This is a genomic window from Acidisarcina polymorpha (genome assembly GCF_003330725.1).
GTDB classification, from domain to species: domain Bacteria; phylum Acidobacteriota; class Terriglobia; order Terriglobales; family Acidobacteriaceae; genus Acidisarcina; species Acidisarcina polymorpha.
In genome coordinates, this window is sequence record NZ_CP030840.1 from 3,855,515 (window position 1) to 4,086,200 (window position 230,686).

Below are 230,686 nucleotides of genomic sequence, written 5' to 3' on the forward strand. Positions count from 1 at the left end.
CAGACCGACATCGATGTTGCCGGCGAGTTCATCTACACCGCCTCGCTGCTGATTCATATCAAGAGCAAGATGCTGCTGCCGCGATCACCAGCGGAATCGGGCGACGCCGAGACTGAAGATCCTCGCCGTGAACTGGTGGAGCGGCTGCTTGAACACGAACGCTTCAAGAATGCGGCGCAGATGCTGGCGCAAAAGCAGCAGATCGAGAACGCGACCTGGAGCAACCCGCAGATGCGCGAGTTCCTCAACGCTGATGGCCCAGGGCAGGACATTGTCCAGGAGATCGCCGCTGACACCGTGGATCTGGTCCGCGTCTTTCGGCAAGTCCTGGAGCGGGCGCGAACTCGCCCTGTCCTCGATGTCGAGGAAGACACGGTGACCGTGGGAAAGATGATCGAGGTTGTGCGCAGGCGATTAGTTATGGAGGACAAGCCCATAGCGCTGCGGCGGCTGCTGGCGAACACCCGCTCTGAGCGCGCCTTGATCTGCATGTTCCTGGCGCTGCTGGAACTCGTGCGGCTGCAGGCGATTCTACTCAGGCAGGAACAGAACTTCAGTGACATCCTGATCAAGAAGCACGCTGATTTCGAAAGTGTACTCAACGCGCGCATGGCCGACGCTCGCGAAGAATGGGATTAGCAGGGCTTTCAGTCGCTGCTCAGGCAGTATTTCATGAGGATCGATCGCCATTGCGGTTTTTCTTGAACGAAGACCCAAGTAAGCGCTTCCTGTGTTGCAATTGAGCTATGGCAGAGTCTGTACAGAGTCTTCCCCGGAAGAATATTCTGACGCACACCCCTTTGATGGCGCTGGCAGTCGCCGCCTTCGGCATTGGAACTTCGGAATTCATCATCATGGGACTGCTGCCGAACTTGGCGGACAGCTTTCAGGTGAGCATCCCCAAGGCCGGCATATTGGTCACGGCTTATGCGCTGAGCGTCACCGTGGGATCGCCGGTGGTGGCGTTGGCGACTGCGAGGTTAGAGCGCAAACGGGCTCTACTCCTGCTGCTGGGCGTCTTCATCCTGGGTAATCTCGCCTGTGCAGCGGCTCCGACGTACAACATGTTGTTTTTAGCGCGGGTGTTGACGGCGCTTTCGCACGGCGCGTTCTTTGGCATTGGCAGCGTGGTCGCTTCGAACCTGGTCGCGAGCAACCAGCGGGCGCAAGCCATCGCGATAATGTTTTCGGGGCTGACGTTGGCCAATGTCCTGGGAGTGCCGGCGGGAACCGCTCTGGGACAGGCATTTGGTTGGCGGGCTTCCTTCTGGGCGATTGTGCCGATTGGGTTGATCGCTGCCGTGGCGGTTTTCTGGCTGGTTCCAAGGCAGCCAAAGGTCAGCAGTGAACTCATCCACGAATTTCGTGTCTTGCGGAATCCGCGAGTGCTGCTGGTGCTGGCGATGAGCGTCCTCGGCTCGGCGTCGCTGTTCTGCGTCTTCACTTACATCGCGCCCACGCTCGAGAAGGTTACGGCGATCTCTCCCCATGGGGTGACGCTGGTGCTCCTGCTCTTTGGCATCGGCATCACGGTTGGTAACCTGGCGGGTGGCGCGTTAAGCGACTGGCGGCCGATGCGTTTCCTGGTGATGTCGCTCCTGGCGCTCTTGCTGGCGCTAACCTGTCTCTATTTCGCCGAGCCATTCGCGGTGCCGATGGTGGTCTCGGTCCTGGTTTGGGGGGCGCTGGTGTTTGCGGCGGGAACCCCGCTGCAGGCGCGTATCGTCGAACAAGCATCGGCTGCGCCAAACCTCGCCTCGACGCTAAACCAGGGCGCGTTCAACCTGGGCAATGCGAGTGGAGCGACCTTGGGCGGCGCGCTGCTCACGGCGGGGTTCAGCTATCGGCAACTCCCGATTGCGAGCGGGATCGTGACCGTCTGCATGCTCGTGCTGGCGCTATGGTCGGCCCATCTGGATCGAAAGCATCGGGTGGCGTTGGAAGCCGGCGAATTGACGCTTGGCTAGAACACCCAAATCGGAGTGAGTCGGAACTCAAAGCCGATTCTTTCTCGATGAGTGACTCTGCGGCTGTATTATCCCGCTTGCGGGACACCGACAGCGATGCGGCCAAAAGAGTGGCTGTATCCCGGTAGCCTTTGCGGTAAACTTTCGCTGACTCTTGCTTGCGGAGGCGCCTGTGCGAAGAGTTGTGATTCTTTCCAGTGTATTGTGGCTCGGTGCTTTGATGTCCGCGCCCGTTTCTTACGGGCAGGTGGCGCAGGGATCGATCGAGCATCCTTATCGAGGTGTTCAGACGAGAGTGCCGGGAGTCTTTGTGACGCCGGTTCCCAACGCACCGTTCTCGGCGGTCGTCGACATCCAGACGACGGTGGAACTGGACAACGGCCAGACTGCGATGCGCAAGACGACGAACCGGATCGCCCGCGACGCGCAGGGACGAATTTACAATGAGCGGCGGCAGTTGGTGCCGGTTACATTTGCAGGGGAGCCGTCCTTGTTGTCCGTTCATCTCTACGATCCGCAGACGCGGATGAGCGTCTTTCTCATTCCTTCTACCCATCTCGCCCATGAGATGGTGCTTCAACAGAGACCTCAAGAGCCGTCGCATCCATTGTCTCCAGAGATAAAGGAGGAAGATCTGGGCAGCAGCGTGATGGAAGCGGTCGCGGTCCACGGCATCCTGCAGACGAAGACGGTGACCGCCGCAGTGAGCACCACCGGCAAGCCGTTGATGATCAAGGACCAATACTGGTATTCCGAGGATCTGCACTTAAACATGCTCATGAAGCATGAAGACCCTCGCACCGGCGCGCAGATTATTTCGGTGACCCAAGTGAAGCGTGGCGAGCCGGATCCAAAGTTGTTCGAGGTGCCTGCGGGGTATAAGGCGGTCGATGAGACTCCGGTGCAGTGAGCGACCTTGCAGCAGACTAGACAACCACACTCTCCCGGTATTCGCCGAACACCTTCCGCATCGCCCCAGCGATCTCGCCAACGGTAGCGCAGCTTTCTACGGCTTCTAGAATCGCCGGCATCAGGTTGGCTCCATTGCGGGCGGCATCTGTCACAGCGTCGATTGCAGATTGACAACGCTGCTGGTTCCGGCGAAGCCGCAGGGCGCGAACTCTATCCACCTGCTGGCGTTCCAGGTTCTCGTCAATTGTTTGTGTGGGGATGTCCGGGTCTTCTTCTTGGGAGTAGCGATTGACTCCGACGACGACTACTTCTCCGGAGTCGACTTGTTGCTGGTGACGATAAGCGGCGTTCTGGATCTCCTGCTGCACCCAGCCTCGTTCGATCGCCTTTAACATGCCGCTCATGGCTTCTATCTGGGCAAAGTACTCCTGCACCTGGCGCTCAATGTCGTTAGTTAACGACTCGAGGAAATAAGAGCCGGCGAGGGGATCGATGCTTTGCGCGACTCCGGACTCGTGGGCGAGGATCTGCTGAGTGCGGAGGGCGATGCGGGCGGCCTCCTCGGTAGGGAGGGCCAGGGCTTCGTCGTAGCCATTGGTGTGCAGGGATTGCGTGCCTCCAAGCACCGCCGCAAGCGCTTGCAGCGTGGTGCGGACGATGTTGTTCTCAGGTTGCTGTGCGGTGAGTGTCGAACCGGCCGTCTGGGTGTGGAAGCGGAGCATCCAGGAGCGCGGATTCTTGGCGGCGAAGCGGTCGCGCATGATGTGCGCCCAGAGGCGGCGAGCGGCGCGGAACTTGGCTATCTCTTCGAAAAGATCGTTATGCGCATTAAAGAAGAAGGAGAGGCGCGGCGCAAAAGCGTCGATCTCCATGCCGGCATCGAGGGCGGTTTGGACGTAGGCGATCGCGTTGGCCAGGGTGAAGGCGAGTTCTTGCGCGGCGGTCGAGCCAGCTTCGCGCATGTGGTAGCCGGAGATGGAGATGGTGTTCCATTCAGGCACGTTTGTCGTGGTCCAGGCGAGCATGTCGGTGACGATGCGCAGCGCGTGATGTACCGGGTAGATGTAGGTGCCGCGAGCGATGTATTCCTTCAAGACGTCATTTTGTACAGTACCGGAGAGTTTTCCGAGGGGGATGTTGTGTCGTCTAGCAACAGCAACGTAGAGAGCAAGCAGGATGCTGGCCGTCGAGTTGATGGTCATCGAGGTGGAGATTTTGTCCAGGGGGATGCCGGCGAAGAGCCGCTCCATGTCTTCGATGGAGTCAATAGCGACGCCGACTTTGCCGACTTCGCCGAGCGCCATCGGATCATCGGAGTCGTACCCGATCTGGGTGGGGAGATCGAATGCCACGGAGAGCCCGGCGGTGCCGTTGGCGAGCAAAAACTTGTAGCGTAGGTTCGAGGCCTCGGCATCGCCCATTCCGGCATATTGGCGCATGGTCCACAGCCGGCCGCGGTACATGGTGGGCTGGATGCCACGTGTGTAGGGAAATTGACCCGGCTCCCCTAAATCCCGGTGTGGATCGAAATTAGCGTCGTCAAGATCTTGCTGGGTGAAGAAGGGCTGGTCACGCATCACCGCGCACCATAGCAGATTTATCTGCGACTTAAAACCGAGCTACCGCTCTGCTCGGCGTGCGCGATTCTTCTGCTCTTTGCGCCGGGCCTTGAAGAACTGGCTGAACGTGAAGGCGGCAAAGAGGACGGTCAAGACCGAATAGATGAGAAAGTGGGTGTGGTCGGGGCCGCTTTTGTAAGAAAAACGAAATTTGTAGACGTTCTGCGCGAAGAAAAGGAAAAACAAGGCGAAGAACAAGCCAGTGATCTCCAGCCAAAGGACGCCGCCGGTATGGGCCATTGGCCCCCAGACCGCCTCGCCGAACCGTTTGGCGCCGCGAGCTACTCCTTTTGCCTTGGCTGCAGCCTGGATTGTGGCTGGAGTTGAGATGGGTTGTTTTCTCGAGTATGACCCCTGACCGACTGATGCCGGGGCGTTCACCGCTGAAGGCGCAGGGGTTGCGGTAGCCCGCTGCTGGACTGCTTTTGCGGCAAGTCGAAGGCCAATCCCTAATTTTCGCCCAAAAGTTTCCGCAGCCATGTGGGAATTTTATCAGTGGGACAGGATTCTTTTCTGGTGAGGACGATTCGGATTGCGGTGCTGGATCATCAGAAGTAAGGTAGTGAAAATATATGTCTGTCCGGGGTCGCGCCCGGCAGGCGGAAATGGGGCTGGCCATTGAATAAGCGCCTGCGGGGTTTGATTCAAAAACTGGGGGAGGCGATCCATGAAACCGTTTCGGAATCAGAGGACATTGCCAGCGTCGTGCAGGATATCCGCAAGCAGGGATTTGACGTGCTCCTGATGTTAGAGGCGACCATCGGCCTGAACGAAGTGGAGCAGCAACCCGGCGCGATCCTGCCGCCATCCAAGCGTCTTGGCTCAGGCAATACCACGCCGGCTGAGGGCGAGGGCGCGGACGGAGAAGTAGTGAACGTGGGTGAGTTCACACTTCAGGATGTAAGCTTCCTGCGTTCCCTCCGGATCGCGGTTGAGGGTGAGAGTGCGGGAGACTCCCAGACCGAGGCATAGCGGTCCGGGTGAAAGAAATCTGGGGATGTGGTCCGATGCGTGAAGCCATGCATTGACCGTACATGATACGGGTTGCATTCGTGTGCTACACTCGCTCGTTCCGTAAGAGAACGAGAATGTCTGGCGGAAATCGAATTTTCGAATAGTGAGCAGATATGCAGGGGCGTGGCAACAGCATGAGGGATACGCTTGGAGTTCTATTAGCTGGCGGCGCTGGAGAACGGCTATTTCCGTTGACTCGCGACCGGGCGAAGCCAGCCGTCCCGTTTGGCGGACACTATCGAATCATCGACATCACGCTCTCTAACTGCATCAACTCGGGTCTGCGGCGGGTTTATATTCTCACGCAGTACAAAGCGCTTTCGCTGAATCGCCACATCCGCGAAGGCTGGACGGGAATCGTGGCCCAGGAACTCGGTGAGTTCATCGAGATCTTGCCGCCTATGCAGCGAGTGAGCGCCAACTGGTACATGGGCACGGCAGATGCTGTCTACCAGAATATTTACTCGATCGGAGCTGAGCAGCCCAAGCACGTGCTCATTCTTTCCGGCGACCACATCTACAAAATGGATTACAGCAAGATGCTGGAGCACCACGTCGACTCCGGCGCGGACGTGACCCTGGCGACGTTGCCGGTTCGACCAGACGAAGTGAAACGATTTGGCGTAGTGGAAGTCGGCAAGAACGGCGAGGTGGTTGGCTTCTTAGAGAAGCCGACGAGTACCGAGCTGCGTTCACCGTTCAATCCAGAAATGGTCGATGCGTCGATGGGCATCTACATCTTCAACACGGATGTCCTGTTGCCCGCCCTGATCAAAGATTCCGAGGACCCCGACTCGAAACATGATTTTGGCCATAACATCCTGCCGGCGATCTTAGGCCAGTACAAGATGACGGCCTACAATTTCGTCGATGAAAATAAAAAAGAGACCCTCTATTGGCGGGATGTAGGCACACTCGATGCCTATTACGATGCGAATATGGATGTGTCTTCGGTCTCGCCAATGTTCAACTTGTATGACGCGAGTTGGCCGATGCGGACGCGGGTACGGCAATATCCGCCGGCGAAATTTGTCTTTGGCGAGCCGGGGCGCACGGGAATGGCGATCAACTCCACGATCTCCGCGGGCTGCATTGTTTCAGGAGCGGTGGTGCGGAACAGCGTGCTTTCTCAGGATGTCCGCATCAACTCATTCTCGGAAGTCGATTCGAGCATTATCTTCTCGCATGTCGACATCGGACGGCATTGCCGCATCAAGCGGGCGATCATCGATCGCGACGTCCATATTCCGGAAGGAACGGTGATCGGCTATGACCAGAACGAGGATCGGCGGAATTATTTTGTGACGCCCTCGGGACTGACCGTGGTCGCTCGGGATTACTCGCTCTACGAGAGTCCGGTTTCTCCGGAATTCATGCGGCAGGGCTAAGGCTTTCGGCAGAGGCAGCAGTTTAGCTCAGGCATGTTGAGGGAGCTTAGAATTTCTTTCTACCGCTATCGCCACCGAGGCCAACTCGGTGCTGCTGCAGACTTAAGGGTTCGACGGGCGAAACCATAAGACTTACCTGTTCATTCGTTGCCGATCGATCCTACGCCCCGGCGACATCTCGCTCTTCGTGGAATCGAGGCCGCACAGTGCGATAGTGCCGCGTAGCCGCCTCTCTGGGCTACGTGTGCGGATGAAACTTCGAACCTCATAGCTTCGAACAATTCATGCTTATACGAATTCATGATTGACAACAAGTGAGTCTCTTCGCGACAGATGCGAATCCATTGTGACAGCTAATCGCGCTACACCGAATTACGTTCAAGGAGCGAAGCCATGCCACTACCCAATGATGAGAAATTACTAGCGCTGAGCCATGACTTGATCCAACAGTTCGACGCCATCTTTGGTGAACATCCGGGCTTTCGACCGGCACACGCCAAGGGCACGATGTTTACTGGGACATTCACTCCTTCGCCAGGGGCCGCCACCTTGACTCGTGCTCCCCACATCGCTCGCAGCTCTACGCCGGTAACTGTCCGTTTTTCCAACTCCACGGGAGTTCCCCTCATTCCGGACAACGATCCGAATGCCAATCCTCGCGGCATGGCCATCCGCTTCAACTTGGCCGCCCACGTTCACACCGACATTGTGAGTCACTCATCGGACGGCTTTCCGACGCACACCGGCCAGGAGTTTTTGGAGCTTTTACGGGCGATCGCGACCAGCGATGTGACCAACATTCCGGCTTCTCCGCTGGGGGCATTCTTAGCGTCACACCCAGCCGCGCTTGCGTACGTGCAGACGCCGAAGCCGGCGCCGGTGAGCTTTGCGACTGAGACATATTATGGCGTAACTGCCTTCCGCTTCATCAACGCCGACGGCGCCTCCCGCTTTGGCCGCTACCGAATAGTTCCCGCAGCCGGCAACCAACACCTTGACGATGCAGTTGTTGCTTCCAAAGGTCCAGACTACCTGTTCGACGAGATTAAGAGCAGGATTGGCTCGGGACCGGTCGAGTACAAGATCCTGGTGCAGCTTGCTAACGACGGAGATACCGTCGATGACGCAACGATTCACTGGCCGGAAGATCGAACGTTGCTCGAGTTGGGAACGATTGCCCTGACCGCACCAGTAGCTGATAGCGACCACGAACAGAAGCAGATCATCTTCGATCCCATACCCAGGATTGAGGGAATTGAGCCGTCGGGGGACCCTCTGCTGGAAGTGCGAGCGGCCGTTTACCTCATCAGTGGACGTCGTCGCCGGGCAGCTCCCGAGGCGGGATAGAACTTCCTAGACATTTCTTCGACGTTCTTTCGATTGCCATAGCGGTTTTTCCTCCAGAAAACGGCTGTCGGGGTCTTCGCTAATATGGCACGTCGACTTGAACTGTGGACCCGTTCGATTTCGCGCCGAGATGAGCACTTGTCCGCCGTTCCCTTAAGACTTGCTTCCTTGTATTACTCACTGAGAGCAAATTTTGTTTGAAGAGGCCTAGAAATTCTCGAACACTGTGCATATAGGTAACAGTGTTTAGTGAACAGTGTTAAGCAGGGGATCATGACAGTCCAAGAGCGGCGAGCGCGGGAGCGAGTGGAGATTCGGGAGTTGATTCTGGATGCGGCCCGCGAGTTATTCGTCGAGCAGGGGTATGAAGGTGTATCGATGCGCAAAGTGGCGCGCAGGATTGACTATTCGCCTACCGCCATCTATCTCCATTTCGCAGATAAAGAGGCGCTTTTTAAGGAACTATGTGGGCGAGACTTTGCCGCACTGGCGGCCGTTTTTCAAGAGCTCTCGACGATTCGCAATCCGAAGGAACGCCTCACAGCCTGTGGGCGAGCGTACATCGAGTTTGCCGTTGCGCACCCCAACCACTACCGATTGATGTTCATGACGCCGATGAACCTTCCGGTCGGCGAGGAAGAACTGAAGAATAGGGGCAATCCCGATCAGAACGCCTATGCCTACGTGCGGTCGCTTCTGGTCGAATGCATGCGGGAGGGGTTGTTCCGCTTGGAACTGACGGATGCCGATCTCATGGCCCAGACAATCTGGGCGGCAGTGCACGGAGTGGCAGCACTCGAAATAACGCAGTGCAAGGCAGACGCCATCGATTGGCGTTCGCTCCGGGAGCGCAGCGATCTTATGCTGGAGGCGATCATGCATGGCATGGCCCGCACCAGTGAGCACTTGCCCGACCTCACGAAGACGCCCTAAGGGAAAGTGAAGTGAGCCATGCCCCCGATCGCAAGACGGAACCTCTTTCACGATAAAGTCCGACTTATTGTCACCCTAACGGGTATCACCTTTGCCGTGGTGCTGATGGTCGTGGAGCTGGGGCTGTTCCTCGGATTTAGTACTACTACGACGGGCCTGATCGATCATTCGGGCGCCGATCTTTGGGTCGCGTCGCAGCGCATTCCCTACATCGAACAGGGCGGCATTTTCAGCGAACGCAAGCTTTACCAGGTGCGGGCAACGCCGGGTGTCTCGTCGGCAGAGAAGTACATTGCACGATTCGGCAGCTGAAAACGGCCAGATGGCGGCCTCGAGAGCGTGCAAGTAGTGGGCTTCAATGTAGATCAGAAGATGGGGGCGCCATGGAACGTTGTCAGCGGGAATACTGCAGACCTGAAGGCTCCGGACGCGGCGATGATCGATGAGCTTTATAAGGACAAGCTCGGTCTGAAGCAGCTAGGACAGGTCGTCGAGATCAATGGCCATCGCGTGCGAGTGGTCGGGTTCACTCATGGCATCCGGTCATTTACGACTTCGCCGTATGTGTTCATGACCTTCAAGAACGCGCAGCAGGTAGCCAACTTGAAGGAGCCGGATACAGTCTTCATTCTCATCAAGGCGGCTCCCGGCATTGGCCTTGAAGCCCTGCGGGAGAGCTTGCAGCGGAGATTGCGCGACGTAGACGTGCTGACCACGAAACGGTTTAGTGCGATGACGCGAGGATATTGGATGTTCACCACAGGAGCGGGGGTTTCGGTGCTGATCGCCGCGGCGCTCGGACTCGTAGTTGGCATTGTGGTCGTCACCCAGACCATCTATGCAACGACCGTGGATCATCTGCGCGAGTACGGGACGCTGAAGGCGATGGGCGCGCCGAACAGCTATATCTACCGGATCATTCTGGAGCAGGCCGCAATTGCGGCGGTGCTCGGCTACGCGCAGGGAATGATGGTGAGCCTGGTGGTGGTGCATGGCGGAACGACCGGCGGCGCGGCAATCATCCTGACATGGCAATCGGCCTTGGTGATGTTTTTTCTTACCGGAGCCATGTGCCTGATTGCGGCGACGGTCTCGATTCAGAAGGTGCTGACGATCGATCCGGCAATGGTGTTCAAGAACTGAGTGACGTATCCCGTAACAGAAAGAGTTGGCTATGCAACCAGCGATTCGGGTTCGAGGAGTCAGCAAGGTCTATTCCGAGGGATCAATGCGTGTATCGGCGCTAGAGGAGATTGATCTCGACGTCTGCAGCGGAGAAGTGCTGCTTCTCATGGGTCCCTCGGGCAGCGGCAAGACCACGCTCTTGTCGATCATGGGCTGCATTCTGCGGCCGACTTCAGGAAGTGTGCGGGTCGCTGGAATCGAAACGACAACGATGAGCCAGCGAGACTTGCCGGCGGTCCGGCTGCAGCATATTGGTTTTGTCTTCCAGGCCTTCAATCTTTTTCCGACGTTGACGGTGAGTGAAAACGTCGAAGTGGCCCTCGATTTAAAGGGCATCCGAGGGCAACGGGCTAGAAGGCAGGCTCGAGAGCTGCTCGCGGAAGTCGGGCTTTCAGAGAAAGTCAATACGCTACCCGCCGATTTGAGCGGCGGACAGAAGCAGCGGGTCGCATTGGCACGGGCCTTGGCCGGAGACCCGGAAGTGCTGCTGGCTGACGAACCGACAGCGGCGCTGGATTCTCATACCGGGCGGACGGTGATGCAATTGATGTGCGATCTGGCTCACCAGCGGGATAGAGCTGTCGCGATCGTGACCCACGATAACCGAATTCTGGACATGGGCGACCGGATCGTCCGCATCGAGGACGGGCGGATCGTGGCTACTCAGAACGTGCAAGGTCTTCTGTCACAGTGTTCGTCACAAACATCGAATACGCATTCGGAGAGCGCGGATGCCGCTTATACGGGGGCAGTATGAAAAGACAATATTGGATGTTAGGGGGGGTCGGCTTGGTTGCGGCTGCAGTTGCGGTCAATGGCTTTCAGCGGTCAGGACAAGTCAAGGCCGCTTCCGTCAAAAGTGGACAGCATGCAGAAGTCAGTATGGCGGGAAGCCGGTATGTTGCTGGGCCGGGGAAGGTCGAGCCAGTCTCCGAAGACATCAAGGTTGGATCGGAGTTGAGTGGAAAACTGAAGCAGGTCTTGGTTGAAGAGGGCGACCTCGTTCACCGCGGCCAGATAGTGGCGGAGCTAGAGAATGCTGACTATCGGGCAGCGATTTTGTCCGCCGAAGCAACCGTTGAGCAACGTGAGGCCGAATTGCGGAAGGTGATCAATGGCGCCCGCACGCAGGAGCGGAGAGAGGCTTATGCCACGGTCGAACAGAACAAGGCGGTCATGGAAAATGCTAAGGCGGAGATGGACCGTCGCAACCAGCTTTTCGACGCCGGCATTGTCTCCCGCGAGGATCAGGAGCGATATGTCCGCCAATATGACGTAGCGCTGGCGAATTACAACGAAGCTTTTCAACATCACTCGCTGGTCGACGATAAGCCCCGCGAAGAAGACCGGGCGGCAGCGGAGGCGGCGCTGGCGCTTACCAAAGCAGAGGCTTCGGAAGCGCGGGCGAAATATGAGAAGACGTTGATCCGGTCGCCGATTGATGGAGTTGTATTGCGCAAGCACCATCGTTCGGGAGAGAGCGTGAGTAATTCTTCAACCGTGCCCGATCCTATCGTGACGATTGGAGATAACTCCGTCCTCCGGGTTCGAATGGATGTGGACGAGACCGATGTCGCCAAAGTGAAGGTTGGGCAACCTGCTTATGTCACCGCCGACGCTTATGGAGGAGAAAGATTTCAGGGCCATGTCATTCGGGTCGGCAAGGAGTTAGGAAGAAAGAACGTGCAGACCGATGAACCTACAGAGAAGGTCGATACAAAGATCCTGGAAACGCTCATCCAGTTAGATTCGGGGGCAGATCTGCCGGTCGGTCTACGGGTGGACGCTTTTGTGCATACAGGAGGGAATGCACAATGAATACGGAGACTGCCGGGATGCGCGTCGATGTTCTTCTCCGCGGCGAAGGCTTGATCGCTTTGGTGGTGAGTTGCGTGGCCTTTGGTTCTTTATATCCCGGCAAATGGTGGCTCTTTTTCTTATGGTTCCTTGCTCCGGATATCGCCTTGCTTGGATATCTTGGACAAAAGAAGGAAGCGACTTCGCGGCCCGCTGCGGTGATTTTTTATAACATCGTACACACCTACATCTTGCCGCTCTTGCTCGGGCTGTTGGCGTGGAAGTATCAATCCGGGGTCGCGGGACAGGCATCTTTGATCTGGCTCTCGCATATCAGTTTCGACCGGCTACTGGGATATGGTTTGAAGTCCCCGGGCAATTTTAGCCGGACCCACATCCAAGCGTCAGCTATGTCTTGACTGCAGGGCAAGCGGGCGAGTCCGCGGGGACTTTGTGATAGGCTGACGCCAGCATGGACAATCGACCCGAATCCCCACTGACGCGCGGCTACAACGCGCGTAGAGAAAACCGCCTTGAGGACGCGAAAGAAGCCTTCACGGAGGCAGTTTCTCTTTACCGAAAGTCCAACAACCCGCGTCTGCTCGCGCAATCGTTGACCAATCTGGGAGCAACGGAAAGAGACCTGGGAGCGACCGAAGGTGCGCGGGAATGCTACGAAGAAGCGACGGCGCTCTTTCGCACGGTGAACGATCCGTTGAGCCTTGCGCAGACGGTGCGCCATGTGGGCGACATCCTTCGCGAGGAAGGAAGGTTGGCGCCGGCGGAACCCCATTACCGGGAAGCCCTTGATATTTACTGCGGCCAGGAAGATACGCCTCCGCTCGATTTGGCAAATGCGATTCGCGGATTTGCGCTTCTTCAACAAGAGACTGGGCACCGGGAAGAAGCGCTCGAACTCTGGCAAGAGGCGCGGGAGCTTTATGCGTATGTGGAAGTGGACGCCGGTGTAGCGGAGAGCGATGAGCAAATAGGCAAGCTGACAGTGGCTGAAACGCGCTGAGTTCTCAAGAGGCGCATGCCAGCGATTGCCGGCGATGTTGCTTGCTGGTTGCTTCGACGGTAGACTGAAAAGAGTGTCGGCGACCGCGGAGAGGTGGCAGAGCCCGGTTGAATGCAGCTGACTCGAAATCAGCCATACCTTTACGGGTATCGGGAGTTCGAATCTCCCCCTCTCCGCCAATCAATCAGTTTTAGTGTTCTCGACCTACCGACACCAACCACCTTCCAGATGTGGTCGTTGAGCAGCGGTCTACAACGCACACTCGTGCGTAAACCGAATTCTAAGCACCCCGCCGCAGAGCGGGCTTACGGTTGACATTCGACGCGAATCAGCGCATCGTTTCTCCACGCTTCGAGAGCCGTCGACTACAACGGCCAAATCCTTCCGGTAACAACCCATTGCGAGGCAGTCGCGCAGCGTTTCGCTGCCGCTCTCCTTAACCCCCAAAAGGAGCTATTGTGAAATCTTCTCTTCCAGTCGCGTTCACTCTCTTAGCCATCAGCCAGATTGCAGCCTCCGGACAGGGGACCGATCCCTCCGCGGCAAGCTCCGGACAAAGCCATATTCAAACCTCTGGCGGAGTGTCTACGCCGGCCACCAACTACGGCAAGTTGCCATTAAGTTTTGAAGGGAATCAGGGACAGACCGATTCTCAGGTTCGGTTCCTCTCCCGCGGCCAAGGATATTCGTTGTTTCTCACCGACACATCTGCGGTCCTCGCCTTGACCAAAAGAGATCCGGCCAGCCCGAAGCTGGATCGCCTTCACGGCCAGCTTCGGAACGTGCCAGCCAAGGCGAAAGCCGCTGAAACCGATGTGGTGCGGATGGAGCTTGCCGGCGTTGCACATGGATTGCGGGTCGATGGAGCAGATCCGTTGCCGGGGAAAAACAACTATTTCCTCAGTAGCGACCGGACAAAATGGCGGACGGATGTGCCAACTTACGCCAAGGTCAAGTACAGCGGCGTCTATCCGGGCGTCGATCTGGTCTACTACGGCAACCACCAGCAGCTGGAATTCGACTTCGTAGTCGCGCCACTTGCAGACGTTAAGCCAGTGCGGCTGCATTTTGAGGGGGCTGAAAAGCTCCAGATCGATGCAGACGGTAACTTGACGATCCGCGCGAAGAACGGTGAAGTTGCCTTCCATAAACCGGTGGTCTACCAGTTGAAAGGTGGCCAGCGGGAGGCCGTGGATGGACGGTTCAAATTACTGACGACGAATGATGTGGGCTTCGATCTAAGCCAATATGACCATAGCCGGGAACTGGTGATCGACCCGACATTGGCGTATTCGACCTACTTTGGCGGGAGTGGCTTTACCGAACTCGAGGCTCCGATTACGGCCGACGCGATCGGCAACGTTTACGCTGCCGGGATTACGTACTCGACCGACTTTCCTGCGCAATCCGGTGCGCTTGGAGGCTCGCTGAGTCGCAAATCGGGAGTGATCTTCGTCACCAAGGTGAATCAGGCTGGCTCGGCGATTGACTATACGGCATTTTTCCCTTCCGATGGCGGCACCTATCCTTCTGCGCTTGCGATCGACCCGGCAAGCAATGTCTATGTCACCGGGGGCGCCTCTGCCGGCTTTCCGACAACTGCTGGAGCCTACCAAGAGTGCCCCAACGTAGAGAGCTACTTCGTCCTCAAGCTAAATGCCACGGGGAATGCTTTGGATTATTCGACCTGTTTCACCGCCCAAATCAACGGAGTTGCTGTAGACGGAGCAGGCAATGCTTACCTTACCGGATTGGCAAATGGACAATTCTATCCGCCGAGTTACGTTCCCACGACTCCAGGCGCCTTTCAAACTGCGGCCAAGAATAACGGTGCGAATTCCGCCTTTGTCACTAAGTTGAATCCTGAAGGAACGAATCTCTTGTATTCGACTTACCTCGGAGGCAGTCCTGTGAAGGGGGCAGATTACCGGGGAGACTATGGCCTTGCCATTACCGTAGATGGCGTGGGGCACGCTTTCGTCTGCGGCGGTACCTCGGGCACACACTTTCCGACAACCCCCGGTGCGCTACAAACGACCAATCGCGCTGTCTCCACGGGTGCTAGCTATAGCGGCCAGAACGCCTTTGTCTCTAAATTCAATCTCACGGGCACCGAGCTGATCTACTCCACCTATCTTGGTGGTTCCGCTTCATTCATTGCGCAGTCGCTGTTGTCCGGTGATGTTGCCCATGCCATCGCGGTGGACCAGCAAGGCTACGCTTACGTTGCCGGCGACGCGGTCTCTACAGACTTTCCCGTAACCTCTACTGCATTCCAGAAAGTAAACGATGGCACCGTAGTTGGATTTGTCAGCAAGCTGAATCCGGCGGGCACGGCGCTGGCATACTCTACCTACCTAGGCGGTTCGGAGTTTGCTCCTAAGTCGAGCCTTATCGGTGCACACATCGATGATCTCGGCATTGACGCCCAAGGGGATGCTTTTGTGACTGGGTTCACAACCGCAACGAACTTCCCGGTAACTCCTGACGCCTTCCAGAGTGTCAACCACAGCTCCGGAGGGAACGTCTACTTGACCGGTCTTAATCCGACCGGCTCCTCGCTGGTCTATTCGACTTATCTCGGAGGGAGCGCTAGCGGCTATGACGGGGATTCCCGCTACGGGGTCGGCATCGATGGACTAGGGAATGTGTATCTTGGGGCATTCGCAATCTCGAACGACTTCCCGATTACCAAGGGTGTCTTGGAAACGGAACCGGGCGTTGCGTTCCTCGCGAAATTTGCTCTTCACGGCGCCACAACGACCACGCTCAGCTCCAGTAGCAACCCGGCTCCAGCCGGCAGGAGCGTCACACTGACTGCTGCGGTCGCTCCGGTCGACGGAACCGGAACCCCCACCGGACTGGTGAGCTTCATCGTGGATGGCGTCAATGTGGCGCACGTCCCCCTTGACGGCTCCGGCACTGCTGCCTATGAAACCAGCAGCCTCGTCGTGGGTACTCACCTCGTCAGCGCCAGCTATCTTGGAGACCCGAAGGCCTACTCCTCCAGCGGCGATGGGCTGACCGAGAACATCACCGGCCAGATCGCAGCCCCAACCTTCCCGAAATTAGGCGGCACCTATATCACTCCACTCTCCGTAGCTATTGAGAGTTCTTCGCCGGGCGCGGTCATTCACTACACCACCGATGGAACTCCGCCAACCAGTTCCTCGGCGATATACAAATCCCCGTTCTCTATCGTCTCTACGACTACCGTCAAAGCGATTGCAGTGGAGAGCGGAGATACACAGAGTGCGGTCGCGACGGCCACCTACACCATTGCGCCGGGTAGCATTGCGACGACGACCACGCTTACTTCCTCGAGTAACCCTTCCACCGTTGGAGAATCCGTGAAGTTCACGGCCACGGTTACGGCGGCATCCGGGCCCCCTACCGGCAGCGTGTCCTTTAAGAATGGAAGCGTGATTGTCGGCACGGCTCCGCTGGTCCATGGTGTAGCCAGCTTCAGTATTTCGGGTTTGACGCCGGATGCCCATGCCATCGCTGCTATCTATACCGGCAGCGCTACCGATGCGGCGAGCGGAATGGGCATCACTCAGGAGGTCAACCAGTAAACCCGGCTATCGCAGGTCACTGTGGGTATTCAGCCACGGTGGTCCGGGCGGTTGAAACCGAACACAAGTTAAACAGGACTTATGTGAGCATCGTTATGCGCTTTCAGAAACCGGAGAAGGCGGGCTGAATGCCTAGGGCCGCCCGGAGCGGCTAATTCTTAAAAAAGTTTTTGGCCAGGAAGAGCACATTGGCCGGGCGTTCGGCCAATCGGCGCATGAAGTAGGGATACCATTCGCGGCCGAAGGGGATGTACACGCGGACGCGGTAGCCCTGATCAACCAGGGCGCGCTGGAGGTCGCGGCGAACTCCGTAGAGCATCTGAAACTCGAAGCTGGTTGGATCGATCTTGCGTTCGCGGACGAACTGGCGAGTTGCTTCGATCATGGCCTCATCGTGCGTCGCGATGCCGTGATAGATGCCGCTTCTGACCAGGATCCGCATCAATCGAACGAAGTTGGCGTCGACATCGGCTTTCGAGGGAAAGGCGACTTGGGCCGGTTCCTGGTAAGCGCCCTTGCACAGACGAATGCGAATGCCATCGGCGATCAATTCACAAATGTCCTTTTCGCTGCGGTAGAGGTAGGCCTGAATGACAACGCCGACGTGTCCGGCGTGGGGGCCAGTCGAACTCTGACCCGCATGCAATCCTCGCACGATGTCGAGGGTTGCCTGGGTAAGAGCTGAGCCTTCCATGTCGATGCGAACGAAATTATCGGTCTGAACGGCATGGCCTACGAGTTCTGCTGTGATCCCGGAGGCGAGATCGGGATTGAGTTCGAGCCCCATCTGGGTGAGTTTGACGCTCACATTGGCGTTCAAGCCGCGCTTGCGAATCGCATCCAGAAGTTGGTGATAGATTTCGGCGCTGCGCCTCGCCGCATCCGGGTTTTCTACGTTCTCGCCGAGACTATCGAGGGTGGCGGCAATGCCTTGAGCGTTCAGGGTCTCGGTTGCGCGTAGAGCGTCCTCGATCTCCAGGCCGGCAACGAAGCGGGAGGACAGACGTTGGCCGATGGGCGAAGATTCGGAAAAGCTGCGTAGCCCGGAGTTTCTAGATAGAGCGATAAAGGCAGAGCGAAGGACAGGCATGAATCTCGAAGAACGGCTCCAGCTATTTTCGCATAAGGAAGGGATGGCCATGGCCGATACCTTCCGACGGGAAGAAAACTCCCGCGGCTTGTTTTAGGACAGAAAAAGGGAAGATTCACTGCCGCTCGGCAATGGTCGATAGATGGATGAGAAGCCACTACAGAATTGTCCTTAGAAGTGGGACAAATTGTCCTTAGAGTGGGACAACCCGGGCCTCGCGAAACGTAATCCCATACCATGGTTCTCTCACCAAATCGGTGAATTCCTAGGGTTCGCAAGGAGATATCTTGTAAGGGCCACAGGAACTGGAGCCAGGCGCGGAATGGAGGGTAGGTCTATGGTTGACTATTGCGCGAATCCGAAGTGTATGAAGCCGTTGCATTACTTACGGGAAGGCACAGTGTATATCTTTGATGTGGTTGATTCCGGGATGGACGGCAGCAATCTTCGCGGCCATCGGTTGGAGCATTATTGGCTTTGCGGTGACTGCTGCGAGACGCATTTGCTGGAACGAACTCCCGAGAAGGAGCTCCGGCTTATTCCGAAGCAGTCTTTGCGATATGTGAAGCGTCCGGTAGCGATCAACGAACGTGCTATAGCATCGTAAACGCACGACTGGGCTGGGCTCTTGTGGATTGGTGGCGGCGGATGGAATCGAACCATCGACCTACGGGTTATGAGTCCGTCGCTCTAACCATCTGAGCTACGCCGCCGGGTCGCGGTACCAAGATTATCGGCTACGTGCGACGCAACTCTTATCTTACGAATGCCAGCTTTAACCGTCAACGCGCGCCAGCATTCGGCGCGCGTTGACTTTTGGGGCATGGTTGTGATTCCGGTTAGGGGTTGGTCACCGTCCAGTTCAGGATGTTCTGAATCGCCGTCTCGCCGCCGCTGGCCCCAGTGAATCCCACATAGGCGGTATTGCTACCGATCGTGTGAGGGATATCGATGGCGACTCGCTCGGTAATCTGACCGCGCGTCGATTGAGTGAGATTGAATATCGTCCACTCAAGAGTTGTGCCGTCATAGTCAATTTGTGCTCCGATTAGATCGCCGTCATTCACGAGAAAACCGGTGGGCGCGAGGTTGATGCAAGGCAGCGTTGGCATGGCGCCGTTCACATAGACGCCTGTCGAATCATTTCCTTCGCCGGCGTTGTTAAAGAAGTCCCATTTGATGGCGACGCTATTGGGAATTGATGCGTATCCCAAACCACCGCCGCCCGTGCCGATTGCGTGCGGGCCCGCATTCTGGATGACAAAAGCGAAACCGTCGGCTGTTGCTTTGGTGAGCAGGAATTGAAAGTTGCTGGTAAAGGATTCAACACCGACCGGGATTGCGTAGAAGGCGCTGGTGGTCTCCTTCAGGCCTCCATTGGTGAGTTGCAGGCTGGTTCCGGAAAGACCGCCGGTTCCGTTGATGACCATGTTGGTTGGGTGGAATCCGGTTGGATAGTTCGGATAGGGGGGCTGACCCGTGAAATAGGTCCAGGAGGTCACCTTTTGGCTGGAGCTTAAGCCTCCAGAACCGCCCGTGAATCCGACATAGGCGGTATTGCCGCCGACGATCGCAGGAATGTTCACGGCAAAGGAATGAGACCAGGTGCCGAGGGTGATGGTGTCGGTAAGGGTGATGGTTAGATTGGTTCCGTCATAGGTGATGTGAGCGGTCGTATAGTCGGCGCTGTGGAGGTTAATCGGGGTGTTGACGAGGCTGACTGCTGGAGCGGTGGGCTGAGCGCCGTTGATGTAAAGGCCGGTGGAGTTGGGTCCTTCTCCCGAGTTGCTGAAGAGGTCGAACTTGATGGCGACACTTTTGCCAATGCCTGCATACCCCAACGAACCTCCGTCACCGCCCAGGGCAGCGGCGCTATTGTTCTGAATGGTGAAGGTGAAGCCATCGCCATTCGGGTTCGATTGTTGGAAGGTGAAGTCAGTGGTAAATGACTGGATATTGACGGGCTTTGTGTAAAACGCACTCCCTGCCTCGCTGAACCCGCCGTTGGTCAGTTGCAGCCGGAAGTCGTCCAGATCGGTGCTTCCGTTGAATTGCATCTGGCCGAGCGCCTGGGCTTGGGCAAATCCCTGGTTGAAGTTGAAAAGGTAGGGAGGATCAATATCGTAGAAGGCGGTCACGATGGAACTCGGCTGGAGTCCGGGCGCGGTGGCCAGGGCCTGCACGGTCTCCGTGACGGGGACGTGGATTGGCGTGGTGTAGACGGCGGATGCGGTAGTTGGGGTTGAACCGTCGACGGTGTAATGGATGACGGCGTTCTTCGATCTATCGGTGATGGCGACCGACTGGGATCCTGAGTAAGTTCCACCCGCGAGCGAGAAGACGGGATTTGCTGCGTTCGCCGCTGAATAAAAAGTGGCGGTGGCTGGCTGGCCTTGCAGATACCCGGTTGCGTTCGCAATAGCAGTGATGGTTTCGGTTTCGGTGACGGTGAGCGGACCGGTATAAATGTGGGAATTGATCGTGGGAGTGGTTCCGTCAGTGGTGTAATAAATTTGTGCGCCAGGAGTTGCCGAAGTAATCGACACACGTTGAGATCCGTTGAAGGTATCCCCTGGGGGGGTGATGACCGGCGTGGCGACGGTTGGAATCGTTCCCAGCAGCCCGAAAGTGCTAAACGAGCCCCACTCAGCGACGTAAACTTTGCCATTGGCGATCGTGGGTACAGCGAACTTCAAGGCAAGTCCGGGATTATCGCGTTCCAGGTTGGTGTTCGAGGAGTAGAGCAGATCTGTGACGTTATTGGCGTTGAACGCCAGCAAGACGGCTGGACCGCTACCGTTGGCGTCGTTCTTTAATGCCCAAACAATGCCATTCGACGCGCCATTCGCAGAAATGGAAGGGGTAGGGCCGGGATAGGCAAATTGCTCGGTCGTCTGGCTGGTCGGGGCACTCGAAAGCACACCATTGACGTAGGAGTAGGCGGCCAGTCCGTTGGTGACTCCCGGGTTGATCCCTCCGAAATAGATGTGCTGATTGTAATAAGCAGAGGCGCCCCAGACCCCGGCCCCCCAGTTCTGCTCTCCGGACTGCGGCGTCTGCAATGCTTGCACGACGTTATCGGATGTGGGGCTATATCCGCCCAGATTGTTACGATTCAGAATATAAATCTTTCCGCTCTTGCCGATCGCGACCAAGGAATTCAGCGTTGTGCCGGACGCCTGCTTCTCGGCGGGCAACAGTACCGTTCCGCCGGCGCCGAGATCTGCATCCTGCGCGCTCAACGCTGCCCAGTTGTGGGGAGTAAACGAATCTTTGACCGTCATCATGCCGCCGGTCAAGTCAAGATCGAGGACGCTCATTCCGAAGCTCATCCCGTTGCTATAAGGAACGCTGCCGGCGTAAGCGCCATTCCCAGTTGAAAAGAACATCCTTCCGTATGGCTTGGCAGGGTCGTCGACCTCCGCGGCCAGAGCGGCGCCCCCCATCCAAATGCCAGCCGCGGTTCCATTCGGCGAGGTGCAGAAAGTGTCGATCAGCGCCAGGGTGGCGGCATTGTAGGAGAATATCCAGCCATGCCAGGGACCATTGTCGTTGACCGAACCGAAAGGCACATAGAGCACCCCGTTGAGGAGCAGCAATCCCGCCCGCTGGCGGTGATAGCCCGGGTCAAAGGTGAGAAGTCCATTTGCACTACCGCTGCCCGTGCCGTCGACCCGGCCGACAATAGGTTCGGGACCGCCAAACTTTTCTTTGCCGGTGGTTATGTCCAGAGCGTGGAGACGGAAGACATCCGGCTCTTCGGAACTGACCAAATACATCGTCTTGGTAGCAGGATCGATGACCGGCGTTCCCTGGATGCCAAATTCTTGCGTGTAGGTTCCGGCCGGAGCGGTATTTGTCAGCACGAAAGTTGACCACAGAGGAGCGGCGTTAGCGCCGCCGTTGTTGTCGGCATCGAAGGCATACACGTAGTCGGCGCTGGTAACTACGTAGACGACATTGTGTACGCCCTTACCAGGAATTGCGACCTGAGGGACATACAGAGGTTGGGCAAACGGCTGGCCGGAGATGGGGTGAGTAAATAGCTTCCCAAATTGATTCGAGTTCACATTCGCCGGAGTCAAGATGGTCTCATTCAGATTTTGCCCGGTACGGGCGATGTCGTTGTGCGCGGTCACGACGCTTACTTGCGCAACAACTGGAGTCACAGCCAACAGGCTGGCTAAGAAAATGCTAGGGCTGGAGTGCCGAAGGGAAAAGACCTTCCCACGGTTGGGTCCGACGAATGCCTCACCTAGCGCACGAATGACACGGCTCAGTTCTGTCAAGTTCTGCATTGGATCTCCGCTCCGCATACATAAAGGTGGTCGCATCACTTGCATGTGACTTCAAGGCCATTGCCCAGATGTTGGACATATTTAAGAATGCAACGCCAGACCGGGGATGAACCGGCCTGACGTTGAATATTCAGGGAATAAAACTGGAGCTTGTGTCGACGACATCGGGGGAACTGTCTAGCTAGAGCGAAGCAACTTTATTGTCAAGTGTTTGGCAGATGGTTTTGTTTTCTACAACAAGCAGTTTCCTTAGAGACGCTCTGGCGAGCTCTAGTTAGTGGCGCTGGCAAATGTCCAATCGAGAATGCTCTGAATGGAAGTAGCCCCCCCGCTGCCGCCAGTGAAGCCGACGTAACCGACGTTCCCACCCAAGATGTGCGGAATATTGATCACCTGGCTATTGGTGGCGCTCGGTTTGGATGGAAGTGTGTTGTCGGTGATTGTCCAAGTAAGCGTCGTTCCGTCGTAGGCTATGTGCGCATGGAGAGAGTCGCCACTGGAGAGCACGACGCGATGGGGGGTAAGGTTGATGGCCGGGAGGGTTGGGGTCGCTCCATCGATGTAAACGCCGGTCGAGTCATTGCCTTCTCCTGCATTGTTGTAGGTGTCGAACTTGATGGCTACGCTCGCGGGCATGCCACCGTAGCCGAGCAGACCACCCGAGCCCTGTATCGCCTTGACGCTGTCATTCTGCATCACGAAAGTAAAACCATCGCCGATAGTCGAAGAGCTCCCGTGAGTCAGAACGAAGTCAAAATCGCTGGTAAACGAGGTGAGATTGACGGCAGTTGGGAAGAAGGCACTTCCACTCTCATTGGGTCCGCCGTTCGTGATATGCAAGGCGGTGCCTGCCAGGGCGGCCACTCCATTCAAGGCGAGAGAACGAGCATCGAAGCCGGCTGGATTATTCGGGACCAGCGGAGCGCCGGGCAGGTAAGTCCAGTAAGTGACCTTCTGGCTTGACGAGAAACCACCCGATCCTCCGGTGAAGCCGACATAAGCCGTTGGCCCGCCAACGATCGCCGGGATGTTGATATTGGTGAAGGTGTGCGACCACGATGCCAGTGTGGTGCCATCGGTAATCGTCAGAACCAGGTTGGTGCCATCGTAGGTGATATGGACGAGTTGATAATCGCCATCATGCAAGTTGATACCAGTGCCGACCAGACTGATGGACGGCAACGTGGGCTCCGCACCATTGATGTAAAGGCCGGTAGAGTTCGGTCCCTCTCCTGCGTTGCTAAACAAATCGAACTTAATGGCGAGGCTTTTGCCGATCGAGTTGTACCCCAGTCCGCCACCATCCCCGCCGAGGGCGCCTGCTCCGACGTTCTGGATCGTAAACGTCATGCCATCGGCGACCGGATTGGATAGCTGCAGGGTGAAATCGGTGGTGAACGATTGGATATTGACTGGCGTCTCATAGAACGCGCTACCCGCTTGGTTGGTGCCTCCATTCGTCAGTTGCAGGCGGAAGTCGTCAAGCGAAGTACTGCCGTTGAACTGCATGGGTGCTTGCGAATCCGCGAATCCCTGGCTGAAATCGATGACGTAGGGGGGATTGATGGTGTAGGTCGTGGAAACCACCTGACTGGGAGGCAGGTGCGGCGAGATGGCCATCGCTCGAACCGTCTCGGTGACCGAAATAATGAGGGGAAAGCCGGCGGTATAGTGCTGCGAAGAGGTCGTGGGGGTCGAACCGTCCACGGTGTAGAAGATGGTCGCGTTCGCAGTAGTGTCGACTAAATTCAAGTATTGAGTGCCTGAATAGGTACCGGCGGTCAACGAGAAGATTGGATTTCCTGTAACTGTCGAGTCGGTGTAAGTTGCCGAGACTGCGGCGCTCTGCAGGTAATGATTCGCGTTCGCGATGGCGGTAATAGTTTCGTCGGAGTTGACGTTGATAGGGCCGGTGTAGAGGTGAGACTCGGTCGATGGAGTGCTGCCATCCGTTGTGTAGTAAATCTGAGCGTTGGGAGTAGCGGAAGTCAATGAGACCATTTCGCTGCCATTGAAGGTGCCACCAGGAGGATTGAAGATGGGAGCGGCCGCCGTGGGACTATTGAGTAGCCCATATACGGAGAACTGAAATGCCTGGCCTACATAGACCTTGCCGTTGGCAACAGTTGGGACGGTAAACTCGACCGCGCCGCCTGGATTGTCCCGGCTCAGGTTGTCATTGCTGGAGTAGAGCGTATTTCCCAGGTTAGTGGCGTCATAGGCGTACAAGACTCCTGGTCCCACGTGATACTGACTATTGTCGATGACCCAAACAATGCCGTTCTGGCCGCCATTGGAAGAAACGGAAGGAGTTGGGCCTGGATAGGCGAAGGTCTCATGACTCTGGCTGGTGGGGCCCGCGGACATCTGGCCATTCCTGAACGAATACGCGATAAGAGGATTCGCCGCGCCGGGGTTGTGACCACCGTAATAGATGTTTTGATTCCAGTAAGCGCTGCTGCCCCAGATACCTGCGCCCCATTGCTGCTCGCCCGACTCCGGGGTTTGGAGCTCCTGGACGATCTGGTTGCTATTGGCGTTGTATCCGCCGAGATGATTGCGATCGAGTACGTAAAATGTGCCTACTTTTCCGATCTGGACCAAAGTGCTAACGGTCTTCCCGGAGGCCAGCGTTTGAGTAGGGAGAAGAACCGGACCGGCTGACCCCAAGTCGCCGTCCTGGCCATTACGCCGCGCCCAGTCGGATTGCGTGAATTGGTCGGTGACGTTCATGACGCCGCCGGTAAGGTCAAGATCGACTACGCTCATCCCATAACTCATCGAGTTGTTGTAGGGAGGAGCGGCTGCCGAGTTGGAACCGTTGCCGACCGCAAAGAACATGCGCCCGTAGGGCTTGCTCGGGTCGTTGACTTCGGCCGCTAATCCCGACCCTCCCATCCAGATGCCGGCTCCGCTGCCATTCGGGGCAGTGGAGTATACATCGATGGGAGACAAATTCGCGGCATTATAGGAGAAGATCCAGCCATGCCATGGGCCAGTGTCGTTGACCGATCCGAAGGCTGCGTAGACGACCCCGTTCAGAAGCAACAGACTTGGCCTTTGTCTTTCATAGACGCCGTCAAACGCCAGCCAGCCGTTGACGCTGCCGCTGCCAGTTCCCGGAACCCCGCCTTGCACCTGCAGCGGACCTCCAAACTTCTCTGCACCGGTGGTGATGTCGAGCGCATGAATCCGGAAAGGATAGGTACTGTTCGAGACCTTCTCTTCGGAGCTGACGAGATACATCGTGTTTGTGGATAGATCGATAACCGGCGTCCCGCAGATTCCATAGACCGGCGTATAGGTGCCGGCCGGAGTAGTGTTGGTCAGCAACGATACCTGCCACAATGGAACCGAGTTGGCTCCCCCGTTACTGTCCGCGTCAAACGCATAGACGCTGTCGTGAGTTGTTCCCACATAGACGACGTTGTGAACACCTTTGCCGGGAATGGTGAGATGGGAGACGTACAGGGGCTGAGGGTAGACGCCTCCGTCGACAGGCCATGAAAACAGCTTGCCAAACTGGCTGGAGTTTACAGTGGAGGGAGTAAGGATCGTTTCGTTCAGATTTTGCCCAGTGCGGCCAATATCGTTGTGGCCGGTCAAGACATTCACCTGCGCAGCGGCGGGATAGCCAAGCGAGAACAGGGCAACGAGCAGCATGCCAGTGAGAGGCTGCCGGAGATGCCGGGACTTCATGCTGAAGGTGGTTCGCTGGACACGGCACAAAAGGGCAAGGGTCTGCTGCAAAATGCTCATAGGTCTTCGCTCCGCATAAAAGGACATCGAAAATCAGACAACAGGTCGAACGATTGCTTGCGCCGCCAAGTCGCCGAACTCCGAGCCTACACATGCACGGAAATGATCGGCAAAAAAGACGGTTTAGTGAGATGGAGTGGCTGATAGAGCCAGCCGCCGCATGCGTAAAGCCAGGCACATGCGGACACTTTGTTGCATTTTGAAGCTAAACCTGATGCTGCGCCAGGAATCTATTCATGAGGCTTCGGTAAACTTCAGCTAGACATCCGGTGGGAAACAGAAAGCTCTACAAGTTAAGACAAAATACACTCTTTCGAAAAGCCGAAGAATGCTCGATTACCGACTACCTAATGTCAAATTTGCTACTGAGAGTATGAGTTCTGTAGATCGTTTCGATACGAGCAAGATACCACAAATCCAATAAAATGAAAGATATTTTATAGCGATTCTAGGTAAATTTTGCGCTTTGCGGCGCGCCGGAAAACAGTCACGCCAAGGCTATCGAAATCTCCTCCGTTTCCAGTGGATTGGTGGCGTTGCGGCACATCGCCAATGCCGGAACATTGAGTCTGACTCGGCGTAGCGCCTGGTAGGTCTTGCGGTCTCATCCCTGGGCGATTCGGGTTCGTCCTTCGTGGATTGATCTGTCTGTTATTGGAACACCGGTTAGTAATCTCCCCCTTCGACTTCGGCTTTCGCCGCCCGGCCGGATCTGCCCAGCCGGAGGAGAAGATGCAGCAAGGTCCAACCGCGAGAGATGTCAAGAGAAATGGATGTCGATGCGGAGCGCATCTCTCGAATGGCTCGAACCCAGAGACTCTCTCGCCACGTTGATTCCACAGAAAAAAGGAAGAAGCCAACATCAAGGAGCCGGACGCGAGGCTGGCCTTTTCTCTGAATGTGCAGCTCTCGGATCATCCGTAGGCAACGCGCCGGCGGTCTTCCATTTAGGGCGCACAGCGATTTCCAGATGATCAAGTAACCATCGTAACTGGAATGCTGAGGAGAAGGCCGAAATATCAATATGGTCTAGCTAATCTCGACGTCAGCGCTCTTGATCTTAGATGCCTTCATGTTTATAAGAATTTAATCAAAGATAGGGGGGAAGATATTCCAGTTAGATTTCACCGGGATTTCCAATTAAGGAATCCATCCTTAAACTCAGCCCCGGAGACAGTCATCTTTAGCGATAAAGTCTCGATTTAATAGAGTTATTTGCGTCGTCATTTGAGGTCAAAACATTACCTTTGTCATTAACACTCAATAATCAAGATCACAAAAGTGACGCTGTGTAACTTCTAACTGTTGAAGAAACTCCGGTCTCAATGTAGGCTCATCTCAACATACATTTTGAACGAAGCTGTGCAAACAACTTATCCGTTTTTTGACGGATTTGAGCGGGATCATTTCTGTGGTCCGCGCTCTTGCTATTACCGTGTCTAGGGACACTGCCCGGGTTAACGCTGAACAATTCACTGCCGAATAGGCGAGAGAAGCCTTTGCTTCTTCGTGCGCGGAGTCGTGCGCAGAAGTGGGGCGTAATCAGGGGTGTCCGATGATAGACCGCAAGAGTTCGCGCCAGAAGTTTCTTACCGTTCGTACTCTTCTCATCCTGTTGATGATTCATTGTGGCGCTCCTGTCCGTTGTTTATGGGCGAGCGTCTCCTCGACTCCAGCCGCGACCCGCCAGACGATTCGACTTGTGGCCGATGACGTGGACGGAACCAATACGGGAACTGGCCGGCTGGGAGTGGCAATCACTCTCTCGGCGATCGTCACCGGCACAGCTCATCAGGTTGTGGCTTGGCGAGTTGAGGGGGGCGGAAGTCTCGCCGCTTCAGGATCCGATGCCGAGCATGCGATCTACACGCCGCCGCTCACGATGCCGACTGGTCAGACTGTTACGATCACTGCTTATTTGAAAACGCTGCCCTCCGTAACCACGTCGTATACGATCACTCTTCTGAATCCTGTCCCGAGCATTGCGGCCTCACGCGGTGTGACGCCGACTACACTCCTGGTCGGCGGGACACAGAAGGTCTTTCTTGCGGGCTCCGGCTTCGTCCCCGGGATGACAGCGCTGGCGGGCGGCACGGTTCTTCCGGTCACCTACAAGGACTATAACGACGCCAGCGTCGAAGTGCCGGTGTCAGCAACCGCAAGTGGAACGCTTTCACTCCAGGTAGAAAATCCAAGTCCCGGCGGAGGTAGAGGGACTGCCGTTGCCGTGCCAGTGGCCACACCGGCGATCACGTTGACGGCGCGCGACGGCGACGGGACAAATACCGGCACAGCGGATTTGACTGAAAATGTGGATATGGCTGCGGCGGTTAGCGGCTCGCTTTCCACGGCGGTTACATGGGCGGTTACGGGGAGCGGGTCGATCTCGACGGCAGGCATCTATATGCCGCCCAGCCTCATGCCCACCGATCGCGTCGTCACCATTCGGGCATCGCTCGCCGTCAATCCGGCGATCACTGCCACGTATACGTTGAGCCTGGTCAACCCGGCTCCAACGATCAGCGCCTCATTGCCCGCCCAGACTCCAGCCGGCACTACGACGACACTGAATTTGACCGGCACCGGATTTGTCCCTGGAACAACGGTGGCGACCAGCCAGGGCACGGTAACGGCAACCTATCAATCCCCGACGTCCATGGTGGCTCAACTTACAGTGCCAGAGACTGCTTCTGGAACGGTTCTCTTGCGGGCGCAGAATCCCGCTCCCGGCGGGGGCACGGGCGCCGCTCTTCAGGTCTCTGTTTGGATCGTTCGACTCACCGCCACGAACTCAGATGGAGTCAACAGCGGTACCGCCCGGCTAGGGGTGCCGGTCAATCTCACTGCCACTTCAAAGTCGGGTACACACAAAGTCATCGCGTGGGTGTTGCACGGGCCGGGTACTCTGACCCCGAGCGGCTCTGACGCAAATTACGCGGTCTACGTCCCGCCAGTGATCATGCCGGCGAATGCAAACGTAAGCATAGGCGTCTCCATGCTTTCCTATCCAAGCGTAGATGCTTCCTACTCGATGACTCTGATCAATCCTGTCCCCGGCATTTCCGCGGCGAATGGAGTTACACCGAGCCAACTGTTGACTGGCGGTACGCAACCGGTCGCCCTTCTGGGTACCGGATTTGTTCCCGGGATGACAGTAGCGGTGAACGGTACGACCACCGTGCCAACCGCGTTCACCGATTATAACCACGCCTCCGCGCAGATACCGGTGGCGGCCAATGCAACAGGGAGCGTGTTCATTCAGTTACAGAATCCAGGGCCGGGCGGCGGGGCTGGCGCTGGCTTTAATGTTGCCGTCGCCCAGAATACCATTGCGTTGACTGCCTCGAACGCCGTTGGGGAGAACACCGTGACCGCAGCTCTCGGCACGACTGTGACGATGACGGCTATGGTCGCCGGATCGGAACAGACGGCGGTGACCTGGAGCGTCAACGGCGCGGGCTCGATCTCGAGCGGTGGCATTTACTCCGCGCCTGCCGCCCTGCCCACCGCGACGTTGGTGACGGTCAACGCGGCATTGACCTCAAATCCTGCAATCACGGCCTCCTATCAGCTGAGCGTAATCAATCCCACGCCGGTCATTAGCTCGATGGCCCCCTATGAGATTCCAGCAGGGGAGACGACAGCGGTAACTCTCAACGGCAGTGGCTTTGTTCCGAGCACGGTGATCTTTGTAAACAACACCGCCGTGAATGCAACTTATCTATCCGCCACGACAATGATTGCGCAGATGGCACTTCCAGCGGGCGCTTCTGGCAATATCTCGGTCCAGGGCCAGAATCCGCTTCCTGGTGGAGGCGCTGGGCCTCAGACGCAAGAGGCGATCGTTTCGCCCATCAGCGCAACGGCAGCGGCACGGATTCTCGATCAGACGACCTTCGGGCCAACCGCTGCATTGATTGGTCACGTTCAGCAGAAAGGCGTCGCCGCGTGGCTGGAAGAGCAATTCAATACCCCAATGACATCGCTGGCAGATGTCCCTCTTCCAACTCCTGTTTATTGCATTGATGCTGATATCTGTGCCGAGTCGGAATGGTGGAGGGCGGTGCTCACCGGCAACGATCAATTGCGACAGAGGGTTGCCTTCGCGCTAAGTGAACTATTCGTCGTCTCGACTAACAACGTCGAGGGGCGCGGTATCACTAACTATGCCAATATCTTCGCCAACGATGCCTTTGGCAATTGGTCCACGATCATGCGCGATGTTACCCTCTCGCCGGCGATGTCGATCTACTTGAACATGCTCAACAGTCGTAAGGCTATAGGAACCCAAATCGCGAACGAGAATTTTGCCCGGGAGAACATGCAGTTATTCAACCTGGGACTCTATCTTCTCAATCAGGACGGAAGTCAGCAGCTGGATGGGAGCGGAAATCCAATCCCAACCTATACAGAGGCCGAAGTTCAGGCCTTCGCAAGAATTTTTACCGGTTGGACCTTTGCGAATCCCGATGGGTCGATTCCCGGCGATTTGATTGGCACGGCGAACTACTATCATCCGTTGGTTCCAATCGAGCGTTGGCACGACACCTCTGCAAAGACGCTCTTGAACGGGGAGCCCGTGAACGCCGGACAGTCAGCAGAGCAGGATCTCGCGCAGGGGCTCGCTAATGTATTTGAGCACCCCAACCTACCGCCTTTCGTATGCACTCAACTGATCAAACATCTGGTAACCAGTAATCCTAGCCCTGGCTATATCTCTCGAGTTGCGGCCGTATTCATCAACAATGGCAACAATGTTCGAGGCGATATGAAGGCGGTCTTGACGGCCATTTTGACTGACCCGGAAGCTCGGGCCGGGGACAGCGAACCTGCAGTTGATGGCGGTCATCTGCGGGAGCCCATCCTCTGGATGACAGCGGTCATGAGGGGGCTGGGAGTTGTCAGTATAGATCCCAACGACGACTACCATCGGCTGTCCGATTATTCGTTGGCTTTGAGCGAAGTGCCATACAGCGCGTCGAGCGTTTTCAACTTCTATCCTCCGAGCTACACAATTGCAGACCCACTCGTCACCAACGCTCGATTAAGCGCGCCAGAATTCGCGCTCGAAAACACAGGCAGCGTGATGGATAGGCTCACCCTGGCCGACCATCTGCTGAACAACCGAATTATCAGCTTCAACGTGGATCTGAGTGCCACAAGCCCACTGGGCCACCTGGCCTCCAACCCCGATGCGCTTATCGATCGCCTTAGTTTGATCTTTCTGCATGCCAACATAGATAGCTATTCTCACACCACTATCAAGAATGCCATCAGTTCACTCAAGGATATGTCGCAGCGCGTAAGGATAGCCGCATTTCTGGTCATTGGTTCTTCATCGTACAAAATCTTGAACTAAAGACATGAGAGTGAGTATCGCGAGCCACTCGGCTCGCACTCCGCAAAGCCAAGCTACACCCAGGAAGAGAGGAAACCCATGAGTCTCAATCGTCGCACTTTCATTCGATCCGCCGCGCTGGCAGCTACCGGGCACTTCGCCGGTCTGCGTCCGTTCGGCGCCATGAACGCGCTTGCGCAAGGGGCATTTCCGGACTACAAGGCACTTGTTTGCATTTTCCTCTTTGGTGGCAACGACGCCAATAATACCGTCATTCCCCTTGGCTCGGGCGACAATGGGTACGCCAACTATGCAAGCATCCGGGGATCGCTTGCATTATCCGCCAGCTCGCTGTTGCCGCTCGGCCTCGGCGCGAATGGAGAATTTGGCCTGCATCCAAGTCTCAACAATCCTACCTATGGCGGCTTACAATCATTATTCAACAGCGGCAAGGCGGCCATTGTCGCAAATGTCGGAACATTGGTCGCTCCAACCACTCCCGCGTCCTTTCAAAACCAATCGGTTCCGGTTCCTAACAATCTTTTTTCCCACCCTGATCAACAGCTCGAATGGCAGAATGCCGAACAGAATGGGGCATACCCTTCGGGTTGGGCAGGGCGACTGGCCGATACCTGGGGAAGCACCTATGGAACTAATCCCCAGATACCGCTAATCACATCCCTGGCCGGGGACAGCCTGTTTTGTAATGGCAGTCTCACCTCCCCAGTCGCCGTGGCCCCTGGAAATCTCTCTGGTGCGTCTTGTTCAGAAGGCGCGGCGTGCAATGTACGCAACTCGGCAGCGCAACTACTGGCCAACTTTCAGAGCGGGTTTTCGCTGGTTCAAGCGGACATGGGCATAACCAGGAATGCATATACCTATATGAAGCACATGGCATCTGCCGTGCAGTCAGCTCCCGTAGTGAACACCCCCTTCCCGCCAGCAAACCCCCTGGCCGCCCAACTGCAACAGATTGCCCAGATTATTGCTGCGCGTTCGGCGCTCGGGGTGCAGAGGCAGATCTTCTTTGCCAGCCTGGGAAATTTTGACACTCACGCTAACCAACTCTCAATCCAGAGTCAGCTATTATCCTTCGTCGGCCCAGCCATGGCTTCGTTCTACGCGGCTACAGAGGAGTTAGGGCTTGCAAATTCGGTGACCAGTTTCACTATGTCGGATTTTAGCCGCGCCTTCGAGCCAAATTCTAATTACGGAACCGATCATGCCTGGGGCAGCCACCACTTTGTCGTCGGAGGCGCAGTGGCGGGCGGTCAAATCTATGGCACCTTCCCGACTTTGGCTTTAGGTGGCCCGAACGACTCGGGAACCAACGGACGGTGGGTGCCGACGACTGCCTCCTTCCAATACGCGGCGCAGCTGGCCTCCTGGTTTGGCGTGACTTCCGCGCAACTTCCAATACTCTTCCCGTACCTTCAACCGAATATTTTCCCGCCCCCAGCTAATCTCGCGTTTATGGGCTGAGGTGTCGTAATCAAGTAGGAGTGGCTTTGCGGTCGCAGACGCCACTCCGTTGTTCCCTGCGCATGATTGTCCACGTCACCCGATGCACCCCGCGCATTTGCCTCCTCGGCGCAGAAGATAGCAGCGCCCGCTCTGGCAGCCCTACACGTCAGCGTCTCTGAGCGCCCCTTCCAGATTTCCCTCCTGTTTAGCCTCATATATGTATGGTTTAGCAAGCCGAGTGAGCAATCCAGCTATCGCCTTAAATTGCTTATGCCAGCGAATGATGGTCTGCCCCTTAGCCAATGCTCAACAGCAGGTTGGCATGACTTTCGTAACGTAAACACGGCCTCGGGCACGAACCGAACTCCCTCTCGCTGCATCAAATTCGCCTCCATAACAAGAGTCTTATCTCCATAAGACTAGTTAGTAACATTAGATATAAAATCCATTACCTTGGTAATTTTATTATTTATTGAAACACTCCTGTGAGCCGAAAATTACTTCATAGTTGACAGTAAAGAACGCTGTCGATCGCTAATAAAGATTTTATCAAGTAAGTGGCACTTTGAGTTATATAACATGACCGGTGTACCTCTGTCTTTGGTCCGCCGGGATTGATATAACTTGGTGTTTTTGTTGCCGACTGCTTGTTGATCCGCCTGGTGCGACGGTTAAGCCAATTCCAAACTTGAACATTCGGTGATCCCCCGTCTCAGAGCTGTGCGTGCTGGGGTCATGGGGACCTCGTGTCCGAAAACCTAATTAAGCTGAGGGAGTACATCGTGCAGTCAAACAAGTATACGTCCAATCTGCCCAGAATCATTGCAAGGCTGTCTTTGCTTGCAGTTGCACTTACAATGTTAGTAACAACGATGTACTCCCAGGGGCAGCAAACAATTCAGATCACCGCGACGAATCCGGATGGAACGAACACCGGAACCGCCCGGGTCGGAGTGCCGGTCAGCCTCGTGGCAACGGTATCCGCGGGTCCATACCAAGTGGTCAATTGGAGTATTACCGGCGGCGGTAGTGTCTCCGCGACCAGTAACTCGGCTGCGACCTATACGCCGCCTCTAACTATGCCCTCAAGCACCAGCGTCACGATTACGGCATATCTGCATTCGGCGCCATCGGTGACGCAATCTTATGCGCTGTCGCTGATCTACCCGGTACCCTCGGTCACTTCAACCGCCATTCCGCAGGCGGAGCCGGGCTACACCTATACCAACACAAATGTGAACGGAGTCGGCTTTGTTCCGGGCACCGTAGTGAGCGCCAATGGGGCTGCGCTGACGACGACCTACAAGGATTGGAACCACGTATCGGTTACGCTTCCGACACCGGCGACTGCGAGCGGCTTCCTCACTCTCCAGGCCGCTAACCCAACTCCGGGAGGAGGATCGGGGGCAAGCTACAATCAGCCGGTTCAGCCCACATCGATCGTACTTACGGCCACGAATCCGGATGGCACGAACACCGGAACGGCCAGATTAGGCGTGAATGTCAATGTGGCTGCAGTGGTATCCGGATCGGTTTCGAAGACCGTCACCTGGAGTGTTACTGGATCCGGTTCTATTTCAGGTAGTGGGGTGTACACTCCACCGAGTTCCATGCCTACCAATGGAAACGTCACTATTACGGCGACCCTGACCTCAAATCCCGCGGTCTCAACTCCCTATCCGCTGACGCTTGTCAATCCGGCGCCGGTAATCACGAGCATGAGCCCGCTGAATGCTCCTGCGGGTTCGACGATAGCGGTAACGCTGACCGGTCATGGGTTCGTTCCCGGAACCACGATCGTCTCGAACGTCGGTTCCATCGGAAGCACGACCTATCAATCGCCGACCTCAGTAGTCGCTCAATTGACTCTTCCTGCCTCGGCAACGGGCAATCTTTCGTTGCAGGCGCAGAACCCCGCTCCCGGCGGCGGTCTGGGAGCAGCTTTGCAGTCGGCGATCTCCACTTTGCAGATCACGGCGACGAATGCTGCCGGCACTAATACCGGTACGGCCCAACTGGGTGTGCCCGTGAATCTGACGGCGACGGTGGCGAACTCGCAATATGCGGTCATTTCCTGGACGCTGCAAGGCGCCGGAACGCTAGTCCGGAGTGGCAATAATGGTCAATACGCGACCTACACCGCTCCAACTACAATGCCTTCGAATACGAACGTTTCAATCACTGCATCTTTGTCGTCGTATTCAGCGTTGGCAACCACTTACGCAATCAGTCTTGGCAATCCCATCCCTTCGGTAGCATCGGCAACTCCGACACAACTATTGACGGGCGGAACGCAGTCGGTTGCGTTAGCTGGATCTGGATTCATGCCTGGAACCGTGGTCCTCTTCAACGGAGCCTCGCTGCCGACAACTTATACGAATTACAACTCGGCGACAGTCCAAGTACCGGTAGCGGCGAATGCAACGGGCACGCTGAGCCTTCAAGTGCAAAATCCGAGCCCCGGTGGGGGTACCGGCAACACGTTTACTGAATCCGTGATGCCTAACACCATTAGCCTTACGGCGACCGATGCCGACGGCACCAACACCGGCACGGCGGAGCTGAGCACCAACGTCTCAATGGTTGCGGCTGTGAGCGGGTCCGAACAGACGGCAGTGAACTGGAGTGTGGCCGGAGCTGGCTCTATCTCGAGCAACGGGGTCTACACCGCGCCGGCGGCGCTTCCAACCAACACCGCAGTGACCATCACTGCTGCGCTGGCGTCCAACCCCGCAATTACGGCGAGCTATTCATTGAACGTTATTAATCCCATCGCGGTCATCAGCGGCTCCAGTCCGTCTCTTGCTCCTGCCGGAGAGTCGACGGCCATCACCTTCACCGGTACCGGATTCGTCCCGAGCACGGTGGTCCTGGTGAACAATACGCCGGTGCCGACGACCTATCAGTCGGCGACATCGGTGGTTGCCGAGGTGACGGTATCGCCAAGCGACACCGGAAACCTCTCCATCACCGCCCAAAATCCCGCGCCTGGGGGTGGCACGAGCCTCTTCTATCTGGAGTCGATCTCGGCGTCGCTCGGCGTCAGAGCAGCGGCCCGGATCCTCGATCAGACGACGTTTGGACCTACCAGCGCATTGATCTCGCATGTTCAGCAAGAGGGGATCGATGCCTGGCTATCGGAGCAGTTCAACACCCCACAGACAGTATTGGCTCCGGTTTATTCAACCCACCCTTCTTATTGCAGCGCAGCTGAATACTGCACCGAGTCAGAGTGGTACCAGGCGGTGCTAACGGGCAACGATCAACTCCGCCAGAGAGTAGCCTTCGCACTGAGCGAGCTCTATGTCATCTCGGCGTTCCCGATCACCGGAGTCGGGGTCACTCCGTACATCAACATGCTGGCGGCCGACGCCTTCACCAACTGGCACCAGATCATGACCGACGTGACGTTGTCGCCGGCCATGGGCATTTACCTGGACATGCTGGACAGCCACTCGCCGACCGGAACTGAGATAGCCGACGAGAACTACGCGCGGGAGTTCATGCAGTTATTCAACATGGGAATCTACCTTCTGAACCAGGACGGCAGCTTGCAGCTGGATGGCAACGGAAATCCGATCCCTGCCTACACCGAAGCCCAGGTGGAGGCGTTCGCCCGGGCCTTTACCGGCTGGACCTACGCCAATGCGGATGGTTCTACGCCATCTTCTCTGATCGGCGTGCCCAACTACTTTCATCCCATGGTGGCCGTCGAGGCCGACCATGATACGAATCCCAAAACACTCTTGAACGATACGGATCCCACGTCGTACAAAGGGACGACCTTGCCGTCAGGCCAGACTGCGGAGCAAGACGTGCAGGATGCGATCACTAACGTCTTCAACCATCCCAACGTTCCTCCTTTCGTCTCCAAGCAGCTCATTCAACACCTGGTCACCAGTATGCCGAGCCCCGGCTATATCTCCCGCGTGGCCTCGGTCTTCACCAACGATGGCAATGGCGTCCGCGGGAATATGACCGCGGTGCTGAATGCGATCTTTACCGATCCTGAAGCCAGGGCAGGAGACACGGATGCTTCCGCCGACGTAGGGAAGCTGCGCGAGCCGATTCTCTGGCTGACGGCGGTGATGCGCGGCCTCGGCGTCACCAACACCGACCCCAACAACTATTACGATCAGTTGTCCACCTATCTGGTACCGCTTGGGGAACGGCCGTTTGCCGCGTCGAGCGTCTTCAATTTCTTCTCGCCCAGCTACGTGATTCCGGGAACGACCTTGAACGCGCCGGAGTTCGGGATCGAGAACACCGCCAGTGTCGCCACCCTGCTCACTCTGGCCGACAGGCTGATGATGAACAAGTTCGTCAGCTTCAATGTGGACCTGAGCGCCACCAGTTCTTGGGGACAGATGGCGTCCACCCCCTCGGTTCTGGTCGATGCTCTCGGCACCCTCTTCATGCATGCGGAGATGGATCCGAATATCCGCGCATCGATCATCAGCGAAGTCAGCTCGGTGACCGATTTAGGGCAACGCGTCAGGCTGGCTGTCTACCTGGTCATCACCGCGTCGCAGTACAAGGTCTCCCACTAACCCGCATCAGCCAGAACCTGCGTCCTGCTGCTCGTGCCTTCCACGGCCGGGCAGCAGCAGTCCGAATTGTGCTTCATCCAGAGAGGAATTACGACCATGAATCGTCGCAGCTTTATTCGCACCGCATCGTTAGCAGCCGCCGGACACGCCGCCGGCTTACGTCCCTTCGGCATGATGAACGCTTTCGCTCAAGGCTCCTCCGACTACAAGGCGCTCGTCTGCATCTTCCTGTTCGGGGGAAATGACGCCAACAATACCATCATCCCCTTCGACACCGCCGACTATGCCAGCTATGCGAAAATTCGCGGCCCCCTGGCGCTTGCCCAGAACACGCTGCTGCCGCTGACGCCCCTGCCGAACTACGCCCTCAATCCGAATTTGCCCGACATTCAGTCGCTCTTCAATAATGGAAAGGCCGCGATCGTGGCCAACGTCGGCACCCTGGTGCAGCCGCTGACCCGCACCCAATACCTGGCCTCGCAGTCGCTTGCGCCGAGCAGCCTGTTCTCGCATCCCGACCAGCAATTGCAGTGGCAGAACTATCCTCAGTCGGGGGCGACGCCCACCGGCTGGGCCGGCCGCATCGCCGACTACATGGCCCCCATCTACAATCCGAACGGGCAAGTTCCGATGGTCACCTCCTGTGACGGGGACACCTTGTTCTGCGACGGCGCGTCCACTTCGCCGGTTGCGGTGATTCCTGGAAGCGTACAAACGGGTAAGTGCTCCGAGACCGCCTCCATGTGCACTTCCAGACAGGCCACTGCCCAGCAGATCCTTAGTTTTGAGAGCGGCGTTTCGCTCGTCCAGGCCGACAACAACATCACCGCCAATGCCTATAAATACGATGGAATTCTGGCCACCGCCCTGCAGTCGGCCACTCTCCAAACTCAATTTCCGAACGACGGAGCGCTCGGATCGCAGCTTCAACAGATTGCGCAGATGATTAAGGTCGGACCCTCTTTGGGCATCAGCCGGCAGATCTTCTTTGCCGGTGTCGGGAACTTCGACACCCATGCCGCCCAGCTTTCGGTCCAGAGCAGCCTGCTCGCCATGATCAGCCCGGCCATCGGGGCTTTCTACGCGGCCACCCAGGAGCTGGGAGTCGCCAACCAGGTCACGACCTTCACCATGTCGGACTTCAACCGGGCCTATCAGCCCAACGGCAACAACGGGAGCGACCACGCCTGGGGAAGCAGCCTCTTCGTGCTTGGCGGCGCCGTGAAAGGCGGAAAGGTCTATGGAACCATGCCCACTCTCGCTCTCGGCGGACCGGACGACTCCGGCAGCAACGGCCGCTGGGTCCCCACCACAGCTTCCGTACAATACGCCGCCACCCTGGCTTCCTGGTTCGGCGTACCGGCCGCTGAGCTGGCGAGCATCTTTCCTAATATCAGCAATTTCCCCACCGCCAATCTCGGCTTCTTAGGGTAGCCGCGAAGCGCGCAGGGAGATTCGAACGCCCGGATTTGTCCCTGCGCGGCAAAGGCGCCCTTTTGACTGCAACCTATTCGATTTACAGTGGCTTTGTTGAACGATTGCCAGGCATAGTCTATGTTAAGGAGTGGATGACAGCTCACGGAACCCAATGGATTGGCGAAGATGCTGAACCACGCGGAAACCACCAAGAAGTCTCACCCGAGAGGCAGGCTCCTAGCGCGAAACCTGTGGTCTTCGTGCTTCCTGGACTTGGGGGGGAAGAAGATCCAGAGCTTGAAAAATTCTGGGCTCCTTCTCGAGACAAGCTGGAGATTTTATCGCTCCGGTACGTTGACTGGACGGACCTAGTCAGAGAGAACTGCGACTTCTCCTCGGTCGTCACCCATGTGAAGAGACAAATCGAGAACCGGCTGCCGGCCGGGCCAGTGAGGATGGCGGGGTATTCAATCGGAGGTCATCTCGCGTACGCGCTGGCCGTCAGTTTCCAGGCAGAAGGCAGACCGGTTGTGTGTGTCGTGCTTCTTGACTCTCCGGCAGAGCTCAGCAGCCTTACCCCTCCGTTTCGCAAAAGGATGAAGGCGCGCCTGGACGGACTTCTTGCCTTCAACCCAAGAGCGTCACTTGCATCGCTTTTCGCGAAAGTACTTATTCGAGAACAGATGCACCCTTTGTTGCGCCGCTTCTCCCACTACCGAAGCAAGCACCTACCATTCCGTTTTGACACCTTTCTTCACCGAAAAATAACGATGCAGCTCATACGGCGGATCTTCCCTGCTTGGTGGGGCTCGTTGACATCGCAAGGAATACCGCTAACGATGCCTACCTTCTTATTTCGGTCAGGAGAACACGAACCGTATGAGGCGGATGATCTCGGATGGCAGAAATATTGCCCAGATCTAAAGGTCATTCCGGTACCCGGCACGCATCGTGGAATGCTGGATCCTTCCATCAATGGTCCCCTTCGAGCAGCGTTCCTTCAAGCGATGAAGTAAGAAAAGCCTAAGCAGCGAAGTAAGAGAGCCCTAAAACCTTCAGGGCCGGGCCCTAAATACACCTCGGCACGCTGCTCCTTCGCTGCGAACACATAAAGAAAATAATGGGAATTTGCTGACGCGATCAAGAAATTGGTCGCGAAGAAAGTCACGTACGCTTGGTTACTGTGATACGTTATAGTCCAAATAGTACATAACACATGGGTAAAAGTCACTAGCGTCGATTGGTTGAGGCACCGTTGTCGCTTCAGTTATCTCAACCTTTAACTTAAACAGAGCTTTGTCCGTGCAGAACTGTCAGGACAGTTTGGTTACATTTCTGTTTGTCAAAGTTCAGACAGCTCGGTCGAGTCGCAGCAAAGCCGCCAATTGCCGGGCTCCGGAAGCTACTACATTGCGTTGTGAGACGGCCTCTCTGATGCGGTCAAACTATCATCCCCATTGGGCTTGAAGTGTTAGTACCCATGGCGCAGTCCATATTCAATTTACCGCTTTGCGAAAAGATTATTAACAGCACTGGAAATGTGACTATAGTGATCCGTACTGATGTAAATTGGGAAACTAAGTTATCAGCCTGGTAACGTAATCAGGCTATTGTGTCTCAAGAGTTATTTCGAACTTCGATATTCTTGCGGTCATTTTCTATGCGGAGCGAGTGTGTTTTATGGGAATGTATGGGTGGTTTGCCTCTGGAGTTGCGTGTTTACGAAGCTGCGTCTCTACCGCCAAGAATGTATCAATCCGGTATGCAGTTTATAACCTCCTGGCGATACTAGGATTAGTGGCCTTTGGCGCAGGTGCAGAAGCTCAGCTTGCGGTGACTACCGCGCACAACGACATTGCCCGGACGGGACAGAACCTGAGTGAGACGATCCTCACCCCCGCAAATGTGAACACAACCCAGTTTGGCAGGCTGTTCTCGCAACCGGTCTCAGGGCTGGTTTACGCACAGCCGCTCTATGTATCGCAGGTGGCAATTCCCAACAAAGGTACTCACAATGTCGTTTACGTGGCGACCACGCGGAACAACGTCTACGCGTTCGACGCAGATGACAACGGCGGCGTGGATGCGACTCCGTTATGGTCGAAGAACCTTACGGCGAGTGGCTTTCAGGCTAACTTCGGAGTCGTAGGCACGCCGGTTATCGACCTTCCTTCCAGCACGATCTACATGGTCAGTTCGGAGGCCTCCACTTCGAGTTCGACAGACCAGTTTCGTCTGCACGCCCTGGATATCACGACGGGCGCAGAGAAACTTGGCGGGCCGGTCGTCATCCAGGCATCCGTTACTGGTTCGGGCAGTGGCAGCGCCGGGGGAGTTCTGGCATTCAATCCGGCTTCTCACTATCAGCGTCCGGGGCTTCTGCTGCTGAATGGCGTCCTGTACATTGCTTTCGGTTCAGTGAACGACAATGGCGCATGGCACGGCTGGATCTTGTCGTATAAGGGAGCGAACTTACAGCAAATCGATGCATTTTGTACTACGCCGAACGGCGCCTCGGGCGGCATCTGGATGGGAGGAGCTGGATTGGCGGCGGAGGTAAACAGTTCGACCAGCGCGTATGGCAGGATGTTTCTTACGACTGGGAACGGCACCTTTTCGGCGAACTCTCCTTATACAAGTGCGATGAGTTATGGGATGTCTGTCCTGAACCTCGATCTCACCGGCGGGGTGATGACCGTGAAGGACGAGTTCACCCCTTTCAATGAGGCGAAGCTCGATGGGGAAGACGGGGACATTGGCTCAGGCGGCCTTGTGCTTCTGCCTGCTCAAACCCTCCAGTCAGGAGGCACCCTGAATCCACTTGTGCAAATGGGGAAGTCCGGGATGATCTATATACTCAATCGCAACAATCTTGGCGGCTTCAATGCTTCGGGTGATCGGGTGGTTCAGGAGGTGCAGACGCCGGAGTCCGGCTCTGAGAACTGGGGTACTGGCATCTGGGGACAGCCTGCTTTTTGGAACAACAATATCTACTTCGGAGGAGTTCAATACGCTGGTTCTTCCTCCGGGACGAATAACAGCCTAACTGCTTATTCCTTCGTCAACGGCTTGCTATCCAATACTCCAGTGAGCACCACCGCCGAGCAGTTCGCGTATCCCGGGCCGACGCCGTCGGTCTCGGCGAACGGCACATCGAACGGGATTGTCTGGGTGCTGAAGAATGACGCATACACCACTGGAGGCGATGGGGTCATGCTTGCCTACGACGCCACCAATCTCGAAAACCTGCTGTATTCAACCAATGCAAATCTCTCTCGCGACGATCCGGGCGGCGCGGTCAAGTTTACGGTGCCGACGGTCGCTAACGGCAAGGTGTATGTGGGAGCAACGAATCTTATCGATATCTACGGTTTGCTCAGCAGCGAGCCGACTGCACCTGCGCCCAATATTACGCCTTCCGCCCGGTTCACCGGATCGCAGAGTGTGTCGATGTCCGATTCAGTAGCCACATGCAACATCTATTACACCACCGACGGCTCGATTCCGACTGCATCCTCTACCTTGTACACGGGAACCTTCAAGATCACCGCCAGCGAAACCATAAACGCCATCTGCAGCGCGACCGACTACCTGCAAAGCCCGGTGTCTTCGTCGACCTTCTCTTCGACCGCCAACGCTGCGAACCCGGTGTTTTCGCTTGCCGGCGGTACATACTCGGGGACACAGATGCTGACCATCACCGATAGCTCGGCCGGTGCGACCATCTACTACACCGTGAATGGGGCGACTCCGACGACTTCGTCGGCGGTTTACAAAAACCCAATCCCAATTTCGATTTCGGAGACGGTACAAGCGATGGCGATCGCCCCTGGCCTGCTTTCGAGTTCAACGATCAGCGCTTCCTACACGATCAATCCGGTCTACACGATCGACTTCAGCAATGGCTTCTCCCAGGCGCAGGGCCCGATGCAGTTCAATGGAAGCACCGATCTTGACGACTTCCGCTTGCAACTAACCAACGGGGGCCAGAATGAAACCGGCAGCGCTTTCTATGCGATGCCAGTGAATGTGCAGGCATTTACGACAGATTTCACCTTCCAGCTCTCCAACCCTGCGGGCGACGGCATCACCTTCACCATCCAAAACTCCGGTCCAACAGCGCTGGGCTCGGCCAAGTCCGATCTCGGATACACAACGATTCAACACAGCATGTGCATCAAGTTCGACCTTGTCGATAAAGCCGGACAAGGTCCGGATGGCACGGGGCTGTTTACGAACGGCAATACTCCTAGATCAACCGAGATCGATATGACCGGAACCGGCATAGACCTGCACAGCGGCGACTATATCAGCGCCCACATGACCTATGATGGGCTGAACCTAGTGATGACCCTGACCGACGATTTTACCTTGGCCACCTGGTCTCACTCTTTTCCAATCAATATCCCGGCTGTGGTGGGCAGCAAGACGGCTTACGTTGGCTTCACCGGATCCACGGGTGGTCAAACGGCAAGCCAGAAGCTCACTTACTGGACATACTTAGCGGGACAACCGGTGGTACCGAACTATCCTGTTGGGTTCGATGGGATCGGTCTCGCGTTAAACGGGAACTCTTCAGTTGCGGGAACGGCTTTGCATCTGACCACCAACGCAACGAACCAGACATCGAGTGCTTTCTTCGGAGTGCCGGTGAACGTGACGGCTTTCACGAGTGACTTCGATTTCCAATTCAGCAATGCGGTGGCGGAAGGCTTCGCATTCGTGATCCAAAACGCCAGCCCTACCGCGCTTGGAAGCGGAGGTGGAGGGTTAGGATACGCAACTATCCCAACGAGCACAGCGATCAAGTTCGACATCTTCAGCGATGCCGGTGAAGGCACCGACTCCACCGGTGTTTACGCGAATGGCGCAATGCCGACCGTGCCTGCCGTCAACCTCACCCCAACCAACGTGGTCATTGGAAACGGTGATGTGTTTCACGTGCACGTCACCTACGATGGCAAGACCCTGACCTGGACACTTACCGACATCGGCTCAGCCTCCCATCACGACACTACCCAGAGCACCAGCATCAGCATCCCACAGACGATAGGAAGCAATACTGCTTACATCGGGTTCACGGGCTCGACTGGCTCTAAGACAGCAATCGAGAATATTCTGGATTGGACCTACAGCAATCCTTAGAAGGCGGCGTGGATCGCCACGGAATCGCAGTGCTTTCACTAGAGTTGAGTCGACCGTTGCGATTGGCCCCATTCTCACGCATGGGGCCGATCTCTTGGGAGACAATAAGTCTGCGATCGTGGGGTAAGCCGTGTTTCGAAGCTTCAAAAACATGAGCTTCGATCCCAAGGCAGGTGAGGTTGATCCAATGAAGTTCTTACGATCTCTACAGCCGCTCGGAAAGGGATGGCATCGACTGCCCGGTCAGGCAAAGGAAATCAATCAAAGACTTTCGCCCTACACCAGACTCAAGAAGCCGGGACAGATTTGAGACCCATCTTTATCAATGGGCGTTTTGTGACGCAACGGGTAACGGGAACTCAGCGATATGCTCACGAACTTCTGGATCAACTGGATGTTCTGCTGACCCGTTCCGCGTCGCCACCCTCCGTCACTATGCTGGTGCCAAGGTCCAATGGTCCTCTACCTAGTTATCGCAAGATCCGCTTGTCGCAGGTGGGACGATTTTCTGGCCAGTTGTGGGAGCAGTTCGAACTGCCTTTCTATGCCCGTGGAGGCATACTCGTCACGCTCGTGGGCGGTTCTCCTGTTCTTCACCGGCGCAATATTCTAACGATTCATGATGCCGCCGTTTTTGCTTCCCCGCAAAGCTTTTCGCGTGGATTCCGTCTCTGGTATCAATTCCTTTATCGCCGAATGTGTCACAAGGCGTTGCAGGTATTGACTGTCTCGCACTTTTCCAAAGCGGAACTAATTAAACACTGCAAGGCCGATCCCGAAAAAATCACAGTGACTTACCTGGGTTCTGAGCATGCTTTGCGGCCCACACCCGAACCCGGTGTGCTCACCTCGAACCGGCTACGTCCTTTTAAGTACGTGTTAGCGGTGAGTTCAAGAAATCCCAGCAAGAACCTGCCTGGCCTGCTGGGCGCGCTTCCTTACCTTGCCGATACCGACTTCGATGTGGCAATCGCGGGGCAGAGCTATAAGAAGGTCTTTGGGGAATTGCGGATCTCCGGAGACAGGGTACGGGACCTGGGTTATGTGAACGAATCCGAGTTGCGCAGCCTTTATGAGCACGCCGCCTGTTTTGCCTTTCCGTCCTTTTACGAAGGGTTTGGTCTACCACCGCTGGAAGCTCTAGCCCTCGGCTGCCCGGCCGTGGTGGCCAATACCGGGTCCATGGCTGAGGTTTTCGGCCCGGTTGCGTTCCTGTGTGATCCCCATGACTCGTCCACGATAGCGGAGATGATCCGGCTGGCCAGCGAAACTCCCCAGGAGCAGCGGGAAGGTTACCGCGCATTCGCCAATGGATTTCGTTGGAGCGAATGTGCGACAATCACGTGGTCGGTGATCTTTCAGTATGCTCAAGATTGACCGCGCTTTGCTGAATACGGTCGACGCCACCCCAGATTGCTTCGTACCAGATTTTCCGTTAGTAGTGGTCTTTGAGGACGAAAGGGCCGGGCGTAACCCTGGATTTCCTTGTGCCCGCCAAGACTAGGGAATTTGTAGGCTGTTGAGAGCCGCGGTCAACCGTTTTCTAGAAGGTTACCTTACGGAAAATTAACGCCTTGCAGGCGAGATCGCTGAGCGCGACGACTCAGCGCCAGAATATAATTGGCTTGATTGAAATCACCTCCACGAGGTCGCTATTTCTCTATCTTCTCCGCGGGCATGCCCAGGCCTTACGAAGCGAGCGCCTATTGTATGCGGGGCGAGCAAAGCCATCTGAGTTCCTCCATATTGGCTTCCATGCGGCGGCCTATTGATATTGTTGCCGTTTGGCCTCCTCGCTCTAGGGTTTTCTGATATGGTGAAAATGGGTACGTACGGCTAAATGCAGCATAGAATTCAATCAAGGGAGTGACAACCCGTGAATACCGTCCCCGAAAAAGACTTGAATCTTCGCGACTTTCTGAAGGTGTTTGATCGCAGAAGGAGCCTGATATTCCGTATCGCTGCCGTGATCTTCGTAGTGGCTGTGTTGGCGTGTATTTTCATGACCAGAGAGTACACCGCGACTGGTGTCATTCAACTGGATAAGACTGCTTCAGACGGCATGGGTTTGGAGAATCTCATGGGCAGCGGGTCGGCTGGCGCTGTCGATGCCTTGACATTGAACATTGAGCTGGAGACGACCTCCGATATTTTGCAGTCCGAAGGTTTGGCGCTCAAGGTAATCAATGATCTCAACCTTGAGAACAATGAGGATTTCAAGCCCCACTTCAACCCGATTGGATGGGTGATGGGGCTGGTTTCGCCCGGCGGTCCTGCCGATCCGGCGAACGCTTCTTTGGAAAATTCCCCGGGGCGCCGCCGCCGTGTCCTTCGAGTGTGGGCGAAGTATCTGAAGGTCAAAGTCAATGCCGGTACCCGGCTGATCGATGTTGGCTTCACCAACCGCGATCCGAAGGTCGCAGCGGCGGTTGTCAACCATCTCACCCAGGCGCTGATGGATTACGAGTTCCAGACTCGCGTTTCGGCGACCAATGCGGTCTCTCAGGGATTGGAAGGTCAGCTCGCCGGTCTGCGGAAACACAGCGAGGATTTGCAGGCGAAGGTGGTTGCTCTGCAGCAGACTTCCGGTCTGTTTGGCGTCACCGGAACTGATGCGCAGGGCAACAACACGGTCACCAGCCCGGCGTTGCAAAATCTGGATAAATCGACAGCGCAGCTCTCTCAGGCCACAATGAACCGGGTGCTGAAGCAGGCAGTTTATGACGTCGTAAGAACTGGCGACCCGGAGGCGATTTCCCAATTGAGCGGCACTCAGATGAGCGCAGAGGGCGGCCAGGGCGTGATGAATTCGCTTAGCCTGATCCAAAGCCTCCGGCAGCAAGAGTCTAGCCTGCAAGGCCAGATCGAGCAGGAATCTACCAAGTTCGGGCCTGCTTATCCGCGGCTCATTCAGGACAAAGCTTCGCTGGCCGCCGTTCAGCAATCGCTCAAGGACGAAATTGCCCGAATCGCGGGCCGGGCGAAGGCCGACTATGAAGTTGCGGTCCGGGCTGAAGAAGGTGCCAAGCAGGCCTACGATTCCGATCGAGGCGCGGCGGAGAAACTCAACAGTCAGGGGGTTGAGTACCAGATCCTGTCGAAAGAGGCGGATCAAAGCCAGCAACTTTATCAGGACTTACTCAAGCGCTTGAAGGAAGCCGGGATTGTGCAGGGGCTGCGCTCCTCGGACCTCACGATCGTCGACACGGCCAGCCCTCCAGCAAAACCCAGCAAGCCGAATGTGCCGTTATATCTCGCGCTCGGGTTGGTAGGGGGATTTTTTCTGGGCGGCTGCGCGGCGCTTCTTATCGATGCGCTGGATGGCAGTATTCAAGGTACCGAAGACATCGAGGCCATGAATCTTCCTGTGCTCGGTCTCGTTCCTCAGATCAAGCTGGATGAGGCTCAACCGGGAAAGCTGCTGCTTGACTCAGAATATTCGGTGTACGGGGAGGCGGTACGGGGACTCCGCTCGACGCTGCTCGAATCCCACAGTGGCAAGCAGGCGCAGGTTCTCCTGGTGACCAGCAGCAGTCCCAGGGAAGGGAAGTCGGCACTCGCTCTGAATCTGGCAGTCTCGCAGGCGCAATTCAAGAAGAAAGTCCTGCTTGTCGAAGCAGACATGCGGCGTCCGGTGTTGCGAAAGATCCTCGGCCTATCCGGGACGGAGGGGCTTAGCGACCTGCTGGGCAATCCTGAGGCGACGGTAGCGCCGCAGATCCTCCCCGACCACATGAATCTCCACTGCTTGCCGGCGGGGCCGATCCCCGCTCACCCGGCGGAGATGCTCGGCTCTGAACGGATGCAGTTTCTGATGCGCGAATGGCGGCGGGACTACGACTTTATCGTGCTCGATTGTCCGCCAGTACTTCCCGTTACAGATGCGCAATATCTAGAGGGGATGGCCGACGCCACCTTCCTGGTGGCACGAGCAGGGTCCACATCGAAGATTGCTCTCCAGCGTGCCTATCAGCTCTTATACCGGCATGTGAAGGACCCGCAGAATCCCAGGATCGGCGTGGTGCTTAACTTCATCTCGCTGCGCTCGGCTGCCTACTATGGATACTATGGCTACCGCGGCGACCCAAAATACGAGTATGAAAAGGTCGGAACTTTGGATAAGTAGGGCCGGCTTTCTCGAGTAGCCATAGCTTGAGTTGGGAGCTCCTCTTCCTATAGATTGCGGAGCTCCGCGCGACGTGGAAGACTGAATTCTTTGAACGGATCCAGGGTCACGATCAAGGTCAACCGTTCAAAGGTAGTTTGCTTGACCGTGATTGGCGCGACGTGTACCGTTGAAGAAGCTCAGTAAAACCCACGTTTTACATCAACGCTACGACTGAGCAAGCAGCCAGTTAGCCGCTCCTGTCTAGGAAGGCACGGATTCGCGAGCGGAACCACCGTTCGCTGTGCTTTAGATCAGCGTAGTCCACATTCTGCATGTCTCTTCGAGGAGAAATCTGAATGCAAGACAGCTTTGTCTCGAAACAACCTATCCTGGTAACTGGCGGCGCAGGGTTCATAGGCTCCAACTTTGTCCTCGACTGGATACGCAAAGAGTCCGGCCCCGTCGTCACGCTCGATAAGCTGACTTATGCCGGTAACCTGGGAAATCTGGCAAGTCTCGAGAGTGAACCGCGTCACACCTTCATACGCGGAGACATTCGCGACGCCGACCTTGTTGCTTCCTTGCTGCAGCGTTACACGCCTCGAGCGGTAGTGCACTTCGCCGCTGAAAGCCACGTCGATCGCTCGATTACCGATCCAGGCGAGTTTGTGAGCACGAACGTAAATGGAACGCTAAACCTACTGCAGCAGAGCCGCACCTATTGGGAAACACTAAGTGGGGAAGAGCGGGAAGCGTTCAGGTTCCTTCATGTTTCCACCGACGAGGTCTATGGGACTCTCGGTCCGAACGACCCAGCTTTCACTGAGCAGACTCCCTATGCGCCCAACAGTCCTTATGCAGCGTCGAAAGCAGGATCGGACCACTTAGTCCGTGCTTATCATCACACCTACGGATTTCCGACTCTGACCACCAACTGCTCTAATAACTATGGGCCTTTCCAGTTTCCCGAGAAGCTGATCCCACTCGTCCTCTTGAAAGCACTGGATGGCGAGCCACTGCCAGTATATGGCGATGGACAAAATGTCCGCGACTGGCTCTATGTGCTCGATCATTGCGAGGGGATACGCACTGTTCTCGAGAAGGGAAAGCTGGGAGAGACTTATAACATCGGTGGAAGCAATGAAAGAAAGAACATCGATGTGGTCACGACAATTTGCGACATTCTCGACGAGTTACAGCCGAGCGCATCCATTGGTTCGCGGCGCAAGCTGATTACCTATGTCAAGGACCGGCCAGGCCACGACCGGCGCTACGCTATCGACGCCACGAAGATTCGCCGGGAGATTGGTTGGACTCCGAAGACATCTTTCGAGCCCGGGATCCGCGCGACCGTCGAGTGGTATCTGGCAAACCTTGACTGGGTAAAAGATGTACGCTCCGGCGCCTATATGGATTGGCTGGAGTTGAACTACAAGGAGCGATAATCGATGGCGCGAAAGGGCATTATCCTGGCCGGAGGCTCGGGCACGCGGCTGTATCCGCTGACCCATGCGGTCTCCAAGCAGCTGCTTCCGGTCTACGACAAGCCAATGATCTATTATCCGCTCAGCACGCTGATGCTGGCCGGGATTCGTGATGTCTTGATCATCTCGACTCCTGAAGACACGCCTCGTTTTTCGGGGCTGCTCGGGGACGGCAGTAGGTGGGGATTAAACCTTCAGTATGCAGTTCAGCCAAGCCCGGATGGATTGGCGCAGGCATTTATCATCGGCGACAGCTTCATCGGGGATAGTGCGTGCTCGCTGGTGCTCGGCGACAACATCTTCTTTGGCTACAAGCTTTCCGATCAGCTCCAGCATGCTTCGGCTCAGTCCGACGGCGCTACGGTTTTCGCCTATCGCGTCAGCGATCCGGAGCGATATGGCGTAGTCGAGTTCGACCGCAGCGGCAAAGCGCTCAGCATCGAGGAGAAGCCGAAGCGTCCCAAGTCGTCCTTCGCGATTACCGGACTTTATTTCTACGACAATCAGGTGGTCGATATCGCCAAGGCGGTGAAGCCATCGCCGCGCGGAGAGCTCGAGATCACCGACGTGAATCAGACCTACCTCGACCGCGGCTCTCTCGATGTTCAGCACATGGGACGAGGCACGGCTTGGCTCGATACTGGAACGCATGATTCACTCCTCGAAGCGGCCGTCTTTATTCAGACAATTGAGGGGCGGCAAGGCTTGAAAATTGCCTGTCCCGAAGAGATTGCCTACCGGATGAAGTTCATCACCGCCGAGGCGCTGGCTGAACTGGCCGCTCCGCTGCGCAAGAGTGGTTACGGCCACTACTTGCTGGCCTTGCTTGAAGAAGCGAAGGAATCACCGATACCGGGAGAGCAAGCATGAAGTTGATTGAGACCCCCATCGTGGGGGCCGTAGTCCTGGAGATGCCCATCTTCCGCGATGACCGCGGGCAATTCCAGGAAACCTACAACGAGCGCCGCTTTCTGGAACTGGGTCTACCCATCGACTGGAAGCAGGACAACCTTTCGATGTCGCGAAAGAATGTTGTGCGCGGCTTGCATTACCAGCTGATTCAGCCGCAGGGGAAATTGGTTCGCGTGATCAGCGGAGCTGTTTTCGATGTGGCCGTGGACTTGCGCCGCCACTCGGCGACCTTCGGAAAGCACGTGTCGGTCGAGTTGAGCGCAGAGAACGGCTTAGCCTTCTACATCCCCGCCGGCTTTGCGCACGGGTTTACGGCGCTTACCGATGATGCCTGCTTCGCTTACAAGGTCACCGACTTTTATGAGCCTTCCGGCGACCGCACCTTGCTATGGAACGATCCCGAGTTGGGTATCGAGTGGCCGATCGACGCAGCCCAGGCAATCGTCTCTGCCAAGGACCAACTAGGAAAATCGTGGAAGGACGCCGAGGTCTTTCCATGAACGGGGCCGGAAAGGAAAGGCGGGTCCTGCTGCTGGGCGCCAATGGTCAACTAGGTAGCGAATTCCGGACGCTCCTCCAGGATAAGTGCGAACTCCACGCGTTGACGCGGGCTGAAGCTGACCTCTCGAAGCCGGAGCAGTTGCGGAAGATTGTAGCGGACTTAGAGCCGAGCATCATCTTGAACGCGGCAGCCTACACTGCGGTCGACAAAGCGGAGTCCGAGCCTGAACTGGCGGAGCTGGTGAATACGAAGACGCCCGCCGTACTGGCGGCTGAGGCGGCTCGCTATGGCGGTCTCCTGGTGCACTATTCGACTGATTATGTCTTCGACGGCAGCAAGGCCTCGCCGTGGATCGAGGAAGATGCGACCGGGCCGCTGAACGTTTATGGAAAGACGAAGCTGGCTGGGGAGCAGGTAATCGCCTCTCAGGGAGGAGCTTATTTAATCTTCCGGACCAGCTGGGTCTTCGCGCCTCACGGCAAGAATTTTCTATTGACGATCCTCCGTCTGGCTCGAGAGCGCGACCGGCTTACGATTGTGGCCGATCAGAAAGGCGCACCGACTTCGGCGCTTGCCATTGCACGCGCAACAGCACAGGTTCTTGACAGGGTGAGCGGTCCAGAGGGCACAAACTCGCGTTCGCCCGATTGGTCGGGCATCTACCATTTGACGTGTGCCGGTGAGACGACCTGGCATGGGTTCGCCGAGGCGATCGTCGAAGAGGCCGCTGACCTTCTCGACGGACGCCGCCCGGAGGTAGCGCCAATTCCCAGCTCTCAGTTCCCAACCCCGGCGCGCCGACCGGCGAATTCCGTCCTCGATAATGGAAAGCTGCGGCATCAATTCGGGGTCGCTCTTCCACACTGGCGCCAAGCACTCGTTGAAGCAATGGCGGGGCTGAGGTTTGGGCAGGAAGTAGCCAGGCCATGATCGCAGCATCGAATGGTTGCGGTCGCCTGCAGACCAAGTGTCTCTTGCTGGACGCATCAACGGATGGAGGCCTCTTCTAAATGTCGCGTATCACAGACTTTGTGAAGAGGTTGAGGGAACACCAGCTCTCGCGGAATGCTTCCTGGATTTTGATCGGCCAGGGGGCGAATTTCCTGCTGCAGGCCATCTACTTCGTCTTCCTGGCTCGGCTGCTCGGGGTGACCGAGTATGGCATATTCGCCGGGGCCTTCGCACTGGTCAGCCTGGTGACCCCTTACAGTTCGCTGGGTGCGGGCATGTTGTTCATGCGCTACGTCAGCGCCGATCATACCAAGGCTGGCGTTTACTGGGGCAACGCCTTGCTTCTGACGTCGACGGTCAGTGTCCTGATGACGGTAGCTTTCTTCTTCGTGGGACCCCCGATCGCCCATATCAACAGCCGGCTGATCTTTGTGGTTCTGGCAATCGCCAACTGCCTCTTCAGCCAGATCTCGGAGTTGGGCAGCCGGGTCTTTCAGACGTTTGAAAAGATGCGCTATTCGGCCATGTTGAGTTTTGTGGCCAATCTGTCCAGGGTAGTGCTGCTGCTGTTGATGCGGCTCACGATGAAGCGTGCGACCGCGGTGCAGTGGTCGATCGGCGTCATGTTAGCCACTGGGGTTGGCGCGGTGCTTGCCATCTATTGGGTGCACAAAGAAGTCGGAAAGTCGGTGGTCGATACCGATCTGTTGCTTCACCGGTCGTGGGAGGGAGTTGGCTTCTCCTTCGCTGGCACGACGCAGGCGGCCTATAACGACATCGACAAGACCATGCTCAGCCACTACGGTTTGAACCGGGAGAATGGCTTCTATTCGCTGGCCTACAGGGTCGTCGACTTTGCCACGACGCCGATCGTTGCTATCGATGGCTCGGTGCTTCCGCGCTTTTTCAAGCTTAGCCACGGCCAGATGCCCAAGCTGATGCGCCTGGCCTTCCGAGCGGCGGCGCTCGCCGCCTTGATCGGCCTGGGAATTACCTTTTCCCTGCTGCTGGTCTCCCCGATCATTCCACGATTGGTCGGCCACGGCTTCGCGGGTGCGTTGGTTGCAATACGCTGGCTCGCCTGGTTGCCATTGCTGCGCGGCATACATCGCATGACCGGAGGCGCGCTTACCGGGTCGGGGCGGCAGAATATGCGCACCGTAGCTCAATTTGTCATCGCTGGATCAAACTTCCTCTTGAACCTCTGGTGGATCCCCAAGTTTGGTTGGATCGGCGCTGCGTGGGCGAGCGTTGCCGCGGATGGAGGGTTGGCAGTCTTGAATACGTTGATGCTTCTTTGGGTTTGGTCGAGGATGTCCCGGGAGGGAGCAGGAACTATTATGGAAGAGGCGAAGGTCTAGATGGCAAAGAACGGAGTCTGTGCGATCATCATTAGCTTCCGTCCCCCGGCGGTGGTTCCCGGTAACCTGGCCGCCGCCCGCCCTCAAGTGGAAGGTCTTGTGGTGGTCGACAATGGCTCGTCGGAGCAGTCGCTTGCCCCCATTCGGCGGCTTAGTGAGGAGCTGGACTTCCATCTGATCGAAAATGGCGCGAACCTCGGCATCGCGGCCGCTCTGAACGTGGGCGTGAAATGGGCGAAAGCCCAGGGATTTAAGTGGGTCGCGCTCTTCGATCAGGACAGCACCATGACGGATGGTTTCATGACAGCCATGCTCCATGAGTACGATATTCATCCGGAGAAGGAGAAGGTCGCCGTCATCACTCCGAAGCACATGGAACTGGAGACGGGGAAGTGGCGGCCGCCCGCATTTGCCGTTGACGGAACTCCCTTGATCGCAATTACGTCTGGCAGCGTCATGCCTGTCCATATTTTCGACCACTGCGGCTACTTCGAAGAAGATCTCATCATCGATCGAGTGGATGACGAATATTGCCTGCGGGTGCGGTCTTATGGCTACACCCTCGTCTTGTGCCGGCAGGCGTTTCTCCGGCATTCCGTCGGTACCCCGACGATGCACTCGCTGCTCGGAAAGAAAGTCCGCGCAACCAACTATGGCGCCAAGCGCCGCTACTATCTGACGCGTAACCGGGTCGTCATGGCCAAGAGGTACTGGAGACAATATCCCCGGTGGGCCTTTTGGACGATGTTTGCCATTGGGCATGATCTGGTGGTGAACCTTTTATTCGAAGATCATCCATGGAGCAAAATGATCACTACATTTCGCGGGATTTTTGATGCTCTTCGGGGAAGAATGGGCAAAGTAGTTGAGCTCTAGAGCCGCCCTGAGGGTATCTTGATGATGCGAGCGGCCGTTTGCGGAGTAGTGATTACTTTCCATCCCAAGATAGATGTGCTCGAGAACCTGGCCAAGGTTCGTCCGCAGTTGCAAGGAATGGTAATCGTCGATAACGGCTCCTCTCCCCAGGAATTAGCGCCTTTCTATGAAGCGAGCGCTCGCTTGGGATTCACGATCATCGAAAATGGCGAAAACCTTGGCATTGCGGCAGCGCTCAATACTGGCATCCGGTGGGCGCAGTCTCACGATTTTTCCTGGGTGGCGCTCTTCGATCAAGACAGCACCGTCGAAGCTGGGCTGATCGAAAAAATGCTTGCCTACTATGCGGAGCAGCCCGATCAGGCGAAGGTCGCAATCGTCGTTCCCCGCTACATTGATCGAAAGTCCGGCGCGGAGATGCCACTGCTGCATGACAAGGACGGCAAGATCATGGTGGTGCGTACATCGGGGAGTCTCATGCCTGTCTCGGTCTTCGATCACACCGGCTGGTTCCTTGAAGACTTTGTCATCGATCAAGTCGATTACGAATACTGCTTACGCCTGGGTACGCTCGGATACAAGATCATCGCTTGCCGCCAAGCAACCCTTATCCACTCTCTCGGGGAGCGGCAGCGCCACAGGGTGCTGGGTCTCTTCAATATCATCACGACCCACCACAATGCGAAGCGACGCTACTACATCACCAGGAACCGGGTACGGATGATCCAGCTCTACTGGAAGCAGTATCCCGCATACTGCCTGGACTTACTTGCGCTTACTGCGAAAGACACCTTCAAAATCCTGCTGGTCGAAAAGCCGCGATTCACCAAAATGAAGAACTCGGTAGCCGGACTGCGAGATGCGCTACTGAACCGCATGGGTAAGACGGTCGAGTTGTAAGCCATTCATTGACACTTTGCACGATTCAGTATCGAGGAATATGCGGATCCTGATGATTAATACGTTGTACCCGCCATTTCAGGTTGGAGGAGCGGAGAAGTCAGTCTCACTCCTTGCGGAAGCCCTCGTCCGTTCTGGCGATGAGGTCTCCGTCATCACTCTGCATCCCGAAAAAACGACGGTGGTGGAGGAAAAAAACGGAGTGCGCCTCTACCGCGTGCCTCTGTATAACCGGTTCTGGCCATTCGCACGCAAGGAAAAACGGAATGTACTCCTGCGTCAGTTATGGCATACCAAGGACATGTGGAACCGGGAGGCTGCGAGGGAAGTAGGCCGAATCCTCGATGAAGTCAAGCCAGATGTAGTTCATGTCAATAACCTCCTTGGCTTCTCGGTTGCGGTCATGAAAGAAATCAAGAAGAGAAAGATACGTCTCGTGCATACCTTGCGCGACTACTGGATGTTATGCCCGAAGTGTACGATCTTCCGCAATGGGACCACCTGTGAAAAGCGCTGTCTCGACTGCAAGGTGATGAGCATCAATCGGAAGCCCGCCTCGCAATGGGCGGACGCGGTTGTCTCGAACAGCGACTATGTGCTGAAACAGCATAAGAAGCACGGATACTTCAAAAACGTTCCCTCGTCCGTGGTCTATAACATCGCCGACACGAACATGCAGATAACGCCTTTAGAGAGAGACCCAGAGGACAAGACACTCATCTTTGGATTTATCGGCAGGATCGAGGCGGAAAAGGGCATCGATGTTGTGCTCGAGGCGACGAGCAAGTTGTCGAATCCGAACTGGCGGCTTCGAATCGCGGGCAGCGGCTTGGATACTTATGTCGCCAATCTGAAGCGGAGGTTTACCGATCCGCGCATCGAATGGCTAGGATTCGTCACTGCCCCCGCGTTTTATTCCTCCATCGACGTAAGCCTCATTGCGTCGGTGTGGGCTGAGCCGCTCCCGCGAACGCTGATTGAGACGTTTGCGGCAGGCAAGAGCGCAATCTGCGCGCAATCGGGCGGCATTCCCGAGATTGCCTCGCTGGGCAAAGTGGTCGAAACCTATCCGCCGCGTGACTCTCAAGCTCTTGCTTCGCTCATGGATCGCGCCCTTGGTGACGTTGATCGCTGGCGAACGGGAGGAGTTCTCGATCCCAAGTCGCTTGAAATCTTCAGCGAGTCAGCGATCACGGGCGGTTATCATGCCGTATATAAAGGCAGATAGAGCGCTGCGGAAATGCTCTCGATATTGCAATCAAGAAGGCAGTCTCGTAACGAAAACAAGAGTCACGGAGGATTTTTGTGGCGTATTTGGTGACAGGAGCGGCAGGCTTCATCGGATTTCATACCTCTCAGAAGTTGCTCGAACGGGGGGAACCGGTTATCGGAGTCGACGTCGTAAATGACTATTACGATCCCGCGCTGAAAGAAGCAAGGCTCGCCCTGCTCAAGAAATACCCGGCATTCACCTTTCATCGCGCCGACATCGCCGAGCGTGAAGACATGGAGAAGGTTGCCAGCCTGCATCCAGAGATCACGCGCATCATTCATCTTGCCGCGCAAGCGGGGGTTCGGTACTCTCTGATAAATCCTTACGCGTATACCCACTCCAACATCGACGGTCAATTGGTCATGCTGGAGCTGGCAAGAAATCTCAAGCAATGTGACCACTTCGTTTACGCGAGCTCCTCCTCAGTTTACGGTTCAAATGAGAAGCTGCCGTTTTCAATCGAGGATCGCGTCGATCATCCAGTTTCGCTCTATGCGGCGACCAAAAAGGCCGGCGAACTGATGGCGCACTGCTATAGCCACCTGTATCAAATTCCCAGTACCGGACTTCGCTTCTTCACCGTCTACGGGCCCTGGGGACGCCCAGACATGGCCGCTTTCCTCTTCGTCAAGGCCATTCTTGAAGGTAAGCCAATCAAGGTCTTCAACCACGGAGACATGCGCCGCGACTTCACTTTTGTCGATGACATCGTCGAAGGTATTCTTGCCGTTGCCAGCGGACAGCCTAGCGGAATGGCGGTACCCGCGAAGGTCTATAACATCGGGAACCATCGCTCGGAACCTCTACCGCGATTTATCTCGGTCATCGAGGAATCTTTAGGGTTAAAAGCCAACATTATCTATGAGCCGATGCAGGCAGGTGACGTAAAAGAGACCTTCGCGGACATCGATCCGCTTGTCAAAGACTATGGCTTCTATCCGAAGACGAGCATCGATGAGGGTATCCCCAAATTTGTAACTTGGTACCGGGAGTTTTATAAGGTTTAGGGCGCCTCTCTGAAAATCGCTCCAGTCAAGTAGTGATCTACTAGCTGGCCAAGGCAAGATACTCGGCTTCAATCCGATTGATCATGCTTTCGGTTGAGTAATCTCGAGTGATCTCAGCCAGCAGACGGAGCTGTTCCATGCGGTAGCCCTCGTTGTTCATGATTGACAGAACAATGGAAGCAATCTCATTTGCGTCAGGCGTGGAGGCAATGTTCATCGGCAGGCGCGAGCGCAGGATTGCTTCGGAACCGTAGTTGCTCGTGGCCACGATCGGAAGCATATCGGCGCAAGCCTCGATGAGGGTATACGGAAGCGCTTCGTACACGCTCGTGTGCACTACGACATCCATTTCGGGCAACGATGAGCTTGCCGGGATCCCGCCCCGCCAGTCGATCCGACCTGCAATTCCATAATGCCCGGCCAGCGTCTCCATCACCGTCTTCAAGGGACCGTCGCCGATGATGATGGCGTGGGCATCATGGCCGCGGCGCACGATCTCTGCTAAGACTTCGATAAACAGGAGCGGGTTCTTCTGGTAGACGAGCCGGCCTACAAAGCCCAGACACAATCGTCCTCGTTGTAGCTTGCGGCGCTCAAATATTTCCTCAAAATTAACACGGCTGATATCCAGTCCATTGGGAATGCAGCGCAACGCTTTACGATTGATCCCAATCGCCTCGGCATAACCCATCTCTGCGGGGGAGACCGTGATGACGCGGTCGTAGTCCTTGCTGTAGGCCCGTTCTACGCTGCGGAGGAGAGCATTCAACATCCGCGGAGACGCGGGATCCACGCCCCGATAGGAATGCGGGGTGTAGAGGCTTCCAATTACCTGGGAATGCAGCAGTGCCCCGATCAACCCTGCCTTGGTTGAATGGGCATGCAAGATGGTCTTTCCCAGCGCTCGTTTCAGGATGCTGGCGATGGCCGAATAAGCCCGCAGGTCGGCTAGGTGGGGAGCTCGACGCATCGGGACATACGTAATGTCCTGGGGATTGAACTGCGCAAGTTCTTCACAATATCGGGGCTCGATGCGCAAAGGCGAAAGCACCATGTGGACTTGCCATCCCCTCTGCCGCAGGCCCTTATAGAGATCGATGACATGGCGCATCACACCGCCAGCGGCTTCCGCCAACAGAATGATCGCCGTATCTTGATCTGGCATACCGACTCCCTCGAGACACACCTCTCCAGGCTCTTTGATTATAGAGGGGGCATCGCGGACGACTCCCTTTTATCCCCCTCTCACCCTTGACCGGCGTTCTGTTCTGGGAAACCGTGCTCCATCTTCTCGTTCAAAGGCGGCCATAGATTGGACCAAATTTGTGGAAAGCTCGAAACGGGGAGGCGCACGAGAGACCTGTTCAGAGTGGGATCGTAGCGGATCACCACTCCCCATAAAGACTCGATTCCTCCGTGGAATCAGCCCTGATTGACGCACCGTGTTTGAACTTGAAGCACTTCTATAACCATCGTGACAGGTAGGTCATCATCTCCTCTAACAACATCAATGATGAAGCTCAGCACCAACAAGCTTAATTATTTGTGTACATATAAGGATCTACCGGGACATATCAGCCTACCTAAGTAAAACTATGGACTTGTCATGCGGTGACTATGGTTCAAGCTTCGCTGGCATCATAAGGGATAAACTCAACTCAGGAGCTGTCTCATAACTGACTAACAGATTCATTGCACCAAATTCACGAAAAATGTCTTTCGAGGCTCCATCCATGCCACTTGGTTCTCCAAATACCCGTCGATTTACGAAATGGTCGTACTTTCCTATTTCGCTTACCCTATCTTCTCTAGCTTGGTTCATACCCGCTGCTATTGGGCAACCGACCGGGTACTGGCATACGAACGGAGCGCAAACGCTCGACAGCAGCGGTAAGCAGGTGCGCATAAGCGGCATCAACTGGTACGGCTTCGAAACAACCGACGAAGTTGTACATGGGCTAAGCAATCAAGACTACAAGGTCATATTAAGCACAATGTATAACATGGGCTATAACACTGTTCGATTGCCTTACTCCAATCAAATGGTAGAAAGTCCCGTGATCCCCTCGAGCATCGGCTACGCTAACTCAAGCGGACCCATCAATTCGGAGCTGAAGGGACAAAACTCCCTGCAGATCATGGACAAGGTGATCGCCGAAGCGGGCACTCTTGGATTGAAGGTCATCCTTGACAACCATCGCTCCGAGGCTGGGAACAGTGCCGAGTTCAATGGTTTGTGGTACACCAGCGCCTACTCTGAGACAAGTTGGATAGCCGATTGGAAGATGCTCGTCGCCCGCTACAGCGGCTATGTCGACGCGAGCGGCAATCCGACGTTAATCGGCGGCGATCTTCGCAACGAACCTCATTTCTACAACGGCGCGGGGAACGGCGCTTGCTGGACAGGTGATTCCAAGGCGGGCGGATGTCCCACCGGCAATGCAGCGCAGAACTGGCCGGCGGCGGCGACCCGGGCCGCCAACGCAATCTTGGCGATTAACCCAAATCTTCTCATCTTCGTCGAAGGCGTGGACTGCTATTCGGGTGATTGCGCTTTCTGGGGTGAAAACCTGGAAGGAGTGAAGAGCTATCCTCTCCAATTGAATGTTCCGCATCGGATTATCTATTCGGCCCACGATTACGGTCCGGCCGAATACGATCAGATCTGGTTCAATTCCACCACATCGAATCAGAGCCTGGACGCCGTATGGACCAAATTCTGGGCCTATATCTGCGTCGATGGGATTGCTCCGGTCTGGGTCGGTGAATTTGGTACGACCAACGACGCGGCATCAGCAGAGAGCAGTGTTCCGGGAAGCGAGGGGCAGTGGTTTTCAAGCCTGGTGAGCTTTCTCGGGAATCAACCGCTTATCCACTGGAGCTATTGGGCACTCAACGGAGAAGATCATTACGGCCTGCTTGATGCTACTTACGATGCGATCCCGGCGAGTTCGCTCAAGCAGCAGCTTCTGTCTTCGATTCAATCGAAATTGTCGAGCGCTCCGCCGGGTTGTGGCGTCCTACCGGCAACTCCGCTTTCGCCTGTTGCGAAAGCGATCTCCTCGAGCAGCATCGGTCTCAGCTGGAGCGCTGTGGTTGTGCCGGCGAAGTGCTCGGTAACCTACTCCGTCTATCGCGGAGCTTCAGCTCAATTCGCTGTATCCTCAGCCACTCTGATTGCGAGCGGTGTCACCGCGCCGAACTACAGCGACGCTGCCCTACAGCCCAGCACGACTTACTATTATGCCGTTGAGGCGACAGATGCTGTGGGCGACTCGACGGCTTCTGCAAAGGCGAGTGCCTCAACCTTAGCCGCGTCTGTCTGCGGAGCGGTCCCCTCCAACCCGGGCGGTCTGGCTGCGCTGCCATTGTCTTCGACATCGATTGCTCTTAATTGGAAGACGGTGCCGGCGCCGGCAAATTGTTCGGTGAGTTACTCGGTCTTTCGCAGTAGTGCGAACGACTTTGCGCCGTCCTCGAGAAACCAGATCGTCGCTGGACTTTCAGGGTCGAGCTTTGCCGATACTGCATTGGCCGCATCCACCAACTACTTCTACGTCGTGAAGGCGGTCGACGGAAAAGGAGCTTCCGGAGCATCTCCAGAAGCGAGTGCTACTACCGCTAAGCCGTCGATAGGTGCGGAGTGCAGGGTCGTTTACACCATTGTTAGTCAATGGACGAACGGCTTTCAGGCCGCGATCGCAGTGACCAATACCAGCTCGACGGCGCTTCATGGATGGAAGCTCGCCTTTGCTTTTCCCGGGAGCCAGCAAGTCACCACTCTCTGGAATGCCAGCTACCTGCAGGTGGGCCAGGCAATCACGTTGACGGATGAGGGGTATAACTGGTCGATTGCTGCGGGAGCAACTTACAACGCTTTGGGATTGGTCGCAACTTATACTGGCATCAATTATTCTCCCGCTAACTTCTCACTCAATGGCAGTATCTGCACGGTACCCTGACCGGCTCGTCGTCATTGCCGCTTTCTACTGGAGAGGCTACGTGACCAACGTTACGTAGCCTCTTTAGCTTCGATGGCCGATGAAGGTATTGTTCGTGTGGCTTGCAAGAAGCTAGCGGCTTCTGGTTGGTTAAACAAATCTAACCATCGAGCACACAAAAGCCCAGAGATCAGCGCTTTCCTAGCGCTCTGCTTATGCTGCAGAAGCTTACTAACGATCGTGTTGCGGGTACTACAGCGATGGTTAACAGTAATTCACGTGCTTCTCAAATCTCTGGCCACGAGATTGCAAAGCCCTGGACATGGGCCATTTAGATCCTGAGCCAAGCTCTTGATACTAGCTTGAGCTGAGCTCATTCGCTCGGACGCCGCGGTTGAGAGGTGTCTGTAATCCGAAGGTTTTATTTGATTCGCTAAGGTAGAGCGTCATACAACTATGCCCTTCAAGAAGCGACCGTCTCCTACCGCCGACGTCCGGGAGAAAGACGTTGAGTCATTGTTTTCACGCGCGGGATTGATCGGCGCAAAATATCGGGTCTTCCCTCGGCGAGAAGCTGTGCTTGTATCCGTGCCGCCATGGGTGGGGCCGACTCTGCCGCGGCAAGCTTCGGCAGCCGTTTTCACGAAGCAGTCAGTACCGGTACCGGACGGGACGTCGCCGTCAGGAGCGCCCCAGCCGGCCACTTCCCCAGCGTTCAGATGGAGTTCGCTACGACGCATCTTTGACGGCAGATTACCGGAAAGTGATGGACATCGTATTGCGGGTTCAGGGCTCAAGTTGGCGATCCTTTCTCTTGCTGGAGGGGCTGGGAAGACTACACTGGCCGTAACGCTGGCGCGAACCCTAAGCGGACTTCAGCACCGGGTGCTCTTGGCCGAAGGCGGCCTATTTCCGGCAATCCCAATCCACTTTGGCTCATCTGGTGAGCGGTTCGGTCTCCTGCGTTTCTTTTATCCCCCATGCGGCATGAGCGGGTTCCCGGTAGGTCTGTTTCAACTGCCACTTGCCGAAGCAGACAAGACCGAATGGAGCCGCCTTCTGGAACAAGTCGAGGCGAGCGAGAGCGTTTTGTTGATGGATGTTCCCACCCTTCAGTGCGCCGGGCTGACGGAGCTTGTTACGTGCGCGACTCATATTCTGGTCCCGATCACCCCCGACGTGGGTTCGATTGCGAGCTTGGATTTGCTCAGGAATATGCTTATCGACCGGCCCAGCGCAGATGTTCAGGTCTACTTCTTGATCAACCGTTTCGACCCCACCCGGCCTCTGCATCATGAAATCAGGCACGGCTTGACGAAAAAGCTTGGAGATCGTCTGCTGCCCTTCGTTGTGCAGGAAGATCCCGAAATCGCCGAAGCTGCCGCCAACGGCATGACAATTGTTGATTATCGCTCCGGCTCTCCGGCAGTTCGGGATATGAACGCGCTCGCCGAATGGGCCGAGCAATTGCCACAGCCGATCGCACCGGCCGAAATGGTAGGCGCCGGATGATAGTGCGGGAACTTTCTTCTCCACGACCCAAGGAGTCCTCCCGGTCGCTTCTCGCTCGACTCGGGCAGACCGGCGGCCTGCTGGTGATTCTGCTGACGATTTTGCTGGCGGCGTCGCTCCCCATGTCCTGGCAGCAGCAGGCGGCATTTGCCGCAGTCTTGGTCGGCGCTGGGATGTTGCTCAGCCGGTTCTCCCGCGGCAGGCATGCGGTTTATCTTCTTGTCCTGCTTTCCGCCTCTGCGACGGCCCGATATGCCTGGTGGCGGATCGGCGCGCTGATCCATTACTTCGCCAGCCCGTGGACGCATATCGATCCCTGGAATGCGGCTGCCATGCTGCTGCTGATCGGCGCGGAGATGTACTCATTCGCGATCCTCTATCTGGGCTTTGTGCAGACGATTGCGCCTTTGCGACGTCCGCCAGTGCTGCTCCCCGAGGATCTTGCCGAGTGGCCGACAGTTGACATCATGGTGCCTACCTACAACGAACCACTTGATGTGGTCCGCTATACCGTACTCGCTGCCCAGGAGATTGATTGGCCACGGGAGAAGATCGAGGTCTACCTGCTCGATGATGGCAACCGGGAAGAATTTCGCGCCTTTGCCGAGGCAGCAGGGGTTCGCTACATCGCCCGCGTCGAACATAACCATGCGAAAGCAGGCAACATCAATCACGCACTGGCAAAAAGCTCTGGCGAGCTTATCGCTATCTTCGATTCCGATCACATTCCCACTCGTTCTTTTCTGCAAGTGACGGCTGGCTGGTTTCTGCGGGATCGGAAGCTTGGAATGCTGCAGACGCCGCACCATTTTTATTCTCCGGACCCGTTCGAGCGAAACCTCGGCCACTTTCGGCAGATTCCCAATGAAGGAGAGCTCTTTTACGGCATCATCCAGGACACGAACGATCTTTGGAATGCGACTTTTTTCTGCGGTTCCTGCGCGGTGCTTCGTCGTGCCGCGCTTGACGAAGTCCATGGAATCGCCCACGAAACGGTGACTGAAGACGCTCATACCTCTTTCCGCATGCATAAAGCGGGCTGGAATACCGCTTATATCAACCTCGTCCAGTCAGCCGGTCTGGCAACGGAGAGTATCGGCGACCACATCAAGCAGCGGGTCCGCTGGGCGCGCGGGATGGCGCAGATTTTGCGCATCGACAATCCGCTTTTCGCCAGAGGACTTAAGCTTCCTCAGCGCCTGTGCTATTTCAACGCAATGGCGCACTTCTTCTACGCGCTGCCGAGGCTTATCTTCCTCACCTCCCCGATCTGTTATCTGGTTTTTGGAAAGCTAAATATACCAGGCTATTGGCTCACGATTTTGGTCTTTGCCCTGCCCCACCTGGCGATGGCGACGATCACGAACTCCCGCATCCAGGGGGAAAAGCGGCATTCCTTCTGGAATGAAATTTACGAGACGGTGCTCTCCCCCTATATTTTGCTGCCAACAATGCTTGCGTTAATCTCGCCTAAACTGGGCAAGTTCAACGTCACTGCTAAAGGGCAGAGCAAGCAAGACGATTCCTTCGACCACACGATGGCCGCCCCGTTCCTGGTCCTTCTCAGCCTGAACGTGCTCGCGGTAGCGATGGCGGTGCCACGGCTTCTCTACTGGGATCCAGGGCATCGGGGAACGATCGCGATGAATCTCTTCTGGACATGCTTCAACATTGCGGTGCTTGGCGTGACGCTGTCGGTCTGTTGGGAAAGCAAGCAACGGCGTACGGCGGTCCGGATCACCACCCCGGTGCCAGTGCACCTCGAGTGCGCCGGGCGATCCTGCCTGGCTGTAACCGAGGACATATCGGTTGGAGGGGCTGCCGTGCTCGCCAAGGGAGAGTGGTCGGTTGGCGACGAGGTACGAATCTCCTTTCCAGAAGAAGACGATCAGTCGCCGCTCACTGCCCATGTGGTGCTGGTCTCTGCCACCGGGATCAGTCTCGAGTTTGATTCGAAGACGATCGAAGACCAGCGGCTCATTACTCGGGTCATCTACTCGCGCGCCGATCGGTGGCTGAATTGGAGCGACGTGCGTGCTCGGGACAATCCAGTGCGCAGCCTTTACCAGGTCGCATTGTCGTCGCTGGGCGGATTTGGCAAGATGCTTCGCCTCAGTTCTGGCGGAGGTGACAAGAACGAGCTCCGCGAACCTGCTTTTAGCCGCAACATCGCCATGCTCGTTCTACTGATTTCCATGCTTTTATTAGCCTATTGGAAAGTGAACGCGGAGCCCCTCCCGTCCGCCAACAGCCAGCATGCTCGAACGACGTTTTCGCATCCCAGCGAAGTTGCGAACTTTCAGTTCTCCCTGGGCTCGTTGGCGGGCAGGGATGGCATCCTTCTCAATCACAATCATCCCAGCCAGACGATTGCCGTAGATCTACCTGCGACGGCATTGGTTGAGAGCGGCGAACTTCGTTTAAAGTATGGTCTCCCGGAGGGAAGCAAGGGTGGCCTGACAACATTCGACATTCTCTTAAATGAGCTGCCTCTGGCATCGATTACCCCGACGATGCAGGATGTAGCCAATCGCGGGGGAGAAGTCGAAATCCCGCTCCCCGCCGACCAACTTATTCGCGAAAACAGGATTACCATCCGGCTCGCCTCCGGCGGAGATGGGGCTTGCGGCGAAGTGGCTGCGGCGGGAGGCGCTCCGATCCGCATCGACCCGGAGACCCGAATCTCTCTTGAGGCTCGTCGTCTGGCGACGGCTGACGACCTCAGTCTCCTTCCGGAGCCGTTCCTGGAAAAGTCAGTCAGTGTGCCGCTGTCGCTACCCTTTGTCTTCGCCGAGGCGCCTGAGCTGGTGACGCTAGAAGCGGCTGGTGTGCTCGCCTCCTGGGCGGGATCCGAGGTGTATAACAGTGCTTCGAAGTTCCCGGCCCAGATGGCGTCAATTCCCGCCGGCAATGCGGTGGTCCTGCTCGTCGGAGACCAGCGCATCGTTGGCCTCTCCACCCCGCCTGCGAGCCGGGCGAGCGTCTCGGTGGTGTCCAATCCGGTTGATCCCCTGGCCAAGCTCCTGGTTCTACACGCCGATTCGCCGGCAAGCCTGCTTGAACTGGTGCAGGCCCTCGTGCTCGGTCAAATTGCGCTTAGCGGTCAAAGCGCCTCCGTTGGAGGCGTGGTTCTTCCCGGTCGCAGGGCGCCGAACGACGCCCCCCGGTGGATCCATGCCGATAGAGTGATGTTGAGTCAACTCGCGGGGACCGAGCACATTCAGGTAGAAGGCTCGAATCCTCTGAACTTCTACCTGCACTTTGCCCCGGACTTCAACTTCGGAAACCGAAAGGACATGTACCTCCACCTTACTTATTCAACCGGCAGTCAGCGGTTGGATCGTCTCGGACCGCGCTCCAACATTGAGGTTCGCCTGAATGGCAATCCTGCCGACAGTGTCCCGCTGACTGAAGGAGCGGCCGGTGCCGTCAATATACCGTTGGGCGACCTACCTGCCGCGGTCTTTGCCAATACCATGCAAATCCAGTTCTACGCCGTACCACGTTCGAACAACGCCTGTGGCGACATCCATTTCTCCGCCACGGTCGCAGATAACTCGTTTCTTGACATGGGCGGCGCTGCCCATCTCGCCTTTCTGCCCGACCTGCTGCTGTTCGCGAATGCAGGGTTCCCATTTACCCGGTTCGCCGACCTTAGTGAAACGGCGGTCCTCCTTCCTGCGTCCCCGAGCGTGTCTGAAATTACTCTGTATCTGGACTTGATGGGTCACTTCGGTGCGCAGACAGGCCTTTCCGCCCTCCGGGTGCAGGTTGGCTCGATCGGCAATGAGATTGAGAGCTCGAACAAGGACTTGCTTGTACTCGGCACTTTTGAGGATCTTGCCGCGATGCATCAGTCTCTGTTGCACCCTCCCCTCCGCCTGTACGGAGGATCCTGGTCGCTCTCCATTCGGGCCCGAATCGCGCAAAAAGTCGAATCATGGCTGCATCCAGGAGCGGCGAGTCTCTTCAATCTCGAGGACAACGCCCATCCAGACGGTGTGATCGAAGGCATCCGCTCGCCTTACAGCGGAGAACGAAGCATAGTTTTCATCCTAGGGAAAGACGATGCCGCACTGGATCCCATGACTTCTGAGCTGATGGCGCAGCTTCCGCATGACAGCATTCACGGCAATGTAAGCATTTGGGAGGGCGCCAGCTTCGGGAGTTATCTCCTGGTAGCACCCGGCTATGCAGTTGGCGACTCCTCTCCGCTTGAACGGCTGCGGCTTCTTCTTCCCCAGTATCCGTTGACGGTCGCGCTTGCTTTGCTGTTGTTGTGTTCGCTCTTCGCCATCTGGATCCAGATCTGGATCGGGCATCGCGTCTGGTCGCGGCTTGTTTTTCAAGCCGACGAGAGTGGGCTTGGGGACTCGCGAGCTAGAGCCGACTAGGAAGAGTCTGGCCGCACACAGTGCACTTGAATGGTCAAGCGATGGTATCAGGGCGGCACATGACCCGATCAGCAAGACAGACACAGCCGTTCGGAAAGCAGGGATCTACAGTGACGAAAAAAATAAACTGGACGTCCGTCTTGGCGGCCCTCGGCTGTGGGCTTGCTTCGCCCGCTTGCTTGATTGAGTACGGTCTGGCGCAGACTACGATCCTGAAGGTGGACCCTTCAGTGAACACGCCCCAGCAAATCAGGACACGTCAGGAAATTGCCAAAGAGCCAACCGGGGCCCAGGAGCTGGTGGCTCGCGCGCGGGGTCTCGATGCCCAAGGCAGGCATGAACTCGCCGCCGCTAACTGGCGGCAGTTGCTGTTGATCGAACCTCGGCACGCGGAGGCACTGTCCGCTCTCGCGGCTTATTACAATTCGATCGGTGACAGCGTTCATGCCCGTACTTTGGAGCGAGAACTCGGTTCGACGGGAATCGGCGCTTCGGCCGGCACCATTAAAGACGCCGCGAGCGCCACTGACCCTCGCCTGCAACAAGCGTCTAGGCTAGCCGTCAGCCATCATTATGCGGAGTCGATCGCCCTCTACCGGCTCATCTTCGGCGTCGTTCCTCCAGCGGGCTCCTGGTCGATCGCCTACTATGAGACAGAAGCGGCACTGCCCGAGGAACTTGCTTCGGCAATCGCCGGCTTGCGCTCCTTAACCGTCAAGTATCCCCAGGATCCAGCGTATAAGTTGTCCCTCGGAAAATTGCTTACCTACCGGCCAGCCACACGCCTCGAGGGCGCTCGCATGCTGGCTGATCTGCACGGCTCAGCTAGCCAAAATGAGCAGGCCCGCAGTGCTTGGCGTCAGGCAATTCTTTGGGACCTTTCGGGGCCGGCTGCTGGTGAGACAGCTCAGCAATACCTCGCCCGCTTTGCTGACGCAGAGCTCGCTAGCAGCCTTCAATCGGCCGCAATCCATGTTCCCAAACCGGATCAAGAGGTCCATTCGCCGTTAGAAGGCGAGGCCTACAAGGCGCTTACGGCCGGGGATCTTTCCACGGCAAAGGGAAAGTTCTCCGCCTTGCTGGCCTCGCGCGGCCTGGCCGCGAAGGCTAGAGTGGGACTCGGCTATGTCGCCATGCAGGAGCAGGACTTTAGCACAGCAGTTGAGGACTTTAATCAAGCCCGGGCATTGGGCCTGAGAACGTCCGCACTCGAAAAAGCGCTCAAGAGCTCCCGCTTTTATGCTGCGATGGCAGAAGGCAACAAGGCGTCGACCGGGAAGGATTTCGAGGCGGCGGCAGCCGCTTTTGTCCGGGCCCGGCAGATCGATCCACAACGGCTCGATGCGGTGGAGGCCCTGGCTCGCTGCCTGGCCGCGGCGGGGAAGCCGAGCCAAGCAGAAGTGCTCTTCGCTGAGCTGAACAAGCGCAACCCCGAAGATCTGGATGCATGGGTAGGCTGGTTCGATACGTTGCTGGCGGCCGGAGACGCGCAACGAGTCCTCAAGGAACAAGCCAAGTTTCAGCCGCCTCTTCGCCAAAACCTTGAACAGCGAGTCGACTACCTCGCCATTCTCTTCTCTGTTCACCGATCCCTCGGGGAAGAAGGGAATGCGCAGCGATCGGTGGATAGGATTCAAGATATCGCCAACCGTACGAACGCTTTGCCCGCCGCCCCGCAATCGATCGCCGCGCAGTTGCGGGCTGCTGACCTCCTCATGCAGCAAGGCTACGCCGGACTCGCGGCCCAACTATGCCGCAAAGCTCTCGAGCTCGATCGGGGAAACCCACCCGCCTGGGAGACGTTGTTCCGCGCTGCACACGCCTCGGGCGACGATGTGACAGCCGTCAGCATTGCGGAGCGGATGCCGGCCGCGGTTTATCAAGTGGCCATGAACGATCCTGAGTTCCTGATGACGATGGCGGAGATTGAGCAGGATCGTAAGCAATTTGACCAGGCTGCGAAACTACTGGAGCAGGTGCGCTCAAATGCTGGAGAGGTCTTCACCGCAACTCCGCGCTTTCAACTGCGTTTGGCCTCCCTCGAACTCGCTCGCGGTAATTATGCTGGCGCGTATAACAGCTATCGCGAAGTGGCTTCGGAATACCCCGGCCAACTCGAGGCCTGGTCAGGCATGATGGAGTCGCTCCACCAGGGAAAGCGCGACCGGGAGGCTTTAGCGTGGATCGCAAAAATTCCTGGAGATGTGAGAGCCTCGCTGGGCATTGACGCCCCCTTTCTGCAGGTGCTTGCGTCGATCTACAGCGAAGCCGGCTATCCTCGCCAGGCGATCGAATCGTTACGGGCGGCCTCTTCTCTTTACCAGCACGGGGGGCAAATGGTTCCCGCCGGAGTCGATATTCAAATGGCGTGGCTATTGCTCAACCAGGGCGATAAGCGCGGGTTAGCTACGATCCTCAACCGTCTCGCCAACTCTGCCTCTCTCGAAGAGGGCCAGAAGCTCGATGTAGAGAATATATGGGTAACCTGGAGTGTGCGCCGGGCGGAGGCTGACTACGCAGCGAACGATGGACATAAGGGGCTCGCAGTTCTTCAGGATGCCCGTGATGCCTATCCCGAGAACATTACTCTGCGTAGAGAAGTCAGTTCGATGTACGTGCGTACGGGTAATCCCGGATTGGCGGTAAAGATCTATCAGGGCATGCAGTGGGATGGCGCGCAAGTTGAAGATTACGCGAGCGCCATCGATGCCGCGCTTGCGGCCCACCAGCTTCTCGTGGCCGACCATTGGCTTCAGGATGGGATCGATCACTTCCCTGGCAACGATCAGTTACTGGAGATTGGCGCGCGGCTGGAGGAACACCGGGGCGATATCAAGAAAGCCAAGCAGTATCTACGAACGGTCATCGATAACAGCCACTCAGCCGGCGACCCCAGCAGCGGCTCCATTTCTCTTTCCCCATTTCGATTTCCGGCTTCCGATTCTGATGATGGTCTTGCCCCTTCTCGAGGTACGGGGAGAGCGCTAACGGCAATTCTTGGCGCTTCCGCGGCGACTCCGGTTGGATCGGACGGGACGATGGCGCTGTCGAATTCTGTTGGTAGCAGACTCCGTCAAATGCCCACATTAGCGGACCCTTTGTTAACCTCTCAGCGGCCGGTACCAAAGCTTCCGGCAACCACCCCGCGCAACCTGAAGGATGATGATCACGCGTCATCCAAGAGCCTCGGCGCCGCAGTCCAAGCGACCGTTGACTTACCCGCATGGCCGTTGCGAATGACCTTCGCGCGCTCCGGACCGGAGACGCGGCGGCCATCCTTGCAGGACCCGGGCTACGCGGCTGGGCAACTTGCAGAGGCTACTTTTTCGCTTCTGGCCATGCGCTCGGCCGACGAGCGTGAGCCTGCCATTCGCCGTCTCAGGGATGTTGTTCTGGCCGAATGTCCGTGCCGCAATCGATGCGGAGCCGCGACAAAAGACTTCAGACCCGGCCTCCGGTGATCCGATTCGTTCCTTCGGAATGGATGTGCCGTTGAGTGAAGGATTAAATGCAGACGGCGTCGCGGCCGTACAGCGAGCTTCCGATCAACTCGCTACTCTCGAGAGCCGTTACAGCCCTTATACCGGAGGGAGCGGGTATCTCGATAGCCATACCGGAACGCGAGGCTTCGATCGACTTCAGCGCTTCGAGGCTGACCTTGAGAGCAGTTCCGTCTTCGGCGATTCGGTTCGCTTCACGGTGGCCACTCACCCGGTGTTGCTTGAATCTGGCATCCCGGATGCCAGCTCGAATTATCATTTCGGCTCGACTTCGCGCAGTGCCGGCACTCCTGCTCGGCTCACTACCGCGACGACCGGCAACCCTCTGCCGACGGTCGATCAATTCGCCGCCGGCTATGGCGGAGAGTTGCAGATCGCCTCCAGGCTTGTTCAAGGCAGCGTCGGCTACTCGCCTTACAATTTTCCGGTTGCCCACGCCTTGGGCAGCCTCGCGGCGCAACTGGGAAGCCTGCCCGTCTCCTTGCGTGCCTACCGTGAGCCGGTTATGGACACGCTGCTCTCGTATGCAGGGATCAAGGACCTAAATTCCGGCGTGATCTGGGGTGGTGTCGTGGCCACCGGGGGATCGCTCAGGCTTGCCAGTGGAACGGGATTGTCCGGGTTCTATGCCTCGATCGATGGCCAGGAGTTGACCGGGCGGAATGTGAGCAGCAATACCAAGATCGACGGCGGCGCCGGTGCTTACTTTCAGGTCTTCAGAGACCAGAACGGGGCGCTGAAAGTCGGCGTCAATCTCACCGCAATGCACTACGACCACAACGAGCGATATTTCACCTTTGGCCAGGGCGGCTACTTCAGTCCGGCTTCTTTTCTGCTGATGAATGCACCCATCACCTGGGAAGGCGCCACTAGCAATAACGTTTCGTACCTGCTCAATGGAAGCCTTGGTATCCAGAGCTTCCAGGACAGTGCGGCACAGGCCGGATCTCTCATCGCCGGCACGGGCGTGCAATCGGTCACCGGCGCCAGCTATGACTTCCATGCTCGAGTCGCATACCACCTCAATCAACACTGGATTGTGGAAGGTTTTGTCGATGCGAATAATGCGCGCGACTATAACAACGCTGCTGGAGGATTTGGGGTCCGCTATGTGATGCGTCCGCTGCCGCTGAATGGTGGTCCGACAGGCTTGGCCGACGAACGAGTCGTTCGCACGTTAGAAATTCCTTAAGGAGAAATACCCTAAGAAGAAATCCCCATAGAGGGTGCCCGGAGGGCAGGCAATAAGTCGCCCGGCAAGCAACCAAGCCATTTCGTCTTGCTCCTTTATTCGATCTGTGGCTGCTTCACCCATGAGAAATGGCGTCCGAGAATGGCTTTGATGATCCAGCGATCGGTCGCTGCGGTTGGGCCAATACCCGCTCCGATATTAATTTCCCATTTCGGGGAGACATTCAAATCGGTGACAACAAAGATCTGCTGCTGCTGGTTGTGAAGCGAGTAGAAGTTTCCCAGACGTCCATAATCCGCGTAGTACTCAATGCCACCGCTGACCAACTTGGTGAAGTCGTATCCGACCTTCACGGCGGGAGAAAAACCGACGCCTTGCGCAACGTCCGGCCCATGCCAGGTTCGCTCCAGCGCAGGATTCACAGCGAAATACCACCGGCCTAAGGATTTATCGATAATCGGACGTATTTCCCACGTCCAAGTGTCCGGCGAGTAAATTGCCCGCTGGTAGCCGACTTCGGTCGACAGACTGACGCCTATCGGCCAATGCCAGGAATCCGGCACTCGGACTCGAGGACGAATATGGTCCCCAACCCATTGCCAGCCGTGCCCATCCTGCAGGCTAGTAAAGACATAGAAGCCAACCTCGGACCAGTCATTGATGCCCTGAGTGATTTCCAAGGTCTCGTGTTCCTGGTGATTCGTGGGGTAGACGCCGTCGACGGTCGGAAAGGGCGCGTTCGCGGGTAGCATCTGTCCCACGGCGGTGAAGTTGGAATGCAACTCTACCATTGTGCTTTTCGGTTCAACGGTAGCGGCGCCATAGACCTGAATCTCGTAGTTCCCCTGAGCGTGTGCGGAAGCAGCACAAAATAGTCCCAGCAATAAGCTGACTGGCCACCATTTGGCCGGGAAACGGCGACACCACTCGCGAAGCTCTTTATGCATAACGAAATAGCATCATGAAGCCAAGGTCCATGTGATTTTGTTGATGGCAGTGAAAGAGCGTCATGCCGGGATTGTTCGCAGTGAACTCAACATCCACCCGGCTTTGAGCATCCACTAAGATCACATCTTTGATGATGCCTCTTACCTTTGCGTCGCTGCCCGGGCCATTGCCAGGCAGGCTCCGAACCTCGAAGCTGTGGCGGTGTAAGTGGACGGGGTGGTCATCGTTGCTCCGATTGATGAACTGGAGCCGGTAGCGCTGTCCTTGATGGAGTGTCAAGGTATCTGTGTTCGGGAAGGGCTTTCCGTTGATCATCCAATGGTCGGGGGCGCCATGGCCTGCAAATTTAGACTCGAAGATGAGCGGGACTTCGATTAGCTGTTCCCCGGTTGCCGATGATGAGACCGGTGCCGAAAACTGTCCATAGTTCCAATCGAGCGAATGCGGTTGCTGCCAGATTGGTTTGCCGCTGCTTCCCGAATATTCCACCACAATCCCCATACCCGCCGACTGAATGTGCTTTCTTACCTCGCCGAGCACCCATATGCCTGGGTTCTTCATTTCGACAAGGGCACAGACCCGTTCGGCGGGAGCTAAACGCAACATCGAAACGGTCTGGGTTTTTGGCACTGGATTGCCATCGAGTGCAATCACCTGAAATTCGTGCCCGGGAAGCGCGAGCCAATGCGCATCGGTAGGGCTGGAGTTCAGGATATGCAGGAGGACGCGCTCGCCCTGCTTCGCCCGAAGCGGCTCGCTGAAGCCGAGCATTTTTCCGTTAATGGTCGAAAAGTTATACGCCGGGTTCATCGACCCGTCGCCGCTACTCAACATCTGGCCGTCCCAGTCATGGAGCGCGAGAAAGAACTCCCGGTCATAGCGGGCGGGATTCTCACGCGGCTCGATCAACAAGAATCCATGCTGTCCAGTATATTGGCCCTTCTTGAGGTCATTTCCGGCAAAGACGTGGGTGTGATACCAGCGGAAACCAGCCGGACGCGGAGTGAAGGTGTAGCGCGCGTTTGCACCCGCCGGAATGGGATTGGTGCCTTCTTCCATCGCACCGTCGACATCCGGCGGCAGAAAGAGCCCATGCCAGTGAACTACTTCTTCCGATCCAGTTTGATTGGTTACCTCAATGGTGACTGGCTGCCCTTCCTTGAAGCGCAACAGGGGTCCCGGAACTTGTTGATTGTAGGCGGTGGTCTTGACGGAGTGTTTAGCGGAGATTTGCAGAGAATATGGAGCAATATCCAGGGTGTAGTCTGCCGCACTGAGAGGGTGAGCGCAAAGCGGCAGCCCGGATGCAGCGGCGGCCACGCCGCTCAGTTTCAGAAAATCCCGCCGGGAGAACACTCGTCGATGGTACCAGCCGCTAATGACCGAGTTGTCATCCGAAAGGCGGTCTTGTTATTCCACCAACGTGCCTCGCAGGCTCGACCCGCGGCATTGTTGCGAGGGAACGAGATTGTCGAGCCTCGATCTTGTCGCGAGCAGCGAAATGGAGCGTGCTGGAATGGCACACCTCCATTGTTCATTAGCACAAGCGGGTAGCCGCTGGCCGCTCCAAAGCCGCAGCCAGGATGGTACCCTCATAGCAGCCGCCGTCCACCGAAATGACCAGAATCTCTCCAGCTCCGTTCATCAAAGCCGGTCTCGATCCGATGCAGGACCTATCCCCATTGACCTCGGGAGCGCGCTTTGTCCGCGCCTGCCTGCGACGCCCGGTCGACCGGCCGCCGGTCTGGTTTCTGCGCCAGGCGGGCCGCTATATGCCGGAATATCAGGCAGTACGCCAACACCATACCCTGCTTGAGATTTGCAAGCAGCCGAAACTCGCAGCCGAGGTGACCATCACCGCTGCCGAGAAGCTCGATGTGGACGCAGCCATTATCTTCGCCGACCTGCTGCTGCCTTTCGAATGCATGGGGCTTCCCTTCGAATTTCAGGCTGGAGAAGGCCCGGTTGTGCATCATCCTGTCAGGACAGTGGCCGATATTCAGCGTCTTCGTACCGACCGCGCCGCGGAACTCAGCTATGTCGCTGAGGCCATCGAACGGGTTGTCGCCCACTTCAAGGATCGGCTTGGAATCATTGGATTTTGCGGCGCGCCCTTCACTCTTGCCAGTTACATGATCGAGGGCGGCGGCTCACGGAACTATATCCATACCAAGACCCTGATGTACCGCCAACCAGCGGCGTGGCGGATGCTGCTCGACAAACTGATTTCGGTGCTGCGCGAATATGCTGCCCAGCAGGTCGCCGCCGGCGCGGACGTCATTCAGATCTTCGACAGCTGGGCCGGCGCGCTCAGTGTTGCCGATTATCGCGACTTCGTTCTTCCCGCAACCAAGATCCTCGTGCGGGAGGTCCAGGCGCTTGGCGTCCCGGTGATCTATTTCGGAGTCGATACCGCGAGCCTGCTTCCCGCCATGCGCGAGACCGGAGTAGACGTGCTTGGTCTGGATTGGCGTATTCCGCTCGATGAGGGGTGGCGGACGCTGGATTATGCATGCGCGGTCCAGGGCAATCTTGACCCGATCACTCTCTTCGCCGAGCCGGAGCTTCTTCGGAAGCGCGTTCATGAGATCCTCACCCAAGCTGGGGGGCGGCCCGGCCACATCTTCAATCTGGGTCACGGCATTGTTCCCGGAACTCCGGTCGAAAATGTGCAGGCGGTGGTGAGATACGTCCGCGAATACGGACGTCAGGCGGCTTTCTCTCCCCAGATCCTGGGAGGAGCCCGTGGCTGAAGGCGCCGCTCGAACCGCCACTGGGAAAACGGCAATTCTACTTCTCGCCCACGGCACTCCCGAAACCCTAGATGACATACCCGCTTACCTTCGGAATGTCGTCAGTGGCCGACCCATGCCGGATCATGTCGTTGCGGAGATTCGCCATCGCTATTCGCTGATTGGCAAAAGTCCGTTGACGGAACTGACCATGCTGCAGGGGCAGCTCCTATCGGAAAAGCTGGGTCTGCCGGTGTATGTCGGCATGCGCAACTGGAAGCCCTACATCGCCGATGTGGTTCGCCAGATGCGAACCGATGGGGTCACCGCGGCAGCTGTCATCTGCCTTGCTCCACAGAATTCCAGAACCAGCGTTGGACTTTACCGGCGGGCCGTCTTCGCAGAGGCTGGCGGAGCGCTGGATCTGGATTTCGTGGAAGGCTGGGCAGACCATCCACAGCTGGTGAAGGCATTCGCTGAGAGGCTGGTACCGCTTCGTCAACAGCTTGCCCAAGAGACAGGCGCCACGGTTCCGGTCCTGTTTACCGCTCACAGCGTGCCCTGCCGGACCATTCAAACGCCTCAGGCTCCCACATCGCCAACCGCTCCTGCGGAAAGAGATAAGATTCTTTGGCCCCCCAACAATGCCGGGTTACCCGATCCCTATCCGGTCGACGCCAAGACTACTGCCCGCCTTGTCGCCGAGCAGGCGGGCATGGACGAGTCACAGTGGTTTTTTGCCTTCCAGAGCCAGGGCCAATCCGGAGGTCCGTGGATCGGCCCCACCGTCGAGGACACTCTGACGTCGCTGAGCTCTCAGGGCTGCAAGGCGATCATCCTTCAGACCATCGGTTTCCTGTGCGACCATGTTGAAATCCTCTACGATATCGACATTTCCTTTCGGCAGTTCGCTGCCGGTCTAGGCATGAGGCTCGAGCGCACCGAATCGTTAAATGGGTCGCCGATCCTAACCGAGGCCCTTGCCGACCTGAGTGCACAATCGCTGGGCCGGCTGGCACTGCGTCTTGCGGATCCGCAGGCTCAACCCGTCCCAGCGGGAAGCTGATGCGCGCCGCTTCTCGTTCGCGGATAGCGATTATCGGAGGCGGCATTGCCGGAGTCTCTACCGCCTATGAACTCTCGCGGAACGGTCACGCTGACTTCGTTCTGTATGAAGCCTCGGCACGGCTGGGGGGGATCGTTGAGACGGTTCACCAAGACGGCTTTGTCATTGAGTGCGGCCCCGACTCATGGGTGACTGAAAAGCCATGGGCCCGCGACCTCGCTCTGGAACTTGGCCTCGAAGCAGAGATCCTCGCCTCGAACGATGCCATTCGACGCACTTATCTGCTCTTAAACGGCGAATTGACTCCGATGCCAGACAGCATGCGGATGATGGTTCCCACCGACCTTGAAGATATTGAGCGTTCGCCCCTTTTTAGCGAGGCAGCCAAGCAGGCTTATCGCCTAGAGGCCTTGCGGGCCGCGGAGTTCAAGGCGTCTGCAGCCGCGCGCCCTTCACTGGAAGATGAGTCCGTGGCCTGTTTTGTCGAGCGGCACTTTGGCAGTGAGGTCACCGAAAAGGTTGCTGGCCCACTTCTCAGTGGAGTTTTCGGCGGCGACATTCGTCAGCTCAGCGCTTCGGCAGTGATGGCGCCCTTCGTCAAGATGGAGCAGGAATACGGCAGCCTGGTGGTTGCGCTACAAAAGCAACGTTCTCAGAAACGACAAAGTTCGGCGGTCTTCACGACTCTGAAGAGCGGCCTGCAAACGCTGGTCGAACGAATGACGGCCGTCATTCCACCCTCTAATCTCCGCTTGAGTGAGCCGGTTTCGGAGATGAACTGGAGCCGAGGGGAGTGGGAAGTTGCTACTCGTTCTGGCTTGGCCTGCTTCGATAGGGTGGTTTTAGCAACTCCGGTCCACATCAGCCGCAGATTAGTCGCGCGCTGGAATTCCGAACTAGGCTCCCTCTTGGACATCGAAGCAACTTCCGCGGTTGTGGTCGCGTTTGCTTTTAGCCCGGAGTTGGCTAGCTCGGTGCAAACTCCTAAGGGCTTCGGTTTTCTCGTTCCTCAATCCCAAAATGAATTGATCGGCCAAGAGCCCGAGCTGCTTGCCGCCACCTTTGTCGACCAGAAATTTTCACACCGAGTTCCCGAAGGCGGCATGCTCATTCGCGCCTTCTATGGAGGCGAGTCTGCCCCCAAGCTCCTGGACGAGGACGATAGTTCCATTCTGAAGCTGAGTCATCGCCGCCTTTCGCACATCCTGGGCGAACTACCCGAACCCAGCATCGCTCTGGTTCGTCGATGGCCTCGTTCTCTGCCGCAGTACACGATCGGCCATCGCCGCAGAGTCGGCCGGATCGAAGAAATCAGCCGTGAAATTCCCGGCTTTTACCTGGTCGGCAACGCCTTTCATGGAGTCGGTCTACCTGACCTGGTTCGTCAAGGCCGCGCTCTGGCAAATAGCTTACTCGCCTCCTGATCTGTTTGCCTCCGACGTCTTGCCTCAAACCTCAACTTTCGCGACATTTCAATCGTCTCCGGTTTAGGCACTATGAGCTTTGCGTCTGCCTGGAGGTTCACGATGACCGAAGTCCGTAAGCGCCTGCTTATCGCATGTTCTTGCCTTCTGCTTGGATCGGTGGAAGTCCTAGTTGAGCTCTTCGGCGCCGTCGCCTCTCGCTGACGCACTCCGCCTCTCAGCGATTCAGACTGGCACTTTCGTGCGAGCAACATTTGCCAGTTGAAAGTCAAGTTCTCGTTTCAACTCCTTTCAAAAGAGTATGGTGAGTGTGACTTGCTTATGAAAGATTTGAACCATGGTGTTCAATCGCAATTCCGGCAATCACGGTCTTGGTACTTCCGCAGAGCCGATTAATTGTCAAATTCAATGATGAGAAAAACTCAGAAGATAGTGATCGTCGGAGCCGGTCCAGGTGGCCTAGCTGCTGCGATTCTGCTCGCCAAGTCTGGCGTAGAAGTCATGGTTGTCGAGAAGCGCGCCACCGTCGGCGGCCGCACCTCGACGATCGAGCGCGAAGGATTCAAGTTCGACACGGGTCCGACATTCTTCTTGTATCCGCGGGTGCTGCGCGAGATCTTCGCTGCCGCCGGGCGCAACCTCGATGCTGAGGTCCCAATGGAGCGGCTGGATCCCCAATACCGCCTGGTTTTCGGTTCGGGCGGTGAACTGCTCGCGACCCCCGACCTCCAACGGATGGAGCAAGCCATCGCAGCACTATGTCCTCGCGATGCCGCCGGTTTCCATCGGTTCTTCATGGATAACCGGAACAAGCTCGACCGCTTTCTGCCATTTCTCGAGAATCCCTTCGATAGCTGGCGCGATCTGGCGAAGCTCCAGATGTTGAAGATGCTGCCGACGCTGCGGCCCTGGAGTTCGCTCGATACTGATTTGCGCCGGTACTTCTCCGACGAGCGAATCCGGCTGGGCTTCAGTTTTCAATCGAAGTATCTCGGCATGTCACCCTTCACCTGTCCGAGCCTTTTCAGCATCCTGTCGTTCCTCGAATACGAGCACGGAGTTTTTCATCCCATCGGCGGCTGCGGAGCGGTCACTCTGGCAATGGCTCGTGTAGCCCAGGACCTGGGCGTTAAGATCCTGCTCGAAGAACCTGTCGAAAGCATGATCTTCGACGGACGCAAAGCTACGGGCGTCAAGACCGCATCGCGAACTCTGAAGGCCGATGCGGTTGTCGTGAACGCTGATTTTGCTGAAGCCATGCGTCGTATGGTGCCCAACCAACTGCGCCGCAAGTGGACCAACGAACGCATTGCCTCCAAGCGGTTTTCCTGCTCGACATTCATGATGTATCTCGGCATAGAAGGCATCTACAAAGACGTTGCTCACCACACTATTTACCTATCCAAGAATTACGAGCAGAACCTTCGCGATATTGAGAAAGATCACGTTCTTTCGAACGACCCTTCTTTCTACGTTCAGAACGCATGCGTTACCGACCCGAGCCTTGCTCCGCGCGGTTCAAGCGCCCTCTACATACTTGCGCCGGTGAGCCATCAAACTCCAAATATTGACTGGCCCGAGCAACAACTGGCGTTTCGTAAGACGGTTCTCGCTCAACTATCGAAGGTCGGCATCGAAGGAGTGGAAGAGCGCATTCGGTTCGAGAAGATCATTACTCCAAAGGACTGGCAGCTCGATTACGGATTGCATCAGGGCGCGACGTTCAGCATGGCGCATAATTTAAGGCAGATGCTTCATCTCCGTCCGCATAACCGGTTTGAAGATCTAGATCGCGTTTACCTGGTCGGGGGAGGGACGCATCCGGGAAGCGGATTGCCCGTCATCTTCGAATCCGCGCGCATCACGTCGCGGCTTTTGCTTGAAGACTTGAACGTGCAGCCACGTTGGGCGGAGCAAGCGACATTGCAGCCGGCGCCGATGTACGAGGCAGCTTCTTGATGAGGGCGCGCGTGGGCGCAGGCTTCGCAGAGAAGGGAAACGGTATGGATGCCGCTGCAACCGAACACATGGCGACCCTTATCGGTAAGGCCCGAGACGCGCAGCAGGCGTGGGCGGGCGTCCCATTGCAAGATCGGTTGAGAATTCTCCGCGGATTTCGCCACGCGCTTGCCGAATCAGCCGACGACATAGCTGCAACCATCCCCAATCATCTGCCGGGTAGTCTGCAACGCACGCATGCCGATACGCTCGTCTCCGAGGTCCTGCCGCTGGCCGAGGCCTGCCGCTTTCTCGAACGCGAAGCAACCTCCATCCTTGCGCCATATAGCCCCGGCTCTGACAACCGGCCTTTCTGGCTGCGTGGCGTTTCCACAGAGATTCGGCGCGAACCTATAGGGATAGTGTTGATTATCGGCCCGGGGAATTATCCGCTGTTCCTGCCCGGGGTTCAGGCGCTTCAAGGGTTGGCCGCTGGCAACGCGGTTCTTTGGAAACCCGCACATGGAGGAGGAACAGCGGCGAAAGCTTGCCGGCTGCTGCTGATTGCTTCAGGCATCGACCCATCGCTATTGCAAGTCCTAGAGGAGGCGCCCACTGCCGCCACCGCAGCTATTCGGTCGGGGGTCGACAAAGTTTTCCTCACCGGATCAGCCGCCACCGGCACCACGGTTCTTCACGAGTTGGCGGAAACTCTGACCCCTTCCGTGATGGAGCTTTCCGGTTGCGACGCGGTTTTTGTTCTCGACGGGGCAGACCTGGGCCGGACCGCCGAAGCTCTCGCCTTTGGCATGCGTCTTAACGGATCGGCAACCTGCATGGCGCCGCGGCGAGTATTTGCAACTACTGCTGTGGCAGAAAGACTGGGCGGTCTTCTCGAGGACGCTTTGAGTGCCCTCGATCCGGTGCATGTTCCCGAGAAAACCAGTGATCTGCTTCAGGAGCTCATGTTCGATGCTGAGAACAAGGGCGCCCACTTCAGGCTCAACGGGTTCAACCGTGCGATCCGCGCACAAGCCGGAGGAACACTGCTCCATCCCACCCTCGTCACTCAAGCGACAGCAGATATGGACTTATGCCGCACAGATCTATTCGCACCGGTTCTCTCGATTATCGAGGTCTCGAATGAGGATGAGGCGATCGAAGCGGATAGCCGATGTCCGTACGCGTTAACTGCCGCGGTGTTTGGACGACCCCATGAGGCGCAGCGATTGGCGTCGCGGATCCCGGCCGGATCAGTACTGATCAACGACATCATCGTATCGACCGCCGATCCCCGTGCCCCTTTCGGCGGCCGCAAACGGAGCGGCTTCGGAGCAACCCGAGGTCGCGAAGGGTTACTTGAAATGACCACGTTCAAGACGATCCAAACTCAGATTGCAAAGGACCGGCGCGCCTACGCACCGCCCACACCGCACCATTCCCAATTTATCGCCGGCTACATACGGGCGGCCCACGGCGGAAGCTGGCGCTCACGGATGCAGGGCGCGCGCGAATTCCTACGCGCCATGATGAAACTGAAGTGACGATGGATGTTGTGGTAGCCGGAATGCAGCTGAAGAGAGTTAAGAAGCACGACGCCCTTTTGGTTAAACAAGCGAGATAGGGTGGCTCGCAATTCAGGAGAAGTGCAATGCGTGTAGCAGTTATCGGTTCCGGTTTAGGAGGGCTGGCCGCGGCCTGTACCCTCGCCGCCCGCGGCTACGATGTCGAAGTATTTGAGAAGAATGCCTGGCTCGGCGGCAAGGCTGCGCAGTTGCAGGAGCAGGGTTTCCGCTTTGATATGGGACCGACTATCCTCATACGCCCTTCGGTGCTCCAACGAATTTTTGGGGAAGCCGGCCGCAAACTCTCCGACTATCTTGATATGGTGCGCCTCGACCCGCAATGGCGCTGTTTTTTTGAAGACGGTTCTGTCCTGGATCTTAAGCACGAAACCGGCGAGATGGCCGAGCTCCTGAATCAGCGCGAGCCTGGTCTTGGGCAGCGCTATGTCGAGTTTATGGAGATGTCGGAGAAGCTGCATACTATCTCAGACAAGTTCTTCTTCTGGAAGTCAGTGGGTTCGATGTGGGACACCTTCGATATCAACGGCGCGTTTGATATCAAGGTGCTCAAAGACGTTATGCGGATGCGCCTTGGCCAGACAGTCGGCGGAACTATTCGCAGCTTCATCAAAGACCCAAACGTGGCGCAGATGCTTGATCACTACGTTCAATACGTAGGTTCCTCGCCGGAAGCGTCGCCGGCCATCCTCTGCGCGATCGGCCACATGCAGTCGGAGGAGGGTATCTGGTATCCCATGGGCGGCACACGCGCCGTTCCCGAGGCGCTGGTCAAACTCGGCAAGGAACTGGGTGTTCGCTATCGCACTGCGGTCGAGGTCGAGCGCTTGCTCGTCGAAGACGGAAAGATTACCGGTCTGATTGCGAATAGCTTTGGCGGCAGCGAGCAGTACAAGTTCGACGCCGTCATCTCGAACGAAGATGCCGTGCGGACCTATCGCGAGTTAATTGGCGGAGAGACTGCAAAAACGTTCGATAGGCGGCGCGAATATGAACCCGCTTGCTCTGGTGTCGTCCTTTACTTAGGACTCAGCAAAAGCTATGACCATCTTGCCCATCATGACTTTGTATTCTCACGCGATCCGCTGGAGGAGTTTCACCACATTTACGATCTCGGCGAACCAGCGCCGGATCCGACCTGTTATCTCGCCTCGACGACACGCACCGAGCCGGCGACCGCTCCTCCCGGCGGCGATGCGCTTTACGTCCTCGTGCACACGCCCTTTCTGCGCCCTAAACATGACTGGTCAAAGATGTTTCCGGCCTATCGCCAAGTCATCCTCGACAAGCTCAAGCGGACTGCGGGCCTGACCGATATAGAAGACCGCATTGTTTTCGAAAGGGCACTCACGCCAGTCGACATTCACAACCGCTACAAGGTGCTGAACGGCGCAATCTACGGCCTCTCGAGTCATGGCCGTCTCAATGGAGCGTTCAAGCCTGCCAATGCCAGCCGCGAAGTGGACGGATTGTTTCTCGCTGGTGGCGCGGCCCACCCCGGTCCCGGCATGCCGATGGTCATGATGTCGGGATGGATTGCTGCCGATGCGCTCGACCAGCGGTACACCGGAGGATCGCCACGCAGGCAAATCGAAGAGACGCTTTCCGCCGCATCATGAACATGGAGCGGAGACCGGGTGATTCAGTCACCAAGCCTTCAAGGCGCCTGCTGGCTGCCTTTGCCCTCTATCTTCGCTGGTACATCGGTCGCCACTTCCATGCTTTGCGCATCGCCCATAGCGAGAGGTTTCCGCGGTCGGTGCAGGGCCCGACAATCATCTATCTCAACCATCCATCCTGGTGGGATCCGCTGACGTGCATCATGGTTTCCCGCTACTTTTTGCCGCTTGCGAGCCACTACGCGCCTATGGATGAGTCGGCTCTGGCGCGTTATGGATTCTTTGGCAGACTCGGGCTCTTCCCGGTTGAACTCAACTCGCCACGCGGGGCCAGGCAGTTTCTTCGTTCCAGCGCAAAAATCTTGTCGACACCGAACTCGGTTTTGTGGCTTACACCGCAAGGCCACTTTACCGATCCGCGGCCTCGGCCACTTGTTTTGAAAACGGGATTGGCCTCGCTGCTTTCGCGCTTCCCCTCAGCAACACTGATACCGCTGGCGATCGAGTACACCTATTGGGATGAGCGTCTTCCGGAGATACTGCTGAACATCGGTCTTCCTCTTCGTGCCAGCGACAGCCTTTCGAAGACGTCCGAGTGCAACGCGGTACTAGCCGCCTCGTTGAGTGCGGCTCAGGATGAACTTGCACGTCTCGCGATCACTCGCGACGCCGGTCACTTCGAAGCGCTGCTTGAGGGAGGCGCGGGCGTCGGGGCCTTCTACGACCTCTGGCAGCGCTTCCGTGCCGGCTCCCGCGGAGAGCGCTACCAGGCCGAACATGGGAGTATTCATCGCTCATGATTCTTATTCGTCTAATTGAACTCGTCCTATTTTGTTCCGTCGTTCCAGCAGCATTGTTTTTGTGGAACGTCGCTCTCTATCACGAACCGCGGAAGAGCGGAATAGCTGAACTCAAGCCGTTATCTGTCCTGATTCCGGCGCGCAATGAAGAGCGTTCCATCTGTGCATCCGTTGAAAGCGTGCTGCTCTCCCGGGATATTGAATTCGAGATTATTGTTCTCGATGATTCCTCGACAGACCGTACGGAAGAGATGGTCGCTCAGATCGCTGCAAGCGACCCGCGGGTCCGCGTTGAGCCCGCGCCTCCGCTCCCAGCGGGATGGAACGGCAAGCAACACGCCTGCTATGTTCTGGCCTCACTCGCCCGTTATGACACCTTCTGTTTTCTCGATGCAGATGTCCGCCTTCAGCCGGGAGCGCTCTCGAGGATGTCTGCATTTCTCGAGACTTCCGGCTCCGACCTTGTCAGTGGATTTCCATTTCAAGAAACCAAGACCTTCCTCGAGTGGTTACTGCTTCCGCTGATCCACTTCGTTCTGCTTGCCTATCTCCCGATTGCCGGCATGCGCAAATTTCGGGCCCCGGGCTTTGCTGCCGGCTGCGGCCAGTTCCTGATGGTGCGCCGTGCACCTTACTTTCAAAGCGGAGGCCACGCCGCCATTCGCACCACCATGCATGACGGGCTTCTGCTACCGCAGCTGTTACGAAAGCATGGTTTTCGCACCGATATCGCGGACCTAACGAATCTTGCGACCTGCCGGATGTATCAATGTTCCTCGGAAGTATGGAGCGGACTCGCGAAGAATGCTACCGAAGGACTTGCTGCCCCCTCCCGCATCTTGTTCTTCAGTGGACTTCTGTTTTTCGGCCAGATAGCCCCGCTGCTACTGGCGGTTGCCATCCTGATTACACCGCTCTCTGTTATTGGCGTAATCAGGCCCTGGATCTTTGCTGCCGTGCTCGCTTCGTTGTTACCCCGGCTCGTCGCAGTTATGCGTTTTCGTCAACGCTTGATGAGCGCAGTCTTGCATCCGATCGGTATTGCGGTACTGTTGGCTCTTCAGTGGTATGCGTTTTTTAGGAAATTGGCCGGCCAGCAAGCGACGTGGAAGGACCGCGTCTACAACGCAGGCTAGCTACGAATGCTCCTGTGAAGACTGTTCGGCCCGAATGTGAGCTTATAAAATTCGATTCGGAATGAAGATCAATTACCTCCAAGTCGCGCTCCTGGTTGGGGCCTTAACTCTGCCTCGGATCTTTGCCGATGCAGCAAAGGACCCGGCACGTTCGACCGGTCAGCAAACTCTTTCACCTACGTTCAATCAGCGGCTCGCATCCGCCCGGCTCGCCTACTTTCAAGATCTCGAGGGCGATCATGCCGCGCACTTGCAAGCGAGGCAACAATTTGCCGCGCTCGCCAGTGAACGGCCCAATGATGCCGTAGTCGAGGCCTATATCGGCAGCCTCGATCTGCTTGACGCGGCCCGCACCTGGGCTTTCTGGAATAAGCATGTGCTGTCTCAGCAAGGATTGCATGAACTTGACCAGGCGGTCGATCAAGACTCCACCAATCTGGAGGTCCGGTTTATCCGCGCTGCTACGACCTGGCATCTTCCCTTCTTCTTTCACCGCCGGGAGCAAGCTGAAAGCGACTTTGCCTTTATCGCTCCGCGCGCTGCCCAGGCAGTCGCCAACGGAAGCTTGCCCCCGCAACTCGGTGCGGCCGCGCTCGATTATTACGGCCAGGTACTCAGCGATAAGAGTGACGCTGCCGCCGCCCGTAACGCCTTTGAAGCGGCGGTCCGTCTTGACGGGTCAAGTCCCGGGGGCAAAGACGCGTCACGACGATTGAAGCAGACCGACTGATGGAATCAGGATTCGCTGTCGTTCAACGGCTTTTTCGCGAAGTAGTACAGCGAAAAAGCCAGCATCACGAACATGATCACAGACACCCAATCATGAAAGAGGAAGGTTTTCGGGAACTTCAATATGTCCGTATGTCCGGTGGCAGCTTCATAGAGTTTCAAGGCGACACCTAAGAGGCCGACGATTCCGCCAGCGGCAATAAGGCCGCTCGCGTAGAGTGAACCCGGGCTGATTTCACTCTCGGTACTTCCGCCTCCAGCCTTAGCGACGGCGCGATCGACCATCCAGCGGACGATCCCACCGACGAAGATTGCCAATGTGGTGGCGATGGAGAGATAAGCGCCTACCGCAAACGATAGTGAACGAATGCCCAGCAGTTCGACTACGATCACCAGAAAGACCCCAAGGAGGACCAGCCCCCAAGGTAGTTTTCGAGTGAGAATGCCGTTGATCACTGTAGCCATCAACCGCGCCTGCGGGGCCGCGGCCTTTTCACTGCCGATGCCTTGCACCCACTGCACTTCAATTCTGCCGGTTGCCGGATTGTAGAGGTACTTACCGTCGGCTAACTCTGGAGAGCCTAACGCGTTCAGTAAGACATAGTTGCTGCCTTGCAGTGCGGCCGAGGAACTGCTTCCGGCAATGCGAAAAGACCTGCGGGTGAAGGTCCCCTGGTCCCGCACTCCCGAATGGCTCGCGTTGAGGTTCCATGCTTGTGAGGTCGCATGAAACTCCTCCAGTCCTTTATTCATCGCGTTCAGTGTAAGGCCGATGACAACGGTGGAGACGACCACGCCGATCATCAGGGCGACTTGTTGCTTCCAGGGAGTTGCGCCAATAAGAAACCCCGTCTTCAAGTCTTGCGAGGTGTCGCCAGAGTTCGATGCGGCGATGCATACCACCCCGCCTATGGTGATCGCGAGTGCGCCAAATGCGGGGGCCGTCCAACCTTTTACCAGGAAGATCGCCGAGGTGGCCATCAGCGTGGCGATCGTCATACCCGAAACCGGACTTGCGGAGCTGCCGATCAGCCCTACGATCCGCGACGAGACGGTAACAAATAGAAATCCAAAGATCACTACCAGCAAGGAGGCGGCAAGATTCGCGAGCAAACCAACCTGTGCTCCCGGTACCGGCTTGAAGGTAAGGAAGAGAAACATGATCAATACCAGGAGCGCGGAACCGCCAACCACAACGCTCATCGGCAAATCATCTTCGGTACGCAAGGCGGCCGTCTTGCCAGCCTTGCTCCTCATGGTCTTCAATCCTGAGCGCAGCGCATTGAAGATGGTCGGCAGCGTCTTCAGCAGAGTGATCAAGCCTGCCGCAGCTACGGCGCCGGCACCCATCGGCCTGATATAAGTCGACCAGAGTTCACTAGGGGACATCGCTGCAATCGGCTTCGTCGCCGGGTAGAGGGGCAGTGTATAGTGCGACCCGAAGAAGTAAATCGCGGGCATCAGCACCAGCCAAGAAAAGACGCCGCCTGCGAAGATCACGCCCGCCACTCGCGGTCCGATGATGTAGCCGACGCCCAGGTATTCAGGAGTGGCATCGGCGCGGATGGCAGCACCCTTCATAACGTGCTGCGGCCCAAAGTCCGGCTGCCAGTCCGGAGTGCCGGGCCACGCCCCGAGCAGATTTTCGTTCTGAAAAAGCGTGTAGATGCCGCCGAGTCCCAGCCCGAGGAAGACGCGGCCGGCAAAAGAGCCGCCACGCTCGCCCGCAAGCAACACATCGGCGCACGCTGTGCCTTCCGGGTAAGTAAGGTGTCCATGCTCCTCGACGATCAACTGTCGCCGCAGCGGGATCATGAATAGCACACCCAGCCAGCCGCCGATCAGAGCCAGCAAGAAGATGCGCGAATATTCCAGATCGAAGCCCAGAAAGACCAGCGCCGGCAGGGTAAAGATCACGCCGGAGGCGATCGATTGGCCGGCATTGCCGGTGGTCTGGACGATATTGTTTTCCAGGATCGAAGCCCGGCCCAGGGCTCGCAGCACGCTGATCGAGAGCACGGATATGGGGATGGAAGCAGCCACCGTCAACCCGGCCCGCAAGCCGACATACACGGTCACAGCGCCAAAGAGGATACCGAAGAGCGAGCCCAGCAGGATCGCGCGAAAGGTAAATTCCGGCCGCGTTTCGCTGGCCGGAATAAAGGGTTCGAAGGCTGCGGGGCGTTCGGGCATTCAGGAACCTCCATGGTAGAGAAGCTTCATATTAGAGGAAGTCGTCAGCGATGTGGAGGGCTCTTGCTCGAAGAAGTGCCATGTCCGTCGCTCATCCTTGCTTGGCGGGGTACACTAGCACGATAATACGTGTAGCACGTGGCGCACGTGCTAGGTAAACAATGGCAATCCTCGGTGCAGATAGCAGGCAAAACCTGACGATCAAGCTCGCAAAGGGCACCATCCAGAAGGTGAAGGTCCTGGCTGCTCGCCGTTCTACGTCTATCAGCAAGCTGGTGGCAGAGCAGATCGAATCCCTGGTCGGCGAGGATGACGCCTATGAACAGGCTACGCGGGAAGCGCTGGCTTCGATGAAAAAGGGGTTCCACCTGGGCGGCAAGCACAAGATGAATCGGAATTCATTGCATGAGCGCTAAGACCTTTGTCGACACCAACCTTTTGGTGTATGCGTACGATGTAGACGCAGGAAGCAAGCAGGAAAGGGCCATCGATGTCCTGACAGAACTCTGGCGAAGCCGGGAGGGACGCCTCAGCACCCAAGTCCTGCAAGAGTTCTATGTATCGGTGACCAGGAAGCTGACTTCTCGGCTGTCGCGAACTGCTGCTCGACGGGCTGTGGAACTCTACTCGAGCTGGAGCGTCGATATAACTCCTACCGACATAGTGGCAGCTTTCCGCATAGAAGATGAGGCGAAGATCAGTTTCTGGGACGCGCTCATTCTCTCGTCCGCACAAAAGATCGGGGCCAGCCGCATTCTGTCAGAAGATCTGAACACAGGACAGAAGGTAGCAGGCATAGTGATTGAGAATCCCTTCTCCCAGATGGGATAACGCTCCACCAATCTAGCGCCGTGTGCAAGAATTACCCCATCCATGAAATCGATTTTCACCCTATTTTTTGTCCTAGCGGCCGCCCACCTCGCACTGGCTCAAAAGCGCCTGGTGCTCCTTGACCAGGACGGTTCGGGGCCTGGCGGCTCGAACCAGATGTCCATAATGGTCTTCCTGCAATCGCCCAAAGTCGAAGTGCTCGGCATCACCATGGTCACTGGCAACGCTTGGCGCGATGAGGAGGTGCAGCATACGCTGCGCATGTTGGAACTGGTTGGCCGCACCGATGTCCCCGTTGTTCCCGGGGCTGTCTTCCCCCTGGTTCGGACCGAGCAGGAGACGCGTCTTGCCTCCGCCCTCTACGGCAAGGTGGTCTGGCTGGGCGCCTGGGGACAGGGCCCTACAACGTTGCTTGAGACTTCAAGTGGCGCCGTTCCTACTACGGTCGACCACCCTACGATTCCGAAATCAAACCCCAATGATCCTTATTTTGTCCCGGTCATGCCGGAAGGCGTACCCCACAGCAAGCCGCTTGACGAAGACGCCGTTCACTTCCTGATTCGCCAGGTCCATGCGCACCCCCACCAGGTGACCATCTATGCTGCCGGCCCGCTTACGAACATAGCTCTGGCCCTCTCGATCGACCCGCACTTTGCGGAACTCACTGAAGGCATCGTTCTCATGGGCGGCAGCCTCAATCCGCAGTCTCAAGACCCAGAATTTGCCACCAGCCCACGGCATGAGTTTAACTTCTGGTTCGATCCCGAGGCGGCCCATATTACGCTCCGCGCCGCATGGCCGCGCATCGATGTCACCACCGTCGATATCTCGATCAAGGCAATGTTCACCCAAGCCATGCTTGACGCCATTGCCAAGTCACCCACCCCCACAGCTCAATACATCGCGAAATACTCGCAGGACCGTTACTATCTTTGGGACGAACTCGCCGCCTGCGCGTGGCTCGATCCATCGATCGTCACCAAAGAAAACCTCGTCTACATGGACGTCGACTTGAGCCACGGACCCGACTATGGAGACACTTTGACCTGGACCGAGGCGCTGAAGCCGCAGACGGGCGTACGCCTGGTTCACGCTCAAGTCGACCTGGACTTGCCGAAGTTTACCAAGATGTTCGTGGAATTGATGTCGACGCCTGCACCGAAGTAAGCTCTCCGATGAAGTCGGGGAAGCTGGACTTCGGCTCTGCACTCGGAGAGACCTAGTTCAGTTCTCTGACCCAGATATTCCGGAAGCTGATCGGTTCGCTTTTGTCTCCGTGAGCTTGTAGCTTGATCGGCGCGGTGTCGTACTTCTTGTAGAAGGGCTTGCCGATAAAAAGTGTCTCCCCTTTAAGCTCGAAGTGATTCTGCACCAGCACACCGTTGAAGAAGACGGTGACGTAGGCTGGAGTCTTTAAAGAGCCGTCGTCGTTGAATGTCGGCGCAGTCCACACCACGTTGTAGGTCTGCCACTCCCCGGGCTTGCGATTTGGGTTCGCGAGCGGAATGCCTTGCTTATAGATGCTGCCGGCCTGACCGTTCACATAGGTCTTGTTGTTGTACGAATCGAGGATCTGCAGTTCGTATCCCGCATCTCCCGGCCCGGTAGAGGCGAGAAAAACGCCGCTATTGCCACGTGCCTGATCGCTGCCGGTGATATTCTCTGGAATTCGCCATTCGATATGGAGCTGGTAATTCTTGAACGTCCGCTTGGTTTCGATGTTGCCGGAACCCGGCGCCTTGCTCACCGTCAGGATTCCGTCGGAGACAGTCCATTTCGCCGGCGATTTGTCCCGGTTCGAGACCCACTCATCAAGATTCTTGCCGTCGAAAAGGATGATTGCGTCCGATGGAGGCGCCGAATCGGTAACGCCCGGCGTAACCACTGGGGGGACTGGTTCATAGACTTCCGTATCTTGGTGCTTCATCGCAGGGGTTGTTGCGGTTCCAGGTTGTTGCGCGTTCGGTTGCTGCGCAACCAGGGGAGCGACGATGGCCATCAGTGTTGCGAACGCGAGAGACTTCGAAAAGTGGATGCTCATGATTTGCAATGAGAATACACCCAACCGGCCGCATTCCGGCAAGGGTACAGTTAGCGATGCAAAGTCTCCCCACGGCTTGCACGGCCATGAACCGCGATTCACAGCATGATTCCCTTTGAAGATGAAGTCGAATCTCCATCTTCAAAGGGTTTCTTCCTAGGCATTCAACGAAACTGAGTCGCGCTCGTCATCAACAATGAACCCCATAGCCTGTCTTTCGAAGAGGCGTTTGTAAGCGCCTCCCGGTCTCAGCACGAGCTCGTCGTGGGCTCCCTCCTCAATGATTTTGCCGCGATCGAATACCAGTATGCGATCCATCATCCGCACCGTTGATAACCGGTGAGCGATGACAATGGCCGTTCGGCCGACGATCAGCCGCTCCATGGCGTCTTGAATCAGCGCTTCTGATTCTGAGTCGAGACTTGAGGTGGCCTCGTCGAGCACCAGGACGGGGGTGTTTGCCAGAAAGGCCCGCGCCAGGGCCACACGCTGACGCTCACCTCCGGAAAGCTTGACGCCCCGCTCCCCTACGAGGGTTCCGTAGCCCTTCGGCTGGCGGAGGATAAAGTCATGAGCATTCGCAAGCCGGGCTGCCTGTTCGATCTCATGCAAGGCAGCGTCCGGATCCCCGTAGGCGATGTTTTCCGCGAGAGAACGATGGAACAGAATGGGCTCTTGAGGAACGAGCGCCAACTGGGCCCGGAGGGAGTCCTGAGCTACTCGGGAAATATCCTGACCGTCGACCAAAATCGGACCGCCGGAGACGTCGTAGAGACGATGCAAGAGCTTCACGAAAGTTGTCTTGCCGGAGCCGGAGTGTCCTACAAGCCCAACCCGTTCGCCCGCCTCTATAGAGAGAGAAAGGTCTCGGAAGAGCGGTGTGGCATGAGCTTCATATTGAAAGGTGACGCGCTCGAAGGCGATCTCCCCCTTCTTCACGGCAATCGCCGGGGCGCCGGCGCGATCGACGATCCCTAGCGATTGCGAGTGAAATTGCACCATCTCTTCCATCTCATTGACGCTGCGTTGGAGATTAGCGACGTGCTGCCCGATGTCCCGCAGGTATCCGTGCACAATGAAGTAGCTTGTGAGCACAAAGGTCACATCGCCCGGAGTGGCTCGACCACGCCACCACAGCCATAGGGCATAGGAGGTAACGAGCGTTCGGAAGACGAGTAATACGGTCGTTTGCAGGCTGCCGCTGCGAGTGCCATAGACCCATGTGCGAGAGGTGCGGCTTGCCCACTTATTCAAGAATTGCAACAGGCGCTGATCTTCCCGTTTCTCCGCGCCGAATGCCTTGACTACGGCGTTGCAGGTGATGGCATCCGCCATAGCGCCGCCGACATGCGTATCTTGCGCATTGGATAGACGTGCTGCGGGAGCCACATAGCCGAGCGATAACGCGACCGAGACGCCGACGTAGAGTGTTGCTCCTAGAGCGACGATCAGACCCATGATCGGCCAGTGAAGTCCCAGCAACAAGGAGGATCCGGCAAGCACCAGCAAGGCAGGCAGGAGCGCCAGCAACAGAGTATCGTCCATCAAGTCGACCGCCCACATGCCACGGGTAATGCGGCGCACAATGGAGCCGGCAAAATTATTCGCATGCCAATCAGTGGAAAAACGCTGGACCCGCCAGAAGGCATCACTGGAAATGCGGGACATGAGCCGGACGGTCAACCGGACGATGCCGAGCATAGCTCCATGCCGTGCCGCCATCAGGACTGCGCCCAAGAGGGCCATCATTGCAATCGCCTGCGTTGCAATGGGGAGCGCCTGCTCGCGTACTCCGCCGGATGCTGCAATGGCATCAACCAATCTCCCCGAAAAGACGGGCAAGAACAAATCGGCGACCGTCGCCACGGTCATACTAAGAGCGACTCCGGAGACGACCATCGCCTCCCGCCGCCAGTGGCGGAACAGGAAAGCCAGGACCTCACGAAACGCATTCTTTCTCGATGTTTTTCTCATGAATTACTCACGCTCAATTCAGGTGAAAGGCCAAGGAGATCGCTTGGCGATCAAGGCCGTTTGCCGCGCATTCGCGATATCTTGCCAGACAGGTACACTGCCGCAGGAGATCCAGAGGGTGGGTCCCGAGACCTGCAACCCCGGAGCGAAGTGAGCTAGCTGAGCTTGGCGCCTGGCAGGAAGTCGGACCGATGGGTTCGTGGATCGCGAGAGCTAATCGGGTGATTCTTCATCGGAGCTTCCTTTCGGCAAAGTGAGTGAGAAAAGTGTATCAAACTTTCCGAATTTTTCAACGTGCAAGAGAGCGAGGGGCCCAGCGGTACGGCGCGCGTCGATTTGATCAGCCTTCTTTTTATCACTCAGAGGAGTGAGTACCACCCAGGCTGGACACCTTTTGAAATTCGGTGGCTGCTAGGGTCGCGAGGCCCTCTTTGCGATAGACCTGTCCAAGTTGAAAGTGCAATCCGGCGGAATCAGGATCGAGAGCAACCGCTTGTTCAAATTCCGTTTGTGCGCGAGCCAAGTCGTCTTTCGCACGATAGAGACGCCCGAGCGCTGCGTGGATCTTGCTGTTTTTAGGGGACAGCGATTCGGCTTCCTGGAGGAGGGGGAGCGCTTCATCAGGCTTGTTGTCATCCAGCAAAAGAACTCCAAGGTTGAGCAGCGGCTGTTCGCTGTGGTCCGGTTTATCCTTCTGCCACGCGATGGCTTGCCGATAAGCCGCCATGGCCTCCTTCGGCTGATTCAAACCTTCATAGGCGAGCCCGAGATTGTCTTCTGCTTTCACCGATTGCGGCATCAGGACCAGCGCCTTGTTAAAGCTTGTAATTGCTTCTGCGAAACGGTTCTCGGTGTACTGAATGCGTCCGAGACTGTACCAGGATTCGCCGTCGTTGGGGTTCAACTCGAGAGACTTGACCATCCAGGTGTGAGCATCGGTATAGGCGTGGAGTAGGACGTAGTCCAGAGCGACCCAGCGGAGATCGAGGGCTGACGGATTCTGCAGCCGCGCCGCATTCGTGTATTCGGCCAAAGACTCTTTCGGACGATCTTCACGGAATAGGGTGAACGCCAACAGATAGTGCGCTTGCGCGGATGTCGCATGGTTCCCCAGATAGGTGCGGACCAGGCGCTCGGCCTCGGGCCATTGTTTCCGCTCGATGGCGTCGTTTGCCTGCAGCAGCGTCGCATCATCCGCTTTCCATTGCACCTGTGCGCGTCCTGGCGCCACCCCCGTCAGGGTGAGCACAGCGAAGGTCATCACGCACAGCAGGCTAAGGCGAAATACCCACATGGATCCCTATTCTAGATTCCAGGAGAGACGAAAGCGTCAGGGAAGTTTTAGTCCGCGTAGTTCGATTGGAACGGCAATGGGGTGGGAGGACTCTTCTATAATCCATGGGCTATTGCCAGATTCGGAATCCCAAGCCGGAGTTATATGTGAAGCTGCTTCTTCGATTCAAGCGCGCGGGCCTCTTCGCCACCGCCGTTTCATGGCTCTCTTTGCCTATGGCATCCGGTCAAGTCATCGATGAAGATCATGGCCCAACCGATCGGCCGATCCACATTCGCGTCCACGCCGACCAGGTGCATCGAGATGTCATCCCGAATACAATTTTCGGCAGCTTCCTCGAACCAATTGGCCGATCCACTTATGGGGGACTGTGGGCTGAATTACTAGAAAATCCCAGCTTCGAAGAAGGCCTGTGGAGTGCTGGCGCTATCGTCAAAATGGTTCAAGAGCGTCCAGAGTTGGAGCGCGCCTCGCAGCTTGATCTCCCTCTTCCCTGGGAGCCGTTGGATGCCCGGCAAGGAAATCGATATGAACCGGAACGTGGCGATGCGGCAAATTCTTCACAGTCCCTGCTCGTGATGGGCCTGCCTCAGGCTGAGGTGGGCATTCGTCAACGAATTTATCTGCCAGTGCACAGAACGCTTGCGTATCGAGGCAGTCTTTTCATCAAGCACCAATCGGGTGCGGCGCAGGTGTACATCTCGATCCGCAGACGGAACGATCCCCAGCAGGTTTTGGCGGACGCCACGATCGAAGCAAACAAGGAAGTTTGGACAAAGTATTCTTTCGAATTGACGATTAAGCTAGGTCAAGTCGATGCGCTTCAGCCGGCCGACTTCGTCGTTGCGGTGCGGGATGATTCGCGCGCTTTCATCGACCAGCTCTCGCTGATGCCAGCCGATAATGTCGACGGCATGGACGCGGAGGTGCTGAAGTTGGCTAAGGACCTCCACACGCCGCTTGTGCGCTATGGAGGCAATTTCACTTCCTCTTACCACTGGAAGAACGGTATCGGGCCAGCCGATCAACGTAGCAGCCAATCGAACCTTGCGTGGAATATTCCGGAATACAACACCTTTGGAACTGAAGAGTTCCTGCGATTTTGCGAGTTGATCGGAGCTCAACCACAGGTGGCGCTCAATCTTGGTTCCGGTATGCCTCAAGAAGCGGGCGATTGGGTGAAGTACGTCAATGCCCGCTGGGGGAACAAGCAGGGTGGGCTGCTATGGGAACTCGGGAATGAATTATGGGGTAGCTGGAACATGGGCTATCCCACCCGGGATCAGATCGGAACGCGTACTGAGGCTTTCAGCGCAGCCATCCGCAAGGTGGATCCGACGGCGCGCCTGATTGCTACCGGCGCCGATGAGGATTTCTACCACGATTGGAATGCGGTCCAACTGGGAACACCTCCGGCTACATTTCAGTACCTCTCGACCCACTTTGTCGTCACCGACGACCAGGTGCAGATGAGCAACCCGTCGAATGATTTCGTTGCGCTTTCGGCGTTTGCGCTGCCAATCGGTTTGGAGCGCCGAATGAAAGAGATGACAGAGCAAATTCAGCAATCGAATCACAAGGATGCCCAAATCGCATTTACTGAGTGGCTCTTCGTCGCCGCCGATCATCCCGCACCTGGATTTCGTAACATGGGCGGAGCGATCGATACTGCGGGCTTTCTCAATATGCTGATGAGGAACGCCGACATCGTTCCGATCTCGGATATGACCGGTATTCTCGAATTCGGAGGCATATGGAAGAAGCGCGAGCAGGTGTATGGAGCCCCGGGATACTGGGTGCTTCGTTCCTACGCGGAAGAAAAGCCGAGCCGTCTGGTACCGACCGACAGCGATGCTCCACAATACACGGTCGATCACGGTGTGACTCGGCTGCCCCATATCGAACATGTCCCATGGCTTGAAGTCGTGGCGGCCGAAGGGCAAACACCGGACGAATTGATTCTGTTCTGTGTGAATCGAAATCTGACTCGCGACTACCGTGCGACGATCCAAGTTGATGGTTTCACACCTCGTCCTTTGGCAGAAATAAAGACGATCGCGGCGCCGAGCATCTATACCGAGAATGACGAAATGGAGCCAGAAGCGGTGAAAGCGGTCGCCGATCAAATCAGCGTGGGATCCAGTTTTGAGCATGTGTTTCCGCGGGCAGGAGTGGTGGTGATTCGGCTTGTTCGCAGAAATCGGTAGGCGAGCTTAACGAGCAGGGTCGTAGCAGATGCGGCAGGTTGACGCGTGGCCGCTCTGCGGGAATCACTGTCGAAGAAATTGTTGGCCGTGAAAGACTTCTTGCTGGAGCATCTGTGGACAAGATCGATGTTGCTGGCAAATCTCGACATCAAAAAGCGTCGAGGACGCTTTGGGCCGCAATCCTTACCGTCTTTGCTGGCATGAGTTGCCACTCAGCCAGCAAGCCCGTCATTGCCGTCATCCCTCGAACGACCGCCCTTATGCTTTGGGAGTCGGAACATGCTGGTGCCGTCGCCGCGGCCAGAAAGACCGGCTACGCGATCTACTGGAATGCACCAACCAGTGAAGATGATGTCGAAAAACAAATCGCAATCATCAAACACGCCATTCACAATGGAGCACAGGGGCTGATCCTGGCCCCCGATCAGGCTCTCGCGCTCATGGTTCCGATCCGCGACATCGTCGCGCAAGGGATACCTACCGTTGTCATCAGTTCTCCGCTTGCCATTCCACCTGGCGGAAAGCTCTCCTATATTTTGAATGACGAAGACGAGACCGGTCGGATTGCCGCGGCACGCGTCGGCATGATTCTCAAGAGTGAAGGCACCGTAGCGGTTACCGGGATTGACCCCGATGTCACCGGTATTGTTCTTCGGGCGAATGCCTTTGAAAGAGACCTGCGAGTTGGCTTTCCACGCATCAAAGTAGTTGACGAGCGCGCGGGCGGGTTTAACATTGCCCAGGCACAAGAGATCGCTGAAGATGTCCTCGCGAAGAATCCTCATTTAAGTGCAATCCTGGCCCTGAATTCGTCGGCAACACGCGGGGCCTTTCTGGCATTGCAGAACGAGCGTCTTTTTGGAAAGGTTAAGCTGGTGGCCTGCGAACAAGAGTTGGTACCCCCGCTAACAACCGGGCAGATCGACTCGATCATCGTTGAAAACACATACCAGATGGGATATCGCGCGGTGCAGCAGATAGCCGCACAACGCCGCGGAGAAGCGGTTCCAGCCGAAGTCAAATTGCCCCCAAAACTGGTTACGCGTGAAAATCTGAACACCGCAGAAGTTCAGCAGATGCTCACAATGGATTGGAGCGGATCGCGATGACGGTCTCGGGCGCGCTTCGAAAGCGTACTCTCCTGATCACTCTCGCACTCGCGGCGGTCATCGTCCCCGCAATCCTATCGGCGGTATATTTGCGCGGCCGAGCCGTCCGAGGGCTGCCGTACCGGGATGCGTTCGCCTCAGCCGATGCCAATGAATGGAGTGCGTTTGGGGGCACCTGGCAAATCTCCGAAGGGGCTATGCGTAATGACTCCGATGAGCGTGGCGCCAAACTGATGACCGGATCTCCCTACTGGAAAGACTATTCTTTTACCTCGGACCTCGAGTTGTTGGGGAAACAAGGAGATGCGGGACTCATCCTTCGCTCGAGTGACGAAGAGCCCGGCGTGGATTCCTATCGGGGATACTATGTTGGACTTCGCAGCAACGATGGCAGCCTGGTCATTGGTCGCGCTGACTACGGATGGATCGAACTCGCCACACGATCCATGCCCGGCGGTGTGCACGCGTTTCAGTGGTATCACTTGAAAGCCGTAGTGAACGGATGCCGAATTACCGGGTATGCCAACGAAGTACCGCTTGGTCCAATCCAGACCCTCTCATTCAATGATCCCAACTGCATTATGAAAGGCCGGGTCGGTCTTCGTTCTCATTCATCGGGTGGTGTGTGGAAGGGCCTTGTGGTGCAGGCTCTGACTGGATCGGATCCGCAGGTATCTTCACCAGCCAGCTCCGCAGTACCAGTGTTACTCCCCTATGCAATCGACGATCCAGTCACCATGAGCCAACGGGAGTCCGGGTTTGATCCGCATGATCGAGATATGATTAGCTCGAATGTGCCGGGTATCAGCGAGCGATCTCTCCCTGTGGAAACCATAGGAGGCCTCCGTTCAGTAAGGACAGAAAACAGGACCGCTATGGTCAGGGGCACGGTCATCTTGAATTCGCCGCGAATCTACGTACAAGATGCCACCGGCGGCGTAGCCGTTATGCCTGCTGCCGAGACAAGATTGAAGGTCGGCGATGAGGTTGAGGTGACCGGCCAAGTTGAGGTGCACGATTTCAGCTGTATCATTCGGCATGCGCGATTGCGACTCTTGTGGGCGCATGCGCCCGCCGCGCCATTAGCCGTCACTCCGACTCAGGCGGCTACCGGGGCATTCGATTCCAGGTTTATTGAGGTCGACGGCAGTCTTGCTGGGCAGACCGCCGGACAAGACAAAACGACCTCACTCGCGATCTCGTCCAGCGGTCAGTCATTCAATGCGATCGTCAATTTAACTCGCGGCAACACGATTCTCAGAAACATGACAAAAGGAAGCCTGATCAGGCTTCGTGGTGTGTGCGTTGTGGACCCACAGTTTACTCACAACCTCACACCTTTCGTGCTGCTCGTTGCATCGAGCGATGATGTGGAGGTGTTGGCGGGTCCGCCGTGGTGGAGCGTGCGCAATCTCGCCATTTCGGGCCTGATTGCCATCACTTTGAGCTTGCTAGCATACTTGCTCTATCTGCATGCGCGGCACTGGCGCCTGCGCGCCATCGTGGATGAGCGAGAGCGCATTGCTCATGAGATGCACGACACGTTGGCCCAAAGCTTCGTGGGGATCGGATTTCAGCTGCAGGCGATCAGCAACAACGTCCCATTAACTCTGCCAAATATTAACCAGCAATTGGATCTCGCTTGCGAACTGGTGCGTCATAGCCACGAAGAAGCGACCCGCAGTCTGTCCACCCTGCGGCGTGAGTTCTTAGAGTTGGAGACGTTGCACTCGGCCCTTCATAACTTTGCCAGTAGGATGGTCGAACACGGCACAATCAGCGTGCAGTTGCGTGTCACAGGCGAAGATACAGCTACGCCATATGCGGTAAAAGACGCTCTTTTCCGCATCGGACAAGAGGCTATTTCAAACTCCTTGCGCCATGGCAATCCAAGTCTGTTACAAATATCTTTCGATTACGCTGCGACCACCATCACCATGGTCATCGAGGACAATGGAATCGGCTTCGACCAGACGGGTGACTTGCGTGGATTCGGGCTCACGGGGATTCGGAAGCGGGCGCAGGGGATTTCAGGTGTTTTTCATCTTTTTACTGGAGCGGGACAGGGAACTCGGATAGAGATTGTGGCGCCGCTTCCTCCCAGGCTTACCTGGCTGAAGGCTAATCGACTTTTTCTCCGTGACTCCCGGAAGGGCCTATCGAATGGAAAAGCACCCAAGCAGAATTCGTATTCTTATCGTCGATGACCACCCGGTAGTTCGCACCGGCCTCACCAGTATGCTGACGACGCAGGAAAGCTTCGATGTGGTTGGCGCAGCATCGACTGGTGAAGAGGCCCTTCAATTGACGCAGCAATTCAATCCTGACGTCCTGCTTCTCGATCTGCGTATGCCAGGAATGAATGGATTTGACATTCTTCGAGAGTTACAACGGATAGTCTCTCCGCCTCGAGTCCTCGTGCTCACGAGCTTCGAAACGGATGAAGATGTCTATCGTGCAGTGCAGGCGGGGGCGCATGGTTACTTGCTTAAAAGCACGATGCAAAACGAGATGATCGTGGCGATACGCGCAGTTGCAGAAGGTAAGAGGCATATTCCCCCGAGGATTGCATCACGCCTCGCGCAGCGCATGTCGCGCCCTGCTCTCACCGCTAGAGAACTCGAAATACTGCAAATGCTGGCGAAAGGCCTGACGAATAAGCAGATCGGAACGGTCTTCCAGATTAGCGGAAACACTGCTCGCAACCACGTGAACAGCATCATCGAGAAGCTTGAAGTCGCAGATAGGACCGAGGCGGTATCGATCGCGATACAGCAAGGCCTCATCGACGTCTCCGACTAAGCGCGCAAGATCTACGATCCATCCATCACCGGTCGCTGCCCTAGTTCATATACACCATGCCGCAATAGTGCATCGGACACCTTCCCAACTCTTTGCCAGAAGGACTAGGCTCTCGACTGGCAGAGTCGGTGCTGGTGCTCATGAGGCTGGAAGCGATTACATAAAAGGCCATTCAGTGAGGTCAAAAGGAACCATTCCGACTGACTACGGGGTTGCTCAAGAGCGCATCCAAATTCTTCCGTAGGGCGGCAAAGAGAAGACGAGCGATACCAAAGAAGAGAAAGCACTACCAGATAAGAAAAAGCAACACTTTAGCCGGGAGGCAGTAATGACATTCAAAGGTCTGAATAGTACGGCGCAAGTTCTAAAAAGAATCTTGAAGGTACCAGGCGTTGAGTACCTGGCAAGTAGAGCCTGGATTCGTCCATCGTTGTTGCTGGCATCATCCTGTGCCGGCCTGGCTGTGATCACCTCCGTATTGTTCCTCTCCCCACTATTAAAAGCACAGAGCGTTCGAGGCTCACTTGCCGGAAATGTGTTGGATCCGAGCGGGGCGGTGATTGTTGGAGCGAAGATTACCGTTGTGAATAGCGGGACCGGTGCGTCCCTTGAAACAACCTCGACCTCTGCGGGATCCTACAGGTTCCCTGAGCTTCCGCTTGGGACCTACGACGTCACCGCCACGGCGAATGGCTTTGGCACACAGGTGCAGCACGGAGTGTTAGTAACGATTGGCAGCGTCTCGGCTTTGAACTTGACCTTAGCGCCGGGCGGCGAATCGACGACCGTGAACGTGGATGCGTCTGCTCCCGCTATAGAAACCCAATCCTCGGATGTTGGCGGAACCGTTGATTCCAGGCAGATCGTTGAGTTGCCACTTGCCCTGGGTGGTGTGGGCGCCCTACGTTCGCCGGAAGCGTTTGAATTCCTGCTCCCGGGAACGACTGGTCCCGGAACCGCCAACAGCAACAACGGTATCTTTCTTTCGAAGATATCCGGCGGACAGGAATATGGTAACGAGGTGTTGCTGGACGGGGCGAGTCAAACCCGCAGTGAGAACGGCTCCTCGTTTGATGAGGAAGCACCCTCTGTTGAGGCCTTGCAGGAGTTTAAAATTACGACTGCTATCCCTGAGGCGGAATATGGCCGCACAACCGGCGGTATCGAGAGCTTCGTAACTAAATCGGGGACGAAGGAGTTCCACGGCACTGCCTTCGATATCTTCCGCAACGAAGCCATGGATGCCAACACCTGGTTCAACAACGGCAATCGCGCTCTCACTTGTGTGGGAGCCGCAGCCACTCCGGCGTGCGCCGCTAATTTCCGGACTCCGAGCGATAAACAAAATGATTATGGTGGCAGCTTCGGCGGTCCGGTGAAAATTCCTAAGGTCTTCAATGGCGGAGACAAATACTTTTTCTTCTTCGCATGGGAGCAGTTCCAGCAGAAACTCGGAGCCACTCAAATCAGTACGGTACCCACCTTGGCAGAACGGGGTGGAGACTTTACCGACAGATACAATCCCGCAGCCCCGGCACCTACGCCATCCGGAACAAACCCCTGTGACGGCACCCCCGTATACACGGGTGAAGTCTTCGACCCGTCCACGACTAGAACCGTCAATGGAACTCCGTGCCGCTCTCCATTCCCAGGTAATATCGTGCCGGTCAACCGCTTTAGCGCAGTTGCCGGAGGCCTGCTCAATTACATTCCTGCGCCAACTACGACAGCCCTCTTCAATAACTTCTTCTTTCCGAGTACGATTCCGCTGACCAATACCACCTACACTGTGCGGGTCGACGCAAACGTCTCGGAAGCTAGCAAGATCTTCGTCTCCTATAGCACCCGCGACAACAACCGGACCTCTGGTGGCAATCCGTTGCTCCCATATCCGGAAGATCCGAACACGTGGAAACAGGACTTCGAGACTCACCTAGGCCGCGCGGGATGGGACTATGCCATCAAGCCTGCAGTGCTCAATCACCTCAATTTCGGGTTCAATCGCACAAATAGCAAGAACTTCGCTTATCCGATTTTCAATAATATCGACTACGCTCAACGGCTGGGTATCGCAAATGCGCCACCGTCGCTCAACTTCCCGCAGGTCACCTTCGACGGCAGGGACGACCTTGTCAACCTGGGTAACCCCGGGCAAAACGACGATAACGTCGACAACGGCTGGCGGGTCAATGACAGCGTCAGCATCGAAAAGGGACGTAACAGTTACAAGATAGGATTTGATTATCGGCTACAACAGTATTCGCCGATTAACAACCCAAGTCCTGCGGTGAACTTCGCTCGTCCTCAAACGTCGTCCGATCTTGGGAACTCAGAGAACGACGGCAACAGTTTCGCGAGTTTGCTGCTCGGCCAGACATCGGGCGGCAACTTTGCAGCAGGGTTGTATGCTGAGAAGCCCCGCTGGACGTCCTACTACTATGCGCTTTTCGCTCAGGACGATCTGAAAGTCAACAACAACCTTACGCTGAATCTCGGCGTTCGATGGGATGTGGATGTTCCGCGTACCGAGGCGCACAACGCGACATCGAACTTTAGTCCTACGGCTATCGATACCGAATACGGAGTTCCCGGAGCGATGGTCTTCGGGACAACATGCCACTGTAATACTCGTTGGGCAAACACCTACTACAAGGATATCGCGCCGCGCATCGGCTTTGCCTACACTCCGGCAAATAGCAATGGGAAGACAGTGTTTCGTGGCGGCGGAGCGATCTTTTATGGCCCGTTACAGTTCTCCGACTTTGGCGGGAGCATGAACCAGGGCTACAAAATAGCACCAAGCTTCACTAGTGCGGACGAATTCTCCCCGGCCTTCCAACTCGATAGCGGCTACCCTGCCTATCCTCAACCGCCGTCTCTCGATCCGGGATTATTCAACGGACAAGCGGTGACAGGCTCCTTCATCGCGCCGAGCGATGGCAAGCCGGCTGCCGTCTATGAGTGGAGCCTTCAGATGCAACAGCAGCTGGCCGAGGACCTTATCCTGAGTATCGGCTATCTCGGCAACAAGGCCCAAAACCTTCGCTCTAACGTGCAGAACATTAATAACATCCCGATCGCTGATTTTGCACTGAGCAGCCAGCTTAACCAGAGTGTAACTGCAAACACTGCGGGAGTTACTCCTCCTTTCCCGGGCTTCACCACTATTTGGGGAGCGAATGCTCCTGTACAGCGAGCGCTTCGGCCATTCCCTCAATATGACTACATCGACACCGGATGCTGCCTTCAAAATGTAGGCATGTCCACTTACAATGCCTTACTCGTCTCGCTAACGAGGCGATACCGCAACGGGTTAACGCTCCAATTCTCGTATACATTCGCCAAGAACCTGACCGATGCCGACAGCGCGCTGCCGAACAACGGCATATCAGTGTCCCAGGTTCAGAACCCGTTCGACCTCCGTCAAGACAAAGCGATCAGTGCTCAAGATATCCGCAACACTGTAGTGTTAGCGCCTCTATATCGGTTGCCGTTTGGGGCCGGGCAGCCTTTTCTTAACCACGGATTCCTAAGCGTCGTTGCTGGCGGATGGGAGATTGGATCGGTCCAGCGTTATGAGTCAGGCCAGCCGGTGTCGTTCTGCTGCGCAACTGGGATACCAGGTTTCGAAAACTCGATCTACTATAGCCGCGTGTTCGGACAGCCCTTGAAGAGCGCAAATTACCAGAGCGGGCATTTGAATCCGCTGATCCCAGGACAGAACAACTACTTTAACAAGAGCGCCTTCTTTGATCCGAACGCGGCTGCGTCAGCGCCCAATAGCACTGCTCCGTGGAGCTTCGGTGATGTCCCGCGCGTTACAGATGAGGTGCGTACTCAGGCGTATCTGAATGAAGATATCAGTCTGCTCAAAACCACGCCGATTAAGGAAGGAGTAAGTTTTGTGCTGAAGGCGGAGTTCCTGAATGCGCTCAACCGGCACCAGTTCGCGCTTCCCGGAGACCTGAATCCGACGGACGGCAACTTTGGCATTCCCACAACGACGATCTCGACCCCGAGGAACCTCCAGATCACGGGGCGCATTACATTCTGAGGCGTTTGGCATGCTTAGGGCGGGGCGGCAGGACCGCCCTGCTCTCTCATTCAAATACTGAAAGAAGCCGATCTAGCCAATTCCATGTCAATGAAGGCTTAGGAATGAGACAAGCGATTTTCCCATTTTCGCGTTGTAGTGCGATATTGACGGTTCTTCTTCTCACTTCGATTTGCGGTGGCCAGAGCAACGCAAAAACATTTACAAACCCTCTCCTGCCGAGTGGAGCGGACCCTTGGGTCCTGCAATGGCACGATACCTACTACTACATGAATACTACCGGCCAAAATCTGACCATCTGGAAGACCGCCGATATCACCGATCTAGCGCATGCGGAGAAGAAGGTAGTTTGGACGCCACCGCTAACCGGCCCCTATTCGCATGAGATCTGGGCCCCGGAACTGCACCGCATACAGAATCGTTGGTACATCTATTTCGCCGCAGATGCAGGAACAAATGCTTCGCACCGAGTGTGGGTTCTAGAGAACAAATCTGAAGATCCGATGGCAGGCACGTGGCAGATGAAGGGAAAGCTTTCCAGCCCAGCAGACCACTGGGCGATCGATCCATCCGTCTTTGAAGTAGATGGAGCGGACTATGTCGTCTGGTCAGGGTGGGACACCGAGTCGAATGGTGTACAGAGGATCTTCATCGCCAGGCTGCTTAACCCATGGACGCTGGGCAGTAAGCCGACAATTATTTCTACCCCCGAATTTCCCTGGGAGAAAGTCGGCGACATCCTTAAGTCAGCACAAGTTGAATCTCTTCCCCATGTGGACGTGAATGAAGGCCCGGAGATCCTGCAGCACGACCGTAAAATCATCTTGATTTACTCTGCAAGTGGCTGCTGGACAGACTACTATGAGCTGGGAATGATCACCGCTACGGCAGGCAGTGATCTACTCGATCCATCCTCCTGGAAGAAGTCTTCGAACCCGGTCTTCTGGCAGTCTCCCGAAGCATCGGTATACGGTCCAGGTCATAATACGTTCTTTAAGTCGCCAGACGGGAAAGAGGATTGGATCTTGTATCATGCCAACTCCGAACCAGGCCAGGGTTGCGGCCGGTCGAGGTCTCCTCGTGCTCAACGATTCACCTGGAATCCCGATGGAACGCCCGACTTTGGACGCCCCATTGCGACTAGCCAACCGTTACCGAAACCATCCATGTAAAACCCGTAGTCTTTCTTAAAACGCGTCATGGCTGCAAAAGAGCGCTGATTTGCAAGCTTGCGTCGTCTTTCTACTGCGGAGCGAGTCGGCGGAGATCATCTTTGCGAGCGTTTTCTTGTGCCGCCATCTTGCTTGCAGTCGCAAGCTCCGCCTCCGCCTCTGCCTTCCGACCGAGTTTGGCTAAAGTTAGCCCGTCGTAGTAATGAGCAGTCTGAAACTGAGGCGCCAAGTGAACCGCGCGATCCAGAAAATCAGCGGCTTGTTGGTATTGCTTGCGACGAAATGCAATGACGCCCATACCGGTCAGCGCCCCACCATGTTGTGGATCGCGTTTAAGACAAAGCTGGTAGTTTGTCTCGGCTTTATCGAGGTCGTTCGCGCGTAACGAGATCTCGCCTATTTCATAGTAGGACTCGGTTTGAGTTGGTTGAAGATCGATGGCTAGCTGAAATTCTTTGAGTGCAGCATCGTCTTTCAAGTTGATGAGCAATATTCGTCCAAGCCCATAATGAGCACTTGCGTCTCCCGGGCGTTTTTCTAGATAGGATCGCATCGCCGCTTCCGCATCAGGGTAAAGCCCAAGATCCATTTTGACCCGCGCAATGGCATAGAGGGTCATCGGATCTTGGGGCTTGAGTAGAAATGACTTATGGAGCGCCTCATCCGCATCCTTATTTAAATGCATCTGGTTCTCCAGAATACCGATGTCAAAAAGCAGCGAAGGCTCATTTGGGATCATCCGGTTCGCTCGAAGCAAATAGGACAGAGCATCTTCCATGCGGTTCTGGCTACGCAGATCGAGGGCAGCTTTGGATGCTGCGTCGATCTCGCCCGCTACCGCGGCTTGGTTGGCGGGGTTTGTTTCCAGGAGTGATTCGCAGATGCGCATCGCATCATCGTACTTGTGTGCGATGGTATCGGCCTGTGCATCTTCGATGGCGCTTGATTGACCGAGCGACAGCACGGGGGCAAAGAGCGAGAGAATCGCCATCCTTCTAAAGGCCACGAAAGACTTATCCCCGATAGGAGTGCGGTCTCAATGAATGTAATCCCGCCTAAGTCTTATAGTAGCTCCATAGAGCCTTCTTGTGCAGGCGCGGATGTAAGTTCGCGAGCTGCGGCAGTCCGATGAGCTTAGATAGTCCCTTGATCCACGGATGGGTACAACTCATTCGAACCGCTCGGATTTACAGAGGATATGAAATCTTCCGCGACCGTGGTTGCCGCAGTCTCTGCAGGTCATCATGCATGCATACGTAGACAAGCACAAGGATTGTCCATTCTATGGTGTGCGGAAACATGAACTTGTCCCCGGCAAGCAGGCCATACAACAGACTCAGAAAAACCATGCAGAGAGACCATTGGATAAAGCCGGAGTGGTCCTTGCGGAAGCAGGCCATCCCCATTTTGCAAAGGTGTGCCAAGGCAAGAAACAGGAGGCCGAGACCGAGCGCGCCCATCTCCAACCACATTTGAAGGACGCCGTTCTCGGCATTTCCCAGACCTGTGCTTCCGATGGCCAGGGCGGTAGCCAACGCTTCGGGGTTTGCCTTCGTCCAGAATGCATAATATCCATAGCCAAGATATGGATGCTTAAAAATAGGTCTCAGAACGGCCTTCCAGATATCCGTCCTACCGCTGAAGGTAGGGTCCTTACCAAGCATGAGCGCTATGTTAGACGCTTCATAAAGACCAACCAGGGATACGATTAAAGAAACGCTGATTACCAGCGTAGCGAGCACAAACCGGTCCTTTTGTCTCATACGAGCCAGCAGCCGCACAAACGGCACAAAAAACAAGGCGAGCATCAGAAGTATCCAGCCCGTCCTAGCGGTCGTCATCACAATTAGGGAGATAGTCGCTACTACGTAGAGGGCACGTAGGATCTGCGGAAGTCCTCTGGAAGCCTTCACATGAAAGGCGGGAATCAAGAGCAATAGCATGATCATCGCGCAATGGTTCTTGTGCCCAAAGAGACCTTCCCATGCATTCGGCATGTTCTCTTTGTGGTCTAGACCTGCGGCGGGATAGACCGCCACTAAGAGAAAGCTCAGGACGAGAGCGATCACTCCGAGCCCTATGAATAGCTCAAGCAATTGTGCCCGCGAATACCGCTTCGCCAGATAGATGCCAAAGGCCGTATTGACGAGGGCCATAATGCTAAACGCGAAAGACCGTGACGGAACCGCTGACCACACGGTAGACAGGAGCGCTACCACGGGAATCGCTGTGAGGAGCCAGTTTTGGAGGAAAGATTTACAGATGATTTTGTACCACGGCAGACAAAGTGCGCACATGATCGCGTAAAAAACCACTATTTCGACGATGTGGCGCGCGCCATTCAATGCTGAGGCAGATAGCATGCTCCCGTAGACACCACCATTCGGCACGTTTGTGTCAACGCCTTCGAAAGAAAAGGTGCCCCGAACCACTAAAAATAAGAGCGGGATGAGAGCTGCCCATGTGTCAGGGATTAGCCAAACGGAGCCTGTTGCGGCAGACCGCACCTTGTGTTCCGCCGTCACCGGATGAGGCCGGATAGTTATAGTAGTGCTCATTAACAGAATCCTCTATGACTATGTAACGAGATGAGGCAAAGCAACGTATCTACATCGAAGCGCCGCGAGTTATCAGATACTTAGGAGGGAAGGTTCTAAGGCAAAGAGAGCACCCAGTATCTGAACCCAGTATGATTATTCCGACTCTAATGTGTCTGGCGTCATCGAACGCCTTAGTTCACTACTTGTGAATGTTCGGTGACAGGATATGAGAGTTCGTTATCGAAGTCGCCGTCGGCGAATGACGTACTGGCTGCGTCTGTCGTCAACCGGCTAATCTGCGTGTAAAGATCGCATGGCTCTGTATAGCTCGAGATCACTCCCTGTGCTGCCTCTTTGCGTAGTACCTTCAGGACGACATATTCCTCGCGCCTGCGAAGAGTGCCAAACCGTAAACTGCTGATGGGTCATAAGTTATGTCAGAGGGTGGTTCGCGTCAAGAAGAAAGGGCAGATAATCTCTTGGGCGCCGGTATCTATATGACAACAATAAGAACCCTTAGGGAAGAAAGTATATATACATAGAGAAGGTTGATTTGGGTCAGTGGGGCCCTCGGCTTAGCACGGCCTGCCGGGAGACGCCAGGGCCTGGCGGTGGCAGACAAGAGCACCAACGAGCCAATTAGATTGCATGCGGAGATCATTGTTTTGTGCACCAGGTCGCTTTCAGAACCTGCGCAGCTTCATATATTTGTTCCGCTCTTCATGGCACGCGGCAAACGAACACCTTCAGCAAGAAGAACAACCCGCGATTGCTCTCCGCTCATGACAGTAGCCCGTGACCCTAATCCTACTTCGTATAGAACGGACCGGTTGCCGAAAGGTCGTCTTCAAACACCAAGTCAGGTACTTACCCGGGCCGCGACAGAATGATATAGTCGGGCAATCTTCCGGGATATGAGATTCTTCGATGTCGAGATGCTGTTATCAGCATTCGAGTCACACTACCCATCACATTCCATGTGAGGGCGGAGAGACTTCCCAGAGGAATAATGTCAAATTTATCAAGGTGATACGTCGCCATGGTTGTTCTTTTTTTGTTCGTGTTCTGCCTGTTCGTAGCTCTTTTCCGCGATACCTTGCTCAGAATGAGCAAGTCCTCCAGGTCGGCGGCGCTATTGCTCGCCTTCGTTGTGTCGCTGTTTGGTGGCTCCCATCAGGCATGATTGAGATCAGTGCATGAATACCGACCTCGATGCCTCTCAGTGGAAATGGCCCTTCACCTGTGCGTGTGTTGTCGTTTTGCTTCACGCTTGGGTTATTCCGGTTGGTTGCGGGTTTCAGCATAAACGTCTGATGATCGGAGAAAGTAGCGTGACCCTTCCAGCCGACGGAAGACAGCGCCGAGCGATACATTTGCGTCTGAGAGGTGGAGAACACCTGCCGCCGGAGGAAGTATTAATCAGCGGGATCAACGCGCAGGTCTTTCCCGATGAAGCGGGAGCGGTTGTGCAAGTGGCGAGCCCCGTGTGTCCCGGCCGGCGCACACTTGTTCTGAATTACGGGCAGGCGAGGTCCACGGTTACGCTGAACTTCTTGCCCGACGCGACCGACCTTTACGGCGATGGAACGCCGGAGTTTTTACGTTTGCACTCGCCCGCCGACCGCACTGCTTTTCGCGCGTGGTTCGCCGCGCTGGCCGACTCCGCCGCCGCACTGCCGCCCGTCCGTCTTCCCAGGGAGATCGACGATTGCGCCGCTCTCCTGCGCTGGTGCTATCGCGGCGCCCTGCACGCCCATGATGAGGCGTGGCTAGGCCAGCAACCATTCGAAACGCTGCCTCCGCTTGGCTCGGTGGCGCAATACGTCTACCCGCTCACTCCGGTTGGTGCGGGACTCTTCCGCATTCGACCGGGACCGTATGGCGCCGCTGATGCCACGAATGGCAGCTTTGCCCAGTTTGCCGATGCCGAGACGCTGATGCGCCGCAACACCCACCTGGTGACGCGCGATGTGCGCGTCGCGCGCGAGGGCGATCTGCTGTTCTATCGGCAGCTTGAGCAAAACTCCCCCTATCATTCGATGATTTTGACTGGAAATTCGGCCGGAGTAGCGGATAATTGGGCCGTGTATCACACTGGTCCCATCGGCAACGCTCCTGGAGAAATACGTCGCGTCTCGGTCGAGGATCTGCTTCGGCACCCGGATCGCCGCTGGCGCCCGCTTCCGGAGAATTCCAACTTTCTTGGCGTCTACCGGTGGAACATTCTGCGCGCGGACGGCCCGTGACCGCGCAAACCGTTCTGTCCGGCTCAACCCGCCAATTCGAAGCTGCTTCGGGCCGTCGTCCTCGAAGAACCCTGTTTGTATCCCTGGGGCTGTTTCTGCTATGCGCGCTTCAGCTCGCGCGCGGCGAGAGCAAGCCGGTTTCATTCAACCTGAGCACCGGCAAGAGCTTCGCTCCCAACGAGCCGATCAAGATTCATTTATATAGCCGGAATGTGGACGCGCTCGAATTTCGCGTGTACCGAGTCGACGATCCAGTGAAGTTCATCGAGAACCTGCGCGAGCTGCACTCCTTTGGCAACGAAGTTCCCTTCGGCCCGGCGGAGCGGATCGACGAACGCACCTGGCTGGAACGCTTCCACGACTGGAAGGAAGAGATTTGGTCCAATCTCCGCGACTTCTTCCGCCACCAGTTTTCAAGGGAAGCGCGAAGCGCCCTGCGTTCCAAACAATACGCCTACACGCGGAAAAGCCGCATCGTCAGCGAGGCGGAGTTTGCGCAGATTCCGATACTAAACTCCAAACAACTGGTCGCGCGCTGGCGGCAACAGGTGCCGGCGACTTACATTTCCGACAACAACGATGTGCCGGTCAAGAACCTCGGCGCGGGGCTGTATTTGGTTGAGGCGACTGACGGCCGCTACAAGGCCTATACGCTGCTGATGGTCAGCCAGATGGCGCTGGTTACGCGGACTGCCGCCGGTGGTGTGCTCGGATTCGTCGTAGACCGGCTTACTGGAGCGCCGATCTCGGGCGTGAAGGTCGACGTCGGCTTCGGCCAGAAACTGGCGGTCAGCGCATCTACGGGCGCGGATGGGGTTGCCGATCTAGCTCTCGCGGGCAGCAAGACCGAGCAGGACAACTTCTGGGTGGTTGCAGGGAAGGGCGCGGAGTTCGCCGTGTCCACTCCCGGGAGCTACGCGCTAAGTTCGTCGGGCGGGGGGAAATGGGCTGCGTACATATTCACCGACCGGCCGGTTTATAGGCCGACGCATACCGTGCATTGGAAGGCCATTCTGCGGTTGCGCGAAGGCAACGCGCTCGCCGTCCCGCCTCCGCAGAGCGTCCATGTCACGATTGTCGACCAGCAGGACAAAGCGCTCTTTGATTGCAGTATTCCGTTGAATCCCGCCGGATTTGTGGCGGGCGATTTCGATTTGCCCAAGGATGCTTCCTTGGGCTATTACAGCATCCGTGTGGGCGATGGCGAGAACGTCGTCTCGGGCGACTTCCATGTAGAGGAATATCGAAAGCCAGAATATCGAGTGCAGGTCTCCTCAGCGCAAAAGCGTGTACTTCAGGGGCAGGCTATGCAGGTCACGATCGACTCGCGTTATTTCTTCGGCGAGCCGGTGGCCAACGGCAAGGTGAAATATCGGGTTTATCACGACCGCCACTACTGGTTCGGCGAGGGCAATGACGAAGAAAGCTCGACGCAGAGCGATGATAGCGAAAGCGACTCGGGCGGCTATGCAGGCGACGAGGAGGCAGAGAAGACCGGTCAGCTTAACGCCGACGGCAAGCTCGTCATTTCGGTGCCCACCCAGGTCGTTAGCCAAGGCGATGGAGATTTCGATTACACCGTTGAGGCGGGAGTCACGGACGCCGCGAACCGCGAGATTACCGGACGCGGGCGCTTTCTCGCTACGTACAGCACCTTCCGCGTAAACATCGAGCCGATCAGCTATGCGGTGCGCGCCGGAGAAGCGGCAAAGTTTCGCGTGACCGCCGTCGATTACGACGACAAACCTGTCCAGACGAAAGTGAACGTGAAGCTGGTCTATCGTCACTATCACGACGGAAAGACGGACACAATCGCGGGTGGGGCGGTCGATGTCTCGACCGACTCAACCGGGATGGGGACCGGCGCGATAACGGTGCAGGAGAAACGATACAGCAGCGCGGAGTTGCATGCGGACGCCACCGCCATCCAGCCGGGGACACGGGACCCGATCGGCCAAGCCTATCTATGGATCATGGGCGCCGCCCAGATCGACTACGGATTCGGATCGAACCAGCCGACGCAGATCGTCGCCGACAAAAAGAGCTATGCTCCCGGCGACATAGCGCACCTGAGCATCATCTCCGAGACGCCCGGCTTTGACGCGTTGGTCGTGGTGCAGGGATACACCGTGCAGAAGCGGGAAGTAATGCATTCGGATGGAAGGACGATTGCATTCGATCTGCCCATTACCTCAGATTCGCAGCCAAACATCAATGTGGACGCGATCTTTTTGAAAGACAACACTCTCTATCAGGCGAGTAAGAACATCAAGGTTCCGCCCACGCAGCAGCAGTTGCACGTGGAGATCACGCCAACTCATGATGTCTTCCAGCCGGACCAGACCGCCGAATACGATGTGGTCACCCGCGATTTTGCGGGTAGGCCGGTTATCGCCGACCTCAGCTTTGGGGTGGTGGATGAAGCGATCTATTCGCTCTATCCCGACACCAGCGGCGACATGGTGAGCCGGCTGTATCCCCAGCGCTACGGATACAGCCAGGTCGACTCATCTCTGACCTACTACTTCTATGGAGCAGCGGGCACGAAGTCTCCCCTGCTCGCCATGCGCAATCTCCGCTATCGCCCCCAGTTGGCTCAGGTGAAGCCTGGCAATGAGGCGAAGCCGCGTGTGCGCAAGGCCTTTCCGGACACCGCCTATTGGAATCCTTCGGTCCGCACCGACGCCAGCGGCCATGCGCACGTGACTTTGAAATTTCCCGACTCGCTCACCACCTGGCGGGCCACGGTGCACGCCATCACGGCAAACTCGCAGGCAGGTTCCGCTATCAGCCGCGTGTTGGTGCGCAAGAATATCCTGGTGCGCATGGGCACGCCGCGCTTTCTACGCAACGGCGACGAGATCATGCTGCCGGTGATCGCCCACAATTATCTCGACACGGCAAAGCAGGCGAAACTATCGCTCAGTGTCGACGGGCTAGATGTCGTGAATGGCGCCGAGCAGAGCGTAAACATTCCCAGCAAGGGCGAGGCTACGGCGATCTGGCGGCTGCGCGCGACGAAGATGGGAACCGCGAAGCTGGTGGCGAGCGCGATCACGGACGCCGAATCCGACGCTCTGGCAATAAATTTTCCGGTGGAGCCAAATGGCGTCGCCAAGGACATCCCTCTGAGCGGTATTCTTTCGGACGGCCCGCGAGTGGAGAAGAGTATTGTGTTTCCCGTAAACACGGAATCTGCCGCGCACTCGCTGCGGATCAACGTCAGTCCATCGATCTCGGGCTCGCTTTTCTCCGCGCTCGACTATCTCACCTCGTTCCCCTACGGCTGCACCGAGCAAACGATGTCGAGCTACCTGCCCAACGTCATCGTCGCGGAGACTTTGAGCCGCTTGAATGTTCCGGCAAGAATCGACCTGGCCGAGCTGCAGGCGAAGATGCAGGCCGGACTCGACCGTCTCGCAGACTACCAGCATGATGACGGCGGGTGGGGATGGTGGAAAGAGGACGTCAGCCAGGTCTACATGACCGCCTACGTGGTGAGCGGCATCGGCCAGGGCGCAAAGTTCGTTCCCTTGCGCGGCAACCAGCGGGCGATGCTAGAAAATGGCCAGCGGTATCTTCGGACCCAACTGGACCAGCATCCGAGGATGCGGCCGGAGTTGCGCTCGGCCGTTGTCTATGCACTCGCTGAATCCGGCGAGAAGAATATCCAGGTGCCGCTCGATCAACAGTGGTCGCGGCGAAACGACCTGCAGCCCGAGGCGCTGGCGATGACCGGCTTGGCGATGCTCGAGGCTGGAGACCATCGCGCCGTGCAGATCGCGACGCTGCTCGAATCCAGCACGAAAAAACAAGGCATCGTCGCTTATTGGAAAGGCTCCTATGCGCCGCTCTTGGATGCGGACTACGAGAACGATGCCGAGGCGACGGCGTTCGCGATCCGTCTGCTTGCCCGGGTCGATGCGAACAGTCCGCTGCTACCGGCCGCCGCGCAATGGCTGATGCTCAACCGCGATGGGGGCGTCTGGTGGGACTCGACTGAGCAGACCGCTATGGTGCTTTTCGGGCTGGTCGATTATCTGGCGGTTTCGCACGAGCTCGACTCCGACTTTACGGCGGAGGTCACCGTCAATGGCCGCTCCGCAGGTCAACGTCACTTCACTCCCGCCGATGCGACCAGCGGCGCCTCGCTGAGCATCGATCTCGACGCCTCTTCGCTGCAGCCTGGCGCCAACAGCATTCGAATCGAACGTTCGAGCGGAACAGGACCTGTCTACTGGTCGATCGGCGGCACCTACTATACGACCGACAAGAGCCAGTATCAGGCGGGGACGATTTCGTTGAACCTGACTCGCGACTACTACAAGCTGCAGCCCACCCAAAAAGACGGCAAGATCGTTTATAGCCTGCAACCCCTGCGCGGCGACGCGCAGATCGGCGACGTGCTGGCCGTTCACGAGGCGATCAACGGCTCGCCGATGAAGTATCTACTACTGGAAGATCCGATCGCCGCCGGCACCGAGTTTGTCGCTAGCGAAGACAGCTACCCGCTCGAGCAGCGTCCCGGCGGTTGGTATGGCTGGTATACGAGGCGCGAATTCCGCGATGACCGGGCCGTTTTCTTCTCGACGACATTTAGCGGACGGCAGGAGATCTTCTATCTAGTCAAGGTGGTCAATCCGGGAAGCTTCGTCATCAGCCCGGCGAGGGTGCAGCCGATGTATCAACCTGGCATTCAGGCGACCAGCGACGAGCTTCAACTGCAGGTTCCGGCTCCCCCAGCCACGGGCGGCGCGCAATGAGATCTATCCTGCTCAATGCGCGCACCCGCCTGACCGCGAGGTTCGTGTTACTGCATCTTGGCCTGGTAGTGATTGTTGCGATGCTCTTCGCGTTATGGCTACACATTCCGGACTCCAGTGTTTTAGCAGTGATCGGCACTGGTTTGCTGGGTTCTTTGATTTCGGTGTTGACCTTCGGCGGCGAAGCGGTGCTGCTGCGCCGACTAGCTGGCTCGACGCAAGGAAATCTGCTTGCCGGAGCGATCGCTCTGCTGTTGGCGGCCGCGCTTTGGCTCGCCAGTTGGTTATGGCTCAACCATATTGGCGAGAGCGACTTCTTCATGCAGGCGGCCGGTTATGCGAACTCGCGCTTTCCTCACTCGCTTCGTAACCTCTTTACCTTCGCAAATATATTGCGGTTGCTTGGCTGGGTGGCGCTTGCGCTGAAGTGGCTCAGCGCAGGAATCCTCTTGGCGATCGCCGTACCCTTTGCACAGAGCAAGCGCCCAGTACGTTCCAGCCTGCGAGTGCTCCTCTCGATCAGCTATTGGCTTGTCCTGGCGGCAAGTGCCATCGTCGTGACGATGATAACAGCAAGGCTGGTGGAGTGGACCCCGGGCCACGGGCTTCGCGTCGAAGCGTTAAGCCTGGTGCTTCGCCTCGTCGTGGTGGTGATTGTCGATGCGGTCTTGGTCTGCTATGTGCTAGCCGTGATCGCTACACTGGTCGTCCGCTCGGAAGATGGTCAGGCGACTCCGGAGGGAAGTCCCGAGCGAAGCCAGCCGCGTAGCGTGGACATGCCATAACGCTCAGCCAGCATGTGCACGCGGGCGCCGGCGGCTCGATGAGCGCGTTCACTCTCGCTCCAACTAGCTGCACTTCGCAAAGCGTTGTCGATAGCTTCGTGGGGCATGCTCGAGGCAGAACTAAGTGCCTCGTCGGATAACTCCTCCACCATCCCCTCGCGGAACCATAGCGGGGCGTGGTAGGTGGCCTCTGATTCCACCAGCAAATGCAGCATCTCATGCAGCATCACTTTTCTGATGCTGCCGCCCTTATTCAACACCGATGCCGGCTGCAGCACGAGCCGTGTTCCCTGGGTACTTGCCAGGACCCACCCCGGCAGCGACGTCAGCTGGCGAAAGAGTTCGGTGGATGGGGCGATAGTGATCTCTGGAGAGAGCTTGCCGTGCGGCGAGAATCGCTGCATTGCCTCTCGCCATATCCCCTCCAGTTCCTCTAGTTGAGCGGCTGATTCTATCTGTGTACTGCGCACGGTGAAGGACGGCGTATGGGTAATTCGCCATCCCTGATCGTCGAGGCCGATGCGGACCGCTGTGCCAGGGAAATAGAATCCGAGGATCTCTTTGGTACTTTTGTGCTCGCTGGCCATCTCTGCCGCGCCCGTTTGGCAAAGGCCGACGCCGTGTCCGTATCCGTGTCCATCGAAGACGAGTATTCCGCCGCGCAGCGCGAGCTCGTACTGGTCGCTGCGGATCCGGTTCCAACCCAGAGTGCGATCGATGCCCAGCCGCAAGGCGCTCGCCATGAGCCATGTCGAATGTGAGTGAGCGTCGGAGAACTCAGCCTGAAGCGCTCGACTAGATCCGCTGCGCTGAACCACCTTTGCGGCGACTAGTGGTTCGGGCAGCTGCCATCCTTGCGCGGACGCAATCGAGCTAAACTCTGCCGACGACACTTCGGTGTGCCAGGCTGCCGTACCGCGGCGAAGGCAATAAGGATCGGGATGCCTGCGGAGGTACGTTGCCCCGTGAAGACGAGGCCAGACCGTGGAGGCATCTTCGGTCATGCCTCCGCAGTGCTCGCTGAAGAAGACCTCTGCACGCCTGCCCTGAAACCACACGGTCTCACCCGCCGTGTCGCGGACCGCGTCGTCGATGGCGGCGGACACCTCTCCGAGACGCATCGCCTGACACCCGGTGCTGTCGCACAAGTCCGCGGGAAGATGTGCAGGCTGTGCGGAATAGTGTGGACCATTCAACGCATACGTACGTGCGACGATCGCCATTGCGCGCAGGGATTCGGGCGCCTCGTCGCCCGCTGTTTCCGCGTTCAGCACTGCCGCGACGTAGCGTTCGCTTGACAAAGTCAACACCACGTCGATTCCGTTGCGGTCCGATCTTAGATGCCATAGTCCGGCAGCGCTTTTTTGCTCGCCAGTGTCGTTGTCTATAACTTTGAGCGTGCCGCCGGCAGATAGCTCTCTCGGTCCGGTAAGTACCAGTGGCGCGGTCAACGGTTTGTGGACGCAAGAGGCGCAGGCGGAAATCCAGGTGTTCGAAGAGAGAGGCGTTAACGTGACGGCGGCGAGTCTGTGGGTCGAAAAGAGAAGTACGGAAACATCACGCCCACCGTCGTGTAGCGTGTCTGCAAGAGCTGGTGCACACGAGAGTGCCGAGACTAGAGCAAGAGTGGACAACCTTTTCAGTGCCGGTGGCCTCAGATTGGCGGATTTTACTCCGAATAAAGACGAGGGCCTCATCGAGGCGCCTCGTGACGCTGGAGTTCAAGAAAGAAGGTGTGGGCGAGCAGTGCCGCTGTTCCTCCATCGCCGTGAGGCACAAACACCACCAAGACCAGGCGGCCCGGCAAATATCCGGCAAACCATCCATGGGTCCATTGCTCGCCAGCGTTGCTGGCTGTACCCGTCTTTCCCAGGATTGTCACTCCCGGTAGCGCTGCCGCATTTGCCATGCCATACTTCACCGAATCGGCCAGTCCCAGCGCGACCGGACTATCGGCAGTCAAGCCGAGTGCCATCTGCCGATAGGCGCGAGCGAGTTGAAGCGGCGAGATCATCCCGCCCTTAAGACCCAGCACTACAAGCTCGCGGCCTTCAACGGTCGCAAGTTCGTGCGGGTCATGTGGGATGCCTGACTGACGCAGCGCGTCCTCCAGGTTTTCGGGCGAGAATCTCTTGGCTAGATCAGCGAAGTAAGTGTTGCAGGATTCGGCCAGTCCGGCTTCCGCGTCAAAGACAATTGCATCTCCGGGATGGGTACAAGGCAGATAGCGGCTCCCGACATGAAGGTCACGCTTGCAGAGCACCTCTGTATTCGAATTCACAATGTGATGCCGTAACGCGTAGTCGAGGACCAGAGGCTTCAATGAAGAACCGGGAGTTCCCCGGCGCGTATCCCGCACTTCACCGAGCAACCGCCCCGTCTTGAAGTCGAGAATCAAAGCCGAAGCCTGGCTTCCGCGAAGAGCCTCGGCCAAAGGAGCTTGCATTGACTGGGCACATACTGCATGTTCACTACAGATGAGCAGAAGAAGAATAAGCGCAGAAATCTTTATAGATCCCGAGCAATGTATACCTCTGGGAAAGTCGGGGGATGTTTTGGCAACGGGAATACAGGGTAACGTTAAGTGGTCGCTAACAAAATTCGCGACAGCCGAAAGTTTTTGTTCATCCAAGCCCAAAGTGACCTTTCCTCGCTAATCAAGCAGCCCGCCTGCCGAACATCTAAGCGATTGTAGTTAAGAGTACCCACAGATCTTCCATCCGAGTGTATCCAAAGCTGCTTGGAGCCTGAGCAATCTTGATCGTTGCGGCGGTACGCCCAGTCACGCTTACGCGGGCACCCTCGTTGATGAATAATTTGGCGGTCGCTAAGCCGATGCCGGTGGTTCCGCCTGTAATAAGCGCAGTTTTTCCTTTGAACCGATCCATGTTGTCTCCTGTGTTTATCTGTTCTGAAGCATTTAGGAACGCGTGAGTGCATTAATCGCAGTCGTGCATTGTTCTCCGGCAGCGCCTGGTCTGCGTGGACTCTTCATCATTTCTCCGCTACCTTGCGCGCAACCTCAAGCGCCGTCGCCCCGACCCTGGCGCCGAGTCGGTACGCCGTTTCATTCACCGCCGAGATAATGCCCTGTGTCAGCGTTGACTCGCCATCACCAATACACGCCGAATCCGCGGAGACCGTAGCGGCGGCAATCCCATCCGAATCGAGAAGAGGAAGGCAGGCAGCGCCCGCGAGGTCGACGCCGAAGCCGGCATCGTTAAAGAAAACAAGGCGCGGCTTGAAGGAACGCGTAAATGGAGCAGCGCTTCTGCCGCCATGACTACCGCTTGCCACGACCAAGCCTGCATCTTCTGGAGTTGCGAATGAGATGGAGCCTATGCAGAGGATGCCGTCAACAAAGGCGCGTTCCTCTACCGGTGCCTCCACCTCTGCGTGGGGCCACGGGGCAGACTTCAGTAGCTCCACTGCTTGTGCGACGGTTTGACCGGTCTCTACGCCACAGGTGGCCGCAAGTTTGTTGACGCGACTGATGATCCCCCGATGGAGCATGTCTGCGGCGTCGCCGGCCCGGGCGCTGTGCGTCGCTGCGGCCGCCATAGCCATGCCATGCTGGTCCGCCCAAGGCAGACCGCTGACCCCCGCCTCATCCCGGCCGATGCCGCAGTCATGATGTATGGCAGCGCGAACACCGGCTCTGGCCGAGTAGTACGCCACGTAGGCCGTGGCATTCGAACCGCCAACAACGACGGCACCGTTTGCTTCAGGAGGAAGCTTTACAACCCCATCGACCACCAGAACAGGAACGTCTATTGAGAGCACTTCCGACCTCCGAAAAACTGTATGTGCTCACGCGAATCGCCCCCAGATAGGTACGTCATCCGCGTCAGCAGTTCGCCGCTACTTTTTCGCCTCGCCGACCTCGATGAGGTGGCCGTCGGGATCGCGCATATAGCACCGCGTCTCGGACTCATGAACCTTGGGTTCGGTGAGGAACTTCGCACCCGGACCTTTCCAACGTTCGTAGCACTCCGCAATGTTCGCGACGCGGATGTTCATGAAGCTGCTGACAGCCTCGCCATCCTTCGGAGCCGAAAGGTAGACGGCCGGCTTGTCGTCGGTCGGCCCGCCGCCCACGTTGATGATGACCCAGGTGTTCTCGAGCTGGACGATGCACGGCGTGCCGTTTTCGCCGTCCATGACGACTATCCCGCCGAGGATTTGCGAGTAAAAGTCCAGCGACTTCTTTATGTCCGCCGAAACGAGAAAGTGCGTCACGGTGAAGCCCGTGGTGGGGAAGATTTCGTAGTTGGTATTTGGCATTTCTAGGCCCTCCGAAAAAGTGTGTGTGCGCTCGCGAATCGGACCGAGATAGGTACGTCGTCCACGACCCCAGTTCTATATCGAACGTTATATTACCCCTACGGAAAGTGTCAATGTTATGTAGTGCGTGGTATAGAATAGTACGGAGCAGCTATGGGACGTCCACGCGAATTCGACATCGACACGGCCATCAAGACGGCGACTGAACTTTTCTGGCGAAAGGGCTACGAAGGCACATCGCTTAGTGATCTCACCGGTGCTATGCGCATCACCGCGCCGAGCTTCTATTTTGCTTTTGGAAATAAGGAAAAGCTCTTCCGGGTAGTCATCGAGCGGTATTACGAAAAACAGCTAGAACTTCTTGAGAGTGCGCTTCGGGAACCGACTGTGCGAGGTGTGGCGGAGAAGTTTCTCTATGGCTATGCCGACGTCCTCACCGGGCCATCTCACGCGCCTGGCTGCCTCGCTCTCAACAGTTCTCTTCCTTCTGCAGAAGATGACACAGTTCGCGCTTGGCTGGCCAAGTTGCGCGGCGAGTTGATCGTCCGACTTCGTAAACGAATTGCCAAGGCCCGTGGCACCACCGACCTTCCTGTAAATGCTGATCCCGATGTGCTCGCGCGTTACATCGCAGTAATCGCATGGGGGTTGGCGGTCGAAGCTCAATCGGGAGCCAAGCGCAAAGACCTATACAGTGCAATCGCAGCGGGCCTCGCAGCGTGGCCTGCTGCTGCCGTTCCCGCCCCGGAGCGCCGCCTGCTGCCAACTACTCGTAAGAGCGCGTCCGCACACCGTCGGCAGTAGTGTCTTTGAATGCCCGGCGGTAGGCCTCCATCGGTCCGACGAAAGAAGGCTGCTCCTGGGGTCATGGGTCGTACCGCCGCTAATGCCCGCTACTAGAACCGTTGATGTCGGCTCGAGAGGGAACGCGCCCGACTCTGGCTAGAGACAACTCCCGTCTTGCAATGGACGCCTCATGTCGGTGAGGCGCCACTTTATGGAAGCAGGTTTCTCACAGGGAGAAACCTGGCGTGGAGTTTGCTAAGACGCTTTGCGCTCGGCTGCAAGAACGACAAAGAGAATGGTGGAAGGCTTAGTGGAACGGTTGTGCCAGCTATGGAATGTTCCGTTATTCACTAGCAGATCGCCCGCCTTGAGCGTGAGTTCGTGTACCTGACCATCTTCGCCAGGGTATCCGGCGTTCACTTCACCATCCATCACTATGGCAAGATCGATGCTGTCGGTGCGATGCATCCCGTCACCTTCTTTTCCTGGGACCATTCCTGGAGTGCCCATATCGATCGAAGCGGCAGCAGTACGTTGAAGCTCCGATGGTCCCTCTGCCATCTCAGGGGCTATCGTAAAGAGATCAACTCGAAGACCACCGAGCGGACCAAACATCCCCAGCGGTTTATATTCGCCCAGAACCTGCTCTGGCGTTAGCGGTAGTTCGGGAACTTTGTCGAATCCCCAGATGTTGGTAAGGAAGTCGACTGTTGCTGTGTCAATGGTATCGACTTTGGTGGCTACGCCAGTTTTGCCCTCGGCAGTGATGATTCTTTGGATCTTCATCTTGTTCTCTCCTGATTCGGTTGGAATGCTTTCGTCTCGGTTAAACAGCGCTCAATCCGCCGTCTACGACCAGATCAATGCCTGTAATAAAACTGGCCTCGCTCGATGCCAGGAAGAGCGCTGCCGCCGCGATCTCCTCGGGCCGGCCCATCCTGCCAAGCGGCGTGGCCTTGACGAACTGCGCCTTTCCCGCCTCGGTAGCCTCTTTCGAGCCGAACAAGCCGTCGAGGATCGGCGTCTCCGTGGCTCCGGGACTGAGGACATTTGAGCGAATGCCTCGATCCTTCAGTTCCATGGTCCAGGTGCGGACGAAAGCTCGCAGAGCTGCTTTGGTGCCGCTGTATGCGCTGCGGCCTGGAGTGGCCTTGTCCTTGCCCGCTGAAGTGATGAGGATGATCGAGCCGCCGTCGTTCATCAATGGCAGCGCCTTCTGGACGGTGAAGAAAGCGCCGCGCGCATTCGTAGCGAAGGTCTGATCGAAAAACTCAGGTGTTGCAGTTGCGATTGGGCCCATTCCGACGAAACCCGCATTTGCGACAACGACATCGATTTTCCGCCCCTCAGAAGAGACAACCGAATAGAGCCGATCCAAATCCTCCAGCTTTGAAACGTCGCCCTGAACCGCGGTGACGTTCTTGCCGATCTCGGCCACTGCCTTATCCAACTCCGATTGACGGCGGCTGGTGATGAAGACGTATGCGCCTTCCGACACATAACGCTTTGCGATGGCGAGTCCGATTCCGCTACTGCCGCCAGTGATAATGGCGACCTTTCCCTGTAGTGCAGGCATATTGTGCCCTCCTGTGGCATCGACGCGGTTGTATAGCGATAGCTATACAAAATTGACAACCTTCCCGATCGTACTATAGGGTTCGTTACAGTACAAGGGTTGGCGCGACCCTACGACATGCAACAACAGCGAATCGGCTGTTAACTATTCACCAGCGGTCGGCTCCAAAGGAGGGTGTGGAATGAGTAAAGAACAAGGCGCTGGATTCTACCGTTTCAACGTTGGAGAGTTCGAAGTTGCATCCGTCAGCGACGGATTTCTCCAGTTTGAGAATCTCAAGACCATGATCGCGGCAGGTGCCACCGATCAGGACTTTCAAGCTTTTATGGAGAGCAAGTTTCTGCCTTCCACAACGGCTTACTTTCAGATCAATTCACTGTATGTAGACACCGGAAAACACAAGGTACTTATCGACAACGGTATGGGGTCATACCTTGGGCCATCCGGCGGACACCTGCCCAATCACCTCCGCAACCTCGGTGTCGCTCCAGAAGAAATTGACACCATCATCATCTCCCACGCACATCTGGATCATGTGTTCGGTACCCTCGCATCCGATGGCTCCCAGGTTTTTCCGAACGCCCGCTATGTGGTCGGTGAGCAGGAGTGGACCTACTGGATGAAGCCAGACATTAAGCTTGGAAATCTCCTCCCGGATGAGTGGAAGCAAATGATTGTTGCGGGGGCGAAACGTCATCTTAGCGGAATCAAGGAGCGAGTCGAGTTCGTGAAGCCGGGTCAGGAGGTCGTGACCGGGATTGCCGCAGTGGAAGCGTTCGGCCACACGCCAGGTATGCTCGCCTTCAATATTTCATCGGGGTCGGAGAGCCTCTTCTATTCTGCGGACGCGTTGCATCATTTCGCCCTCAGCATTGCGCATCCCGAGTGGCACGTCGGATTCGACAACGATCAAGAATTGGGGGCTCGCACAAGGCTACGCGCCCTCAATCAGGTCATTGCTGAAAGATCGCTAGTGTTGGTGCCTCATTTTCCGTTCCCCGGACTTGGCCACATCACCCAACGAGGGCAAGTGCGAAGCTGGGAGCCGACAGTTTGGCACTGGTAACAGGCTTCGTTCGAATCGTGCAGCACCTGTGTCTAGTGCTGGCGTGCATTCACGCTGGGGAAGTCATGCATGCAGTATCAAGTGCTTTTCGTCAGGCACCGCTCATTGGAGGGCGCGCCCCCTAGCGCAGAGTGCCGACCCGCCATGAGGTACCAGCCGTTACCAGTCGTCTGTGAGGACTTCGCGCCAAGGTCTCCCGCCTTGCGACTTCAACTCACTGACAAAGGGGATTTGCCGCCGCTTACGCAGAGGATACCGAGTGGCGAAACCGAATTGCGGCATCGCATGGCCGTGAAGTTCCAATATGAATGGCATGATGACGACGGCCGATCGTTCCGGTCGTACGGCAAGGAACTTTGAGAGTTTGCATCCTCCGGACTTATGCCACGGGGGAAAGGCAGCATCTATGACCTTGTCATCGCCGAGGCGTAGCGCAAGTTGTGGGCGTTCATTGGCCTACGGCACGGAGCCAGCGGATGCAGCCTTAGCCTGATCCATCGTTCGACCTGTCGACGCCAAAAGGCCTGTTGCTAAGAGGCGAAACGCCTCGACCGCTTTTGGGAGCACCGAGCGCGGATGGTCGCTAGCTGCCACCCACAAGGCAGCGTTCAGCGCTGCTCCACTGAGCAGGCGAGCAGCCGCTTCAACGTCTACGGGCTTCAATATACCTTCAGCGATTAGTTTCGCTACGGCCCGCTTGGTCATCTCCAGACACGCATTCTGGCTCGGCCAGAGCGACGGATCGCCGAGGAATGCGGGCCCATCGAGCAGCACAATTCGCCGCACTTCGGGGTCTAATGCCATCTCAATATATGCTGAACCCTCGGCGAGCAGCCCCTCCCAATCGTTCTCTGCGACCGCTCCGGCTTGTTTCGCACACGCGGCCATTTCCGCATCAATCTCCGCCACGACAGCGCCAAGCAGCCCCTTCTTGTCGCCAAAATGGTGATACAGCGCGCCTCGCGTCAATCCAGCATCTGCTGTGAGTTGATCCATCGATGACGCGGCAAACCCGACGGAAGCGAATGCCTTTCGTGCCGCCGCGATCAGCTTGATGCGGTTCTTTTCCATTGTCTCGATGCGACGCTTTGGAGCCACAGCACCTTCCTATCAGGAGATTACCAATCCTATTTCATGTACGGAGCGTATGTAGTATCTTTTGACATACGTAGCGTATGTAAAGTGACCTATGCCGAATTGGCCCCTCCGGGCGAAGACTACACAGAACCTGAAAGGATTTTATGACCCAACGTGATCCTGTATTTCCAGCGAACCCCCATGCGCTTTACGCTGCACACGGCTATTCACCTGCCATCAGATCCGAGAACCTGCTTTTTGTGTCCGGCCAAGTTGGAAGCCGAAGCGATGGCTCGCCGGAACCAGACTTTGGGGATCAGGTCCGTTTGGCGTTTGCCAACTTGACAGCGACTTTGCTCGCAGCCGGATGTTCCTTCGATGACATCGTCGACGTAACGACATTCCATACTGATCCCGAGAACCAGTTTGAGACGATAACGGCCGTCAAGAACGAGATTTTCAAACAAAGGCCTTACCCGAACTGGACGGCGGTCGGCGTCAACTGGCTCGCCGGCTTCGACTTCGAGATCAAGGTAATCGCCCGCATTCCGTCTCGTCCTTCAGCGTCGGTGAGCCGCCGCAACCCTCCTACCATGTGGGATATGGCCTCGGTCGGATTCTCGCACATCAGTGTCACGGAACCAGGCCGCCTCGCTTTCTTGTCCGGCCAGGTCGCTTGGCGGCCCAGCGGTGAGGCCGCTCCCAAGGACATCGCCGGCCAGGCAAAGATCGCTAGTGCCAACCTCGCGGCCGCACTCAAGGAACTGGAGGCGTCGCCGCAAGACATTGTGATGCTGCGCGTCTATGTCGTGGATGCGACCACGGAAGCGTTCCAGCAGGTCCTCCCGGCTCTCCATGAACTGGTTGGGAACGCGATGCCAAGCATCACGACAATTGGCGTTCAGGCACTCTATACGCCGGAAATTATGGTCGAGATTGAAATGGTGGTACGTCTTCCTTAAAGTTTGTTTTTCGGCAACGGCGATGTCAATTGTCGTTGGGTTACAGCTAGCGACAGTCGAGCGGATGCTTGGCTTGACGTTTGAATTCGGCGACTGCTTGATGCAAATGAAAATTTGAAGAATGTCTTCAGACTTTGGAGGACGCTGAGCGAAATCTTTGGGGGCCGATCGCAAGCCAAACGATTTCAAATTCAAAAATAGATACATATTCGGTCCACCAACTGTTTACATACAGCGAATACCATGCCGGGTGACAGGCGCTGGGTCCCGATGTACATATGATGAATGCTGTCTCAGCAGTTCTTGGCTTTACAAATCCGTATGGATGAATTGCTCTTCAATCAAGCGATTGAGCGGCGAAGAAAGGAGTATTTGATTCAATTTCACAGTGCAATTATGGCTGCACAGGCGAATGGTGTCCCACCCGAAAATAAGAAGAGTTCTGGATATTTTAGATCCCACTACCCAGATGCGCCTGAACGAGGCTGACCTGGGCTTAACCGCGGGTGCGGTTTGCGAGGAAATTCGAAACCGATGCGCGCCCCAAACATAGCAGCAGGCCTTATCGTGAAGTTTTCGTCCATGCCATCGAAGCTGACCGCGAAACATTACCCATTGCCTACCATCAGTCGAGCGTAGTGATGCCGCACGAGCGAAGATAATCGAATGTGCCATCGTAGAATGAGCGGGGTCGTGTGATCGGAGGTGTTTCCTTTTGGAACGAAGACGATCATCCCCTGCCGAGCTCGCCTCAAGATCACTCGATATGCGTTCTTCAGGTACAGTCGCCTGGAATCGTCCTTGATGGATTGCCACTTGGTGCCCTTGAAGGTCTGGTAGGCCCATTTCCCATTCTTGTGATGCAGGTCTCCATCCCAACATATTCCGACCCAATCCAGCTCAAGCCCCTATACGGCAAACTCACTTGCCACGTCGTCTGAATAGTATGACGATCGAACATCTGTGCTGGCGTTGAGAAACCAGTGTGCCGGCTCGATCTCTGCTTTGATTTGGATACCTTCGGGCCGAAGACAGCGACTGTGCGATACTGAGAATACTTTGAGCGCAGGTGCAACCAAAGCTGCCGCAGGGGGCTTTTTGAAGCCGTCATCGTGATGCAGTAAGGAACGCTTAACTTATTCGATCTATTGCACTTGTAGAGCCGGGATGGCGGAACTGGCAGACGCAGCGGACTCAAAATCCGCCGGGCTTCGGCCCGTGGGGGTTCGACCCCCCCTCCCGGCACCATAGAATCCAGTTTAGTTTCAGTGTCTTACGAGAAGGCGACACAGAACTTCTAGTACACTTCGGGTACAAAATAGGGTACAGTGCGCATCCTGCATATTTTGAATAGGTTAAGCATCTCTGGCACTTACTCTGCCCCAGCAATCTATGTCTAGTTAGCCTCGCTTTACGCTAGATGACGGAATGCGCAGCGGATAATCAGTCCGCCTAAGAGGAGCCTCTGACTATCTGACAGTTGGGCGCACTTTTTCACTGGTGTGTGCCTTTTGGCAGATAGAGAAGAGGGAACAGCAATGGACCCTTACCCTCCAGGCTATTGTGGTTACAGGAACGTTGCGCTCACCCTAGATGAGCGACTCGCCCTGTTCTCGCCATCGGCTAGCAGATAAGGAAGACAAGCCTCGCTTAGGGGATGAGTGTACCGGGACATGCGCTACGTTGTGGACCTGAGACATCCGTTACAAACCCGTTGCTGGGTAAGGGGTCTTCCCAATCTTCCGGACTGCGCTCGCGCAGAACAGATCCCGACGACTAACGGATAATCGGTCGCCTTTGGAGATCGTGCTTTCGACGGCCCATGGTGCGGCACTCGACTCGGTCCGCGTCAGTTGATCGATACTGCACCTTGCGCTTCTATGCGCCTGGACCAAGATGGATCTAGATGGCCGAATCCAATTGATTTTTGGCATTCGTTGCCCTTTCAGGTTCGCAATAATCAGACTTCAGAATCAAACGCGAGTTCAAGCTATGTCCAGTCGCCCACGCGTCATCGCGTTCTTAGTTGCTTCGCCGTTCGAGCTTCTCGATTTGGCCGGGCCAGCTTCTGTATTTTCGTACCCTAAGGTGAACGCCAAACCCCACTACCTTCTAAAGATTCTTTCGACGAACAGTGACACAGAGGTACAGAGCACTGCAGGGCTGGCGATTAACAATTCTGTCCATTTCTCCACGTACAAGGGGCCGATCGACACCCTCATCGCCGTTGGGGGAGAAGGCTCTCTTAGAAGGCAGGCGGACGATGTCATTCGCTGGATACGCAAACGGGCTTCGCACGCCCATCGCATTGCCTCTGTTTGCACTGGAGCTTTCATGCTTGCCCCGACAGGAGTGCTTGATGGAAGGCGCGTGACGACCCACTGGCGCTATCTCGATTTGTTGGCGGAAACTCACAAGCAATTGCTGATCGAACGCGATCCGATCTTCATCAAAGACGGCAAGGTCTACACGACGGCTGGGGTCAGCGCAGGAATCGATCTTGCACTGTATCTCGTCGAGGAAGACCTTGGGCAAACGGTGGCAGCATCTGTAGCTCGTGAAATGGTCCTGTTCTTGAGGCGACCTGGTAATCAAGCGCAATTCAGCACGTTGCTTGCTCAGCAAGCGTACGTGATTGGCACTCCGCTTCGCGATCTTCCGTCGTGGGCAAAAACACGTCTCGGGCAAAAGCTCGATGTGAGTACCCTAGCAAAAGCCGTCGCGATGACACCGAGGACCTTTGCCCGGCAGTTTGAACAACACTTTCGTACGACTCCGGCTCGTTGGATACAATCACTTCGGGTAGAGGCCGCACGACAGCTGGTTGAAGCCCGCGAACTTCCTGTGAAGGCGATCGCCCGGAGCGTCGGATTTCGAGATGAACAAGCGATGCGTCGAGCGTTTCTCCAACAGCTTGCGATTACTCCAAAACAATATCGGGAACGCTTTGGAGTTCAAGAGGCCAGACGCTCTCAGTCGATCGCGCCCATTGGATGACCTCTCATTCTAAAATCTCGCCGGGCGGCAAACCGATGATACGAGACATCTCGTACGCTCAGCCATACGACTGGCAGTCGATGCTCGCATTTTTTCGTGCTCATCACCTTCCGCATCTGGAGTCAGTAGATAGCTCGGGGTATGAGCGTATCGCACACACGCGCGCTGGACTCGGCTGGTTTCGTGTTGAACACCACGATAGCCTTCACGCCATTCGTCTTTCTGTCTGGAACGCTACTGAAGAGGACGTCGTCGAAATCTCTGCGACGGTGGAAGATATGTTCGATCTCAGAGCACAACCTGACATTCTCGATAAAGCGATGAGCAGCGACTCTTCTTTGTTTCAGCTATGGACCCAGTCCCCAGGACTCCGTGTCGGTCGCGCTTGGAATGGCGTTGAATCGATGTTTACTACGGTTCTCGGGCAATTGGTATCCGTGAGCTTCGGTCGAACTTTGATTAACGAGTTGATGAGAACCGCTGAATCGAAAGCGCGTCATCCGAAAACATCTGACGGTATTTATCTATTTCCGACCGCAGAGCAGATCATTGACGCAGACTTGTCGAGTGTTCGTACTTCGGAAGATCGCAGGTCAACTATCCGCACCCTGGCGACGCTCCTTAGAAATGGTTCGATCGATTGGAGCAAAACGGGATCAACGAGCGAGCAAAAAAGGACTCTTCTTGCCATTCCGGGCGTGGGTAGTTGGACAGCAGAGTATATAGCGATGAGGGCTTTCCACGATAATGATGCATTCCCTGCAACAGACTATGGATTAAAGAAGGTGTTGAAGCAACATCCCGAGATTGAGGTCAAACGAGTTCGTCCTTGGCGCGCATATGCCGCATCGGCGCTCTGGAGGAGCTTCGCCGAAGGAAAAGCTATTAGTAATCTCCATACACTTCCCAGGGTTTGAACAAATGTTCGAACTCGTCCATATTTACTCGTTTTCCTTCGAATTCCACGCCTTCGAGCTTTAGCCGTGAGCGTTGTTCGTGAGCTGCATCGCCGCGCAGTTTGATCTCGCCGCCGGCACCCAGAATTCGATGCCACGGCAATTGGTCTACCGGGTCAATCCGAAGAAGCTTGGCGACGGCTCTATGATATCGGGGGTAACCTGCAGCGGCAGCGACGCTGCCGTAGGTGCTGACCTTGCCGACCGGAATTGACAAGATCATCCTTCGAAATGCTATATCGCGCTCCTCGTTGGGTCGAAGCGCCTCACGAAGTAAGCCTCGTTTGCTCCGTTCGATTGACAGCTGTTCGAATACAATCCTTGGCGGCGCTGTTCGGCGTTTTGATTTGGACTGGGCACTCATATGTATTTGTTAGATAACCAGGAGTCCAATTAGGTCGCAGCTCTAGCAAATGCAATGGCCTTGGTATTCGTCTTTCTGCCAGCTGCTTGAAGAGTCGGCGATCACTCGGACTGGAGTCCTGAAGAACGCCCTAGCGATTCAGGGTAGACAGCCATGACACTCAATGGAAGTCTCGTCGGGCAATACCATCTGGTATTCCGTAGCGAGTGTCTTGGTAAGGAGATTGCCTGGCGAGTAGTGTGGTTTAGCGGAGCTTTCCTACGTCAGAATCATCAATCGACATCCAATCTCACTTGAAGAGCGATTGGCAGGATATGCATGCTTTTTGGCATATCCTGCCGCACTGCGCTCTCATCTATCGCTTAGTACGTAAGACTGGTTCATTAAGGAGGACGCGATGAAAGCCGAGGCTCAGAGTGTTGCAACGTTGAAAGAACTTTCCCATGACCCAGTGCAAGAAGGTTTAGAAGAATTAGAAAAATACCTACGTTCTACGCCTCGGTGCGTCGCCAGTGGGCACGCAGAACGAGCCACGGAAGTGCCTCTTGCTTCCACGGAGGATCTGCTACATGACGGTTTCGACCAGTTGGAAAGAACCTTGAAGGCAGCTCGGCTTGATGCGACCACGCATTGCTAAAGAGCATCTACTCCCGCTATGCGAGGCAAAAACTCATTAGAACGTCTGGCAAATTAGAAGGAGCAGCATGAGTTTGTCATACAAAATCGTTGCGTCTCCCATCGGACCGCTGAAAGTGGTCGCCAGCGAGACGGGACTGGTGGCTATTCTTTGGGAAAACGACAGTCCCCGGCGTGTTCGCCTGTCAGAGCTGGTAGAACGTCCGGATCATGCCCTCTTGACTCGCACAGAGAAGGAGCTAGACGAATACTTCGCCGGCAAGCGAGATGCATTCACAGTGCCTCTCGATATGAGAGGTACGCAATTCCAAAAGGAAGTATGGGCAGCACTCCTAGAAATTCCGTTTGGAGAGACTCGCACCTACGGTCAGCTTGCTATTCAACTCGGCAACCCGAAAGCAACACGAGCGGTGGGTGCAGCGAACGGACGGAATCCTCTAGCAATCCTCGTACCCTGCCATCGCGTCATCGGTTTTTCCGGAAAGCTCACCGGGTTCGCAGGCGGGCTAGATGCTAAGGCTCATCTTCTTCGGCTTGAGGGTCGCGACGAAATGCTGTTCTCGTGAAGACGAACAGTTCGAAGCACTTCGAACAAAAGACGGTTGCGGATTCTGAGACAGTCAGAAGGCTCGGCGATCTCAAGTTGGCAGGATTCGCCCTGTTTTTGTCACGACAGGTTTTTCCCTTGGATCATCATAAGCCTGTTTCGCTTGGAGGTTAGGATGGATCGACGTTTACTTGTACTTGCGCTCGGGATGTTCGCTCTCGGCACCGACAGTTTTGTCGTAGCAGGCGTGCTACCAGAGATTTCACGCCACTTCCATATCAGCATCGGCGCTGCTGGACAGATGACAACTGCATATGCGATCACCTACGCCCTCATGGCACCACTACTTGCGGCGGTGGCAGCGCACGTTCCACGGAAAGGCATGTTGCTAACGGGGCTCTGTATCTTCGTCATCGCTAACCTGGTTACGGCAGCGTCACCGAATTTTGCCCTCGCTATCGCGAGCCGAATCTTTGCTGGCATAGGCGCCGCAATGTTTGCGCCGACCGCCACGGGTGCCGCTGCTACTCTGGTTCCGCCCGAACGGCGCGGTTATGCGCTGTCGATCGTGATCGCCGGGCTGACTGCCTCTACGGCTCTTGGTTCACCTATTGGTGCTGTTATCGGCGGACTGGGGGACTGGCGGTGGACGATGGTATTCGTATCAGCTCTCGCCGCAGCGTCGTTGGTGGGTGTTGCTCTTATGTTGGCTCAAGTTCCACCGCCGCCCAAGATCTCTCTCTTCCAGCGCATAAAGCCTGTGGGAGACCCCCGGGTGGCGTTTACGCTCCTCACCACTTGGCTTTATCAAAGCGGGCAGTTTGTCACTTACACGTACTTTACGGTTGTCTTCGATAGAGCTATTGGCCACAACTCTGTATTGGTCGGACTGCTCCTGGTTGCATTTGGGCTTAGTGGAACAGTCGCAAACCTATTCGTCGGGCGGTTGGCGGATTCCATGGGCAATCGCAGGCTAATTTTCGGAATGCTCATTATGCTCACAATCGTTCTTGCGTCCCTCTCTTGGGCGAGCGCGACTTTGTGGACCGCCATCCCTGCTTTGATCCTCTGGGGCGCCTGCGGCTGGGGTCTTCTAGCGCCGCAGCAGCATCGGCTAGTTGCAGTAGCTCCCCAGACGGCCCCTGTTGTACTCGGATTGAACACTTCATGCACATACTTCGGTGTTACAACCGCTGGTGTAATTGGGGCGCTCACCATCAATGTTCTTGGACCTCATCATCTTGGGTATCTAGGTGCGGTCTTCGTAGTTGTTGCATTGGGCGTCGCAGAACTTGCTACCTGGCGAATCAACGTATCGGACAGAGAATTCTCCGTGCTGAAGGGCTGGCTAAGGCCTGATCCACCTATATTGCAAACTGAACCATCACGTCGCCGCCGGTTCTCCCTGAGAATCGGATCTAAGATCGCTCGCCATGAAGGCACCAAACTGTTCTCGGTGTTCACGGGTGTCATTGACAGTTGTTGCACAAAGGCACAACGCAGGGATTGCTCGTCACGAAAGCCGGTAAGCCTTGCAATGGCCTTGACGGGCAACGCTTGCGCTTCGAGACGTCCACATGCTGCCTCTACGCGTAGTGACTGCAGCCAACGAGCCGGTGTTGTACGAAAATGCACCTCGAACTGACCAGCGAAGGTGCGGGTCGTCATTGCGACGACTTTGGCTAACGAGTGAACGTCAAGTCTCTGATTAAGACGAGCCATGGCCCAAGCTGGAAGGTCTTGCATTGGCGTCCCGCTAACGTCGGCCTGCTGACTGAGAATAGTACTGTACTGTGCTTCGCTACCGGGGCAACGCCTGTATAACACCAACTCACGGGCGATAGAAGTAGCAACTTCGTGCACGAGATCTTCTTCGACGAACCCGAGTGCCAGATCGATCCCTGCAGCCACGCCCGCAGTCGTGTAAACATTCCCGTCCTTGATATAAATAGTGTCTTTCTCGACCCGCAGATGTGGATAAAGCTTTGTGAGCTTGTCGACATGATGCCAATGGGTCGTTATTCGCTTTCCATCTAGAACTCCTGTTGGTGCGAGCATGAGCGTTCCAGTACACACAGAGGCGATTCGGCGGACGCGAGCTGCACGCTTACGTATCCAACGGAACAGATCTGGTGATAATTCGCCGAGTGCCCCTTCTCCGCTAATGGCTATAAGCGTGTCTATGGGACCGTTACATTCGGAAAACAATACTCCGTTGCTCACAGAGATGCCGGCCGTGCACTGTACCTCGGGCTCGGGACTTGTCGATAAAATCTTGAGCGCGTATCACGGCTTCCCCTCAACTGCGGGGTAGGAGAACAACAACGAGGCGATCCCTATCAAGTTAAGAAGATCGACTGGCGGAGCAACGATAAAAGCGATGACTCGTGGGCGACTAGGCATAGCATGATCTCGAACGAACAGAATTGCATTTTCCCACGTGTTTTCATCGGTTCGCTACCAACCGGTTCACCTGTCGTCCGACCGCAGCCTACGGCCTAATTCGCTCGACATCACGGCTTGAAGAATGCGCCTCGCACCGTGGCACAAAATGATTGGTTATTGGCAGCATTTGCAACCTCCAATCGGTGAATATAAGTCCGAGAGAATTTGACGTGTATCGAATTCCCTCGCAGTATTGGCGAGCCGCATTGAAGCTCGAAGGGAGAGGAAGATGGATAGGGCGATCTGTGATTCCAACCGGTTAGATGACAGCATAAATGAGGTCGCTGCGTCGGAAGATCTTGTGCAATTAGCTCAGGCCGGCTCCCACGATGCCTTTGAAGAGTTGCAAACAACGTACTCACAGCGGTTATTCAAACAGATCATCGCGATCACCAGACATCACGAAGACGCAGAGGACGCCCTGCAGGACGCTTTATATAAAGCCTACGTTGCATTGCCCCAATTTGGTGGTCGATGCCACATCTACACCTGGATGAGCAGAATCGCTATCAATTGCGCCCTAATGAAAGTCCGGAAGCGGAAGGTTCTTCGAGAATATTCATTGAGCGATCAAAGCCATTCGGATGACCGGGAGCCTATCAAGGAGATCCCGGACCATAAGTGGTCTCCGGAAGAGATCTGCAGAGCCGAAGAATGGCTCCGGCATATTGCCACGGCTTCCCAAACGCTTGATCCAGTGTCGAGACATGCCCTTATGCTACGGGTAAATAACGACTACACGTTAGAGGAAATCGCTGACGCCCTAGACGTTTCAGTATGTGCGGCAAAAGCGAGGTTGTACCGTGCCCGACATCGCCTTAGAGTATTTTGTCCCGACCCCGATGAATGTCGTCCACAACAATCATCTCTTGCCTCTAGCTCATCTCGAACGAGCTCGAAATGAAGTGCTACGCGTCTTAACATAATTCAGCTGAGGGCCCGGACAGGGCGCCGAATCAGTTCGCCTCCACAATTCGGACATCGGCTCTTTAGGACTTCAACCGTGCATTTTCGAAAAAACGTGCATTCGAAGGAGCAGATCATCGCATCTAGCGAATCCTGTGGCAGCTCTCCGCCGCAACGTTCGCAATTGCATTTCATCCCTAACATAGCCCGACCCATTCCTTAGTGCTGTACAGCCGGCGGCACCCGCCTCGTAGCGGTAGAGATCTTCCGCAGTGGCCGCCCCTCAGATTCAAGCATCCGGAGATATCTCCAATATGCTCTCAGACTGTTTGGAACCGTGCGATAGTACACTCCTTGGCCCTCCCTTCGCGATTCAATCAAACCGGACTCTGACAGTACCTTTAGGTGATGGGAGACGGTTGAAGCGCAGACTGAGGTGCCGAGGCAGATATCTTGGCACCGCATCTCATTCAGTTCGGCGATATGTTTGTAGATCAAGAAGCGGGTGTGATCGCAAAATGCTCTTGCGATCTGCACCGCACGCAATTCATCCATCGAGTTCATCAAAGCGTCTCGACCCTCGCATCCCGGCATAGTGTTTTAGTACGCTCGCGAATCTTTCGATGCCTAGGAAAGAGAAGAAGTCTCAGAGTCATCGTTATGGTACTGACGCCGACGCGACGCTAGCGATAGCAGTTAACGGTGGCATGTTCGTCGCCCAACGAAGAGATGAACTGCCCACTTGCCACGTCGTACGAGCCGCGTCAGCATTGGCGTTTATCGCTCCACAGCATCATCGCGCTGACGGGTTCAGTGCCGGATATATGCGCCTCATCAACCTGTGTAGATCGGCGGTGGGCAAGTGTGGCCTGGCAGAATTTGCCTCTTTTTTGTCACAACGATGCTTTCCGATAGTCATCGAACAAGCGCAACGAATTCAGATCATCAAGGAGTTTGCCAATGTTTACGTTCACCCATCGCAACCCGGAGATGCAGATCGACAAGCCACATACCGCATTGGTCTTGGCCGACATCCAAAACGAATTTCTTGAAGAGAAGACCGGGACGTATTACGAGCTGATCGCGGACGCGCTCAAGAAACGTAACGTAGTTGGGAATTTGGAGCAGCTCCTGAAGACTGCGCAGGAACTCGGCTACTACATCATCCATTCGCCACACTGGTACTACCCTACGGACCTCCAATGGAATGTCCCTCCCGGAGCCATCGCGGACTATCTCATTGGTATCGGTTTCTGTGGTCGCAAGGATCCGGTTGATCTCGAAGGCTTCCACGGCTCGCGGTCGGACTATTATGAGCCGTTCAAGAAATATCTGATGGACGGGCATACCTGCAACACGTCACCTCACAAGCATTTTGGCTGCGTAGCGAACGACGTGATCAAGCAATTGCACATGCGCAAGGTTCAGAAGGTAATCATGGCGGGCCCAGTCGCCAATATCTGTCTTGAATCCCACATGCGAGACATTATCGAGGCAGGTTTCGAAGTCGCGTTGGTGCGAGACGCGGTGGCGGCAGGCGTGAACGACGAAGGCGACGGCTACGAAGCGGCAATGGTTAACGCTCGCTTTATGGCGAACGCAATGTGGACCACTGACGAGGCCGTAAAGCGTATGAAGGCAGCGGCTTCGGCATAGCGACACTTTCGGCCGAGTCCTAATTTATAGGGCTTTGTTGCGTGCCGTTTATCAAGCATTGGCAAGAAATCGCGGGATCAATCGCCCACGTGATCTTCCTTAGAGATTGGATGAAGGACAACACGGAAACTAAAGAGGAGTCTTATATGAGCAAGACAATTCTTATCACTGGCACGTCTAACGGCTTCGGAAAAGACGCAGCTATAACGCTTGCTACAGCAGGGCATCAGGTATTCGCATCAATGCGCGATCTGAGTGGTCGCAATCGCGGGGCCGCCGATGATCTGCGTTCCAAAGGTATTGAGGCGTTAGAACTGGACGTTACCAACGACGTCAGTGTTGGCGCTGCGTTCAGCGAGCTGTACAGGAAAACTGGTGGCAAGCTGGATGTCTTGATCAACAATGCAGGCTTGTTTGCTCAAGGGATTTCGGAAACATACACTCCCGAACAGGTCCGCGAAATGTTTGAGGTCAATGTTGTCGGGATTCAGCGTGTGACCCGAGCTGCTCTTCCTGATATGCGGAAGCAGCGATCCGGTCTGATTATCAATATCGGATCGATCCTCGGTCGCGTGACGATTCCATTCATCGGACTTTACGGTGCCTCTAAATTCGCAGTGGAAGCTCTTACTGAGAGCTACCGCTATGAGTTGTCCCAGCTGGGTGTCGACGTCGTACTCGTTCAACCTAGCGCATATCCGACTGGCCTATACTCGGCGACCCAACAGCCCGCTGATGCCGGTCGAGCTCAGGAATATGGAGAGATCGCCACACTTCCAGGTGCATTTGTCCAATTCTTGTCGCGCGTCTTCAGCAGTGCCGAGGCGCCCGACTCCCACGATGTGGCAAAAGAGCTGGTCAAGCTGGTCGAGACGCCTGCAGGTCAGCGTCCTGACCGTCTGATCGTTGGCGCAGGATATGGCGCTGACGCAGTTAACGTCGCCGTGCAACCCATTCAGGCCCAAATGATCTCTGGCATCGGCTTCGATGGACTGACGAAATTGAACGTTCAGTAGTTCAGTCGGAGTTTGAGTCTGTCTTCGTTCATCGACAAGCGAAGACGGGGAACAGGCTCACGCCAGACGCTCGAACCCTCCGCAGCGTCCGAACATAGACCCCGGCAAGCCAACCCTTGGAGTGAGGAAATCAAATGAGTGAAGAGCGAAAAGTCTTGGTCGTAACCGGATCGTCGCAGGGATTGGGCGCGGCGTTCGTAAAGTCTTATAGAGCGCGCGGATGGCGTGTTGTTGGAAATGCGCGTGAGATTAAGCCATCCGATGACGCCGACTACATCACGGTCCCCGGTGACATCGGCGACCCCATTATTGCCAGGAAAGTCGTTCAAACGGCGCTAGACCGCTTCGGTAGAGTCGACACTCTCATCAACAATGCAGGCATCTGGCGTCCAGGACCGATTGCGTCGATCTCTGAAGAGATGTATCGAAGAGTGATGGCGACCAACGTGGATGCCGTCTTCTTCGCAACTCAAGTCGCCGTGCCGGCCATGCAAAAGCAAGGCGGAGGCCACATCATCCAAGTCCTGACGAGCTTGGTTGAACATGCGCTTCAAGATGTGCCCGCTGTCCTGGCCTCTCTATCGAAAGGAGCCTGTGCTTCCGCGACTCGCGGACTTGCGATGGAACTAGCCAGAGACAACATCCGAGTAAATGCTGTATCGCTTGGCATCATCGATACACCGCTCCATGATCCTTCATCTCTGGAGGGAAAGAAGTCGTTCGCCCCGCTAAACCGATATGGGACGGTGGCCGACGTTGTGCGCGCGGTCAACTATCTCGAAGATTCAGATTTTGTCACTGGCGAAATCTCTTATATCGATGGCGGTCGTACGGCTGGTCACTGAGATCTCCGTTGCGGGCGGCGGAACCCTCTCGCAGCGGACAATTTATTGCGTGCTTAAACCTCCCGCGCCGGGACTGATAGCGAGTATGGAAAAAGCATGTCGATGAAATCGTCCTTACAGGAACACTGGCCCGAGTATCTGATAGAGATCGCACTGTTGGCGGTCTTTATGGTCTCGGTTGGGGTTCTCGTAACTGTGTTTGAGGCGCCCCGATCGCTTCTCTACTCGCTCATCCCGAACACAACCCTACGCATTGTCCTGATGGCGACGTCAATCAGCATGGTTTTGGGACTTCTGATTCAATCTCCGTGGGGTAAGCGCTCAGGCGCCCACATGAACCCTGCGATCACAATAGCGTTTCTCCTATTAGAGAAGGTTCACCCCTGGGACGCACTGTTTTACGTCCTCGCACAAACGATGGGTGGAACTCTCGGCATTGCTCTTGTCGCTTTGGCCATGGGGAGCCTGTTTACCGATCCGCCGGTCAGTTATGCCATGACGATGCCAGGCCCCGGTGGTGAAATGATCGCCTTCACGGCAGAGACGCTAATTTCGTTCCTTCTCATGGCAACGATCTTGATTTGTGTCTCCTCGCCTCGTCTGATCCGTTTCACGGCATTGGCTATTGGTGTTCTTGTGGATGTCCTAATCATCATCGAGGCGCCATTGTCCGGAACAAGTATGAACCCGGCTCGAACACTTGCTTCCGCTGTGCCAGGGATGATGTGGCAGCATATCTGGGTGTACCTCGCTGGACCACCTTTGGGGATGTTTGTGGCGGCACAACTGCATAAGCACAGTCTCAAAAATGCGGAGTATGGATGTGCGAAGCTCCTGCATCCACCCAATGTTCGTTGCATTCATTGTGGATATCTATGCGACTGAAAGACTGACTCGTTCCAAATGCATTCCGGGTCCCTGCAGTGTTTCGCCGATCTCCCGTGAGACAGCCCAGGAACAGAATACTGTCGGCAAACTCGTTCCCGGCTACGCCGACATTGTGGCAGGATTTGCCCCTTATATGTCAGATCGTCAGTTTTCGATGCGCGTCTATAAATCGCTAGCACTTATTTAGATAGTTCCGCGGCATTGGGAACCGACGTGCGACTGCGAGCGCGACATTCAAGAAAGGGCAGGTGAAAGCACATGACGACAAAAGCGGGAAATGTACCTAAAGAGAAATTAGCCGAGAAGATCGAAGTGTTTAGGAAGCTGCATGTTCCCGGAACGCCGCTCATCCTCTACAACATCTGGGACGCGGGCAGCGCACGGGCAGTTGCCAGGTCCGGAGCAAGAGCAATTGCAACTAGCAGTTGGGCTGTCGCAAAGGCTCATGGATTCGAAGATGGTGAGCAGATACCCTACGAGCTGGCACTTCAGAGCCTTCGCCAAGTCGTAGAAGCAGTGGATTTGCCAGTAAGCTTTGATCTCGAAAGCGCCTACGGCGAGAACCCGAAGGAAGTGGAGAAAAACTTCTCCCTTGCTATCAGTGCGGGAGCGGTAGGGTGCAACTTTGAGGACAGTGTGCCCGGTACCAGGACGATTCGGGATATAGCGACGCAGGTAGGCCGTATTCGCGCCGCACGCAGAGCCTCGGACGCAGCTGATGTTGAATTCTTCATCAACGCTAGATGTGACCTTTTCTTCCAAGGTCCATCCGTCAAGCACGATGAGGATTTGCTTGCCAAGGTTCTAGATCGAGCATCCGCATATGCAGAAGCCGGAGCGGACGGCCTCTTTGTGCCGGGGTTGACGACGATATCGCTCATCTCCCAACTCGCGAAGAGAAGCCAAATCCCAATAAACATCTTGGCTGATTCATCAACCTCGGTTCAAATGCTGGCCGATAGCGGTGTATCCCGCGTGAGCTATGGGGCAGGCCCCTACATCGAGGCGCTTAATGCTTTGGAACAGGCAGCTCGTGCGGTCACCAGATAGGCAAGGAATCATGGCGTGTGTCGCACCGTTCAGTTCGAGGACAACGCAATAAGTCCATTTACTCGGTCCGTCGGTGAGCACCACGGCTGAAACCGGGCTCCGAAACCTTCAAAGAACGACGCAAAACACCTCACACGAGAGAGACCATGGAAAACACAATCACCGAGACAACGACGGGTTCCGCAAACGCGCAGAGTTCGCTCCACCATAGCCCAAGGCTCTACGTGGGAGTTGCAACTCTGCTCGTATTAGTCTTAGCGGCTGCGATAGTCGGCCCGAAACTTTTCCACGAATCAGCTGTCAGTGCCGCGGCACCTGCCCCAACTGTTATCGTCAGCGAGCCTTTGCAACGAGAGCTTAACGGAAGGCTCCAGTTCTTGGGCCAATTCTCGCCAGTAGAGCAAGTCGAGTTGCGAGCTCAAGTCGGTGGGATACTGACGTACATCGGATTCAAGGACGGCGCCGTAGTCCCGAAGGGCACCCTTCTATTCGTCATTGATCCGACTCCCTATCAGATCAAACTCGACGAAAGTACGGCTCAAGTGGAGAAAGCTCGTGCCCGGCTGGAGCTCTCAGCGACAGAGCTAGCACGTGCTCAAACACTGCAGAAGACGGATGCCGGTACCGTCGAGAACGTAGATCAAAAGGCCGCAGAGCAAAGATCTGCTCAAGCCGCGCTTGAAGAATCAGAAGCCCTCGTTCGTGACGCGAAATTCGATCTCGATCGCACGCGCGTCTATGCTCCATTTTCTGGACGTATGGGTACGCATCTTGTTTCTATTGGCAATCTCGTGTCTGGCAATCGGGGTGGAGGCAGTTCGACGACACTTCTAGCGACTGTCGTTTCCGTCGATCCTATCTACCTAAACTTCGACATGAGCGAAGGCGACTATCTCAACTTCCAGCGCGAGCGGGCATCGCAGAGGAGCGCCCTAGCCAACAGAGTTGATATCTCGCTGAGTGACGAAAGCCAATTCAAGCGCCAAGGCACGTTGAATTTTCTCGATAACACTCTTGATCGTTCGAGCGGAACCATACATGCGCGAGCGACCGTTCCGAACTCAGATCTTCTGCTGGCGCCAGGATCGTTCGGTCGGGTTCGCGTGAACCTGCAGTCTTCAAACCAAGTCTTCCTCGTCCCGGACGCTGCTGTAAGAGCCGATCAGACAGACCGCATGGTTCTAGTTGTTGGACCGGACGGCGTAGCGAAGGAAAAGAAAGTCCAGACCGGAGGCCTTCGCTTTGGCCTGCGCGTTGTTTACTCCGGTCTCACGTCTTCGGATCGAGTTGTTATCGGGGGAACGCCCGTCGCCCCAGGAGCAAAGGTATCGAGTCAGGGCGGCACGATTGCTGCTAGCGCAGATGAAGGGAGCAACTAGGTCTAGCCATGAAACTTACTCATTTCTTCATCGAACACCCACGGTTCGCGATTGTTCTCAACGTGTTCATCGTGCTGGCCGGACTGGCAACGATGTTGTCGTTGCCAATCGCCCAATATCCGAACATTGTCCCCCCGACCATTAAGATCACAACGCTCTTCCCAGGTGCTTCCGCGGATGTTATCGCCCGTACTGTGGCGACACCCCTTGAGCAAGCAATCAATGGCGTAGAAGGCATGGAGTACATCAGCAGCCAATCCACCGGCAACGGCCAGCTAACGATCACGGTCATATTCAAGATTGGGAGCGACGCTGACATTGACCTGTTCCGCACCAATACGCGAGTTCAAAATACACTCTCCCGCCTTCCACAAGAGGTTCAGCTTCAAGGAGTGCAGGTGAAGAAGACGATCGACGATCTTCTGTTGGGTGTGCACGTATATTCGCCCGATGGCTCTCGTTCACCTGAATATCTTTCGAATTACATGGTTCATATTCGCGACGAGATTGCCCGGCTTCCCGGCGTTGCGGACTTCCAACTGTTCGGTGATCGCCAATACGCCATGCGTATTTGGGTTGACCCTGACAAGGCAGCGGCTTACAACATCAGCTCCACCGAGATCCTCGCTGCTCTCCGCGCACAGAACGCCCAAATCTCTGCGGGCGTGTTGAATCAACCGCCGGTGTCCACTAAAGGGGCCTATCAGATCAATGTCGAAGCGTTGGGCCGCCTCAGCACACCAGAGCAATTCGAGGACGTGATTGTCAAGAATGACAGCCAAGGACGTATTACCCGAATCCGCGATATCGGTCGTGCGGAGCTGGGGTCCGCCGACTATAGCTCACTCGCTTACGCGGATAGATATCCCGGCGCTCCCTTTTTTGTGACTCCGACACCGGATGCAAACGTGGTTCAGTTGGAACATGCCATCTGGAAGAAAATGGCTGAATTCAAAAAGACGTTCCCTCCAGGTGTGGATTACATCAAGATCTATGACCCGACGACATTTGTAGGACAGTCGATTGAGGAGGTGATTAAGACAGTTGCTATTGCAATCGTCCTTGTTGTTTTTGTTGTCTTCATTTTCCTGCAGAACTGGAGAGCGACGATCATTCCTGTCGTCGCGATCCCGGTATCGCTGATAGGCACATTCTCCATCTTGACCATGATGGGCGGATCGGTTAACAACCTGTCTCTTTTTGGATTGGTACTTGCCGTCGGTATTGTCGTCGACGATGCCATCGTTGTAGTCGAAAATGTCGAGCGTAATATGGCGCGCGGCTTGTCTCCACTCGAAGCAGCCCACGAGACGATGACCGAAGTGTCAACGGCTCTTATTGCGATCGCTTTGACACTGTGCGCCGTGTTCGTCCCAGTCGCTTTCATCTCCGGAATCCCGGGGCTCTTCTTTAAGCAGTTCGCCATAACGATCGCGGGCTCGACAATCATCTCGTGCTTTGTTTCGCTCACTCTCAGTCCTGCTCTCTGCGCGATCCTCTTGAAACCCCACGCAGTTGGGACCGAGCATGACAGGATTACCGGTTTAGCTCGCCTTTTGAACCCGATCTTCTCGGGCTTCAACGCAGTATTTGATTGGTTGTCTACCAGCTACGGCAACCTGACAAGTCGTCTTGTCCGCATCACCGGCGTCATCCTTCTGGTCTAAGTAACTCTCATAGGGCTGACCGGATTTCAGATGTCTAGGATGGCGACCGGCTTCATCCCCCAGCAGGACATCGGCTACCTCGCTGTCGTGTGCCAGCTTCCTCCAGGGTCAAGCTTGGAGCGAACCGATGAAGTCGTGCGTCGTGTGAATGAAATCGTGCTTACGACTCGCGGAGGTCGTCACACCTCGCCCGTAACGGGACTCGACGTTACCACCAACACTGTTGCGCCGAACGTCGGCACCGTCTTCACTTCGCTGCCTTCCCTCTATGGAGAGCACCTCGAAGGAGTCAACGCAGCATCCATGGTGGCTACTCTTCGCAAGAAATTTGCAGGGTTCAAGGACGCCAATATACTCGTCGTGAATCCACCTGCTGTGAAAGGACTCGGATCGGCTGGTGGTTTCAAAATGATGCTTGAGGACCGTGCAGAACTAGGACCACAAGCGTTGGCCGATGCTACGAATAAGCTCGTGGCGGCGGCTCGAAAAGATCCATCTTTCGCTGCTGTATATACGCTCTACAACGCTGGCTCGCCCAGTGTCTATGCAGACATCGACCGTGAAAAAGCGGAGAAAGTCGGACTTTCTACCGCAGATATCTTTCCCACTCTTGAACTCTACATGGGCTCGCAGTATGTGAACGATTTCAATCTTCTCGGACGTACCTACCCAGTTTTTGTGCAGGGAGATCAACAGTTCCGCCAAACACCAGACGAAATCGGAAGGTTGAAGGCTCGCAACTCAAGTGGTGAGATGGTTCCGATCAGTACGGTTGCCACTTTCAAAGAAAAGACTGCCCCTTATCGTGTGCCCCGTTATAACCTCTATGCTGCTTCAGAAATCATGGGCGAGCCTGCTCCGAATGTCTCGTCAGGAGCCGCGCTCAAACGCATCGAAGAGTTGGCCAAGGAGAACCTTCCCCCAGGTATTACGTTTGAGTGGACGGACCTCGCCTATCAGCAGGCAAAAAAAGGCATCCCTACAGCAGCGATTTTCGGTGCCTCTGCTCTGTTTGTGTTCCTCGTGCTGACTGCGCAGTATGAAAGCTGGAAGATTCCTCTGGCGATCGTGCTGATCGTGCCGATGTGCCTGCTCGCGGCAACGACGGGCCTCAATATCCGGACAATGCCGATTGACATCCTCGCACAGATTGGATTCGTTGTACTGCTTGGTTTAGCCGCTAAGAACGCAATCTTGATCGTCGAGTTTGCCAAGCAGCGGCAAGACCACGATGGAGTGCATGCTCAAGAAGCAGCTGTACACGCAGCCCATGTTCGTCTTCGTCCAATTCTGATGACCTCCTTCGCGTTTATCGCAGGTGTGGGGCCGCTTGTGGTCGCGCATGGCGCGGGCGCGGAGATGCGGCAATCACTCGGGACCACAGTGTTCTTTGGAATGCTCGGTGTAACAGCCTTTGGCCTCCTCTTTACACCAGCCTTTTACGCACTTGTGCGCAAGGGTGAGGCGAAGAAGAAGAGGAAAGTTGGACTTCCCGAGTCGGCTCTTACCACTGCTGCAATCGTTAGCGTATTGGTACTGAGTGTGTTTCTCCAAGGCTGCTCAGTCGGCCCAAAATACAAGGCGCCATCGGGAGCGGCATTAGCCCCTTTTCATAACAGGCAAGAGAGTTCGAACTCCGGCAAAACGCCTGCTCCATCACTCGACGAATGGTGGACCGGCTTCAATGATCCCATGCTCGTCACGATCGAGCAGCGGGCTCTAAGCCAGAACCTCGACCTTGCCGCATCGCTTGAAAGAGTGAATCAAGCGAGAGCAGTTGCCGTTGGGGCTGGCGCCAGATTGTATCCGACCGGCGAACTGGACGCCTCAGCGACTGCTGAGCACCAGAGTTTAGAGGGAAACCTCGGGAATGTTTCTCGTAACGTTCCAAGCTTCCGGCGCAATATCCACGAATACACAATCGGTCCTGTCGCAAGCTGGGAGCTGGATGTGGCGGGCGGAATCCGCCACAACGCTGCGGCAGCACGTGATGAGGTACAAGTTGCCGAAGCGAGTCAGATCGGGACGCGTATCACGGTCGCAGCTGACGCCGCGGACGCATACATGCAAATTCGCGGATATCAAGCGAGGATCGCAATCGCGAATAACCAGGTGGAGACAGACAAACACCTGTTGAAGCTGGTGGAGAACCGACTCGATGCAGGTGCTGCCACGAAACGCGAAATCGCGCAGGCAGAGGCGCTCTTACGGCAAGCTCGTTCAACCCTTCCTCCGCTGCGATTAGCCCTTGAGAAGCAATTGAACCGCTTGGATATCTTGATGGTAGCGCAACCAGGCACGTACGCCCACGAACTCGATGCGGTAACACCTGTACCCTCTATTCCCAACATCGCGAACCAGGAACCAACTGACATGCTACGTCGTCGCCCTGACATCATTGCAGCGGAGAGACGTCTTGCCGCCTCGAACGAACGTATTGGGGTTGCCATTGCTGAGTACTATCCGAAGATTTCGCTGTCGGGAGTTCTAGGTTTTGATAGTTTGAACTCAGGGAGTCTTTTCACCGGGGCCGCTTTTCAACCTGCTGCTGTAGGCGGCTTGCGCTGGCGTCTGTTCGATTTTGGCAGAGTCAATGCTGAAGTGAGACAGGCTCGTGGCGTGAATGCCGAATCTCTCATCGACTACAGGTTGGCTGTGCTGAAGGCTGCGGAAGATGTCGAAAACGCGCTTGCCTCGCTTGCTGAAACAGAGGCTTATAGCACTGAGGTGCAAGCCGAAGTGCAGTCGCTGACAAGATCTCGTGATCTGTCCCAAGAGGCTTACAAAGCTGGTTCAATCACGCTCACCGATGTGCTGGATGCGGACCGTCAATTGCTGACAGCCCAGGACGAATTGGCCTCTAATCGAACCGACGCATCTCGCGCAGCTATAACAGTGTTCCGCTCGTTCGGCGGCGGTTGGCATCCATCCGACTAACCTTAGGTTGCGCGGTGACTTCCTTCATCTAAGGAGACGTGCGGGCTCGAATGATCGTGCCCCGGCACGGTGTCCCAGAGCGCGATATGAAACCTTTGCAAAAGGGCGCGCGACCCGACGAATCACCCGGAAATCGCCCAATTCTGGGGTAATATCGTACCATGACGGAGCGCCGCCATCCCGTTATCGCTTTTCTTGTGCCGTCTCCGTTCGAGATCCTCGATCTGACGGGGCCGGTCTCAGTTTTTGAGCGCGCTACAAAGAATGGCGAACGCCATTACTTGATTCAAATCCTCTCCACCCGATCGGGTGGCACAGTCGAGACTGCAGGCGGGATGTCTATCGGCAACGCCCTCAAATTCTCTGACTATGTGGGACCAATCGATACGCTGATTGCCATCGGAGGCGACGGAGCCGTCGCCGAGCAGTCACCTGAATTGCCGAAATGGCTGCAAGAGCGTGCCCCTTATATTCGCCGTATCGCATCCATCTGTACAGGGGCGTTTATTCTGGCAGGTGCTGGCCTGCTCGATGGGCATCGCGTTGCTACACATTGGCTTTGGTGCGATCTTTTCAAGAACCGCTATAAGCATCTCAGGGTGGAACGCGATCCCATCTTCATCAAAGAGGGCAAGTTTTACACCACCGCCGGTGTGACGGCGGGTATTGATCTGTCTCTCGCACTTGTCGAAGAAGATCTTGGACATGCGGTAGCTGCTGAGATTGCCAGGATATTGGTCCTGTTTCTGAGGCGGCCTGGAGGGCAATCTCAGTACAGCACTTTGTTGGCGCAGCAAGAAGAGATAGAAGACGCGAGGATGCGCGATCTTCCTGTTTGGGTCAAAGCGCATCTAAACCGAAAACTCGACGTTGAAGATCTTGCGAGAGCCGCCGCGATGAGTCCACGGACTTTCATGCGTCAATTCAAAACTCAGTTTGATACGACTCCCGCGCGCTGGGTGCAATCACTTCGCGTCGAAGCCGTGATGCAACATCTTGAAGAGCGCAGTACCTCGCTTAGCAAGATTGCTCACATGACGGGGTTCCGCGACGAACAGGCGTTACGTAGAGCACTTCGACAGCAAATTGGGCTGACGCCGAATCAGTACCGTGAACGATTTGGGGAGTTGGGTCGCGATCGTGGACTACTCCCAGAGCGGCTCTTCGAAGACGAAGCGAGGGTCTAATTTAGTTGCCGCGTCGGCTTTGTCGCCAAATCGATTGCTGAATCTGGAAAGGCTCGTGCTCATTAGACCGACGGTCGAGGGACGTCTGTTCGGCCCACATTTCCAGTGAACGGAGTTCGCCGATGCGTCACATCCCGTGGTCGTTTTCGGTGTGCCGTATCCGTTCGAGATTCTCGATCTGACAGGCCCTGCTTCAGTTTTCGAGCGTCTGTAGTCAATGGAGAGCGATATTATTCGATCCGAATTTTGTACACTCGATCGAACGGCGCTGTGACAACAGAAGGCGGAATGATCATCGCTGATTCCTGCAAATATGCTGACTATGTGGGACCGATCGACACCCTCATTGTGAGCGGGGTGTGGGCGCTGTCACCCCACATGCGATACAAGCTATCTTCGAAGGTGAAGAGATGCCAGGTTTTGAAGGCCGCCCTCGACACACTGGCACTTGGCAGTCTGTTTGCTCTTAGCTTGTGGGAAAAGAGGTTGAAGCGCAAACTCGAAGGACGCCCACTCGAGCCTGAAAACGTGATCGATTTTCGCGGGTCGAGCGAAATCAAGAGAGATGGGCTTCGTTCCGATAGGTGATTGACGCGCATTGCGTAAAGGCTATTTTACAAATTCTGGATTTATAACTTTTGTGAGCACTTGAGAAAAGCTGGTCCAATCGCATGGGTAACCAACCGCGCCGCCACTACAGCCTGGTAGAAAAATGCTTGCCCTTGCAGGAGCTCTATCCAGGTTTAACGGAGTGAGGCTGCGCATCTGTTCGAGCGTTTGCGCTACGTAGTAGATATAAACTCGACTTTCGAATTCGCCTGGACGCTGCCGGAGTTCAAAGACTAAGGCGCCGCCAGGTGGCGTATCGTCACGGCGCCCATCCAGGAGCCAGTTCAGGTTCAAGGCGCCGGCGATATTGGTGAGGTTAGTATCGTGACCTACGAGGATGACTGCCTTGTCTCCGCGCTTGCCCAGTGCGCCGGGGATGGCCTTGCCGGTTTCGGCCTGCTCCAGCGTCTGGAGAATGTGGGCGAGCGTGTTGGAGGCCTGGACGGTGGCCAGGTACGAGGTTCGCCGGGTGAGATCCGATGCTGCGGTGTGCAGGTTCATCAGCTGCTTTAGTGTCGGAAGGTCGACACGGCTCCAGGCGACCTGGTCCATCGGCATGCCGTCGGCATATTCGAGCAGGAAATTCTCCGTGATTGTCGATGCCGTATTGAGCGGGCCTTTTAGTTCCGCGAGATGGTCGCTCTTGCCGCCATCGAGGCTGGCTGGAATAGCCAGCAAAGTCTTCGCTGCAGTGTGGCCGGGGCTAGGACATGGAGTGGATGGCGTGCAGGCTAGGAGAATGCGCTGCAGGGCTTCCAGCTGAGCCCCGTATGCCTCGGTGATGCCGTCCGGATCGGCGCCGATGCGGCCGGCGATGGAGGCTACGGCGCGATCGTGATCGGGCTTGCCGAGTCCGGCGGAGAGCGAGTGGAAGAGCGGATCCTCTTCGCCCTCCGCGAGAAAATGATGCTCCGGCTGCTTGTCATCGCAGCCCGGAAACATGCCCGCGATGAGCGACTTTCCGGTCTCAACCGTGCGCTGGTCTGAATCTGAATAGAAGGAGATGCGCCCGGCATCGGCACAGCCCTGAGCGGCGAAGAGACCTTGCTGAGTATAGTAGGACCGATAGTAGGCGCCGAAGAGGTTCATCAGTCTGGCGCCATGAGGAGTAAGGTGACCAGGAGGAACGTCCCACTTCGGCCACGGTTGGGATGAGTATTGGTTCAGTTGTTCGGCACTTCCAGACGGGGAGCGTACACCATGCCGGCTAAAGATGAGTACGAACTTAACCGTACCTAGTGCTTCCGCTTTCTTCTGCGCATAATTGGGCGGCGCGGCGACGGTCGCGATAAGCAGCAGTGCTAGAACTTGCACCAACCTGGTGGTGTAGATTTTTTTTCTGGTCATGGAAAGAGTTGTTCGCCCCGGTTCTTTGTTCGATGGGTTGATGGACTACTTCGTCGAATACAAGCGGATCTCTGCCGGCTTGCCGCCGGTGGCAGCAGCGCCGATGTAGAGGGCGTGTTGCGAGGGGACGAGAAGGCCGGTTTTCGCGCCCTGCGAGGTGTGGACGACACCGATCGAGCGAACGGTTTTGTCGGCGGCGACTTCGTATGCGTCGATGGCGCCCGCGCCGGCGATGAGGTAAACGCGATGCAGTTCGGCGTCGTAGAAGATATCGTCAGCGCCGGCGTCGGAGGGCAGGTCGGAGAGTTCTTTGCCGGAGTTGCCGTCGAGGACGAGCAGCTTGCCTGGGGTGCGGCAGGCGACGAAGAGCAGCTGATGTTCCTCGTCATAGGCGAGGGGCACATTGTCCTTTGCGCGGGTAAGCTTCCATGTTGCGGACTGCGTGTGGGTCGCACCGTCGAGGACGGCGACTTCCGCAGAGTCGGCGATGTTGACGAAGATGCGGTCTTTCGCATTATCGATGTCAAGACCTTCCGGATGGGTGGCGACTGAGAGCTGCGTCACCAGCGATTGGCTGGTCGTGTCGATGACCGCAACGCTGGCTGGATTCGCAGCATCTCCGCCGCCGTGACCGACATATAACAGCTTCGTCTTGGCGTCGTAGACCATATCGTCAGCGTCGTCGGAGAGCTTGATCGACCTGGCTATCTTCAGAGGCGAGTTTTCATAGATTTTGAGGTCGGCTTGTGAGCCGTCGGAGGCATAGAGACGGCTCGTCTCTGAGAGCCACGCGAGGCCGTGCGGTTTGCCAAGGCCGGTGATCGTCTCGTTGACTTTACCGCTGGCGAGGTCCAGGACCTCAATGGTGTGGTTGCCGGTTGCGGCAATGAAGAGCCGGCTTGCGGAGAGGTCTACTGCGAAATGGTCGAACTTGCCGGTTCCTTCGGGGAGTGTGAAGGTCTTCCTGAGGGTGAGTTGCGAGAAGGCTGCGGGCGTTAAAGCTGCCAAGACTAAGCTTGTGGCCAACTTGGAAATCAAGACATGAGACATGGGACGAAGCATGGATTACTCTTTTCACTTGAATTGGAATTGCAGCCAAAAGGCAGGCCCCGGAAGCAAGGGGCCTTGAATCAAGAATTGCGACTACTTTTCTCTGCTGAGTGACCACCGTACGCCAGCGGCTACAGTGGGCTGATAGAACTCGCGTTGAACAACATTTGTCGTGCTTCCGTTATAGAAGCCAAAGACTTCATTATTAAGGTTCAGTCCATAGGCGTAAACCGAGATCGGTCCTTTGATGTGGTAGGAACCCTGTAAGTCGATCTGGGTATGGGTATAGAAGTAGTTGTCGCCGTTAGGCCCCTTAATTCCAAGTGGGACAGGATTGGGAATGACAATCGGATTCCCATTTCCATCCAGAACAGGATTCCCTGTCTTTGGATCCGTCTGATACTGCTCGTTTTGGTATTGATAGAAGTCAATATTGGCCTGGTTGTAGGTGACGCCCAAGCGGACGGATAACGAGCCTTTGTCGTAAGTGGGACTCAAGTTGAAGGTGTTAGGCGATTGCCGGAGAAGATGTGGCTGATCGGTGCGAAGCAAGAGGCCCCGGGCTAGGGAATCTGTATAACTGTAATTCCCTGAAAATCCAAAACCGCTAAATAGCCCCGGCAAGAAACTAAATTTTTGTTCATAAGCGACTTCAAAGCCCCAAAGCCAAGCGCTCGTGCCGTTAACGGACTGGTCATAACGATAATTTGGGTATTCTTGATAGAGCGAGTCACCCGGAACTACATAACGTTGAGTAGCATAGATCGGACTGGTTATGTCTTTGTAGAAAATACCTGCTTGAAAGAGTCCGAAGGGCTTCAGTTCGGTTTCGTAAAGAAGGTCGTAATTATTCGAATGGGTTGGCTTCAGATTCGGGTTTCCGGCTGAGATGGTGCCACTACCCCCGCCCGTGGCCAGGTTGATTTGAAGTGAAGGGGGAAGATCCTGGTAGTCAGGACGAGCAAAGCCGCGGCCATACACAAACCTGACGCTCGAGCCAGAGGGAAGAGCGTAGCGGAGCTGCATCGTTGGCAACACGTCCACGTAGCTCGGGTGCGTCACCTGGTTGCTGACTGTCGGCGCACTGCCGTCCGCCGGGAAAATTACAACATTCCCTTGCAGTCGCTCGCTCGTGCTTTCGAATCGAAGCCCGGTGTAAAGCTCGAACTTGCCCATAGTGATGGAGTTCGAGAAGTATCCAGCAGGAATGAACTCATCGAAGCTGAAATTTCCGCCAGCGTTGCCGAGCAGCGTGCCGAGCGGGTCGACAGCAATAACTCCGGGATTGTTGCGGATAAACTTGAAGAGAGTACTTACGTCTGTAACTGGACCAAACTGGTACTCGCCGCCGTTGTAGTAATGGTTGTTGCGGAACGAGTCTGGAAACTGGGTAAAAGGAATCGCTGGATTCGTCTCTGGGTTCAGAGCGTATTGGATGTCATTGCTGTTTTGAAATTTGTGCACGTTGCGAAACTTGGCGCCGAACTCGACGATGCCGTGATGATCGCCTACGGAGTAGTTCTCGGTAAAACCAGCGCCACCCTGGACATTCACCTGAGGACCGTAGCTGTAGTCAATGTCGGCTTTTTGCAGGAAGTATTGAGTCGGATCGTAAATGTTGACGCCATTTAGAACGGGGAAGCGCGGTACCAGCGGTTTACTAAGGTCTACTCCAAACTGGACATTATTAATAGGCGCGGTCGAGTCGCTGTTCCCGAACGTGGCGTTTTGATAGCCATGCTCATCGGTGGCTGCACGACCAACTGCAACCTCATAGTTAATAACTGAATTCTTGAAAAACTGGTTTCCGCCAATTGCAAGGCTTCCGATTACCTGGACAGGCCGGCGTTGTTCGGCGCCAAAAGCGACATTGCCGGGGAAACCTGCACCGCCGGGTGCGTCGAACGCTGTGCTACCGTCTACGCTGGAGAGGTTGTAGTCCCAGCGGTCGCCGAAGTTGTTGAAGTGCGAGTAGAGCAGGTGGGCATAGATGTTGGACTGGTCAGTGAGCTTATAGTCAAAGCTGCCCGCGTATCCGTAGCGGTCGCGATAGTAGCGGTATTCACGAAGATCGGCCTGCGCGTAGCTGGCAACATAACTGCCATCTGCGAGTTGATTCGCGACCGGGACGGGTTCCACGTCGTCGATACCGCGTCCGTTAAAGTCATAGGTGAAGCCGCCAATGACACCGAGCCTTTTCGTCGCGCCAAATCGCCTGCCGAGAGTGATGCCAAACTGACTTTCGGTACGGCCATTGATAATCGGCGTGTAACCGCCCTGGCTGAAGGCTTCAATCGTAGGACGCTCATTTGCGGTTTTCGTGCGGAGGTTGATGGATCCACCAATTGCGTCTCCGTCGGAATGAGCCAAGAGAGTCTTATTAATTTCAACAGATTCGACGAGGTCGGCGGGTACGATGTCGAGCTTGATCTGGCGGACATTCTCCGGGGAAGGCACATTCACGCCGTCAATGGTTACGTTGCTAAAGCGCGGCTCGGTCCCACGAATCTGAACGTACTTGCCTTCACCTTCATCGCGCTCCAATGTAACGCTAGGGAGTCTGCCGATGGCGTCTGCCACGTTCGCGTTCGGAAGGCTGGTGATGATGTCGTGCGGTAGTACCTGCAGGATGTTCTCTGCTGTCAGCTCTCGATTGACGGCCTCGGCCTCTCCATGGGCGCGGTTCGCGGTTACCAGGACTTGCTGGTTGGAGTTAGAAACCGCGAGGGTGGCAGTCAGAGTGGTCGTCTGCGTCCCTACAGTAACATTGCTGGTGTACGGAGAGAAGCCAACAAACGTCACCTTGATGGTGTATGACCCAGGAACCAGGTTCAGGAAATGAAAACTTCCTTGAGTATCGGAGGAAGTGGTTTGGCCGCCTGGCTGGAGTTCGACTCTTGCTCCCTGCAATACGGCATTGACGGCGTCAACGACCGTTCCTTGAATGGAGCCTCGGGTGGATTGTCCCTGCGCGTACGAGGACATGAAGAGGACGAGCAGCGTCAACGAGAGTAGAACTTTGATTTTCAATGTAGATCTCCTGGCGTTGGGAACGCCGGTGATAAGTGCAAACACATTCAAACTGGCATCCGGAGAGAAAGCACCCACGGCCACGGTAGCGTTCGAAGTTAAAGCGACGTTAAGCGGACAGTGAATCTTTTCTAAGATTGCGGAAGGCGGGCCGTATGTCGGAAGGAATATGCTGGAATGAATAGAGGAGAGCTCGATCGAAACCGATGCGCATCCTGGTGATTGAAGACGAACCTCGCATGCTACAGCTGCTCCGGCGCGGCCTCTCGGAGCATGGGCATGACGTAATGGTCGCAGTGGATGGGCCGCAGGCATTGAAGGTCACGCTCGATCACGAGTTCGATGTGGTGCTGCTCGACGTGGGACTTCCAGGATTGAGCGGCTACGATGTGGCACAGGTATTGCGCGAGAGAAAGTATTCGGCTTCGATCCTGATGCTCACCGCATTCAACAAAGAAGACGAGATTGTGCGGGGGCTGAATCTGGGCGCGGATGATTATTTGACGAAGCCATTTTCATTTCCTGAATTGCTGGCGAGGCTTCGTGCCGTAACGCGGCCGGTGCCTGAAGCCGCTTCGACAATCTATGAACTGGACGACTTGACGATCGATCGAGCGCATCGCAAGGTGTGTCGCGAGGGTCGCTCGATTGAGCTGACGAAGACCGAGTTCACATTGCTGGAGCTGCTCGTTCATCGCATAGGACAGGTGGCGCCGCGAAGAGTGCTAATCGAAGGGATCTGGGGCATCGATAGCGACATCGGTCATGGCGCCCTGGATGTACTGGTGAATTCGCTGCGCAGTAAGCTGGATGCACCGTTTCATCGCCGCCTGATACATACGGCGCGAGGGCAGGGATATTCGCTTCACTCAGAGGCCGGCGGTCCCGAAACGATGACCCGACAGGCAGCGATACGATGAAGCCGCTGACGATTCGTCTTCGCCTGACACTTTGGTATTTTGTAACGTTCGCAGCCGCGGCGGCGCTGTTGAGCGTGGCGAGTTGGTGGATGCTGCAGAGCAGCGTCGGCACTACGCAGTACTACGAGTTGCAGGAACGCGCGGAAGACGTGCAGGCACTGCTCAAGAGTTACGGACCGGCGATGAGTGTTGAGGAACTCCAAAGAAATCTGCGAGAAATTTACGGACTGAAGGACGATGGCAAATACCTCGAAATAGCCGATGCGCAGGGCCATTGGCTCTATCGCTCACAGCGTATGGCAGATTGGGGTGTTCCACTGCCACTGGCGAACCAGCTTCCGAACGGCGGAGTATCTTCGGATCTGCATAGGGGAAGCTGGAATATCCGTATGCTGGCCTATCCCATCGATGTAAATGGACGGACATATTCAGTGATCGCAGGACTTTCGCTGAGGAGATCGCGCTATCTGCTCTCCGCGTTCACGACACAACTATTGCTTCTGACGCCGGGGGTGCTGTTGCTTGCGGCGATCACCGGCCACTTCATGAGCAGGAAGGCGCTCCAGCCCGTTGCAGCGATCGCGACGGAAGCACGACGCATCAACGATCGCAACCTTGACATTCGCTTGCCGGTGTCGGCGACCCACGACGAAATTTCGCACCTGTCGGAGACACTGAACCAGATGCTGGAACGGGTTGAGGCGGGAGTGCGCAGTATTCGCGATTTTACTGCGAATGCAGCACATGAATTGAGAACGCCGCTGGCGTTGATCCGGACCGAAGTCGAGGTCGCTTTGTCTTTACCGCGCTCGAACGAAGAGTATTGCGAAGCCTGCGAACAGGTGCAGAAGGAGACGGTGCGAATGACCCGTCTTATTGATAGCCTGTTGATGTTAGCCCGCGTTGACGCCGGTACGGAGACGCTGCGGTTTGAGCCAGTCGATCTGAACCAACTCGCACAGCAGCTCGGCGAGAGATGGAAGGTCCCCATGCAACTGGCAGTTCTGGGACTTATCGTCCATATCGACCCGAATCCGGCGTTTGTTTCAGCCGACTTAAGCAGCCTGCAAAGGCTGCTGACGATACTGCTCGATAATGCCTCTCGCTATACTCCGCCGGGCGGCTCGGTGGAGCTTCGAGTCAAACAGGAAGAAGGCCGGGTGATCGTCTCTGTTTCGGATACCGGCATAGGGATAGCGCCTGAACATCAGCTCCGGGTTTTCGACCGGTTCTATCGAGTCGGCCGGTTTGGTAGCGGAAATACAGGCGGATCGGGATTGGGTTTGGCGCTCGCAAAGTGGATCGCAGAGAAACACGGCACCAGTCTCATGCTGAAGAGCGCCGTAGGCGAAGGGGCTTGCTTCCAGTTCTCGATCGCCGGGTCGTCGCGACCCGAAGCCATCAAATTCAGTGAAGCTCTTGTAGCAGATCACAGGATTGAATCTACAATGCCTGGCAAATAGCTCCGAATACGAGCTGCTGCTCCGGCGCGATGGTTGCTAGTTGCTGCGCGACGTCACAAGCCTGCTTCGATGGTGTGCAAATCCGATCAAGGCTACTGGGCTGCAACCGGCCTTCAGGAACATGACCGCAAGCCGCAGAGGATTGCGCCGCGAGTAAGTTGAGCAAATGTCAAATCTCTATGTTCAGTAGAACAAAACCGAGGGTCTTGCCGTGCGCATCGAGCGCAAGGGAGCGCGTTACACTTTCGCCCGGCGGGCGGTGCAAAACAAAATTAAGAGCGCCGAGGCCCGGGATGCAAAAGCGTTCGACCGGGCAAGTGATCATCGAAGCGAAGAGGTCGGTGACCCGCTGCACAGTCACTTGCTGCTCGAGCAACGGATAATCGTCATCGCGATAGGCGATCAGCGAGATGTTGACGAGATTGCCTTTGTCGCCAGTGCGAGCGTGTGCGATCTCTCGGAGTTTCATGAAGCCACCTCAATGCCAATCGTCGGCCTAACTAGACTTCGGGAGAGGAAGGTCGCGTCCATCGCAATGTTTTCGCGGATCGAGGTGACGACGCCTCCCCCGCCCGCGGGGCCATTGACGTAAAGGCTCTCCACTTCGTGCATCAGACGGCGGGCGTCGCTCTCGTCAAAGAACCGGCCAGCCGCACGAAGGCGAACTTCATAAGGCTCGCGGCCGGACTCCGAGAGGGCCGCCCCATGCATGGAATCGATGCCGATGAAATCCATACGCAGGTCGCCAGGGGAGATCCATCCCAATCGACTCTCAAGGATGTGACGAGCAAGCCGAGCACGCGGCAAGGCCCCAACTCCGGCATAGGATATCTGGCCCTCCGCAATCGAGCCAGCCGCAAAACCGGCGGACACCTTCAGGTTTATCGGCCGCTCTACGCCACGCGCGCCTGAGACATGGATCCTGTTGGGCCCGAGTTCGGCGAAGCAGGTCGTGCTGAAATCGGCGGTGACGTCCGGAGTTAGATAGCGCGAGGGGTCCTGCACCTCGTACAGGATTTGCTCCTTGCAGTTGCGGACGGTGAGCGCACCCCCGGCGCCGTCGAGTTTCGAGAGCAGCGCTTCTCCGGTTTCGCTGACTTCGGCAATCGGAAAGCCTATGCGGTCGAGGTCAGGCACATTTTTGAAGCCCGGGTCGGCGAAGTATCCGCCCGTGAGTTGCCCCGCGCACTCCAGCAAGTGGCCGATGGCGGTTCCCTGGCCGAGATGAGTCCAATCATCGAGCGCCCATCCGAACTCATGCACCATCGGCGCAAGGAAGAGCGACGGGTCCGCCACTCGTCCGGTAATAATGACGTGCGCGTTGCCGCGCAGGCAGTCGACGATAGGCTCGATGCCGAGATAAGCATTCGCCGATACAAGATGCTCCCGCGGGTCATGGGAAGCATGGTCCGCAAGAAGATGCATCACATCGTCACCGGAGATCCATGCGACCCGGATTCCGGAAAGACCTAGCGATTGAGCGACTGAGATGGTCTCTCGAGCGGCAGCTTCCGGATTCGCCGCACCCATGTTCGTGATGATGCGAGTACGATTGGCGACGCACAATGGGAGCACGGCTTCCATACGCATCCGCAGCATTGGATCGAAGCCCGGGCTGCGATTCTGGCGCTTGGCCAGTTGTGCCAGCGCGATGGTCCGCTCGGCCAGGCACTCGAAGACGAGGTAATCGAGCTTCCCGTCGCGGGCAAGATCAATTGCAGGGTCGATGCGGTCCCCCGCGAATCCCGCCCCTGCCCCGATCCGGATCGTCTTCATCAATCCTCACTCTAAAAGGAGAAAATGCCGAACGCCACAGCAGCCAAGGCCATCACCAACGATGCCAGAAAGAGGAACGGACCCGAGAAACGCTGGTGCTCGCCAAGGTCAACTTCGGTGAGGCCGGTCACGAGGAACGTTGCGGGAGTAAGCGGGCTGACGGGGAACCCTGTAGTGTGCACGCCGAGAAGCGAGGCCTGAGCAACAGTTATCGGCGCGACTCCATAGGCTCCCGCAGTAGTAGCAATCACAGGAAGCACGCCGAAGTAGAAGGAGTCGGGATCGAAGACAAGGCTAAGCGGCATGGCCACGAGCGCCAGCAGGAACGGGATATGAGTTCCGAGACGGGCGGGAATGATATGCACGCAGGCAGTCGCCATGGCCGCGAGCATCCCCGTTCCTTTGAGGATGCCGGTGAAGCACCCGCTGCGCAGAGAATCGCAGTCATCGTGATTGCGGCCTTCGCATGCGCCTCGATTTGGATGCGCTGTCGCTCAGCATTGGGAACGTTCACGATGAGTGCAACCACGGTCCCCACCATGAAGCAGACCGCGGGTTCAACTTTTCCGGTGACCGCTGCGGCGAGAACGACGAGCGTGAGCGCAACATTGATGGCGAAGCGAACGCTGCTCCGAGGCGGTGTTGATACCGGCGCATGAATCATCGTTCCATTTTCGACGCGACCAAGGCGACGTCCCTCCCGATAGCCCAGCCACGTGCAGATACCCAGAGCAAAAAGCAAACCAACGATTTGTACCGGAAGGAGCGGGCGGAATAGAGAGATCGTGGAGACATGCAGCGATGCAGCGGCCCGGATGGTAGGACCGGTCCAGGGAAGGAAGTTGACGCCGGCGGCGAGCGATGCGGCACAGGCGAGAATGCGGCGGTCGATGCCAACCTCGTCGTAAAGAGGCAGCAGCGCAGGCATCGTGATAAGAAAGACTACGGCGCCCGATCCGTCGAGGTGGATCAGTAGCGCAAGCAGAAACGTCCCTGGAACGATGCGAATGGGGCTCTTCCCAACGATGCGAAGAATCCAGTGGATCAAGGGATTCAGCATTCCCCCGTCGGTCAGCACTCCGAAAAAAAGGATGGCAAAGACGAACATGGAGATGACCGAAGCCATGCTCTGAATGCCGCTGATGATGAAGCCTGAAGTGCGCAACCCAAAGCCACTGGCCAAAGATGTGAGGACGGGAATGAGCACCAATGCGGCAAGCGGAGAGAGCCTGCGGAGGAGAATGGCCGCAAGCACGCCCGCAATCGTTACCGCTCCCCACAGTGCCACGAGCGACACGTCCTCTCCGTTACGCAAAGTCGAAATCGTGCTGAGTATAGGGAGCGCGGAGCTTATCTGTACATTGAATATTCGCGCCGCTATAATCGCGTTCTTCGATGAGACACGAGTTGCGGCAGGTCCGTGCATTCCTCAAGGTCGCCGAGCTGCAAAGCTTCACGCGCGCGGCCGCGGAGCTGCATGTTTCGCAGTCGGCGCTTACCGTGCAGGTAAAACAACTGGAGGAAGAGCTGGGAGTGCTGCTCTTCGACCGTAACAAGCGTGGCGTCGCCATTACAGCGGCCGGTCTAGACTTGCTGGGCCCGCTCCAGCGCATCGTCCTGGACTCTGAAGCTATCGTGGGCTACGCCAGAGACATATCCGCTGTGCGCACCGGCAATCTTGCTTTGGCGGCGTTGCCAACGATAGCGGCCGATCTGCTGCCGCGCGCGATGGATGCCTTCCTGCGAACGAATCCTGAGGTTCGCATCACGGTGCATGATGTGGTTGCCGACCGCGTTCGCGAGCTGGTTACGAAAGCTGCGGTTGATTTCGGCTTAGGCACGGCCAGTCGGCAAGACAAAGAGCTTCAGGCGTATCCGCTATACCACGACCATCTCGCAGCCTTCGTGCCGGCTTCTCACGATCTGGCAAGGAGAGACGAGGTCACGCTTCGGGAGCTGGCAGACTGTGATTTGATCCTGCCGAACCGCGAAAGCAGCGTGCGCAGTATCGTCGAGGCCACGTTTGCGCGCGCACATGTTCAAGCCGCAGTCCGGTATGAGACGAACTACATGCCTACGGCGATTGCGTTCGTGCGAAGAGGTCTGGGGATTGCGATTCTGCCGACGTCGGCTCGGGATGACAACCATGAGCAAGTAGTCTGTGTGCGCATCCGGAAGCCCGCGATGAGTCGCCAAATCTGCCTGCTTCAGAGAGTGGATCGTAGCCTCTCTCCCGCGGCGACAAGCTTTCTGCATACACTACGCGCGGAGATCGCAAGCAGGAATACGCAACGTCGGATGGTTCCGGATCCTCTTCCGGAAAAGCGATGAGTGTATTGAGAAAACCGCAATATACGCAAGCATCGCTGCGGTCGTATAGTTGGCACTCGAATGGCGAAACGCAATTCTCCGTCGGGTTTAGGAGTTACATGCAAATTCAGTACGCTTCCAGGTCGATCCAGCTTATCGGCATTTTCTTCGTGGTCGCGACCTTCGTATTGCCGGGAATCATGAAGTCGCAAACGGTCAACACGGAATCCGGCCCGGTGAAAGGCGCGACTGCTGATGGGGTCATCTCCTATAAGGGAATTCCATACGCGGCCCCACCCGTCGGAGCTCTCCGTTGGCGCGCCCCGCAGCCCCCGGCAAAGTGGTCTACGCCCCTTGCTGCGACCAGCTATGGCCACGATTGCATGCAGCTGCCCTTCCCTAGCGACGCCGCGCCACTGGGGACCACTCCCGCGGAGGATTGCCTTGTTTTGAATATCTGGGCGCCGGAAAAGGCGCAGGCGAAGAAGCTCCCGGTAATGTTTTGGATTTATGGCGGCGGTTGGGTGAACGGCGGTAGCTCGCCCGCGGTCTATGACGGCAGCCAGTTTGCGAAAGGCGGAGTGGTTCTGGTCAGCTTTAACTACAGACTAGGCCGCTTTGGCTTCTTTGCTCATCCAGCTCTAACGAAAGAAAACCCAGCAGAAGCGCTGGGCAACTACGGGTACATGGATCAGATCGCGGCCCTCAAATGGGTCCGCCGCAACATCGCCGCCTTCGGTGGAGACCCCGACAACATCACCATCTTCGGCGAATCGGCCGGCGGCTTTTCTGTCCATATGATGATGACCACCAAGCTGACCGATGGACTCTTCCAGCGGGCCATTGTCGAGTCCGGCGGGGGCCGGGCGGGGCTCAACAGCCCTCGGCTTCACGATCCCTCTGCGGGTGGTCGTCCCTCTGCCGAGAGCATTGGTGTCGCCTTTGCCAAAAAGAACGGGATCGAGGGGGAAGACGCCGCAGCACTCGCAAAGCTCCGTGCGCTGCCTGCACCGGCTGTCGTCGACGGGCTGAATATGGCCAGCATGGGTCCGGCTGCGTCCACCTACCCAGGTCCAATGATCGATGGCGTCATTGTGCGTGACGAGCTAGGCGCAATGTACGCGGCTGGCATGCAGCATCCTTTGCCAATGATTGTGGGCGCCAACAGCATGGACATCGGCTTCGCCAGCGCTAAAACCAAGGAAGAACTCTTTGCTACCTTTGGGCCGAATGCCAAAGCTGCGCAGCAAGCCTATGATCCAGACGGTACGGCCGACCTGCGCCTCGTAGCTTTTGAGGTGGGGGGAGACCAGTTCATGGTCGAGCCCGCCCGGTTCGTCGCACGCGAGGTCTCCGCCGCCGGCCCAACAGCGTATGAATTCAAGTTCTCCTATGTCGCCGACTCCGTGCGCAAAGAATGGCCCGGCGCACCCCATGCGACCGAGATTCCTTTCGTCTTCAACACGGTCAGCGCCAGATATGAAAAAGCACTGACTGATGCCGACGAGAAGATGGCGAACAGTGTCAACGCCTATTGGATCAACTTTGCGAAGAACGGCAATCCTAACGGAGCTGGCTTACCGAACTGGCCGGCCTACAAAGCCGATTCCGATCAACTCATGAATTTCGCGAACGACGGACCGAAAGCAATGGCAGATCCATTGAAGATTCGTCTCGATGTCGCAGAAGCCAAAGCGAAATGACTTCCAACCGATTGCCGAATGAGTTCTGCGTCCATCGACAGGCCGAGTCACTCACCGAGATGCTATTCGATTTGAGAAGTCTACGACGTCTCTCGGCTGCTGGCGGACGAAGTGCTGTGAAAACGGGCTTCCAGGTAAGTTCACCGGGCGATCCGGAAGATCACTCATAACGGCAAACGAAGTGAGTGCCGTTGGACTAAAGATCTAGTTCGACCGCCGTCTGCGGAGTCGAGCAACAAATCAAAACGTTCGCTTCGACAGGTCGATCGAGCGGCTCGGGCGCGTAGCTAATCCGTCCATCGATCAACCCGGACTCGCATGTGTGGCAGACACCTACTCGGCACGCCCACCTAACGGGAACGTCACAGGCTTCCGCCAGTTCGAGAAGACTTCCATACCGCGAGTCCCACGGCACCGTGAGACCGCTGCGTGTAAAGGAAACACCAGGGCCAGCGCCAACGCTTTCGGCCGGCGGATGCGGGGGGACGGATGTGGTGGGCGCGATTCCCGGTGTTATGGCCGATTCAGAGCCGAACACTTCGGAGTGTATATAGGAGTCGTGAATACCCCACGATTTCAAATCCGCGACAAAGTCGCGAAGGAAAGCAGCTGGTCCACAGAGATAGAAGTCCGCCTCCTTCGGGACCTGAAGCTGTTGCAGTGATGAGAGATTCAGGCGTCCGGAGACGTCGTAATCCTTACCTGACTGATCGCCATCTTCCGGCTTGCTATAAGCGACGAAAGAATGACCGTGAGGAAGACCACTGAGAAGGGTTCGCACCTCCGCCACAAATGGGTGCTCCTTGCCATTTCGAGTGCCGTAACACCACCACACTTCTCGCATCGAGTTTGCGGCACTATCCGCGAGCGAGTGAAGCATTGAGAGTACCGGGGTCGCCCCGATACCGGCGCTGAGCAAGACAACAGGTAGGTCGCCCGGAGCGAGCGTGAAGCTGCCTCTCGGCGCGCTCACCTGAAGCAGGTCGCCAGCTCGAATAGAGTCATGAAAGTAGCGGCTCCCTGCGCCAGCAGCCCGCTTCACGCTGATACGATACGTTCCTGTACCACTTGGACCGGACATCGAATAGCTTCGGAGGATTGGATCTGAGTCCTTGTCCAGCTTGAGTTTGAAGATTAAGAATTGACCGGGAAGAGGCGTCGGTAATGGGTTGCGGTCCTCGGATTCTAGAACAAACGAAAGTACGTCGACACTCTCGGGATGTACCGCCGCAACTCGCAGTGTGCGGAACCCGCGCCACATCGGCGGTGTTGTGAAAGATGGGGCTAGTCCCGCATTTCCACCTTGTCCAGGCTTCTCCTCGGCATCGGCCAGCGCTGCTAGCGATCCCTTCCAACCGGCGCTGAGTGATGGAACCCGCAAAGCACGTTGCAGTTGTTCCCGCGTGCGGCCGGGCAGGTAAAGCAGTCCATCGATTTCCTGGACTGTGACATGCTCCGGGCCCTCGGCAACCTTCACGATCTCGTCGCCCGCGCCAATCTCCCCTTCCTCGATGACACGACAATAAAAGCCTGGCCGCTTATGCGAGACCAGGAGCGCTGGCATCTGCGGGTTGTTCATCCGTATGCCGACTCGATAGCAGGTGACGCGCGGCTGCGTCACTTCAAACAGCGCGCCTCCGATCTGGTAGCGATCTCCGATGCACACCTCATCATCGCCAAGACCATCAACTGTCAGGTTTTCGCCGAACTGGCCATACTCGAAGTCGTGGCGCGCGAGGTGTGTCTCCCAGTAGCGATAGGAATCGAGCTGATACACCATCACCGCGCGGTGCTCTCCACCGTGGCCCGCGAGGTCGCCCTGGCCATCACCGTCAAGGTTAAGACGGCGCGCCATCACCCTGCCGGCTACAGGTCGCTTCCAGACAGCGGTGTGGACTACTTTGCCTTGCCATTCAATATCGACTGGAAGGCCGACGTTCACAGAGACAAGCAAGCTCACGGTGCACTTTCTTTCGTATAAAGACTATAGGAATCGCACTTCACCCGGCACAACGTTGCCGCAGGTGCTCTTTCCATTCGAGCTCAATTCTCCATTACGCAATCCGCTCAACCCATTGGCCCGACAGCATGATTCGCAGGCTTGTCAGCAGGCGCTTGCGGCCAATACTACACGGGGCCAAGCGGCGTAGCCAACCTGTCGAGCGCACACATACGCCTGGCTATCTCGCTGTCGCCGGCAAACAGTGACTCGATCAACTCCCTCTTGCCAGGCTCCATCTCCAGTACTCTCCATCGCGGCGGCAGACGTGCGCTTACATCTCACGTTTTGGCGGTTCGTCTACGCGCCGCGGTCCCTGACGGCTCTCACAGATAAGCAAGCCACCAGTCCTTTCGCCGGTCTTTAAGGCGGCTGAACCACCTGCACAACGGGTAGAGCGAGAACACGACAAAGATGTAGATGAGATAGACCACTGGGAGGGAGTAACCCCAGCCAGCGAAATGACTTGTAAATACGACATCCGGAGTGATCCAGAAACGCCAGTTAGGACTGGTAGCGCGCGCTACCAGAAGGGCAAGAGCATGAATGAGGAAGATATGCAGGGTATAGAAGAAGAAGGGCACCCGGCCATACACGTTAAAGAAGGACCTCAGGCGCGGCGCCCAGCCACGCTCGACCGCTGTGTCGAAGAGCGAAAAGAGCAGCAGGACAATTCCAAGCGTAACCAGCAGGTAGTGCAATGAGGGCGGGTATTTCTGGACGGAGAAGAACGACATAACTGTCTGGGCCGGTGTTCCAAGATGATTGAAGCCGGGGCCTGGGTCGCCGTAGCTGTGAGTAAAACGCAGCAGCGCGAATCCTGCGAGACTGAGAGCCCCGATTAAGGCCGCGAGATGCTGCCGCCGCTCAGGTGATAGAGTGACTACCGCGCCAAAACAGTAACCCAGGGCCATGACCCCGACCCAGGGGAGCACCGGGTAGCCGTAAAGCGCGATGGGATGTTCATGGAAGGTAAGTAGTCCACGTTCGTGAAAAATGCGCCACACATCGGACCAGTCACCCAGCTTGCTGGCATGGACAGGATCAAGGAGATTGTGTCCGAAGATCACGGCAATCGCGAAAAGCGCGATCACCGACACTGGGAGCCATTGCAGCGCGGCCAGCGCAATCATGGAGATGCCAATGACCCAGATGACCTGCAGGATCGGCATCCCGAAGCCGAAAGACCATCCGAAGCTGATGACGGTAATCTCGAAAAAGATTAGCCACAGCCCACGGAGGATGAGGGTGCGGGTGAGAATGGCTGCGCTCTTCCGCTGACGCTGGAGGTAAACGCTGGCCCCAGCCAGCAGAATGAAGCCTGGTGCGCAAATGTGTGTTATCCAGCGAGTGATGAAGAGCGCCGTCCAGGAATGGATCGGATCAGTCGGGTCGATCCCTGCACTCGAGAAATAGTCGCGGGTGTGATCGAGCGCCATGATCACCATCAAGAGGCCGCGGAGTACGTCCAGCGACTGGACTCGGTAATTGCGTCCCGAGTGGGCCAGCGTCGGACTTGTATCGACAGCGACAGAAGTATCCATGGCTAATCTGCAGTTGCTTCCACCAACCTGGGCGTGGGACGGGCCGGCCGGTTCATGAGAGCAAGTCCGGCAATCACGACAATAACTCCTCCGTAGGCGAGCGGAGCGACGATCTCATGCGCGACCATACCCCAGAAGATTCCCCAGACCGGCAGCAGGTAGGTGACGGCGGCGACCTGAGTGGCTGAGATATGCGAAAGCAGATTATAGTACAAAAGATACGCGACGCCGCTCCCTGCGAATCCTAGGACAAGAATTGAAAGTATTGGGGCTGGGCTGATTACAGCCGGGTGTGGGCCGACGAGAGCCAACGGAGTAAGCATGAGTGCCGCGAGGGAGAGCTGCGCGGTTGCAAGTCCGAGGGGATTAAGCGCCTTCAGTTTTGTTTTGGCGATGACAGTCGCTATCGCGTAGCCGAGTGCTCCGAGCGCGATGATCAAAATGCCGAACAGCATACTACCGTGTTCTCGCGGCGTGACCTGCGTTGATGGGCGAGAGAATACAACCAGCGCCACCCCGGCAAAGCCAATAATCACGCCAAGGATGACGTGTAGTGATGCACGAGTGCGACTGACGGCTAAAGAAAGCAGCAGCGTCCAGATCGGAGTCGTGGCGTTCACCACCGCGGCCATGCTGCTTGGTACCGTTCGCTCTCCCCAGGCAAAGAAGCTGAAGGGAATGGCATTATTGAAAAGCGCAACCAGAAAAAGCCAAGGGAAGAGCCTGCGGGGCGGTAGTTTATAACCACTCGCCAGCAAAACAATCCAGAGAAGCAATGCGCCTGTGGATGCGCGAAGAAAGCCAACCCAGACCGGCGGAAAGACCGAAGCCGCAATACGGATCATCAGGAAAGAGACTCCCCAGATCGCTGAGAGCAGAATCAACTCCGCCAAATAACGCGTCTTCATAGATAAAGCGTGGCAGTGAATGGCCATCGTGTCCAATGATTGATATGATCATTGCCATCGGAGATTTCGATGGAAGGTCTTCTTGATCTACGCCAAATTCGAACCTTTATCGAAGTAGCGCGGACCCGCAGTTTCACTAAGGCTGCGGCGCAGCTCTACTATGCACAGTCGAGTATTACCGCACAAGTGCAGGCCCTCGAAAAGGACCTTGGGCTTCCTCTCTTCAATCGTCTCGGGCGGCAGGTAGAGCTCACTGAAATGGGGCGTCAATTCCTCGGTCATGCGGAAAAGTTGATATGCGTGGCCGAGGAGGCGCGACTCTCCGTCCAAAAGAACGGCAACATTGTAGGACCATTAGTGGTGAGCGCGGCAGAGAGCCTGTTGACATACAGGCTGCCCGCGCTTCTACAGGGATTTCAGTCGGCATATCCTGACGTGCAATTAATCCTTCACACCGGCGCATCCTGCTCATCGATCGCCCCGCTGGAGGCAGGCGTGGATCTTGGCATCACGATCGATGAGCCGGTAGAGGTGCCGCAGCTTCTGGTGCAGAGGGTTCGCAGCGAGCGCATGTTGACGGTAGTTGCGGCTGAACATGCGTTAAGCAAGCGAAAGGAGATCTCCGCAGTGGAGATTGCCGAGCAGCAGATCTTGTTGACCGAGCATGGGTGCAGTTATCGTGGTCTGTTCGAGCGCACCTTGATGCAGCAGGGTGGACGGGTGAACAAGTTACTGGAGTTCGCCAGCGTGGAAGCTTTAAAGCAGTGCGCAGTAGCGCGAATGGGCGTGGCCGTTCTGCCCGAGATGGTGGTTGCAGAAGAACTCAAGCGAGGCGTGTTGGTTGCACTGCCCTGGCCGCAAAAACGCATGCACGTGTATACACAACTCGTTCGCCACAGGGACAAGTGGTTCTCGCCGGTGATGAGTGCGTTTTGGACGATGGCAACACAGTTGTTACGCGAACCGACCGAATGAGGTCTCATCCATGGCACGCGCCGTGGCGCGGCCCAATCAAAGCGCCACGTTCTGGCGCTTTTTCCATGACTGCTTGCGTACCTGCAGAAAACCCGGATCGCTCCGCCCAGTCGGCGGCGGCCGCACAGCAGCAGTAGCATGCCTAGATCAAAATCCCATGGAAACCAAACCTCATCGCTGAGCACATAGCGGGTACTTTGATAATTGAATGACCATTCGATGACAAACGAGTCGCAATTGCCAATCGCAAGCCCAACTACGATGAAATTATGGATCGATTGCGGGATCGCGGCACTGTCTATTGGGTTGAGCGAAGCACGCTGGTCCTTCTCGTGTTCTACATGTTTGCGCACAGCATACCGCGAGCATGGAGTACTCTGAACACCGACTTTCCGAACTACTACATGACCGCGCGGCTGGCGCATGAGGGATACGACACCAGCCGCATCTATGAGTGGGTTTGGCTGCAGCGCGAGAAGGATCATCGCGCGGTCGACGACAGGATTATTGGACTCATTCCAATTACCCCGTTTTCGACGCTGGTTATGTGGCCTCTGACGGCTCTGCAGCCGCTTGCGGCCAAACATGCCTGGCTGTTGTTGAACCTCGCTCTGCTGGTTCCTCTTGGCTGCATACTACGCTCGATGACTGGATTACGGTATCAGCGCATTGCGCTGGTCTTCTTGCTAAGCTTCCCGCTCCATCGCAATTTCTTGTTTGGACAGTTCTATGTCTTTCTTTTGTTGTTGATCGCATCAGCCTGCTGGGCCTATCTGCGGGAGTTGTATGTGCTGGCTGGCGTGCTAGTAGCGGTTGCCGCGGCCTGCAAGATCTTTCCCGTCCTGTTTTTTGTCTTTTTCCTGCAGCGCAGATCCTGGAGGGCTTTGACTGCGGGAGTGGTCACGGGGCTGGCAACTGCTGGTACGTCGATCGCCGTCTTTGGCTGGAACCTGCATCGCACCTATTTGCATGAGATCCTGCCATGGACACTGCATGGCGAAGGTCTGCCTCCATATGTGACTTCGAGTGCTTCGATCTCCAGCGTGCTGCATTTTCTTTTGCTCCGCGAGCCCCAGTGGAATCCGCATCCTTGGCACAACTCTCCGCTGTGTTACTCACTATTGCAGCCTGTGCTGCAGATGCTTGTGTTAGCTCCGGCAATTCTACTCATTCGTAAGAACGACCGTACTCGGGACCGGATCTTGTTGGAGTGGTCTGCGCTGCTGGTGGCGTCGCTTGCCATCTCCACCATCCCAGCGTCCTACCATTTTGTGCTCATCGCGCTGCCTATGTGCGTACTCATGGCGAGACTGCTGCAAGGCAGGCAGTATCGGTGGGTAGCAATTCTATCAATTGTTTATGTTGGAATCGGTTTTCCCATGCCCAGTCCAAGCAAAACGTTGGGACTTGCGGTCCTGTTCTATGTGCCTCGTCTGTTTCTGATGCTTGCACTTCTATGCGGACACTATCTTCTGCTATGGCGCGACCGTCCGGTTAGAGCTTCTTCGCGGGACTGGACGCACTACGCGTGGGCGGCTTTCATGTGCGCTTCGGTAGTCCTCAATGTGTCGTCCACTCTTCATCGAGAACGGGCCGTCCGGCAGGAGTACGCCTTTCGAGTGCCGTTACAAACGCAAGCGTTTATGCAGGCAGACCCGCAGTCTGCGGGTACCGAGGTTCGTTACATTGCGCTGAACCAGAGCGGGTATCACTTGATGACGGCGGAAGGGGATAAGGCCTGGATTGATCCGTTCTTGAACGACGATCTGTCCTTCAGCGGCAACTCGGCAATCGGTAGCACGCCGCAGGTTTGGATAGAGCGGGCGCTTAGTCCTCGTTCAAAGGTGGTCGATCTGCGGGATCTCTCGCATGTTGTGCTCGACGATGCGCGTGAGCCGATGCTTTCTGCCGACGGCCAGAGCCTTGGCTTTGTACGCGACTACCGCGGCCGAGGGCGGCTCATGGTGCAAAGAGGCTTCAAGTCCAATTCCGCGACCGAAGGCGCGCTCACCGCCGCCTCGCTCAACATCTACGAGGCGTCGTTTCTCTCCGAAAAGGAATACGCATTTTCCGCAGTAGAGAATGGAGGACCTCCGCAGATCTATGTGACCGATGGGGAGCACTCAAACGCGCTGCTCTCGCTTGGAGAATCCCGCTATCCAGCACTGTCCCCCGATGGCCGTTGGATGGCATATAGTCACCTTGAACATGGGGTGTGGAACCTATGGATCCGCGATGAGAGTAGCGGGGCAATACGGCGTGTAGTTGATGTGCCGTGCAATCAGATTCAATCATCATGGGAGAGTGACTCGAAGACGCTGATCTACGGCACCGACTGCGGCCGCAGCCTGTGGTTCACAGCCGTCGCCCGGCGGCGCGTCATCCCTTGAATGGTAAGTCATAGGGCAGGAATGGGCGTTCAAATCGAGAGCGATCGGGGCTTCACAAAGGGAAGGTAATTCATTCGCCACATTGAGACGGCGGCTGCAAGATCGCTGCGGAAGGCGTAGAAGTGATTGCCCGTTCCACCGCTGCTATTGTCTCCCGCCGCTCAATGAACCTCTCATTTTTTGGAGCTCCTTGCCGATCCAGCCAGCGATCGACACAATCCGATGACAATCTTGTGACGGTAGCTTGACACCCCGCGGCGCCCCGCGAGGCAATCTCTTAGTGAGGGTGTGCTGACTACAAATGCCGAAATCTACTAGTCCATCTAAGAAGGTGGTGTTTTTCTTTCCATCGTTTGCGAGTTCTGAGGCGACAGCCCCACTCGGTGTTTTGGCCGTAGCCACACCCCTGATCCGGGCCGGATATCAGATTACCCTTATCGATTCGACGATCACGCCAGACTACAAGAAACGGGTGCTTCAAGAGGTCCGGGATGCCGTTTGCCTCGGCATCTCGCTTGTCACCGGACCTATGATTCGGGAGACAGTTGAGATTGCGCGAGCAGTCAAAGAGTGGAATCCGGACTTCCCCATCATCCTCGGCGGATGGCATCCATCCCTGCTTCCCGACCAGACACTGCAAGCCGATTGCGTCGATTACATCGTGCGCGGACAGGGTGAAGATGCGCTGCTCGAATTGGTCCAGCATCTCGAAACGAAGGCCGCGCCGGATCTCATCCCGGGCATCGGCTTCAAGCGCGGCGGCAAGCTCATCCTTACTCCGGAACGGCCACTTAAGCCTTTGGTAGACATGCCTCCAAAGGCGTATCACATAGCAGACTTCGATGCCTATGAGCGTGGTTGCGGCAAAAGGTGGGCCATGTACACCTCCAGCCTGGCATGCCCGTTTAACTGTGCGTATTGCACCAACGCAGGCGTCTATGGACGCAAGTGGAACGCTTTGCCGCCCGAGCAGTTCGTTGAAGAGACCGTCGATCTAACGAGGCGATATCGTCTCGAAATGCTCTGGGTGGTCGACGACAACTTCATGGTCGATCTCGACCGCGCCCGCGGCATCGCGGAAGGGCTAGTGCGCGCAGGGTCGCAGTTCAAATGGAGCATACAGGCGACAACCAACATGGTCGCGCGGCTCACGCCAGAGGATCTCAAGCTGATGCGGCGTGCGGGCCTTCACCAGATATGCCAGGGTGTCGACTCAGGATCTCCCAAGATTCTGCAGTTGATGAACAAGACCTTTCAGGATTTCGATCAGATCTACGAGAGCGCCGCTCGCTGCCTCGCCGCCGATATACGGCCGTCTTTCAATATCATCTTTGCATTCCCTGGTGAAGGCCCGAAGGAACGCAGGGAGACAGTCAGCTTCATGATGGACGTCTGCCGGCGCTTTCCTGGAGCCGAATTCTGGACCAACATTTTCACTCCATATCCTGGCTCGCCCATCTTCCAGAAATGCGCCGAATTGGGCATTGAGCCACCTAAGAGCCTTGAGGGCTGGGCCGACTTCTTTCCTCGTTATACACAGCTTCCTTGGCTGAAGGGGCGTGACCATGAAGAGCTGCAGGTCACGCGCGATTACCTTCGCATCGCCTTCGACAGGATTCCCATTGCGACCGATACCCGCGGTCCGATTACCAGAATCGTTCAGAAGTCGATCTCGTTGCCGGCCCGCTGGCGTCTGGACCACGATGTTTACAGGTATCCCGTCGAGATATGGCTTAACAATAAGCTGAAGAAGCGGATGGCTTCGAGCAAGCCCGCGGTTGACGCCAAGAGGCTGGCCAACACACCAGCGGAGGCAGCTTGCTGACACGAGGCAAGGTAGTACTCTTCTACCCGCCATACGACGGACCTCCGCTTGGCGCCCCACTCTCGTTGTTGTCGTTGGCGGGCACGCTCCGCGCAGCCAACTTCGACGTCGTGCTGATCGACGCTGCGATTGAGCCGCGATATCTGGAGCGCATCGCCGAGGAGTGCCAGTCGGCGCTCTGCATCGGCATCTCCGTTCTCACGGGTCCCATGATCCGTGGAGCCATCGACGCGGCCTCCTTTGTCAAGAGCCACGCTCGTGGAGTCTGCATCGTCTTTGGTGGATGGCACCCCACGCTCTGTCCCGAGTCGACTCTGCGTGAGCCGTACGTGGATGTTGTGGTGCGCGGACAAGGGGAGATTACTATAGTTGAACTCGCCACCGCACTCGCTGCCCAGCAGCCCCTGGACCTGATCGCGGGTATCTCCTGGAAGAAGCAGGGGCGCCTCATACAGAACTTCGAACGGCGCGTTCAGCCCGTCGACACGTTTCCTCCCCCTGCCTACGACCTGACCGACTTCGATGCATATGAGCGGGTCGCGGGCAAGCGCGAGTTGGCCTACGCGACGAGCATTGGTTGTCCCTATGCCTGTAACTATTGCACCGATATGGTGGTGTACAAACGCCGTTTTAACGCGTACTCGGCCGAACATGTGGTCGCTGAGCTCGTTAACCTCGTTGAGCGCTATCGCGTTACCAACGTAGCCCTTCTCGACTCGAACTTTCCCGTCGATTTGAAGCGGGCAATCGCCATTGCCAGAGGCATACGCGACTCCGGCGTGAAGTTCACCTGGACCTTCCAGGCATCCACAGACTTCATCTGCCGCATGAGCCAGGAAGAGGTTCAGTTGCTGGCCGACAGCGGCGTAAGCTACATGGGCTTCGGCACCGAATCGACGTCACCGGCGGTTTTGAAGATGATGAACAAGCGCCACCAGCGCGTCGACGAGATGTATGAGACTGCACGCAAAGCTAACCTCGCCGGTATCCGCGTCACCTTCAACCTGATCCTTGGCTATCCGGGTGAAACCGAGGCCGACAGGCTCATCACCTTCAGGACCATGAGCGACATCGGCCGCCAGTTCAGCAATGTTCGCTTCTCTCCGAACATCTTCACACCCTACCCCGGTATTCCGATCTGGCCTCAGCTTCGGGAACTCGGTGTTGTCGAACCGCAGACGCTTGAGGAATGGATGACGATGCCACTCGGAGCCAACCTGTTGCGTTGGCTGAAAGGCCGCGAGCTGGCGCGTCTCGATCGGATGCTCGCTTATTTCCTATTGCTGAATCAGATTCGACGCTCGCAGAAGACTTCGCTCATTCGAAAGCTTACCAGCCTCCTTGTCCAGGCCTCAATTCGATGGCGTCTGGACTCCAGCTTCCTTTCTTTTCCTTGGGAGATGTGGGTCGCGCAACTCACCGAGCACATCGTTAAGCGCCGTTCTCTTGTCACGGGCCAGGCATTGCCCGCGGAGCAAACAAATGTTTGCTGAAATATTTTCCCGCGGAGGTTGGCCAATGACTGAGTTACAGCTGACTCACTCATACCACTTACCCTGCAATGGGCCTGACGAGAACTTCTATGAGGAAGACCTCAGCTTTGACGTCGAGAGATGGCTCGAGATGGAGCTTCTGTACCCAAATAGAAATCTACGCTCTCTGACGCCAGGGTTTTCTCACAGTAGCATGCAAAACGCGCTTGGGACGCTTGAAGAGACCGCGGGGAGGAAAAGATTCTAATGCCATCTCTGCTGCTTACACACGGTTACTTTCTCTACGAAGACCCCAAAGAGGTGCAGATCATGAAGCCGTATGCGCCTCTTGGAATTCTCTATCTCTGCTCCCACTTGCGCCAGCAGGGTTTTGACGTGGAGGTCTTTGATACGACTTTTTCAAGCCGTGAGTCCCTCTTCAATCACTTGCAGAGTGAGAAGCCATCCGTGCTTGGAATCTACGCAAATCTGATGACACGCGGCAACGTGGTAGAAATTATCCGCGTCGCTCGCGAAGCCGGCTGGCGCGTCATCGTTGGTGGGCCCGAGCCCGGTGCATATGCGCAGGAGTTTCTGGAGTCAGGCGCAGAATTTGTCGTCTTTGGTGAAGGCGAGTCCACGATGCAAGAGCTACTGACAGCCCTGCGCGATGGCTCTGACAAGTCCGGCGGGGATTGGAAGTCAAAGATCGCTGGTACAGCGTATCTCGATGAAGAAGGGATCTTTCATCAGAATCCGCCGCGTACGCAAATCGCTGATCTTGACGCCCAACCGTGGCCTGCCCGTCAGGCCATCGACCTGCATCGCTACGTCGATACATGGCGAACTCACCATCGACAAGGCTCAGTCAACTTTATTACCGCGCGCGGGTGCCCTTATAAATGTCGCTGGTGCAGCCATCAAGTCTATGGCCAGACACATCGTCGTCGCAATCCCATCAAGGTTGTCGATGAGCTGGAGTGGCTGTTGACCGAGTACACGCCGGACATCGCCTGGGTGTCTGACGATGTATTCACCATCAACCATGACTGGATCCGCAAGTATGCCGCGGAGATGCGCCGGCGTAGCCTGCACATCCCGTTCGAGTGCATCTCGCGCGCGGACCGGCTCAACGAAGAGATGCTGGACCTGCTCGCTGAACTCGGTTGCTTCCGTATCTGGATCGGCTCAGAGAGTGGTTCGCAGCGATTGCTCGATTCCATGGATCGCGGTGTGAAGGTAGAGCAAGTACAGCGAGCTGTCGAGATGAGCCGCGCGCGGAAGATCGAAAGCGGGATGTTTCTGATGTGGGGATACGAAGGAGAGGAGATGGAAGACATTGAGGCCACCGTCCGTCATGTCAGCAAGGCCAAGCCTGACATCTTCTTCACCACTGTCTCCTATCCGATTAAAGGCACTCCTTACTATCAGCAGGTGCAGAGCAAGCTGGTCCAGCTGAAGCCCTGGGCCCAGACCTCTGATCGCGAGATCAAGATCGCCGGGCGTCATTCGCGGGCTTATTACGCGCATGCCGATAGACTCCTGCGCGATGAAGTGCAATTGGCAAAGCTGCGAGAGAGCGGTGCCGGTAACTCCGCACTTCTCCAGGAGCTCGAGGTGAACATCCGGGCCTCCCGGGAAGGTCTGCTCGCCACCCAGAGCGAGGTGGAAGCATGAGCGCGGAAAGCACGGCTTTTCCGCTCGCGGATTATCCCAGAACTGCCAGCGGCTCAGCCTTCGACCGGATCGCAGAGGACTACGATCAAATATTTACTGACTCTCTGATTGGACGAGCGCAACGTGATTCGGTGTGGAAGGTGCTCACCAAGACCTTCCGAGAGCACGATCACGTTCTCGAGCTCAATTGTGGCACTGGCGAAGATGCCATCTTCCTGGCCGGCAAAGGCATTTCCGTCTTTGCCTGTGATGCTTCCAGACAAATGATCGCAAGGGCCGAGCAGCGCCTCCGGCACATTTCATCTCAGCTGCCCGCGGTCTTCTGTGAATTACCGATAGAGCGACTTAGAGAACTTCAGCCAAAGACCCAATTCGATGGCGCCTTTTCGAACTTCTCCGGGTTGAACTGCGTTGCCGATCTCAGCGAGGTCGCAAGCTCGCTGTCGCATTTAGTCAAACGCGATGGGCGACTGGTTCTATGCTTTTCGACACGCTTCTGTCTCATTGAAATCTTGCACTACCTCGTTCTCGGACAGTGGCGCAAAGCGTTCAGACGTTGCAAAGGCCACACCCGGGTGACGCTCGACGATGTGCAGTTCACGGTTTACTATCCCACCATTCGTCAGATACGCCGATCGTTTGCGCCCTATTTTAGTCTCTACTCCTATACCGGAGTTGGTGTGGCTGTGCCGCCGTCATATCTTGAACGATGGGCTCGCCGGCATCCTGACGTCTTTCGCTTTCTCCGCCGCCTAGAAGGACTTGTTGCGCGCCTGCCAATTCTCCGGAGCACGGGCGACCACGTGCTGCTCTGCTTCGAGAGGGTATCCGGATGACCATGACAATGCACATGCCTGACCAAATCTCCAGCCTTGGACGTCTCACTCCAAGTCGCCGGCATCATTCACAAAACGTATTTGCATTTGAACGGAACTATGTAAGCCGAGTTTACGGAGTTAGCTGTGCCGGGCAGGTGAGCGCGTGATCATCCTCTATCATCCGCGTGCTACCCGGCCTCGCAGCCGACGGTTGCCGCTTGCCGTCCTCGCTCTTGCTGCCGCGCTCGAAGGCAAGGAGCAATACGAGATCGTCGACGGGAATCTTGAAGACGATCCGACCGCCCGCATTCTGGAACTGATCGCGCGGCATAAGATTGAGCTGCTGGGGGTCTCCGCAATGCCCGGTCCGCAGATGGTGGCGGCCATGGAGACCTCTCGAGAGATTCGCCGTCTTCACCCGCACGTCCCTATCTGCTGGGGCGGCTACTTCCCATCTATCTACCCGGATGCTGCGCTGAATGCACGCTACGTGGACTTTGTTGTTCGCGGACAGGGTGAGGATACTCTGTTGGAACTCCTTGACGCGCTACGAGGGAATCGATCGCTTGATTCCGTAAAGGGTCTTTCCTACAAAGATATGTTCGGACTGCGCCACGACAATGGGGAGCGGCCAATGAAAGGACCAGATGAGTTTCCATGGTCGCCGTTTCACCGTCTGCCCGTCGAAAAATACCTAGGTCCATCCTTCTTCGGAAAGCGCACTGCCGTTCATCATGCGAGCATTGGTTGTCCGTTCAACTGTAGCTTCTGTGGTGTTCATGCGGCTTATGGCAATAAAGAGAAGATGGAGTCCCCGGAGCGCACAGTCGCCATCTTGACTCATCTCGTCGAGTGCTACGGAGCAGACTCGGTTCAGTTCTACGACATGAATTTTTTCCTGCGCGAGGATCACGCTCGAGAGCTCTGTGATCGCATGGCGCACTTGAATCTCCGTTGGTGGTGCGAAGCCCGCGTCGACATCATGTCCCGCTACTCGGACGAAACCTTTGCGGCGATCAAGCGGGCTGGCTGCGCGATGATATTTTTCGGTGCGGAATCCGGATCCGACTGGGTTCTCGAGGAGATGCAAAAAGGCATCACTACCCAACAGACCCTCGAGATTGCCCGGCGAACCCGCCAGTTCGGCATCATTCCGGAATTCTCCTTTGTCATTGGCAATCCTAATGATCCGGATCGAGATACACGCGAGACACTGCGCTTCATTCGCAAGATTAAACGCATCAATCCGGATTCAGAGATCATCATCCAGCACTACACGCCTACACCTCAGCCACACGACGCGGGTGGCGAGATGTATGGCAAGATTGAGGTCCCGTTTCCAGATTCACCGGCCGGATGGGCAGCCAAGGAGTGGATGAACTTTACCCTTCGCATCGACACCAATGCTCCATGGCTCAAGCGGCGCACCAAGAAGCTCATCGACAACTTTGAGATTGTCGTTGGTTCGCGTTGGCCGACGGTTCAGGATATCCGGGCTCCGCGCTGGAGCCGCATCTTCCTGCAGGTTCTCAGTGCGTGGCGCTACGCCTTGCATTTCTACAACTTTCCTTTTGAGCTTCATCTTGCAAACCAGTTCATCTCTCTGCGAAAGCCTAAGCGGGAGAGCCTATGAGTACAGGCGCTGGAGCGACGATGGCCTCTTCGATTCAAAGCGGGCCCGGTGTCTTCGATCGTTGGGCAGAGGTCTATGACGCGCAATCGAACCCGCTGCTGAAGCTTGAAGAGCGCTGCACCCTTCCGCTCTTGCCACCTCTCGGTGGGCAGGATGTGCTGGATGTCGGCTGCGGAACCGGGCGCTGGCTAACCAGGCTCGAAGCACTCGGACCTGCTTCGCTCAAGGGCATCGATTGTTCGGCGACTATGCTGCAGCGCGCGCGCGAAAAAGTCCATCCGACTACAACCCTCGAGCTCAATGAGAACTCCGCGCTACCGGAAGACGATGCCTTGAGGAGCATTGTTCTGGCTTCTTTTGTGCTCAGCTATGTCGACGATCTGCAGCAATTCGCACGCGAATGCGCTCGCATCCTCCGACCTCATGGATGGCTGCTTATCTCCGACATGCATCCGGCGACAGCAGTGGAGCGAGGCTGGACACGAAGCTTTCATGCCGATGGGGAGAGGATTGAGATCGCAGCTCATTCCCGATCCATCGATGAGATCGTTTCCGTCTTTCAGCTTCATGGCTTCGAGCTTGAAGACCTTATTGAACCACCATTTGCAGCGCCCGAGCGGGCTGTCTTTGAAGATGCAGGAAAGTTTGCGGACTTTGAAGAACTTTCTGGAGTAGCTGCGATCTATATTGCGAAGTTGCAGAAGCGTGAACCACGTCCGGCAGGGACCCCTGCTCCCGGGAGCCGCACACTCCAGCTTGTCAATGCGCGGGTCGCCACTGGTCCGCTGGGATGGAGAGATGGATCCGTTCTTATCGAGGAGGGTCGGATTGGGTCCCTCAGTCAAGGAGCCGAGGGCTCGGCGGCGACTCTCAATCTGGAGGGTTATGTCCTTCTTCCTGGCCTGATTAATGCGCACGAACATCTCGAGTTTGGATTGTTTCCCAGAGTTGGACGTCCAACAGGCCGCCCTCCATACCAGAGCTCTTCCGAGTGGGCACACGAGATCCATGAGGTCCACGCCGGCCCCATTGAACTCTACAGGCAAATTCCGAAGTCCGATCACCTATGGTGGGGAGCAATACGCAATCTTTTGTGCGGCGTCACAACGGTTTGCCATCACAATCCACTTCACGAGGAACTTGCTCAACCCGATTTTCCGGTGCGGGTTCTCTCGCGCTTCGGCTGGTCGCACTCGCTCGCATTCGACCCGGATCTGGCTGCGAAGTTTCATGACACTCCGACGGATCACCCGTTCATCCTCCACGCGGCTGAGGGTCTTGATGAAGAAAGCAGGAAGGAAATTTACCGCCTCGACCATATGGAGGTGCTCGATGAACGCACCGTTCTCGTTCATGGGCTTGCATGCACGACCGACGAAATAGCGCTAATCAACCAGCGAGGAACTTCGCTGGTCATCTGTCCGACGTCGAATCTCTTTCTCTTTGCAAAGACCATTCCGGCCAGCCTGCTCACTTCCATCGATCGAGTGGCGCTAGGCAGCGACTCACCAATTACCGCGGCAGGCGACCTGCTGGACGAGATTCACTATCTCTCAGCAGAAATGGGCCTCGATCCAAAGCCGATTTACAACATGGTCACCACCGGTCCCGCTGACATCTTTCATTTGGCGGACGGCCAAGGACGGATTGTGGAATCTGGAGTGGCTGATCTCATTGCGATTCCTGACCGGGATCACACGCCCGCCGCCGCGCTGTCGGAACTCTCCTTCCGCGACGTGCAACTGGTGCTACTCGCAGGTCGAGTTCAGATGGCGTCTGCTGAAATGTACGAGCGCTTGACCTCCAACCTCCGCTCGGGTCTGGAATTGATTGAGGTTGCGGGTCTTCAACGCTGGATTCGATCTCCCCTGCAGGACCTCATCACCGCTGCGGAGCGAGTGCTCGGCGAGAACAACCTCTGGCTTGCCGGAAGGGAAGTGCGATATGCCGGTACTGTATGAAATTCAGCCAGCTCAATCAGCGCATCTGGAAGGATCGCGGATCACCGAGCTTCCCATCCTGCTGCTGAATATCCATAGTCAGTGCAATTGCCGCTGTGTGATGTGTGATATCTGGAAGCGAAAAGATGGCCGCGAGTTCCATGCCGCCGATCTCGAGCGCCATCGGGATTCAATCCGAAGACTAGGCGTCAGACAGATTGTGCTCACCGGTGGTGAGCCACTGCTCAATCGTGAGTTGGAGGCAATATGCACATTTTTTCGCGATCTTGGCCTTCACCTCACCTTACTCACTACCGGACTTCTGCTGCAGAAGAAAGCGGCCATCGTTGCAGCGGGCTTTGACGACATCATCATTTCGATCGACGGTCCGCCCGAGATCCATGACCGCATCCGCAATGTTTCCGGCGCTTTTAGGGTCATCCAGAAGGGTATCCTAGCAGTGCGCGCGCTCCGCCCCGAGATGCCGATCTCGTGCCGAACTACCGTGCAGAAGCTGAACTATGCACATTTGCGAGCGACGGTCTCCGCCGCCAGGTCACTTGGGCTCAACAGTATCTCCTTCCTGGCTGCGGACGTCTCGTCGGCTGCTTTTAACCGAGAGGAGCCCTGGGCGCTGGAACGCCAGGAGGAGGTTGCGCTCAGTCGAGCCGAGCTGATGAAGCTCGAGGACGAGATCGAACTACTGATCGAGACCTACCAAGAAGACATCAAAAGCGGCTTTGTTACGGAGAGTCAGGCGAAGCTCCGGAGGATCGCAAATCGCTTTCGGGAACGGATTGACGGTTCACCGACGAAAGCCCCAATCTGCAACGCCCCATGGGTCTCTGCCGTAATGGAGGTGGACGGGAGTGTACGCCCGTGCTTCTTTCATCCCTCAGTCGGCAATGCCCATCAACTCCCACTGGAAGAGGCGATCAACACCGATGCTGCCCTCTCTTTTCGAAGCCGCCTGAAGGTTGCCAGCAATCCAACCTGCCAGCGTTGCGTCTGCTCCCTGAACTACGCTCGATGAGTGGAGGTCGGAAGGCCGGCGATGCGCTGTTCGGCGCCGGTTGACGCCGGATGATTGAGGAAGTACCCATGCGAGACTCGTCGTTCAACGGCGACGCCATCATTTAACGACCTCACACTTCCTCACGGACCTTTAGATGGTACGGGCCACTTGGATGGAACGGCCACTGATTTCCCATAAGTACAACCTTTGTGGGATTGCCGAGTTAGACGCACACGCTCATATTCTCTTCAGCGCGATGCGCCCGGCCCCAGCTAAGAGTTCTGATAGCCGCTCAAAGATACGGCAAGCGCCAAGTACCGTCAACGGTTGGCGCTGAAGACATAAGGACTGCCATGAACGTCCGCATACCTCTTTCGCTCTGCGTTGTCTAGCTACTTGCTTCCCCCTCATCCTGACCTCCAGCTGGGGCCGCCTGTTAAGACCCCTCCCATCCGCCTCGCTCCGCACCTGCAAGCGATGGAGCTTGGCTGGTCGCCATGGCTCTACTTGGGCAAGGCCGATGACGGCCCTGGGGTTAACTGCGGCATGCGGAATTGCGCTCAGCCACTCGATCGCGCATGGGCAGATGAAGGTGTCAGGCTCGACTGCGGCGACGTCAACCCAGAGCACGCTAAGGCCGTCTTCTCCGGGCTTCGCTGCGGATTATGGCAAGCTTCCACTTAGCTTCGAAGCTAACCATGGCCAATGCGCGCCGCAGGTCAAGCTTCTCTCCCGCGGTAGCGGCTATTCGCTTTTTCTCGCGGAGAAAGAGGCGGTGCTGGCGCTGACTAAGCCCGATCTTTCCAGCCAGCAACCGGACTTCAAGACGCAAGCGGGAAAGACCCCGCTGGCATTTGCGAAGGCCGCCAAGCCGGCAAAACCGACATGTTGCGAATGGACCTCGTGGGCGCGAACCGAAGCCTGCAGGCGAGCGGCTCAGAGTTGTTGCCGGGGACGGCAAACTACTTCATCGGCAACGACCCTGCGAAGTGGCTCTCGAAGTTACCGGTCTACGCGAAGGTTAGATATTCGGCTGTCTACCCCGGAGTCGACCTGGTTTACTACGGCAACCAACGCCAGTTGGAGTACGACTTCGTCGTCGCGCCCGGCGCCAGCCCAAAATCAGTGAAGCTCCATTTTGCCGGAGCCCAGAGGATCAGCCCAGCGGCGATTTAACCGTCCTCGTGAATGACGGACAAATTGCTTTCCATAAGCCTGTGGTCTATCAAACCTGGCGGCTAACTGGTTTATTGCGGAACCAAATGGGCGTTCGGCTTGCCTATTGAACCAAGCGCTACAGGCGCGTTCCTATCACTAGCAGGTATTCGTTCTTCGTTTTTGTTTTCCCGGTCGTGTCTTCGTTGTGTTCAGACCATAACCTTTCGAGATCTTCGGCATAGGCCGCCTGAGCCGCGGCATCCAATTTCGCGAACGCCGTCTTCGTAGGTCCGAAGTATTCTCGAAACAAGTGAACGACCTCGCGCGGGGGAAATGGAAGCTCGTTGGTGAAGGCGTATCGCGTAGTTTCCACGTGAACTCCGTGAGCTCCTAGCCGATCTCGAACGATATCTTCATCGCCCCAAAGGACCGGAACGGGGATATCAGCGGGCGGAGTGAGATACCGGTCGCGAAGGCGAAACATCTGTCCGGTCATCCCCTCAGGTGTCCAGTTGGCCATGGCAATCTTTCCACCACGACGACAGACTCGAGCAAGCTCGGCCGCGACCCGTTCCGGGTTTGGAGCGAACATGGCCCCGAACATACTCGTCACCACATCGAAGTGCTCATCGGAATAGGGCAACTGTTCTGCGTCTCCCTCCTCGAACGTCACTTGCAGATTCGCTGCAAGAGCGCGTTGCCGTGCTTGTTCCAGGAGATTCGGTGCGATATCGATACCCGCGACCTGAGCGCCCGCCCGGGCGGCCGGGATGGCTACGTTCCCGGTTCCGCATGCTACATCAAGCAGCTTCATCCCAGGGAGGATACCGATCCGTTCAACGAACTTTTCGGCTTCTCCCGCCATGTATCTCGCGATCTGGCCAAAATCCCCGGCCATCCATGTGGCCCGCATTGCTTGCTTCAATTGCAGCAGATTAGAACTCATCGATTCAGACTCCATGAAATATCAGCAGGAAGATTGTCCGATACGATCGATCACCCTGACTAGATCACACATAAAGACAAGCATAAGTCATTCAAGCAATCACCGCTCTCGTTGCAAGAATTCCTTTCGTCGGCCTTCCGACCTTCCGCGGTTCAACGAATCCGGCAGCATACGGCGTCCCAGATCAGGTCGAAGAAGTACGCGCCCCATGAAGTACGCGCCCCATGATGTTCACGACCGATCTCGCCCTGAAGGTGGAAGGTTTCGGGTGCTTCCACTAGGAGCCGGAAGAATTTGCCGACCAGTTCGCTCGTGCATGGTACAAGCTGCGTGGTCATCGACTTCGACGTGTTTCCCGCTAAGAAGACAGCACTTCCTGCATGACGTTAGCCGCATACCTATCGAAACCTACCCAGGCAGCCTTCCGCGCATCTGAACCCAATACTAAAGAAATGCGCCGGCCGCAAACCAGCGGAGGAGGTATGCGATGAAAGCAGTGGTGCTGTACGAATATGGCGGACCTGAGAAACTGACGTACGAAGAGGCGTTTCCAGAACCCCAGGTCAGCGGAGATACGGTGCTGATTGCGGCAGCCGCCGCAAGTGTCAATCCAATCGACTGGAAAGTCCGCTCGGGAATGAGGCAGAAGGATTTTCCGTTGTCTTTCCCTGCTATCCTTGGGCGCGACGTCAGTGGGGTCGTCCGGTCAGTTGGTGCAAACGTGAAGCACTTCAAGCCAGGCGAGCGCGTTCTCGCACTCTCCAACGCGACTTATGCCACCTTGGTCGCGGTCAATGACTCGGATGTGACCCATCTGCCAGATGGCCTGGATCTGGCTGACGCGGCCGCCATCCCCCTTATCTCAGTGACTGGTGACCAGCTGGTCCGGCTTGCGGCCAAAGTGCAGAAAGAACAGGTTGTTTTAGTTACCGGCGCTCTGGGCAGCGTGGGACGCGCGGCAGTTCACTCGGCTAAAAAATTAGGTGCGCAGGTAATTGCCGGTGTTCGCGGGAAAGAGCTTGCCGAGGCCCGCTCCCTGGGCGTCGCCGACGTGCTCGCAATCGACGACGACCAGGCCATCGAGGCATTCCGGCCGGTCGATGTAGTCGCCGACACAGTCGGTGGCGGTGTCGCGGCGAAACTGCTCGCGAAGGTCAAGCCAGGCGGATCTTTTGGCTACAGCGCCACAATTCCTGAAGATGCCGCCGCACAATACCCGGCGGTCAAGATCACCCGGGTGCAGGCAAAGCCGGATCCCTCCAAAGTGCGCGAGTTCGCTGACGACCTCCGAGATGGCAAGTTCGTTCTGCCGATAGGTCGCCGGCTGCCACTCCATCATGCGGCCGAAGCCCATGCGCTCGGGGAGAAAGGTGGGGGTGGGAAGATCATCCTGCTGGCGCCGGATGCACGTGACTAATTCTTCAAAGTGAATTCTCTACCACGTTCTTTTGACCATCTTTAGACAATCGCGGAGAGAGAGGCTCGGTGAGCAGATGGGCAATGCACTCAACGGGTCGATTTATCGCTCGACTGCCATGGCGACCGAGTTCCCTCCGCCGAGACAAAGAGCGGCGACTCCACGATGGACGTCGCGACGAATCATTTCATGCAAAAGAGTCACCAGCACGCGGGCGCCGCTCGCGCCGATGGGGTGACCGATCGCGACTGCGCCGCCATTGACATTGACCTTGTCGAGGCCTAGGCCAAGTTCATGCGTAACACCGAGAGCCTGCACCGCGAATGCCTCGTTCAACTCGAACAGGTCGACTTCATCGATCGACCAACCGGTCTTCGCGAGGAGTTTCTGGACCCCGGTTACGGGAGCCAGCATGATCCACTTTGGATCGACTCCGCTGCTGGCCTGAGCACGGATCCGCGCCATCGGCTTAAGCCCGAGAGACTCTGCTTTGCTCGCCGACATCACGATTACCGCTGCGGCTGCGTCGTTCAGACCTGGCGCATTGCCGGCAGTGACAGTACCATCTTTTTTGAACGCGGGGCGAAGGCCTGCCAGCGATTCAAGTGATACATCAGGGCGGATCGATTCGTCTTCTCGCAGCAGCGTCGGTGGCCCTTTTTTTACGGGAATCTCTATCGGAGTCACTTCATCGTTGAAGCGGCCTTCCTTCCACGCCGCCGCTGCCTTGCGGTGCGACTCCAAAGCAAATTGGTCTTGCCGCTCTCGGGAGATAGAGTGTTTTTCGGCGACGGCCTCCGCGCTGATGCCCATGTGGTGATCGTTATAGTGGTCCCACAGGCCGTCATTGATCACCGAATCGACGAGTGTGCCGTTGCCCAGCCTGTAGCCCTGACGGGCTTGTGGCAATAGGTAAGGGGAGTTGGTCATCGACTCCATCCCGCCGGCGACCACAATCTCCGCATTCCCGGTCTGCACGGCCTGGGCGGCCAATGCAACTGCTTTGAGACCAGATCCGCATACTTTATTGATGGTCAGTGCGGCAACCTCGTAGGGTAGACCGCCGAAGATTGCCGACTGGCGCGCGGGGTTCTGCCCTAAACCCGCTGAAAGCACGTTGCCCATAATGCACTCGTCGATTTGCGATGGTGCCAGGCCTGCGCGCCGGACCGCCTCGCGCACCGCAATCGCGCCAAGTTGAGGGGCGGTGAAAGAGCTCAGCGCCCCTTGAAACTTACCGACCGGCGTGCGGACAGCGGATACAATGACGACGTCTTCCATGACTACAAATCCCTTCGTGGTTCGCGCGGATCATCGGCGCATCGGTGGGCACGAGTCTTGCGGCGATGCCTGGAAAACTGCGAGGCTGCCGTCCCAGATACAGAATAGTCCTTGAAACTTGCGGCCGCCAAATCGCGGTTCTTTGCCGTTCAACATGACATCGAGCCAAACCCTCCCGCTTAATCTCGCCAACCCGACTCTTCCTCGCCGAGATCGCAGCGATGATCCGCGAGCCCTGATTGGCAAGATGTGTCCTCTTTCCTCCCAGTGCTTAAACTTGTTGTGACAGCGATTCAACAAATTTTCGGGAGGCATTCCTTTTGTCCGTATATTCGACTTTCAACAAAGGGAGATCCAGCGCGATTCGGGACATCATGTTACCCGGTCGCTTGGGATGGCAAGGCGGCCTATGGCGCTAGAGGTTCAAGAGGAGTTCGGACAGATCGACATCTATGTCTTCGATCAAATTCTTCGAGGGAACATTGGCCGTGGAATGCGGGTGCTTGATGCCGGCTGCGGATATGGACGGAATTTAGTCCATTTACTGAGACAAGGGTGTGAAGTATTTGCACTGGACGCCGATCCAAACGGCGTCGATCATGTTCGTCAGCTATCGAGGTCTCTGGGAACTCGACTTCCTGCCGAGAATTTCCAAGTCGGACTGATTGAGCGGATGCCTTTCCCGGAAGCGTTTGCCGACGTAGTGATGTGCAACTCCGTGCTTCACTTTGCCAGGGATGAAGATCACTTCAGGATGATGTTGTCCGAGTTGTGGCGTGTCCTAAGGCCCGGAGGCATGCTCTTTTGCCGCTTAGGTTCAAGGATCGGAATGGACTTCGAATGGGTGCGGGACAATATTTATGTCGTAGGAGATGGTTCAGAATGGTTTTTGGTGGATGAGGAGATGCTTTTAGAACTTGGCCGAGAGATGAATGCCGTTCTCGTCGATCCATTGAAAACCACGATTGTTCAAGACTATCGCTGCATGACCACCTGGGTACAACGAAAGAGATTCTAAGTCGAACTCTTAAAGAAGGCACGTGGTACCGCGCTACCAGGTGACACTGGGCGCCCGATCGATTGCCTGAGCGCCGGGCGCTCGGACAGGTGAATCTGTTGCCTTAGTTCGAAGGCGGCCGAGTTTCCAATCACCTCGGCACAATGAATTCTCTGGGCTGGGGCTGCGAATCCGGCGCGGTCTGCGTTCCCTATACTGGTGTGGGTGATCTATGAACCGTCGCAGATTTGTATCATCGTCGCTCGCCTCCGCAGCGGCTATCTCTATATCTCGAGCAGCCTTTTCTGCAGTTGGGAAACGGCAGGCTAGCGCAGCAAATTCAAGCGAGGACGCCTCCCTTCCGCCAGCCTTGCGCGAGAAGCTTATGCATGATCCACTGCGGCCGCAGTTCCATTTGCTGCCTAGGGCAAACTGGATGAACGACCCTTGCGCGCCCCGGTTTTTCCGCGGCGAGTACCACATGTTCTTTCAGTACAATCCTGGTGCTGCGGTGTGGGGCGATATGCACTGGGGTCATGCCAAAAGCTCCGATCTCATTCACTGGACTCATTTGCCCATTGCGTTGTCGCCGACTCGAGGCTCGTATGACGCATTTGGGTGTTTCACCGGAAGCGCGCTACCGGGGATGGAAATACCCACCATCCTGTACACCGGAGTCACCAAGGTCACGCCCGACCAGGAGACGATCCGGGGAGAGGGCATCCGCGAAGTTCAATGCATGGCTACGTCAGAAGATGAGAGTCTGCGTCTCTGGAAGAAGCTGGAGAAGCCTCTGCTGGACGGACCGCCAGCCGGTCTCAAAGTAACGGGATTCCGCGACCCCTGCCCTTGGAGGGACGGTGACACTTGGTATATGGCCATAGGATCTGGGTTCTCGAAGCAAGGCGGGGCAGTTCTGCTCTATCGATCCTCAGACGGACTCGACTGGTCCTACCTGCACCCGCTTGCGCAGGGGGAGTGGAATGGTGGAACACAGACCAATCCCGTCGATACGGGCGAGATGTGGGAGTGTCCGGATTTCTTTCAGTTAGGCACGAAGTATATCTTGCTCTACTCGACGGAGCGCAAGGTCTATTGGCAGGTTGGTGAGTTCGACAAACGCGAGCTTAAGTTTCATGCTGAAACCAGTGGGCTTCTCGATCACGGTTCTTACTACGCCATGAAGACAATGGTGGACGGCAAAGGCCGGCGTATTCTCTGGGGCTGGATCCAGGAGACACGCTCTGCCGAGCAATGTCTTGCGGCCGGCTGGGCTGGCGCCATGTCGCTGCCTCGACTTCTCACGCTTACTGACGACAATAAACTGAGGATGGAAATCCCGCCAGAGTTTTCGTCTGTGTGCCGGGAGATCAGCAGGCCGCCTTCCACTCTCCACGCTGATGCGAGCGCTGGGCTGCCTCTTCCAAATCGGAGCGCCCGGATCGCCTTGGCGCTCGACACCATGGCGGGCCCCTGTAGCCTCGCAATTCGAGATGCCGAACGAACAGATAACCCGCCCCTGCTGGCCATTAGATACGACCCTGCTGCAAAACCCTCAATTTCGGTAGCCGAGCGAAATATCCCCTTGTTCCCCGACCGTAAAGGAATCTCCAACCTCGATATCTGGATAGACGGTTCAGTCATTGAGATTTTTGTCGATCGTCGGCAGGTGATCACGTTACGTTGTTATGAACCTGGGATGAACCTGCACGCGGCCTGGTTGGGATCGGCAAATGCGCTGAAGGCTCTGCAGGTTTCCGCCGTGTCACCAATATCTGCTGACCGTCTCACCGGTTTTGGAGGGCGCCTTTGAGGGTCCCACAACCCACCAAGACACCTTCGAAAACAATAGTTTGGCTGAAATACCGACCGTTGTCGACGCGGTAGCGATCGGCTCAAATTGGAAGGGACCTAAAGCGACGACGGGGTACAGACTCTACAGTTGCGATGCCCTATCGCCGCGGGAGAGTGAAACTGGCGCCAGCTTCGTCCTCTGGACTCCTCGGAGAGATGGTGCGGAAACGCCGAAGCCGGGTGCGCCCCGAGATAAGAAAATTCAAAAATCCGACGGTTGTGCCGATGAGGCCAGCTACTAGAATTCCGTTCAGCAAGTTTCGCGTATCTTCCGAGGCTCGTAGGGGTTTTATATCCGGCCCTACGCCCGAATCTACCAGGCCGAATGGCTTCCCATGGAGCTGCCCAGGCCGTGATTTGGCCTTTGGATTCATAAGCGCTTCAACAACTTCATGGCCGAAGTAAGGAAACACTGGAGCCTCTTTCTCATTTGTGTGAAGGAGCAAGTAAAGGACGACACTGCATCCTTCCTGTCCTTCAAACACTCGAGCGCAGCATAAATTCCCCGGCTATAAACCTGGGCAGCTTAACGAAGCAGATCAGGGGGATTAAAGTCAAAGTCCGATGATGCCGGGCGCCTTCGGCGTGAAGGTAGACTTGAGAACTGGACTACTCTGTGAACTCACTGCCATGACCTCTGACGAGAAACCCGTTGCCCACTGAAGTTTTTCATTGTTTTAAGAGGGATACGGATTTTTGATCCACGTCAGGTGCTTTTGCTATGAGTCGCCTTACGCAGAGAGCATGCCATTTCCTCGGTCTAAGCAGCCTACTCTCCACGGACGACTGTGATGAGCGTCACAGTTGAAGGTGCCCGGGATCACTGCAGACCGGCAAAGCCAGCAATTAAGTTAGAAGTCAGCGTGAGCCTATCGAGGCGATAGGAATCTCCACAGAAATCGCCCCGCGGCTCCGAGAAGTAAATGTTATCCGGGCGAACTGAGAGAGGTCACAGGAGGTTGAGCTATGCTTCGATCACTTAAGATTCGAATGATTGTTCTGACGACACACGGTATCTTGATTGCACTTCTGGGTGCCGCTCTTCTCTATCTTCGCGCGACCATGACGAATCTGTTCTTTGATGTTGTCGCCGTCGGGTTGGCTCTCCTGCTTTCGGTGGCTGCCCTCATCCTGGCTGGCTTGGCAGATTGGATGGCAGCGTTTGGCGAAGGCTTCAGGCATTTCCGTAGGTTTACGTTATATCTGCTTTGCGGTTCTGGACTTCTAATGGCCGCGGTCTTTCTTGCTTGCTATCCCTACGGATCGATGCCGCTGCTTCTCCTCCTTGCTGCGGCACACGCGAGTCTATTCAGCATTTCGGTATTCGCCTTCTACTTCAAAGCGCGCCAGCGACCGGGAAACAGATGGCTCGTGGTCACGAGTGGAATGATTTCACTCGTGTTCGCCATCACTATGGTTGTTTTGGCTACACGCAATGACGATCTCTTAGCAGCGACGGTAGTAGGCGTATACCTTTGCTTCGTCGGTTCGAAGCTGCTCTTCTTTGCCTGGTCTCTCCACCGGACCCGCGAAGCGGAGCGGACACTTACCAGAGAAAGCACTGACGTGCATTATGTCCCGCCGCCGATAGCTGTCCCCGGTGCCGCTACCAAGAGTTAATCGCCGCTGCGATGTGGTGGGCAGAAGAGACACTTACACATAGACCAAAGAGAACGAAAATGGAGGTTGATATGGCGACTCTAGCTCCTGCGAGAATCGTGATGGAACGAATCCTGGTTCCGATAGACTTCTCTGACATCTCAGAGCGTGCACTCGACTACGCGAAGGGCATCGCTAGATACTATGGCTCCAAGATCTTCCTTGCTCATGTGGATCGGCCAATCAACCCGGTAGCTCCTGCTGAAGGAATATGGATAGACGAGGCGGCCGAACAACAGCGGGTCGAAGAAATGTTGGAGGAGTATGGCGCAGAGCTTCGCTCCGAGGGTCTCAGAGCGCAGTCTATCTCTCTTTGTGGAACCGTCAGGGAGCAAATTCCTGCACTCGCTAGCAACGAGCGAGTCGATTTGATCGTGCTCGGAACTCACGGGAGGAGGGGAGTGGAACGCGTGCTTTTTGGTTCTGAATCCGAGGCTGTTCTACGAAACACGAAGTGTCCCGTCTTGATCGTCGGGCCGGCTGCTCCGAGCGCCGGGGAAACGGCATGGCATCCCAAGGATATTATTTGCGCCAGCGATCTTGACCCTGCCTCGACTGCTTCGGCAGCTTATGCCTTCCTGCTTGCGCGCGCTTATAAGTCGAGATTCACGCTTCTTTACGTCGAAGAATCTGAGAAGAAAAACGGCGCTGGAGTTGAGCCCTTCAAGAAGGCCTTGAAGGCGTTCCTGCCGGAGGCCCAGGAAGCGACCGGGGCCCTGTTTATTGAGACCGCGAAGGGTTCCGTGAGCTCCGCAATCGTCAACCTGGCTAAGGACCAGCATTCTGACCTCATTGTCATGGGGGCGCATGATGGCTCGGCAGCTGGGACTCATTTTTGGCCCCGAGTTACCGCGAAAGTATTTGCGGAGGCGCCTTGTCCGGTAATGGTCTTCCGCCAGTAAAGGCTAGGTGCAAAGATTGGTGAGCTGCTCGTTGCAGCAGGAGTCCATCGATCGATGAAACTCCTGCTGCAACAGAAGCGGGCATCGCCAGCAGCTTACTGGACGCTTCCTTCGGTCAACTCATCAGAGACCGCATTCAAGTAGCCGAAGAGACCGCCAGTGCCGTGATTCGGAGCCGCGGTGAAATAGATCTCCGACGCAGGCTCCTGATCCGGGTCGACGGTGGCGGGGCTGAGGTTCGCCGGGCTGAGCGCCCAGATCCCTTGGATCGAAAGCGGCTTTCCACCAGCATCTTGAAGCACTCCGTCGAATCTTCCCGTAGCGAGATCGTAAGCAGCGATGAGTCCGCTCGATTGGGTGGTCCCGCCGCCGGCGAACTGCCCGACCAATAGGTGGTGGCTAAAGCGTCCGAAGTCCAGAGGAGCCAAAGCGACGCCCCATGGAGCGTTCAGCCAGTCCCCGTGTTCAAGCCGGTTCAGCAGCTTGCCGGACGAACTGTAAATGTCCACATAGCCGAGACCCGGGCCATCAGTTTCAACAGGAGATCCTTGCAGGTGAAGCACATAAGTCACCACGATGTCATCGCCGATGGCCTGCACGTTGAAGGGTACGAAGTCGGGCGGTAGCTGGTCGTCGACAAACGGTTCGTTGTCGGACGGATTGCGGTACTCGTCGTGACGGTCTCCGTCACTGCCTGACCGGTGCAGCGTGACGGGGAAGAACGCGGTATCGTAGACGTCCACCCGCCCTCTGCCGAAATTCGCAGCATATAGAAAACGCTTGCCGTTGATGAATCCGCTCGTGAGTCCAGTGTAGACGGATCCAGTCGCGCCTTTGGCGACGGTGATGGCGTGGGTCGAAGGCGCCGCCTGACCTTTGGCCAGGTTCACCTTCGGGTTCCAGGCGGCAATCGTCCCGTCGATTGTCGAAAAAATGAAGACCGCCGGATCGCCGGGCGCTATCTTGAACTCGGTAGCGCTGCCGTTAGCGACGACGCCGGTTGGACTTCCATTCGGCGTCAACTTATTCGTCGGATCAGCAGGAGGAATCGTTACTACCAAAGACTGCTTCTGGCCTACTCCGTTATAAAGAGTGGACACTCCCGTTGCATTGTCAGACACCCACCAGACACTAGAAGAAGTGCGAGTAAGTCCCCATGAATTGACGAGCTGCGGATCAGTGACCGGAGCAACTCCCGAGACGTTAGAAACAAGGTTAGTCTGGGTGTAATTTTGCCCAAAAGCTACGCTTGCTAGAGACAAGGCCACCGATGTACTGGCCGCGATTCGCTGTAATGACTTCATGTATAAGTCTCCCGTAGTGTTTCTTACCCAATTTCTCCTCGGATGCCGGCCTATGCTCGTCTCTTTTCCATACAAGATTGGAGCCAGGTTACAGTCGGGATAGCTGAGTTAGATATTGAGCTCTCAATTTGATTGAGCCCGGATACAAAAACCCTGAAGTGACCCCTTTATTCCCGAAGATCAAACAAACGCTCCCCGTCTGTTGAGAGTGAGTATCGCCTCTGCGATCGAATCTTATGTCAATTGGAATACGCAGCTGACCGGCGTGTTTCGCATGCAAGCATGGGACTTTAGCTGGCCGGGGTCGAGGAAAGATCCTGGGCCGGCAGGCCGAGCGAGTCCGCAATTCGGACGGAAAAATGGAGAAAGTATGAAAACATCAAGAACATTAAAAGGATTGTTTCTAAGCACAGCGATGTTGCTTTCGTCGAATGCCTTGGCGAAGAACAGCGGTTCATTGCACCTGGGTAACCCCGTTTACGTAGCGGGGCAAACAGTGCCCGCAGGAACTTATACGGTTTTATGGGATGGATCGGGACCCGAGGTTGAGATCAAGATGATCCAAGGTAAGACAGTCGTCGCAGCAACATCAGCTAAATTGGTGAACTTGAACGAGAAAGCCAACAACGATTCCGCTGTAGTGGTAACTGGGGGTGACGGAAAGCGAAATTTGTCAGAGATTTATTTCTCCGACAAGAAAATTGCGCTTGAGATCGAGTCTCCGAGCGATCGGGCCACTAAGTAGTATCGGAACTAGTCTTTACTGAGACGCCACGAGTATCTAGCTCCGGCCAAGATAGGCTGGGGCTAGAATTCTCGGTCGTTAATGCGCTGTGTGGGCCAGCGCCTTTATATTAGGTGAGGTCGTCTCATGTTGGTCCAAAACCGGAGTCGCAAAAGCTCCCAAGCGGATGGTCCGCAACTGCGTTATGGTACCAAAATCGAATTTGATGCTAAGGGCCGGGCTGTGCGGAAGATGCTCGGCCGGCCCTACCTCCCAACTCAGGCTCTTGGTTGGGATGTCTCTGTTACGCATAATCAGGAAATGGGGATTATCGTATACCGTGACGTCGTATTGGCCTGCTGGAAAGCTCTTGCCTTGAGTTTCAAAGCCAAACGGTAACATCACAGAGGCACTCTCGACGGGAAGAGCTAAGGCGGCAGTTGTGCAGATGATCGGGACAAGAACAAGAAGTTTGAACATGAAGCGCATCGTTGGTTTCTCCTAAGAAGGAGAACACGTCGATTGGACGTATATTCCGTCCCATTACCAAACGCCATGATATCGAAGGCCTATCCGGTCTGTCACAAGATGACCTCAAATTAAGCTTGGCTGTAGTAGCTAGCCGACCGTCTCTGCAAGAGCTGACGGTTTCCCTACCTGCTTGGCAGCATGAGCTATCCCCTCTTCCATGACGTTCATCGCCTCAGCGAACTCTTCATCGCTGATCATTAGCGGCATCAGGATGCGAATCACGTTGTCATGAGTTCCAGCTCCAAGTAAGAGCACTCCATGCTTCAGGGCGTATTGAATAACCTTCTTCGCTGCTGCTGGATATGGTTCGTGGTCCACACTGGAGTGGTTAAACTCGATCGCTTGCATTGCACCCAAACCGCGCACATCTCCGATGAACTCATACTCTTTCTGCCAGGCGAGCGCGCGCTGGCGGAAGTCTGTACCGAGTTCCTTCGCGCGGCGAAGCAGGTAGCCGTCGGCGAACTCCTCAATGACGGAGAGCGCAGCGGCGCAAGAAACTGGGTTACCTCCAAAGGTGCCGCCCAGGCCACCAGGCCCTGGTGCGTCCATGATCTCGGCACGGCCGGTGATCGCCGCGAGCGGTAATCCTCCGCTGAGTGATTTTGCGGTAAGAATGAGGTCCGGTTCGATGGCGAACTGTTCGGAGGCGAAGAGGGTTCCAGTCCGGCCAAAGCCGGTCTGCACTTCGTCGGCGACAAAGACGATGCCGTACTTCTTGCAGGTGGCGTCGAGCACTTCAAGGAAGCCCGAAGGGGGAACGACAAACCCGCCCTCGCCAAGCACCGGCTCGATGACCATTGCGGCAACCTGCTCGGCAGCGACCACCTGGCGGAAGACATCCTCTAACATCACCTCATAGTCCGCCGCGGTTGGAACGGCCTTTCCGCTCAGCCGATTGCGAGATGGAATGCCGAAAGGAATTCGGTAGATCTCAGACGGGAATGGGCCAAATCCTGCCTTATAGGGATGAGTCTTGCTGGTCAGCCCCAACCCCATCAATGTCCGGCCGTGGAAGCCATCTTCGAAACAGATCACCGCCGAGCGACCGGTGTGGCTGCGAGCGATCTTCACGGCGTTTTCGACGGCCTCGGCCCCGGAGTTGACGAAGAAGGTCTTCTTAGGGAAGTTCCCCGGAGTGAGTTCATTCAACTTCTCGGCTAACTCGACATAACTTTCATATCCCGTGACCTGGAAGCACATATGCAGGAAGCTATCGAGCTGGCGGCGAATAGCGCCGATCACCCGGGGATTGCGATGGCCGACATTGATGCAGCCGATTCCTCCGCAGAGATCGATGAAGCGATTCCCATCAAGGTCTTCAAAGGTCGCGCCTTCGGCGGAGTGGATGAAGATCGGGGTGCCGGCATAGACTCCTCGTGGAATAGCGGCGGCACGGCGGTCAAGCCAGGCTTTAGATTTAGGTCCGGGGAGTTCGGTTTGGATGCGGATGGCGGGCATGGGCGGCTTCTTCCTGCTGGTTCTTTCGCTTCTATTGTAATTTGGGCGCGAGTTACCGCGATGAACGAAAAGACGATGCGGAAAGTTCGACGCGCTCTGCCTAACCCCTGTTTTGGAGAAGATGCGCGTACTATCGCGCTCCTAATCCCAGAACCGCTCCAGATTCAGCCGAAATTTGGCGTGACTTGCAACGTCTTTGATAATCATTCCTAAGACCGGCACGCTGGCCCGCGAGCTGCGTGGCTAGAAGAGGCTACCGAGAGGGTACTATAGCGCATCTTTAGCTTCCTCGATTCAGCAACTCAGTACCAACCAATCGGCTGCTCGTTCAAGTTGATATGCACTTGCTTGCTTTCCAGGTATTCGTCGACTCCGTGGAGGCCGAGTTCGCGGCCGAAGCCGGACTGCTTATACCCTCCCCAGGGGGCTTCGACGTAGGTGGGTTGCATGTGGTTGACCCAGATGATTCCGGCGCGGATGGCTTTAACCATTCTTAGGGCCTTATAGATGTCGCGGGACCAGACGGCGGCTGCCAGTCCGAAAGGTGTGTCGTTGGCGATCTTGAGTGCGTCCTTTTCGTCTTCGAAGGGAATGACGGTGGCTACTGGGCCGAAGATCTCTTCGCGGGCGATGCGGGCGGAGTTATCGACGTCGTAGAAGATGGTTGGTTCGACATAGTAGCCTAAGTCGAAGTTCTTAGGACGGTTGCCGCCGATGGCGGTCTTGGCTTCAGACTTGCCTAACTCCTGGTAACTTCTTACTCGATCAAATTGTTCCTTACTAACTAGCGGACCCATCTTGGTATCGCGGTCGAGCGGCGGCCCTAAGACGATCTTCTTTGCCTTTTCGGTCATGGCTTCGACAAACTTCGAATAGATAGAGCGCTCGACCAGGACGCGGCTGCCGGCGGAGCAGACTTCGCCCTGGTTGACGAAGACGCCGAAGAGGGCTCCGTCGATGGCGGCCTCGAAGTCGGCGTCGGCGAAGAAGATGTTGGGAGACTTGCCGCCTAACTCCAAGGTGACGCGCTTGAGGGAGTCGGCGGCCGAGCGCATGATGATTTTGCCGACGGCGGCGGAGCCGGTGAAGGCGACCTTATCGACTCCGGGATGAGTGACCAGGGCTGCGCCCGATTGCTCGCCGTAGCCGGTGATGATGTTGACGACTCCAGGAGGGACACCGCATTCGGAGAGCCAGCCCGCGAGTTTGAGGACGGTAAGCGGGGTTTGCTCGGCGGGCTTGAGGACGCAGCAGCAGCCGGCGGCCAGCGCGGGCGCGAGCTTCCAGGCGGCCATGAGCAGGGGGAAGTTCCAGGGGATAATCTGTCCGGCGACTCCGACGGGTTCCTTGAGCGTAAGACTCAGCGCGTTGTCGGGGACGGGGTTGACGGTGCCGGAAATTTTGGTGGCGAGGCCGCCGTAGTACTCAAAGCAGGTGGCTGCGTCGGCAATGTCGAACTCGGCCTCAACGATGGGTTTGCCGGCGTTCCGCGATTCTAGCTCGGCGAGCATGGGCGCTTCAGCGCGGATCTTTTCGGCGATGCGGAAGAGGATGCGGCCGCGCTCCTGGGCGGTGGTCTGTGGCCATCCGGCTTCGTCGAAGGCATGGCGGGCGGCGGCTACGGCCTGGTCTACGTCGGCGGTCGAGGCGTCGGGGATCTCGGCGATGATCTCTTCGGTGGAGGGATCGTAAACGGGAATCCAGTTACCGGTGGTGTTCTTGGTGAATTCGCCGTTGATGAAGTTAGATTCTTGTTGGACGGCTGTATTGGTAGTGGGCATGAAACTCAGCTCCTGGATGTCCTGACCATTTTAGTTCGGAGCTGGAGGGGTGGAAAGCTCGTTCAGCGGTAGGCTTCGCGGCGATGCTTGACGGCCGTGATGTGGAGGGTGTGCCCGATTTCGTGGAAGCGCGCCCAATAGTCGCCGATCCGCAGCCTAAACTCGGGCGGGTCGATGCCCTGCAGGCGTTTCACGTCGCCTTCGCCGGTCGCGGCGAAGAAGGCGCGTAGAATGCGCAGGCCGGTTGGCTGGTCGATGGCACGGAGTTGGGCCTTGGCCTGGTCCCTCCAGACGATCTCCTTGCGGTCCATGCCTACTGACCTTGTGCCTATTGTCCCGGATGGTGCGGTTCGGGTTCGAGGGGTGTGCACCCCATGCGCTCGAAATCCTCCAGCGAGAGGCCGAATTCGGCGAGGACATCCTCATTGGGAATGGCTTTTCTCCGCGCCCGAACGAGGAGCGGGCCTCGGCTATCTCGCGGGCCTCGTTGTCCGAGACCGGCTCGTCGTCATATGGGGCGTTGGCCAGCGCGATGGAGACGGGATCGAGCATCGCTTCGAGCAGGCCGACGACGGCGGAGACCTGGCGGGTAGACATGCGCTCGATTAGTTCGTGAGCCTGTTGCTTCGGGTTGGTTGCGACGGTAGCCATTGAGGAGATCTCTCTCAGTATCCTGCGCCGCGGCGCCCTTGCGGTCAATGGCCGGTCAACGGAGAATCAGTGGGCTAAGGTCCCACTGTTCCAACAGATTGCTTCGCAATTCAAGATGCGTCAGCGGCGGTTACTTCCAGGAGCACTGTTTGATGGGCGTGGGCTAGTGAGCGGCGGTAGAAGAAGTAGGCGGTTCCGAAGACAATGGCGCAGCCGATGAGCAGCTTCACTTCGTAGATCCAGACGGAACTCACTTGCCGGGAGGGGACAAAGGCGACAGCCAGGCCCAATGTCGTGGCAGAGAGTCCGGCGACGCAGTTGGCGATGAGATAGGGCTTGGCAGCTTTGAGTTCGCTCTGCTTGTTAAGCGCGTGTTTCAACAGCGCGAGGAACATGTAGGCCGATGGCACCAGTTGCATGATCACTGCGAGATCGAGCAGGGTGAGATACCCTTCCTCGACGGAGGAGCCGAAGAAGCTGCCCCCAATCAACAGCGAAGAGAGGATAGCGAACATGATCAAGCTAACGTAGGGGGTTCCGTATTTGGGGTGGATTTTGCCGATGATCGCGGGGAGATAGCGGTCGATGCCGGCAACGAAGGGCAGACGCGCCGTCCCGCTGAACCAGGCGGAGGCTGTGCCGAGGATGGCTATGCATTCGAGGAAGGCGAGCGGAGCGACGAGGATGAGTAAGCCGGTATGGGAGGCCATGATGTTGATGCCCTGGAGGATGCCGGAAAGAATGCCGATGTCCTGCTGGGGCATGGCGATGAGCATGGCGAGGGTGGTGCCGAGATAGATGGCTCCGGCGGCGAGGCCTCCCCAGAAGATGGAGAAGGGCAGATTTCTTCGCGGATCCTGGATTTCGTCGCCCATGATGGAGGCGAGGTCGAGTCCGATGAGCGAATAGCAGATGGTGCCGAAGACGGCGACGAAGCGCCAGTCGGTGATGCCCTGATGGAGCTGGTTCCAATGGAAAGCGCTGCCGTGATGGCGGACGGTAAGGGCAGCGAGCAGCACGATCAGCGCCGCGCCGACGATGGTGCCTGCGCCGCCGAGATTGTTGATCCATTTGCCGAGCGAGAGGCCACGGATATTCAACAGCATCAGGAAGACGATGATGCCGATCGAGACGGAGCCAGTGAAGAGGTGACTGTGTTCAAGCCTTTGAACATTGGGGCCGCCCACGTAGAGGCCGACGCCGATGCAGGAGAGGATGACGGTAGGGAGATAGAAGACGTTCGAGAGCCAGTAACACCAGCCGGCGAGGAAGCCATGCTTCTCGCCGAAGCTTCGCTTGGCCCAGAGATAGATGCCGCCCTCGCCAGGCCATTTCTGGGAGAGTTCAGTGACTGCCGCGCCCTGCGGCCAAAAGAACATGGCGAGCGCGAGGATCCACAGCCAGAGAGTGAGCGGCCCGCTCGCAGAAATGGGCGGCACCATGTTGAGGTTCGCGACGGCGACGACGAAAAGCAGGATCAGGTCTTTGCGGCCGAGTACGCGTTTCAGGCCAGACTTGTGTCCGAATGCGATCGTCTTTGCCAACTCACCTCCGATTGACCTTCAGGGAAATTAGAGCGATATTGAGCAGCCGATTTTCAAATACTAACCCCGCGCAGGCTGGGGGCGCGGGGTTTTCTTATTGGACTTTTATTTTGGGGGTTAGTTACGCGGTGTGGTTGTTGAGAGGAGAGGATCCCTCCGCGGCTGAAGCCGCTTTCCGCTCGGATTGAAGATGGCCCGGCTGAAGCCGGGCCCCTTCGACTTGGATCCACCGTCAAAAACTTGCGGCATTGCTCGCCCAGTCAAGCCGCAAAGTGCGCGTCTTGAGTGGGGCACCCGGCAGCCGGCAGCAAGCAACTTGTGTCGAACTTAACCGCGTTCGTCGAGCCCGATTTGTTTACACACGATATTGACCTGCAAATCAGCGATCAGCCGAAGCGTGTCGGCGGACAGAAACCAACGCGGAGGTCTACCCTCCAGATGGAAAACGTGGAATGTTCCTCCAAAATTCTTGGAGAGGGCGGCCACTTTCTGCCGCTTTAGGGAAAGGGCACCAGCTAAGTACGCCAACTGATCGCCCACATCGTCGGAATCATCGTCTTGTGGTTGCCAACTCCATATTGCTCCTGATCGAGGGCCCATAGCGTTAGGTCGTCCTGGATCACCTATCCGCTCAATCCAACTGGGCTCTATTTCGAGATCACGGGTAATATCGTCCGGTTCAAATTGCCCGCTAATTGAGAAATAGGGACGGTACATATTCGTCATAGCACAGCCCTCCGAGGATAGGGAACCTATAAACTCCGTTTCTACTCGTCACAGGCGAGAGGGAGAAAAGCCGTTCTTGCAGCCTTTCTCCCATGTGTCCGTTTAGCTGACCGTCTGGAGTTTGGTTTCCGCTTGCATCTGCTCGATGGCCGGCGCGATCTTCTCAAATGCTGTGAGGTGTTGGTCGACATCGGCGAGCGAGTGGACCATGGAGATGGTCCATTGCTCGTCCCACCAGTAGGGCTGCGCCATGACTCCCTGGTTGATCATGCCGAACCAGTAGAGCTTCCAGAGATTAATATCCACCTTTTGCCATTCGCGGAAATTGCGGATGCGCTTCGGGTAGAAGAGCAGCGCGCCGTTTGCGCCCGCACACTCAACATATGCCTCAATCGAGGTGCTTTTGAGGACCTGGTTGTATCCATCCACTAAGGCGTCGCTGATCTTGGCAACGTGGGCATAACCATCCGGGGTCAGGACTTCGCGGAAGGTCGCGAGCCCCGCAGCCATGACCAATGGGTTGGTCGCATAGGTGCCCGCATGGAAGACCTTGTGCTGGGCGATCATGTCCATGACGGATTTGCTGGCGGCGAAGGCGGCCAGCGGAAAGCCTCCGCCAATCGACTTGGCGAGAGTGATGAGATCGGCCTTGATGTTGAAGTATTCGCAGGCGCCGCCGCGGCCGAGCTTGGCGCCAGTTTTGACTTCGTCGAAGATCAGCAAGGCGCCTTCGCGGGTGCAAATATCGCGCAGCCCTTCAAGATAGCCTTCTTCGGGCATGCAGACCCCGATGTTCATCATGATCGGCTCGACGATGATGCAGGCGATCTGGCCTGGATTCTCGGCAAAGAGGCGCTGAACAGCGGCCAGATCGTTAAACTGGGCGATGAGCGTATTCTTGACCGTGTCCATTGGCACTCCGGAAGCAGCCGGCACCTGAGTAGGGCGGTCGTCCGGGCCAGCCAGTTCAGGTTTGGGCTTCATGCTGACCAGCACGGAGTCGTGGACGCCGTGATACGCGCCTTCCATCTTGATTATCTTGTCGCGGCCGGTGAATCCTCGTGCCAGGCGAATGGCATGCATCGTGACCTCGGTGCCGCTGGAGCCAAAGCGGACCTGGTCCATCGGAAAGCGCTGGCAGATCTCGTCCGCAAGGTCGAATTCCAGAGTATGCGGCATGCCATACATGGTTCCGGTCTCAAGCCGCTCTTGGACCGCCCGCACGACCGCGGGGTGGCAGTGTCCGGCCATCAGCGCCCCAAAGCAAAGATTGAAATCGATATATTCATTACCATCGAGGTCGTGGATATGGGTGCCCTTGGCGTCTTTGATATAGAGCGGCCAGGGCTCGTAGCTGCGGAAGTTGCTGGCGACGCCGAGCGGCATGCGGGGCTGGGCTTTTTTCAGCGCTTCGCGGGAGGAGGGGGTACGGGATTCGTAGGTGGCGAGTTCTTTTTCAAGCAAAGTATGCATGATGTTTCATCCTTTTGTGTGCGGTTGCAGCGGAGCGCCCGACAAAGACAAATCGGCGCATTGCAAAGGCAGAACTAGAAGGAGAAGCAGCAGCGGCATTCACTGCGCGCATAACCTGTAAACCAGCGCTGCCGGCAAAAAATGCCCGGCACGCCTTGCGGAACAGGCTCGCTACGCCAGCTGCGCGCGGTAACGACCGAGGAGCGGCATAGCAGATCATTTCCTGATGGAAGACCTTGCGGATGGTCGAGGATATAACAACCGTCGCTACCAGAGCTTTTCACGGTTGAACCTCCACAAACGAGCGGCAAACGCCAAGAATTAAAACTTACATTAGCCGGTATGGCTGTTGCTCAGCGAAAGGGAGAACTTGCGAGCAGCGAATCAAAAAGTAATTTTGCCAAATTAACGGCTTTTTAGCGTAAAGTCAAGAAAAAGCTGGCGACTGAAACTACCCCAACTCCCTCAGACTGTCCGTCCTTCTCTAAGAAGGTCCAAGGATCGTGACTGATGCAAAACAACCAATCTTCCTATATTGTAGGCTCGATCAGGCTGGTAGGGAATTGACGCATGTTACTTGCTGGAAGTAGGTGCTTTTGAAGAAGCTTCTCGTTCTCACCGCGATCTCTGCGTTGCTCCTGCTAAGCAGTTGTAAAAGACCACTCCCGACCCTCAGCCTGCTGGTCTGGGAAGGATATGCCAATCCCTCTTTCATTCAGGGATTCGAGGCGACGTGCCGATGCAAGGTCAATGCCGCTTACATGGGATCAAGCGATGAAATGGTTGCGAAACTTCGCGGGGGGGCAGCGTCGAACTATGACGTGATCTCACCCTCGAGCGATGTCGCCACTATGTTGACGCAGTCCGGGTTGACAGCGCCGCTTGACCTGGCAAAGCTTCCGAACTACGCCCAAGTCTCGCCCGTGCTCACGCTGCTGCCGCTGGTGAAGAAAGACGGCAAAGTTTATGGTGTACCCCTCACCTGGGGACCAAACCCGCTGCTTTACGACAAAAGTTATTATTCCGAGGCCCCTCAAAGTTGGGACGATCTTTGGGACCCCAAACTCCGAGGAAAGATTTCGGTGTGGGACGACTTGTCGACTATTTATATGGCGGCGCAGGTGCTTGGCTTCGATAAGCCTGACCCATTGGCGCTCTATAACCTGAATGATCAGCAGCTCGAACAGGTCAAGCAAAAATTGATTGCGCTCGAGCCAAACATCCGAAAGATTTGGACCACGGGCGGTGAGCTCACCAACCTGTTTCAGAATCACGAGATTGTAGCGGCCATGGGATGGCCATTGATGACGAACCAGCTTCGCAAGCTCAACTTTCCCATCGGCGAGACCATCCCGCGCCAGGGAACGACTGGGTGGATCGACCATCTGATGATTACAACGGCCAGCGGGAATAAGGATTTGGCGCTCTCTTTCCTGAACTATATGATTGCTGCCCAGACTCAGAAGGAACTGTCGGACGTGACCGGATATATCCCTGCGAATCCTTCGGCTGCGTCGCTTATGACCCCGGAACAGCGGCACAACCTGCACCTGGACGATGTCGACGCCTACCAGAAGAAAATCATTTTCTGGCAAGATGTCCCGCGTCGCGCGAAGTACACCGAAATCTGGAATTCAGTGAAGGCGAGTGATTGAGAGAATGCATGAAGCGCACATCCAAATTGGCCAGGTAGCCCATTGACTCCAGCGCCGCCGTTTCTGCAACTCCGTTCGGTAGGAAAGATATTCGGCAAGCAGACCGTGCTCGACTCTATCGATCTGAATATCGAAAGTGGCGAGTTTCTCACCATCCTCGGCGAGAGCGGATCGGGAAAGACGACGCTGCTGCGCATTCTCGCCGGGTTTGAAGAGCCGACCAGCGGCGACATCCTGCTTGAAGGCAAGTCGCTGCTCCGCTCACCTGCATTTCGTCGCCCCATCAATACGGTCTTTCAGAATTATGCTTTGTTTCCGCACCTGAGTGTCTTTGATAACGTCGCCTACGGACTGCGAGTCGGTGGGATTGCAAAGCCCGAAATACAGGAGCGCGTCCAGTCGGCGCTTCGCCTCGTCAAGATGGGGGCGTTTGCGGATCGCTGGCCGCGCCAGCTTAGCGGTGGACAGAAGCAGCGGGTTGCGCTGGCGCGGGCCTTGGTCAATCGTCCCCGGGCATTGTTGCTCGACGAGCCGCTATCCGCTCTCGACGCCAACCTTCGCAGCGAGATGCAACGGGAATTGAAGCTGCTGCAGAGGGAACTCGGCATCACCTTTCTCTTCGTCACTCATGATCAAGAAGAGGCGATGGCTATGTCGGACCGCATCGTTTTGTTGTATCGCGGCAGGATCGAGCAATGTGCCCCGCCCCGCGACATCTACCTGCGCCCGCGCACCAGCTATGTCGCCAGCTTTATCGGCAAGAGCAATCTACTTCGCGGGCGAGTAGTGAACGGAGTCGCAAATTGCGGATTCATTACTGTTCCGATCGACTCTCCCGATGGGCCAATCGTCCTTTCGCTTCGTCCAGAGGCTGTCAAGCTGGAGGCGGAAGGTGTGGCAGCCAATCGCATCCGCTTCACTGCAACCATCGAATTGCAGCAATTCCAGGGGGCGAACGCACTACTATCTTTATGCTGCGATGACGGCACACGGCTATCTGCGCAGACAAGGAGTGTCCTGCAAGCAGATACTTCTGTCCCCGTTGGTTTCACCTGCGACCCACAGGACTTTGTCCGTGTGGAAGATACACAGGGTGCGGCCACATGAAAGCACGCGCCACTCGGTTCATGGTTGCGCTTCCGCCTCTCGGCTGGATCGCTCTGTTTCTGCTCGCGCCCTACTGTATCCTGCTCTGTTACAGCTTCTGGAGCCTGGGCCCATTTCAGCAGATTCTCCATCACTGGTCGGCCGCGAACTACATCCATCTGCTGACCACGCCGGTCTATCTCGACGTGATCTTCCGTTCGTTGCGCATCGCCCTGAGTGTGGCGTTCCTGTCGCTGGTGCTCGGCTATCCGTTAGCTATGTTTCTGGTGTTTCACTCGGGAAGATTCAAGCGCCTTCTGTACCAGGCCGTCATCATTCCCCTTTGGGTGAGCTATCTGGTGCGCGCCTATGCGTGGAAGGTGATCTTTGGCCACGAAGGCGTGCTAAACACATTGCTCCTGTGGGCTCATGTCATCCACCATTCGCTTGGCTTTCTACTCTATAGCCCGTTCGCTGTGATGGTGACTCTCACCCACATTTACACGCCATTCGTGGTATTGCCGTTAGTCGCCGCTCTGGAAAAAGTCTCGCCGGAGCTGCTAGAGGCGTCGAGCGATCTTGGCAGCCGGCCATGGCAGACATTCCTCAGGGTCGTCCTTCCGCTCTCTCTGCCCGGCGTCGTTTCCGGCGCGACGTTTGCCTTTTTGCTCAGCTTCGGAGACTTCCTTTCGCCGCTACTCGTGGGCGGTCCCAGCAGCATCATGATCGCGAATATCGTCGCGAACCTCTTCGGTGCTGATTACAACTGGCCGCTTGGCGCTGCAGTTGCGGTCGTCATCCTGCTGATTGTACTGGCGCTGTTGTATCTAACCGACAGGCTCGAACGCCGCTGGAGGACCGCGTGATATCTCGCGCAGGCTCGAGCTGGCTGGGTCTTTATTCGCTGGCAGTGTACGCCTTCCTGTATCTGCCGATCATCGTGCTGATCGTCTATTCGTTCAACGGCAGCGGCGTAGGGGGCTTTCCCCCTCAGCATCTCACTCTCGCCTGGTATGGTCTTCTCTTCCGCGACGCTGCTATGTGGAACGCGGTCGAGAACAGCCTCATCGTTGCGCTCTCCGCAGTCGGTATCGCTATCGCTGTCGGCTTTCCCGCCGCTTATTCGCTCGATCGATTTGAGTTTCCAGCAAAGGCGCTCTTTCGCCGTCTCGTCCTGCTCCCCTTGATCGTTCCGGGGATCGTCACGGGAATCTCCATCCTGATGTTGATGGTTGCCGCCGGCGTGCATCTTAGCCTGGTCACCGTGATCCTTGGCCACGGAACCGCACTGATCGCGATCGCCACCACCGAACTCTACGCCGGTTTACGCAAGCTGGACCGCGGACTGGAAGAGGCAGCGGCCGATCTCGGAGCGAACCCGCGCCGCACCTTTTTTACGATCATTCTGCCGCTGATGAAGACGTCGATCGTCGGTACCGCGTTGCTGATCTTCACGCTCTCTATGGACGAAATCGCGGTCACCTTCTTCCTGATCGGCCGGGAGAACACGCTGCCGCTTGAGATCTGGTCACGATTGCGCCGCGGAGTGACTCCCGAGATGAACGCAATTTCGACGCTGATCTTTTTGTTCTCGCTCGTGACGATTACCATTTGGCAGAGGTTAGCGCGGGCTCAGCCGGACAAAACGATGCCGATGGCAACCTAAGGTCTAAGCCCGAAGATGAGTTCAGACAGGTCTTCTCCCCGCTTCGTTCGAACCAGAAAAGAATGACTGTGCAAACGCTGAACCGTCGCGAATTTCTCAGAGCAGCCATGCTCGCCGGCTGCGGATGGCCTTTCGCTCGTTACCTTCATGCGGCAAGGCCACCTTCGTCATGCGTGGTCGTCGGTGCGGGCCTCTCTGGACTGGCCGCGGCACATCATCTCGCCAAGCGCGGCTGGAAGGTCACCGTCCTCGAAGCCCGCGATCGTCCCGGCGGCCGCGTCTCCTCATATCGCTTTAAGCAAGCGCCGGAGCTGGTCTGCGAGATGGGAGGAGAGTGGATCGGCAAAGACCAGCACCACATTCTCGATCTATGTACGGAAATGAATGTGACGCTGGAGCCGCATGCGTTTCGCTTGTGGCTGCTACTGTCCGGCCAATTGAAGAGCCCGGGATGGCAGTTTTCGGAGCCGGCCAGGACGGGATGGAAGAAATTTGCGGCTGCCTACAAGCATTACGGACCGCAGGAATTCAGGCGCCTTGATAATTACGACTGGTATGCATGGTTGCGAAAGATCGGCTTTACCGAAGACGACCTTCGCATCAGGGAAATCATCGACAGTACCGACATCGGCGAGTCGATGCGCGATGCCTCCGCATTGGTCGAAGCAGAGTCTTATGCGGGGAGCGACTATATGAATCCCGACGATACCGATGAGATGGATTATCACGTCAAAGGCGGCAACAGCAGGCTGGTCGATGCGGTGATCGCGCGGCTGCCCGCCGGAACCGTGCGCCTGAACTCCCCGGTGACCGGCATCTTCGAAAGGTCCGGGATGGTGACCATGGCAACGGCTCAGGGGAAATTCACGGCGGATGCTTGTATCTTCGCGGCCCCCTCCTCCGTGATTCCCTCGATCCACTTTGACCCGCCACTCCCGCCGGCAAAGCTGGAGGCCGCCGAGCAGTTGGAGTATGGCCGCATCATGAAGACCCAGGTACTCTGCAGCAAACGCTTCTGGCCGGCGGAGAATTTTGCATTGATGAGCGACGAGACATCTCACGAATACTTCCACACGACCCAGGGCCAGGCGGGTCCGATGGGCATTCTCTGTTCTTATGCAATCGGCGATAAAGCGGACGTGCTTGCCGCGGAAGACGAAGCGGGACGCAGGGAACAGATGGTTCGCGATCTGCTCGCGATATCCCCGGACGCGGCAAACGCGGTCGTGACTACTCACTCGAAGGCGTGGCAGAACGACCCATGGGTGCATGGGGCCTATGCGGTGTATCATCCCGGCCAGTGGTTGACGCTGCGACCCTTATTACAGCGGCCGCATGGCAAGGTTTTGTTCGCCGGCGAGCACCTCTCAGAAGACTCACAGGGCTTCATGGATGGAGCAGTAGGGACGGGCGTAGCTGCCGCAAAGGCATTGCTTGGCTGAACAATTCGCAAGGGAAGGGAAACAATGAGCTACAGCGACAAGGAACTCGGAATGGGCCGAAGAATTACCCGCCGGGATTTCATGAACGGCATGGCAATGACGATCGCCAGCACAGCAGTGGGCCACACGCTCCATGCGCAGGACAGTCGCGAGCCACAAAATACGCCCGGCTACAATCCGCCCGCGATCGAGGGCCTGCGTGGTAGTCACGAGGGTTCCTACACGGTCGCGCATAGCGTCCGGGATGGCAGTTTCTGGGAGCATGCCGGCGCCGCCGAAGCCACCGGGGAGAGCTATGATCTCGTCGTGGTGGGTTGCGGCATCAGCGGGCTATCCGCCGCAAGGTTCTTTCTTCAGAGCGCCGGCCCTCGCGCCCGTGTGCTGATTCTCGATCCTCACGACGACTTTGGAGGCCATGCCAAGCGCAATGAGTTCAAAGTAGACGGAACCAGGATGCTGGGGTTCGGCGGAACCTATGCAATCGAGAGCCCCAAGCCTTATAGTCCGGTCGCAAAACAAGTCGTGCAAGACCTTGGAATAGACGTCGAAAGCTTCAGCCAGGTCTCCGACGGAAAGCTATTTCCCTCGCTCGGCCTCGAGCCAAAAATCTTTTTCGACAAGGAGACCTTCGGCAGTGACCGGCTGGTCGTCGACCCAGCCCCGGTTTGGGGCGGAAAGGCCGCAGCGGAGGCGCAATCCGATGCTTGGCGGCGTTTTGCAGCGGACGCCCCGATGACGGACAAAGCCAAGGCAGACTACCGTCGTCTGCACACCTCTCAGGTCGACTTCATGCCTGGAATGACTTCCAGCGAGAAGAAGGCAAAACTGGCGCGGATGAGTTATGCCAATTATCTAAGCGATTTCTGCCGTGCGGATCCGCAGGTGATTGCGGTGCAGCAGGCGCTTCCGCAGCCACTCTATGGATTGGGCATCGATGCGGTCTCCGCTCAGGATGCCTGGGGTCTCGGCTTCGCAGGATTCAACGGCTTGAATTTAGCTGCCGGGGCGGGCCCGGGAATGGGGCGAGATGCCATTCCAAACGAAGAGGCGGAGAAATACTTCTTTCACTTCCCGGATGGCAACGCATCGATCGCCAGGCTCCTGGTGCGCAGCCTTATCCCCGAGGCAGTGCCTGGCAGCAATGCACAGGACATTGTCACCAGCCAGGTGAAATATGACCGGCTTGATCGAGCGGGCAATGCGGTTCGGATTCGCCTCAGCAGCACGGTCGTCAAGGTCAAGCATGTGGGCGATCCTGCCACCGCCAGCGAAGTCGAAGTCTCTTACTCGCAGCAGGGTAAGCTCAGGCGGGTACGCGCCGGCCATTGCGTCCTGGCTTGCTGGCACACCATGATTCCCTACCTGACAACGGAGTTGCCGGATACGCAAGTGGAGGCGCTCCGTTCCTCGGAGAAAGTTCCAATCGTCTATACCAATGTCGCTTTGCGGAACTGGGAAGCATTTGTAAAGTTGAAGGCCGGTTCTACATACGCGCCAGGAAGCTACTTCACAAATGTAAGTCTCGACCAAAGAGTCAGCATCGGTGAGTATCATGCGACGACTCGGCCAGAGGAGCCGATCGTGCTCACGATGCATCATTTTCCCGGCAGCCCAGGGCTTCCTGCCCGGGCGCAGCATCGCGCCGGACGTGCCCAGCTGTATGGCACCCCGTTCGCCACCTTCGAGCGGAACATACGCGAGCAACTGGCGCGCAGTCTGGGCAGCGGAGGGTTCGACCCGGCGAAGGACATCGCCGCGATCACCGTAAACCGATGGCCCCATGGGTATGCCTATCAATACAACTCCCTGTGGGATCCGTTCTGGTTAGAGGGTGGCTTGCAATCTTGCGTAGAAGCTCGGAAGCCGTTCGGGCGAATCACGATCGCCAATGCTGATGCGGACGCGTATGCCTATACCGATTGCGCCATCGATCAGGCTCATCGCGCGATCAGCGAATTGAAGGTAAGCCAAAAAGCATAAGTGACAATGCGGAGCTTCTCCTAGGGCCAAGGAGATACTTTCTGAGCAAGCGACCAGCCAAATGCTCTAGACTAGAGCGGTATGAAACGTCTTCTTGCGCTGGTGCTCATCCTCGTCGCGTCTCAAGGCATTGCCCAATCCAAGCCGTCGCTGCTCAACGTTCGCAAGATCTACGTCGAAAAGATGGATGACAATCTTGATCACTATCTCACTTCCGAGATATCGAGGAAGTTTCACGGCAACATGACCGTAGTGCTCGACCGCTCGCAAGCCGACGCCATTCTCCGCGGCGTTTCTCTCGGAGCTCAGAACACCAGCAAAGGAACAGTGGAACTGGTCGATCCTTCTGAGAAGGTTGTCCTTTGGTCAGGGACCGCCGGGGATCGCGACGTCAAATTCTTGGCCATGAAACATGGCGGTGAGGAACAAATAGCCGAGAAGCTTGTCGCCCAGATGAAGAAAGCCATGCAGCCTTAAGCCACGCCATTGCCTTGGCCGGAAGAGTGACGGCTTTCAGCGGCTTCGCGCATGGACACCCCTACCTGCTGTCAGAGACAATGGAGGGAATGTTTTCAGCAAGTGGAGAATCTCAATTGAGCCAAACCGGCCGCGTGTCCCGACGCGCGAAAATCAGTGCCCTTGGCACCTATGTCCCCCCCAAAGTTCTAACCAATTTTGACCTCGAAAAGATCATCGATACCTCCGACCAGTGGATCGTGGATCGAGTCGGCATCCGTGAACGCCACATCGCCGAAAAAGATGTTGTCACCAGTGACCTGGCAGTTGAAGCGGCTACTCGATGCCTGTCTTCGCGGGGCATCGCCGCTTCGGAGGTTGAACTCATCATCGTCGCGACCGTCACCCCCGACATGCTTTTTCCCGCGACCGCCTGCTTGGTTCAAGACAAGCTCGGTGCTCACGGGGCCTGGGGCTTCGACCTCTCGGCGGCCTGCTCGGGCTTTGTCTACGCGCTCCAGGTAGGTGCAAAGTTCGTCGAATCCGGTGCTCACTCAAAGGTGCTGGTCATTGGAGCGGACAAGATGTCGTCGATCCTGGATTATAGCGATCGCACGACCTGCATCCTCTTCGGGGACGGTGCTGGAGCGGTTCTCATCGAGCCGGCTGAAGAGGGCGAAACCGGCATGATCGATTACTTACATGAGATCGACGGCTCCGGCGGCCACTCGCTTTATATGCCGGGCGGTGGCAGTCTGAACCCGCCATCGCTGGAGACCATCGCGCAGAGAATGCACTACGTCCACCAGGACGGACAAGCAGTGTATAAGTATGCCGTCCGCAAAATGATGGAGACATGCGAGAGTCTGCTCAAGCGAAACAACATCCAAATCTCCGATCTCAAGCGCTTTATTCCTCACCAGGCCAATAAACGAATCATTCAGGCATGCGCCGAACGATTGGGTCTCAGCGACGATCAGGTGGTCATCAACATCGATCGATACGGCAACACTACCGCCGCGACCATCCCGCTCGCGATGGATACTGCGCGCAACAGCGATCGACTAAACAAGGGCGACCTGATCCTCATCGCTTCCGTCGGTGCCGGCTTTACGGTAGGCGCTTCACTACTCCGGTGGGAGTTTTAAAGAGGGGAAAAAAAAGACATAGACGATGGAAGGCGAGCTCTTGTCTGGTTCCGGGGCATCAGTGAGGAACATCGCCTCACCTTCTACTCAGCCCGACCCGGTCTCTAGGCAGACTTAGGCTTGTGCTTCTTGAGGCATAGTACGCTTCCCGGAAGCGTCATAGGTTTGTCTGCGATACTGCCAGATTCCATAGATGACGCCCGCGACCATCAGGCCGGCGAAGCTCCATCCGATGACCCCGGACCATTCGGCCAGGTTTTTCGTCCACCAGCTGACGACCTTTCGCCCGTAGGTGACAGCTGCCCAGCTTACCAAGCTATAGCGGATCAAGCGCGCAGCATTGTAGGAGACAAGAAACCGCCGCCTCGAGACCCCAAGCGCCCCTGCAGCCAGCAGAAAAGGAGTCAGCGGAATAGGCGGCGGCAGCAAGGCCGGGACCATCACTGACAACATGGAGTGGTTATCGGTCCAGTGCTCGATGCGCGCGCGAAAACGTTTGGGCACGGATCGCTGCAACAATGCTTCGCCTCCCTTTTTGCCGGCGCTCCAGGTGATGTAGCCCCCGATCGCGCTTCCCGTGATGGCACAAGCAGCGAGCAGAAAGGGATTGCCATGGTGAGAGACCAGCAGCAACAACAGCAGATCGGTGCTGCCGGGTAGCGGCAACGGGATGGGGGATGAGTCGAAAATCGCTACCGCGAAAAGTCCCAGTCCGCCCAAATGGGTCAGCCAGTGCGGCAGCACCGAACGACGGGTCCGCTTAGCAGTATGCCTCGCAGTCGCTGAAGCAATTTTTTGAAGGGCTGCCATCTAAACTGTTGGACGCATAATCCCGGCAGGAGGCTCGAAAGTTTCTCGCCTTGACATTCAGTTCCTGATGTTTCTGTCACATAAAGTTTAATTCAGGTTCTTCTGGTAGCACGGAATATTCATGAGCATAACGGAAAAACGTGCGCAGTCCGTCCTTGCAGGCCTGGTCGAGCACGTAGTGAATATTCTCGGTTAAGTAGGCTCGAATAATTGACTTCGACAAAGCGATACGGCTGGCCCACTCCTCGACCAGATCGTCGATGTGGGTGAGGCCATGGTTGCGGGAGTGTACGAAATCGGCGACCAGCTCTTCCCGGGACAACGAAGTCCCTTTGAGGGCATCCGCTCGCATCGTCCAGAAGGCGGAAACCCATGGCACACCGGTCTTCTGCTGCCATTCACGAGCAAGGTCGATATAGAGCAGCTCTTCGCCGGTACGGTCGGCTCTTGCCTGGCTGTCTTCAAGCGCGATCAACGCAGGATCCCCGATCAGCAGGGCGGCATCCGCGATCCGCAGCATCTTGTCGAGTTGCGGTTCAACGGGAATGAACCTGGCTTGAGGATTCCAATATTTGCGGAAGAGAATCTCCGTGTAGGCCGCGGACGTGAGCGAAGACGTATCCATTGCTACCGTCTGGGCGGCTCCGGGGCCAGATTCGCGAGTGACTAGCAGAATGGAGCGAATGTTTCCTTTGGCGGCAATCGTGCAGCCAGGAATGATCAACATCGTGGGATCGATGGCATACGCCGCTGCAGGAACCAGGCCAATGTCCGCCTGACCGGTGAAAAGATCCTCCGCGCAGCGCGAGGGGGTTGAGTAGCGGATGTCATACCGTTCGGCCAGACGGGATTTCTCCGGCTCATGTTCAAAGTCCCACATCAAGGGAGCAGGATTGAGGAAGTCGATGGCAGCAAGGCGCAGGCGAGCGGAAGATGAAGTGTTCACTTACCAGTGTACCGGCACTCCGAGAGCTTCGCGGGGTTGCGCGACAAACAGGTTGCGTCCCAGAAACGCCTAGCGCCCGGCATGAAGCTGGTACAACAGGAAACCGGTGATCGACAGAACGACGACGATCACAGTCAGAATCAGACCGCCGAGCAGCAGCGATACGGTTCTCTCCTGTTTCGGGGTGGAAGGCTGAGTGATGCCAAAGGTGTTAATGAAAGCCGAGGCGAGGAAGTGTAAGAGGCCCATCGTCAGTGACCTATTTCCCTCAGCTGGCGGTCCAGCTGAATTTTTTCGTTGGAGAGAGCCGCGACCTGGGCCCAGTCACCCTTCCGTTCAGCCTCAGCTAAGGAGGCGCGCAGCCCCCGCTGACGGCGGCTCAGGTAGTGGTGGTGCAGCGGCTGCAGCGCAGCCGTCACCTGATCGAGGGTGACCGGTTCCGATTCAGCGAAGAGGACTTGCGCCACCATCTGGCGATCTCGCCCTTCGGTCAGCGCCTCTACTGGATCGCCGCTCCCGCGGTTTCGAAGTGCCTCGAGCAGTGAAGCGACTGATAGTTCTTCGAAGATGTGTGGCTCGCGGTCAAGTGCCGCCGCGGCAGCCATGTATGCAGGATCATCCGGCAATGCGGCAAAGGCCCGGATCAAGACCCGCTCGCATTCATTGAAGCCCACGCTGTTTGAAGAGATTGCATCCCGCCGTTTCGCCGCTGCTTGTCGTAACTCCTCGCGCAAGACTGCCGAATCAATGGAGAGCTTTTGGGCCGCGTTGGCGGCGAACTCATCCCGGGCAAGCAGGTTGGGCATCCTGCGAATATGCGGCAACAGATAGTTCAGCGCCTTGACCTTTGCCTCAGGACTTCGTGAGGGAAAGAGCTGCCGCGCTCGTTCGATGAGGTAATCGGGTAAGGCCTGCGCGGTCCGGGCCGCGGTGTGGTAGGCGGCCGCTCCGCGCTCACGGACGTACCTGTCCGGGTCGAGCCCGTCCTCGAGAGTGATGACCTTGACGGTAAAACCCTCTTCAGTAAGCAGCGCAATGGATTTCTCGGCAGCATTCGCGCCCGCTGTATCGGGATCGAAATTCACCGCCACCTGAGTGCAGTGTCGTTTCAGAAGATTCACCTGGTATTCGGTAAAGGCAGTGCCGCTGGTCGCGAGCACGTTCTGCACACCCGTCATGTACACCGAAATACAATCCATCTGGCCCTCGACGAGCAAGGCAAAGTTCAGTTGGCGGATTGCGGCCCGTGCCTTATCCAGATTGAAGAGCACCTGGCCCTTCGAATAAAGCGGCGTCTCGGGCGAATTCAGGTATTTTGGCCCAGCCTTTTCATTGCCAGCCGTCGCCGAATCCAAAGCACGTGCCGTAAAAGCGATCACCCTCCCAGACTCATTCATGATCGGAAAAGTGATTCTCTTCCGAAAACGCGAATAAAGCGGCCCCGGCGATCCGTCTTCCTGCTCCTTCCAGGAAAAGAGACCGGAGGCGCGCAGGCTCTCTGCGTCCACTCCCGAGGCAAGCCGGTCACGGAGCGCGGTATAGGAGTCGGGCGCAAAGCCGATGCGGAACTTGGCGATCGCTTCAGGAGTGACGCCGCGGCCGGTGAGGTATTCGCGGGCGCCCGCGCCTTCCGGCGAACGGAGCTGCTCCTGAAACCACACGGTCGCAGCCTCATGCAGATCCAGAAGCTTGCCGCGCTGCCGGCTCTCCTGCGCTTCCTCGGGTGAGTTGAAGTCCCGCTTCGGCAGCGGAATGCCGCATTTCTGAGCGACTGCTCGGACTGCTTCCGGAAAACTCAGGTTCTCAATCTTTTGCAGGAAGCTGAACACATCGCCAGACTGCCCGCAACCAAAGCAGTGGTAGAACTGCCGTGTGGCGTGGACCGAGAACGAAGGAGATTTCTCGCTGTGAAACGGACAGAGCCCTTGAAAGTTCTGAGCTCCAGACTTCTTCAGCCGCACATAATCGCCGATGATCTTGACGATGTCTGCCTGCTGTTTCACGGTCTGGGCGAAGTCGTTGGCCATGGGATGGGTCTGGAGCCAGTGTAAATCTTCCGGGTCCGTCCACTCAGCCTTAGTGGAGCCTTGCTCACTCTCGAAAATTTGAGGTGTCAAATCTCTTAGGCAGCGTGCCTGCTGAGCTTCACTGGCGGGCCGTCTAGTAGGTTGAACTGCCGGAAAAGAGTATCCTAAGAAGATATGAAGAAACAGCGCTCAGCTCCGCCGCCATGTAGCGGCTCCCTCACCTCCGTCCAGGGTCATCGGCCGGCGGCAGACGGCAAAACAGGTGTCTGCGGTACTTGCGGCTCCAGTGTGCCTTTTACGATCGATGTCTCTGCCCGGCCCGTTCCTCGTTTTCACAAGTCCGGCCCTCGGTGAGCATTTGGCTCTCCAACTTTAGCGGCCGCCCTGCCCAACACATCTTCCGGTTTCATCCCTGAGGCCCTCAGCTCTCTTATGCTGAGGGCATCGTGGCGTTTGGCCAGCCTTCGGCCATGCTCGTCGGTGATCAGCGGACAGTGAAACCAGGCAGGTTCGGGTAAACCTAACGCCCGGCAAACCAGGATCTGGCGCGCCGTCGCCTTTAATAGATCAGCCCCGCGAACGACTTCGGTGATCTTCATTGCAGCATCATCCACGGCTACCGCGAGTTGATAAGCAGGAACTCCGTCTTTTCGCCAAATAAGAAAGTCACCAAAATCTTCGCTTGCCACGAACCGCTGGCGGCCGAAGTGGCCATCGGAAAATTCGATTGCTTCGCCATCCCTGACCCGGAAGCGCCAGCTCAATCCCGTTAGCATCGCCTCGCCAAAGCCAGAGAATAAGATTCGACCAGCCGTCGCTCTGCATGTCCCCGGATAGAGCGGTTCCTCATCGTGCGGCGCCTGCGTCATCCGGGTAAGATCTTTGCGCGAGCAGCGGCACGGATAGACAAAGCCGCCCTCAATCAATTCTTTCAAGGCCGAAATATAGAGCGGCAACCTCATGCTTTGAAGATAAGGGCCATACTCCCCACAAACGTCTGGTCCCTCTTGCCAGCGAATACCGAGCCAGTCAAGGTCCTCCACCGCCGCGGCAGCAAACTCCGGCTTCGACCGCTGTGGATCAAGATCATCCACGCGCAGAACTAATGCACCGCCGGAACGCAGCGCCCGTTGGTAAGCAGTCCAGAAGGTTGCGGCGTGGCCGAGGTGCAGCAGTCCGGTAGGGGAGGGCGCGAGGCGTCCGCGATAGCCGAGAAAATCAGACACAAAATTCAGTGTATTCGCCGCTTCATCCACGGTGACGTTGAGCGAGCATCTCGCGCCCGAGGTCGCAGAACGCCTTGACGATCGCCCTCTCTTCATCTTTACGCCAGACCAGGTCTACATCGCTGCGAACGCTTGTTCCGCTGAGCTCGATACAGACGCAGTCCGGCGCCGCGATTCGCTCAATGCATGCGGGCGCGATGCTCACTCCTAAACCTGCTCCAACCAGCCGCAGAACTGTGAACCACTGCGGCGCCTCCTGAACGACCCGCGGCCGAAAACCATGGGCTTCACACAAAGATGCAGTCTTCTCATAGGCGAGACGGCCGGCCCGTGGTGAAAACAAGACAAAAGGCTCGTCTCGGAGAACCGCTGCAGAGAGCGTCCGGCTCTTCGCCAAAGCATGGTGCGCCGGTAGAACTGCCACGAAAGGCTCTGACGAGAGCGTCTCCGCCTCCAGGCCCTCGACCTCGCCTCCGTCACGGAGGAAGGCGACATCAATCAGGCTGTCCAACAATGCCTGCGTCATCTCCGACGAAAAACCCTCGCGGAGTTGAAGATCGACCCTGGGATGTTTGCGACGATATTCTCCCAGCATGGATGGTAGCGGAGTCAACATGCCGGAGCTGATGAAGCCCACACGCAGGGCGCCAAGTTCGCCCCGGCCAACGCTTCGTGCCTCCGCCAGATCTTCGATTACGCTCCGTAACGTACGCCGTGCCCGCTCGAGAAAGATCTCCCCTGCGGCAGTCAGCTTAACTGCGCGGGTGGTTCTGAGGAACAAAGGATAGCCCACAATTTCCTCCAACTTGCGGATTTGCTGGGAGAGTGGAGGCTGGGCAAGGTGCAGCCGCGAAGCGGCGCGGCCGAAGTGCAGTTCTTCCGCCACTGCCACGAAGTAGCGGAGGTGGCGTAATTCGATTTCGCTATCCATACTTTGTTCATCCTAATCGCAACAAATAAGATATTGGACGTATGGGGGGATCCAGCATACTTTTTAAAAAGGAGAGATCTATGCCTGTCTGTGTTCAAGAGAGTCTCACTGCTCCTGCCCCGCCAGTGGTCGAAATCCGGCGGTTCCGGCCCGGAGACGAAGCCGCTTTTCTGCGCCTGAACGAGGAGTGGATCGTGCGTCACTTCGTCCTCGAAGAGAAGGACCGTACCGTTCTCAACGATCCCATGAAGCACATCCTCGACCGAGGTGGACAGATTCTTTTCGCCGTGATCGGCGGAGAAGCGGTCGGCTGCTGCGCGATTGTTCCCGAACTGGAGCCCGGCGTCTACGAGGTTGCGAAGATGGCAGTGACCGAAAAGCTGCAAGGACAGGGCATTGGACGTAAAATTCTCCAGGCGGTGATCGAAACTGCGAAAGGGATGGGAGCCTCCCGGCTCTACCTCGAGACCAATAGCAAACTAGCCAATGCGACCCATTTGTACGAGAAGCTGGGCTTTCGCCATGTTCCAGTGGAGCGGTTGAAACCTTCACTCTATCGGCGCGCCGATGTCTTCATGGAGATGGTGCTGAGTTGATTCCTTCTCCAGAGACCTTCCTTCCGCCGGCAACGCCCAACCGGTCCCCTGAAGCAATTGCTCTCGAATTCGGCGATCCGCCGTTGGAAGCTCTCCGAACTACCCACAAACGCTTCGCGATGGCCGCAGGGCGGGCCTGCAAGTACCCAGCGGATGTCGCTCCTTTTGCGGCGATTGAGGATAGCTCGGAGGAGGCGCTGCGGGATCTGTTTTCGCTCCTGAATCCAGGCGAGGGCACGTATGTCGTCAGCGGAGCTTCGTTGGCATTCGAGGGCCTGCGATGCGACGGGCCGCTGGGAGTGAAGCAGATGACATATCCCCAAAACCGGCCACTGCCGATCAATGCTCGGATTGATGGTATCCGAATCGAACCGCTTTCCTGCGCCAACGCTGCCGAGATGGTGGAACTGACTTCGATCGCTTTTCCAGGCTTCTTCCGAGCGCGCACCTGTGAAATGGGCAGCTACTACGGCATCCGCCAAGAAGGACGATTAGTCGCGATGTGCGGCGAACGGATGGCCATTCGCGAATATCGCGAAATTAGTGGTCTCTGCACGCATCCGGACTTTCGCGGCAATGGCTATGCCGCCGTGTTGATGTTGCAGCTCATGCGCGATCATCGCGAAGCCGGATTACAGTCATACCTGCACGTCTCCGCAAACAACGCCAATGCCATCGCCCTCTACGAACGAATGAGCTTCGAGCATCGAGGAGAGTTTTCGCTATATCTTCTAACACGCGAAAGTTAAGACGTCGCTCGTAGACGGGACTCTCTGTCGCTCTTACTGGCGTTCGTCTCCCGACGCATTCGCACAGGAAAGCAAACCCTGCTCCGTCAGCCAGGTACGAAGAAGATCCCTTCCTAGATATCCAAATTCTTCACATGCAGCGCGTTTTCTTCGATGAACTTCCGCCTGGCTTCGACATCTTCGCCCAACAAGGTGGTGAAGATGGAGATGGTGCTGTAAGGAAATGGTGGCCGTGTTCGCTCCTCGCCAGGTTAGGAGGCGTTGACCACGATGGTCAGAATGGATCGGCTCAGGACAGCTACCCTCTTGAATCATGAGGGTAGCATGGACCCGGAGAACGTCGGTTCGCTATACAAGCGTCATTGGGTTCGGGCCGTCGCTCGAGTTTTACCGCGACAGAGCCAATTCCCTCAGCGAGCCTTGCTCGCCACTATGGCGCGGCGGAGCAGAATCCAATTCGTGACGTCTACGCCAAAAATAGATTGCAAAACACACCGTCACGATGGGCACCACTATGCCGAACTCATCGATAAACCAGAGAGTCTTCCCCGTATCGCGGGTGAGCGGGGTACAAATGCTTTGAATGTAAAGATTGTGACTCGAGTGAAGGATCACCGCGGTCCAGAGACTTCCCGATTTCATACGTAGCCAGGTCAAGATGAAAGAATCGGCGATGACCGCAACCGTAAAACAAATCATGCCGAACCAGAGCGGCTCTCTGGATCCGGAATTGTAGTTGCTCCAGAGCATCACGGGAAAATGCCATACGGCCCACGCCGCGGCGCTGAGCAGTGAGGTCTTGGTATATCCCATTGTCTTGAATAACTCTGGAACAAGAAAGCCACGCCAGCCCATTTCCTCGCCCAGGTCGCTGGCCAGTCTCGGGATTATGCCGTAAGTGGCCGTGAGCAGCAGATAGACGACGGTAGAGGTGAGGGGCGATGCCCTCAAGGCCATGACCGGGACAAGATGTTGCATGAATTCGTGGTTCGGAAAGCCACCCAGTCCGGAGCCCCACACGATGGCGTAGGCGATGAGAGCATATGCAAACGGGACGAACCAACTCATCCATGCATAGCGAGCCTGCGGCCACTTTCAGCCCAGATCCGACAGCTTGCGGCAATTGAGCTTCAAGGTAAGCATTGCTGCGAATGCCACACACCACTTAAGACCAATCGCATATTTACCCTCGGCTCCTCGCAACTGCTGCGTGTACCAACACATACAGTAGAAGACTGAGCTGAAAGCGAAAGTCAGCACTAGAAAGACAATTACCTGCTGCCTTGAGGAGCCAGGCTTTGACATGGACTTTGATACCTTTTCGATCGAAATTTAGCTCGGAAACAGCCGGGAGTGAAGCGCCCTTCCAGGAAAGACACTTCAGGAATTGAATTATTTCCAAGATGTGAATGCCGGCTGGAGTGCTGCGCGTGGGGAGGGAATGGACCTGCTTGCCGCCGTGTGGTGATCCTATCCTGCCGAGTTGCTCGAGAGATCGGATGCCGAATTCACGATAAGAAGCGGCCGGTCGTTCAACAGAAGAGAGTAGCCGGCTCAAAACGAAAGCTACCCTTCTGGATCAGAGGGTAGCTTGAATAGGGAAACGCCACTTCGTTTTAGATATCGAGGTTCTTCACATCCAGCGCGTTTTCTTCGATGAACTTCCGCCTGGCTTCGACATCTTCGCCCATCAGAGTGGTGAAAATGGTCTCGGTTTCGGCGATGTCTTCGAGTTTCACCGAGAGCAGCGTGCGCCGCTCGGGATCCATGGTCGTCTCCCACAGCTGGGTCGAGGTCATCTCGCCGAGTCCCTTGTAACGCTGCACCTGATAGTCACGGCGTCCCTGCTCGATCACATAATCGAAGAGTTCCTTAGGGGTATGCTTGACAACCGGATCATGACTGGCGCGGCTGGCCCGCTTGGGCGCCGGCTTGCCCGCCTCCACTTCGCCGATCGTCTCGCCCTCCGTCTCTTCAGGATCGGGAACCACTTGCTTGGTGGCGTACTCGATCCGGAAGGGCGGTTCCAACTGCTCTTTAATCTGGGCGAACTTCGACATCATCTGCCGGTATTCCGGCGATGAGGCCAATGTCCAGTTGATTTTGCGTTCCGCTCCATTGTCATCCGTAAAGGCAATCGACCAGGTCTGGTGCTCCTCGTCATAGGCGGGTTCGCTCAGGGCCTTGAACTGAAGTGCTTTTCGCTCCGTCTCGAGCCTGCGATGTAATGCCACAAGCTTCGCGGGAGCGTGACCCTCCGCACCTTCGAAGTCGCTGCGGCGGACCAGCTCGAGCTCCGCAAGAAGGTTGGTAACGTGCTCATTCCGAAGGCGCTTGTCTACTTTGTCGAAGAGTTCAAGGTACTCCCGCAACTGCCCGATGAACTTGGTCAGCACCGAGCCATCCAGCTTGTGCTCGGTGGGTCCGGCCTCTGCGCCTGCCCCGTGATAGACGACCATCCCGTCGGAGGCGCGCTTGACCATCACCCGGACAAACTCGCGATCGTCCTTGATGTACTGCTCGAACTTGCCCTTCTTGATGCGGTAGAGCGGCGGCTGGGCAATGTAAACATGGCCGCGTTTGATCAGCTCCGTCATATGGCGGAAGAAGAAGGTCAGCAGCAGCGTCCGGATGTGCGATCCATCGACGTCAGCGTCCGTCATGAGAATGATTTTTCCGTAACGGAGCTTGGAAGGGTCGAAGTCTTCCTTGCCAATACCCGCGCCGAGGGCGGTAATCATCGCCCGGATTTCTTCGTGACCGAGCATCTTGTCGTATCGGGCTTTTTCGACGTTGAGGATCTTGCCCTTCAGTGGCAGGATCGCCTGGAAGCGCCGATCGCGGCCCTGGCGCGAGGTTCCGCCGGCCGACTCTCCCTCGACCAGATAGATTTCGCACTTCTCCGGGTTCCGCTCACTACAGTCGGAAAGTTTGCCAGGAAGACCGCCGCCGTCCAGAGCGCCCTTGCGGCGAGTGAGATCACGCGCCTTGCGGGCAGCCTCGCGGGCACGGGCAGCTTCAATGGCCTTGTTGATGATCTTTCTCGCGATGGGCGGGTTCTGTTCGAGAAAGCCGCCTAGCTTCTCGTTGACCACCGCCTGAACGGTGCCGGCGATATCGGAGTTGAGTTTGCCCTTGGTCTGGCCCTCGAACTGGGGCTGCGAAAGCTTGACGCTGATGACCGCAACCAGACCTTCTCGTACGTCGTCCCCGGAGAGGTTTTCTTTCAAGTCCTTAAACAGGCCGAGCGATTGGCCGGCACTGTTGATCGTCCGGGTAAGGGCAGTCTTGAACCCCGACAGATGCGCGCCGCCATCGACGGTGTTGATGTTGTTGGCGAAGGTGAAGACGGTCTCCGAATAGGCATCGTTGTACTGCATCGCAATGTCGATCTCGACATTGTCGCGGGTCGCCTCCATGACGATCGGCTTGTCATGGAGCACCTGCTTGCCCTTATTCAGCAGCTTGATGAACTCAGCGATGCCGCCGGCATACCTGAACTCTGCGCGCTTAGCCTCGCCCGTCTTTGGGTCGGTAGTGCGTTCGTCGGTGAGCGAGATTTCGAGGCCCTTGTTCAGGAAGGCGAGTTCGCGCAGTCGCTGGGCAAGGGTGTCGTAGTTGTATTCGGTGACCGTAAAAATCGACTTGTCGGGCAAAAAGTGGACCTTGGTGCCCTTGCGTTTGGAACTGCCAGTCTGCCGAAGTTTCTCTAGTGGCACGCCCTTGGCGTAAGTTTGCTCGTAAGTGTGGTCGTCGCGCCAGATCTCGACATCGAATGCTTCGCTCAGCGCGTTCACGCAAGAAACACCAACGCCGTGTAGACCGCCCGAGACCTTGTAGTTCGAAGCGTCGAACTTGCCGCCCGCATGGAGTTTGGTGAGCACCACCTCGACCGCCGTCATCCGCTCGCCGTTCGGCAAAACCTTCTCATCCACCGGAATGCCGCGGCCGTCATCCACCACCGTGATGGAATTGTCGACATGGATCGTAACTTCGATCCGCTTCGCATGGCCCGCCAGAGCCTCATCGACGGAGTTATCCACCACCTCGTAAACTAAGTGATGCAGACCCATCTCACCGGTCGAACCGATGTACATGGCAGGACGCAACCTTACCGCCTCAAGACCTTCAAGGATCTTGATGTCTTCCCCGGTATAACTCCGGGGAGCGGCCTTCTCTTTCCCGTTCAAACGGGAGGAGATCTCTGTCGATTCAGGAAAGGTAATATTCTCGGAAACTACGAGCTCTTTAGTGGACATGAAACTCCGGTGCGAAACCCCGCGCAACTTCCTTGAACGATCAAAGCTGCGGTAATTAAATGGCTGAAAGAGAAAGGGTTTACGCCGTATTTTGCTAATAAAAGTATACCACGGAGAACAATCCCGGGAACCAAGAAGTGGGTAGGCGTCAGTCGTCCCCGGGAAGCTGTCTTAGACAGAATTGTCACTTCCGTAATTGATGAACTCGCTGGATTTAAAACTCGGTCGCGAATCAATTTCAAAGTGGATTAAACTTCTTTTTAGAAGGTCTCTTCTTCCGTACGAGCCCTTCCAAAATTCCGGTGTGCGACCATAAAGGCAAGTCAATTCATGGTGCGGATTCTGGTTCGTGGCTTAACGGCCGCTCTGATCGTCGGCGGGATGCTGGCTGCCGGTCACATCCAAGTGAACAGCGTGACCCGGCAGTTGCAGTTCAAAACCGCTTCTGAGGGGATGCCGGTTCCGGCTTGTCCGCCCAACGACGTCAATGCATGCAATATCGATACCTGGTAGCAGCCGCGTTGTGGTGTCGCCATAGGGTTCGTTGATTTTTTTTGTACCTTCAACTATTCGCGATATGCTCTAATCTCGAATAGTTTGGTATGTATGAGCTACCTGCCGGGAGTCAGTCTGTTGGCGACCGCCGAGCCGATCTTGCTCGCGTTGACGCTCTGCGCCTTCCTGAAGGCAGGGATTTACAAGCGTTTCCCATGGTTTGGCGCCTATCTGGGCTTCCGGTTGTCCATCTACGCCGTCTTGAACCTCCTACTGTACTCCGCCCGAGGGCGGTTCTTGGAAGACCACATCGCCTACAACGCCTACTATTACATCTACTGGGTAGGGTACCTGGCGCAGGCTGCAGTCTCTTTTTTGGTGATTCAAGAGGTATTTCGCCACCTCATGGATCCGCTACCTGGTCTTGGAAAGCTGGGATTAATTGCTTTCCGGTGGGTGACCCTGAGTTCGGTTTTGATTGCCGGAGTCCTGGCGGTCTTCCCAGTGGCCTCGGGAAGGGATTTGCTGCTCTCTGCCGCTAGCAGTGTCATGCGCTGTGTCAGCGTCCTCGAGCTTTGCCTGCTCGCCTTCATCGTTCTCTCTATGGAAACGCTGCAGATTTCACTCCGCAGCCAGGATTTCGGCGTTGCGCTCGGCTTAGGAATGGTGGCCGCCTCCGAGCTGGTCAATTCCGCTGTGAACTTAGGCCCTTCGTCATTTGCCTTGGCTACGAGTTATGCCTGCAACATCTTCCTCGCTTTGGCCGCGGTGGTTTGGATTGCATATTTCCTCAAATTGGGGGCCGCAGCCAAACCCGCCGCACTCCCCGTAGGTTCACCTTTGTTGCGGTGGAATGAGATTGCGGGTGCGCTTGGTCACCCGCCGCCGCATGTGGCGCTTGGCTCCTCGAGCGAGTTCTTCCTTCATGACGTGGAAAAGGCCGTGGACAAAGTCCTGGAGAAGAACTCCATGAATCCCGCCCGATGAAGCAGAAATATGGTGACTGAAAGGCGAGGAAGCGAACTCGGCAGCCACTTTCCCTTGGATAAGACCTACAGACGTGGTTTTCGGTGCTAATCCTCGACACCATCTAGAGGGTAAATGGGCCATCTGGATCTCGAGCTTGAAGGGGCTTGACCCACAAGCAAAAAGCCCGGCGCCAGGCGCTCGGGCTTTAAACTACTTCCTGGAATGGACTAGTCAGCAGCTACTTCGGTCGGAGCGTTTGCCGCCGCGACCGGCTCGATAGCCACGTAGCGACCGGTCTTGCCGCGATCGATAAATTTCACACGTCCGGAGATCTTGGCGAAGAGCGTGTCATCGCTGCCGCGCCCTACATTCAATCCAGGCTTCAGTTTGGTTCCGCGCTGGCGAACGATGATCGATCCTCCGGTGACGACCTCACCACCGAACTTCTTGACTCCAAGCCGCTGCGCATTGGAGTCGCGGCCGTTCTTTGAACTTCCAAGCCCCTTTTTGTGTGCCATCTCTTAATCCTCATGCTCTCGGGAGCAGGCCCCCGGTCGAATATTCTCAATCAAAATAGTGGCTCAGTTCGCCGAAGTGTAGGACGCGCCATCAACCTGGATTTCATTGATACGAACTTCGGTGTAGGACTGCCGATGGCCCTGCAGCTTCTTGTACTGCTTTTTGCGCTTGTAGTGAAATACCAGCACCTTAGCCCCGCGGCCTTCACTGACCACCGTACCGAGCACTTTCGCGCCGGCCGGCTGCGTGACCGAACCGGATTCTCCCGAGACGGCGAGCACTTCGCTGAACTCCACGGTGCTGTTATCACCAGCTTCGGTCTTCTCTATCTTCAGTACGTCGCCTGGCGCGACGCGATACTGCTTTCCACCGGTGCGAATCACTGCGTACATAACTTTTCTCCAGCGTCCCAAACTGCCTGAGAACGCTATCCAATCCAATCGAAATCTGGTTAGCCGATGCAGACGGCAGAATTGGCGCATTGACTGGGGCTCACTCGACCTAGCTGGGCTAGTCCCGCCACTCATTCCCTGGTCCCAGCAATCATTTTCCAAACCAGGAGTTTCTCGGCGACCTCATTCATCGCTTTAGAAAGCCTGACAATGGAACGCGCTGGAACAACTGCCGAACTTTTTAAGTCTATCGGTACGGGAAGCGGCGGTCAATGCTTAAGAACGCTCCCCGCTGAATTATTTGCGAGATCGTCGCTGATTGAGCTAGACTGAAAGTTCTGCGGGTACGGCAGTTTCGACCCATGCAGACGAGGCGCGATCCGCCCTCCAAAGTACCGCTTCAAGAAATTTAAAGACACTTGGCGGCGCGAGCTACCGAAGAATTCGATTGGATGGAGTTAGTTATGGCACAGATTTGCCAGGTCTGCGGTAAGGGTCCGCAGTTCGGAAACAATATCTCTCACGCACACAATATCAGCCGCCGGCGCTGGAACGTGAACCTGCGCCCCGTTAAAGCTAAGGTCGAAGGCGGAGCAAAGCGAATTCGGGTCTGCACTCGCTGCATTAAAGCCGGGAAGATCGTCAAGGCCTAGCCTTTATCCTTCTTTCAGTACGCCTACCTTTCCGATCCTTCAAATCCGAGGCTGGAGGCTGAAACCAAGTCCCCAGCCCTTCTTACCAAGAACGGTCTTTCCTGCCGGGCTTTCTTTTCATTCTGCCTTTTCAAAATCCAAAGCAGCCGAGTTGATGCAGTAGCGGAGCCCGGTTGGTTTAGGGCCGTCGGGGAAAACATGCCCAAGGTGGGCGCCACACCGAGCGCAGGTCGCTTCGATCCGGCGCATTCCCAGGCTGTTGTCCTCATGAGTTTCAACCGCGCTTGAGTCGACCGGCAGATAAAAGCTCGGCCAACCACTGCCTGACTCAAACTTTGTATCGGATTTGAACAACTCCGCTCCACAGGCGACGCAATGGTACATGCCGTCGGCGTGGTTCCGGTAGAGTGCTCCGGTAAAGGGGCGCTCCGTGCCTTTTTCACGAGTAATGTGGTACTGCTCGGGCGTCAGCTTCTCGCGCCACTCGGCGTCCGACTTCTCAATCTTCTCTACTTTGGTCTCCGACATAGTCAATCTCTCCCAATGAATTAGATGAATCCACAGCTGCATAGTTACATGCGCGCAACCCAGACCCCACAGAGACTGCTCTACACTGGAAACATAACAATTTGAATCAGGAGAAGTCCGTGTCTGAACGCACCTTCAGCATTATCAAGCCCGACGCCGTGCGCAAGGGGTACACTGCCGCAATTCTCGCCGAAATCGAAAAGGCTGGTTTCAAGATTGTAGGCCTCAAGAAGATCTCTATCTCGAAAGTCCAAGCAGAGGGCTTCTATGCAGTTCATAGTGCTCGTCCCTTCTTCGACTCGTTGACCACCTTCATGTCTTCCGGGTCTATCGTTCCGCTGGTCCTTGAGAAGGACAACGCCATCGCCGACCTGCGCAAGCTCATGGGCGCGACCAATCCCGCGAACGCTGAGGAGGGAACCATCCGCAAGAAGTTTGCGGGATCGATTGAGGAAAATGCGATCCACGGCTCCGACGCGCCAGAGACGGCCGCATTTGAAATCGGCTATTTCTTCGCGGGATACGAATTGGCATAGGACTGAAGTTCCGTTGCTAAAACGCCGAAGCACCACGTCGACAGACTGTCCCTTCAGGGAAAAGCTGCAGGAATGACTTTAAGCCCGAGCCGTACCTCTGCTTCACAGTCGCTCTCAGCTCTTCAGTTGCCAGCCTTCTGGAATGGCAGCTGAAGAGCCCGAAGCAATTAAACTGAGACTCGCAGCTGCCGCGATCTGCATGCCGCTTCATGGAATTCACTAACCTCAACAATGGGAATGTCTCGCGGATCGGCCTAGGCACCTGGGCGCTTGGCGGCCTTGATTGGGGCAACGTCTCCGATCAGGATGCCATCGCTACCTGCCTTGCCATCTTCGAGCATGGCATCAACCTGATCGACACCGCTCCCGTTTATGGGAATGGACGCGCCGAAGAGGTCGTTGGCAAGGCCATTCGCGAACACGGCCATCGTGAAGACTTCTACATCGCCACCAAGGCCGGTCTGGAGCGAGGGACGGAAGGCATCGTTGCCAAGGTAACGCCAGAGAGGCTGCGCCAGGAGCTGAGCGCTTCGCTCACCCGTCTCGACACCGATTACATCGATCTTTATCAAATTCACTGGCCCGATACCGCCGAACCGCTTGAAGCAGCTGCCGAGCAGATGCTCAAGTTCTACGATGCCGGAGCTATCCGCGCCATTGGCGTTAGCAATTTTTCTCCTGAACAGATGGATGTGTTCCGTGCCGTCGCGCCGCTCCACTCCTGTCAGCCACCGTACAACATCTTCGAACGGGCGATCGATGCGGACGTGCTCCCTTACTGCCGTCGACACTCCATCGCGGTGCTGGCTTACAGTGCTATATGCCGGAGCCTCCTGGGTGGACGGTTAGCGGCAACCCAGCAGTTTGACGCCAGCGACATCCGCAGCGTCGATCCCAAATTCCAGCAGCCGCGCTTCAGTCAGTACCTTGACGCCGTTGCGCGCCTCGATCGGTTCGCGCGAGAGCGTTACGGGAAGCGGGTCTTGCATCTGGCTCTCCGCTGGGTGTTGGACCGGTCCGGTGTGAGTGTGGCCTTGTTCGGAGCCAGGCACCCCGCGCAATTGGAGGCAGTCGAAGAAGTTATGGACTGGAATCTCGACGCCGCAGGCTTCGAGGAAATTGACGCAATCGTCACCGAGACGGTCCTCGATCCGGTTGGACCAGAGTACCTGGCGCCGGCGCACCGCATCAGCGCCTAAGAAGGATCTCCCAAAATGAAGAAAAGCGCCGAGGTTATCGGCGCTTTTCCTTCGATAAAAATGAGAGCCTACGAGACGCTTCTGATAAGCGGTTCCAGCTGCGCCTTTCGCCCGCAGGCTCCCTGCTTGGAAGTCTGTCCGGATCTGCTTTCAGGGGATCCGGGAAGAGCTTGGCTATTCGCCGCCGATCGATGTGGTGGCGCTCACACCGCGCTTGTTATTGCGATCGAGGTTCGGTGTGACTCGCGTTCCCAATTGAATGCTCTTCAAGGCATAGTCTGTGCCGGTGGTATCAAACTTGACGAGGGCAGCAGTCGCGGCGGGCTCTGCTGGGCCTACCGTCCAGGTGAGGTGCTTGCTCTGGTCGGCCTTGTTGGCCAGGGTCACGAAGCTGTTGCCGGCATCCAACACGACGTCATAGGTTCCCGCTGGAAAGGACTGGCCCTTGGCTGTGAAGCTGAATGGAACGTCCACACGTGACTGAGTGGCCGCAAATGCGGCGCTGGAGCAGAGAGCGGCCGCGGTAAGTACGAGAGTCCTAAAGGTGATTCGCATGTTGATGTCCTCCAACGAAAAGAACAATACCCCGGCCTCATGACACCTGGTGTCAAATTGCTGTCTAGTTGTTGTCAAACTTTCTTTGACGGATATGGAGCGCCTGAAGGCTCGAGAATAAAGTAACTACGATGGTGACAAATAGGTGAGAGCGCGCAAAAATCACGACCCTCACAGGCATGTTCGGAGTTGCAGTCAGAAGGGAATTGATGAAAGGAACACAGTGGTTAAGTCGGAGAATCTATGCAGAAAGCGCTTCAGAGAGCGCCTGGTCGCCGGCCGGCATGTGTAGAAGAAATCTACGCGTCGCGGCGACCCGTTCTGGTTCGGGAAGGTTTTCGATCAGCTTCTCCGCCTGACGCATGCGTTGCGATGCTTCTACCTGGTCTCCGCGGCGTAGGTAGGCTTGGGCCGATACTGCCAAAGCCTCGGCAGCGCGCAGCCAGTCGCCTGCGGCCTCGAAATGGATTGCCAACTCGGAGGCGATATTCTGCTCCCGCCCTGCGAAGAGTTGTAGCAGCCTCTCCGCGACCCGCAAATGCCTCCGCGCTCGACGGGAAGATGATTGACGCTTGTAGAGCACCTCGCGATAAAGCCCATGTGCGAAGACGTAGAAAGCGGACTGAGTACCATCTGGCAATTCATCGTGACCGGCCGGATGAAGGAAGTGGAGCCGCCTGGTCAGTTTTTCGTACTGATCTTCAATCTCCTCGAGGTCTTCCTTGAGCGCTGCGGCGGCAGCCCAGGCTGGAAAGACGATGCCGATCAGGCTGGCAGCCTCAAGCAGCCGCTGATCGGTGGCATCGAGCCTTTCGATCTGGAGTTCGATTAACTCAGACAGCGCCGATGGGACGCCCAGGTCGATCTTGGCCAGCGGGGTGGTAAGCTGCCAGGTCTCATCCTGCCGGCGAAGATAATCCAGAGAGATAAGATGTTCGAGGACGGCGATCATGAAGAGCGGATTGCCCTCGGAATGCTGATGCAGAAATGCCGCCAGCCCGGCTGGAAGCTTGTTCTGATGGAGTTCGCGCGCCAGGTATTCCGCGACCGCGGTCCGCTCCAGTGGGCGCAGCGCCATCTCACACCCGAGTTTGCGGGTAACCAGATCCTGTTTCAAGCCTTTCAGCGGATGCTGTGAGTCGCTGACATCTGCGGGCCGATAAGTCACGATCAACATCAGCTTGGCCTGGGCACGCCGCCGGGCTAGCGCGGAAATCAGATCTAAGGTCGAATTATCGGCCCAATGCAGGTCCTCAAAGACGAGAATCAAGGGTGTCTCGGTAGCGATCGATTCGATGGCATCACAGATCTCCCCCAGCATCCGGTCGGGCTGCATTCCATCGACGGGAATGGTCGAAATTGAGTGAGAGGGCATTTCAGAGGTCATGACCACCGGTAGTCTGGCATGCCAGTTTGGCGCTTTCTGCTGCAGAATCCTCAGATTCCGGCCCTCACCAGCGTCGGTGCAGAGCTGTGTCAGGGCTTCCATGACTGGATAGTACGGTTCCTTGCCGCCAAACCCTTCGACGCTCTGGCCGCGCGCAATCTGGGTCTGCCCTTCTCCGCCCAAGCGGCGGCAGAATGCATCCACCAGCGCCGTCTTTCCAATGCCGACTTCGCCGGTGATGAAGATCAGCTGGCGATCGCCGCCAATAGCCGTGTCCATCGCTTTCGTGAGCTCGCCAAATTCGGCTGCACGCCCGGGAAGTTCGGGGGATTGGGGCAGCCCTGGCTTTTTCTCGTAGCCGGCGGTGTGCGAGGTCTCCGCAAGCGGGGCAATGAACCGGTAGCCCCGCTTGGGGACCGTTTCAATGAAGCGCGCATTTCCAGCATCGTCGCCGAAGACTTTCCGGAGTTCCAGAACGTACGTGCGAAGCACCTGAGGCTGAACATAAGTCTCCGGCCAAAGAGCCTCGAGCAACTCGTCGTGAGTGACCAGACGCCTCGGATTTTCTACCAGGTAGCGAAGCACGGCAAACGGCTTCGGCGTCAATGGAATTCGTTCCCCATTGCGCCACAAGCACCCATTTTGAATATCGAGTTGAAAGCAGCCGAACTGCTTCATCGGTCCACAGCCTTGTCCAACAGACTTCCTCTTCCGAGAGTGGTTAGCAAGCCGTGAACCACTCTTAACAATTAATCCTTCATCGACATGCCAGTATTTAGACTCTTTCGCCGCTACCAGAATGTCCGATAGTGGACATCGTCTGTCCACATCCGTATAGACGTGAACTGGCGCCTAAAAATTCCACCCCACTCGCGAAGCAGGTAAGTTCATCGGCGCTATTTGTTCCAAGAGTACGTTAAAGCGCACCCTACGGTTCCAAGCCTGGAAGTGAAGGCAGTAATGAGCGAGATACTCCCAAACCGCCTTCAAGGACGCGCTACTTTCGCTTCTTTCTGCCCACTTGATCGAGTCGATAGACGATCCCCACCGATAGCGCAAATTGCTCATGCAGGCCAGCTCCGCCAAAGTTGGTCAGAGTAGCGTCTGGAGAGATGCGAAACGCCAGATTCGGAGAACGGTTCAAATCGATCGAGCCGCCAAAAGCGCCCCCAAAGGTAGTCTGATTGTTGAACAGACCAAGCGTACTGGGGGGCACGCCGTTGAGCGCCGAATTAAAATTTCCGTAGGCTCCGCCAAAGAGCGCGTGCAGGGTCAATGAAGCGTGGGGATTGCTCGGGCCGCGGTACTCTGGACCGGCCATGAACATATGTTCGCTGACGAACGGGCCCTTGATCCCGTAAATGTTCGGGACGACCCCGGATGTACCGTAGTAGCCCCGGACATTGCCGGCGAGGGCCCAATGCTGGCGAAACCAATGTGCCGCCTGGAAGTCAAAGCCGCCAAGATTGGAGCCCTGCAGCAAGTTGGGACCCGCATTGAAGTGCGAATAAGCAATGCCCCCGTACAGCTCCCAGCGATAGTCGTAGCGCACATTAGCCAGCGAGTTATCGGTCGCCACCGCTGGCGGCGAATATACAGGAACCTGGGCGATTGCCTTCTCGCCGGTCATTGCCAAAACAATCAGGAAAAAAAATATTGTTGCTGCGACAGGATGACCCCCGGAGCAATGCTGCGCACCATACCTACCGAACCTACCGTTTTCCAGAACAACCCCCTCAGATTTTCGATCCAGACCGCGTCCGATGCGGCTTTGCGGAGAACTCCCGCAACTCTAAAGATTACATTGCGAAGACACTTCTGTCAGACGTTGGACCTAGTATTGAATAGCGATACCACGCGCGCTTCGACAAGTTTTACGCCATGTCGGATCGGACCGGATGCATCCAAGGTTTGTCAGGACATCCACTTTGCTGGCAGCGCACGTTCTGAGTACAGAAGTAGTCAAATCTGCGTTGGCTTCGTTGTGCGACAATATCTGGAGGAAACTCCGAGTCGCTACCGGTTGAGCGGCGCTCAAACCGTGGACTTTCGGGAGGAATTCACAATGTTCGATAATCTGCTCACGCCTTCACACCTCATCATCGTCCTCGTCATCGCTCTTTTGATCTTCGGACCCCGAAAGCTACCAGAACTCGGCAAGGGGCTGGGAGAAGGCTTCCGCGGCTTTAAGGAGGGAATCAAGGGTTCACCAGACGCTCCTAAGCCCGAGACCCCGGCTACCAAGACGGAAGTTACTGAAGTGAAATAAGTGGTTCGCCCATTCGGGACCTAAATGGTGCAGTCATTCTGGCGGCGGTTCTTCGGCCGAAGAATGACTGCATTTCTATTGTGAGGGCATTTCAGCCGGGCCATGAACTCGACAAAGCCCACGGGCAAGATGAACCGAAGCCGATCGGCTGACTCGGGTAATCTCTCCGAGTCAGCCGAAATTCTCGAATGGGTCGCTTGACTGGCGGCCCTAATGGGTCGCTTGACTCGTGGCCGTCGGGTAATACCCTTGCTTTGCAGTGACATCGTAGCCGGGACGTCCCGGCATGGTCACTTCGATGGTCCGGAATCTGCTGTCCAGCGACTTCTGCGGACTTACATGGTATTCAATCGTGTACTGGGTGCGAACATCGCTCGCAATATTGGAGAAGCTCTTCTCGATACCATTTGTCTGGAACTCAGCATCGAGAAAGCCGCCGGTCGCGACCGT

Annotated in this window: 174 protein-coding genes, 3 tRNA genes and 2 pseudogenes (2 of these 179 cut by a window edge); 116 read left to right on the forward strand and 63 right to left on the reverse strand. The window is 56.5% G+C overall.

Features of this window, described 5'->3' with window-relative positions; all coding sequences use genetic code 11:
* The 3 genes from ACPOL_RS16420 to ACPOL_RS16430 form a co-directional block, all read left to right on the forward strand.
* Positions 1-639, forward strand: the 3' portion of a protein-coding gene (locus ACPOL_RS16420; protein WP_114208007.1) for a segregation and condensation protein A. Its footprint begins 249 nt before the window's first position; 639 of the gene's 888 nt are visible here — the last part of the coding sequence; its start codon lies off the left edge, out of view; its stop codon occupies positions 637-639.
* A 107-nt stretch (positions 640-746) separates the two neighbouring features.
* Complete coding sequence (locus ACPOL_RS16425; protein WP_114208008.1) at positions 747-1,967, forward strand: MFS transporter; 1,221 nt, start codon at positions 747-749, stop codon at positions 1,965-1,967.
* 172 nt (positions 1,968-2,139) lie between these two features.
* Positions 2,140-2,877, forward strand: a complete 738-nt coding sequence (locus tag ACPOL_RS16430) for a hypothetical protein (RefSeq protein WP_114208009.1) — start codon at positions 2,140-2,142, stop codon at positions 2,875-2,877.
* A gap of 16 nt (positions 2,878-2,893) precedes the next feature.
* Here the strand turns inward: ACPOL_RS16430 and ACPOL_RS16435 are convergent, their stop codons facing one another.
* Together ACPOL_RS16435 and ACPOL_RS16440 are read right to left on the reverse strand one after the other, a co-directional pair.
* Complete coding sequence (locus ACPOL_RS16435; RefSeq protein WP_114208010.1) at positions 2,894-4,456, reverse strand: acyl-CoA mutase large subunit family protein; 1,563 nt, start codon at positions 4,454-4,456, stop codon at positions 2,894-2,896.
* A gap of 42 nt (positions 4,457-4,498) precedes the next feature.
* Positions 4,499-4,978: a hypothetical protein gene (locus tag ACPOL_RS16440; protein ID WP_114208011.1), complete on the reverse strand. Its 480-nt coding sequence runs from the start codon at positions 4,976-4,978 to the stop codon at positions 4,499-4,501.
* A 138-nt stretch (positions 4,979-5,116) separates the two neighbouring features.
* On the opposite strand from ACPOL_RS16440, the gene ACPOL_RS16445 reads away from it, so the two are divergent.
* The 12 genes from ACPOL_RS16445 (at position 5,117) to ACPOL_RS16495 (ending at position 16,758) form a co-directional block, all read left to right on the forward strand.
* On the forward strand, positions 5,117-5,470 hold the full coding sequence (locus ACPOL_RS16445) for a hypothetical protein (protein ID WP_114208012.1): 354 nt from the start codon (positions 5,117-5,119) through the stop codon (positions 5,468-5,470).
* A gap of 176 nt (positions 5,471-5,646) precedes the next feature.
* On the forward strand, positions 5,647-6,900 hold the full coding sequence (gene glgC / locus ACPOL_RS16450) for a glucose-1-phosphate adenylyltransferase (RefSeq protein ID WP_114210868.1): 1,254 nt from the start codon (positions 5,647-5,649) through the stop codon (positions 6,898-6,900).
* Between the two features lie 393 nt (positions 6,901-7,293).
* Positions 7,294-8,247: a catalase family peroxidase gene (locus tag ACPOL_RS16455; RefSeq protein ID WP_114208013.1), complete on the forward strand. Its 954-nt coding sequence runs from the start codon at positions 7,294-7,296 to the stop codon at positions 8,245-8,247.
* 273 nt (positions 8,248-8,520) lie between these two features.
* The gene (locus ACPOL_RS16460; RefSeq protein ID WP_114208014.1) at positions 8,521-9,180 is read left to right on the forward strand and encodes a TetR/AcrR family transcriptional regulator; all 660 of its coding nucleotides are present in this window, start codon (positions 8,521-8,523) and stop codon (positions 9,178-9,180) included.
* A gap of 18 nt (positions 9,181-9,198) precedes the next feature.
* Entirely contained in the window at positions 9,199-9,492 is a 294-nt protein-coding gene (locus ACPOL_RS34160; protein ID WP_201758852.1) for an ABC transporter permease, read from the forward strand.
* A gap of 27 nt (positions 9,493-9,519) precedes the next feature.
* The gene (locus tag ACPOL_RS16465) at positions 9,520-10,323 is read left to right on the forward strand and encodes an ABC transporter permease (RefSeq protein WP_201758855.1); all 804 of its coding nucleotides are present in this window, start codon (positions 9,520-9,522) and stop codon (positions 10,321-10,323) included.
* A gap of 31 nt (positions 10,324-10,354) precedes the next feature.
* Positions 10,355-11,122, forward strand: a complete 768-nt coding sequence (locus tag ACPOL_RS16470) for an ABC transporter ATP-binding protein (RefSeq protein ID WP_114208015.1) — start codon at positions 10,355-10,357, stop codon at positions 11,120-11,122.
* On the forward strand, positions 11,119-12,183 hold the full coding sequence (locus ACPOL_RS16475; RefSeq protein WP_114208016.1) for an HlyD family secretion protein: 1,065 nt from the start codon (positions 11,119-11,121) through the stop codon (positions 12,181-12,183). The genes ACPOL_RS16470 and ACPOL_RS16475 overlap by 4 nt, the downstream gene beginning before the upstream one ends.
* On the forward strand, positions 12,180-12,581 hold the full coding sequence (locus tag ACPOL_RS16480; protein WP_114208017.1) for a DUF4260 family protein: 402 nt from the start codon (positions 12,180-12,182) through the stop codon (positions 12,579-12,581). Before ACPOL_RS16475 ends, ACPOL_RS16480 begins: the two co-directional genes overlap by 4 nt.
* 53 nt (positions 12,582-12,634) lie before the next feature.
* A complete protein-coding gene (locus ACPOL_RS16485; protein ID WP_114208018.1) occupies positions 12,635-13,183 on the forward strand; it encodes a tetratricopeptide repeat protein in 549 nt (182 codons plus the stop codon).
* Positions 13,184-13,270: 87 nt separating this feature from the next.
* Positions 13,271-13,362, forward strand: a tRNA-Ser gene (locus ACPOL_RS16490).
* Between the two features lie 279 nt (positions 13,363-13,641).
* Positions 13,642-16,758, forward strand: a complete 3,117-nt coding sequence (locus tag ACPOL_RS16495; RefSeq protein ID WP_114208019.1) for a DUF7948 domain-containing protein — start codon at positions 13,642-13,644, stop codon at positions 16,756-16,758.
* 151 nt (positions 16,759-16,909) lie between these two features.
* Here the strand turns inward: ACPOL_RS16495 and ACPOL_RS16500 are convergent, their stop codons facing one another.
* Entirely contained in the window at positions 16,910-17,848 is a 939-nt protein-coding gene (locus ACPOL_RS16500; protein ID WP_114208020.1) for a proline dehydrogenase family protein, read from the reverse strand.
* 337 nt (positions 17,849-18,185) lie between these two features.
* Here ACPOL_RS16500 and ACPOL_RS16505 point away from each other — a divergent pair, with 337 nt between their 5' ends.
* Positions 18,186-18,455: a hypothetical protein gene (locus tag ACPOL_RS16505; protein ID WP_114208021.1), complete on the forward strand. Its 270-nt coding sequence runs from the start codon at positions 18,186-18,188 to the stop codon at positions 18,453-18,455.
* A gap of 29 nt (positions 18,456-18,484) precedes the next feature.
* On the opposite strand, the gene ACPOL_RS16510 is transcribed toward ACPOL_RS16505, so the two are convergent.
* The 3 genes from ACPOL_RS16510 to ACPOL_RS16520 form a co-directional block, all read right to left on the reverse strand.
* Positions 18,485-18,561 (reverse strand) — tRNA-Met (locus ACPOL_RS16510).
* 126 nt (positions 18,562-18,687) lie between these two features.
* Positions 18,688-22,146: a chitobiase/beta-hexosaminidase C-terminal domain-containing protein gene (locus ACPOL_RS16515; RefSeq protein ID WP_161557399.1), complete on the reverse strand. Its 3,459-nt coding sequence runs from the start codon at positions 22,144-22,146 to the stop codon at positions 18,688-18,690.
* A gap of 270 nt (positions 22,147-22,416) precedes the next feature.
* On the reverse strand, positions 22,417-25,905 hold the full coding sequence (locus ACPOL_RS16520) for a chitobiase/beta-hexosaminidase C-terminal domain-containing protein (protein ID WP_161557400.1): 3,489 nt from the start codon (positions 25,903-25,905) through the stop codon (positions 22,417-22,419).
* Between the two features lie 1,555 nt (positions 25,906-27,460).
* On the opposite strand from ACPOL_RS16520, the gene ACPOL_RS16530 reads away from it, so the two are divergent.
* The 17 genes from ACPOL_RS16530 to ACPOL_RS16615 all read left to right on the forward strand — a co-directional run bounded on the left by ACPOL_RS16530 (position 27,461) and on the right by ACPOL_RS16615 (position 57,192).
* On the forward strand, positions 27,461-31,264 hold the full coding sequence (locus ACPOL_RS16530; protein WP_114208025.1) for a DUF1800 family protein: 3,804 nt from the start codon (positions 27,461-27,463) through the stop codon (positions 31,262-31,264).
* A gap of 78 nt (positions 31,265-31,342) precedes the next feature.
* Positions 31,343-32,725, forward strand: coding sequence for a DUF1501 domain-containing protein (locus ACPOL_RS16535; protein ID WP_114208026.1), 1,383 nt, complete (start codon positions 31,343-31,345; stop codon positions 32,723-32,725).
* An 839-nt stretch (positions 32,726-33,564) separates the two neighbouring features.
* Complete coding sequence (locus tag ACPOL_RS34890) at positions 33,565-37,257, forward strand: DUF1800 family protein (protein WP_150133037.1); 3,693 nt, start codon at positions 33,565-33,567, stop codon at positions 37,255-37,257.
* A gap of 96 nt (positions 37,258-37,353) precedes the next feature.
* Positions 37,354-38,691 (forward strand): DUF1501 domain-containing protein, encoded by a 1,338-nt coding sequence (locus ACPOL_RS16545; protein ID WP_114208028.1) that lies wholly within the window; start codon positions 37,354-37,356, stop codon positions 38,689-38,691.
* Positions 38,692-38,825: 134 nt separating this feature from the next.
* Positions 38,826-39,689, forward strand: coding sequence for a thioesterase domain-containing protein (locus ACPOL_RS36325; protein ID WP_150133038.1), 864 nt, complete (start codon positions 38,826-38,828; stop codon positions 39,687-39,689).
* A 664-nt stretch (positions 39,690-40,353) separates the two neighbouring features.
* Complete coding sequence (locus tag ACPOL_RS16555) at positions 40,354-43,818, forward strand: chitobiase/beta-hexosaminidase C-terminal domain-containing protein (protein WP_114208030.1); 3,465 nt, start codon at positions 40,354-40,356, stop codon at positions 43,816-43,818.
* A gap of 306 nt (positions 43,819-44,124) precedes the next feature.
* The gene (locus ACPOL_RS16560) at positions 44,125-45,195 is read left to right on the forward strand and encodes a glycosyltransferase family 4 protein (protein WP_161557401.1); all 1,071 of its coding nucleotides are present in this window, start codon (positions 44,125-44,127) and stop codon (positions 45,193-45,195) included.
* A 499-nt stretch (positions 45,196-45,694) separates the two neighbouring features.
* Complete coding sequence (locus tag ACPOL_RS16570; RefSeq protein WP_114208033.1) at positions 45,695-47,944, forward strand: GumC family protein; 2,250 nt, start codon at positions 45,695-45,697, stop codon at positions 47,942-47,944.
* A 338-nt stretch (positions 47,945-48,282) separates the two neighbouring features.
* Positions 48,283-49,371, forward strand: a complete 1,089-nt coding sequence (gene rfbB / locus ACPOL_RS16575; RefSeq protein WP_114208034.1) for a dTDP-glucose 4,6-dehydratase — start codon at positions 48,283-48,285, stop codon at positions 49,369-49,371.
* Between the two features lie 3 nt (positions 49,372-49,374).
* Positions 49,375-50,280 (forward strand): glucose-1-phosphate thymidylyltransferase RfbA, encoded by a 906-nt coding sequence (rfbA, locus tag ACPOL_RS16580; RefSeq protein WP_114208035.1) that lies wholly within the window; start codon positions 49,375-49,377, stop codon positions 50,278-50,280.
* A complete protein-coding gene (rfbC, locus tag ACPOL_RS16585) occupies positions 50,277-50,822 on the forward strand; it encodes a dTDP-4-dehydrorhamnose 3,5-epimerase (protein ID WP_114208036.1) in 546 nt (181 codons plus the stop codon). The genes rfbA and rfbC overlap by 4 nt, the downstream gene beginning before the upstream one ends.
* Positions 50,819-51,754: a dTDP-4-dehydrorhamnose reductase gene (gene rfbD / locus ACPOL_RS16590; protein WP_114208037.1), complete on the forward strand. Its 936-nt coding sequence runs from the start codon at positions 50,819-50,821 to the stop codon at positions 51,752-51,754. Before rfbC ends, rfbD begins: the two co-directional genes overlap by 4 nt.
* Before the next feature lie 80 nt (positions 51,755-51,834).
* A complete protein-coding gene (locus ACPOL_RS16595; protein WP_114208038.1) occupies positions 51,835-53,136 on the forward strand; it encodes an oligosaccharide flippase family protein in 1,302 nt (433 codons plus the stop codon).
* On the forward strand, positions 53,137-54,012 hold the full coding sequence (locus tag ACPOL_RS16600; RefSeq protein WP_114208039.1) for a glycosyltransferase family 2 protein: 876 nt from the start codon (positions 53,137-53,139) through the stop codon (positions 54,010-54,012).
* A gap of 21 nt (positions 54,013-54,033) precedes the next feature.
* Entirely contained in the window at positions 54,034-54,912 is an 879-nt protein-coding gene (locus ACPOL_RS16605) for a glycosyltransferase family 2 protein (protein ID WP_114208040.1), read from the forward strand.
* 52 nt (positions 54,913-54,964) lie between these two features.
* On the forward strand, positions 54,965-56,140 hold the full coding sequence (locus ACPOL_RS16610; RefSeq protein ID WP_161557402.1) for a glycosyltransferase family 4 protein: 1,176 nt from the start codon (positions 54,965-54,967) through the stop codon (positions 56,138-56,140).
* 77 nt (positions 56,141-56,217) lie between these two features.
* A complete protein-coding gene (locus tag ACPOL_RS16615) occupies positions 56,218-57,192 on the forward strand; it encodes an NAD-dependent epimerase/dehydratase family protein (protein WP_114208042.1) in 975 nt (324 codons plus the stop codon).
* Positions 57,193-57,232: 40 nt separating this feature from the next.
* Here ACPOL_RS16615 and ACPOL_RS16620 read toward each other — a convergent pair whose 3' ends face one another.
* Positions 57,233-58,357, reverse strand: a complete 1,125-nt coding sequence (locus ACPOL_RS16620; protein WP_114208043.1) for a glycosyltransferase — start codon at positions 58,355-58,357, stop codon at positions 57,233-57,235.
* Positions 58,358-58,925: 568 nt separating this feature from the next.
* On the opposite strand from ACPOL_RS16620, the gene ACPOL_RS16625 reads away from it, so the two are divergent.
* The 5 genes from ACPOL_RS16625 (at position 58,926) to ACPOL_RS16645 (ending at position 71,731) form a co-directional block, all read left to right on the forward strand.
* The gene (locus tag ACPOL_RS16625; RefSeq protein ID WP_161557403.1) at positions 58,926-61,154 is read left to right on the forward strand and encodes a cellulase family glycosylhydrolase; all 2,229 of its coding nucleotides are present in this window, start codon (positions 58,926-58,928) and stop codon (positions 61,152-61,154) included.
* A 435-nt stretch (positions 61,155-61,589) separates the two neighbouring features.
* A complete protein-coding gene (locus ACPOL_RS16630) occupies positions 61,590-62,645 on the forward strand; it encodes a cellulose synthase operon protein YhjQ/BcsQ (protein WP_114208045.1) in 1,056 nt (351 codons plus the stop codon).
* A 2-nt stretch (positions 62,646-62,647) separates the two neighbouring features.
* Positions 62,648-67,039 (forward strand): UDP-forming cellulose synthase catalytic subunit, encoded by a 4,392-nt coding sequence (gene bcsA / locus ACPOL_RS16635; RefSeq protein ID WP_161557404.1) that lies wholly within the window; start codon positions 62,648-62,650, stop codon positions 67,037-67,039.
* Positions 67,040-67,149: 110 nt separating this feature from the next.
* On the forward strand, positions 67,150-70,500 hold the full coding sequence (locus ACPOL_RS16640) for a tetratricopeptide repeat protein (protein WP_161557405.1): 3,351 nt from the start codon (positions 67,150-67,152) through the stop codon (positions 70,498-70,500).
* Positions 70,501-70,531: 31 nt separating this feature from the next.
* The gene (locus ACPOL_RS16645; protein ID WP_161557406.1) at positions 70,532-71,731 is read left to right on the forward strand and encodes a cellulose synthase subunit BcsC-related outer membrane protein; all 1,200 of its coding nucleotides are present in this window, start codon (positions 70,532-70,534) and stop codon (positions 71,729-71,731) included.
* Positions 71,732-71,826: 95 nt separating this feature from the next.
* On the opposite strand, the gene ACPOL_RS16650 is transcribed toward ACPOL_RS16645, so the two are convergent.
* Positions 71,827-72,678 carry a hypothetical protein gene (locus ACPOL_RS16650; RefSeq protein ID WP_236656838.1) on the reverse strand — a complete coding sequence of 284 codons (852 nt, stop codon included), beginning with the start codon at positions 72,676-72,678 and terminating at the stop codon, positions 71,827-71,829.
* Entirely contained in the window at positions 72,671-74,035 is a 1,365-nt protein-coding gene (locus ACPOL_RS16655) for a multicopper oxidase family protein (protein ID WP_236656839.1), read from the reverse strand. The genes ACPOL_RS16650 and ACPOL_RS16655 overlap by 8 nt, the downstream gene beginning before the upstream one ends.
* 308 nt (positions 74,036-74,343) lie before the next feature.
* Here ACPOL_RS16655 and hemE point away from each other — a divergent pair, with 308 nt between their 5' ends.
* From hemE to ACPOL_RS16700, 9 genes are all read left to right on the forward strand, one after another.
* Entirely contained in the window at positions 74,344-75,432 is a 1,089-nt protein-coding gene (gene hemE, locus ACPOL_RS16660) for a uroporphyrinogen decarboxylase (protein ID WP_114210870.1), read from the forward strand.
* Positions 75,425-76,477 carry a ferrochelatase gene (locus tag ACPOL_RS16665; RefSeq protein ID WP_114208050.1) on the forward strand — a complete coding sequence of 351 codons (1,053 nt, stop codon included), beginning with the start codon at positions 75,425-75,427 and terminating at the stop codon, positions 76,475-76,477. The genes hemE and ACPOL_RS16665 overlap by 8 nt, the downstream gene beginning before the upstream one ends.
* Positions 76,477-77,901: a protoporphyrinogen oxidase gene (gene hemG, locus ACPOL_RS16670; RefSeq protein WP_114208051.1), complete on the forward strand. Its 1,425-nt coding sequence runs from the start codon at positions 76,477-76,479 to the stop codon at positions 77,899-77,901. The genes ACPOL_RS16665 and hemG overlap by 1 nt, the downstream gene beginning before the upstream one ends.
* A 408-nt stretch (positions 77,902-78,309) precedes the next feature.
* Complete coding sequence (crtI, locus tag ACPOL_RS16675; RefSeq protein ID WP_114208052.1) at positions 78,310-79,860, forward strand: phytoene desaturase family protein; 1,551 nt, start codon at positions 78,310-78,312, stop codon at positions 79,858-79,860.
* Complete coding sequence (locus tag ACPOL_RS16680; protein ID WP_114208053.1) at positions 79,860-81,383, forward strand: aldehyde dehydrogenase family protein; 1,524 nt, start codon at positions 79,860-79,862, stop codon at positions 81,381-81,383. Before crtI ends, ACPOL_RS16680 begins: the two co-directional genes overlap by 1 nt.
* Positions 81,384-81,490: 107 nt before the next feature.
* On the forward strand, positions 81,491-83,041 hold the full coding sequence (locus ACPOL_RS16685; protein WP_114208054.1) for a phytoene desaturase family protein: 1,551 nt from the start codon (positions 81,491-81,493) through the stop codon (positions 83,039-83,041).
* A gap of 2 nt (positions 83,042-83,043) precedes the next feature.
* Positions 83,044-83,841 (forward strand): lysophospholipid acyltransferase family protein, encoded by a 798-nt coding sequence (locus ACPOL_RS16690; RefSeq protein WP_150133041.1) that lies wholly within the window; start codon positions 83,044-83,046, stop codon positions 83,839-83,841.
* A complete protein-coding gene (locus tag ACPOL_RS16695) occupies positions 83,838-84,977 on the forward strand; it encodes a glycosyltransferase family 2 protein (protein WP_114208056.1) in 1,140 nt (379 codons plus the stop codon). Before ACPOL_RS16690 ends, ACPOL_RS16695 begins: the two co-directional genes overlap by 4 nt.
* Positions 84,978-85,038: 61 nt before the next feature.
* Positions 85,039-85,707 (forward strand): hypothetical protein, encoded by a 669-nt coding sequence (locus tag ACPOL_RS16700; RefSeq protein WP_114208057.1) that lies wholly within the window; start codon positions 85,039-85,041, stop codon positions 85,705-85,707.
* 5 nt (positions 85,708-85,712) lie between these two features.
* Here ACPOL_RS16700 and ACPOL_RS16705 read toward each other — a convergent pair whose 3' ends face one another.
* The gene (locus ACPOL_RS16705) at positions 85,713-87,899 is read right to left on the reverse strand and encodes an OPT family oligopeptide transporter (RefSeq protein WP_114208058.1); all 2,187 of its coding nucleotides are present in this window, start codon (positions 87,897-87,899) and stop codon (positions 85,713-85,715) included.
* A 161-nt stretch (positions 87,900-88,060) separates the two neighbouring features.
* On the opposite strand from ACPOL_RS16705, the gene ACPOL_RS16710 reads away from it, so the two are divergent.
* From ACPOL_RS16710 to ACPOL_RS16720, 3 genes are read left to right on the forward strand one after another with little or no spacing between them, the layout of a single operon-like run.
* Positions 88,061-88,315, forward strand: coding sequence for a DUF6364 family protein (locus ACPOL_RS16710; RefSeq protein ID WP_114208059.1), 255 nt, complete (start codon positions 88,061-88,063; stop codon positions 88,313-88,315).
* A complete protein-coding gene (locus tag ACPOL_RS16715) occupies positions 88,305-88,730 on the forward strand; it encodes a PIN domain-containing protein (RefSeq protein WP_114208060.1) in 426 nt (141 codons plus the stop codon). The genes ACPOL_RS16710 and ACPOL_RS16715 overlap by 11 nt, the downstream gene beginning before the upstream one ends.
* 42 nt (positions 88,731-88,772) lie before the next feature.
* Positions 88,773-89,897, forward strand: coding sequence for a nucleoside hydrolase (locus ACPOL_RS16720; RefSeq protein WP_114208061.1), 1,125 nt, complete (start codon positions 88,773-88,775; stop codon positions 89,895-89,897).
* Positions 89,898-89,949: 52 nt separating this feature from the next.
* Here the strand turns inward: ACPOL_RS16720 and ACPOL_RS16725 are convergent, their stop codons facing one another.
* From ACPOL_RS16725 to ACPOL_RS16735, 3 genes are all read right to left on the reverse strand, one after another.
* A complete protein-coding gene (locus ACPOL_RS16725; protein WP_114208062.1) occupies positions 89,950-90,771 on the reverse strand; it encodes a 3-keto-disaccharide hydrolase in 822 nt (273 codons plus the stop codon).
* A 156-nt stretch (positions 90,772-90,927) separates the two neighbouring features.
* The gene (locus ACPOL_RS16730) at positions 90,928-92,745 is read right to left on the reverse strand and encodes an ABC transporter ATP-binding protein (RefSeq protein ID WP_114208063.1); all 1,818 of its coding nucleotides are present in this window, start codon (positions 92,743-92,745) and stop codon (positions 90,928-90,930) included.
* Positions 92,746-93,100: 355 nt separating this feature from the next.
* Positions 93,101-94,039 carry a tetratricopeptide repeat protein gene (locus ACPOL_RS16735; protein WP_114208064.1) on the reverse strand — a complete coding sequence of 313 codons (939 nt, stop codon included), beginning with the start codon at positions 94,037-94,039 and terminating at the stop codon, positions 93,101-93,103.
* Between the two features lie 104 nt (positions 94,040-94,143).
* Between ACPOL_RS16735 and ACPOL_RS16740 the strand changes: the two genes are divergently transcribed.
* From ACPOL_RS16740 to ACPOL_RS16765, 6 genes are all read left to right on the forward strand, one after another.
* Complete coding sequence (locus ACPOL_RS16740; protein ID WP_114208065.1) at positions 94,144-96,246, forward strand: alpha-L-arabinofuranosidase C-terminal domain-containing protein; 2,103 nt, start codon at positions 94,144-94,146, stop codon at positions 96,244-96,246.
* Positions 96,247-96,359: 113 nt separating this feature from the next.
* Positions 96,360-97,355: a substrate-binding domain-containing protein gene (locus ACPOL_RS16745; protein WP_114208066.1), complete on the forward strand. Its 996-nt coding sequence runs from the start codon at positions 96,360-96,362 to the stop codon at positions 97,353-97,355.
* Entirely contained in the window at positions 97,352-99,562 is a 2,211-nt protein-coding gene (locus tag ACPOL_RS16750) for a histidine kinase (protein ID WP_114208067.1), read from the forward strand. The genes ACPOL_RS16745 and ACPOL_RS16750 overlap by 4 nt, the downstream gene beginning before the upstream one ends.
* Positions 99,519-100,157, forward strand: a complete 639-nt coding sequence (locus ACPOL_RS16755) for a response regulator (protein ID WP_114208068.1) — start codon at positions 99,519-99,521, stop codon at positions 100,155-100,157. Before ACPOL_RS16750 ends, ACPOL_RS16755 begins: the two co-directional genes overlap by 44 nt.
* 328 nt (positions 100,158-100,485) lie before the next feature.
* The gene (locus ACPOL_RS16760) at positions 100,486-104,211 is read left to right on the forward strand and encodes a TonB-dependent receptor (protein WP_114208069.1); all 3,726 of its coding nucleotides are present in this window, start codon (positions 100,486-100,488) and stop codon (positions 104,209-104,211) included.
* Between the two features lie 104 nt (positions 104,212-104,315).
* Positions 104,316-105,383: a glycoside hydrolase family 43 protein gene (locus tag ACPOL_RS16765; protein ID WP_114208070.1), complete on the forward strand. Its 1,068-nt coding sequence runs from the start codon at positions 104,316-104,318 to the stop codon at positions 105,381-105,383.
* 70 nt (positions 105,384-105,453) lie between these two features.
* Here ACPOL_RS16765 and ACPOL_RS16770 read toward each other — a convergent pair whose 3' ends face one another.
* Positions 105,454-106,389, reverse strand: a complete 936-nt coding sequence (locus ACPOL_RS16770) for a tetratricopeptide repeat protein (protein ID WP_150133042.1) — start codon at positions 106,387-106,389, stop codon at positions 105,454-105,456.
* 181 nt (positions 106,390-106,570) lie between these two features.
* The gene (locus ACPOL_RS16775; RefSeq protein WP_114208072.1) at positions 106,571-107,941 is read right to left on the reverse strand and encodes an O-antigen ligase family protein; all 1,371 of its coding nucleotides are present in this window, start codon (positions 107,939-107,941) and stop codon (positions 106,571-106,573) included.
* A 1,313-nt stretch (positions 107,942-109,254) separates the two neighbouring features.
* Between ACPOL_RS16775 and ACPOL_RS16780 the strand changes: the two genes are divergently transcribed.
* The 3 genes from ACPOL_RS16780 to ACPOL_RS16790 are packed head-to-tail and all read left to right on the forward strand — an operon-like array spanning position 109,255 to position 115,717.
* Entirely contained in the window at positions 109,255-110,169 is a 915-nt protein-coding gene (locus tag ACPOL_RS16780; RefSeq protein WP_161557408.1) for a DUF1175 family protein, read from the forward strand.
* Complete coding sequence (locus tag ACPOL_RS16785) at positions 110,166-114,932, forward strand: alpha-2-macroglobulin family protein (RefSeq protein WP_150133043.1); 4,767 nt, start codon at positions 110,166-110,168, stop codon at positions 114,930-114,932. Before ACPOL_RS16780 ends, ACPOL_RS16785 begins: the two co-directional genes overlap by 4 nt.
* Positions 114,929-115,717 (forward strand): hypothetical protein, encoded by a 789-nt coding sequence (locus ACPOL_RS16790; protein WP_114208075.1) that lies wholly within the window; start codon positions 114,929-114,931, stop codon positions 115,715-115,717. The genes ACPOL_RS16785 and ACPOL_RS16790 overlap by 4 nt, the downstream gene beginning before the upstream one ends.
* Here ACPOL_RS16790 and ACPOL_RS16795 read toward each other — a convergent pair.
* The 5 genes from ACPOL_RS16795 to ACPOL_RS16815 all read right to left on the reverse strand — a co-directional run bounded on the left by ACPOL_RS16795 (position 115,657) and on the right by ACPOL_RS16815 (position 120,001).
* Positions 115,657-117,168, reverse strand: a complete 1,512-nt coding sequence (locus tag ACPOL_RS16795) for a SpoIID/LytB domain-containing protein (RefSeq protein ID WP_161557409.1) — start codon at positions 117,166-117,168, stop codon at positions 115,657-115,659. The two genes, ACPOL_RS16790 and ACPOL_RS16795, sit on opposite strands and share 61 nt — an antisense overlap.
* Before the next feature lie 242 nt (positions 117,169-117,410).
* A complete protein-coding gene (locus ACPOL_RS16800; RefSeq protein WP_114208077.1) occupies positions 117,411-118,163 on the reverse strand; it encodes a penicillin-binding transpeptidase domain-containing protein in 753 nt (250 codons plus the stop codon).
* 235 nt (positions 118,164-118,398) lie between these two features.
* Entirely contained in the window at positions 118,399-118,605 is a 207-nt protein-coding gene (locus ACPOL_RS36330) for an SDR family NAD(P)-dependent oxidoreductase (protein WP_414633304.1), read from the reverse strand.
* 106 nt (positions 118,606-118,711) lie between these two features.
* Positions 118,712-119,500: a hypothetical protein gene (locus tag ACPOL_RS16810; RefSeq protein ID WP_114208078.1), complete on the reverse strand. Its 789-nt coding sequence runs from the start codon at positions 119,498-119,500 to the stop codon at positions 118,712-118,714.
* A 78-nt stretch (positions 119,501-119,578) separates the two neighbouring features.
* Positions 119,579-120,001: a VOC family protein gene (locus ACPOL_RS16815; protein ID WP_114208079.1), complete on the reverse strand. Its 423-nt coding sequence runs from the start codon at positions 119,999-120,001 to the stop codon at positions 119,579-119,581.
* A gap of 153 nt (positions 120,002-120,154) precedes the next feature.
* On the opposite strand from ACPOL_RS16815, the gene ACPOL_RS16820 reads away from it, so the two are divergent.
* Entirely contained in the window at positions 120,155-120,805 is a 651-nt protein-coding gene (locus ACPOL_RS16820; protein WP_114208080.1) for a TetR/AcrR family transcriptional regulator, read from the forward strand.
* A gap of 237 nt (positions 120,806-121,042) precedes the next feature.
* Here the strand turns inward: ACPOL_RS16820 and ACPOL_RS16825 are convergent, their stop codons facing one another.
* On the reverse strand, positions 121,043-121,573 hold the full coding sequence (locus ACPOL_RS16825) for a cupin domain-containing protein (protein ID WP_114208081.1): 531 nt from the start codon (positions 121,571-121,573) through the stop codon (positions 121,043-121,045).
* A 40-nt stretch (positions 121,574-121,613) separates the two neighbouring features.
* The gene (locus ACPOL_RS16830) at positions 121,614-122,363 is read right to left on the reverse strand and encodes an SDR family NAD(P)-dependent oxidoreductase (RefSeq protein ID WP_114208082.1); all 750 of its coding nucleotides are present in this window, start codon (positions 122,361-122,363) and stop codon (positions 121,614-121,616) included.
* A gap of 181 nt (positions 122,364-122,544) precedes the next feature.
* Here ACPOL_RS16830 and ACPOL_RS16835 point away from each other — a divergent pair, with 181 nt between their 5' ends.
* On the forward strand, positions 122,545-123,429 hold the full coding sequence (locus ACPOL_RS16835) for an MBL fold metallo-hydrolase (protein WP_114208083.1): 885 nt from the start codon (positions 122,545-122,547) through the stop codon (positions 123,427-123,429).
* A 285-nt stretch (positions 123,430-123,714) separates the two neighbouring features.
* Complete coding sequence (locus ACPOL_RS34895; protein WP_114210871.1) at positions 123,715-123,789, forward strand: DUF1348 family protein; 75 nt, start codon at positions 123,715-123,717, stop codon at positions 123,787-123,789.
* A gap of 96 nt (positions 123,790-123,885) precedes the next feature.
* Here ACPOL_RS34895 and ACPOL_RS16845 read toward each other — a convergent pair whose 3' ends face one another.
* Positions 123,886-124,527, reverse strand: coding sequence for a TetR/AcrR family transcriptional regulator (locus ACPOL_RS16845; RefSeq protein ID WP_201758857.1), 642 nt, complete (start codon positions 124,525-124,527; stop codon positions 123,886-123,888).
* Between the two features lie 143 nt (positions 124,528-124,670).
* On the opposite strand from ACPOL_RS16845, the gene ACPOL_RS16850 reads away from it, so the two are divergent.
* The gene (locus ACPOL_RS16850) at positions 124,671-125,468 is read left to right on the forward strand and encodes a Rid family hydrolase (protein WP_114208084.1); all 798 of its coding nucleotides are present in this window, start codon (positions 124,671-124,673) and stop codon (positions 125,466-125,468) included.
* Positions 125,469-126,076: 608 nt separating this feature from the next.
* Here the strand turns inward: ACPOL_RS16850 and ACPOL_RS34175 are convergent.
* A complete protein-coding gene (locus tag ACPOL_RS34175) occupies positions 126,077-126,367 on the reverse strand; it encodes a DNA/RNA helicase domain-containing protein (protein ID WP_201759315.1) in 291 nt (96 codons plus the stop codon).
* Positions 126,368-126,629: 262 nt separating this feature from the next.
* Here ACPOL_RS34175 and ACPOL_RS16860 point away from each other — a divergent pair.
* From ACPOL_RS16860 to ACPOL_RS16870, 3 genes are all read left to right on the forward strand, one after another.
* Positions 126,630-126,716: transfer RNA gene (locus ACPOL_RS16860), tRNA-Leu, on the forward strand.
* 744 nt (positions 126,717-127,460) lie between these two features.
* Positions 127,461-128,465, forward strand: coding sequence for a GlxA family transcriptional regulator (locus ACPOL_RS16865; RefSeq protein ID WP_161557410.1), 1,005 nt, complete (start codon positions 127,461-127,463; stop codon positions 128,463-128,465).
* A 35-nt stretch (positions 128,466-128,500) separates the two neighbouring features.
* Positions 128,501-129,382 (forward strand): DNA-3-methyladenine glycosylase family protein, encoded by an 882-nt coding sequence (locus ACPOL_RS16870; protein WP_414633305.1) that lies wholly within the window; start codon positions 128,501-128,503, stop codon positions 129,380-129,382.
* Here the strand turns inward: ACPOL_RS16870 and ACPOL_RS16875 are convergent.
* The gene (locus tag ACPOL_RS16875) at positions 129,351-129,638 is read right to left on the reverse strand and encodes an MGMT family protein (protein WP_236656840.1); all 288 of its coding nucleotides are present in this window, start codon (positions 129,636-129,638) and stop codon (positions 129,351-129,353) included. The genes ACPOL_RS16870 and ACPOL_RS16875 overlap by 32 nt on opposite strands.
* Before the next feature lie 851 nt (positions 129,639-130,489).
* Here ACPOL_RS16875 and ACPOL_RS16885 point away from each other — a divergent pair.
* The gene (locus ACPOL_RS16885) at positions 130,490-130,987 is read left to right on the forward strand and encodes a methylated-DNA--[protein]-cysteine S-methyltransferase (RefSeq protein WP_114208089.1); all 498 of its coding nucleotides are present in this window, start codon (positions 130,490-130,492) and stop codon (positions 130,985-130,987) included.
* A gap of 189 nt (positions 130,988-131,176) precedes the next feature.
* Positions 131,177-132,142: pseudogene (locus ACPOL_RS16890) on the forward strand (MFS transporter); the annotation flags it as partial.
* A gap of 62 nt (positions 132,143-132,204) precedes the next feature.
* On the opposite strand, the gene ACPOL_RS36335 reads toward ACPOL_RS16890, so the two are convergent.
* Positions 132,205-133,242: a GlxA family transcriptional regulator gene (locus tag ACPOL_RS36335; RefSeq protein ID WP_414633377.1), complete on the reverse strand. Its 1,038-nt coding sequence runs from the start codon at positions 133,240-133,242 to the stop codon at positions 132,205-132,207.
* 400 nt (positions 133,243-133,642) lie between these two features.
* Here ACPOL_RS36335 and ACPOL_RS36340 point away from each other — a divergent pair, with 400 nt between their 5' ends.
* Entirely contained in the window at positions 133,643-134,317 is a 675-nt protein-coding gene (locus ACPOL_RS36340; protein ID WP_114208090.1) for an RNA polymerase sigma factor, read from the forward strand.
* Positions 134,318-134,340: 23 nt separating this feature from the next.
* On the opposite strand, the gene ACPOL_RS36345 is transcribed toward ACPOL_RS36340, so the two are convergent.
* On the reverse strand, positions 134,341-134,535 hold the full coding sequence (locus tag ACPOL_RS36345; RefSeq protein ID WP_414633306.1) for a DUF1272 domain-containing protein: 195 nt from the start codon (positions 134,533-134,535) through the stop codon (positions 134,341-134,343).
* A 3-nt stretch (positions 134,536-134,538) separates the two neighbouring features.
* Positions 134,539-134,913, reverse strand: coding sequence for an ArsR/SmtB family transcription factor (locus tag ACPOL_RS36350; RefSeq protein WP_114208092.1), 375 nt, complete (start codon positions 134,911-134,913; stop codon positions 134,539-134,541).
* A gap of 366 nt (positions 134,914-135,279) precedes the next feature.
* Here ACPOL_RS36350 and ACPOL_RS16920 point away from each other — a divergent pair, with 366 nt between their 5' ends.
* From ACPOL_RS16920 to ACPOL_RS16960, 10 genes and pseudogenes are all read left to right on the forward strand, one after another.
* Positions 135,280-135,975 (forward strand): isochorismatase family protein, encoded by a 696-nt coding sequence (locus ACPOL_RS16920; RefSeq protein ID WP_114208093.1) that lies wholly within the window; start codon positions 135,280-135,282, stop codon positions 135,973-135,975.
* A gap of 146 nt (positions 135,976-136,121) precedes the next feature.
* Positions 136,122-136,991, forward strand: coding sequence for an SDR family oxidoreductase (locus ACPOL_RS16925; RefSeq protein WP_114210874.1), 870 nt, complete (start codon positions 136,122-136,124; stop codon positions 136,989-136,991).
* A 134-nt stretch (positions 136,992-137,125) separates the two neighbouring features.
* Positions 137,126-137,836: an SDR family NAD(P)-dependent oxidoreductase gene (locus ACPOL_RS16930; RefSeq protein ID WP_114208094.1), complete on the forward strand. Its 711-nt coding sequence runs from the start codon at positions 137,126-137,128 to the stop codon at positions 137,834-137,836.
* 96 nt (positions 137,837-137,932) lie between these two features.
* Complete coding sequence (locus ACPOL_RS16935) at positions 137,933-138,721, forward strand: MIP/aquaporin family protein (RefSeq protein ID WP_114208095.1); 789 nt, start codon at positions 137,933-137,935, stop codon at positions 138,719-138,721.
* Positions 138,722-138,982: 261 nt separating this feature from the next.
* Positions 138,983-139,774, forward strand: coding sequence for an isocitrate lyase/PEP mutase family protein (locus ACPOL_RS16940; protein ID WP_114208096.1), 792 nt, complete (start codon positions 138,983-138,985; stop codon positions 139,772-139,774).
* Positions 139,775-139,920: 146 nt separating this feature from the next.
* Positions 139,921-141,153 carry an efflux RND transporter periplasmic adaptor subunit gene (locus tag ACPOL_RS16945; protein WP_114208097.1) on the forward strand — a complete coding sequence of 411 codons (1,233 nt, stop codon included), beginning with the start codon at positions 139,921-139,923 and terminating at the stop codon, positions 141,151-141,153.
* 8 nt (positions 141,154-141,161) lie between these two features.
* Positions 141,162-144,263, forward strand: a pseudogene (locus ACPOL_RS34900) (efflux RND transporter permease subunit); the annotation flags it as partial.
* Positions 144,264-144,362: 99 nt separating this feature from the next.
* Positions 144,363-145,757 (forward strand): efflux transporter outer membrane subunit, encoded by a 1,395-nt coding sequence (locus tag ACPOL_RS34185; protein ID WP_414633378.1) that lies wholly within the window; start codon positions 144,363-144,365, stop codon positions 145,755-145,757.
* Positions 145,758-145,918: 161 nt separating this feature from the next.
* Positions 145,919-146,944: a GlxA family transcriptional regulator gene (locus tag ACPOL_RS16955; RefSeq protein WP_114208098.1), complete on the forward strand. Its 1,026-nt coding sequence runs from the start codon at positions 145,919-145,921 to the stop codon at positions 146,942-146,944.
* A gap of 288 nt (positions 146,945-147,232) precedes the next feature.
* Entirely contained in the window at positions 147,233-147,532 is a 300-nt protein-coding gene (locus tag ACPOL_RS16960) for a hypothetical protein (protein ID WP_114208099.1), read from the forward strand.
* 21 nt (positions 147,533-147,553) lie between these two features.
* On the opposite strand, the gene ACPOL_RS16965 is transcribed toward ACPOL_RS16960, so the two are convergent.
* The 3 genes from ACPOL_RS16965 to ACPOL_RS16975 form a co-directional block, all read right to left on the reverse strand.
* Positions 147,554-148,900, reverse strand: a complete 1,347-nt coding sequence (locus tag ACPOL_RS16965) for a histidine-type phosphatase (RefSeq protein ID WP_114208100.1) — start codon at positions 148,898-148,900, stop codon at positions 147,554-147,556.
* 45 nt (positions 148,901-148,945) lie between these two features.
* Positions 148,946-149,908: a YncE family protein gene (locus ACPOL_RS16970; RefSeq protein ID WP_150133044.1), complete on the reverse strand. Its 963-nt coding sequence runs from the start codon at positions 149,906-149,908 to the stop codon at positions 148,946-148,948.
* 135 nt (positions 149,909-150,043) lie between these two features.
* Positions 150,044-152,980 carry a TonB-dependent receptor gene (locus ACPOL_RS16975; RefSeq protein ID WP_161557413.1) on the reverse strand — a complete coding sequence of 979 codons (2,937 nt, stop codon included), beginning with the start codon at positions 152,978-152,980 and terminating at the stop codon, positions 150,044-150,046.
* 206 nt (positions 152,981-153,186) lie between these two features.
* Between ACPOL_RS16975 and ACPOL_RS16980 the strand changes: the two genes are divergently transcribed.
* Both ACPOL_RS16980 and ACPOL_RS16985 read left to right on the forward strand, forming a co-directional pair.
* A complete protein-coding gene (locus tag ACPOL_RS16980; protein WP_114210875.1) occupies positions 153,187-153,900 on the forward strand; it encodes a response regulator transcription factor in 714 nt (237 codons plus the stop codon).
* The gene (locus tag ACPOL_RS16985) at positions 153,897-155,363 is read left to right on the forward strand and encodes a sensor histidine kinase (RefSeq protein ID WP_114208103.1); all 1,467 of its coding nucleotides are present in this window, start codon (positions 153,897-153,899) and stop codon (positions 155,361-155,363) included. The genes ACPOL_RS16980 and ACPOL_RS16985 overlap by 4 nt, the downstream gene beginning before the upstream one ends.
* A 169-nt stretch (positions 155,364-155,532) precedes the next feature.
* Here the strand turns inward: ACPOL_RS16985 and ACPOL_RS16990 are convergent, their stop codons facing one another.
* Genes ACPOL_RS16990 through ACPOL_RS17000 form a run of 4 tightly spaced genes read right to left on the reverse strand, consistent with a single transcriptional unit; the run spans position 155,533 to position 158,565 of the window.
* Positions 155,533-155,832: an AtuA-related protein gene (locus tag ACPOL_RS16990; RefSeq protein ID WP_114208104.1), complete on the reverse strand. Its 300-nt coding sequence runs from the start codon at positions 155,830-155,832 to the stop codon at positions 155,533-155,535.
* On the reverse strand, positions 155,829-157,139 hold the full coding sequence (locus ACPOL_RS16995; RefSeq protein WP_114208105.1) for an acyclic terpene utilization AtuA family protein: 1,311 nt from the start codon (positions 157,137-157,139) through the stop codon (positions 155,829-155,831). The genes ACPOL_RS16990 and ACPOL_RS16995 overlap by 4 nt, the downstream gene beginning before the upstream one ends.
* An 11-nt stretch (positions 157,140-157,150) precedes the next feature.
* A complete protein-coding gene (locus ACPOL_RS34190; protein ID WP_201758864.1) occupies positions 157,151-157,390 on the reverse strand; it encodes a hypothetical protein in 240 nt (79 codons plus the stop codon).
* Complete coding sequence (locus tag ACPOL_RS17000) at positions 157,387-158,565, reverse strand: SLC13 family permease (RefSeq protein WP_414633307.1); 1,179 nt, start codon at positions 158,563-158,565, stop codon at positions 157,387-157,389. Before ACPOL_RS17000 ends, ACPOL_RS34190 begins: the two co-directional genes overlap by 4 nt.
* On the opposite strand from ACPOL_RS17000, the gene ACPOL_RS17005 reads away from it, so the two are divergent.
* Together ACPOL_RS17005 and ACPOL_RS17010 are read left to right on the forward strand one after the other, a co-directional pair.
* A complete protein-coding gene (locus ACPOL_RS17005) occupies positions 158,547-159,470 on the forward strand; it encodes a LysR family transcriptional regulator (RefSeq protein ID WP_161557414.1) in 924 nt (307 codons plus the stop codon). The genes ACPOL_RS17000 and ACPOL_RS17005 overlap by 19 nt on opposite strands.
* 98 nt (positions 159,471-159,568) lie before the next feature.
* Entirely contained in the window at positions 159,569-161,152 is a 1,584-nt protein-coding gene (locus ACPOL_RS17010; protein ID WP_114208107.1) for a carboxylesterase/lipase family protein, read from the forward strand.
* A gap of 196 nt (positions 161,153-161,348) precedes the next feature.
* Here the strand turns inward: ACPOL_RS17010 and ACPOL_RS17015 are convergent, their stop codons facing one another.
* From ACPOL_RS17015 to ACPOL_RS17025, 3 genes are all read right to left on the reverse strand, one after another.
* Positions 161,349-163,112, reverse strand: coding sequence for an MOSC and FAD-binding oxidoreductase domain-containing protein (locus ACPOL_RS17015; RefSeq protein ID WP_114208108.1), 1,764 nt, complete (start codon positions 163,110-163,112; stop codon positions 161,349-161,351).
* 365 nt (positions 163,113-163,477) lie between these two features.
* Positions 163,478-164,695, reverse strand: coding sequence for an acetyltransferase domain-containing protein (locus ACPOL_RS17020; protein WP_114208109.1), 1,218 nt, complete (start codon positions 164,693-164,695; stop codon positions 163,478-163,480).
* A gap of 2 nt (positions 164,696-164,697) precedes the next feature.
* Positions 164,698-165,588, reverse strand: a complete 891-nt coding sequence (locus ACPOL_RS17025) for a DMT family transporter (protein ID WP_236656841.1) — start codon at positions 165,586-165,588, stop codon at positions 164,698-164,700.
* Positions 165,589-165,672: 84 nt separating this feature from the next.
* On the opposite strand from ACPOL_RS17025, the gene ACPOL_RS17030 reads away from it, so the two are divergent.
* From ACPOL_RS17030 to ACPOL_RS17090, 10 genes are all read left to right on the forward strand, one after another.
* Positions 165,673-166,578, forward strand: a complete 906-nt coding sequence (locus tag ACPOL_RS17030; protein WP_114208111.1) for a LysR family transcriptional regulator — start codon at positions 165,673-165,675, stop codon at positions 166,576-166,578.
* Between the two features lie 269 nt (positions 166,579-166,847).
* Positions 166,848-168,968 carry a glycosyltransferase 87 family protein gene (locus ACPOL_RS17035; protein WP_114208112.1) on the forward strand — a complete coding sequence of 707 codons (2,121 nt, stop codon included), beginning with the start codon at positions 166,848-166,850 and terminating at the stop codon, positions 168,966-168,968.
* Positions 168,969-169,269: 301 nt separating this feature from the next.
* Positions 169,270-170,793, forward strand: a complete 1,524-nt coding sequence (locus ACPOL_RS17040) for a B12-binding domain-containing radical SAM protein (protein WP_114208113.1) — start codon at positions 169,270-169,272, stop codon at positions 170,791-170,793.
* A complete protein-coding gene (locus ACPOL_RS17045) occupies positions 170,787-172,286 on the forward strand; it encodes a B12-binding domain-containing radical SAM protein (protein ID WP_114208114.1) in 1,500 nt (499 codons plus the stop codon). Before ACPOL_RS17040 ends, ACPOL_RS17045 begins: the two co-directional genes overlap by 7 nt.
* Positions 172,287-172,532: 246 nt before the next feature.
* Positions 172,533-173,942: a B12-binding domain-containing radical SAM protein gene (locus ACPOL_RS17055; protein ID WP_114208116.1), complete on the forward strand. Its 1,410-nt coding sequence runs from the start codon at positions 172,533-172,535 to the stop codon at positions 173,940-173,942.
* Entirely contained in the window at positions 173,939-174,778 is an 840-nt protein-coding gene (locus ACPOL_RS17060) for a class I SAM-dependent DNA methyltransferase (RefSeq protein WP_114208117.1), read from the forward strand. The genes ACPOL_RS17055 and ACPOL_RS17060 overlap by 4 nt, the downstream gene beginning before the upstream one ends.
* Positions 174,779-174,923: 145 nt before the next feature.
* Complete coding sequence (locus tag ACPOL_RS17065; RefSeq protein WP_114208118.1) at positions 174,924-176,393, forward strand: B12-binding domain-containing radical SAM protein; 1,470 nt, start codon at positions 174,924-174,926, stop codon at positions 176,391-176,393.
* The gene (locus tag ACPOL_RS17070) at positions 176,390-178,354 is read left to right on the forward strand and encodes an amidohydrolase family protein (RefSeq protein ID WP_114208119.1); all 1,965 of its coding nucleotides are present in this window, start codon (positions 176,390-176,392) and stop codon (positions 178,352-178,354) included. The genes ACPOL_RS17065 and ACPOL_RS17070 overlap by 4 nt, the downstream gene beginning before the upstream one ends.
* The gene (locus ACPOL_RS17075; RefSeq protein ID WP_114208120.1) at positions 178,338-179,366 is read left to right on the forward strand and encodes a radical SAM protein; all 1,029 of its coding nucleotides are present in this window, start codon (positions 178,338-178,340) and stop codon (positions 179,364-179,366) included. The genes ACPOL_RS17070 and ACPOL_RS17075 overlap by 17 nt, the downstream gene beginning before the upstream one ends.
* Before the next feature lie 867 nt (positions 179,367-180,233).
* Positions 180,234-180,524: a DUF7948 domain-containing protein gene (locus ACPOL_RS17090; RefSeq protein WP_114208123.1), complete on the forward strand. Its 291-nt coding sequence runs from the start codon at positions 180,234-180,236 to the stop codon at positions 180,522-180,524.
* Positions 180,525-180,642: 118 nt separating this feature from the next.
* Here the strand turns inward: ACPOL_RS17090 and ACPOL_RS17095 are convergent, their stop codons facing one another.
* A complete protein-coding gene (locus tag ACPOL_RS17095; protein ID WP_201758868.1) occupies positions 180,643-181,452 on the reverse strand; it encodes a class I SAM-dependent methyltransferase in 810 nt (269 codons plus the stop codon).
* Positions 181,453-181,939: 487 nt separating this feature from the next.
* Between ACPOL_RS17095 and ACPOL_RS17105 the strand changes: the two genes are divergently transcribed.
* The gene (locus ACPOL_RS17105; RefSeq protein ID WP_114208126.1) at positions 181,940-182,869 is read left to right on the forward strand and encodes an NADP-dependent oxidoreductase; all 930 of its coding nucleotides are present in this window, start codon (positions 181,940-181,942) and stop codon (positions 182,867-182,869) included.
* A 102-nt stretch (positions 182,870-182,971) separates the two neighbouring features.
* Here ACPOL_RS17105 and ACPOL_RS17110 read toward each other — a convergent pair whose 3' ends face one another.
* The gene (locus ACPOL_RS17110) at positions 182,972-184,150 is read right to left on the reverse strand and encodes an acetyl-CoA C-acetyltransferase (RefSeq protein WP_114208127.1); all 1,179 of its coding nucleotides are present in this window, start codon (positions 184,148-184,150) and stop codon (positions 182,972-182,974) included.
* A gap of 409 nt (positions 184,151-184,559) precedes the next feature.
* Here ACPOL_RS17110 and ACPOL_RS17115 point away from each other — a divergent pair, with 409 nt between their 5' ends.
* From ACPOL_RS17115 to ACPOL_RS17135, 4 genes are all read left to right on the forward strand, one after another.
* The gene (locus ACPOL_RS17115; protein WP_236656842.1) at positions 184,560-185,168 is read left to right on the forward strand and encodes a class I SAM-dependent methyltransferase; all 609 of its coding nucleotides are present in this window, start codon (positions 184,560-184,562) and stop codon (positions 185,166-185,168) included.
* A gap of 364 nt (positions 185,169-185,532) precedes the next feature.
* Positions 185,533-186,960, forward strand: a complete 1,428-nt coding sequence (locus ACPOL_RS17120) for a glycoside hydrolase family 32 protein (RefSeq protein ID WP_161557416.1) — start codon at positions 185,533-185,535, stop codon at positions 186,958-186,960.
* 1,007 nt (positions 186,961-187,967) lie between these two features.
* Complete coding sequence (locus ACPOL_RS17130; RefSeq protein WP_114208131.1) at positions 187,968-188,621, forward strand: hypothetical protein; 654 nt, start codon at positions 187,968-187,970, stop codon at positions 188,619-188,621.
* A 71-nt stretch (positions 188,622-188,692) separates the two neighbouring features.
* The gene (locus ACPOL_RS17135; RefSeq protein WP_161557417.1) at positions 188,693-189,562 is read left to right on the forward strand and encodes a universal stress protein; all 870 of its coding nucleotides are present in this window, start codon (positions 188,693-188,695) and stop codon (positions 189,560-189,562) included.
* Positions 189,563-189,657: 95 nt separating this feature from the next.
* Here ACPOL_RS17135 and ACPOL_RS17140 read toward each other — a convergent pair whose 3' ends face one another.
* The gene (locus ACPOL_RS17140) at positions 189,658-190,866 is read right to left on the reverse strand and encodes a TIGR03118 family protein (RefSeq protein ID WP_114208133.1); all 1,209 of its coding nucleotides are present in this window, start codon (positions 190,864-190,866) and stop codon (positions 189,658-189,660) included.
* A gap of 370 nt (positions 190,867-191,236) precedes the next feature.
* On the opposite strand from ACPOL_RS17140, the gene ACPOL_RS17145 reads away from it, so the two are divergent.
* A complete protein-coding gene (locus tag ACPOL_RS17145; RefSeq protein ID WP_150133046.1) occupies positions 191,237-191,611 on the forward strand; it encodes a hypothetical protein in 375 nt (124 codons plus the stop codon).
* Between the two features lie 78 nt (positions 191,612-191,689).
* Here ACPOL_RS17145 and ACPOL_RS17150 read toward each other — a convergent pair whose 3' ends face one another.
* The 4 genes from ACPOL_RS17150 to ACPOL_RS17170 all read right to left on the reverse strand — a co-directional run bounded on the left by ACPOL_RS17150 (position 191,690) and on the right by ACPOL_RS17170 (position 195,674).
* Positions 191,690-192,079, reverse strand: a complete 390-nt coding sequence (locus ACPOL_RS17150) for a hypothetical protein (RefSeq protein ID WP_114208135.1) — start codon at positions 192,077-192,079, stop codon at positions 191,690-191,692.
* A 129-nt stretch (positions 192,080-192,208) separates the two neighbouring features.
* Positions 192,209-193,582, reverse strand: coding sequence for a 4-aminobutyrate--2-oxoglutarate transaminase (gene gabT, locus ACPOL_RS17155; RefSeq protein ID WP_114208136.1), 1,374 nt, complete (start codon positions 193,580-193,582; stop codon positions 192,209-192,211).
* A gap of 302 nt (positions 193,583-193,884) precedes the next feature.
* A complete protein-coding gene (locus ACPOL_RS17165) occupies positions 193,885-195,363 on the reverse strand; it encodes an aldehyde dehydrogenase family protein (protein WP_114208138.1) in 1,479 nt (492 codons plus the stop codon).
* Between the two features lie 62 nt (positions 195,364-195,425).
* Positions 195,426-195,674, reverse strand: a complete 249-nt coding sequence (locus ACPOL_RS17170; protein ID WP_114208139.1) for a type II toxin-antitoxin system RelE family toxin — start codon at positions 195,672-195,674, stop codon at positions 195,426-195,428.
* Between the two features lie 29 nt (positions 195,675-195,703).
* Between ACPOL_RS17170 and ACPOL_RS17175 the strand changes: the two genes are divergently transcribed.
* The gene (locus ACPOL_RS17175; protein ID WP_114208140.1) at positions 195,704-195,979 is read left to right on the forward strand and encodes a hypothetical protein; all 276 of its coding nucleotides are present in this window, start codon (positions 195,704-195,706) and stop codon (positions 195,977-195,979) included.
* 145 nt (positions 195,980-196,124) lie between these two features.
* Here ACPOL_RS17175 and ACPOL_RS17180 read toward each other — a convergent pair whose 3' ends face one another.
* From ACPOL_RS17180 to ACPOL_RS17190, 3 genes are all read right to left on the reverse strand, one after another.
* On the reverse strand, positions 196,125-197,558 hold the full coding sequence (locus ACPOL_RS17180; RefSeq protein ID WP_114208141.1) for an APC family permease: 1,434 nt from the start codon (positions 197,556-197,558) through the stop codon (positions 196,125-196,127).
* Positions 197,559-197,885: 327 nt separating this feature from the next.
* Positions 197,886-198,284, reverse strand: coding sequence for a DUF4279 domain-containing protein (locus tag ACPOL_RS17185; protein WP_114208142.1), 399 nt, complete (start codon positions 198,282-198,284; stop codon positions 197,886-197,888).
* 102 nt (positions 198,285-198,386) lie between these two features.
* The gene (locus tag ACPOL_RS17190) at positions 198,387-199,757 is read right to left on the reverse strand and encodes an aspartate aminotransferase family protein (protein ID WP_114208143.1); all 1,371 of its coding nucleotides are present in this window, start codon (positions 199,755-199,757) and stop codon (positions 198,387-198,389) included.
* 596 nt (positions 199,758-200,353) lie between these two features.
* Between ACPOL_RS17190 and ACPOL_RS17195 the strand changes: the two genes are divergently transcribed.
* The 8 genes from ACPOL_RS17195 to ACPOL_RS17230 all read left to right on the forward strand — a co-directional run bounded on the left by ACPOL_RS17195 (position 200,354) and on the right by ACPOL_RS17230 (position 209,190).
* Entirely contained in the window at positions 200,354-201,412 is a 1,059-nt protein-coding gene (locus tag ACPOL_RS17195; RefSeq protein ID WP_114208144.1) for an ABC transporter substrate-binding protein, read from the forward strand.
* Between the two features lie 42 nt (positions 201,413-201,454).
* Positions 201,455-202,519 (forward strand): ABC transporter ATP-binding protein, encoded by a 1,065-nt coding sequence (locus ACPOL_RS17200; RefSeq protein ID WP_161557418.1) that lies wholly within the window; start codon positions 201,455-201,457, stop codon positions 202,517-202,519.
* Positions 202,516-203,364, forward strand: a complete 849-nt coding sequence (locus tag ACPOL_RS17205; RefSeq protein WP_114208145.1) for an ABC transporter permease — start codon at positions 202,516-202,518, stop codon at positions 203,362-203,364. Before ACPOL_RS17200 ends, ACPOL_RS17205 begins: the two co-directional genes overlap by 4 nt.
* Complete coding sequence (locus ACPOL_RS17210) at positions 203,361-204,164, forward strand: ABC transporter permease (protein ID WP_114208146.1); 804 nt, start codon at positions 203,361-203,363, stop codon at positions 204,162-204,164. Before ACPOL_RS17205 ends, ACPOL_RS17210 begins: the two co-directional genes overlap by 4 nt.
* A 62-nt stretch (positions 204,165-204,226) precedes the next feature.
* Positions 204,227-205,606 carry a flavin monoamine oxidase family protein gene (locus tag ACPOL_RS17215; RefSeq protein ID WP_114208147.1) on the forward strand — a complete coding sequence of 460 codons (1,380 nt, stop codon included), beginning with the start codon at positions 204,227-204,229 and terminating at the stop codon, positions 205,604-205,606.
* Between the two features lie 24 nt (positions 205,607-205,630).
* Complete coding sequence (locus ACPOL_RS17220) at positions 205,631-207,586, forward strand: NAD(P)-binding protein (protein WP_114208148.1); 1,956 nt, start codon at positions 205,631-205,633, stop codon at positions 207,584-207,586.
* An 81-nt stretch (positions 207,587-207,667) separates the two neighbouring features.
* Positions 207,668-208,063 carry a hypothetical protein gene (locus ACPOL_RS17225; RefSeq protein ID WP_114208149.1) on the forward strand — a complete coding sequence of 132 codons (396 nt, stop codon included), beginning with the start codon at positions 207,668-207,670 and terminating at the stop codon, positions 208,061-208,063.
* A gap of 89 nt (positions 208,064-208,152) precedes the next feature.
* Positions 208,153-209,190: a beta-ketoacyl-ACP synthase III gene (locus ACPOL_RS17230; protein WP_114210876.1), complete on the forward strand. Its 1,038-nt coding sequence runs from the start codon at positions 208,153-208,155 to the stop codon at positions 209,188-209,190.
* 114 nt (positions 209,191-209,304) lie between these two features.
* On the opposite strand, the gene ACPOL_RS17235 is transcribed toward ACPOL_RS17230, so the two are convergent.
* The 6 genes from ACPOL_RS17235 to ACPOL_RS17260 all read right to left on the reverse strand — a co-directional run bounded on the left by ACPOL_RS17235 (position 209,305) and on the right by ACPOL_RS17260 (position 215,130).
* Positions 209,305-210,000, reverse strand: a complete 696-nt coding sequence (locus tag ACPOL_RS17235; RefSeq protein ID WP_114208150.1) for a DedA family protein — start codon at positions 209,998-210,000, stop codon at positions 209,305-209,307.
* A gap of 76 nt (positions 210,001-210,076) precedes the next feature.
* Positions 210,077-210,946, reverse strand: a complete 870-nt coding sequence (locus ACPOL_RS17240) for a menaquinone biosynthetic enzyme MqnA/MqnD family protein (protein ID WP_236656843.1) — start codon at positions 210,944-210,946, stop codon at positions 210,077-210,079.
* Between the two features lie 69 nt (positions 210,947-211,015).
* Entirely contained in the window at positions 211,016-211,195 is a 180-nt protein-coding gene (locus ACPOL_RS17245; RefSeq protein WP_114208151.1) for a hypothetical protein, read from the reverse strand.
* A 2-nt stretch (positions 211,196-211,197) separates the two neighbouring features.
* Positions 211,198-213,063 carry a DNA primase gene (dnaG, locus tag ACPOL_RS17250; protein WP_338026670.1) on the reverse strand — a complete coding sequence of 622 codons (1,866 nt, stop codon included), beginning with the start codon at positions 213,061-213,063 and terminating at the stop codon, positions 211,198-211,200.
* A 242-nt stretch (positions 213,064-213,305) separates the two neighbouring features.
* Positions 213,306-214,199 (reverse strand): tRNA glutamyl-Q(34) synthetase GluQRS, encoded by an 894-nt coding sequence (gene gluQRS / locus ACPOL_RS17255; protein ID WP_236656844.1) that lies wholly within the window; start codon positions 214,197-214,199, stop codon positions 213,306-213,308.
* A 22-nt stretch (positions 214,200-214,221) separates the two neighbouring features.
* Positions 214,222-215,130, reverse strand: a complete 909-nt coding sequence (locus tag ACPOL_RS17260) for a LysR substrate-binding domain-containing protein (protein ID WP_114208154.1) — start codon at positions 215,128-215,130, stop codon at positions 214,222-214,224.
* Positions 215,131-215,210: 80 nt separating this feature from the next.
* On the opposite strand from ACPOL_RS17260, the gene ACPOL_RS17265 reads away from it, so the two are divergent.
* Entirely contained in the window at positions 215,211-215,726 is a 516-nt protein-coding gene (locus tag ACPOL_RS17265; RefSeq protein WP_114208155.1) for a GNAT family N-acetyltransferase, read from the forward strand.
* Positions 215,723-216,475 (forward strand): GNAT family N-acetyltransferase, encoded by a 753-nt coding sequence (locus ACPOL_RS17270; protein WP_114208156.1) that lies wholly within the window; start codon positions 215,723-215,725, stop codon positions 216,473-216,475. Before ACPOL_RS17265 ends, ACPOL_RS17270 begins: the two co-directional genes overlap by 4 nt.
* Positions 216,476-216,862: 387 nt before the next feature.
* Here the strand turns inward: ACPOL_RS17270 and ACPOL_RS17280 are convergent, their stop codons facing one another.
* Both ACPOL_RS17280 and gyrB read right to left on the reverse strand, forming a co-directional pair.
* A complete protein-coding gene (locus ACPOL_RS17280) occupies positions 216,863-217,543 on the reverse strand; it encodes a CPBP family intramembrane glutamic endopeptidase (RefSeq protein WP_114208158.1) in 681 nt (226 codons plus the stop codon).
* 548 nt (positions 217,544-218,091) lie between these two features.
* The gene (gene gyrB / locus ACPOL_RS17290; protein WP_114208160.1) at positions 218,092-220,734 is read right to left on the reverse strand and encodes a DNA topoisomerase (ATP-hydrolyzing) subunit B; all 2,643 of its coding nucleotides are present in this window, start codon (positions 220,732-220,734) and stop codon (positions 218,092-218,094) included.
* Positions 220,735-221,064: 330 nt separating this feature from the next.
* On the opposite strand from gyrB, the gene ACPOL_RS17295 reads away from it, so the two are divergent.
* A complete protein-coding gene (locus ACPOL_RS17295; protein WP_114208161.1) occupies positions 221,065-221,247 on the forward strand; it encodes a hypothetical protein in 183 nt (60 codons plus the stop codon).
* A gap of 93 nt (positions 221,248-221,340) precedes the next feature.
* Complete coding sequence (locus ACPOL_RS17300) at positions 221,341-222,216, forward strand: hypothetical protein (RefSeq protein WP_114208162.1); 876 nt, start codon at positions 221,341-221,343, stop codon at positions 222,214-222,216.
* 209 nt (positions 222,217-222,425) lie between these two features.
* Here ACPOL_RS17300 and rpmA read toward each other — a convergent pair whose 3' ends face one another.
* Positions 222,426-222,716: a 50S ribosomal protein L27 gene (gene rpmA, locus ACPOL_RS17305; protein WP_114208163.1), complete on the reverse strand. Its 291-nt coding sequence runs from the start codon at positions 222,714-222,716 to the stop codon at positions 222,426-222,428.
* A 63-nt stretch (positions 222,717-222,779) separates the two neighbouring features.
* Positions 222,780-223,109, reverse strand: coding sequence for a 50S ribosomal protein L21 (rplU, locus tag ACPOL_RS17310; RefSeq protein ID WP_114208164.1), 330 nt, complete (start codon positions 223,107-223,109; stop codon positions 222,780-222,782).
* A gap of 464 nt (positions 223,110-223,573) precedes the next feature.
* On the opposite strand from rplU, the gene rpmB reads away from it, so the two are divergent.
* A complete protein-coding gene (rpmB, locus tag ACPOL_RS17315; protein WP_114208165.1) occupies positions 223,574-223,762 on the forward strand; it encodes a 50S ribosomal protein L28 in 189 nt (62 codons plus the stop codon).
* Between the two features lie 117 nt (positions 223,763-223,879).
* On the opposite strand, the gene msrB is transcribed toward rpmB, so the two are convergent.
* Positions 223,880-224,290, reverse strand: a complete 411-nt coding sequence (gene msrB, locus ACPOL_RS17320) for a peptide-methionine (R)-S-oxide reductase MsrB (RefSeq protein ID WP_114208166.1) — start codon at positions 224,288-224,290, stop codon at positions 223,880-223,882.
* A gap of 119 nt (positions 224,291-224,409) precedes the next feature.
* Between msrB and ndk the strand changes: the two genes are divergently transcribed.
* Together ndk and ACPOL_RS17330 are read left to right on the forward strand one after the other, a co-directional pair.
* A complete protein-coding gene (gene ndk, locus ACPOL_RS17325) occupies positions 224,410-224,826 on the forward strand; it encodes a nucleoside-diphosphate kinase (RefSeq protein WP_114210878.1) in 417 nt (138 codons plus the stop codon).
* 209 nt (positions 224,827-225,035) lie between these two features.
* On the forward strand, positions 225,036-226,025 hold the full coding sequence (locus ACPOL_RS17330) for an aldo/keto reductase (RefSeq protein ID WP_114208167.1): 990 nt from the start codon (positions 225,036-225,038) through the stop codon (positions 226,023-226,025).
* 174 nt (positions 226,026-226,199) lie between these two features.
* Here ACPOL_RS17330 and ACPOL_RS17335 read toward each other — a convergent pair whose 3' ends face one another.
* From ACPOL_RS17335 to ACPOL_RS17345, 3 genes are all read right to left on the reverse strand, one after another.
* The gene (locus ACPOL_RS17335) at positions 226,200-226,580 is read right to left on the reverse strand and encodes a hypothetical protein (RefSeq protein WP_150133048.1); all 381 of its coding nucleotides are present in this window, start codon (positions 226,578-226,580) and stop codon (positions 226,200-226,202) included.
* A gap of 241 nt (positions 226,581-226,821) precedes the next feature.
* Positions 226,822-228,645, reverse strand: coding sequence for an AAA family ATPase (locus ACPOL_RS17340; protein WP_114208169.1), 1,824 nt, complete (start codon positions 228,643-228,645; stop codon positions 226,822-226,824).
* Between the two features lie 319 nt (positions 228,646-228,964).
* Positions 228,965-229,597, reverse strand: coding sequence for a hypothetical protein (locus tag ACPOL_RS17345; protein ID WP_114208170.1), 633 nt, complete (start codon positions 229,595-229,597; stop codon positions 228,965-228,967).
* Between the two features lie 435 nt (positions 229,598-230,032).
* Here ACPOL_RS17345 and ACPOL_RS17350 point away from each other — a divergent pair, with 435 nt between their 5' ends.
* The gene (locus ACPOL_RS17350) at positions 230,033-230,236 is read left to right on the forward strand and encodes a Sec-independent protein translocase subunit TatA/TatB (protein WP_114210879.1); all 204 of its coding nucleotides are present in this window, start codon (positions 230,033-230,035) and stop codon (positions 230,234-230,236) included.
* 210 nt (positions 230,237-230,446) lie between these two features.
* Here the strand turns inward: ACPOL_RS17350 and ACPOL_RS17355 are convergent, their stop codons facing one another.
* Positions 230,447-230,686: the end of a VWA domain-containing protein gene (locus ACPOL_RS17355; RefSeq protein WP_236656845.1), read on the reverse strand. Its footprint extends 1,032 nt past the window's final position; only the last 240 of its 1,272 coding nucleotides appear in the window; its start codon lies off the right edge, out of view — the gene reads right to left on this strand; the stop codon is at positions 230,447-230,449.

What these genes read in the sequence shown, in the direction of transcription:
- ACPOL_RS16425 (WP_114208008.1), top strand. Translation starts at nt 747, where the DNA reads ATGGCAGAGTCTGTACAGAGTCTTCCCCGGAAGAATATTCTGACGCAC.
- ACPOL_RS16435 (WP_114208010.1), bottom strand. Translation starts at nt 4,456, where the DNA reads ATGCGTGACCAGCCCTTCTTCACCCAGCAAGATCTTGACGACGCTAAT.
- ACPOL_RS16440 (WP_114208011.1), bottom strand. Translation starts at nt 4,978, where the DNA reads ATGGCTGCGGAAACTTTTGGGCGAAAATTAGGGATTGGCCTTCGACTT.
- glgC (WP_114210868.1), top strand. Translation starts at nt 5,647, where the DNA reads ATGAGGGATACGCTTGGAGTTCTATTAGCTGGCGGCGCTGGAGAACGG.
- ACPOL_RS16455 (WP_114208013.1), top strand. Translation starts at nt 7,294, where the DNA reads ATGCCACTACCCAATGATGAGAAATTACTAGCGCTGAGCCATGACTTG.
- ACPOL_RS16460 (WP_114208014.1), top strand. Translation starts at nt 8,521, where the DNA reads ATGACAGTCCAAGAGCGGCGAGCGCGGGAGCGAGTGGAGATTCGGGAG.
- ACPOL_RS34160 (WP_201758852.1), top strand. Translation starts at nt 9,199, where the DNA reads ATGCCCCCGATCGCAAGACGGAACCTCTTTCACGATAAAGTCCGACTT.
- ACPOL_RS16470 (WP_114208015.1), top strand. Translation starts at nt 10,355, where the DNA reads ATGCAACCAGCGATTCGGGTTCGAGGAGTCAGCAAGGTCTATTCCGAG.
- ACPOL_RS16475 (WP_114208016.1), top strand. Translation starts at nt 11,119, where the DNA reads ATGAAAAGACAATATTGGATGTTAGGGGGGGTCGGCTTGGTTGCGGCT.
- ACPOL_RS16480 (WP_114208017.1), top strand. Translation starts at nt 12,180, where the DNA reads ATGAATACGGAGACTGCCGGGATGCGCGTCGATGTTCTTCTCCGCGGC.
- ACPOL_RS16485 (WP_114208018.1), top strand. Translation starts at nt 12,635, where the DNA reads ATGGACAATCGACCCGAATCCCCACTGACGCGCGGCTACAACGCGCGT.
- ACPOL_RS16500 (WP_114208020.1), bottom strand. Translation starts at nt 17,848, where the DNA reads ATGCCTGTCCTTCGCTCTGCCTTTATCGCTCTATCTAGAAACTCCGGG.
- ACPOL_RS16505 (WP_114208021.1), top strand. Translation starts at nt 18,186, where the DNA reads ATGGTTGACTATTGCGCGAATCCGAAGTGTATGAAGCCGTTGCATTAC.
- ACPOL_RS16515 (WP_161557399.1), bottom strand. Translation starts at nt 22,146, where the DNA reads ATGCAGAACTTGACAGAACTGAGCCGTGTCATTCGTGCGCTAGGTGAG.
- ACPOL_RS16520 (WP_161557400.1), bottom strand. Translation starts at nt 25,905, where the DNA reads ATGAGCATTTTGCAGCAGACCCTTGCCCTTTTGTGCCGTGTCCAGCGA.
- ACPOL_RS16530 (WP_114208025.1), top strand. Translation starts at nt 27,461, where the DNA reads ATGATAGACCGCAAGAGTTCGCGCCAGAAGTTTCTTACCGTTCGTACT.
- ACPOL_RS16535 (WP_114208026.1), top strand. Translation starts at nt 31,343, where the DNA reads ATGAGTCTCAATCGTCGCACTTTCATTCGATCCGCCGCGCTGGCAGCT.
- ACPOL_RS34890 (WP_150133037.1), top strand. Translation starts at nt 33,565, where the DNA reads ATGTTAGTAACAACGATGTACTCCCAGGGGCAGCAAACAATTCAGATC.
- ACPOL_RS16545 (WP_114208028.1), top strand. Translation starts at nt 37,354, where the DNA reads ATGAATCGTCGCAGCTTTATTCGCACCGCATCGTTAGCAGCCGCCGGA.
- ACPOL_RS36325 (WP_150133038.1), top strand. Translation starts at nt 38,826, where the DNA reads ATGACAGCTCACGGAACCCAATGGATTGGCGAAGATGCTGAACCACGC.
- ACPOL_RS16555 (WP_114208030.1), top strand. Translation starts at nt 40,354, where the DNA reads ATGGGAATGTATGGGTGGTTTGCCTCTGGAGTTGCGTGTTTACGAAGC.
- rfbB (WP_114208034.1), top strand. Translation starts at nt 48,283, where the DNA reads ATGCAAGACAGCTTTGTCTCGAAACAACCTATCCTGGTAACTGGCGGC.
- rfbA (WP_114208035.1), top strand. Translation starts at nt 49,375, where the DNA reads ATGGCGCGAAAGGGCATTATCCTGGCCGGAGGCTCGGGCACGCGGCTG.
- rfbC (WP_114208036.1), top strand. Translation starts at nt 50,277, where the DNA reads ATGAAGTTGATTGAGACCCCCATCGTGGGGGCCGTAGTCCTGGAGATG.
- rfbD (WP_114208037.1), top strand. Translation starts at nt 50,819, where the DNA reads ATGAACGGGGCCGGAAAGGAAAGGCGGGTCCTGCTGCTGGGCGCCAAT.
- ACPOL_RS16595 (WP_114208038.1), top strand. Translation starts at nt 51,835, where the DNA reads ATGTCGCGTATCACAGACTTTGTGAAGAGGTTGAGGGAACACCAGCTC.
- ACPOL_RS16600 (WP_114208039.1), top strand. Translation starts at nt 53,137, where the DNA reads ATGGCAAAGAACGGAGTCTGTGCGATCATCATTAGCTTCCGTCCCCCG.
- ACPOL_RS16605 (WP_114208040.1), top strand. Translation starts at nt 54,034, where the DNA reads ATGATGCGAGCGGCCGTTTGCGGAGTAGTGATTACTTTCCATCCCAAG.
- ACPOL_RS16610 (WP_161557402.1), top strand. Translation starts at nt 54,965, where the DNA reads ATGATTAATACGTTGTACCCGCCATTTCAGGTTGGAGGAGCGGAGAAG.
- ACPOL_RS16620 (WP_114208043.1), bottom strand. Translation starts at nt 58,357, where the DNA reads ATGCCAGATCAAGATACGGCGATCATTCTGTTGGCGGAAGCCGCTGGC.
- ACPOL_RS16625 (WP_161557403.1), top strand. Translation starts at nt 58,926, where the DNA reads ATGCCACTTGGTTCTCCAAATACCCGTCGATTTACGAAATGGTCGTAC.
- ACPOL_RS16630 (WP_114208045.1), top strand. Translation starts at nt 61,590, where the DNA reads ATGCCCTTCAAGAAGCGACCGTCTCCTACCGCCGACGTCCGGGAGAAA.
- ACPOL_RS16650 (WP_236656838.1), bottom strand. Translation starts at nt 72,678, where the DNA reads ATGCATAAAGAGCTTCGCGAGTGGTGTCGCCGTTTCCCGGCCAAATGG.
- hemE (WP_114210870.1), top strand. Translation starts at nt 74,344, where the DNA reads ATGCAGGACCTATCCCCATTGACCTCGGGAGCGCGCTTTGTCCGCGCC.
- hemG (WP_114208051.1), top strand. Translation starts at nt 76,477, where the DNA reads ATGCGCGCCGCTTCTCGTTCGCGGATAGCGATTATCGGAGGCGGCATT.
- crtI (WP_114208052.1), top strand. Translation starts at nt 78,310, where the DNA reads ATGATGAGAAAAACTCAGAAGATAGTGATCGTCGGAGCCGGTCCAGGT.
- ACPOL_RS16680 (WP_114208053.1), top strand. Translation starts at nt 79,860, where the DNA reads ATGAGGGCGCGCGTGGGCGCAGGCTTCGCAGAGAAGGGAAACGGTATG.
- ACPOL_RS16685 (WP_114208054.1), top strand. Translation starts at nt 81,491, where the DNA reads ATGCGTGTAGCAGTTATCGGTTCCGGTTTAGGAGGGCTGGCCGCGGCC.
- ACPOL_RS16690 (WP_150133041.1), top strand. Translation starts at nt 83,044, where the DNA reads ATGGAGCGGAGACCGGGTGATTCAGTCACCAAGCCTTCAAGGCGCCTG.
- ACPOL_RS16695 (WP_114208056.1), top strand. Translation starts at nt 83,838, where the DNA reads ATGATTCTTATTCGTCTAATTGAACTCGTCCTATTTTGTTCCGTCGTT.
- ACPOL_RS16700 (WP_114208057.1), top strand. Translation starts at nt 85,039, where the DNA reads ATGAAGATCAATTACCTCCAAGTCGCGCTCCTGGTTGGGGCCTTAACT.
- ACPOL_RS16705 (WP_114208058.1), bottom strand. Translation starts at nt 87,899, where the DNA reads ATGCCCGAACGCCCCGCAGCCTTCGAACCCTTTATTCCGGCCAGCGAA.
- ACPOL_RS16710 (WP_114208059.1), top strand. Translation starts at nt 88,061, where the DNA reads ATGGCAATCCTCGGTGCAGATAGCAGGCAAAACCTGACGATCAAGCTC.
- ACPOL_RS16715 (WP_114208060.1), top strand. Translation starts at nt 88,305, where the DNA reads ATGAGCGCTAAGACCTTTGTCGACACCAACCTTTTGGTGTATGCGTAC.
- ACPOL_RS16720 (WP_114208061.1), top strand. Translation starts at nt 88,773, where the DNA reads ATGAAATCGATTTTCACCCTATTTTTTGTCCTAGCGGCCGCCCACCTC.
- ACPOL_RS16725 (WP_114208062.1), bottom strand. Translation starts at nt 90,771, where the DNA reads ATGAGCATCCACTTTTCGAAGTCTCTCGCGTTCGCAACACTGATGGCC.
- ACPOL_RS16730 (WP_114208063.1), bottom strand. Translation starts at nt 92,745, where the DNA reads ATGAGAAAAACATCGAGAAAGAATGCGTTTCGTGAGGTCCTGGCTTTC.
- ACPOL_RS16735 (WP_114208064.1), bottom strand. Translation starts at nt 94,039, where the DNA reads ATGTGGGTATTTCGCCTTAGCCTGCTGTGCGTGATGACCTTCGCTGTG.
- ACPOL_RS16740 (WP_114208065.1), top strand. Translation starts at nt 94,144, where the DNA reads ATGGGCTATTGCCAGATTCGGAATCCCAAGCCGGAGTTATATGTGAAG.
- ACPOL_RS16750 (WP_114208067.1), top strand. Translation starts at nt 97,352, where the DNA reads ATGACGGTCTCGGGCGCGCTTCGAAAGCGTACTCTCCTGATCACTCTC.
- ACPOL_RS16755 (WP_114208068.1), top strand. Translation starts at nt 99,519, where the DNA reads ATGGAAAAGCACCCAAGCAGAATTCGTATTCTTATCGTCGATGACCAC.
- ACPOL_RS16760 (WP_114208069.1), top strand. Translation starts at nt 100,486, where the DNA reads ATGACATTCAAAGGTCTGAATAGTACGGCGCAAGTTCTAAAAAGAATC.
- ACPOL_RS16765 (WP_114208070.1), top strand. Translation starts at nt 104,316, where the DNA reads ATGAGACAAGCGATTTTCCCATTTTCGCGTTGTAGTGCGATATTGACG.
- ACPOL_RS16775 (WP_114208072.1), bottom strand. Translation starts at nt 107,941, where the DNA reads ATGAGCACTACTATAACTATCCGGCCTCATCCGGTGACGGCGGAACAC.
- ACPOL_RS16790 (WP_114208075.1), top strand. Translation starts at nt 114,929, where the DNA reads ATGAGATCTATCCTGCTCAATGCGCGCACCCGCCTGACCGCGAGGTTC.
- ACPOL_RS16800 (WP_114208077.1), bottom strand. Translation starts at nt 118,163, where the DNA reads ATGCAAGCTCCTTTGGCCGAGGCTCTTCGCGGAAGCCAGGCTTCGGCT.
- ACPOL_RS36330 (WP_414633304.1), bottom strand. Translation starts at nt 118,605, where the DNA reads ATGGATCGGTTCAAAGGAAAAACTGCGCTTATTACAGGCGGAACCACC.
- ACPOL_RS16815 (WP_114208079.1), bottom strand. Translation starts at nt 120,001, where the DNA reads ATGCCAAATACCAACTACGAAATCTTCCCCACCACGGGCTTCACCGTG.
- ACPOL_RS16820 (WP_114208080.1), top strand. Translation starts at nt 120,155, where the DNA reads ATGGGACGTCCACGCGAATTCGACATCGACACGGCCATCAAGACGGCG.
- ACPOL_RS16825 (WP_114208081.1), bottom strand. Translation starts at nt 121,573, where the DNA reads ATGAAGATCCAAAGAATCATCACTGCCGAGGGCAAAACTGGCGTAGCC.
- ACPOL_RS16830 (WP_114208082.1), bottom strand. Translation starts at nt 122,363, where the DNA reads ATGCCTGCACTACAGGGAAAGGTCGCCATTATCACTGGCGGCAGTAGC.
- ACPOL_RS16835 (WP_114208083.1), top strand. Translation starts at nt 122,545, where the DNA reads ATGAGTAAAGAACAAGGCGCTGGATTCTACCGTTTCAACGTTGGAGAG.
- ACPOL_RS16850 (WP_114208084.1), top strand. Translation starts at nt 124,671, where the DNA reads ATGACCCAACGTGATCCTGTATTTCCAGCGAACCCCCATGCGCTTTAC.
- ACPOL_RS16865 (WP_161557410.1), top strand. Translation starts at nt 127,461, where the DNA reads ATGTCCAGTCGCCCACGCGTCATCGCGTTCTTAGTTGCTTCGCCGTTC.
- ACPOL_RS16870 (WP_414633305.1), top strand. Translation starts at nt 128,501, where the DNA reads ATGATACGAGACATCTCGTACGCTCAGCCATACGACTGGCAGTCGATG.
- ACPOL_RS16885 (WP_114208089.1), top strand. Translation starts at nt 130,490, where the DNA reads ATGAGTTTGTCATACAAAATCGTTGCGTCTCCCATCGGACCGCTGAAA.
- ACPOL_RS36340 (WP_114208090.1), top strand. Translation starts at nt 133,643, where the DNA reads ATGGATAGGGCGATCTGTGATTCCAACCGGTTAGATGACAGCATAAAT.
- ACPOL_RS36345 (WP_414633306.1), bottom strand. Translation starts at nt 134,535, where the DNA reads ATGGGTCGGGCTATGTTAGGGATGAAATGCAATTGCGAACGTTGCGGC.
- ACPOL_RS36350 (WP_114208092.1), bottom strand. Translation starts at nt 134,913, where the DNA reads ATGCCGGGATGCGAGGGTCGAGACGCTTTGATGAACTCGATGGATGAA.
- ACPOL_RS16920 (WP_114208093.1), top strand. Translation starts at nt 135,280, where the DNA reads ATGTTTACGTTCACCCATCGCAACCCGGAGATGCAGATCGACAAGCCA.
- ACPOL_RS16925 (WP_114210874.1), top strand. Translation starts at nt 136,122, where the DNA reads ATGAGCAAGACAATTCTTATCACTGGCACGTCTAACGGCTTCGGAAAA.
- ACPOL_RS16930 (WP_114208094.1), top strand. Translation starts at nt 137,126, where the DNA reads ATGAGTGAAGAGCGAAAAGTCTTGGTCGTAACCGGATCGTCGCAGGGA.
- ACPOL_RS16935 (WP_114208095.1), top strand. Translation starts at nt 137,933, where the DNA reads ATGTCGATGAAATCGTCCTTACAGGAACACTGGCCCGAGTATCTGATA.
- ACPOL_RS16940 (WP_114208096.1), top strand. Translation starts at nt 138,983, where the DNA reads ATGACGACAAAAGCGGGAAATGTACCTAAAGAGAAATTAGCCGAGAAG.
- ACPOL_RS16945 (WP_114208097.1), top strand. Translation starts at nt 139,921, where the DNA reads ATGGAAAACACAATCACCGAGACAACGACGGGTTCCGCAAACGCGCAG.
- ACPOL_RS16955 (WP_114208098.1), top strand. Translation starts at nt 145,919, where the DNA reads ATGACGGAGCGCCGCCATCCCGTTATCGCTTTTCTTGTGCCGTCTCCG.
- ACPOL_RS16960 (WP_114208099.1), top strand. Translation starts at nt 147,233, where the DNA reads ATGATCATCGCTGATTCCTGCAAATATGCTGACTATGTGGGACCGATC.
- ACPOL_RS16965 (WP_114208100.1), bottom strand. Translation starts at nt 148,900, where the DNA reads ATGACCAGAAAAAAAATCTACACCACCAGGTTGGTGCAAGTTCTAGCA.
- ACPOL_RS16980 (WP_114210875.1), top strand. Translation starts at nt 153,187, where the DNA reads ATGCGCATCCTGGTGATTGAAGACGAACCTCGCATGCTACAGCTGCTC.
- ACPOL_RS16985 (WP_114208103.1), top strand. Translation starts at nt 153,897, where the DNA reads ATGAAGCCGCTGACGATTCGTCTTCGCCTGACACTTTGGTATTTTGTA.
- ACPOL_RS16990 (WP_114208104.1), bottom strand. Translation starts at nt 155,832, where the DNA reads ATGAAACTCCGAGAGATCGCACACGCTCGCACTGGCGACAAAGGCAAT.
- ACPOL_RS16995 (WP_114208105.1), bottom strand. Translation starts at nt 157,139, where the DNA reads ATGAAGACGATCCGGATCGGGGCAGGGGCGGGATTCGCGGGGGACCGC.
- ACPOL_RS17000 (WP_414633307.1), bottom strand. Translation starts at nt 158,565, where the DNA reads ATGCACGGACCTGCCGCAACTCGTGTCTCATCGAAGAACGCGATTATA.
- ACPOL_RS17010 (WP_114208107.1), top strand. Translation starts at nt 159,569, where the DNA reads ATGCAAATTCAGTACGCTTCCAGGTCGATCCAGCTTATCGGCATTTTC.
- ACPOL_RS17020 (WP_114208109.1), bottom strand. Translation starts at nt 164,695, where the DNA reads ATGGATACTTCTGTCGCTGTCGATACAAGTCCGACGCTGGCCCACTCG.
- ACPOL_RS17030 (WP_114208111.1), top strand. Translation starts at nt 165,673, where the DNA reads ATGGAAGGTCTTCTTGATCTACGCCAAATTCGAACCTTTATCGAAGTA.
- ACPOL_RS17035 (WP_114208112.1), top strand. Translation starts at nt 166,848, where the DNA reads ATGGATCGATTGCGGGATCGCGGCACTGTCTATTGGGTTGAGCGAAGC.
- ACPOL_RS17040 (WP_114208113.1), top strand. Translation starts at nt 169,270, where the DNA reads ATGCCGAAATCTACTAGTCCATCTAAGAAGGTGGTGTTTTTCTTTCCA.
- ACPOL_RS17055 (WP_114208116.1), top strand. Translation starts at nt 172,533, where the DNA reads ATGCCATCTCTGCTGCTTACACACGGTTACTTTCTCTACGAAGACCCC.
- ACPOL_RS17060 (WP_114208117.1), top strand. Translation starts at nt 173,939, where the DNA reads ATGAGCGCGGAAAGCACGGCTTTTCCGCTCGCGGATTATCCCAGAACT.
- ACPOL_RS17070 (WP_114208119.1), top strand. Translation starts at nt 176,390, where the DNA reads ATGAGTACAGGCGCTGGAGCGACGATGGCCTCTTCGATTCAAAGCGGG.
- ACPOL_RS17075 (WP_114208120.1), top strand. Translation starts at nt 178,338, where the DNA reads ATGCCGGTACTGTATGAAATTCAGCCAGCTCAATCAGCGCATCTGGAA.
- ACPOL_RS17090 (WP_114208123.1), top strand. Translation starts at nt 180,234, where the DNA reads ATGTTGCGAATGGACCTCGTGGGCGCGAACCGAAGCCTGCAGGCGAGC.
- ACPOL_RS17095 (WP_201758868.1), bottom strand. Translation starts at nt 181,452, where the DNA reads ATGAGTTCTAATCTGCTGCAATTGAAGCAAGCAATGCGGGCCACATGG.
- ACPOL_RS17105 (WP_114208126.1), top strand. Translation starts at nt 181,940, where the DNA reads ATGAAAGCAGTGGTGCTGTACGAATATGGCGGACCTGAGAAACTGACG.
- ACPOL_RS17110 (WP_114208127.1), bottom strand. Translation starts at nt 184,150, where the DNA reads ATGGAAGACGTCGTCATTGTATCCGCTGTCCGCACGCCGGTCGGTAAG.
- ACPOL_RS17115 (WP_236656842.1), top strand. Translation starts at nt 184,560, where the DNA reads ATGGCGCTAGAGGTTCAAGAGGAGTTCGGACAGATCGACATCTATGTC.
- ACPOL_RS17120 (WP_161557416.1), top strand. Translation starts at nt 185,533, where the DNA reads ATGCATGATCCACTGCGGCCGCAGTTCCATTTGCTGCCTAGGGCAAAC.
- ACPOL_RS17130 (WP_114208131.1), top strand. Translation starts at nt 187,968, where the DNA reads ATGCTTCGATCACTTAAGATTCGAATGATTGTTCTGACGACACACGGT.
- ACPOL_RS17135 (WP_161557417.1), top strand. Translation starts at nt 188,693, where the DNA reads ATGGCGACTCTAGCTCCTGCGAGAATCGTGATGGAACGAATCCTGGTT.
- ACPOL_RS17140 (WP_114208133.1), bottom strand. Translation starts at nt 190,866, where the DNA reads ATGAAGTCATTACAGCGAATCGCGGCCAGTACATCGGTGGCCTTGTCT.
- ACPOL_RS17145 (WP_150133046.1), top strand. Translation starts at nt 191,237, where the DNA reads ATGAAAACATCAAGAACATTAAAAGGATTGTTTCTAAGCACAGCGATG.
- ACPOL_RS17150 (WP_114208135.1), bottom strand. Translation starts at nt 192,079, where the DNA reads ATGCGCTTCATGTTCAAACTTCTTGTTCTTGTCCCGATCATCTGCACA.
- gabT (WP_114208136.1), bottom strand. Translation starts at nt 193,582, where the DNA reads ATGCCCGCCATCCGCATCCAAACCGAACTCCCCGGACCTAAATCTAAA.
- ACPOL_RS17165 (WP_114208138.1), bottom strand. Translation starts at nt 195,363, where the DNA reads ATGCCCACTACCAATACAGCCGTCCAACAAGAATCTAACTTCATCAAC.
- ACPOL_RS17170 (WP_114208139.1), bottom strand. Translation starts at nt 195,674, where the DNA reads ATGGACCGCAAGGAGATCGTCTGGAGGGACCAGGCCAAGGCCCAACTC.
- ACPOL_RS17175 (WP_114208140.1), top strand. Translation starts at nt 195,704, where the DNA reads ATGGTGCGGTTCGGGTTCGAGGGGTGTGCACCCCATGCGCTCGAAATC.
- ACPOL_RS17185 (WP_114208142.1), bottom strand. Translation starts at nt 198,284, where the DNA reads ATGACGAATATGTACCGTCCCTATTTCTCAATTAGCGGGCAATTTGAA.
- ACPOL_RS17190 (WP_114208143.1), bottom strand. Translation starts at nt 199,757, where the DNA reads ATGCATACTTTGCTTGAAAAAGAACTCGCCACCTACGAATCCCGTACC.
- ACPOL_RS17205 (WP_114208145.1), top strand. Translation starts at nt 202,516, where the DNA reads ATGAAAGCACGCGCCACTCGGTTCATGGTTGCGCTTCCGCCTCTCGGC.
- ACPOL_RS17215 (WP_114208147.1), top strand. Translation starts at nt 204,227, where the DNA reads ATGACTGTGCAAACGCTGAACCGTCGCGAATTTCTCAGAGCAGCCATG.
- ACPOL_RS17220 (WP_114208148.1), top strand. Translation starts at nt 205,631, where the DNA reads ATGAGCTACAGCGACAAGGAACTCGGAATGGGCCGAAGAATTACCCGC.
- ACPOL_RS17225 (WP_114208149.1), top strand. Translation starts at nt 207,668, where the DNA reads ATGAAACGTCTTCTTGCGCTGGTGCTCATCCTCGTCGCGTCTCAAGGC.
- ACPOL_RS17230 (WP_114210876.1), top strand. Translation starts at nt 208,153, where the DNA reads ATGTTTTCAGCAAGTGGAGAATCTCAATTGAGCCAAACCGGCCGCGTG.
- ACPOL_RS17235 (WP_114208150.1), bottom strand. Translation starts at nt 210,000, where the DNA reads ATGGCAGCCCTTCAAAAAATTGCTTCAGCGACTGCGAGGCATACTGCT.
- ACPOL_RS17245 (WP_114208151.1), bottom strand. Translation starts at nt 211,195, where the DNA reads ATGGGCCTCTTACACTTCCTCGCCTCGGCTTTCATTAACACCTTTGGC.
- ACPOL_RS17260 (WP_114208154.1), bottom strand. Translation starts at nt 215,130, where the DNA reads ATGGATAGCGAAATCGAATTACGCCACCTCCGCTACTTCGTGGCAGTG.
- ACPOL_RS17265 (WP_114208155.1), top strand. Translation starts at nt 215,211, where the DNA reads ATGCCTGTCTGTGTTCAAGAGAGTCTCACTGCTCCTGCCCCGCCAGTG.
- ACPOL_RS17280 (WP_114208158.1), bottom strand. Translation starts at nt 217,543, where the DNA reads ATGAGTTGGTTCGTCCCGTTTGCATATGCTCTCATCGCCTACGCCATC.
- gyrB (WP_114208160.1), bottom strand. Translation starts at nt 220,734, where the DNA reads ATGTCCACTAAAGAGCTCGTAGTTTCCGAGAATATTACCTTTCCTGAA.
- ACPOL_RS17295 (WP_114208161.1), top strand. Translation starts at nt 221,065, where the DNA reads ATGGTGCGGATTCTGGTTCGTGGCTTAACGGCCGCTCTGATCGTCGGC.
- ACPOL_RS17300 (WP_114208162.1), top strand. Translation starts at nt 221,341, where the DNA reads ATGAGCTACCTGCCGGGAGTCAGTCTGTTGGCGACCGCCGAGCCGATC.
- rpmA (WP_114208163.1), bottom strand. Translation starts at nt 222,716, where the DNA reads ATGGCACACAAAAAGGGGCTTGGAAGTTCAAAGAACGGCCGCGACTCC.
- rplU (WP_114208164.1), bottom strand. Translation starts at nt 223,109, where the DNA reads ATGTACGCAGTGATTCGCACCGGTGGAAAGCAGTATCGCGTCGCGCCA.
- rpmB (WP_114208165.1), top strand. Translation starts at nt 223,574, where the DNA reads ATGGCACAGATTTGCCAGGTCTGCGGTAAGGGTCCGCAGTTCGGAAAC.
- msrB (WP_114208166.1), bottom strand. Translation starts at nt 224,290, where the DNA reads ATGTCGGAGACCAAAGTAGAGAAGATTGAGAAGTCGGACGCCGAGTGG.
- ACPOL_RS17330 (WP_114208167.1), top strand. Translation starts at nt 225,036, where the DNA reads ATGGAATTCACTAACCTCAACAATGGGAATGTCTCGCGGATCGGCCTA.
- ACPOL_RS17335 (WP_150133048.1), bottom strand. Translation starts at nt 226,580, where the DNA reads ATGCGAATCACCTTTAGGACTCTCGTACTTACCGCGGCCGCTCTCTGC.
- ACPOL_RS17340 (WP_114208169.1), bottom strand. Translation starts at nt 228,645, where the DNA reads ATGAAGCAGTTCGGCTGCTTTCAACTCGATATTCAAAATGGGTGCTTG.
- ACPOL_RS17345 (WP_114208170.1), bottom strand. Translation starts at nt 229,597, where the DNA reads ATGACCGGCGAGAAGGCAATCGCCCAGGTTCCTGTATATTCGCCGCCA.
- ACPOL_RS17350 (WP_114210879.1), top strand. Translation starts at nt 230,033, where the DNA reads ATGTTCGATAATCTGCTCACGCCTTCACACCTCATCATCGTCCTCGTC.